148 protein-coding genes, 2 pseudogenes and 1 riboswitch are annotated in these 175,026 nt (G+C 62.1%); of the genes and pseudogenes, 69 read left to right on the top strand and 81 right to left on the bottom strand.

Features of this window, described 5'->3' with window-relative positions; genetic code table 11:
• Both WBQ96_RS20975 and WBQ96_RS20970 read right to left on the bottom strand, forming a co-directional pair.
• Positions 1–118 (bottom strand): hypothetical protein (locus tag WBQ96_RS20975; protein WP_336553703.1); only part of this gene is annotated, 118 nt, incomplete at its 3' end.
• A gap of 84 nt (positions 119–202) precedes the next feature.
• A complete protein-coding gene (locus WBQ96_RS20970; RefSeq protein ID WP_165120418.1) occupies positions 203–430 on the bottom strand; it encodes an aa3-type cytochrome c oxidase subunit IV in 228 nt (75 codons plus the stop codon).
• A gap of 178 nt (positions 431–608) precedes the next feature.
• On the opposite strand from WBQ96_RS20970, the gene WBQ96_RS20965 reads away from it, so the two are divergent.
• Both WBQ96_RS20965 and WBQ96_RS20960 read left to right on the top strand, forming a co-directional pair.
• Positions 609–1,424 (top strand): alpha/beta fold hydrolase, encoded by an 816-nt coding sequence (locus WBQ96_RS20965; RefSeq protein WP_336553688.1) that lies wholly within the window; start codon positions 609–611, stop codon positions 1,422–1,424.
• A gap of 167 nt (positions 1,425–1,591) precedes the next feature.
• On the top strand, positions 1,592–2,245 hold the full coding sequence (locus WBQ96_RS20960) for a hypothetical protein (RefSeq protein ID WP_336553686.1): 654 nt from the start codon (positions 1,592–1,594) through the stop codon (positions 2,243–2,245).
• Between the two features lie 204 nt (positions 2,246–2,449).
• On the opposite strand, the gene WBQ96_RS20955 is transcribed toward WBQ96_RS20960, so the two are convergent.
• From WBQ96_RS20955 to WBQ96_RS20925, 7 genes are all read right to left on the bottom strand, one after another.
• Positions 2,450–3,283, bottom strand: a complete 834-nt coding sequence (locus WBQ96_RS20955; RefSeq protein WP_336553685.1) for an ABC transporter ATP-binding protein — start codon at positions 3,281–3,283, stop codon at positions 2,450–2,452.
• A gap of 203 nt (positions 3,284–3,486) precedes the next feature.
• A complete protein-coding gene (locus tag WBQ96_RS20950; RefSeq protein WP_336553683.1) occupies positions 3,487–4,803 on the bottom strand; it encodes an ABC transporter substrate-binding protein in 1,317 nt (438 codons plus the stop codon).
• A 107-nt stretch (positions 4,804–4,910) separates the two neighbouring features.
• Complete coding sequence (locus tag WBQ96_RS20945; protein ID WP_336553681.1) at positions 4,911–5,987, bottom strand: branched-chain amino acid ABC transporter permease; 1,077 nt, start codon at positions 5,985–5,987, stop codon at positions 4,911–4,913.
• Between the two features lie 223 nt (positions 5,988–6,210).
• A complete protein-coding gene (locus WBQ96_RS20940; protein ID WP_091915392.1) occupies positions 6,211–7,170 on the bottom strand; it encodes a branched-chain amino acid ABC transporter permease in 960 nt (319 codons plus the stop codon).
• Between the two features lie 48 nt (positions 7,171–7,218).
• On the bottom strand, positions 7,219–7,368 hold the full coding sequence (locus tag WBQ96_RS20935) for a DUF3096 domain-containing protein (protein ID WP_091915394.1): 150 nt from the start codon (positions 7,366–7,368) through the stop codon (positions 7,219–7,221).
• A gap of 12 nt (positions 7,369–7,380) precedes the next feature.
• Positions 7,381–8,205: an ABC transporter ATP-binding protein gene (locus WBQ96_RS20930; protein WP_091915396.1), complete on the bottom strand. Its 825-nt coding sequence runs from the start codon at positions 8,203–8,205 to the stop codon at positions 7,381–7,383.
• Positions 8,202–10,187 carry an AMP-binding protein gene (locus tag WBQ96_RS20925; RefSeq protein WP_336553675.1) on the bottom strand — a complete coding sequence of 662 codons (1,986 nt, stop codon included), beginning with the start codon at positions 10,185–10,187 and terminating at the stop codon, positions 8,202–8,204. Before WBQ96_RS20925 ends, WBQ96_RS20930 begins: the two co-directional genes overlap by 4 nt.
• A gap of 48 nt (positions 10,188–10,235) precedes the next feature.
• On the opposite strand from WBQ96_RS20925, the gene WBQ96_RS20920 reads away from it, so the two are divergent.
• Complete coding sequence (locus WBQ96_RS20920; protein WP_336553673.1) at positions 10,236–10,472, top strand: hypothetical protein; 237 nt, start codon at positions 10,236–10,238, stop codon at positions 10,470–10,472.
• An 88-nt stretch (positions 10,473–10,560) separates the two neighbouring features.
• Here the strand turns inward: WBQ96_RS20920 and WBQ96_RS20915 are convergent, their stop codons facing one another.
• From WBQ96_RS20915 to WBQ96_RS20890, 6 genes are all read right to left on the bottom strand, one after another.
• Positions 10,561–11,235, bottom strand: coding sequence for a Crp/Fnr family transcriptional regulator (locus WBQ96_RS20915; protein WP_165120411.1), 675 nt, complete (start codon positions 11,233–11,235; stop codon positions 10,561–10,563).
• An 88-nt stretch (positions 11,236–11,323) separates the two neighbouring features.
• On the bottom strand, positions 11,324–12,100 hold the full coding sequence (locus WBQ96_RS20910) for an N-acyl amino acid synthase FeeM domain-containing protein (RefSeq protein WP_336553671.1): 777 nt from the start codon (positions 12,098–12,100) through the stop codon (positions 11,324–11,326).
• Positions 12,101–12,242: 142 nt separating this feature from the next.
• Entirely contained in the window at positions 12,243–14,591 is a 2,349-nt protein-coding gene (locus WBQ96_RS20905) for a putative bifunctional diguanylate cyclase/phosphodiesterase (protein ID WP_442920870.1), read from the bottom strand.
• A 106-nt stretch (positions 14,592–14,697) separates the two neighbouring features.
• Entirely contained in the window at positions 14,698–18,165 is a 3,468-nt protein-coding gene (locus WBQ96_RS20900) for an indolepyruvate ferredoxin oxidoreductase family protein (RefSeq protein WP_336553668.1), read from the bottom strand.
• A gap of 209 nt (positions 18,166–18,374) precedes the next feature.
• Positions 18,375–18,896 (bottom strand): hypothetical protein, encoded by a 522-nt coding sequence (locus tag WBQ96_RS20895; protein WP_336553666.1) that lies wholly within the window; start codon positions 18,894–18,896, stop codon positions 18,375–18,377.
• Positions 18,889–19,500 carry a CGNR zinc finger domain-containing protein gene (locus tag WBQ96_RS20890; RefSeq protein WP_336553664.1) on the bottom strand — a complete coding sequence of 204 codons (612 nt, stop codon included), beginning with the start codon at positions 19,498–19,500 and terminating at the stop codon, positions 18,889–18,891. The genes WBQ96_RS20895 and WBQ96_RS20890 overlap by 8 nt, the downstream gene beginning before the upstream one ends.
• 94 nt (positions 19,501–19,594) lie before the next feature.
• On the opposite strand from WBQ96_RS20890, the gene WBQ96_RS20885 reads away from it, so the two are divergent.
• From WBQ96_RS20885 to WBQ96_RS20875, 3 genes are all read left to right on the top strand, one after another.
• Positions 19,595–20,506, top strand: a complete 912-nt coding sequence (locus tag WBQ96_RS20885) for a branched-chain amino acid ABC transporter permease (protein ID WP_336553661.1) — start codon at positions 19,595–19,597, stop codon at positions 20,504–20,506.
• A gap of 200 nt (positions 20,507–20,706) precedes the next feature.
• Positions 20,707–21,291, top strand: coding sequence for a TRAP transporter small permease subunit (locus WBQ96_RS20880; protein WP_165120404.1), 585 nt, complete (start codon positions 20,707–20,709; stop codon positions 21,289–21,291).
• Positions 21,288–23,021 (top strand): TRAP transporter large permease, encoded by a 1,734-nt coding sequence (locus tag WBQ96_RS20875; RefSeq protein WP_336553658.1) that lies wholly within the window; start codon positions 21,288–21,290, stop codon positions 23,019–23,021. Before WBQ96_RS20880 ends, WBQ96_RS20875 begins: the two co-directional genes overlap by 4 nt.
• A 108-nt stretch (positions 23,022–23,129) precedes the next feature.
• On the opposite strand, the gene WBQ96_RS20870 is transcribed toward WBQ96_RS20875, so the two are convergent.
• A complete protein-coding gene (locus WBQ96_RS20870; RefSeq protein WP_165120402.1) occupies positions 23,130–24,236 on the bottom strand; it encodes a TRAP transporter substrate-binding protein in 1,107 nt (368 codons plus the stop codon).
• Between the two features lie 296 nt (positions 24,237–24,532).
• Here WBQ96_RS20870 and WBQ96_RS20865 point away from each other — a divergent pair, with 296 nt between their 5' ends.
• Positions 24,533–25,306 carry a gamma-glutamyl-gamma-aminobutyrate hydrolase family protein gene (locus WBQ96_RS20865; protein ID WP_119815355.1) on the top strand — a complete coding sequence of 258 codons (774 nt, stop codon included), beginning with the start codon at positions 24,533–24,535 and terminating at the stop codon, positions 25,304–25,306.
• 205 nt (positions 25,307–25,511) lie between these two features.
• Here the strand turns inward: WBQ96_RS20865 and WBQ96_RS20860 are convergent, their stop codons facing one another.
• The 4 genes from WBQ96_RS20860 to WBQ96_RS20845 form a co-directional block, all read right to left on the bottom strand.
• Positions 25,512–26,501 carry a 2-hydroxyacid dehydrogenase gene (locus tag WBQ96_RS20860; RefSeq protein ID WP_336553655.1) on the bottom strand — a complete coding sequence of 330 codons (990 nt, stop codon included), beginning with the start codon at positions 26,499–26,501 and terminating at the stop codon, positions 25,512–25,514.
• Between the two features lie 31 nt (positions 26,502–26,532).
• Complete coding sequence (locus WBQ96_RS20855; protein WP_091915423.1) at positions 26,533–27,555, bottom strand: LacI family DNA-binding transcriptional regulator; 1,023 nt, start codon at positions 27,553–27,555, stop codon at positions 26,533–26,535.
• A gap of 65 nt (positions 27,556–27,620) precedes the next feature.
• Positions 27,621–28,562, bottom strand: coding sequence for a DMT family transporter (locus WBQ96_RS20850; RefSeq protein ID WP_336553653.1), 942 nt, complete (start codon positions 28,560–28,562; stop codon positions 27,621–27,623).
• A 115-nt stretch (positions 28,563–28,677) separates the two neighbouring features.
• Positions 28,678–29,085: a DUF2000 family protein gene (locus WBQ96_RS20845; protein ID WP_336553651.1), complete on the bottom strand. Its 408-nt coding sequence runs from the start codon at positions 29,083–29,085 to the stop codon at positions 28,678–28,680.
• Between the two features lie 30 nt (positions 29,086–29,115).
• Between WBQ96_RS20845 and WBQ96_RS20840 the strand changes: the two genes are divergently transcribed.
• Positions 29,116–30,015, top strand: coding sequence for an AraC family transcriptional regulator (locus tag WBQ96_RS20840; protein WP_336553650.1), 900 nt, complete (start codon positions 29,116–29,118; stop codon positions 30,013–30,015).
• Between the two features lie 23 nt (positions 30,016–30,038).
• Here WBQ96_RS20840 and WBQ96_RS20835 read toward each other — a convergent pair whose 3' ends face one another.
• Complete coding sequence (locus WBQ96_RS20835) at positions 30,039–30,512, bottom strand: MarR family winged helix-turn-helix transcriptional regulator (RefSeq protein ID WP_336553647.1); 474 nt, start codon at positions 30,510–30,512, stop codon at positions 30,039–30,041.
• A gap of 212 nt (positions 30,513–30,724) precedes the next feature.
• Complete coding sequence (locus WBQ96_RS20830; RefSeq protein ID WP_336553645.1) at positions 30,725–31,459, bottom strand: intradiol ring-cleavage dioxygenase; 735 nt, start codon at positions 31,457–31,459, stop codon at positions 30,725–30,727.
• Positions 31,460–31,631: 172 nt separating this feature from the next.
• Between WBQ96_RS20830 and WBQ96_RS20825 the strand changes: the two genes are divergently transcribed.
• The 4 genes from WBQ96_RS20825 to WBQ96_RS20810 all read left to right on the top strand — a co-directional run bounded on the left by WBQ96_RS20825 (position 31,632) and on the right by WBQ96_RS20810 (position 36,842).
• Positions 31,632–32,693, top strand: a complete 1,062-nt coding sequence (locus tag WBQ96_RS20825) for a CobW family GTP-binding protein (RefSeq protein WP_336553643.1) — start codon at positions 31,632–31,634, stop codon at positions 32,691–32,693.
• A 159-nt stretch (positions 32,694–32,852) separates the two neighbouring features.
• Positions 32,853–33,827, top strand: a complete 975-nt coding sequence (locus tag WBQ96_RS20820) for a WD40 repeat domain-containing protein (protein WP_336553641.1) — start codon at positions 32,853–32,855, stop codon at positions 33,825–33,827.
• Positions 33,828–34,042: 215 nt separating this feature from the next.
• Complete coding sequence (locus tag WBQ96_RS20815; RefSeq protein WP_336553640.1) at positions 34,043–35,425, top strand: aspartate aminotransferase family protein; 1,383 nt, start codon at positions 34,043–34,045, stop codon at positions 35,423–35,425.
• A gap of 31 nt (positions 35,426–35,456) precedes the next feature.
• Positions 35,457–36,842, top strand: a complete 1,386-nt coding sequence (locus WBQ96_RS20810) for a glutamine synthetase family protein (protein WP_336553639.1) — start codon at positions 35,457–35,459, stop codon at positions 36,840–36,842.
• A 230-nt stretch (positions 36,843–37,072) separates the two neighbouring features.
• On the opposite strand, the gene WBQ96_RS20805 is transcribed toward WBQ96_RS20810, so the two are convergent.
• From WBQ96_RS20805 to WBQ96_RS20790, 4 genes are all read right to left on the bottom strand, one after another.
• On the bottom strand, positions 37,073–38,338 hold the full coding sequence (locus tag WBQ96_RS20805) for a glycerate kinase type-2 family protein (protein WP_336553699.1): 1,266 nt from the start codon (positions 38,336–38,338) through the stop codon (positions 37,073–37,075).
• A gap of 181 nt (positions 38,339–38,519) precedes the next feature.
• The gene (locus tag WBQ96_RS20800) at positions 38,520–39,026 is read right to left on the bottom strand and encodes a heme-degrading domain-containing protein (protein ID WP_336553637.1); all 507 of its coding nucleotides are present in this window, start codon (positions 39,024–39,026) and stop codon (positions 38,520–38,522) included.
• 77 nt (positions 39,027–39,103) lie between these two features.
• Complete coding sequence (guaD, locus tag WBQ96_RS20795; RefSeq protein WP_336553635.1) at positions 39,104–40,426, bottom strand: guanine deaminase; 1,323 nt, start codon at positions 40,424–40,426, stop codon at positions 39,104–39,106.
• A 1-nt stretch (position 40,427) separates the two neighbouring features.
• Complete coding sequence (locus tag WBQ96_RS20790) at positions 40,428–41,645, bottom strand: urate hydroxylase PuuD (protein WP_336553633.1); 1,218 nt, start codon at positions 41,643–41,645, stop codon at positions 40,428–40,430.
• A 134-nt stretch (positions 41,646–41,779) separates the two neighbouring features.
• On the opposite strand from WBQ96_RS20790, the gene WBQ96_RS20785 reads away from it, so the two are divergent.
• Positions 41,780–42,700 carry a LysR family transcriptional regulator gene (locus WBQ96_RS20785; RefSeq protein WP_336553631.1) on the top strand — a complete coding sequence of 307 codons (921 nt, stop codon included), beginning with the start codon at positions 41,780–41,782 and terminating at the stop codon, positions 42,698–42,700.
• Here the strand turns inward: WBQ96_RS20785 and WBQ96_RS20780 are convergent, their stop codons facing one another.
• The 5 genes from WBQ96_RS20780 to uraH form a co-directional block, all read right to left on the bottom strand.
• The gene (locus tag WBQ96_RS20780) at positions 42,701–43,873 is read right to left on the bottom strand and encodes an ATP-binding protein (protein ID WP_336553629.1); all 1,173 of its coding nucleotides are present in this window, start codon (positions 43,871–43,873) and stop codon (positions 42,701–42,703) included. It abuts the gene before it with no gap.
• Between the two features lie 81 nt (positions 43,874–43,954).
• The gene (gene xdhC, locus WBQ96_RS20775) at positions 43,955–44,881 is read right to left on the bottom strand and encodes a xanthine dehydrogenase accessory protein XdhC (RefSeq protein ID WP_336553627.1); all 927 of its coding nucleotides are present in this window, start codon (positions 44,879–44,881) and stop codon (positions 43,955–43,957) included.
• A complete protein-coding gene (gene xdhB / locus WBQ96_RS20770) occupies positions 44,878–47,238 on the bottom strand; it encodes a xanthine dehydrogenase molybdopterin binding subunit (protein ID WP_336553625.1) in 2,361 nt (786 codons plus the stop codon). The genes xdhC and xdhB overlap by 4 nt, the downstream gene beginning before the upstream one ends.
• Positions 47,239–47,472: 234 nt before the next feature.
• Positions 47,473–48,954: a xanthine dehydrogenase small subunit gene (gene xdhA, locus WBQ96_RS20765; RefSeq protein ID WP_336553623.1), complete on the bottom strand. Its 1,482-nt coding sequence runs from the start codon at positions 48,952–48,954 to the stop codon at positions 47,473–47,475.
• A gap of 2 nt (positions 48,955–48,956) precedes the next feature.
• Entirely contained in the window at positions 48,957–49,322 is a 366-nt protein-coding gene (uraH, locus tag WBQ96_RS20760; protein WP_336553622.1) for a hydroxyisourate hydrolase, read from the bottom strand.
• Between the two features lie 182 nt (positions 49,323–49,504).
• Here uraH and puuE point away from each other — a divergent pair, with 182 nt between their 5' ends.
• From puuE to WBQ96_RS20740, 4 genes are read left to right on the top strand one after another with little or no spacing between them, the layout of a single operon-like run.
• A complete protein-coding gene (gene puuE, locus WBQ96_RS20755; protein WP_336553619.1) occupies positions 49,505–50,923 on the top strand; it encodes an allantoinase PuuE in 1,419 nt (472 codons plus the stop codon).
• A gap of 53 nt (positions 50,924–50,976) precedes the next feature.
• A complete protein-coding gene (locus WBQ96_RS20750; protein WP_336553617.1) occupies positions 50,977–51,810 on the top strand; it encodes a bifunctional allantoicase/(S)-ureidoglycine aminohydrolase in 834 nt (277 codons plus the stop codon).
• 17 nt (positions 51,811–51,827) lie between these two features.
• Entirely contained in the window at positions 51,828–52,331 is a 504-nt protein-coding gene (locus tag WBQ96_RS20745) for an ureidoglycolate lyase (protein ID WP_336553615.1), read from the top strand.
• Positions 52,328–52,921, top strand: coding sequence for a nucleoside deaminase (locus WBQ96_RS20740; protein WP_336553613.1), 594 nt, complete (start codon positions 52,328–52,330; stop codon positions 52,919–52,921). The genes WBQ96_RS20745 and WBQ96_RS20740 overlap by 4 nt, the downstream gene beginning before the upstream one ends.
• Before the next feature lie 7 nt (positions 52,922–52,928).
• On the opposite strand, the gene WBQ96_RS20735 is transcribed toward WBQ96_RS20740, so the two are convergent.
• Together WBQ96_RS20735 and WBQ96_RS20730 are read right to left on the bottom strand one after the other, a co-directional pair.
• Positions 52,929–53,210, bottom strand: a complete 282-nt coding sequence (locus WBQ96_RS20735; protein WP_165120379.1) for a type II toxin-antitoxin system RelE family toxin — start codon at positions 53,208–53,210, stop codon at positions 52,929–52,931.
• Positions 53,200–53,448, bottom strand: a complete 249-nt coding sequence (locus WBQ96_RS20730) for a plasmid stabilization protein (RefSeq protein ID WP_336553610.1) — start codon at positions 53,446–53,448, stop codon at positions 53,200–53,202. Before WBQ96_RS20730 ends, WBQ96_RS20735 begins: the two co-directional genes overlap by 11 nt.
• 184 nt (positions 53,449–53,632) lie before the next feature.
• Between WBQ96_RS20730 and WBQ96_RS20725 the strand changes: the two genes are divergently transcribed.
• From WBQ96_RS20725 to WBQ96_RS20705, 5 genes are all read left to right on the top strand, one after another.
• Positions 53,633–55,639: a CocE/NonD family hydrolase gene (locus WBQ96_RS20725; protein ID WP_336553609.1), complete on the top strand. Its 2,007-nt coding sequence runs from the start codon at positions 53,633–53,635 to the stop codon at positions 55,637–55,639.
• A 401-nt stretch (positions 55,640–56,040) separates the two neighbouring features.
• Positions 56,041–57,624, top strand: a complete 1,584-nt coding sequence (locus WBQ96_RS20720; RefSeq protein WP_336553607.1) for an ABC transporter substrate-binding protein — start codon at positions 56,041–56,043, stop codon at positions 57,622–57,624.
• Between the two features lie 16 nt (positions 57,625–57,640).
• The gene (locus WBQ96_RS20715) at positions 57,641–58,597 is read left to right on the top strand and encodes an ABC transporter permease (protein WP_165120375.1); all 957 of its coding nucleotides are present in this window, start codon (positions 57,641–57,643) and stop codon (positions 58,595–58,597) included.
• A gap of 10 nt (positions 58,598–58,607) precedes the next feature.
• Positions 58,608–59,438: an ABC transporter permease gene (locus WBQ96_RS20710; protein WP_336553605.1), complete on the top strand. Its 831-nt coding sequence runs from the start codon at positions 58,608–58,610 to the stop codon at positions 59,436–59,438.
• Entirely contained in the window at positions 59,431–61,086 is a 1,656-nt protein-coding gene (locus WBQ96_RS20705) for an ABC transporter ATP-binding protein (RefSeq protein ID WP_336553604.1), read from the top strand. The genes WBQ96_RS20710 and WBQ96_RS20705 overlap by 8 nt, the downstream gene beginning before the upstream one ends.
• A 253-nt stretch (positions 61,087–61,339) precedes the next feature.
• On the opposite strand, the gene WBQ96_RS20700 is transcribed toward WBQ96_RS20705, so the two are convergent.
• The 7 genes and pseudogenes from WBQ96_RS20700 to WBQ96_RS20670 all read right to left on the bottom strand — a co-directional run bounded on the left by WBQ96_RS20700 (position 61,340) and on the right by WBQ96_RS20670 (position 70,204).
• Complete coding sequence (locus WBQ96_RS20700) at positions 61,340–62,767, bottom strand: family 16 glycosylhydrolase (RefSeq protein WP_336553602.1); 1,428 nt, start codon at positions 62,765–62,767, stop codon at positions 61,340–61,342.
• Between the two features lie 129 nt (positions 62,768–62,896).
• A complete protein-coding gene (locus WBQ96_RS20695; protein ID WP_336553600.1) occupies positions 62,897–63,838 on the bottom strand; it encodes an alpha/beta hydrolase in 942 nt (313 codons plus the stop codon).
• 3 nt (positions 63,839–63,841) lie between these two features.
• A complete protein-coding gene (locus tag WBQ96_RS20690; protein ID WP_336553598.1) occupies positions 63,842–64,624 on the bottom strand; it encodes a carnitinyl-CoA dehydratase in 783 nt (260 codons plus the stop codon).
• 164 nt (positions 64,625–64,788) lie between these two features.
• A pseudogene (locus WBQ96_RS20685) lies at positions 64,789–67,005 on the bottom strand (acetate--CoA ligase family protein); the annotation flags it as partial.
• A 2-nt stretch (positions 67,006–67,007) separates the two neighbouring features.
• Positions 67,008–68,171, bottom strand: a complete 1,164-nt coding sequence (locus WBQ96_RS20680; protein ID WP_336553594.1) for an acyl-CoA dehydrogenase family protein — start codon at positions 68,169–68,171, stop codon at positions 67,008–67,010.
• A 3-nt stretch (positions 68,172–68,174) separates the two neighbouring features.
• Entirely contained in the window at positions 68,175–69,272 is a 1,098-nt protein-coding gene (locus WBQ96_RS20675; RefSeq protein WP_336553592.1) for a carnitine 3-dehydrogenase, read from the bottom strand.
• The gene (locus tag WBQ96_RS20670; RefSeq protein WP_336553590.1) at positions 69,269–70,204 is read right to left on the bottom strand and encodes a 3-keto-5-aminohexanoate cleavage protein; all 936 of its coding nucleotides are present in this window, start codon (positions 70,202–70,204) and stop codon (positions 69,269–69,271) included. The genes WBQ96_RS20675 and WBQ96_RS20670 overlap by 4 nt, the downstream gene beginning before the upstream one ends.
• 77 nt (positions 70,205–70,281) lie before the next feature.
• Here WBQ96_RS20670 and WBQ96_RS20665 point away from each other — a divergent pair, with 77 nt between their 5' ends.
• Positions 70,282–71,262, top strand: coding sequence for a GlxA family transcriptional regulator (locus WBQ96_RS20665; RefSeq protein WP_336553588.1), 981 nt, complete (start codon positions 70,282–70,284; stop codon positions 71,260–71,262).
• A gap of 11 nt (positions 71,263–71,273) precedes the next feature.
• Here WBQ96_RS20665 and WBQ96_RS20660 read toward each other — a convergent pair whose 3' ends face one another.
• The 5 genes and pseudogenes from WBQ96_RS20660 to WBQ96_RS20640 form a co-directional block, all read right to left on the bottom strand.
• Positions 71,274–71,483, bottom strand: a complete 210-nt coding sequence (locus WBQ96_RS20660) for a hypothetical protein (protein ID WP_336553586.1) — start codon at positions 71,481–71,483, stop codon at positions 71,274–71,276.
• A 153-nt stretch (positions 71,484–71,636) separates the two neighbouring features.
• Complete coding sequence (locus tag WBQ96_RS20655; RefSeq protein WP_336553584.1) at positions 71,637–72,095, bottom strand: GNAT family N-acetyltransferase; 459 nt, start codon at positions 72,093–72,095, stop codon at positions 71,637–71,639.
• A 135-nt stretch (positions 72,096–72,230) separates the two neighbouring features.
• Positions 72,231–73,541 (bottom strand): xylose isomerase, encoded by a 1,311-nt coding sequence (gene xylA, locus WBQ96_RS20650; protein ID WP_165120362.1) that lies wholly within the window; start codon positions 73,539–73,541, stop codon positions 72,231–72,233.
• Positions 73,538–74,992 (bottom strand): xylulokinase, encoded by a 1,455-nt coding sequence (gene xylB, locus WBQ96_RS20645; RefSeq protein ID WP_336553582.1) that lies wholly within the window; start codon positions 74,990–74,992, stop codon positions 73,538–73,540. The genes xylA and xylB overlap by 4 nt, the downstream gene beginning before the upstream one ends.
• A 177-nt stretch (positions 74,993–75,169) precedes the next feature.
• Positions 75,170–76,449, bottom strand: a pseudogene (locus WBQ96_RS20640) (tetratricopeptide repeat protein).
• 320 nt (positions 76,450–76,769) lie between these two features.
• Between WBQ96_RS20640 and WBQ96_RS20635 the strand changes: the two are divergent.
• Complete coding sequence (locus WBQ96_RS20635; protein ID WP_442920871.1) at positions 76,770–79,667, top strand: autotransporter family protein; 2,898 nt, start codon at positions 76,770–76,772, stop codon at positions 79,665–79,667.
• A 66-nt stretch (positions 79,668–79,733) separates the two neighbouring features.
• On the opposite strand, the gene WBQ96_RS20630 is transcribed toward WBQ96_RS20635, so the two are convergent.
• Both WBQ96_RS20630 and WBQ96_RS20625 read right to left on the bottom strand, forming a co-directional pair.
• Positions 79,734–80,357, bottom strand: coding sequence for a LysE family translocator (locus WBQ96_RS20630; protein WP_336553579.1), 624 nt, complete (start codon positions 80,355–80,357; stop codon positions 79,734–79,736).
• A gap of 100 nt (positions 80,358–80,457) precedes the next feature.
• Positions 80,458–80,583 (bottom strand): hypothetical protein, encoded by a 126-nt coding sequence (locus WBQ96_RS20625; protein WP_336553577.1) that lies wholly within the window; start codon positions 80,581–80,583, stop codon positions 80,458–80,460.
• Positions 80,584–80,874: 291 nt separating this feature from the next.
• Here WBQ96_RS20625 and WBQ96_RS20620 point away from each other — a divergent pair, with 291 nt between their 5' ends.
• Complete coding sequence (locus tag WBQ96_RS20620) at positions 80,875–81,588, top strand: L,D-transpeptidase (protein WP_165120425.1); 714 nt, start codon at positions 80,875–80,877, stop codon at positions 81,586–81,588.
• 75 nt (positions 81,589–81,663) lie between these two features.
• Here WBQ96_RS20620 and gabT read toward each other — a convergent pair whose 3' ends face one another.
• Positions 81,664–82,950 carry a 4-aminobutyrate--2-oxoglutarate transaminase gene (gene gabT, locus WBQ96_RS20615; protein ID WP_336553575.1) on the bottom strand — a complete coding sequence of 429 codons (1,287 nt, stop codon included), beginning with the start codon at positions 82,948–82,950 and terminating at the stop codon, positions 81,664–81,666.
• 209 nt (positions 82,951–83,159) lie between these two features.
• On the opposite strand from gabT, the gene WBQ96_RS20610 reads away from it, so the two are divergent.
• Positions 83,160–84,326, top strand: coding sequence for a diphosphate--fructose-6-phosphate 1-phosphotransferase (locus tag WBQ96_RS20610; RefSeq protein ID WP_336553573.1), 1,167 nt, complete (start codon positions 83,160–83,162; stop codon positions 84,324–84,326).
• Positions 84,327–84,332: 6 nt separating this feature from the next.
• On the opposite strand, the gene copM is transcribed toward WBQ96_RS20610, so the two are convergent.
• The 3 genes from copM to WBQ96_RS20595 are packed head-to-tail and all read right to left on the bottom strand — an operon-like array spanning position 84,333 to position 87,695.
• Entirely contained in the window at positions 84,333–84,728 is a 396-nt protein-coding gene (copM, locus tag WBQ96_RS20605; RefSeq protein WP_336553571.1) for a CopM family metallochaperone, read from the bottom strand.
• A gap of 14 nt (positions 84,729–84,742) precedes the next feature.
• On the bottom strand, positions 84,743–85,186 hold the full coding sequence (cueR, locus tag WBQ96_RS20600; RefSeq protein WP_165120354.1) for a Cu(I)-responsive transcriptional regulator: 444 nt from the start codon (positions 85,184–85,186) through the stop codon (positions 84,743–84,745).
• Positions 85,187–85,205: 19 nt separating this feature from the next.
• Positions 85,206–87,695, bottom strand: a complete 2,490-nt coding sequence (locus tag WBQ96_RS20595) for a heavy metal translocating P-type ATPase (protein WP_336553567.1) — start codon at positions 87,693–87,695, stop codon at positions 85,206–85,208.
• A 158-nt stretch (positions 87,696–87,853) separates the two neighbouring features.
• Here WBQ96_RS20595 and WBQ96_RS20590 point away from each other — a divergent pair, with 158 nt between their 5' ends.
• Positions 87,854–88,036, top strand: coding sequence for a hypothetical protein (locus WBQ96_RS20590; protein WP_336553564.1), 183 nt, complete (start codon positions 87,854–87,856; stop codon positions 88,034–88,036).
• A gap of 2 nt (positions 88,037–88,038) precedes the next feature.
• Here the strand turns inward: WBQ96_RS20590 and kynU are convergent, their stop codons facing one another.
• On the bottom strand, positions 88,039–89,286 hold the full coding sequence (gene kynU, locus WBQ96_RS20585) for a kynureninase (RefSeq protein WP_336553562.1): 1,248 nt from the start codon (positions 89,284–89,286) through the stop codon (positions 88,039–88,041).
• 127 nt (positions 89,287–89,413) lie between these two features.
• On the opposite strand from kynU, the gene WBQ96_RS20580 reads away from it, so the two are divergent.
• Positions 89,414–90,160, top strand: coding sequence for a GntR family transcriptional regulator (locus WBQ96_RS20580; RefSeq protein ID WP_336553560.1), 747 nt, complete (start codon positions 89,414–89,416; stop codon positions 90,158–90,160).
• Between the two features lie 3 nt (positions 90,161–90,163).
• Here the strand turns inward: WBQ96_RS20580 and WBQ96_RS20575 are convergent, their stop codons facing one another.
• The 14 genes from WBQ96_RS20575 to tssH all read right to left on the bottom strand — a co-directional run bounded on the left by WBQ96_RS20575 (position 90,164) and on the right by tssH (position 106,249).
• Positions 90,164–93,319 (bottom strand): efflux RND transporter permease subunit, encoded by a 3,156-nt coding sequence (locus tag WBQ96_RS20575; protein ID WP_336553558.1) that lies wholly within the window; start codon positions 93,317–93,319, stop codon positions 90,164–90,166.
• 10 nt (positions 93,320–93,329) lie between these two features.
• A complete protein-coding gene (locus tag WBQ96_RS20570; RefSeq protein WP_336553557.1) occupies positions 93,330–94,667 on the bottom strand; it encodes an efflux RND transporter periplasmic adaptor subunit in 1,338 nt (445 codons plus the stop codon).
• Between the two features lie 631 nt (positions 94,668–95,298).
• Positions 95,299–95,622: an aldolase/citrate lyase family protein gene (locus WBQ96_RS20565; protein ID WP_336553554.1), complete on the bottom strand. Its 324-nt coding sequence runs from the start codon at positions 95,620–95,622 to the stop codon at positions 95,299–95,301.
• Positions 95,623–95,647: 25 nt separating this feature from the next.
• Positions 95,648–95,959 (bottom strand): aldolase/citrate lyase family protein, encoded by a 312-nt coding sequence (locus WBQ96_RS20560; protein ID WP_336553552.1) that lies wholly within the window; start codon positions 95,957–95,959, stop codon positions 95,648–95,650.
• 107 nt (positions 95,960–96,066) lie between these two features.
• The gene (locus tag WBQ96_RS20555; RefSeq protein WP_336553550.1) at positions 96,067–96,480 is read right to left on the bottom strand and encodes a Rieske (2Fe-2S) protein; all 414 of its coding nucleotides are present in this window, start codon (positions 96,478–96,480) and stop codon (positions 96,067–96,069) included.
• A 135-nt stretch (positions 96,481–96,615) separates the two neighbouring features.
• A complete protein-coding gene (locus WBQ96_RS20550; RefSeq protein WP_165120347.1) occupies positions 96,616–96,915 on the bottom strand; it encodes a PAAR domain-containing protein in 300 nt (99 codons plus the stop codon).
• Position 96,916: 1 nt separating this feature from the next.
• Entirely contained in the window at positions 96,917–97,459 is a 543-nt protein-coding gene (locus WBQ96_RS20545) for a GNAT family N-acetyltransferase (RefSeq protein ID WP_336553548.1), read from the bottom strand.
• A gap of 6 nt (positions 97,460–97,465) precedes the next feature.
• The gene (locus WBQ96_RS20540; protein ID WP_336553546.1) at positions 97,466–98,086 is read right to left on the bottom strand and encodes a hypothetical protein; all 621 of its coding nucleotides are present in this window, start codon (positions 98,084–98,086) and stop codon (positions 97,466–97,468) included.
• Positions 98,087–98,101: 15 nt separating this feature from the next.
• Positions 98,102–98,767 (bottom strand): hypothetical protein, encoded by a 666-nt coding sequence (locus WBQ96_RS20535; protein ID WP_165120344.1) that lies wholly within the window; start codon positions 98,765–98,767, stop codon positions 98,102–98,104.
• Positions 98,767–99,768 carry a DUF4123 domain-containing protein gene (locus WBQ96_RS20530; RefSeq protein WP_336553543.1) on the bottom strand — a complete coding sequence of 334 codons (1,002 nt, stop codon included), beginning with the start codon at positions 99,766–99,768 and terminating at the stop codon, positions 98,767–98,769. Before WBQ96_RS20530 ends, WBQ96_RS20535 begins: the two co-directional genes overlap by 1 nt.
• Positions 99,769–99,773: 5 nt before the next feature.
• Positions 99,774–102,236: a type VI secretion system tip protein TssI/VgrG gene (tssI, locus tag WBQ96_RS20525; protein WP_336553542.1), complete on the bottom strand. Its 2,463-nt coding sequence runs from the start codon at positions 102,234–102,236 to the stop codon at positions 99,774–99,776.
• Positions 102,237–102,316: 80 nt separating this feature from the next.
• Positions 102,317–102,826, bottom strand: coding sequence for a hypothetical protein (locus WBQ96_RS20520; protein WP_336553540.1), 510 nt, complete (start codon positions 102,824–102,826; stop codon positions 102,317–102,319).
• Between the two features lie 119 nt (positions 102,827–102,945).
• Positions 102,946–103,422: an Hcp family type VI secretion system effector gene (locus WBQ96_RS20515; protein ID WP_091916068.1), complete on the bottom strand. Its 477-nt coding sequence runs from the start codon at positions 103,420–103,422 to the stop codon at positions 102,946–102,948.
• 43 nt (positions 103,423–103,465) lie between these two features.
• Entirely contained in the window at positions 103,466–106,249 is a 2,784-nt protein-coding gene (gene tssH / locus WBQ96_RS20510; RefSeq protein WP_336553535.1) for a type VI secretion system ATPase TssH, read from the bottom strand.
• Between the two features lie 231 nt (positions 106,250–106,480).
• Here tssH and tssA point away from each other — a divergent pair, with 231 nt between their 5' ends.
• The 14 genes from tssA (at position 106,481) to WBQ96_RS20440 (ending at position 125,140) form a co-directional block, all read left to right on the top strand.
• Positions 106,481–107,545 (top strand): type VI secretion system protein TssA, encoded by a 1,065-nt coding sequence (gene tssA / locus WBQ96_RS20505; RefSeq protein ID WP_336553533.1) that lies wholly within the window; start codon positions 106,481–106,483, stop codon positions 107,543–107,545.
• Positions 107,546–107,652: 107 nt separating this feature from the next.
• Positions 107,653–108,165, top strand: a complete 513-nt coding sequence (gene tssB / locus WBQ96_RS20500) for a type VI secretion system contractile sheath small subunit (protein WP_336553532.1) — start codon at positions 107,653–107,655, stop codon at positions 108,163–108,165.
• A 25-nt stretch (positions 108,166–108,190) separates the two neighbouring features.
• Positions 108,191–109,672, top strand: a complete 1,482-nt coding sequence (gene tssC / locus WBQ96_RS20495) for a type VI secretion system contractile sheath large subunit (RefSeq protein ID WP_091916062.1) — start codon at positions 108,191–108,193, stop codon at positions 109,670–109,672.
• Positions 109,673–109,737: 65 nt separating this feature from the next.
• A complete protein-coding gene (gene tssC, locus WBQ96_RS20490) occupies positions 109,738–111,123 on the top strand; it encodes a type VI secretion system contractile sheath large subunit (RefSeq protein WP_336553696.1) in 1,386 nt (461 codons plus the stop codon).
• Entirely contained in the window at positions 111,120–111,947 is an 828-nt protein-coding gene (locus WBQ96_RS20485; protein ID WP_336553530.1) for a type VI secretion system accessory protein TagJ, read from the top strand. The genes tssC (WBQ96_RS20490) and WBQ96_RS20485 overlap by 4 nt, the downstream gene beginning before the upstream one ends.
• Positions 111,940–112,449 carry a type VI secretion system baseplate subunit TssE gene (gene tssE / locus WBQ96_RS20480; RefSeq protein ID WP_165120336.1) on the top strand — a complete coding sequence of 170 codons (510 nt, stop codon included), beginning with the start codon at positions 111,940–111,942 and terminating at the stop codon, positions 112,447–112,449. The genes WBQ96_RS20485 and tssE overlap by 8 nt, the downstream gene beginning before the upstream one ends.
• On the top strand, positions 112,442–114,223 hold the full coding sequence (tssF, locus tag WBQ96_RS20475) for a type VI secretion system baseplate subunit TssF (protein ID WP_336553528.1): 1,782 nt from the start codon (positions 112,442–112,444) through the stop codon (positions 114,221–114,223). Before tssE ends, tssF begins: the two co-directional genes overlap by 8 nt.
• An 18-nt stretch (positions 114,224–114,241) precedes the next feature.
• Entirely contained in the window at positions 114,242–115,243 is a 1,002-nt protein-coding gene (tssG, locus tag WBQ96_RS20470; protein WP_336553526.1) for a type VI secretion system baseplate subunit TssG, read from the top strand.
• 14 nt (positions 115,244–115,257) lie between these two features.
• Positions 115,258–116,463, top strand: a complete 1,206-nt coding sequence (locus WBQ96_RS20465) for a type VI secretion system-associated FHA domain protein (RefSeq protein ID WP_165120333.1) — start codon at positions 115,258–115,260, stop codon at positions 116,461–116,463.
• Entirely contained in the window at positions 116,460–117,800 is a 1,341-nt protein-coding gene (gene tssK / locus WBQ96_RS20460) for a type VI secretion system baseplate subunit TssK (RefSeq protein ID WP_336553523.1), read from the top strand. Before WBQ96_RS20465 ends, tssK begins: the two co-directional genes overlap by 4 nt.
• Positions 117,801–117,813: 13 nt before the next feature.
• Complete coding sequence (gene tssL / locus WBQ96_RS20455; protein ID WP_336553521.1) at positions 117,814–119,325, top strand: type VI secretion system protein TssL, long form; 1,512 nt, start codon at positions 117,814–117,816, stop codon at positions 119,323–119,325.
• Entirely contained in the window at positions 119,322–122,825 is a 3,504-nt protein-coding gene (tssM, locus tag WBQ96_RS20450) for a type VI secretion system membrane subunit TssM (protein ID WP_336553519.1), read from the top strand. The genes tssL and tssM overlap by 4 nt, the downstream gene beginning before the upstream one ends.
• Before the next feature lie 15 nt (positions 122,826–122,840).
• A complete protein-coding gene (gene tagF, locus WBQ96_RS20445; RefSeq protein ID WP_336553517.1) occupies positions 122,841–124,226 on the top strand; it encodes a type VI secretion system-associated protein TagF in 1,386 nt (461 codons plus the stop codon).
• Positions 124,223–125,140, top strand: a complete 918-nt coding sequence (locus tag WBQ96_RS20440; RefSeq protein ID WP_336553515.1) for a protein kinase domain-containing protein — start codon at positions 124,223–124,225, stop codon at positions 125,138–125,140. The genes tagF and WBQ96_RS20440 overlap by 4 nt, the downstream gene beginning before the upstream one ends.
• A gap of 42 nt (positions 125,141–125,182) precedes the next feature.
• On the opposite strand, the gene WBQ96_RS20435 is transcribed toward WBQ96_RS20440, so the two are convergent.
• Positions 125,183–126,322: a polysaccharide biosynthesis/export family protein gene (locus WBQ96_RS20435; protein WP_336553513.1), complete on the bottom strand. Its 1,140-nt coding sequence runs from the start codon at positions 126,320–126,322 to the stop codon at positions 125,183–125,185.
• Between the two features lie 333 nt (positions 126,323–126,655).
• Positions 126,656–127,525 (bottom strand): LysR substrate-binding domain-containing protein, encoded by an 870-nt coding sequence (locus tag WBQ96_RS20430; RefSeq protein ID WP_165120326.1) that lies wholly within the window; start codon positions 127,523–127,525, stop codon positions 126,656–126,658.
• 101 nt (positions 127,526–127,626) lie between these two features.
• On the opposite strand from WBQ96_RS20430, the gene WBQ96_RS20425 reads away from it, so the two are divergent.
• From WBQ96_RS20425 to WBQ96_RS20335, 19 genes are all read left to right on the top strand, one after another.
• Positions 127,627–129,294, top strand: coding sequence for a Na/Pi cotransporter family protein (locus WBQ96_RS20425; protein WP_165120325.1), 1,668 nt, complete (start codon positions 127,627–127,629; stop codon positions 129,292–129,294).
• A gap of 105 nt (positions 129,295–129,399) precedes the next feature.
• Positions 129,400–130,602 (top strand): 2-aminoethylphosphonate--pyruvate transaminase, encoded by a 1,203-nt coding sequence (locus WBQ96_RS20420; RefSeq protein ID WP_165120324.1) that lies wholly within the window; start codon positions 129,400–129,402, stop codon positions 130,600–130,602.
• A gap of 29 nt (positions 130,603–130,631) precedes the next feature.
• The gene (gene phnA, locus WBQ96_RS20415; protein WP_336553509.1) at positions 130,632–131,894 is read left to right on the top strand and encodes a phosphonoacetate hydrolase; all 1,263 of its coding nucleotides are present in this window, start codon (positions 130,632–130,634) and stop codon (positions 131,892–131,894) included.
• An 11-nt stretch (positions 131,895–131,905) separates the two neighbouring features.
• On the top strand, positions 131,906–133,360 hold the full coding sequence (phnY, locus tag WBQ96_RS20410) for a phosphonoacetaldehyde dehydrogenase (RefSeq protein WP_336553508.1): 1,455 nt from the start codon (positions 131,906–131,908) through the stop codon (positions 133,358–133,360).
• Positions 133,361–133,363: 3 nt separating this feature from the next.
• Positions 133,364–134,488, top strand: a complete 1,125-nt coding sequence (locus tag WBQ96_RS20405) for a TIGR03364 family FAD-dependent oxidoreductase (protein ID WP_336553507.1) — start codon at positions 133,364–133,366, stop codon at positions 134,486–134,488.
• A 5-nt stretch (positions 134,489–134,493) separates the two neighbouring features.
• Positions 134,494–135,333 carry an EamA family transporter gene (locus WBQ96_RS20400; RefSeq protein WP_336553504.1) on the top strand — a complete coding sequence of 280 codons (840 nt, stop codon included), beginning with the start codon at positions 134,494–134,496 and terminating at the stop codon, positions 135,331–135,333.
• 187 nt (positions 135,334–135,520) lie between these two features.
• Complete coding sequence (locus WBQ96_RS20395; protein ID WP_336553502.1) at positions 135,521–136,543, top strand: putative 2-aminoethylphosphonate ABC transporter substrate-binding protein; 1,023 nt, start codon at positions 135,521–135,523, stop codon at positions 136,541–136,543.
• A 67-nt stretch (positions 136,544–136,610) separates the two neighbouring features.
• Positions 136,611–137,768, top strand: coding sequence for a putative 2-aminoethylphosphonate ABC transporter ATP-binding protein (locus WBQ96_RS20390; protein ID WP_442920869.1), 1,158 nt, complete (start codon positions 136,611–136,613; stop codon positions 137,766–137,768).
• A 1-nt stretch (position 137,769) separates the two neighbouring features.
• A complete protein-coding gene (locus WBQ96_RS20385; RefSeq protein ID WP_336553500.1) occupies positions 137,770–139,782 on the top strand; it encodes a putative 2-aminoethylphosphonate ABC transporter permease subunit in 2,013 nt (670 codons plus the stop codon).
• 475 nt (positions 139,783–140,257) lie between these two features.
• Positions 140,258–140,542 (top strand): helix-turn-helix domain-containing protein, encoded by a 285-nt coding sequence (locus WBQ96_RS20380; RefSeq protein WP_442920868.1) that lies wholly within the window; start codon positions 140,258–140,260, stop codon positions 140,540–140,542.
• Between the two features lie 331 nt (positions 140,543–140,873).
• Positions 140,874–141,854 (top strand): helix-turn-helix domain-containing protein, encoded by a 981-nt coding sequence (locus WBQ96_RS20375; RefSeq protein WP_336553499.1) that lies wholly within the window; start codon positions 140,874–140,876, stop codon positions 141,852–141,854.
• Positions 141,855–141,973: 119 nt separating this feature from the next.
• The gene (locus WBQ96_RS20370) at positions 141,974–144,001 is read left to right on the top strand and encodes a hydantoinase/oxoprolinase family protein (protein WP_336553497.1); all 2,028 of its coding nucleotides are present in this window, start codon (positions 141,974–141,976) and stop codon (positions 143,999–144,001) included.
• A 3-nt stretch (positions 144,002–144,004) separates the two neighbouring features.
• Positions 144,005–145,972 (top strand): hydantoinase B/oxoprolinase family protein, encoded by a 1,968-nt coding sequence (locus WBQ96_RS20365; protein WP_165120314.1) that lies wholly within the window; start codon positions 144,005–144,007, stop codon positions 145,970–145,972.
• A 171-nt stretch (positions 145,973–146,143) separates the two neighbouring features.
• On the top strand, positions 146,144–146,998 hold the full coding sequence (locus tag WBQ96_RS20360) for an FAD binding domain-containing protein (protein WP_336553495.1): 855 nt from the start codon (positions 146,144–146,146) through the stop codon (positions 146,996–146,998).
• A complete protein-coding gene (locus tag WBQ96_RS20355) occupies positions 146,995–147,492 on the top strand; it encodes a (2Fe-2S)-binding protein (RefSeq protein WP_336553493.1) in 498 nt (165 codons plus the stop codon). Before WBQ96_RS20360 ends, WBQ96_RS20355 begins: the two co-directional genes overlap by 4 nt.
• On the top strand, positions 147,485–149,833 hold the full coding sequence (locus tag WBQ96_RS20350) for a xanthine dehydrogenase family protein molybdopterin-binding subunit (RefSeq protein ID WP_336553490.1): 2,349 nt from the start codon (positions 147,485–147,487) through the stop codon (positions 149,831–149,833). The genes WBQ96_RS20355 and WBQ96_RS20350 overlap by 8 nt, the downstream gene beginning before the upstream one ends.
• A 12-nt stretch (positions 149,834–149,845) precedes the next feature.
• Positions 149,846–150,565, top strand: a complete 720-nt coding sequence (locus tag WBQ96_RS20345) for a LamB/YcsF family protein (RefSeq protein ID WP_336553489.1) — start codon at positions 149,846–149,848, stop codon at positions 150,563–150,565.
• 133 nt (positions 150,566–150,698) lie between these two features.
• Positions 150,699–152,081, top strand: a complete 1,383-nt coding sequence (locus tag WBQ96_RS20340; RefSeq protein WP_336553487.1) for an aspartate aminotransferase family protein — start codon at positions 150,699–150,701, stop codon at positions 152,079–152,081.
• Entirely contained in the window at positions 152,078–152,743 is a 666-nt protein-coding gene (locus WBQ96_RS20335) for a nuclear transport factor 2 family protein (protein ID WP_336553485.1), read from the top strand. The genes WBQ96_RS20340 and WBQ96_RS20335 overlap by 4 nt, the downstream gene beginning before the upstream one ends.
• A 144-nt stretch (positions 152,744–152,887) precedes the next feature.
• On the opposite strand, the gene WBQ96_RS20330 is transcribed toward WBQ96_RS20335, so the two are convergent.
• The 10 genes from WBQ96_RS20330 to WBQ96_RS20285 all read right to left on the bottom strand — a co-directional run bounded on the left by WBQ96_RS20330 (position 152,888) and on the right by WBQ96_RS20285 (position 162,086).
• The gene (locus WBQ96_RS20330; protein WP_336553483.1) at positions 152,888–154,057 is read right to left on the bottom strand and encodes an ABC transporter substrate-binding protein; all 1,170 of its coding nucleotides are present in this window, start codon (positions 154,055–154,057) and stop codon (positions 152,888–152,890) included.
• A gap of 67 nt (positions 154,058–154,124) precedes the next feature.
• Positions 154,125–155,207, bottom strand: a complete 1,083-nt coding sequence (locus WBQ96_RS20325; RefSeq protein WP_336553482.1) for a branched-chain amino acid ABC transporter permease — start codon at positions 155,205–155,207, stop codon at positions 154,125–154,127.
• A gap of 3 nt (positions 155,208–155,210) precedes the next feature.
• Complete coding sequence (locus WBQ96_RS20320; protein WP_165120305.1) at positions 155,211–156,116, bottom strand: branched-chain amino acid ABC transporter permease; 906 nt, start codon at positions 156,114–156,116, stop codon at positions 155,211–155,213.
• Position 156,117: 1 nt separating this feature from the next.
• The gene (locus WBQ96_RS20315; protein ID WP_336553479.1) at positions 156,118–156,852 is read right to left on the bottom strand and encodes an ABC transporter ATP-binding protein; all 735 of its coding nucleotides are present in this window, start codon (positions 156,850–156,852) and stop codon (positions 156,118–156,120) included.
• Positions 156,849–157,601: an ABC transporter ATP-binding protein gene (locus WBQ96_RS20310; RefSeq protein WP_336553477.1), complete on the bottom strand. Its 753-nt coding sequence runs from the start codon at positions 157,599–157,601 to the stop codon at positions 156,849–156,851. The genes WBQ96_RS20315 and WBQ96_RS20310 overlap by 4 nt, the downstream gene beginning before the upstream one ends.
• A 251-nt stretch (positions 157,602–157,852) precedes the next feature.
• Positions 157,853–158,824 (bottom strand): biotin-dependent carboxyltransferase family protein, encoded by a 972-nt coding sequence (locus tag WBQ96_RS20305; protein WP_336553475.1) that lies wholly within the window; start codon positions 158,822–158,824, stop codon positions 157,853–157,855.
• Entirely contained in the window at positions 158,814–159,689 is an 876-nt protein-coding gene (locus WBQ96_RS20300; protein ID WP_336553473.1) for a 5-oxoprolinase subunit B family protein, read from the bottom strand. The genes WBQ96_RS20305 and WBQ96_RS20300 overlap by 11 nt, the downstream gene beginning before the upstream one ends.
• Positions 159,690–159,699: 10 nt before the next feature.
• Positions 159,700–161,064 carry an acetyl-CoA carboxylase biotin carboxylase subunit gene (locus WBQ96_RS20295; RefSeq protein WP_336553471.1) on the bottom strand — a complete coding sequence of 455 codons (1,365 nt, stop codon included), beginning with the start codon at positions 161,062–161,064 and terminating at the stop codon, positions 159,700–159,702.
• Positions 161,064–161,297, bottom strand: a complete 234-nt coding sequence (locus WBQ96_RS20290) for an acetyl-CoA carboxylase (RefSeq protein WP_336553469.1) — start codon at positions 161,295–161,297, stop codon at positions 161,064–161,066. Before WBQ96_RS20290 ends, WBQ96_RS20295 begins: the two co-directional genes overlap by 1 nt.
• A gap of 66 nt (positions 161,298–161,363) precedes the next feature.
• Positions 161,364–162,086 (bottom strand): LamB/YcsF family protein, encoded by a 723-nt coding sequence (locus WBQ96_RS20285; RefSeq protein ID WP_165120299.1) that lies wholly within the window; start codon positions 162,084–162,086, stop codon positions 161,364–161,366.
• A gap of 127 nt (positions 162,087–162,213) precedes the next feature.
• Between WBQ96_RS20285 and WBQ96_RS20280 the strand changes: the two genes are divergently transcribed.
• The 6 genes from WBQ96_RS20280 (at position 162,214) to WBQ96_RS20255 (ending at position 169,810) form a co-directional block, all read left to right on the top strand.
• A complete protein-coding gene (locus tag WBQ96_RS20280) occupies positions 162,214–163,119 on the top strand; it encodes a LysR family transcriptional regulator (protein ID WP_165120298.1) in 906 nt (301 codons plus the stop codon).
• A gap of 806 nt (positions 163,120–163,925) precedes the next feature.
• Positions 163,926–164,118, top strand: a riboswitch (cobalamin riboswitch).
• A 96-nt stretch (positions 164,119–164,214) separates the two neighbouring features.
• Positions 164,215–165,024 carry a class I SAM-dependent methyltransferase gene (locus tag WBQ96_RS20275; protein ID WP_336553466.1) on the top strand — a complete coding sequence of 270 codons (810 nt, stop codon included), beginning with the start codon at positions 164,215–164,217 and terminating at the stop codon, positions 165,022–165,024.
• Between the two features lie 28 nt (positions 165,025–165,052).
• On the top strand, positions 165,053–166,612 hold the full coding sequence (locus WBQ96_RS20270) for an ABC transporter substrate-binding protein (protein ID WP_336553463.1): 1,560 nt from the start codon (positions 165,053–165,055) through the stop codon (positions 166,610–166,612).
• Positions 166,612–167,580, top strand: a complete 969-nt coding sequence (locus tag WBQ96_RS20265) for an ABC transporter permease (protein ID WP_336553462.1) — start codon at positions 166,612–166,614, stop codon at positions 167,578–167,580. Before WBQ96_RS20270 ends, WBQ96_RS20265 begins: the two co-directional genes overlap by 1 nt.
• Positions 167,577–168,371, top strand: a complete 795-nt coding sequence (locus tag WBQ96_RS20260) for an ABC transporter permease (RefSeq protein WP_336553459.1) — start codon at positions 167,577–167,579, stop codon at positions 168,369–168,371. Before WBQ96_RS20265 ends, WBQ96_RS20260 begins: the two co-directional genes overlap by 4 nt.
• Positions 168,284–169,810, top strand: coding sequence for an ABC transporter ATP-binding protein (locus tag WBQ96_RS20255; protein WP_337035919.1), 1,527 nt, complete (start codon positions 168,284–168,286; stop codon positions 169,808–169,810). Before WBQ96_RS20260 ends, WBQ96_RS20255 begins: the two co-directional genes overlap by 88 nt.
• Before the next feature lie 178 nt (positions 169,811–169,988).
• On the opposite strand, the gene WBQ96_RS20250 is transcribed toward WBQ96_RS20255, so the two are convergent.
• The gene (locus WBQ96_RS20250; RefSeq protein ID WP_312857913.1) at positions 169,989–170,138 is read right to left on the bottom strand and encodes a hypothetical protein; all 150 of its coding nucleotides are present in this window, start codon (positions 170,136–170,138) and stop codon (positions 169,989–169,991) included.
• Between the two features lie 284 nt (positions 170,139–170,422).
• Here WBQ96_RS20250 and WBQ96_RS20245 point away from each other — a divergent pair, with 284 nt between their 5' ends.
• Positions 170,423–171,241, top strand: a complete 819-nt coding sequence (locus tag WBQ96_RS20245; protein ID WP_336553692.1) for a DUF3313 domain-containing protein — start codon at positions 170,423–170,425, stop codon at positions 171,239–171,241.
• Here WBQ96_RS20245 and WBQ96_RS20240 read toward each other — a convergent pair whose 3' ends face one another.
• Positions 171,242–172,567, bottom strand: a complete 1,326-nt coding sequence (locus WBQ96_RS20240) for a sensor histidine kinase (protein ID WP_336553455.1) — start codon at positions 172,565–172,567, stop codon at positions 171,242–171,244.
• A complete protein-coding gene (locus WBQ96_RS20235; protein ID WP_165120420.1) occupies positions 172,567–173,238 on the bottom strand; it encodes a response regulator transcription factor in 672 nt (223 codons plus the stop codon). Before WBQ96_RS20235 ends, WBQ96_RS20240 begins: the two co-directional genes overlap by 1 nt.
• 736 nt (positions 173,239–173,974) lie before the next feature.
• Between WBQ96_RS20235 and WBQ96_RS20230 the strand changes: the two genes are divergently transcribed.
• On the top strand, positions 173,975–174,670 hold the full coding sequence (locus WBQ96_RS20230; RefSeq protein WP_336553453.1) for a substrate-binding domain-containing protein: 696 nt from the start codon (positions 173,975–173,977) through the stop codon (positions 174,668–174,670).
• Positions 174,671–175,026: the final 356 nt, after the last annotated feature.

The following is a 175,026-nucleotide window of genomic DNA, read 5'->3' as shown; positions in this document are numbered from 1 at the left end:
CAGTCTCGACAATGATGTCGAAGCCGAGCGCAGTAAGCCGTTTCACCGTATCGGGAGACGCCGCAACGCGCGGCTCGTTCAAATCAACTTCCTTGGGGACAAAGATCGTCTGCGCCACGGCAGGGCCCTTTCGGCTGGAACACCATCCGGCGCGAACCGGCTGGAGCGCCAGACCCGCACCGCAAGGAGAAGTCTGGAAGGATTAGCGGAGGAGAAATCCGCCGACAGCGCAGACAATCAGGAACAACACCGTCGCCGAGAAGAAGCCGGCGCTGGTGAAGAAGCCGAAGGCCATGGCGATGAGGAGAGCGCCGACTGCAAGCGAGCCGTACTTAGCGAGCGTCAGGAACCCGGAATAGGTGCGCTCGTGCTCTCTGTAGTCCATCTCGGCGCCCATCTCGAGCGGGCCGGTCGGCGTATGGTCTGCCATCTAAAGTCCCTCCGGAAACATTCCATGCGCACATAGCGAAAAGCTGCGCCAAGGGCAATGCCTCGCGATGTCGCGATAACATTTAGCAACGCTGAAACAGTCTTTAGTTTTTCGCGTTTAACCCGCGGGCCGCCAACGGCTAGCCTCCGTCCTTCCCGTTGAATGGAACCGGAGGCCGATGATGATCCCCACTGAGCGCTTCGACTGGAACGGCACAAGCATCGCCTGGGGCTCCATCGGCAGCGGTCCGCCGCTTGTGCTCGTCCATGGCACGCCCTTCTCGTCCCATGTCTGGCATCGCGTTGCGCCGGAGCTTTCGCGCAGCCACACGATCTATTTCTACGATCTCCCCGGCTATGGATCGTCGGGGAAATTCGAAGGCCAGGACGTATCGCTCGGTATCCAGAACGAGGCGTTGGCGGCAATACTGGCATTCTGGCAACTGGACCGCCCGGACGTCATCGCCCATGATTTCGGCGGTGCAACCGCGTTGCGGGCGCATCTGCTCAACGGTTGCGATTATCAGCGGCTGCTTTTGATCGATCCCGTCGCCATTCGCCATTGGGGCTCGCCATTCGTCCAGCATGTGAGGCTTAACGAGGCCGCTTTCGCCGGCGTTCCCGACTATATCCAGCTCGCAATCCTGAAAGCCTATATTTCCGGCGCGGTCTCGCGGAAACTTTCCGACAGCGAGCTCGAGCCATACGTCGCGCCATGGACCGGCCCGACCGGCAAGCCGGCCTTCTACCGCCAGATCGCCCAGATGGACCAGCGCTTCACCGACGAGGTGCAGGACCGCTATGGCGAGCTTCGCTGCAAGGTGGCCTTGCTGTGGGGCGAGGAAGACCAGTGGATTCCGCTGGAGCGCGGACGAGAACTCGCCACGATGCTGCCGAACTGCGCATTCGCGCCCGTTCCTCGATCCGGCCACCTGATGCAGGAGGATGCGCCGGAGGCAATCGTGGCGGCCGCCTTGCGTTTGTTCACGAACTGACATGATTTGAAATAAACCGTGCGCATCCTGCAACAGCCGAAAAGGAAATCGGCAGGGCGTGCATTTGTGCCTTTGGCTGGCCAAGCCACACTGTTAGGAACCGCCATTCCCGAAAAACTTGCGCATGAGATTTCCGTTGCGGGCGCGCACGCCATTTGGAATGGAATATGACTTCTCTACGACCCCTGACCCTTTTCCTCGCCGTCATCCTGTCTGCGACCACGGCGAACGCTAACGACAAGCCGCTGATCTGGACGCCGGTGAAGAATTCCAGCGATTCCTATGCCATGCGCATGGGCAGCCGCCTGCCGACCGACTGGGAAGCCAGCGCCGGCACCGAGGTCAGCTTCGCCGGTTCCAATCTGGAAAAGGTAACGCGGCCCAACAGACCGGTGAATTTCTGGGGCTCGTTGAAACTGCCCTCCCCGGGCGGCAAGGCTGCGACGAACACCGCCGACGTCAGCGTCAGGCTGAACGGCCTGACCGGCAGCCGCTCGGTTTCCGTGAGCCGGTCGCGCTCGCTGACATTGACGCCGGAATTCGCCGCGCAGCTCGACGATTTCTACACGTTGAACTACGACCATGGCGGCGATCGCCGCATCGACATGCGAACCACCAGTTCCGTCCGCATCCTCTCATCTTCAACAGGCACATCTGTCTTCGCGCGTGGCTCACGCTCGACCCGCGATCAGGAATGGCAGGCGAGCGTCGGCGTGGAGCAGAAGGTGCTGACGGGCATCAACCTCCGCGCCAACCTCGACAACCTTGCAACGCGGCACAAGACGGGCAGCTTCGGCGCCAGTTATGCGCATAAATGGTAGGTTGAAGAGGCGATATGGCCTCAGGCATCCCTTTTTAAGTTTGCGCCGCCCCTCATCCGCCTGCCGGCACCTTCTCCCCGTATAGTGACGGGGAGAAGGAGGAAGCTCCAACGCCGACGCCTCCCTCTCCCGTTCTTTACGGGGAGAGGGAGGGGTGAGGGGCAGCAGCTTCGACAACAGCATCAATTGTTGACGTCTGCGCTCTTATGCCAGCCAGCGCTTGCGGCGCTTGTAGTGCTTCACGTCCTTGAACGATTTCCGCCCCTCGCCGGCAACGCCGAGATAGAATTCCTTGACGTCCTCGTTTTCGCGCAACGCCTGGGCCTCGCCGTCGAGCACGATGCGGCCGGATTCGAGGATATAGCCGTATTTGGCGTAGCGCAGCGCGATGTTGGTATTCTGTTCTGCAAGCAGAAAGGAGACGCCCTGCTCCTCGTTGAGCTTTTTCACGATCTCGAAGATTTCCTCGACCAGCTGCGGCGCAAGCCCCATCGACGGCTCGTCGAGCAGGATCATCTTCGGCTTCGACATCAGCGCCCGGCCGATCGCCGTCATCTGCTGCTCGCCGCCCGAGGTGTAGCCGGCCTGGCTGGTGCGCCGCACTTTGAGCCGCGGGAAATACTCGTAGACGAGATCGAGGTCGGCGCGGATGGCGGCAGCACCATCGCGTCGGGTGAAGGCGCCCGTCATCAGATTGTCCTCAACCGAGAGATGGCCGAAACAGTGCCGGCCCTCCATGACCTGAATGCAGCCGCGCCGCACAAGCTGGTTGGGTGAAAGCGACTGAATCTCGTCGCCTTCGAAGACGATGGTGCCCTTGGTCACCTCGCCGCGCTCGGCGTGGAGCAGGTTGGAAATCGCCTTCAGCGTCGTCGTCTTGCCGGCCCCGTTGGCACCAAGAAGTGCGGTGACGCCGCCCTTCGGCACTGTCAGCGAAACGCCCTTCAGCACGAGGATGACGTGATCGTAGATCACCTCGATGTTGTTGACCGAGAGGATCGGGGTGGCGGGTTCGGACTGCGGTGCGGCGTTGGTCATGCTGGCTCCGGTGGTGAGACTTCCTTCTCCCCTTTCGGGCTCCGAAGGACGGGCCGAGACCTTTGGCTCGACCCGGAGAAGGTAACCCGAAGGGCCGGATAAGGGGCGGCGCTTCCTTCGATGAAGATGGTCAACGTCGGCACAGCCCCTCACCTGTCTGCCGGCATCCTCTCCCCGTAAAAACGGGGAGAGGAAAGCTGTCATTACATCTTGCACTCTTCGTTGATCGGCCAGGGCGCGTTGGCCTCAGCGTATTTCTTCGCCTCGGTCTGAACCAGCGGATCGATCATCTCGGCATCCGCAGTGATATGGTCGGAAACTTTGACGAATTTCGCGCCGTCCCATTGCAGCATCCAGCCGCCGGCATGGCCGGCATGGTTGTTGCAGGCGGTGGAGAACGGCGCGATCATGCCGTCCATGCCGATTGCCTTCAGCGCCGCCTCGTCGAGCTTGAGGTTCTCGAGACCCCAGCGAAGCTGCTCGGCGCTGACCACCTTCGTGTTGAAATGCGCCTGCGCGGCCTTGATGCCTTCGACGGTGAACATCGAGATCAGCACGCCGCGCTGGTAGAACACCCAGTCGAACTCGCCTTCGCCGATTTCGGCCTTCTTGGCGTCGAGGACGTATTTCTTGATATCCTGCATGACCGAGGACTCGGAATGCGGCAGGCTCCACGAGATCGAGCGATAGCCCTTGCCGGCCTCACCAACCGACTTCATGTCGCCGTCATGACCCGACCACCAGATGCCAACGAACTTGTCCATCGGGAACTTGGTCTTGGCAGCTTCGGTGACGGCGCCGACATTCATCGCGCCCCAGCCCCACATCAGCACGAAATCAGGACGCTCGCGGCGGATCTGCAGCCACTGCGCCGACTGGTTCTGCATTTCCTTCACGCCGACCGGAATCGGCAGCAGGGTGAAGCCGTATTTGTCTGCATAGGCCTGAAGCAGTGGGATAGGCTCCTTGCCATAAGGCGCGTCGAGGTGCAGCAGCACGATCTTCTTGCCCTTGAGACTGTCGAGATTGCCCTCCGAAATGTTCTTCAGGATCATCGAGGCGCCGTCCCAATAGGAGGCCGGCGGGTTGAAGGCCCACTGGAACACCTTGCCGTCGGACATTGGCGAGAAGCCGTAGCCCGGCGCCAGGATCGGGATCTTGTCGACATTCGACTTCGGCAGGACCTGCAGGGTGATGCCGGTGGACCAGGGCTGCGTGACGATGCTCGACCCCTTGGTCTTTTCGTAGCACTCGGCACCCTTCTCGGTGTTGTAGCCGGTCTCGCATTCGTCATAGACCAGCTTGACGCCGTTGACGCCGCCATCGCGCTCGTTGAGCATCAGCATGTAATCGCGCTGGCCGTTCATCAGCGGCGTGCCGGTGGCCGCGAACGGCCCGGTGCGATAGGACAGGTTGGTGACATTTACAGCGTCCTCGGCCAAAGCGGGGGACGCGCCAAGCGCCGCCGCAAGAGCGAAGACCGCCGGAAGCAAGGCGGATTTCCTCATAAGTGTCTTCATTGCCATTTCCTCCACGTGGTCGTTTTTCCATGACGGACCGGGGAAACCACCCCCCGTTTTCAACGGCCGCCCCCGCGGCCGCTATTCTGCTATGCCCTTCCCTATCCTCAATGCGGGAAGGGCCAGATGACCAGCTTATCCCGGATGATCGCCCACAGCCTTGCCAGGCCATGCGGCTCGAGGATCAGAAAGCCGATGATGGTCGCCCCCACGATCATTGTATTGAGATGCTCGACCATCGCCGAACTGACCGGTAGGCCAAGCGCGCCCGGCACGAACGAGATCAGCACCGGCAGCGCCACGATCAGCACCGCGCCGAGATAATTGCCGAGGATCGAGCCCATGCCGCCGATGATGACGATGAACAGCACGCGGAACGACAGTGGAATGTCGAACAGCACCGGCTCGGCAGCACCCCGCCACAGGAATACGAACAGCGCACCCGCGACACCGACGATGTAGGATGAAACGGCGAAGGCCGAAAGCTTCGCCTTCATCAGGTTGATGCCGACGAGTTCGGCGGCGATATCCATGTCGCGCACCGATTTCCAGATGCGGCCGATGCGCCCGCGTGTGATGTTGATGGCAAACCACGTGATCAGGCAGACCACGCACAGCACGAAGTAATACTGCACGATCGCCCTGGCGTTTGGCCCGGCCACCGTCAGCCCGAACATGTCGATGTTCGGTACCTGGATCGCGCCCGAGGAATTGTAATTGTAGAGCCAGGCCCATTTCTCGAACAGCCAGACGAGGAAGAACTGGGCGGCGAGCGTGGCGATGGCGAGGTAAAAACCCTTGATGCGCAGGGATGGCAGGCCGAAGGCAACGCCAACCGCTGCCGAGAAGAAGCCCGACAGCGCGATCGCCACGACGATGTTCAGTTCCGGGAAAATCGTGACCAGCTTGTAGCAGGCATAGGCCCCCACCCCCATGAAAGCGCCGGTGCCGAGCGACAACTGGCCGGCATAGCCGGTGAGGATGTTGAGGCCGAGTGCTGCCAGCGCATAGACCAGCACCGGGATCAGCAGCGCGTTGAAGACGAACTCATTGGCGGTTGCCGGCAGGATGACGAAGGCAATGAGCAGGATAAAGCCCAGCAGCCACGCATCCTGCTTCACCGGAAACAGCGCATGGTCTGCATGGTAGGAGGTTTTGAACTGGCCTACGGTGCGGTAGAGCATTTAACCGTTCCTCCTTCGGGCCAACCGAAAAGTGAACCAGATCACCAGAAGTGAAGCTACCGAAAGCACCACGCAGGTAATCATGGTGCTGATAGCGTCACCCGACTGGCTCGAATCCATTCCCAGGGAACGTAAGTCGGACCAAGCAACCAATCCAACAAACAACGAACCCAGCAACATCAGCAACGCGAATCCTATAGGCAACAGATAAGGCACGACGACCTCACACCCGCTCGATAATACGTTCGCCGAACAGGCCCTGCGGCCGGAACAGCAGCACGATGAGTGCGAAAACGAAGGCGAACCAGGTTTCGGTGTTGCCGCCGAGCAGCGGCTGGCCCCAGTAGATCTCGAAAAGCTTTTCCAGAATGCCGATGGCAAGGCCGCCGACGATGGCGCCGAGAACGGATTCCAGCCCGCCCAGCATCAGCACCGGCAGCGCCTTGAAGGCGATGACTTCCAGCGCGAAGGACACGCCGGCCCGCGCGCCCCAGACGATACCTGTGACCAGCGCGATGACCCCGGCGATGAACCACACCAGCACCCAGATGGTCGACAGCGAGATGCCGACCGAAAGGGCGGCCTGATGGTCGTCGCCGAGCGCGCGGATGGCGCGGCCCATCTTGGAGCGGTTGAGGAACAGGATCAGGCCCGCCACCAGCAGGATCGCGCCGACCACCGCCGTCACGTCCTTCTGCTCTATCGAAACGAAGCCGCCGAAGGGCTCGAACTCGATGCTGCCGGTCGGGATGTAAAGCTGCTCGGTGATCATCACCTTGTTTTCGCCGCCGAAGATGATCTCGCCGAAGCCGACGAGAAACAGCGTGATGCCGATGGTGGCCATGAACAGGATCATGTCGGGCTGGTTGACCAGCGGGCGCAGCACCACCCGCTCGATGACCACTGCCAGGATGAACATGACGAGCAGCGTCAGCGGGACGGCAAGCAGCGCCGGTACGCCCTTTTCATGCAGGCCGACCAGCGTGAGTGCGGCGAACACCACCATGATGCCCTGCGCGAAATTGAAGATGCGCGACGATTTGTAGATGAGCACGAAGCCGAGCGCGATCAGCGCATAGAGCACGCCGGCGACGAGGCCCTCCCAAAGCACCTGCAGCAGAAAATCCGGCGCGCCGGCCATGTCGGCAAATGGTTTGACGAGAATGGAATTCAGGAAATCCATGGTGTCAGTTTTTCCTTTGCCCGGTAGCCGGCGCGCCGTTGATGCAAATTACCCCGCCAGATGCGGGAACAGGCCGAGAAGGCCGATGACGATGAGGTAGAACGCGACGATGTAGTTGAGCAGGCGCGGCATCACGAGGATGAGCACGCCGGCGATCAGCGAAACCAGTGGGGTGATGGCAAGCGTCGAGATGGTCATTTCGATTTCCTTTCAATGCGCGACACCGAGATAGGCGTCGATAACGTTCTGGTTGGACTTCACGGCATCGGGTGTGCCGTCGGCAATCTTCTTGCCGTAATCCAGAACGACGACGCGGTCAGAAAGGTCCATGACGACGCCCATATCGTGCTCGATCAGCGCAATCGTGGTGCCGCGCTGCCGGTTCACATCGATTATGAAGCGGCTCATGTCCTCCTTCTCTTCAAGGTTCATGCCGGCCATCGGCTCGTCGAGCAGCAGCAGCGACGGCTCCATGGCAAGCGCCCGGCCAAGCTCGACGCGTTTCTGCAGGCCGTAGGGCAGCTTGCCGACCGGCGTGCGGCGGATGTGCTGGATTTCTAGGAAGTCGATGATCTCCTCGACCTTTTCGCGATGCTCGATTTCCTCGCGCAGCGCCGGACCATGCCAGAACATCTGCCAGAACAGGTTGCGCTTCATCATCACCGAGCGGCCGGCCATGATGTTGTCCAGCGTCGACATGCCCTTGAACAGCGCCACGTTCTGGAAGGTGCGGGCGATGCCCTGCCGCACCGCGTGATGCGGCTTCATCGCCCGCCGCTCCTCGCCGCGAAAGACGATGGTGCCCTTCTGCGGCGTGTAGAAGCCGTTGATGACATTGAGCATCGAGGTCTTGCCGGCACCGTTGGGGCCGATGATGGCGCGGATTTCGCCCTTGCGGACATTGAACGAAATATCGGTGATCGCCTTCACGCCGCCGAAGGACAGCGAGACGTTCTTCACGTCCATCAGGAGGTCGCCGGCGGGAATGCCGTCGTCCGGGGCGACAATGATCAGCGGTTCGGCGCGTGAGTTCATTCCGCGGCCTCCCTGACTGGTTGCACGGCCGGATAGACCTTGGCATCCATGATGCGGACGGTGGCGCGCACGATGCCCTTGCGGCCGTCCTCATAGGTCATGTCCGTCTCGATGAATTTCTCCGTCGAACCGTCATAGAGCGCGGCAATCAGCGGCGCGTAGCGCTCGGAGACGAAGGCGCGGCGCACCTTCAGCGTGCGGGTCAGCTCGCCATCGTCGGCATCGAGTTCCTTGTGCAGCACCAGAAACCGCTTGATCTGCGCTCCCGCCATCATCGGCTCTTTCGAAAGCCGCAGATTGGTCTCGTCGACGTGCTTGGCGATTATCTCATAGACTTGGGGATGGCCGGCCAGCTCCTGATAGGAGGCATAGGCGATGTTATTGCGCTCGGCCCAGTTGCCGACGGCCTGAAGGTCAATGTTGAGGAAGGCTGCCGTGAAATCCTGCCCATGTCCGAAGGCCACCGCCTCCTTGATGTTGGGGAAGAATTTCAGCGTGTTCTCGATGTATTTCGGCGCAAACAGCGCGCCCGAGGTGAGCTTGCCGACATCCTTGGCGCGGTCGATAATCTTGAGCTGGCCGTCGGTATCAAAGAAGCCGGCATCGCCCGTCTTGACGTAACCGTCCTCGGTCAGCGTCTCGGCAGTCGTGTCGTCCTGCTTGAAATAGCCGGAGAACATGCCGGGCGAGCGGAACTGCACCTCGCCGGCGTCCGAGATGCGGAGATCAACATTGGGCGCGGCCGGCCCGACCGTATCGGCGCGCACCTGGCCATCCTTCTGCGCGGTGACATAAAGGAAGGCTTCGGTCTGGCCGTAGAGCTGCTTCAGATTGATGCCGAGCGAGCGGAAGAAGGAAAACAGGTCCTGCCCGATCGCCTCGCCCGCCGTATAGGCGACGCGGATGTTGGAAAGGCCGAGCACATTGCGCAGCGGCCCGTAGATGAAGAATTTTCCCAGCGCATAGGACGCTCGCCCCGAGAGCGGCACCGGACGGTTTTCCAGTATCGCCTCGCCATATTTCTTGGCCACGCCGATGTAATGCGAGAACAGCTTGCGCTTGAGCCAGCCGGCATCCTCCATGCGGATCGTGACGCTGGTGAGCAGGCTTTCAAAAATGCGCGGCGGCGCGAAATAGAAGGTCGGCCCGATCTCGCGCAAATCCTGCGCCACGGTCTCCGCACTTTCCGGGCAGCACATGCAGAAGCCGGACGTATAGCCCTGCGCGTAGTTCAGGTAGTGGTCACCGACCCACGCCAGCGGCAGATAGGCGAGCACGCTGTCCCGTTCCGACAGGCGGTCGAACTCGGCCGTGTCGCGCGCGGCGTTGACGGCGTTTACCGCCTTGATCATCACGCCCTTGGAGCGCCCGGTCGTGCCTGACGTGTAGAGCATGATCGAGATGTCATCGCCGCTCGCCGTGCGGATCGTCTTCTCCCAGCGCCCGGCAAGGCCGGCATCGGCCTTCATCAACGCCTCGCCCTTCTCCTGAACCGCGGAGAAGGCGTGCAGTCCGGCCGGGCTGTAGTCGCGCAAGCCGCGCGGCTCGTCATAGATGATCTCGGCGAGCTGCGGGATCTTGTCGGCAAAGGACTGGATCTTGTCGACCTGCTCCTGATCCTGCACGACGGCGAAGCGTACGCCGGCATGGTCGAGCACATAGGCCATCTCTTCGGCCACCGCATCGGCATAAACCGGCACCGGCACGGCACCCAGCGATTGCGCAGCGGCGAATGTCCAGTAAAGGCGCGGCCGGTTGGTGCCAATCACCGCGATCCGTTCGCCATGTTTCAGGCCAAGCGCCTGGAGGCCGAGCGCGAAGGCGCGGATTTCGGCAAGTTGCTCGGCCCAGCTCCAGCTTTGCCAGATACCATAGTCCTTGTGGCGCATGGCGGGGCGGGCACCGAACCGTTCCGCATTGCGCAGAAGGTATTTCGGGAATGTATCAAGAACCATGTCGGCGGCGGAAACCGTCGCAACCATGATCAAGCTCCTCCCAGTTCCGCGTTTTCAGCGGTTGTGGAAGGCATCATGGCATCAAGCAGTGCTGCGGCAAATCCCCAAATAGACTCAGAGAAACCGGATGCGCGCGTTTGCGGCTGGATGGTCTTCCCGGCTGGCGGCCAAGGCTTGATCAAACGCTTCTCCTCCCAGGAGCGCGGGTATGTTCCCGCTGCTCGAAAAACCTCCGCCCGAAGTTGGCGCGGCTTCTTCTTCATTGTGGTCAGCGTATTCCCGAATCGTCTCGCCGATCAACGCGCCCCTTGACAGACAGGCCGGCAGATTGTCTCTTGAATGCGCGGCCTGTGTGCCCGCCCCTCTTCCTGACAATCTAGCCGATCTTCAAACCGCGATCTCAGGCGCCGTAATCGCCGAGCCTTTCGGCGTCGGCAACGATCACCCGGCTGTGCTCGACGGTCACGAGCCCTTCATCCGCCAGCACCTGCAAGCTGCGATTGGCGACGGGGCGAGAGACGCCGGCAAGCAGCGCCAGTTCTTCCTGCGTGATCTCGACGACGCCCTTTACATCAGGGCAGAGCACCGGGTTGCACAGCCACGACAAATGGCGTGCCACGCGCGCCTTCGGATCGAGGAGGCGCTCATATTCGGTCGAGGCGATGAACTGCGCCAGGCGCTCGTTCAGCAGCCGCACCAGGAAACGGTTGAAGCCGACGCTGTTTTCATAAAGCCAGAAGAAGGTGGCGCGGTTCATCATCAGGAGATGCGTGTCGCGGATCGCCACCAGATCGTATTTGCGCGGCTCGTCCTTCAGCACCGAGCCTTCGCCGAACCAGCCTCCGGCACCGATGCCTGCGAAGGTGATCGCCTTGCCGCTGCGGGCAATGGAACTCATCTTGACGAGGCCGGTGACCGCGCCGGTCCAGTAGTCCAGCCGGTCGCCGCGATGGCAGAGATAGCTGCCCTTGGAAAAATTTCGCTCGGAAACCCCGCGCAGTGCCCGCTCCACCTCGTCGCCGGCAAGTTCGCGCGCCCAGACTGTGGCACGGACAAGGTCGCTTCTGCTGTTCATCGATTCCCTTGGCTGGAGAATGCTCGGCCTCGGCAAAGTTATGAACGGGCGTTCCGGCGATGGCAAGGCGAGGTAAATGCCCCGCCCCTCAGGCCGCGTCGCGGAAATACTTCGCCGTCGGCAGAATGGTCAGCGGGCCAAGCTCCCCTTGAGGCGGGTTGCCGAACATCAGGCGCTGCTCCATTGGCGTCGACCGGAAGAACGGAAACCGCTTGAAGGACTCTTCCTGGATAGCCAGCACATCGGCCTGGTAGAGCAGCGCGAAACAGTTGATGACACCGCCATAGGGCCGCTCTTCGCCGATGGGCCGCGAGTGATAGATGCGCTTGTAGAATGCCGCGTGGTCCTCGCGAATCATCGAGATGCAATATGGCGCGTTGAAGTGAAAACACGCCATGCCGGCAAGGCGCAGCGTCAGATAAGGAATCTGCGGAAAGACGCGCGACCACTCACGGTCGGCCGCGAACCGGCTCGGGTCGATGAAGCTGTCGCCGGCCGCGATCCGCGGCAGAAGCACGTCCGGGTAAACCGACGTCGACGGCGACTGGGGGCATTCAGCCGAGACGTGGTGAAGCCTGATCGTTGAGACGAGATGCCCGTCTATGTAGACGCCGAAACGCTGGCAGTTGGGAAGGTCGTCGAAGGGATCGTGGACGATGTGGTCCGGGTTCTCGGCCACCAGATCGGCAAGCCGGTACGACGCATAACGAAGACGATAAATGTCTTCGAGGTCTTCGCCCTTGTCGCAGCGACGATATTCCGTTCTTTCCAAAAGGGCGGACACATTGCGTGCAAATGCCGAAACATTGTCACCCGCAACCTGTCCGTCGTTTGGCTGGCCATCCGCAGCCGCCTTCACATCCATGCTGTATTTCCCCGTAGCCGCCTACCCCGAAAAGATTAGGGCAGCACCGGGGTATATCAAAGATCAAAATGTAAACGAAGCCGTTTACCAGTTGTTAAGGTTAACGGTGCGGGTGTCCATAATCGCCCGGAAACCGATGCGGTCAGGCTTGCGAGCCGCGGTTGGCTGCCTTGATTTCGCTGGCAAACGGCCAGACCGTGTTGGACATCGTCTCGATGCCGGAAGCGGTCAGCGCAGAGCCGAACAGGAAGCCCTGCACCAGGTCGGGCTTGACCGAATGCGCCAGGATTTTCAGCTGCTCGAAGGTCTCCACGCCCTCGACAGTCACGGCAAGGCCGAGCGGCCGCGACAGGTTGACGATGCCCTTCAGCAGTTCCAGCGAGCGCTTGTTCTGTGTCACGTCGATCAGGAAGCTGCGATCGATCTTGACCTTGTCGAGCGGCAGCTTGTGCAGGTAGCTCAGGCTCGAATAGCCGGTGCCGAAATCGTCCAGCGCGATCCGCACACCAAGTTGCTTGATCTCTTCGATGTACTGGCGGGTAAGCGACTTGTCATCGAGAAGTGCCGTCTCGGTCACCTCGATCTCCAGCCGTTGAGCGGCAAGCCCGGAAGATGCAAGTGCTGTGCGCACCTTCTCGACGACATCACGGTTGCGGAAGTCCTTCGCCGAGAGGTTGACCGAAACGCGGAGTTGTTTCGGCCATTTGGCGCACTCGCCGCAAGCCGTATTCAGCACGAACGTGCTGATGTCTGAAATGATGCCCATCTCTTCGGCGAGCGGAATGAAGACTGACGGCGAGACGGGACCGAGATCGGGATGGTTCCAGCGGCACAGCGCCTCGCAGCTTGCGATCCGCATCGTATCCATCGACACGATGGGCTGGAAAACGACGCGCAAATCCCTGGCTTCCACGGCGCTGCGCAGATCGGCTTTCATCATCTGCTTGTCGCGGAAGGCCGCATCCATTGCCGATTCGAACAGCCGCCAGCCGTTCTTGCCGAGTTCCTTTGCCTTGTACATGGCAAGGTCGGCCTTGACGATCATCGTGTCGACATCGCTGTCCTTCACCTTCGCCAGAACCGCGCCGCCGCTTGCCTGGATGCGCAGGACATGGCCCGCCACGTCGACATCGCCCTGCAGGCCTGCAAACAGATCGTCCAGCATGCCGGCAAGATGGCTCTCATCCTCGACCCGGTCGAAGAACACCATGAATTCGTCGCCGCCAAAGCGGCTCACCTTAACGCCCTCGGTTGCCACGGCCGACAGCTTTTCGGCCACAGCATAGATGAGCCCGTCGCCGATCGGGTGGCCGAGCGTGTCGTTGACGCTCTTGAAATCGTCGAGATCGAGAACCGCAAGGCCACACAGCCTTTCGCGGTCGCCGGCCGCCATGAACTCGCCGACCAGCTCATGGAAATAGGCGCGGTTCGGCAAGCCGGTCAGGCTGTCATAACGGGCCATGGACCGGATCTTCTCTTCCGCTTCCACGCGCTGCGACACATCCTCGAAGGTGATGACACCGAGATCCTGGTTGCCCTCGCGTGCCGAGAATTCATAGTGCTGCCCGTTCGAAAACGAAACGAGGACCTTGCGGTCCCGGCCTTCACGCAGCGCCCGCGTCAGCTGCGCCTCGATGTAACGGCAATCTTTCGGAGCGAGCATGCCGCCCGCCACGCCACGCTGAAGCAGTGAATGGACGGAACGGCCAAGAAGCGCATCCGGGGACTGAAGCGACATCAGGTGTGCGGCTTCGGCGTTCGCCACCACCACCTTGCCATTCGGCCCGAGCATCACCAGGCCATGCGACATGGTGTTCAGCGCCCGGTTGAAGCGCTCCGCCAGCAGATTGGCCTTCTTCTCCTCTGAGAGCGCGGTCAGCAGCACCTCGCGAACGATTTCGGCAAACTTCCTGATGGCAAAGAAGAACGGCGCCGACAGAAGGCCCAGAATGATGTGATAGACGTCACCGCGCAGCAGGAAACCCAGCGAGATCGGCCAGGTTGCCGCCACGATCTGGAACATGACCAGGCGCGGCGAACCGTAGTTGCGCCCCGCAATCGAGGTTGCCGAGGCGAGCGTCACCGCAACCGCTGCGATTTCGGCGAACTGGTCGTGCGCCAGATAGATGCCGGCAAAGCAGAAGAAGCCCAGCGCCGAGGCGTGCAGGACACCCCAGAATATGTAGACGTTCTCGCGCTTGTGCGCCTCGACGGCATCCGTGAGTGCAGGCGCGTTGCGATACTTCTGGATGCTGATAAGCCGCAGGAAACCAATCGCCACGATCGCCAGCGCGATGCCCAGATAGAGCTTGTCGTCTGTCTTGAAGTAGACCATGACGGCAAGCAGAGCTTGCGCGACGACACCGATGCCGAGAGTCAGGCCGTCACGGAACAGCGTCTCTACAAACGAAATGTAGACGTCGACCGGAATCTCGTTTTTTCTTTTTATAGCCACGCCTGCACCCGTTTTTCGGGAGCTTAGCAATGGCATATTCGCCTTAAGAAAGACTTATTGGAAAGCATCGGAACACTGAAAACAATAGGGAAAATGGCCTTTAGTACAGGGCATGAAAAGACACTGGACCAGAAAGAAAAAATCATTCCGCTGCCTGTAGAACAGTGTCTATCCGCGCTCCTGTGAAACGCTCTACAAGTCTTTCCCGCTCACCCGCGGCCTTTGTTGCACTGGCGGCTTTGACATGACCATAGCCACGGATGAGTGCGGGCACGGAAGCAAGTGCAGTCGCCGCTTCGATCTTCTCCGCAACGAGTGAGGTCCCTATCAGGTCGAGATCGCGCTCATACCGGGCGAGCAGGTCGCGTTCCATTCGGCGCTCCGCGGTGTAGCCGAAAACATCCAGCGGCGAGCCGCGCAGTCCCTTCAGCCCGGCGAGGATACGAAAGCCTTTCATCATCCAGGGGCCGAAGCTCGACTTGCGCGGTTTTCCATCGGTCGTGCGCCGTCCCATGATCGGCGGCGCCAGATGGAATTCGAGCCGGTCGTAGTCCTGGAACTGCTTGGTCAGCTGCCGCAGGAACGAGCCGTCGGTGTAGAGCCGGGCGACCTCGTATTCGTCCTTGATCGCCATCAGCTTGAACAGGTTTCTCGCGGCGGCCTCCGTCACCACGGTCGAGCCTTGGGACGCCTTGGCCTCAGCTGCCCGGAGCGCTGCGATGCGGTCATGATAGCGACGCGCATAGGCAGCGTTCTGATAGGCGGTGAGGAATTCGACGCGGCGCACGATGATATCGTCGAGCGTCTCGGCGATTTCGCGCTTTCCGCCGGCCTGGCTGACCAGCTCGCGCACGAATTCCGGCTCGTGCGCTGCGCGGCGGCCCCAGCGGAAGGCCGCGATGTTCATCGCGACTGCCTCGCCGTTGAGTTCGATCGCCTTCTCCACCGCGTCGGCCGACAGCGGAAGGCCGCCATGCTGAAAGCCGAAGCCGAGCATGAACATGTTGGCGCCGAGCGAATTGCCAAACAGAGCCGTTGCCGTGCGGGTGGCATCGAAGAAATGCGCGTGATTATCGCCTGCCGCTTCGCGGATCACCTTCTTCAGCCGCTCGGTCGGAAGCGAGAAATCGGCCGAGCGGGCGAATTCGCCGGGCATGATCTCAGCCGTGTTGGCAACGAAGATCGTGTGCCCCTCGCGCACGGCAGCCAGCACCTTCTTAGCGCCGGAAACGACGAGGTCGCAGCCCAGGATCAGATCGGCCTTGCCGGCCGATACGCGGATGGCGTTGATATCCTCAGGAGTCTTGGCGATGCGCACATGCGTGAAGACCGAGCCGCCCTTCTGCGCCAGGCCGGCCATGTCGATCATGCCGCAGCCCTTGCCTTCGAGATGGGCTGCCATGCCGAGGATCGCGCCGACCGTGACGACGCCGGTGCCGCCGACGCCATCGATGATCGAGGACCAGCCCTGATCGATCGGGAACTGTTTTGGCTCCGGCACACCGGTCAGCGGATCGGATTTGCCGGCGATGCCTTCGGCCTTGCGGATCTTGGCGCCGTGCACCGTCACGAAAGACGGGCAGAAACCGTTGACGCAGGAAAAGTCCTTGTTGCAGCTCGACTGGTCGATCCTGCGCTTGCGGCCGAACTCGGTTTCCACCGGCTGGATCGAGACGCAGTTGGACTGCACGCCGCAATCGCCGCAGCCTTCGCAGACCAGCTCGTTGATGATGACGCGCTTGTCCGGATCGGGAAACGTGCCGCGCTTACGGCGGCGGCGCTTCTCGGCCGCGCAGGTCTGATCGTAGAACAGCACGGAGACGCCCTTGACGTCGCGCAGTTCGCGCTGCACCAGATCGAGGTCGTCGCGGTGATGGATCGTGGCGCCCGCCGGGAACTCGACATGGCCTGCATATTTGCCCGGCTCGTCGGTGACGACGGCTATGCGATCGACGCCTTCCGCCCGCACCTGCCGGGCGATCATTTCGACGGTGAGATTGCCCTCATGCGGCTGGCCGCCGGTCATGGCGACCGCGTCGTTGTAGAGGATCTTGTAGGTGATGTTGGCGCTTGAGGCCAAAGCGAAGCGCAGCGCCAGCGTGCCGGAATGATTGTAGGTGCCGTCGCCGAGGTTCTGAAAAATATGGTCGCGCTTGGAGAACGGCGCCTGGCCGACCCACTGCGCACCCTCCCCGCCCATGGCGGTGAAGCCGACGGTCGAGCGGTCCATCCACAGCGCCATGAAATGACAGCCGATACCGGCGGCTGCGATCGACCCGTCAGGCACCTTGGTCGAGGAATTGTGCGGGCAGCCCGAGCAGAAGAACGGCGTGCGCGAGCCGACATCCTGCGTGTCGGCCAGCATCGCCTGAAACTGCTTCAGCCGGCTGACCTTGGCGGCGATCTCTTCCGAAGGGCCGATGGTCTTCAGGATGCGCTCGCCAAGCGCTATGGCGATATCGTTGGGGTCGAGCGCGCCCTTGGCCGGGAACAGCCAGTCGCCGCGTTCGTCCTTCTTGCCGATCACGGTCGGGTGCATGGCGGTGTTGTAAAGGTTCTCGCGCACCTGCACTTCGATCAGCGAGCGCTTTTCCTCAACCACGATGACCGTTTCCAGCCCGCGCACGAAATCGGCGATGTGCTCGAGATCGAGCGGCCACGGGCAGCCCACCTTGAACAGCCGCACCCCGATCTCGTTGGCGCGCTTCTCGTCAATGCCGATGTCATCCAGCGCCTGGCGTACGTCGAGATAGCTCTTGCCGACGGTGATGATGCCGATCTTCGCATTGCGCCCGCCGGAGTAGACGGTGTGGTTCAGCTTGTTGGCAAGGATGAAGGCCGAGGCCGCCGCGCGCTTGTACTCATGCAGCCGCGCTTCCTGCCCAAGCTGGTCGAGCTCGTTGCGGATGTTGAGCCCGCCCGGTGGCATGTCGAATTCGGGGATGACGATGTTCAGCCGGTCGAGCGACGCGTCGACCGAGGCCGTGGATTCGATGTTGTCCTTGACGCATTTGATCGCCGCCCAGGTGCCCGCAAAACGCGACATCGCATAGCCGTAGAGCCCATAATCGATCAACTCCTGCACGCCGGCCGGATTGAGGATCGGCATCATCGTGTCGACAAAGAGGAACTCGGTGGCATGGGCATTGGTCGAGGATTCGGCGTTGTGGTCATCACCCATCAGCGCCAGCACGCCGCCATGCTTGGACGAGCCGGCGAGATTGGCGTGGCGGAAGACATCGCCGGACCGGTCGACGCCCGGTCCCTTGCCGTACCAGAGCGAGAACACGCCGTCATATCTGCCTTCGCCGAGCAGTTCCGCCTGCTGCGTGCCCCAGACGGCAGTGGCAGCCAGTTCCTCGTTGAGCCCAGGCTGGAAGACGACATCGGCCTGCTTGAGCTGGTCCTTGGCTTTCCAGAGCTGGAGATCGAGACCGCCGAGCGGCGAGCCGCGATAACCCGAAACGAAACCCGCGGTGTTCAACCCGGCGCGGCGGTCGCGCTCGCGCTGCATCAGCAGCATGCGGATGACGGCCTGCGCACCCGACAGGAAGATGCGTTCCTTGCCAAGATCGAACTTGTCGTCGAGGGCAACGTCGTGAAGGGTCATCAGGCAGTTCCTCTGCGGAAGCGGTCGCGATTCGGGGCCGCTAACGTCGAGACAGATGACTAACTGTTTCCTCCCTTGGAGGCGAGGTCAAACGAAAAGCGCCACATTCCAAAAACAACAACAGCAGCGATAAATCTCTGGCAATCCTCGACAAAAGATTGCTCGGCCATCTCTGGGAACGCATGAAAATTTCGTGATCGAATCCGACGTCAGCTCGATGCCGGGCAGGTTACGCCGCGCCCGCCGGGCAGCTTCCCGTCAGGATGACCAGCCAGTTCGGGATTTGGCTTATAACCCGGCCCCACCACCAGCGGCTTGTCGGGCAGCATGCTCTGGTCCTGAGACGAGACCATCGTGGTTTCGATCCCCTGCAGCAGCGCGCCACCCGCGCCCTCGATGCGGATCGCCACCTTGTAGGGCTTGTCCTTGACGAGGCATTCCAGTGGTGGGCTTTCGAGCGTCACCTTCTGGTGATTGGGAAAGAGCTTTTGGGTAACCACGATAGGCTCGCCGCCGGCCGGGTTGTCCAGCGTCATCACCGCGGTCTCGCCTTCGGAAATCGGCTGCAACGGCACGAGGTTGACCAGATAGGTCACCTTGGCCTCCCGGTAGTTGAAGACGACGAGCCGACCGGAAAGCTCGAAAAGCGCGTCCTTACCGCTATCGCGGCAGGCAACGAGTGCTGCCGGCAGCAGCAGAAGCGCGCAAGCAAGGCGCAGTCGCTCAAGCATGGGAAATCTCCTCCGGACCGCCCTTGCGGCGGTGATAGTGGCGTTTTGCCTTCTGGCGGTTGCCGCACACCGCCATGTCGCACCACATGCGGCTGCCGTTGCGGCTCCTGTCGAGAAACAGCCAGTTGCAATTCGGGCAGACCCGCAGTCGCCTGACGTTTTCGTTCGACAGCAGCGACAGCGCCGAAACGGCAAGTGCAGCCTCGAAAGCCAGTGGCGCAGCGGCATTGCCGAAGGGCCTTGCCTGCCCGCCGATTTTTTCGTCATGACCTGCCAGCCCGTCGGCGCAGGCGCGCAGGAAATCGGGCAGACCCGCCGTTGAAACCTCCCCCTGCACCGCCGCATCACGAAACAGCCGGTCAGTCGTCTCGCGGATGGCAAGCACGGTCGGCAGGATCGCCAGGGGTTCTGGCGCGACCAGCGTCCGCGCGCTGAGCTCGGCGGCGCGAAAGCCGGAAGCTGCGGCGGCAAACCGCGGCAGCTCCGCCGCATCCTCGAAACGGTCGAAACTGCGCGCCGGATCGCCGCGATGAACGACCGTGTTGGTGACGTCGAGCGCCAAAACGCCGCCGGAAAATCGATGCCGGGTCCAGAAAATGGTCATCCCTCAAATCTAACTGTTAAATCGCCTTTGACAAGTTAGATTTTCAGGCGCAGTTTTCGTTCAGGCCGCCCCGGTCGCGGCCACTGGATGACGCATGCTCTATTTTCTCCAGCAAGCGCTGAACGGCCTGCATATCGGCGCGATCTACGCGCTGCTCGCCTTCGGCTATGCACTGATCAATGGCGTGCTGCACCGGACGAACCTCGCCCATGGCGCGATCTTCGCCTTTTCCGGCCAGACCATGATCCTCGTCGCGGTGTATGGCTGGCAGGTGCTGTGGCTGACCTTGCCGGCAACCATCGCGGTGGCGATCATTGCAGCGCTGGCCTATGCAGCGCTGATCGGCATGGTCCTTTCGCGCAACGTGTTCGAACCCTTGGCCGACCGTTCGCCCAACACGATCGTCGCCGCCACGCTCGGCGTTTCGATCGTGCTGATGGAGCTTTCGCGCATCGCCGCCGACACGCATGACTTCTGGCTACCGCCGCTCCTGTCGACGCCGATCGTCTTCACCGAGAGCGGCGGCTATCAGGTCACGCTCACCGTCATGCAACTTCTCAACTGCCTGATAATCCTCGCCACGCTCGCCGCCGCCGGCCTCGTCCTTGCCCGCTCTCAGTTCGGGCGCGAGTGGCGCGCCGTCTCCGATGACCCGGCTGCAGCCGCCCTGTGCGGCGTCGATGCCCGCCGCGTGTTCCGCGCCACGGTGCTGGTCGGCGCGGTCACCGCAGCGCTCGCCGGCATTCTCGCAGCACTTTACTTCGGCAATATCGGTTTTGGCAGCGGTCTGGTCTTCGGCCTGAAGATCCTCTTCGTCACCGCCATCGGCGGCTACCATGCACCAACCCGCGCGGCACTCGGTGCATTCGCCTTCGGCATCGCCGAGTCGCTGTGGTCGGGCTATTTCCCGATCGAGTGGCGCGACGCCTGGATGTTCGCGCTGCTGGCCGCAGTGCTGGTGCTGCGCATGGCCGGCCAGGAAACGCAGAAAACCGCCCAGCCCTGACCCATCGGAAGTTCTACAACTTTCGTTGCATTCGTGTCCCGGAACGCGGGATTTCCACAATGCTTGGCATAATCCGTACCGAGTCGTGCACCATCCGTTGTTGACGCCGCCCCGCCTGTCAGCCTACCGATGAAAGCCAGATGCGCCATCAAGCCCGGGAAACGGGCGATGGCCGAAAGCTTATTGAGGGAGGAGATCGCATGGCAGGGCTAATCGCTCTATCCAGAGCCATCGACCGCATGAACGAAGTCGTCGGCAGATGGGTCTCGTGGCTCATTCTGCTTGCGGTGCTGGTCAGCGCCGGCAACGCCATCATTCGCAAGACATTCAACATGTCGTCGAATGCCTGGCTGGAATTGCAATGGTATCTTTTCGGCGCGGCATTCCTGCTCGCCGCCGCTTACACGCTGAAGCAGAACGAACACATCCGCATCGACATCGTCTACGGCATGTTCTCGCGCCGCAAGCAGCATTGGATCGACCTGTTCGGGCATGTCTTCTTCCTGATGCCCTTCGTCCTCCTGATGATCTTCTATTTCGTGCCCTATGTGAGCCTGTCCGTCCGCAACGGCGAAATGTCGTCCAGCGCCGGCGGCCTCATCATCTGGCCGGCCAAGGCGATGCTGTTGATCGGCTTCCTGCTGCTCGGCTTCCAGGGCATTTCCGAGATCATCAAGAAGATCGCAATCATGCGCGGCGACATGGATGATCCAACACCGTTCATATCGGCTCATGAGGCAGCTGTTGCCGAAGGCGAAGCATTGGCGAAAGAGGTGCAAAAGTGATCCACTTCATCGCCGAGAACATGGCGCCGATCATGTTCTTCTGCCTCATCATCTTCCTGCTGCTGGGGTATCCCGTCGCTTTCTCGCTGGCCGCGAACGGCCTGCTGTTCTTCTTCATCGGCGTGGAACTCGCGCCGTACTCCAGCGGCTCGATCAACCTTTCCTGGCCTCTGCTCTATGCCATGCCCGAACGATTATGGGGGGTGATGTCGAACGACACATTGCTCGCCATCCCCTTCTTCACCTTCATGGGCATCGTGCTCGAACGCTCCGGCATGGCCGAGGATCTGCTCGACACGATCGGCCAGCTTTTCGGCCCGATTCGCGGCGGCCTCGCCTATGCGGTGATCTTCGTCGGCGCTCTGCTGGCGGCGACCACCGGCGTTGTGGCGGCCTCCGTCATCGCCATGGGCCTTATCTCGCTGCCGATCATGCTGCGCTATGGCTATGACCGCCGCGTCGCGTCCGGCGTCATCGCGGCATCGGGAACGCTGGCGCAGATCATCCCACCGTCGCTGGTGCTGATCGTTCTGGCCGACCAGCTCGGCCGCTCGGTCGGCGACATGTACAAGGGCGCGCTGATCCCCGGTCTGGTGCTGACCGGGCTCTACGTTCTCTACATCTTGCTGATGTCGATTTTCCGGCCGAAATCCATGCCGGCGCTGCCGCTCGAGGCGCGCACGCTCGGCCATGGCGTCACCTCATTGGCTGTCGCACTGGTCGCTGCGGCGGCCGTGGCCTACGTTTCCCATGTGCTGCTCACGCCAACCCTTGGCGTCGATGCAGACATCTGGGGCGCGGTCGTCGGCATCATTCTCATCTATATCTTCGCCATCATTGACCGGGCGATGAACCTCAACATCATGTCGAGGCTGGCCCAGCAGGTCATCATCGTGCTGATCCCGCCACTGGCGCTGATCTTCCTAGTGCTGGGCACGATCTTCCTCGGCATCGCCACGCCGACGGAAGGCGGCGCCATGGGTGCCGTTGGCGCGCTGATCATGGCGGCGGCGAAAGGCCGTCTGTCAATGGAAGTCATCAAGCAGGCACTGGCGGCAACGACGCGGCTCTCGTCCTTCGTGCTGTTCATCCTCATCGGCGCGCGCGTCTTCTCGCTCACCTTCTATGGCGTCAACGGCCATCTCTGGGTCGAGCACCTGCTGACCTCGCTGCCCGGCGGCGAACTCGGCTTCCTGATCGTTGTCAATGTGCTGGTGTTCTTCCTGGCCTTCTTCCTCGATTTCTTCGAACTGGCCTTCATCATCGTGCCGCTGCTGGCGCCGGCGGCCGACAAGCTCGGCATCGACCTGATCTGGTTCGGCGTTCTGCTCGGCGTCAACATGCAGACCAGCTTCATGCATCCGCCATTCGGCTTCGCGCTGTTCTACCTGCGGTCGGTGGCGGCCAAGGTGCCCTATCTCGACAAGGTCACCGGCAAGCGCATGCAGCCAGTCACCACCGGCCAGATCTACTGGGGCGCGGTGCCGTTCGTCTGCATCCAGGTCATTATGGTCGGGCTGGTCATCGCCTTCCCGCAGATGGTCATGCACTACAAGGGGCCGGTGGTTGATCCAAATTCCATCCAGATAAAGATGCCGGACATGCCGGGTCTCGGTGGAGGCGGGCTCGGCCTGCCGCCACTCGGTTCACCGCCGCCTGCGGGCGGCACCGCTCCGGCGAACCCTACGCCGCCGGCCAACGACCTGTCGAAGCCGCCGAGCTTCAACTGATCGGCAAGGAGCCCGGCCAACGCGCCGGGCTCTTTCTTTGCAGATGCAGGCAACAAAAAACCCCGGAACGATCGTTCCGGGGTTTTCTTTGAGGTCAGGTTCCTGCGATCAGAGCTTGCCGTTGCGCTGCTGGATCATCATGAACGTATCGTAGTTGTATTCGGCGATCTGCGCCCAGAGGTAGTGCTCCTTGCGGAAGTCCTTGATCGAATCCCAGATCTTCTTGAAGGCCGGGTTGCTCGCTTCCATCTCGGCATAGACCTCGTTGGACGCATTGAAGCAGGCTTCAAGGATTTCCGGGCTGAACGGGCGCAGCTGCGCGCCGCCGGCAACCAGCCGCTTGACGGCCGGCGGGTTCAGGAAGTCGTATTTCTGCAGCATGTTAGCGTCCGCAGCTTGCGAAGCGGTGTGCAGCAGCGACTTGTAGGCCGGCGTAAGCTCTTCATACTTGGCCTTGTTGTAGAGGAAATGGACCGTCGGGCCGCCTTCCCACCAGCCGGGATAGTAGTAGTAGGGCGCGACCTTCTGGAAGCCGAGCTTCTCGTCGTCGTAGGGGCCAACCCATTCGGCAGCATCGATCGTGCCCTTTTCCAGCGCCGGATAGATGTCGCCGCCGGCGAGCTGCTGCGGCACGACGCCGAGCTTCTCGAGAACCTTGCCGGCAAAACCACCAACGCGGAACTTCAGGCCCTTGAGGTCTTCGACCGAATTGATCTCCTTGCGGAACCAGCCGCCCATCTGCACACCGGTGTTGCCGCCCGGCAGGCCGAACAGGCCCTGCGTGCCGAGGAACTCGTTGAACAGGTCGATGCCGCCGCCATGATAGTGCCAGGCGTTGATGCCGCGCGCATTGAGCGAGAACGGCACGGCAGCACCCAGCGCCCATGTGGGGTCCTTGCCCCAGTAATAATATGCCACCGTGTGGCAGGCTTCGACCGTACCGGCAGAGGTTGCATCCGCGGCCTGCAGGCCCGGCACGAGTTCACCCGCCGCGAAGGGCTGGATGGTGAAGTTTCCGTCGGTCGCTTCCGACAGATATTTCGACAGCACTTCCGCGCCGCCATAGATCGTGTCGAGCGATTTCGGGAACGAAGAAGCAAGGCGCCAGGTGACCTTGGGATTGGACTGGGCAATCGCGGGAGCGGCCAGCGTCGTCGCGGCGACGGCCCCGGCACTGGCCAGCCCGGCCTTGCTGATGAATGAACGGCGATCCATGAAGTTCCTCCCTATTGGACCAAGACAGAGGCCGGATACCTTTGAAATATCAGCTTTTCCGGCGTGAGCACCGCCCGAACAATACACAGCACTTGGTCCAAGTCCAGCACCGACGGGACAAACCGCACCCCTTGCAGCAAGGAAATCGCTGTGGCGCGGGATGGCCTAAAACTATAGTCTAACAGGGCCTTTGCTTTTCCAATCACGATCGTCAAACTTAGTTGGAAACCTGCCGGAATATCGCCTATTTTAAAGGCAGAATACCGTCTCGTCCTGAATCGGAAGCAACAGACAAAATGCACCAGCCACTCGTCGCCATATCGACCGATGTACGCCAGTTCGACAACTACACGTGGCATGCCGCGCCCAAGCAATATCTGGAAGCAGCAATTTCCGGGGCCGGCGTGTTTCCCGTGCTCGTGCCCAATTTCGGCGACCGGCTCGACCTCGACCAGCTTCTGGCTTCCGTCGACGGCGTCATGATCACCGGCTCGAAGTCGAACGTGCACCCCTCGCTTTATGGCGGCGACGCCAGCGAAGCCAACGGTCCCTATGATCCCGATCGCGACGCCACCACGCTGCCGCTGATCCGCAAGGCGATCGAATATGGCGTGCCGCTGCTGGCGATCTGCCGCGGCATCCAGGAGATGAACGTAGCCCTCGGCGGAACGCTGGCGACCGAGCTCCAGGAGCGCGAAGGTTCGCTTGATCACCGCGCACCGGTGAGCGATATCCAAGACGAGCGCTTCGCCATCCGCCAGAACGTGACGATCAAGCCGGGCAGCTGCCTTGCCGGCATCTTCGGGCCGGGCGACATCATGGTCAATTCGGTCCACCGCCAGGGAGTCGACCGGCTCGGCTCACGGCTTCAGCTCGAGGCAGTGGCCGAAGACGGCACTGTGGAAGCCGTGTCGGCCAAGGACGCGCGCGCCTTCGCCGTCGGCGTCCAGTGGCATCCGGAATACTGGGTGCAGTCCGACAGCGTTTCGGCCCGTATCTTCAAGGCTTTTGGCGATGCCGTGCGCCAGCACGCTGTCGCAAAGCAGAGCGCCAGAAGCGCAGCGGAATAGAACAATCTTTGAAGGTGGAGCGTCCGCTCGGGGAATGAAACTTCCGAGCATGGTGCTGCCCCTCACCCTTACCCTCTCCCCGTGAAAAACGGGGAGAGGGGGCGTCGGCGTTGGAGCTTCCTCCTTCTCCCCGTCACTATACGGAAGTGCCGGCAGGCGGATGAGGGGCAGCGCAAGCCTTTACGGTTAGCTGACCAAACCCCTATCAACCCTTCGCCTTCACATTCACCGTCTCAGGCACCGGCGCCAGCGCCCTACCTTCTCCGAACCATGAAATAAGATTGTCCACCACGAGGTCGGCCATGCCGTCGCGCGTATGGACCGAGGCCGAGCCGACATGCGGCAGCAATGTTGCGTTGGGCAGGTCCAGCAGCGCCTGCGGCACATTTGGCTCGTCGGCGAATACGTCGAGCCCCGCCGCCGCTATGGTGCCGTTGGCGAGGGCCGCAATCAGGGCATCCTGATCCACCGTCGAGCCACGGCCGATATTGACGAAAACGCCGTCAGGCCCGAGCGCCTTCAGCACTGCCGCATTCACCGCCTTCTGCGTCGATGCCGTTCCCGGCGCAACCGAGATCAGCGTATCGACCGCGCCGGCAAGCCCGGCCAGCGTCTCGTGATATTCATAAGCCAGGCCTTCCACGCGCCTGCGGTTGTGGTAGGCGACGGTCATGCCGAATGCCTCCAGCCGCTGCGCGATGGCAAGCCCGATGCGGCCCATGCCGAAAATGCCGGCCTTGCGTCCGCGCAGTGTGAGCCGGCTCAGCGGATAGTTGCCGTCCTTCGCCCAGCGCCCGCCGCGCAGCCACGCTTCGGCGCGCGGCAGTTCGCGCACGGTGTTGATGAGCAGGCCGATTGCGGTGTCCGCGACCTCCTCGGTCAGCACATCCGGTGTGTTGGTGACCATGACGCCGTGCTTGCCGGCATGGGCGGCATCGACGCCGTCATAGCCGACACCGAAATTGGCGACGATCTCCAGCTTCGGCAAAGCCTGTATGAAGGCAGCGCTCACCGAATTGTCGCCGAGCGACGGCGAGGCGGCGACACCACGCACCGTCTGCTTCATCTCATCCGTTATCAAAGCGGGATCGATCTTGTCGAGGCGCACCAGCCGGAACGCCTCGCCGATGCGTGAGACGGATCGCGGGTGCAGTTTGCCGGGAACAAGGATCGTGATGGCGCTGAGGTCGGTCATGCCTGCTTCTTTCGGTGAGTATCTGGGTGTTTCAGCCGCGCTCTACGGGCTTGCCTGTCGACTGCCGCACATGAAGCTCCGGCCTGATGAGTTCCTGCGATGGCCGAACCGATTGGCCGTTGAGCTTGTCGAGCAGCGCGCTGGCCGCCCGCCGTCCCACTTCGCGCTGGCCGTTCCATACGGTGGTCAGCGCCGGAGTAGCGATCGCCGCCTCCTCCAGATCGTCATAGCCGGTGACGGAGATATCGATGCCAGGTACGAGGCCGGCACGGGCAATACCGTTCATCAGGCCGATGGCGACGAGGTCGTTCCAGCAGCAGGCCGCGGTGGGCTTGTCTTTCAGCGCCAGGAACTGGCCGGCAGCCTCGAAGCCGGCCTGCTTGGTGCGTGGGCCGGGAATACGCCAGCTTGGCCTGACTTCCAGCCCGGCGGCTTCCATCGCGTTCAGGTAGCCCTGATAGCGGTCGCGGCCTGTCGAGGTCTGGTCGGTGCCGCCGATCATGGCGATGCGCTTGTGGCCAAGCGAGATCAGGTGGTTGGTGGCCAGCCCGGTGCCATAGGAATCGTCGCCACGGAAAACCGGCACTTCGGCCCCTTCCACCGTTCGCGCGATCAGCACCGCCGGCAGGCCGTTTTCCTCAGCCATGATGATGTCTTCGGGCGGCGTGCCGATCGCCGGCGACATGATCACACCGTCCGCACCCAGTTGCAGCAGCGTATCGATGAAGGTGCGCTGCTTTTCGAGATCGTCATAGTGGTTGGACAGGATGAAGGTCTGGCGGCTGCGGTCGAGCTCGCTCTCGATGGAGCGCAGGATCTCGGCGAAGAAGGGGTTCATGATGTCATGAACGACGACCCCGACGATGCCTGACCGCGACGTGCGCAGGCTGGCCGCGCGTCGGTTGTAGATATAGCCGATGGCGCGGGCGTGTTCCTTGATGCGGTCCCGCGTCGTGTCGGCCACGAGCGCGCTGTCGCGCAAGGCCAGCGAAACGGTTGCCGTGGAAACGCCGAGCGCATCCGCAATGGTCGAAAGCTTGATCTTCTGTGCCAGAACGTCCTCCCCCGAGCGACGATTTAAACTGTTTAAATCGGCTTATGCCATCGAACACCGGCAAATCAAAGCTTTTTTGCCAGATCCTCGTCTTCCGCATTGGGAACCGTGCGGTTCTTGAGGCGCAACCGGTGCTCGCGGTGGACGATATAGAGGCCGCTGGCGACGATGATGCCGGCGCCAACCAGCGTCCACTTATCCGGGAACTGATCGAAAACCAGATAGCCAGCGGTGATCATCCAGACCATCTGCAGATAGGGATAAGGGGCAAGCGCCGTCGTCGTTGCCTGCTTGTAGGCTTTTATCAGCAGCCAATGGCCGAACCCGCCGAAGAAGCCGAGCGCCAGAAGAATCGCCCCGTGGAAAAGATCCGGTGGCATCGAAGCCGTATAGGGCACGGCGGGCGCCATCAGCACGACCGGAGCAAGTGCTGAATAGAAGATCAGGCTTTCAGGGCTCTCCTTCGCCGACATCGCCCGCGTCATGATGACGTAGAGGCAGTAGCTCACGGTCGAGCACAGCGCATAGAGATGGCCGATCTGGAACGTGACGAAACCCGGCCGCGTGATGACGATAACCCCGACCAGTCCCGCAAGGATCGCCATCCAGCGCCGCCAACCGGCCCATTCGCCCAGCAGAGGCCCGGCAAGCGCGGTGATGACCATCGGCGCGAAGAAATAGATCGACATGGTTTCGGCAAGCTGCAGCGAACGCAGGGCCATGAAATTGAAGATCGTCGAGCCGAACAGGAAGACGCCGCGCAACACCTGCAGCGGCAGGTTCTTGACCCGGAACATCGCCGGATTGCTCCAGCCCCGAAACAGCAGAAACACCAGCACCAGATGGGTGGCAAACCGCACCCATGAAACGAAGGCCGGATCCATGCCTGACAGCACGAGATATTTCGCGCTGGTGTCGAGGCATGAAAACAGGACACCGGCGCAGAATACGAACAGAATCGCAGATGCCGGTGTGGCCTGTTCGGAGGTGGCGGGAGAAGAAGTCACGGGAAGCAGTCGTTTCGGTGATCGTTATCCCCGCTTGTCGGCCACGAAGCAGGTCAGCGCAAGTTGAAAAACACCGCAGGGCGCAATTGTCGGCCGATATGGCAGGATTGCCGGATCAGGCGTGCATGCGCGCACCCTTGACGATCTTGTCGACGAGCTTCTTTTCGGCCCTAAGGGCAATCCCGACAACCTTCGCATCGCCCGGTCCGGACTTGCCGAACACCTCCCGGTTGGCTGCATCATGGCCGGTGGAGAACATCTCCTCGACATAAAGCGAGGTCGTCACGCCGCGCTCCAGCGAACGCCGATGGATCGTCGCCATCGTTGCGCCATCGGCCGAGAGCACGATAACGGGCTGGATCGACATGGGATTGTAAAGATTGCCGGCGGCATCCCGATAGGGATCGCCTATGATGGCCGGAAACTGGGCGACGATGCCGCTGGCGAGAAAGGCCGTGACATTGAGTTCCTGCCAGGTGGCGAGATCGTCTCGCAACACGATTGCAAATTTTGTATCAAACATGAAACGCCTTGATGTTGTGCGGATGTGATTATGCCTGACGATCTAAGCACCGCGCCTTCCCAAGGTCTTGGACGTTTGTGCGCAAACGGGGATGACAACAGGATCATCTCGGCCCCCGCGCTGGCCGGCATCGAGCGCATCGAGGCCCGGTTCTCGGGCAATGCCTTCGACATGCACCGGCACGACACCTATGCGATCGGCGTGACGCTGCATGGCATCCAGACTTTCCGCTATCGCGGCCGGACACGTCACAGCGCGCCGGGGCAGATCATCGCGCTGCACCCCGACGAACTGCACGACGGCGGCGCCGGCACCGAGGACGGCCTGCGCTACCGGATGCTTTATCTGGAGCCGTCGCTTCTTCTCGAATGCCTGGGCAATGAAGGCGGGGCACTGCCCTTCGTCGACGAGGCCGTGCTCAGCGACAATGCGCTTAGCGCAACGTTGCTTTCGGCACTCGGCCCACTCGATCGGGCACTGGACGATTTATTCGTCGACGATTTCGTCATGCAACTGATGCGCAGCCTGTCGCGGCATGCCCGTCGCCCGGCACAGCCGATCGGCAAGCCGGCGCTGCGGGCAGCAAGCCTCGCCCGCGATTTTCTGGATGCAAATGCCATGCGCGTTGTGCGCTCGGAGGAACTGGAAGCTGTGACCGGTCTCGATCGCTACGCACTGTCGCGGCATTTCCGGGCTGTGTTTTCGACAAGCCCGCACCGTTTCCTGTTGATGCGCCGGCTTCAGCGCGCTCGCCGGATGATCGAAACGGGTGAACCACTGGCGGAGATCGCGGTGACCGCCGGTTTCAGCGACCAGAGCCATTTCAATCGACAGTTCAAGAAGGCTTACGGCCTGACGCCGGGCCGTTGGTCCACGCTTACCCGTCCCGCCTTCACCGAAGGAATGTTTCCGCGTCGTGAGTCGGCTTGACGCCGACTAACGCTGCGACGCGCTTAATCTTCTACGAGTTCGATTTCGTCATCCGCCTCGATCGTGGCGGCATCGGAGAGATTGGCTTCGATCCGGGACAGAAGTTTGGCGAGCGCCTTCTGCTCCTTCTTGTCGAGACCCCGAAACGCCTGCTTCTCGGTCTTGCGCACCGATTTCTCGATGGCCCGGATGGTGTCCCTACCCGTCTCGGTCAGGAAGATATGCGCCTGCCGCGCATCGGCTTCGGAGGCGCGCTTTTCCAGAAAGCCCTGCGCCTGAAGCCGGTTTATCGTCTTGGTAATGGTCGGTGGCCGCACGCCGAGCCGCGTCGCCAACTGGCCGGGGGTCTGCCCGTCTTCATGGTCCAGCGACAGCATGATCTGGTCCTGGCCGGCATAGAAGCCGTGCGCAAGAAGCCGCGACGCCAGCGCTGTCCGCGCCAGTCTCGCCGCCGAATGCAGCCGGCTCATGGTCGCGCTCTTATCTGCCTTGGCCATTTTTTACCTTTCCTGGCCGCGCCGTCGCCTTCAGCGCAGAATAGTCCCGGTCTTCACAATGACAATCGGCAAACAGACATATTCCCGGCATTCGAGGCGAAGCTTTGCCGGCAATCGACGATTGTGCCCGCAGCGCTAATGCCAGACGCATATTTCATTTAGATGACAAACTAAAATTGCTTTCGCGCTAATGCAGATTTTTTGCCGGCGGTTCAGGTATCCGCTTTCACGGCGACGACCAGCAGCGCCTCATAAGCGGCCTTGGTCTCGCGCAGGGCTGCTTGCGACATCGGCCCGGCCTGACGCGCGATGCCGTCCTGCGCGTTGAACATATCGCGCTTTTTGGGCCGGTCCGTGTATGGCGCAACCGTCGTGAAAAGGTGCTCGCTGAGATCGTCGGGGAAAAACAGCTGCCCGGTCATCGCCGAATTCGCGTCGGGAAAGACCTTGAAATGGATATGCGTGGTGCGGCCACGATACCAGCCGGGATAGATCGTCTGGAACGAGACGATGCCCTGCTCGTCGCTGTGCTGGATGCCGCGCAGGAATTTCTCGCCGCTCGTGTCGATATCCCGACCGTCGCCCTGCCCGGGATAGCCGGAATAGATGCCCTTGGCATCGCAATGCCAGATATCGACCCGCGCCTTCGCAAGCGGCCGGCACTGGCTGTCGACCGCTTGCAGGCGCACCGTCAGCGGCACGCCTTGCCGGCCTTCCGTGATGTCCTGCCGCTCGAGTTCGGGATCGAAATAGAACGGGCCTTCTGTCACCTCCGGCGTGATCGTACAGACGCCGGCTCCGGGCATCAGCAGCGACGCATCGGCGAATGGCGAACCCACTGCCGCACGCGCAGCAGGTGTTACAAAAGCGCCGCCGGTTGCCGTCACGGCGATCAATCCGAGTGCCTGGCGGCGGTTCATCCTGGTCGCAAATTGCCTGGCTGTCATTGAAACTTCCTTTGCAATGCTGAAGCCCCGGGCCTTCTATCTAGGCGCTTCCACACGCACATCCCAATGACATTTCGGTAATGCCGGCTGGCCGGTTGAACTGCGTGGATTGGCACGTGCAAATCCGCTTTCAGCATCCTATATGGAAGCAACAATCCATCCGAGGACCATCATGAGCGAAGCACAGACGCAGATCCCGGTGACCGTCCTGACCGGCTATCTCGGCTCCGGCAAGACGACGCTGCTTAACCGCATTCTCTCCGAAAACCATGGCAAGCGCTACGCCGTCATCGTCAATGAATTCGGCGAAATCGGTATCGACAACGACCTGATCGTGGAATCCGACGAGGAAATCTACGAGATGAACAATGGCTGCGTCTGCTGCACGGTGCGCGGCGACCTCATCCGCGTGGTCGAGGGCCTGATGCGCCGTCCCGGCCGCTTCGACGCCATCGTCGTGGAAACCACCGGCCTTGCCGATCCTGTTCCGGTGGCGCAGACCTTCTTCATGGACGACGACGTCCGCTCCAAGACCAAGCTCGACGCCGTCGTGGCGCTGGTCGATGCCAAGCACCTGCCGCTGCGCCTGAAGGATTCGCGCGAGGCCGAAGACCAGATCGCCTTTGCCGATGTCATCGTGCTCAACAAGACCGATCTCGTCACGCCGGAAGAGCTGCGCGACGTGGAAGCCACGATCCGCGCCATCAACCCCGCCGCCGCCATCCACCGCACCACCCGCGCCGGCGTGCCGCTGGACACGGTTCTCGATCGCGGCGCCTTCGACCTGAAGCGCGCGCTGGAAAACGACCCGCATTTCCTCGAAGCGCATGATCACGACCACGATCATGAATGCGGCCCCGATTGCGATCACGATCACCACCATCATGACCATGATCACCACCATCATCATCACGGTCAGGCCTCTTCGATCCATGACGTGACGGTGCAGTCGGTGTCGCTGCGCGGCGGCGAGATGGACCAGAAAAAATTCTTCCCCTGGATCGAGAAGATCACCCAGATGGAAGGTCCCAACATCCTACGCCTGAAAGGCATCATCGCCATCAAGGACGACCCGGATCGCTACGTCATCCAGGGCGTCCACATGATCGTCGAGGGCGACCACCAGCGCGCCTGGAAAGACGACGAAAAGCACGAAAGCCGCCTCGTCTTCATCGGCCGCGAACTCGACGCCGAGCGGTTGAAACGCAGCTTCGACGCCTGCCAGGCTGCTTGAGCTCCGCAGCCAATCTGCTGCGTATTTACTGCCGCTCATCCGCCTGCCGGCACCGATCGGGGTCGAACCACTGGTCTCGACCCGTCCTTCGGACCCCGTAAGAAAGGGGAGAGGGTAAGGGTGAGGGGCAGCACAAATCTTTCAATGGAATAGTCCCGCATGCCCACAGTCGCCCCGCTAGACCTCGAAGGCCATTGCATCGCCGCCATATTCCTCGGCGGCGTACCGCATTTCGCGCAGGCCGACGGCGTCGTCCATCGCCTCGACCACGGCCACAAATGGACCGAGCTTCACGACGGACTGCTCTCTACCGCCTATGATGCCGCCCGTTCGCGGCTGGTCACCGGCGGCGAAGACGGCAAGGTGCGCGCCATTGGCGCGAACGACGCCGTCGAAACGCTTGCCGAGGCCGGCAAGAAATGGATCACCAGCGTAGCCAGCGGTCCGCAAGGCGCCATCGCCTTTGCCACCGGCAAGACCGCCACGGTTCGCTTTGCTGACGGCAAGACCAAGGATTTTACCCATCCGCGCTCGGTCGAAGGGTTGGCCTTCGCGCCAAAGGGCATGCGCTTCGGCGTTGCCCGCTACAATGGCGCGACGCTGCATTTCCCCGCCACCGAGGGCAAGCCGGTGGACCTCGAATGGGCCGGCGCCCATACCGGCATCACGTTTTCGCCGGACGGCAATTTCCTCGTCACCTCGATGCAGGAAAACGCCCTGCATGGCTGGAAGCTTGCCGACGGCAAGCACATGCGCATGACCGGCTATCCCCTGAAGGTCAAAAGCATGTCGTGGAGCGCCAAGGGCAAGTGGCTGGCAAGCTCCGGCGCGCCGGCGGCAATCGTCTGGCCCTTCTCGGCCAAGGACGGCCCGATGGGCAAGGCACCGCTGGAACTCGGCACGCGCGGCAATGCCGCCGTCACCTGCGTCGCCTGCCATCCGAGCGAAGACATCGTCGCCATCGGCTACAATGACGGCATGATCATCGCCGCCCGCCTCGCCGACGCCAAGGAAGTGCTGCTGCGCCGCCCCGGCAAGGGCGCGATCACCGCGATGGCCTGGGACAACGATGAAAAGCGCATAGCCTTTGGCTCGGAGGCAGGTGATTGCGGCGTCATCGATATTACGGGCTGAGCTGACTCCGCAATAAAGGATGAAGCTCCACGTAGACGTCCCCTCTCCCCGTTTTTCACGGGGAGAGGGTAAGGGTGAGGGGCAGCGCGACGTTTCAGAACGAACACGCGCCTCCGACAGCACCATCAAACCATCCCCTGCCCCAACCACCCGCCATTGCCTGACCTCACGCCGGACGCTACAAATCCGCCGACAGGGCAAACAGGCAGGTAATCTTGCAATCATCGACAGGCGCGACAGCCACGCAAAGCGGCATTTCCACGTCGCGGATAGACTCCATCCGCACAGCCGAGGCCAAGATCTTCCGCAAGGCGCGGCCGAAATCGGAAGCTGCCGTCGGCAAGGGCGTGAAGGGCTTTTTCGGCGGCGTGCCGATGCACTGGATGAACGACTGGCCCACACCGTTCCCGATCCTCGTCGAGAAGGCCAAGGGCGCGACCATCACCGATGTCGACGGTAACAAGCTCGCCGATTTCTGCCTCGGCGACACCGGCTCGATGTTCGGCCACTCACCTGCCCCGGTTGCCAAGGCGATCCGCCGCCAGAGTCGGCGCGGCCTGACCTACATGCTGCCCAGCGAAGACGCCCTGGTGCTCGGCAAGCTGCTTTCCGAGCGCTTCGGCCTGCCGCATTGGCAGATCGCCACCACCGCCACCGACGCCAATCGTTTCGCGCTGCGCGTCGCCCGCGCCGTCACCAACCGGCCAAAAATCCTCGTCTTCAACGGCTGCTATCACGGCTCGGTCGATGAAACCTTCGTGCGGCTGGACAACGGCAAGCCGGCCAACAAACCCGGCCTCGCCGGCGAATTCCGCGACCTCACACAGGGCACGAAAATCGTCGAATTCAACGACCTACCGGCGCTGGAAGCAGCCCTTGCCGACCAGGATGTCGCCTGCGTCATCACCGAGCCGGTGCTGACCAATTGCTGCATGGTTCTGCCCGAGCCCGGCTTTCTCGACGGCCTGCGCAAGGCGACCCGCGCCACCGGCACGCTGCTGCTGATCGACGAAACGCACACCATCTCCACCGGCCCCGGCGGCTATACCCAGCGCTACGGGCTGGAGCCCGATCTTTTCGTGCTTGGCAAGCCGGTCGCCGGCGGCGTTCCCGCCAGCGTCTGGGGCATGAGCGCCGAGGTCGCGGCTCGCTACGAAGCCTATAACCGCTCCAAGCAGCCCGGCTATTCCGGCATGGGCACGACGCTGTCGGCCAATCCGCTGCAGTTCGCCGCCATGCGCGCCGCCCTCGAAGAGGTGATGACCGGGGAAAACTACGCCCATATGGAAAAGCTCGCCGGCAGGCTCGCCGCCGGGCTGGAGGCAGCGATTGCCAGGAACAAGCTGCCCTGGCATGTCCGCCGCGTCGGCGCGCGCGTCGAGTTCATCTGCGCGCCAGGACCGCTGAAGAACGGCAGCGAGGCCGATGCCGCCCATGCGTCCGAATTGGAAGCGGCCATTCACGTAGCGTTGGTCAATCGCGGCATTCTCATTGCGCCGTTCCACAACATGATGCTGATTTCGCCGGCTACCACCAAGGCACAGGTCGACCGCTTGGTCTCGGCCTTCGGCGACATTGCCGCGCAACTCACGGCGTGAGACAAGCGCCTTTCACAACAGAGTATCCCTGATGACTTCACCCACCGGTTCGACCGCCGACGAGGCCAAGGCGTTTCTCGACGCGCATCCCGAGATCGAAGCCTTCGATATCGTGCTGACCGACGCCAACGGCATCGGCCGCGGAAAAATCATCCGCCGGCATGAGTTGATGGGCATCTATGAGGGTGGCCGGCATCTGCCGATCTCCATCCTCGGCCTCGACATCACTGGCGAGGATGTGCACGAAACCGGGCTGATCTGGGATTCCGGCGATGGCGACCTGCGCGCCTGGCCGATCCCCGGTACGCTGAAGCCGCTGCACGCAACCAACCCGCCGCGCGGCCAATTGCTGATGTCGATGTTCCATCTCGACGGCGCGCCGATGACCTCCGACCCGCGGCTAGCGCTGGTACGGCAGGTGGAGGCGCTTGCGGCAAAGGGCCTGCACCCGGCCGGCGCATTCGAGCTCGAATTTTTTCTCCTGGCAAACGAGCGCGATGCCGAAGGGCGCGTCCAGCCGGCAGGTGCCGTGCTCGACGGGCGCAAAAGCGGCAAGACCGAGGTCTATTCGGTCGATCATCTCCATGGCATGGAGCCGTTGTTTTCCGACATCTACGCCGCCGCCAAGGCGCAAGGCATTCCAGCCGAGACCGTCATTTCGGAATATGCGCCCGGCCAATACGAGCTGACGCTGCACTACCGCAAGGACATCCTGCAGGCGGCAGACGACCTGCTGATGCTGAAGCGGCTGGTGCGCATGCAGGCGCGCCGCCACGGCGTCACCGCCTGCTTCATGGCCAAGCCGATCGAGAAATATGCCGGCTCCGGCATGCACCTGCATGTCTCGCTGCAGGACGATGCCGGCAAGAACGTCTTCACTGAAGCCAAAGAAGGCGAATGGTCGCCCGCGCTGCTGCATGCGCTGGGCGGGCTGGCCGAGACCATGGCCGAATCCATGCTGGTCTTTGCCCCGCATGCCAATTCCTGGCGGCGCTTCGTCTCGCAGTCCTATGCGCCGATCGCGCCGACATGGGGCGTCAACAATCGCTCGGTGGCCCTGCGTGTACCTGCAGGCGACGCAAAAAACCGCCGCATCGAGCATCGTCCGTCAGGCGTCGATGCCAATCCTTATCTGGTCGCAGCGACCGTGCTTGCCGGTATTGCGAAAGGCCTCGACGAAAAGCTCGATCCCGGCCCGGAAACGACCGGCAACGGCTACGAGCAAGGCGCCTCAAGCAGTTCCATGCCCGCCGACTGGCGCTCGGCCATAGAGGCGGCCAAGGGTTCGTCTTTCCTCAAGCAAGCCTTGGGCGAGGACCTGCACCGCACGTTCACAGCGATCAAGGAAGCCGAACTGTTCCGCGTCGTCCGCACGGTGAGCGAGCTGGATTACCATCTTTATCTGCATGAGGTGTGAGGTCGGGGTGCGTCCTTCGAGGCTCGCTTTGCGAGCACCTCAGGATGAGGGAGGTTGGTGCAACCGGGGTCAACCCCCAAGGGGGAGTGGGACGATTTCAGCGCCTTGGCCATCAAGAACATTGAAGATTGAGGGCGAACGGTGAGGCAGCGAAGTTCCCCTCCCCCTTGTGGGGAGGGGCTAGGGGTGGGGGTGCTTTAAACACAACAGCCTCCACAAGGGGTGGGCAATCACTCCACCAATATCGCCCTGAGATCATTCACATTCGTACCCGTCGGCCCCGGCACGAACAGATCGCCAACTGAATTGAACGCCGTCCAGGCATTATTCGCGGCCAGCATCGCCTTGGCATCGACGCCCGCAGCGCGCATGCGCGCAACGCTCGTGCCGTCGGCAAAGGCACCGGCATTGTCCTCGGAGCCGTCAATGCCGTCCGTATCAGCCGCCAGGGCATAAATACCCGACACACCGTCGATGCCGAGCAGGAAGGCGAGCAGGAACTCGCTGTTGCGCCCGCCCTTGCCTTTTGCACGCAATGTCACCGTGGTTTCGCCGCCCGACAGGATCAGCACCGGCTTTTTGAACGGCCGGTCTTTCGTCGCCACTTCGCGCGCTATGGCCGCATGAACCGCGCCGACATCGCGGGCCTCGCCCTCGATCGAATCCGAGAGGATCACCGCTTCGACACCCTGCTTCTTCGCTTCCGCAGCCGCTGCTTCCAGCGACACGGCAGCCGATGCGATCACCCGAACCGCGTTGCGGGCGAAGCGGCTGTCATCCGGGCGCGGCGCGTCTGCTTGGAGCGTGTTCAGATGCGCCATCACGGCGTCGGGCAATTTCATGCCGTAGGTCGAAACAATCTTCAACGCATCAGCGCGCGATGCCTTGTCCGGCACGGTCGGGCCTGAGGCGACCAGCGCCGGATTGTCGCCGGGAATGTCGGAAACCACGAGCGACACGACACGCGCCGGATGCGCAGCAGCCGCGAGCCGCCCGCCCTTGATCGTCGAGACATGCTTGCGCACCGCATTCATCGCCGAAATCGGCGCGCCGGAGGCAAGCAGTGCCTCGTTGACTGCGATTTCGTCGGCCAGGGTCAGGCCTTCGGGCGGCGACGGCAGCAAGGCCGACCCTCCGCCGCAGACCAGCGCGATGACGAGATCGTCGGCGCTCAGCCCGCTCACCGCACCGAGCAGCGCCTTCGACGCTTCAAGTCCCGCCGCATCCGGCACCGGGTGCGACGCCTCCAGGACGCGGATGCGCTCGCAAGGCGCAGCATAGCCATAACGCGTGACAACGACACCCTCGAGCGGTCCATCCCACGCCTTCTCCAGCGCCGCCGCCATCTGCGCCGCACCCTTGCCGGCGCCTATCACGATGGTGCGGCCCCTGGGCTTTTCCGGCAGGTGGCTGCGGATGGTCAGTTCGGGATCAGCCGCCGCAACGGCGGCATTGAAGATGGAGATGAGGAAGGTCTTGGGGTCGATGTTTTTCAGGTCAGCCACGCTCGATCATCCATGCTGTATCAAATGACAAATGCGGCGCTGCCCCTCACCCTTACCCTCTCCCCGTGAAAAACGGGGAGAGGGAGTCGCCGGCGTTGCGGCCAGCCTCCTTCTCCCCGTCACTATACCGGGAGAAGGTGCCGGCAGGCGGATGAGGGGCAGCGCCAACCTTTCAAGCCTTTGCCTCAACCGGCAACGCCAGCGCCGCATAATCCAGCCCCAGATACTCGCAAAGCGCGGCAACCACCACCTCGTGATCCTGCCTTTCCGGCAGCCCCGAAACGGTGATGCAGCCTATGACGCCGGCGCCGTTCACGGTCACCGGAAAGCCACCGCCGGCCAGCACATAGTCGGCTATGTCCAGCCCCTCGCCCGCCTTGAAGCTGCGGTCGGGGCGATCCTGCTCCAGCACCATGCGGTAGGTGCTTTTCAGGAAGCGTTTCACCACATTGATCTTGCGGCGCGCCCAGTCGGGATTGGATGCGTTCGAGCCGGGCAGGGCGGCATAAAACAGCGGACGGTCCCAGGTCCTGATATCGACAATGATGCCAAGACTTTCCTTCAACGCGCGGTCGCGTATGCGCGAACCCACGGCAAAGGAGGTCGCCTCGTCGAAGGTAGGAAACACCAACTCGCGCTCCTGCCGAATGATCGTCTGGATATCGTCAGCAGCGCCCAATCTTTCCTCCGCGATCCAACCATGCCGATAATCGATGCCGTGGTTTTATGGCATGATGACCGTGGGTCAAGCCCGGATCAGGCGGCGGCCGTTTCCATCGTGCTCTTTGCCGGCCTGCCGGCGACGTAGACCTCGCGGATGGCGCGGTCGTCGCCCATGGTCTGGAGGAGAAACAGTTCCTCGGCCAGCGTTTCCACGCGCTCCATCCGCAGCCACATGCCCGGCGTAGCGCGCGAGTCCAGCACGACGATATCGGCATCAGTGCCGGCATCGAGCGTGCCGACCTTGTCATCGAGCGACAGCGCCTGCGCATTGCCGAGCGTCATCTGCCAGAAGGAGGCGAAGGGGGTAAGCTTCTCGCCATTCAACGCGATCACCTTGTAGCCCTCGTCCATGGTGCGCAGCATGGAGTAGCTGGTGCCGCCGCCGACATCGGTCGCCGCCGCGATGCGGATCGGCTTCTCGCGCTGCCGGAAACGCTGGTAGTCGAACAGGCCGGAGCCGAGGAACAGATTGGATGTCGGGCAGAACACCGCCACCGAACCGGTTTCCGACATGGCATCGGCCTCGCGTTCGGAAAGGTGGATGCAGTGGCCGAACAGGCTTTTTTTGCCGAGCAGACCGTAACGCTCATAGACATCCGTATAGTCCTTCGACCACGGATAGAGCTGCTGCGTGAAGGCGATCTCGGCGTGGTTTTCCGACAGATGCGTCTGCATATGCAGGTCAGGATGCTCGCGCATCAGCGCGCCCGCCATCTCCATCTGCTCCGGCGAAGAGGTGATGGCGAAGCGCGGCGTCACCGCGTAATGCTGCCGGCCTCGCCCGTGCCATTCGGCGATCAGCGCCTTGGTGTCGTCATAGCTCGATTGCGGAGTGTCAAGCACACCCTCGGGCGCATTGCGGTCCATCATAACCTTGCCGGCGATGGTCAGCATGTTGCGGTCATGCGCTTCAGCAAAGAACGCTTCCGCCGACTGCCTGTGCACCGAGCAATAGGCCGCGACCGTCGTCGTGCCCTGCCGTACCATCTCGTCCAGGAACAGCCGAGCAATGCGGCGGCCATGCTGGGCATCACGGAAGTTCGATTCCTCAGGGAATGTGTAGGTGTTCAACCAATCGAGCAGTTCAGCGCCGTAAGAGGCGATGATCTGCATCTGCGGCACATGCACGTGCGCGTCGATGAACCCTGGTAGCAGCAGGTGCGGCCGATGGTCGATGACCTGGACGCCCGCGCCCGCCTGCGCAGCGATATCGGCATAGGCGCCGGCGGCTACGATCGTGCCATCGCGCAGTAGCAGGCCGCCATCTTCCTCGTAGCGATAGGCGGCATGGTCGTCGACGCTGTCGGGCCAGCGCAGGAAGGAAAGCGTGCGGCCGCGAAGGAGTGTTTCCGTCATTTTACTTCTTTGCTTCTTCGAACCACGTCACCAGCAATTCCCGCTCCTGCGGGGTGATTGCGGTGACGTTGCCGGGCGGCATGGCGTGGCTGCGCCCGGCCTGGAGATAGATCTCGCGGGCATGAGCGGCAATCGCCTCATCGGTTTCGAGGATGACACCCTTCGGCGCCTGATAGACGCCCTCATAGACCGGCTCGGCGGCGTGGCACATGGAGCAGCGGCCAAGCACGGTGTCGCGCACCGCCGGGAAATGCGACGAGGCGATATAGGTCTGGTCGGCCGCTGCGGTCTTCGGCTCGCCGGTCAGGATCTTCGGCACCGTCGAAAGCCAGACGATGATGATGAACAGAATGACGGCTGCCAGCCACGTCCAGGTCGGGTTGCCCTTGCGGGCGTGCAGGCTGTTGAAATAGTGCCGGATCAGCACGCCCATGATGAACACCAGCGACGCGATCACCCAGCTGAACTGCGTGCCGAACGCCAGCGGATAGTGGTTCGACAGCATCAGGAACAGCACCGGCAGCGTCAGGTAGTTGTTGTGAAGCGAGCGCTGCTTGGCGATCTTGCCGTATTTCGGGTCCGGCTTGCGGCCGGCGATCAGGTCGGCAACGACGATCTTCTGGTTCGGGATGATGACCATGAAGACGTTGGCCGACATGATCGTGGCGGTGATGGCGCCAAGATGCAGGAAGGCGGCGCGCCCGGTGAACAGATGCGTCAGCCCCCAGGCCATGAAAACCAGGATCACATAAAGGATCAGCATCAGCGCGGTATCGGCCTTGCCGATCAGCCAGCGGCACAGAAGATCATAGACGATCCAGCCGCCCGCCAGGCAGGCCAGCGAAATCAGGATGCCGACCGGCACAGAGACGTCGAGCACATTGCGGTCGATCAGGAACAGGTCCGCGCCGGCATAATAGACGATGGCCAGCATCGCGAAGCCGGACATCCAGGTCGCGTAGGATTCCCATTTGAACCAGGTGAGATGCTCCGGCATCTCGGCCGGCGCCACCAGATATTTCTGGATATGGTAGAAGCCGCCGCCATGGACCTGCCATTCCTCGCCGAAAGCGCCTTGCGGCAGGCCGGGCCGCTGGCGCAAGCCAAGGTCGAGCGCGACGAAATAGAAGGACGAACCGATCCAAGCGATGCCCGTTATCACGTGCAGCCAGCGCACGGCGAAACTCACCCAGTCCCATAGTATCGCGAAATCGTTCATGTCGGCCCTCTCTACCACCGCGACTTTACGTCGTCCCGGCCAAACCGAAAGGGGCGAGGTGCACGATGACTTTCAAAAAAAAATGGAAAATACTAGGGTGATTACATAGTTCGCCAACGGAACAGCGGGTACGCATGGCCTATCTCGACAACATCGCCGTCTTCGTCCGCGTCGTCGAACTCGGCAACCTGTCGGCGGCCGGGCGCGACATGCGGATATCTCCTGCTGTCGCGTCGAACCGCATCAAGGAACTTGAAAAACATCTCGGCGTGCGCCTGTTCAACCGCACGACGCGGCAGTTGATGCCGACCGAACAAGGCACCGTGTTCTATGCCGGGGCCAAGCAGGTGCTGGAGGCGATCACGGAAGCCGAAGCCGCAGTCAGTGCGCTTTCCGGCCAGCCGCGCGGCACGATCAGGGTCACGGCACCGCTCGGCATGGGCCGGCGGCTGATCGCGTCCGGCATTCCCGATTTCCACGACAAATATTCCGATATCGAGGTGCGGCTTCGCCTGTCGGACCACAATGTCGACATCATGAAGGAAGGCATCGATGTCGCCTTCCGGCTCGGGCTTCTGGAGGATTCGAGCCTCAGGATGCGCGGTATCATGGAATGCGAACGCGTGCTGGTGGCTGCGCCCTCCTATCTCGAGCAACGCGGCGAGCCACAGAACCCGCAGGAACTGGTGGACAAGAAGCACGATTGCCTGATGCTGCGCTTTCCCGGCATGCGCGAATTCTACTGGACGCTGAACACGCCGTCCGGCCCGGCCAAGTTCGAGGTCCATGGCCCCTTCGATTCCGACGACGGCGACGTGCTGACGGGCTGGGCGCTGTCCGGGCGCGGCATCGTCAACAAGCCGCGTTTCGAGGTCGAGCCTTTCATTCGCGACTGGCGGCTGAAGGTGATCCTGCCGGAAACGCCGCCTACCCCGATCCAGCTCGCCGCCGTCTATCCGCACAAGAACCTGCAGGACCCGAAAGTGCGCCTGCTGCTCGACTTCATGGCCGAGCGCTGCCAGCGGCTGATCAAGGATATTCTGGCGGGGAAGTAGTTATCCCATTATTCGATGAATGAACCCGTCAAATAATGGCACCGTGAAAGCTGTATCGCCGTGGGCGGGACTGTAGATCATCCCCTTGGCAATCAATGAGTTGCGTAGCGGCGCCATCGAGGTAACGGTCCGCCCCATTTTTTCTGCAATGTCGCCTGAACGGTGAGGCCCAGGACCAAGATGCGCCATTGCCTGAACGTAACGTTTTTCGAGTGGAGTTAACCTGTCAAACCTTACGCGAAAAAAACTCGCGTCCAGTTCGGCGAGGGCATTGCGAGTGGCAATACTCGTGTCTTGCAGCTCGATAGGGCTATCATCTGCCACATCCCAACTATGCTTACCCCACTCCTGCAGAAAGTAAGGATATCCCTGCGTCTGCTTTAGTATTTCGGCGATAGCAATCTCTTCAAACCTGATATTTTCTTTTTCCGCTGGAATACAAAGCGCGTCCCTCGCAGCTTTTTCGTCAAGCTTGTCGACCGGGCTGAACTCGAATAGCCGCTCCGCATAGGATTTGGCACGACCACTTAGGCCGAGGAGTTGCGGCAGCCCGGCTGCCATCATCGTCACCGGCAACTGATCCTGGTTGGCTGCATGAAATGCGGTGATCAAAGACGTCAGTTGATCTTCCGGAACATATTGCAGTTCATCGATATAGATAACAACCGCCGTACCAAGAGATTGCGCCGCAAGACCGACCGTAGCGAGCAACTCACTTAGGTCGTTGTCGAGATCGCCAGTATCGGCAATACCATTACTTGGCTCTATATCGACGCCAAACTCGATATCCCGATATTTGACTTTCAGTGCTTTCGCGAAGGCGGCCATTGCACCGAAGGCTGCTTTCAACGCGGATTTGGCAGCCTCACTTCGACTCAGGCGAAGAAGCGCTGACCGCAAAGCCGGGAGAAGGATTCCAGGAAGCGACCGTCCTTCAGGCGCTTCGATGCGAACGGCAGCAAAACCCCGCGCTTCGGAATCCGCACGAATACGATTGAGAAGCACTGTCTTTCCAACGCCGCGAAGCCCATAAAAGATAAAGCTTCGCGCAGCGCGGCCGGCACGTATCCGGTCAAGCGCTATTGCAGCCCGTTCAATCATCTCATCTCGCCCCGCAAGTTCCGGCGGTTGAGTGCCTGCTCCGGGAGCGTATGGGTTGGTACGAGGGTCCATAAGGAAATTACCCTAATTTATCAAAAAAGGATAATATCAGCTAAATTCTCTATAACAAGGTGTCTCAGCAGATTGAAATGCTTACCTGACCAGCGCCATCATGATCTCGGCGGCGGCCATCGCCGCGATCACCGCCGGGCGCTTGTCCTTCACCGCATCGCCGCCGATGGGCGATACGAGGCGCGCGAAAGCTTCCTCGGTGCCGTTTGCTGTCTTCAGGTACCAGCTCTTGAACGTCGCCTTCTTGGTCTTCGAGCCGATCATGCCGACATAGGCCGCATCGTCGCGCTTCAGCGCCTCCGCAACGATCAGGAAATCCAGCGCGTGGTCATGCGTCAGCACGACGAAGGCGGCGCCCGCCGGTGCCTCGCGCACCATTTCCTCCGGCATCGGCGTCAGCCGCGTCTCTATCGCTTCCGGCATGCCGTCCAGTGCATCGGCGCGGGTTTCGACAACGACGACATGAACCGGCAGGAGAGAAAAGGCCGACGCCAGCGCATGCCCGACATGGCCGCCGCCGAAAAGATATATGTGCGGGCTTCTGGCATCCTCGATGCGGGCTTCTTCGATCAGGTTTTGACGTAGCTGATCGTCCACTAAGCGGATCGAAAGATTGACCCGCCCGCCGCAACATTGGCCGATTTCGGGGCCAAGCGGGATGTCGAGCACTATACCCTCCCCCTTGCGGGGAGGGTCGATCCGCGAAGCGGAGCGGGGTTGGGGTGGTAACGGGTTCGCACCATTCTGAGCCACCCCTACCCGACCCTCCGGGCCACCCTCCCCGCAAGGGGGAGGGAGGAGCGCTTCCGCCAACATCTCCCGCGCCTTGTCGATCGCCATGAATTCCAGTTGGCCACCGCCGATAGTCCCGAAGATCGCATCAGGCGAAACCAGCATTTTCGTGCCGGCCTCTCGCGGGGTCGAACCCTTTGCCTCGGCCACCTCGACGAGTGCGACCGCCGGCGACACGTCGAAGAAGGCGCGCAGGCTTTCGGCGTTGCGTGTCACTTGCCCGCCGCTTCAGCCTTCAGCCGCTCGACCGCCATCAGCACGCGCTCCGGCGTGGCGGGGGCGTCGAGGCGCGGGCAGATCTTGTGGTCGGCCACGCTCGCCACCGCGTCCGACAGCGCATGCAGAACCGACATGCCATGCGGCAGCGGCGGCTCGCCGACCGCCTTCGAGCGATGGATCGTCGGCTCATAGGCCTGCGACCAGTCGGTCAGCGCGACGTTGAAGATCTTGGGCCGATCCGAGGCGAGCGGGATCTTGTAGGTCGATGGCGCATGGGTGCGCAGCCTGCCCTTGTCGTCCCACACCAGTTCCTCGGTGGTGAGCCAGCCCATGCCCTGGATGAAACCGCCCTCGACCTGCCCGATATCAATCGCCCGGTTCAGCGAACGCCCGGTGTCGTGCAGGATATCCGTGCGCTCAACGACATACTCGCCGGTCAGCGTATCGATGGAAACCTCCGAACAGGCCGCGCCATAGGCATAGTAGTAGAAGGCATGGCCGCGGCCCTTGGCTCGATCCCAATGGATTTTCGGCGTCTTGTAGAAGCCGGCGGCCGACAACTGGATGCGGTTGAGATAGGCCTGCTTGACCAGTTCGTTGAAGCCGATCTCCTGATTGCCGATGCGCACCCGGTTCGGTAGGAACACCACCTGATCGGTCGGCACCTGATACTTTTCCGCCGCGAAATCCGTGAGCCGCTTGCGGATTTGCCGCGCCGCATCCTGCGCCGCCATGCCGTTCAGGTCGGCTCCCGAAGACGCCGCCGTCGGCGCGGTATTGGGCACCTTGGCCGTGGTCGTCGCGGTAATCTTGACGCGGTCGAGGTCGATCTGGAACTCCTCGGCCACCACCTGCGCCACCTTGAGATGCAGCCCCTGCCCCATCTCGGTGCCGCCATGGTTCATATGCACGGAGCCGTCATTGTAGACATGCACCAGCGCACCGGCCTGGTTGGACTCCGTCTTGGTGAAGGATATGCCGAACTTGACCGGCGTCAGCGCCATGCCGCGCTTGATGAAGCGGCTGTTGGCATTGAAGGCCGCGATCGTGCGGCGGCGGCCGGCATAGTCGGCGCTCTCCTCAAGTTCCGCCACGATGCGGTGAATAATGTTGTCCTCTACCTTCTGGTGGTAGGGCGTGACGTTGCGCTCACCCGTAGCGCCCATCGGATCATAAAAATTCAGCTTGCGGATTTCGAGCGGGTCCTTGCCGACTGCGAAGGCGACCTCGTCGATGACGCGCTCGGCCCCGACCATGCCCTGCGGGCCGCCGAAGCCGCGAAATGCCGTGTTGGAAACGGTGTTGGTATAGAGCGGCGCCGATTTGGCGTGAACGGCGGGATAGAAATAGGCGTTGTCGCAATGGAACAGCGCGCGGTCGCCCACCGGGCCTGAAAGATCGGCGGAGAAGCCGGCATTCAGCGCAAACATGAAGTCGACGCCGAGGATGTTGCCCTCATCGTCGAAGCCGACTTCGTAGTCGATGGCGAAGTCGTGCCGCTTGCCGGTGGCGGTCATGTCCTCGTCGCGGTCGAGCCTGATCTTGACGGCTCTGCCGTGCTTCTTGGCGGCGATCGCAGCGATTGCCGCGCATTGGTTGGCCTGGGTTTCCTTGCCACCGAAACCGCCGCCCATGCGCCGCACTTCCACCGTCACCGCATGGCTCGGCACGCCAAGCACATGGGCGACCAGATGCTGCGTTTCGCTCGGCCCCTGCGTCGAGCAGTAGACGATGACCTCGTCGTCCTCACCCGGTATCGCCAGCGACACCTGCCCTTCCAGATAAAAATGATCCTGCCCGCCAAGTTTCATGCGGTTCTTGATGCGGTGCGGGGCCGCGGCAATGGCAGCCGCCGCATCGCCGCGCGTCAGCGTCAGCGGCGTCGTCACCTGCTTGTCTTTTTCGGGATCGAGGTTCCAGATATCGAAGATCCCCGGCAGTTCCTCGTATTCGATCTTCGCGAGGCGGGCAGCAGAGCGGCCCTGCTCGCGCGTTTCGGCAATGACCGCAAAGATCGGCTGGCCGTGGAACTGCACCCGATCTTCTGCAAAGACCGGATCGTCATGCATGCCACTCGGCGAGACGTCGTTTTCGCCCGGAACGTCGGCATAGGTCAGCACGTCGACCACGCCCGGCGCGCTCCGCACAGCCGACAGATCGACCGATTTTAGCTTGCCATGCGCAACGCTCGACAGGCCGATGCCGACATGCAGCGTGCCCGCCGGCTCCGGCATGTCGTCGATATAGACGGCAGTGCCGGCAACATGCTTGTGCGCTGAATCGTGGCGCTGGTCTGTGTGAACGCCACCGGCGATCTTGGCTGCTTTCAGGTTGGGGGAAGCGTGTTTGTTCATGAGCAAGCTCTCCCGGCCGGGCAGCGCTCTACGTTGCCCCCCTCTGGCCTGCCGGCCATCTCCCCCACAGGTGGGGAGATTAGCTGTGTCGCTCGCCCCGCATATTCTGAAACGTCCAAGATTGGCGAAAGCCATGATGAAGGCTGATCTCCCCACCCGTGGGGGAGATGGCCGGCAGGCCAGAGGGGGGCGCGAAGGAACGTGGCATTCAATGTTAGGTTCATGATCGTCACCTCACGCTACCCGGTGCCGCGAGACCTGGATCGGCGCTTTTCCGCCTTGGCTCTCCGCAAAGAACCGCATCAGCAAATTGCGCGCAGCCAGCATACGATATTCCGCCGTCGCGCGCATGTCGGTCAGCGGGGTGAAGTCTTCGGCATATTTTGTCATGGCCGCTTCCACGGCTGCTTCTGTCCAGGGCTTGCCGGTCAGTGCCACCTCGACCGCCTTGGCCCGCTTCGGCGTCGCCGCCATGCCGCCATAGGCGATGCGGATCGAGGCGACGGTGCCGTCCTTCGCCAGTTCCAGCTTGAAGGCTCCCAAGGCCGCCGTGATGTCCTCGTCACGGCGCTTGGTGATCTTGTAGACGGCGAAATGGCTATCTTTCGCCGACACCGGCACATGCACGGCCTCGACGAACTCGCCCGGCTGCCGGTCCTGCTTGCCATAGGCGATGAAGAATTCCTCCAGCGGGATCGTCCGGCGCGCCTTGCCCTTGCGCAGCGTCAGCGATGCACCGAGCGCGATGAAGGGCGGCGGCGTGTCGCCGATCGGCGAACCATTGGCGATGTTGCCGCCGATCGTGCCCATATTGCGCACCTGCTCGCCACCAATGCGGTCGATGAGCGGTCCGAGCGCTGGAATACGCTTCGACAGCGTCTCGAACGCTTCCGTATAGGTCACGCCCGCGCCGATACTGACCACGCCGTCCTTTTCCGAGATCGTGCGCAATCCGTCGAGATGGCCGATGAACACCACCGGCGAAATATCGCGCATATGCTTGGTGACCCACAACCCGACATCGGTCGAACCGGCAACGATCGTCGGCTTCTGCTCGCTTTCGAGGATAGAGGCGAAATCGTCCACATCCGCAGGCACGATCAGCCGATGCTTTTCCGTGCCGATCTCGACGCGTGAACCATCGCGCAGCTCGCCGAGTTTTTTCGTTACAGCCGCGCGCTCGACCGCCAGCGGGTCTTTCGCCACCTTGCCGTAGCTTGAGATGGCCCGTGCAGCGCGCATGATCGCCTCATAGCCGGTGCAGCGGCAGAGATTGCCCTGCAGCGCCTTTTCGATCGCAGCATCCGCCGGTTCCGGCTCCTTCATCCACAGCCCGTAGAGCGACATGACGAAACCCGGCGTGCAGAAGCCGCATTGCGAGCCATGGAAATCGACCATCGCCTGTTGGACGGGGTGCAGCCCGTCCCCCTCGCCGCGCAGATGCTCAATGGTCACGACATGGCAGCCGTCCAGCGAGCCCACGAAGCGGATGCAGGCATTGACGCTTTCATAGACCAGCTTGCCGTCCGTCAGCCTGCCGACCAGCACCGTGCAAGCGCCGCAATCGCCTTCCGCGCAGCCTTCCTTGCTGCCGCGCAGCGAGCGGCGCAGGCGCAGATAGTCGAGCAGCGTCTCGTCGGGCGCGACCTGCGACAGCGCCACATCCTCGCCATTGAGCAGGAAGCGGATTTCGTTGCGGGTCTTTGGCTTCGCCATCATCAACTCCCCCTGTAGGTCGAGTAGCCGTAGGGCGAGACCAGCAGCGGCACATGATAATGCGTCTTCTCGGCCAGGCCGAAACGGATCGGCACCACATCCAGGAACGCCGGCTTGGGCAGTGCTGTTCCCTGGGCGCGCAGATAATCGCCGGCGGCAAAGACCAGCTCATACTCGCCAAGCCTGAACTCGTCGCCCGCAAGCAGCGGCCCATCGCAACGGCCATCGGCATTGGTCGAGACCGTCTTGAGATGCGTGCGAACGTCACCCTCCAGCCTGAACAGAGAAATCGACAGCCCAGCTGCCGGCTTGCCGGAAGCCGTATCGAGAACATGGGTCGTCAGGCGCCCGCCATCCGTCGTCGACATACTGCCTCCCTGCTTGTGAACACGAACGATCGATTGTGCGGCAAATAAATGCCATGCATAAGTCCCGGAGAAGCCGAAGGCCACAAAAAGACTTTCAAAAATAATAAGGGGAATGCCCCGGCCAGTCTTTCGATTATTCTCAATCTGCAAGTTCGGCTTTCGCCGGAAGCCTGAGGGATTTCATGCGTTACGAAAGAGACATGCGCGGCTATGGCGCCAACCCGCCCGACCCGAAATGGCCGGGAGGCGCCCATGTCGCCGTGCAGTTCGTCGTCAATTACGAGGAAGGTGGCGAAAACTGCGTCCTGCATGGCGATGCCGCTTCCGAAGCCTTCCTGTCGGAGATCGTCGGCGCGGCGCCCTGGGTCGGCATGCGCCACTGGAACATGGAATCGATCTACGAGTATGGCGCCCGCGCCGGCTTCTGGCGGCTGCACCGCATGTTCACCGAGGCCGAGGTTCCGGTCACCGTCTACGGCGTCGCCACCGCACTTGCCCGCTCGCCCGACCAGGTGACGGCGATGCAGGAAGCCGGCTGGGAAATCGCCTCGCACGGGCTGAAATGGATCGACTACCGCGAACATTCTCTCGAGGCCGAGCGCGCCGACATCGTCGAGGCGATACGGCTCCACACCGAAGTCACCGGCGAGCGCCCGCACGGCTGGTACACGGGGCGCACCTCCATCAACACCGTGCGTCTGGCCTGCGAGGCCGGCGGCCTCGACTACATCTCCGACACCTATGACGACGAACTGCCCTACTGGTTCGAGCATGACGATCATGCTCACCTCATCATCCCCTACACGCTCGACGCCAACGACATGCGTTTCGCGACGCCGCAGGGCTTCAATTCCGGCGACCAGTTCTACGCCTATCTGAAGGACTCCTTCGACACGCTCTACGCCGAAGGCAAGGCCGGCCGGCCGCGCATGATGAATATCGGCCTGCACTGCCGCCTCGTCGGCCGCCCCGGTCGCGCGGCCGCGTTGAAGCGCTTCATCGACTACGTCAAAAGCCACGACAAGGTCTGGCTCGCCCGGCGCATCGACATCGCCCGCCATTGGCAGGAGCATCACCCCTATCAACCGCAAGCGCTGCGGCCATCGAAAATGGCGCGCGAAGAGTTCGTCGAAAAATTCGGCGGCATTTTCGAGCATTCGCCATGGATCGCGGAACGCGCCTACGGGCTGGAGCTTGGATTAGCTCACGACAGCGCCGGTGGCTTGCACAATGCGCTCTGCCGGGCCTTCAGGTCAGCGAGTGAAAAGGAGCGGCTGGGCGTGCTGACCGCCCACCCCGACCTCGCCGGCAAGCTTGCGGCCGCAAAACGCCTGACGCAGGAATCGACAAAGGAGCAGGCTTCCGCCGGGCTCGATGCTCTGACCGATGCCGAGCGCGAGCTCTTCTCCAAGCTCAACGCCGCCTATGTCACCACCTTCGGCTTTCCCTTCATTATAGCCGTAAAGGGCAAGACCAAGGACGATATTCTCGCCGCCTTCGAAACCCGCATCGGCAACAGCCGCGCCGAAGAATTCGAGACGGCCTGCAAGCAGGTGGAGCGCATCGCGCTGCTGCGCCTGAAAGACCTTTTACCCGCCTAGATCGTGAAAGCTCCGGCTTGGGCGGGATAACGCTCAACTACTAAGGACCCAGAATGGCCGACCGCACCTATTACGCCCCGACCGGAGGCCTGCCGCCGCAGACGCAGCTTTTGACCGGCCGTGCCGTCTTCACCGAGGCCTATGCCGTCATTCCCAAGGGCGTGATGAGCGACATCGTCGCCAGCCTGCTGCCTTTCTGGGACAACACCCGCGCCTGGGTGCTGTCGCGCCCGCTCTCTGGTTTTGCGGAGACGTTTTCGCAATACATCATGGAAATCGCTCCCGGCGGCGGCAGCGACAGGCCGGAGCCGGACGCAGGTGCCGAAGGCGCGCTCTTCGTGGTCGAGGGCGAACTGACCATCGCCTTGGACGGCAAGAAACATGTCCTGCAGCCGGGCGGGTTTGCTTTCCTGCCGCCGGCCAGCAAATGGACCGCCCGTAACGAGAGCGGCACACCCGTCCGTTTCCACTGGGTCCGCAAGGCCTATGACTATGTCGACGGCATCGACGTGCCGGAAGCCATCTTCGCCAACGAGAAAGCCATCGCGCCCTCCCCCATGCCGGGCACCGAGGGCAAATGGGCGACGACCCGCTTTGTCGATCCGGCCGACCTGCGCCACGACATGCATCTGACCATAGTGACCCTCGAGCCGGGCGCGGTTATCCCCTTCGCCGAAACGCATGTGATGGAGCACGGCCTCTATGTTCTGGAGGGCAAGGCCGTCTACCGCCTCAACCAGGACTGGGTCGAGGTCGAGGCCGGCGATTACATGTGGCTGCGCGCCTTCTGCCCGCAGGCCTGCTATGCCGGCGGCCCGGGAAACTTCCGCTACCTGCTCTACAAGGACGTCAACCGGCATATGAAGCTCGTAACGCGCCGGCCCTAAACCGAAAGGACGCCGCCATGGATCGGATCATCACGGCAAAGCTGCTCACCCGCGAGAACTTCGCCGAGTTCGGCGATGTCATCGACAAGGGCGGCGACAACCACTATCCGATCAACGGCGGCAAGACCGAGCGCTATCACGATCTGGCAACGGTGGACGCCGCTGGTCCGAACGCGCGCGTGCTGGTCAGCATCGGCGCCGGCACACCTTACAAATTTCCGCTGAAACTCTCCATGGTCGAGCGCCATCCCTTCGGCAGCCAGGCCTTCATCCCGCTATCGCCGCGCCCGTTTCTCGTGGTCGTCTGCCACGATGGCGAGGACGGTCCGGAAACGCCGCACGCTTTCCTCACCCAGCCCGGCCAGGGCGTGAACTATCCGCGCAATCTCTGGCACGGCGTGCTGACCCCCATCGGCAAAAAACAGGACTTCCTGATCGTCGACCGTGGCGGCGACGGCTCGAACCTGGAAGAATTCCACTTCTCCCACCCTTACGAAATCCATCTGCCGGAAACACGATGACCGAAACCTCGCTGATCAACCGCCTGTTCGACGTTATCGAGGCCGACATCGTGCCGAAGACGGCCGAGGGCGTGGCACATGGCAACAAGCTGTTCGGCGCGGCGATCCTGCGCAAATCCGACCTGTCGCTGGTGCTTGCCGAAACCAACAACGAGATCGAGAATCCCCTCTGGCACGGCGAGATGCATTGCCTGAAGCGCTTCTACGAGATGCCCAAGGCCGACCGCCCAGACACCAAGGACTGCATCTTCCTCTCGACCCACGAGCCCTGCTCGCTCTGCATCTCAGCCATCACCTGGACCGGCTTCGACAATTTCTACTATCTTTTCTCCCACGAGGACTCGCGCGACAGCTTCGCCATCCCGCACGATTTGAAAATCCTGAAAGAGGTTTTTACCCTCGAGCCCGGCGGCTACAATGCCGAGAACGCCTATTGGAAGAGCTTTTCGCTGCGCAAACTGTTGCGCGAGATGTCAGAGGCCGAACGCCAGACGTTGGAGGAGCGTGTCGCCAAAATCTCGGCCAGATACGACCGGCTTTCGGGAGAATATCAGGACGGCAAGGCCGAGAATGATATTCCGCTGAATTGAGCTGGCTTCAGCGCTTGCTTGCAGCCTCGTAAATCGCCGAGCGGTCTCGCCTGCCGACGGCTATCACCAGCACCACCAGTTCACCGTCTATGACTTCATAAACCAGCCGGTAGCCCGAACTGCGGAGCTTTATCTTGTAACGATCCTTTGCGTCGCGAAGTTTGGCCGATGGCAGGCGCGGATTTTCGCAGCGCTCTTTCAGCTTCTTGCGAAACTGCTCACGCGTATTGGCGTCGAGTTTCTTCCATTCCTTGAGTGCGGATGTGAGGAACTGGACCTCATATGGCATCGAGATCGACCCGGATGCGCTCCTCGCCCTTGCGGGCATCGGCAATCGCATTGAGTTCGAAATCCTCGATCCGGTCCATCATCGCCTCGAATGCCTTGGCCGGCACGCAATAGAAGGCTGGCTCGTTGTGATTCAGGATCGCGACCGGAAAGCCTTCGCCGGCCGCAACCGTTCCCATCGGGTTCTTTTTCAGTTCCGAGACACTGGCCGTGACTTCGGCAAGAATGGTGTGGGGCACGGAAAACTCCATCTTTTATTGGTACTCTAAATAGCACTCATAACAGGTCTTTTCAATTGGTCCTGTCCAACTGGATTCGGACTTCGAATTGGGCCGTTCGCCGCAAAAAGCAATCCGGGCGGCGTTTCTCCGACTTGCTTTTGGCCCCTGTCCGATGCCTCCTGTAGTCATCAGGAGCCTAGGCATGAAAACCATCACCGACTTCCCCCGCACCGTCCTCGAATTTCCCGACATGGCCATCGTCATGCCCGATGGCTGTCGGCTGTCGGCGCGGGTGTGGATGCCGGACGATGCCGACCAGGACCCGGTGCCGGTGATCCTCGAGCACCTGCCCTACCGCAAGCGCGACGGCACCACGGCGCGGGATGCCCTCACCCACCCCTATTTCGCCGGCCACGGCTATGCCTGCATCCGCGTCGACATGCGCGGCAACGGCGATTCCGAAGGGTTGATGGACGACGAATATTCCGAGCAGGAGCTGCAGGATGCGGTGAATGTCATCACCTGGGCAGCAGGCCAGCCCTGGTGCAACGGCAATGTCGGCATGATGGGCATTTCCTGGGGCGGGTTCAATTCGCTCCAGGTCGCAGCCAAGCAGCCGGAGGCGCTGAAGGCGATCATCACGCTCTGCTCCACCGACGACCGCTATGCCGACGACATCCACTACAAGGGCGGCCTGCTGCTCAACGAGAATCTCGGCTGGGGCTCGACCATGCTGTCCTATTCCTCGCGCTCGCCCGACCCTGCGCTGGTCGGCGACAAATGGCGGGATATGTGGCTGGCGCGTCTTGAGAACGAGCCCTTCCTGCCTGCCGATTGGCTCAGGCATCAGCGCCGCGACGCCTATTGGAAGCGCGGCTCGGTCTGCGAGGATTTTTCGAAGATCAAGGCGGCGACACTGGCCGTCGGCGGCTGGGGCGATGCCTACAAGAACGCCGTCGCCCGCATCGTCGAGGGCGTGCAGGCGCCGGCCAAGGGGCTGGTCGGTCCGTGGATCCACAAATATCCGCATTTCGCCGTGCCGAAACCGGCAATTGGCTTCCTGCAGGAGGCACTGCGCTGGTGGGACCATTGGCTGAAAGGCATCGACACCGGCGTCGAGAACGACCCGGCGATGCGGCTCTACGTCATGGACTCGGTGCCGCCGCGCGACTGGTACGAGGAGCGCCCCGGCCGCTGGATCGCCGAGAAGAATTGGCCCTCGCAAGACATCAAGCCGAAACGCCTGCACCTGGCGGCTGACGGCAAGCTCGCCGACACCACCGAAACGCTGGGCGGCGTGAAAGTCGCGACACCGCAGGATTGCGGCATGGCCGGCGGCGAATATTGCGCGATCTGGCTCGGGCCGGAACTGCCCGGCGACCAGCGCGAGGACGACGAGAAATCGGTCTGCTTCGACGGGCCACCGCTGGAAGCCTCGATGGATATCGTCGGCGCCCCGGTCATCCGCCTCAGGCTCGTGGCCGATCACGAACGGGCCATGGTCGCGGTTCGTCTCTGCGACGTTCAGCCGGACGGCTCGTCCACGCGCATCACATACAGCGTGCTGAACCTCACCCACCGCGACAGCCACGAGTTCCCCAAAGCCATGCCGCCCGGCGAGGCGGTGGAGATCACGCTTCAGCTTGACGACATCGCCTACAGCGTCGCCAAGGGCCACCGGCTTCGGGTCGCCGTTTCGTCCACCTACTGGCCGCTGGTCTGGCCTTCGCCCAGGCCCGTTACGCTGACGCTTGAACAAGGTGCGATCGATCTTCCGTTGCGCCCGTCCGGCAGCGGCGATGAGGTCACTTTCGCGGAACCCGAGGGCGCCACGCCCTGGCAGGTTGAAACGCTGCGCAAAAGCGCCAACAGCCGCAAGGTCGATCGCGATCCGGCGACCGGCAAGGTCTCGCTGGTCATCGTCGATGATTTCGGCGAAATCCGCGACAAGGACCACGGCCTGGTGAATGGCGGTGTCGCGCGCGAATGGTGGACCATCGATCCCGCCGATCCACTGTCGGCTTTCGGCAAGACGCACTGGACATCGACCCTGTCGCGAAATGAATGGTCGCTGCGCACCGAGACTTTTTCGGAGATGCGCTCCGACGCGAAAAACTTTTATCTCACCGGCAGGATCGAAGCCTACGAGGGAGACGAACTAGTGTTCGAGCGCGACTTCAAGGAGGAGATTCCGCGCGACCACATTTGACGAATGAAACGCATTGGTCTAAATACGACATTCTATTTGCGTCATTTCATGTCTCGACCGGCATCGTTAGATGCCGGTTCTGCATTCAGTATTTCTGCTGTTCGAAAGAGAAAATCGACGCCCGCCAAACCACCGGACCGGGGAGAAATCGATGTCGAACGATTACGCCTATTCAGGCCTTTTTCCAGTTATCGCCTTCTAGGCCTTCGCTGCGGAGCGGGATATTTCCCGCTCATCGGCCGGGACCGCCGAGAACTGCCGGCGTTGGTCCACCATCACGCATCATTTACGCCACGTCATGTCGCAAACTGCCTTGCGCGCGGCGCGATGTTGCGAGCAATATTCCCTCAACAAGAAATCAAGACCGATAACGGTCACCTAACAGAGTGAGGAACCTCTATATGTCGAATGAACTCGAATTCCTGAGCCATCGTGTAGCCGTCGGCAAATTGAGCCGGCGTGATTTTCTCGGCCGCGCTGCGGCTCTCGGCGTTACCGCCACTTTCGCCAATTCGCTGCTCGGCACAGCCGCCTTCGCCGCTGGCCCGCAGAAGGGCGGCGTCCTCAAGGCCGGCATGGTCGGCGGCGCTGCCACCGACAGCCTCGACCCGGCTTCATGGTCGAGCCAGGTGCCTTATTTCTTCGGCCGGCAGTGGGGCGAGCAGCTCGTCCAGCTTACCGCCGATGGCGAAGTCAAGCCCGCGCTGGCCGAGGAATGGGGCGCATCGGACGATGCCAAGGTCTGGACCTTCAAGATCCGCAAGGGCGTCCAGTTCCACAACGGCAAGGAAATGACCCCTGCCGACGTGCTGGCCACGATGGAGCGCCATTCCGACGAGAAGTCGAAATCGGGCGCGCTGGGCATCATGGGCGGCATCGACACGATCAAGGTCGACGGCCAGAACGTCGTCTTCACGCTCAAGGAAGCCAACGCCGATCTGCCCTACCTGCTCGACGACTACCATCTGATGATCCAGCCCAATGGTGGCAAGGACAAGCCTGACGAAGGCATCGGCACCGGCCCCTACAAGGTCACTGTCAACGAAGCCGGCGTGCGGCTCGGCGGCGAGAAATTCGCCAATTACTGGCGCGACGACCGCGGCTTTGCCGACCAGATCGAGATCATCATCATCAACGACGCCACCGCCCGCACCTCCGCCCTACAGGGCGGCCAGGTCGACATGATCAACCGCGTCGAGCCCAAGATCGTCGAACTCATCAAGCGCGTTCCCGGCGTCACCATCCAGAACGTTGCCGGACGCGGCCACTATGTGTTCATCGCCCACTGCAACACCGCGCCCTTCGACAACAACGATCTCAGGCTGGCGCTGAAATTCGCGCTCGACCGCGAGGAGATGCTGCAGAAGATCCTGATGGGCTACGGCTCGATCGGCAACGACACGCCGATCAACAAGGCCTATCCGCTCTTCACCGAGATCGAGCAGCGCAAGTTCGACCCGGAAAAGGCTGCGTTCCACTACAAGAAGTCCGGCCACTCCGGCACGGTGCTGATGCGCACTTCCGATGTCGCCTTCCCCGGCGCCGTGGACGCAGCCCAGCTTTACCAGCAGAGCGCTGCCAAGGCCGGCATCACCATCGAGGTCAAGCGCGAACCGGGCGACGGCTACTGGTCGGAAGTCTGGAACAAGCAGCCCTTCTCGGCATCCTATTGGGGCGGTCGCCCGACGCAGGACCAGATGTACACCACCGCCTACTATTCCAAGGCCGACTGGAACGACACGCGCTTCATGCGCGAGGATTTCGACAAGCTGCTGTTCCAGGCGCGTTCGGAACTCGACAAGGAAAAGCGCACCGCCATCTACAAGACGATGGGCGAGATGGTGCGCGACGAGGGCGGTGTCATCACCCCGATGTTCAACGACTTCATCGATGCCACCAGCGCCAAGGTCGGAGGGTGGTCGCCCGATGGCAACCAGGAAATGATGGGCGGCTACGCACTGTCCAAGTGCTGGGTCCAGGCCTGAGTTCGGCCTTGCCCAGATGGCTCCCATCCTGAAACTGATAGCCCAGCGCCTGGCGCTGGGCGTGCTGCTGCTTCTGGCCGTTTCGGTCCTGATCTTCGCCGGCACGCAAATCCTGCCCGGCGACGTCGCCCAATCCATCCTCGGCCAATCGGCAACGCCACAGGCGCTTGCAAACCTGCGCGAGGCCATGGGCCTCAACGATCCCGCCTATGTCCGCTATTTCAAATGGCTCGGCGGCGTGCTGACAGGCGATCTCGGCACCGCTTTGTCGAGTGGTCAGGACATCGCGACGTCCATCAAGGGCAGACTTTGGAACACGCTGTTCCTTGCCTTCTGGGCGGCCATAGTCTCGGTGCCGCTGGCCATCATTCTCGGCCTGCTTGCCGTGCGCTATCGCAACGGCTTCGTCGACAAACTCATCTCCGGCCTTGCGCTCGCCTCGACCTCGCTGCCGGAATTCCTCATCGGCTATGTGCTGGTCTTCTTCTTCGCCGTGAAGCTGCAATGGTTCCCCGGTATTTCGACGGTCTATGAAGGCATGCCCTTCGGCCAGCGCATGCAGGCGATCGCCCTGCCCGCGACCGCGCTGACGCTGGTGGTGCTGGCGCATATGATGCGCATGACGCGCGCCGCCATCCTCAACGTCATGCAGTCCGCCTATGTCGAGACCGCCGAACTGAAAGGCTTGTCGGCCTTCAATGTCATACGCAAGCACGCATTTCCCAATGCGATTGCGCCCATCATCAACGTCGTCATGCTGAACCTCGCCTTCCTCATCGTCGGCGTGGTCGTGGTCGAGGTCATCTTCGTCTATCCCGGCATGGGCCAGTATCTGGTCGACCATGTCGCCAAGCGCGACGTGCCGGTGGTGCAGGCGGTGGGCCTGATCTTCGCCGCCGTTTATATCGGCCTCAACATCATCGCGGACATAGCGGCGATCATCGCGAATCCGCGCCTCCGGCATCCGAAGTGAGGGCGCGGTCATGCTTAGTCTGACAAGAATCCCCATTGGCGCCGTGATCGGCCTGATCTTCACGACGCTCTTTCTCCTTACCGCCATCTTCGCGCCGCTCATTGCGCCTTATGGCCTCGGCGAGATCGTCGGCCAGGTCTGGGAGCCATCGTCGGCGAACTTCCTGCTCGGCACCGACAATCTCGGCCGCGACCTGCTCTCGCGCATGATCTACGGCGCAAGGACGACGATCTTCATCGCGGTTCTGGCGACCGCGCTGTCGTTCTCGCTGGGCTCGATCCTGGGCTTCACGGCCGCCGTCGTCGGTGGCTGGTTCGACATGCTCATGTCGCGCTTCGTCGATCTCCTGATGGCGATCCCGACGCTGATCTTCGCGCTCGTCGTGCTCTCGGTCCTGCCCACGAACATCTTCGTGCTGATCATGGTCATGGGCATCCTCGACTCGACCCGCGTCTACCGCCTGTCGCGTGCCGTGGCCGTCGACATCAACGTCATGGATTTCGTCGAGGCGGCAAAGCTGCGCGGCGAAGGCCGCCGCTGGATCATCTTCCGCGAGATCCTGCCCAACGCGCTGTCGCCGCTGGTGTCGGAACTCGGCCTGCGCTTCATCTACTCGGTGTTGCTCCTGTCAGCACTGTCCTTCCTCGGCCTCGGCGTCCAGCCGCCGGCAGCCGACTGGGGCGGCATGGTCAAGGAAAACAAGGACGGCATCGTCTTCGGCATTCCGGCAGCTCTCATACCCGCCGCCGCGATCGCAGCGCTCGCCATCTCCGTCAATCTCGTCGCCGACTGGGTGCTCAACCGCACCACCGATCTCAAGGGAGGCCGCGGCAATGGCTAATCTGGCGACACCGAGTGACAACCTGCTCGACATCCGCAACCTGCGCATCGAGGCCAAGGTCTATCCGCCCGGCGAGGAGCCGAGGAACATTACCCTCGTCCACGACATCTCGCTGACGCTCAAGAAAGGCAAGGTGCTCGGCCTCATCGGCGAATCCGGCGCCGGCAAGTCGACTATCGGCCTGTCATCGCTCGGCTATGGCCGCGGCGGTGTCAGGATCACCGGCGGGCAGGTCTTCATCAACGGCCGCGACATTCTCACCAGCGGCAAGTCCGGCATCCGCAAGCTGCGCGGCCGCGAGGTCTGCTATGTCGCGCAATCGGCGGCGGCTGCCTTCAACCCCGCTCACCGGCTGATGGACCAGGTCGTCGAGGCATCACTCCTGCATGGCACCGGTACACGCGCCCAGGCCGAAAAACGCGCCGTGGCGCTGTTCAAGAAGCTCAGCCTGCCGGACCCCGAAAACATCGGCAAGCGCTTCCCGCATCAGGTCTCCGGCGGCCAGCTGCAGCGCGTCATGACGGCGATGGCGCTGTGTTCGGAACCCGACCTGATCGTCTTCGACGAGCCGACGACCGCGCTCGACGTGACCACGCAGATCGACGTCCTCGCCGCGATCAAGGACGCCATCCGCGATACCGGCGTCGCCGCGCTCTACATCACCCACGACCTCGCCGTGGTAGCGCAGGTATCGGACGAGATCATGGTGCTGCGCCATGGCCGGCTGGTCGAATGGGGCGGCACGCGCCAGATCATCAAGGAACCGCGCCAGGAATACACCAACCAGCTCGTCTCGGTTCATGAGATCACCCATGAGGAACAGAAGCCCGGCACCACGCCGTTCCTCTCGGTGAAAAACGTCACGGCCGCCTATGGCGGCGGCGCGGTGAAGGTGCTGAAGAACGTCTCCGTCGACATCTATCCCGGACAGACGCTCGCCGTCGTCGGCGAATCCGGCTCCGGCAAGTCGACGCTGGCCCGCGCCATAACCGGCCTTCTGCCGCCCATGGAAGGCAACGTCACCTTCGCCGGTCGACCGCTGGCCAATCGCCTCGCCGACCGCACCAAGGACGACTTGCGCCAATTGCAGATGATCTACCAGATGGCCGACGTGGCGATGAACCCGCGCCAGACCGTCGGCACCATAATCGGCCGGCCGCTGGAGTTCTATTTCGGCATGCGCGGCAAGCAGCGCGATGCCCGCGTGACTGAGCTGCTCGACAAGATCGAGATGGGCAAGGGTTTTATCGACCGCTACCCGGCCGAGCTTTCGGGCGGACAGAAACAGCGCGTCTGCATTGCCCGTGCGCTCGCCGCCAAGCCCAAGCTCATCATCTGCGACGAGGTGACCTCGGCGCTCGATCCGCTGGTCGCCCACGGCATCCTCGAGCTCCTTCTCGAACTGCAGAAGGAAGAGGAAGTCGCCTATCTCTTCATCACCCACGATCTCGCAACGGTGAAGTCGATCGCCGATTCCATCGCCGTCATGTATCGCGGCGAGGTCGTCCGCTACGGATCGAAAAGCGAAGTGCTGAAGCCACCCTTCGATGCTTATACGGAACTGCTGCTTTCCTCGGTTCCCGAAATGGAAATCGGCTGGCTCGAAAAGGCGATCAAGGGCCGGCGCATGGAGAGTGCGGGGAATTAGAGCCGCGACTGCTGTGCAAATGGGGGCCTGAGATGGCGGCGCTCCTTCGCGCCCCCCTCTGGCCTGCCGGCCATCTCCCCCTCAGGTGGGGAGATTAGCAGCGTCAGTCGTCCCGCCTGTTCTGCAACGCCGAAGATTGGCGAAAGCCGCAATGAAGGCTGATCTCCCCACCTGCGGGGGAGATGGCCGGCAGGCCAGAGGAGGGCAACGTAGGGCGACAACCCAACCAAATGGATTGTCACTACATCCGAGGCTAAACCAGAAAATCCCCACTCCCCGCCTTTGCCGCGGCCTGCGTCACGCCATCCAGCTCATATGCTTTGATATAATCAATCTGCATCTCGGCCGGCGTCGCCAAGCCATCCGCCGGCGTTCCCGCCACACCGCCGACCGCCAGATTGACCAGCATGTACATCGGCCCGTGCATGTCGCTCGGCGTGTCGGTGCGGGCGATCTCGACATCGTCGAAATACCAGACGATCTCCTCCTCGGTCCATAGCACGCCATAGGTGTGAAAGCCGGACGTATCCGATACGTTGACCGCCGAGGAGACAGAGGTGTGGCTTCCGGTTTCGTTGGTATGCGCCGTCACATGCACCTTGCCGGGTTCCTGCCCGCGCATTTCCACCACATCCAGTTCCGGCGGCCAGGAGCCGTCGGCCGGCAGCAGCCAGAATGCCGGCCACACACCCTGGTTTTCCGGCATGTCGGCACGCATCTCGAAATAGCCGTAGGTCTGCGAGAAGGATTCGTAGGTCGTCAGCAGGCCTGACGTGTAGTCGTAATTGTTGACTTCCGGCTTGATCGCGTCCGGCGTCGGCGCGGCGGTGATGGTGAGAACGCCATTATCGATGCTGAACGGGTTGACCGATTTCGTCGGCGCATAGTCGGTATCAATATACCACTGCTTCTCGCCATTGCCCTCATGGGTGCTGCCATTCTCGGCACCCCACCAGAAATTCGAATCCCACGTACCGCTCTCGCCATTCCACAGGCTGAGCGAATTGAAATCGTCGGAAAACGACAGGCTCATCTCGGACTTGTCGAGACTGAGCTTGAACTGCCCTGCATCGAACTGGTCGATCGTGGTGTTGGCGAAGACGAGGATTTCGTCATTGCCGAGATCGAGCGTCACATTGGCGCCCGTCTGGGTCATGTTCGACTGGATCGCATCGAAGGAAATAAACCCATAGCCGTCCAGCCGCACCTGATCATCAACGCTGAAATCGAGGATCAGGTCGCTGCCATTGCCCTCCGAAATGACAAAAATATCGGCCCCGCCACCACCCTTCAGCACGTCGTTGCCAGCGCCGCCGTCGATGGTCTGGCTGCCGGATGCGCCGCTGATGATGTTGTCGCCATCATTGCCGATCGCCGACCGGCCGTTGCCGGTCACGGTTAGATTCTCGATGTTTTCAGGTAGCCTGTAACTCATCCAGGTGTTGATGGTGTCGACACCTTCACCGGCCTTTTCGAAGGCGCTGTTGCGGGCCGAATAGAGATAATAGATATCGTCGCCCGTTCCGCCCTGCATGCTGACGGTGACCGAACTGTCGCCCCACATCGAATCGTTGAGCGCACTGCCGGCAAGCTGCGGGCCGGAATTCGTTGCCGAGAAATGGTTGACCGAGGAGCCGCTGTAAGGGAGGGGGACGCCCTTGGCGTTCAATACAGTGTTCATCGTCGCTTCCTGCTTCCTGGATTTGTCCTCCCGAAGTCAGGCTAGCATCCGAACCATGACGGCGCGACCGGCCATCGTTAACGTTGTGCTAAATTAGGTTTATCAAAAGTTATTTGAGACCATAGAATTTTATGCAAACGCCCACTCACGCCGGCCAAGCATCGCCACCGCATCGATGATCCGCGTGAAGCTGGCGCGGGCGCGACCAACCGTATGGCGGGCGCGCAGATAGCCGTGCACCAGTCCCGGCTCTTCATGCGAGAAGGCCTTGCCGCCCGCCGCGATCACCCGCGCGGCATAGGCCTGCCCGTCGCTCGAAAGTGGATCGCATTCGGCGGTAACGATCACAGTCGGCGGCAGATTTGAGAAATCGGCGTCAGCCAGCGGCGTGTAGGTGACGTCGCCCGAAACGTCGGCGCCGCCAGTGCGGATATCCTTGTAGAAGACGAGGTCGCGCATCGTCAGCATCGGCGCTTCGGCGTGGGTCACATAGGAACCCTTGGATTGGTCGCCACCCAGGCCCGGATAGATCAGCACCTGCCCGATGGGCCGTCTCTCATGGCCGCGCGTGGCGTGGCTTACGGCAGCAGCGAGATTGCCACCGGCAGAATCGCCGCAAAGCAGGATCGGCTGCGTATAGCTTTTGGCCGCCCATTCGAACGCAGCAAGAGCATCGTCGAACGCCGCCGGATGAAGATGCTCCGGCGCGAGGCGATAATCGACCGACACGACCTCGTAGCCTGTGCGCGCGCAAAGCTCGGCGCAGACATCGTCATGGCTGTCGAGCCCGCCGAGGATGAACCCGCCGCCGTGGTAATAGACGATGACGGCCTTGGGGTCGCCCGAAGCGCGATAGATGCGGACCGGGATTTCATGCAACGGCGCGGCAACCGAGTGATTCTCAGCCTTTATGCCCTCTGGATAGCCGGCAAAGAATTCGCGGCACATGCGGTCGTAGATCGCGCGCTGCTGCTCGATCGTATAGTCGATCGTGTCGGGCGGATAATAGGAATTGGTCCGCTCGATGAAGGCCCAGGTCTCGCTGTCGATCAGTTTTGCATAGTCGGTCACGTGTTACTTGCCCTTCCAGACTGGGTCGCGCTTTTCGGCAAAGGCCTTGAAGCCTTCCATATTGTCTTCCGAGGCATAGAGGTCATCGACCGTGCGGAACTTGCGCTTGGTGATCCAGTTCATGGCGTCCTGAAACTCCATCGCCTCGGCCCGCCGTGCAACCTCCTTGATCGAGGCAAAGACCAGCGGCGGCCCGCCGGCGAGCAACCGGGCGACTTCCCAGACACGATCCTCGAGCTTGTCAGCAGGCAGCACCTCGTTGACCAACCCCCAGCGATGCGCCTCCTGCACATCCATCCAGCGGCCGGTGAGCAGAAGGTCCATGGCGACATGATAGGGAATGCGCTTGGGCAGCTTGATCGTCGCCGCGTCGGCCAGCGTGCCGGCCTTGATCTCCGGCAGGGCGAAGGAGGAATGGTCGGAGGCGTAGATGAGATCACAGGACAGCGCCAGCTCGAAACCACCGCCCACCGCCATGCCGTTTACGCAGGCGATCACCGGCTTGTTCATGTCGCGCAGTTCCTGCAACCCACCGAAACCGCCGACGCCATAGTCGCCATCGACCGCATCCCCGCCGGCCGCGGCCTTGAGATCCCAGCCAGCAGAGAAGAACTTTTCTCCGGCAGTCTTGACGATGGCGACGCGCAATTCGGGGTCATCGCGGAACGCACGAAAGGTCTCGCCAAGCCGGCGCGAGGTGGCCAGGTCGATGGCGTTGGCCTTGGGCCGATCGAGCGTGACTTCGAACACTCCACCCTCGCGACGGGTTTTTACGACGTCGGACATGATTACTCTCCTGCGCTGACTGCCCCCTCCCCCTTGAGGGGAGGGTGGCTGGACAAAGTCCGTTCGGGTGAGGTCGCCGCGGCAGTGCGCGACGGCGTGGCAGTGTCTTCTGAGGTAACCCCCTCCGGCCGCTGCGCGGCCACCTCCCCCTCAAGGGGGGAGGATAGGACGAGCAGCGCATCGGCAATCCACGCGCGCTTGCCCTCGCCGCAGACGATAAGAGGGTTGATATCGAGTTCCTCGATTGCGCCGGCCTGCCCAAGCACAAAATCCGAGATTGCAAGGATCGCATCGATAGCAGCCGAAATATCGGCCTTGGGCCGGCCGCGATAACCGTCGAGCAGCGGGAACATCTTCAGGCCGCGCAGCGCAGCCTCAACCTCGGCGCGCGAAGCGGGCAACAGCAGCGTGGCGCTGTCCTTCAAAAGCTCGACCAGAACACCGCCCGTGCCGACCGTCATCACCGGGCCGAAGAGTTCATCTCGGGTAACGCCGACGATCAATTCGGCGACCCCGCCCTCGACCATGCGCTCGACATAGAGGCCGGTTCCAAGCGGAAGCAGCGCCTCGGCGGCGCGGCGGACATCGTCGGCGGATTTGAGGTTGAGCCTGACCGCGCCAAGCTCGCTCTTGTGGGCAACGCCCAGCGCCTTCAGGACGACCGCGAAGCCGAGTTTTTCGGCAGCTTCAATCGCCTCGGCAACTGCGGCTGCGCGCACGCCTTGCGGAACGGCAAGACCGGCCTTGCGCAGCAGTGCTTTGGCCTCTGCCTCGTCGGGGGTGTTCCCCTCCCCCTTGAGGGGGTGAGGAACGGTTCGCGAAGCGGACGAAAAGCCAACGATTTGGCTTTTCGAGTGACGAACGCCCGGAGCCATAGCGGAGGGCCGGGCCCCGCCGGGTGGGGTCGCCGATGAAGCGCGCGACCTAGTGGCGGTGCCTTCTGAGGCTACCCCCTCCGTCCGCTTCGCGGACACCTCCCCCTCAAGGGGGGAGGAACGCCGCCAGGCCTCGCCGATAAACGCAGCCGCCTCAGCCGCATCCATCGCCTCGACGATGCCTTGCAACGGCACGATACCACGCCGGAACAGTTCGGTGGCGTGCGCCTCGGTCAGGTTCTCGAGCATCGAAGCAACGACCGCGCCGCGCGCGCCATTGGTCTTCAACGCGGCCTCGAAGGCCCGCACCGTCGGCCACCAGTCTGCGTCCGAGCAACGGTCGTTGCGCGGGAAATCCAGCACCAGCAGGTTGAGGTCGAAACCGCCCGACACCATGGCGGCGAAGGTCGCCGTCATCGCCGGCTCATCGTTCCAGATGAAGGTGTGATAGTCGAGCGGGTTGGCCACCGCGACGAAGGAGCCAAGCGTCGATTTCACACGCGCCCAATGCTCTTCGCTCAACGCCGGGAAACGAACCTTGCGGCCCTCGGCGCTGTCGGCCATCACCGACGCCTCGCCGCCCGAACAGCTCATGGATGACAGCGTGCCGCCCGCAAGCGGCCCGAATGCGTGCAGCAGCTTCAGCGTCTCGAGGAAGGACGGGATCGAATTGACCCGTGCAATGCCGAGGCGTTTCAGGAAGGCGTCGGACGCAGCGTCCGATCCCGCGAGCGAGGCCGTATGCGAAATAGTCGCCGCCCGTGCCTGTTCAGAACGCCCGACCTTCATCGCCACGATCGGCTTGTTCAGTTCCCGCGCCCGCGTAGCGAGACGCTCGAAGCCGTCGACCTTGTCGAAGCCTTCGATATGCAGGCCGAGGCAGGAGACGCGCTCATCCTCGATCAGGCCGAGCGCCATTTCGGACAGGCCCGTCTGCGCCTGGTTGCCCGCTGTCATCAGGAAGGCGATCGGCAGGCCGCGCTGCTGCATGGTCAGGTTGCAGGCGATGTTGGACGACTGCGTGATGATCGCAGCACCCCGGGTGCCCGGCTCCAGACGCTGCCCGCCATGCTGGTCCGGCCACAGAAGCGCGCCGTCGGCATAGTTGATCAGGCCATAACAGTTCGGCCCGATGACGGGCATGGTACCTGCTGCCTCGATCAGTTCGGCCTGAAGCCGCTCGCCATCTTCATCGTCGGCGCCTGCCTCGAGAAAACCGGCGGCAAAGCAGATCGCACCGCCTGCGCCGAGCTGCGCAAGCTCGCGCACGATGTCGATGGTGGCGAAGCGGTTGACGCCGATGAACACCGCATCCGGCGCACCCGGCAGGTCGCTGACAGAGCGATAGGCCTTGACCCCCGCGACCTCATCCCGCTTCGGATGGACAGGCCAGACGTCACCGGCAAAGCCCATCTTGAGCGACTGCTTCACGACATTGGGGGCGAATGCGCCGCCGCCGATCACGGCGATGGATTTGGGGCGAAGGAGACGTTCGAGACGCAGCATGGTTACCCGCCGACTGCGCGCAGAAGCGCCCGCGAAATGATATGCCGCTGGATCTCGGACGTGCCCTCCCAGATGCGCTCGACGCGCGCGTCGCGCCAGATGCGCTCCAGCGGCAGATCGTCCATCAGGCCCATGCCGCCGTGGATCTGGATCGCCTCGTCAGCAACGAAGGCGAGAACCTCCGTCGCCTTGAGCTTGGCCATCGCCATGTCCTGATCGGTGACCGTGCCCCGGTCGTATTTCCAGCCGGCCTCGAACACCATCAGGTCGGCAGCCTTCAACTCCGTCGCCATATCGGCGAGCTTGAAGGAAACACCTTGGAACTTGCCGATCTGCTGGCCGAACTGCTCGCGCTGCGCGGCGTATTCGATGGCATGGCCCAGCGCCCGCTCGGCCCGGCCAAGGCAGGTCGCACCGACTTGCAGGCGGGTCGCGCCAAGCCAGGAATTGGCGACCTCGAAGCCTTTATGGACTTCACCCAGAACCTGTTCCTTCGGCAGGCGGCAGTCGTCGAATTCCAGCACCGAATTGGTGTAGCCGCGATGCGAGACATTGCGGTAGCCGTCGCGCACGGTGAAACCCTTGGTGCCCTTGTCGACGAAGAAGGCGGTAATCTTCTTGCGCTTGCCGCGGGAAGAATCTTCCTCGCCGGAAGCCATGAAGACGATGGCGAAATCGGCAATGTCAGCGTGGCTGATGAAATGTTTGGTGCCATTGAGCACCCAATCGTCGCCGTCCTGCACGGCGGTTGCCTTCATGCCGCGCAGGTCGGAGCCGGCGCCCGGCTCGGTCATGGCGAGGCAGTCGGACTTTTCGCCGCGAATGCAGGGAAACAGATATTTCTCGCGCTGTTCGGGCGTGCCGGCGAGCAGGATGTTGGAAGGCCGCGCCACACAGGTCCAGTGCAGGGCGTAATTGGCGCGTCCAAGCTCCTTTTCGTAGAGCAGCCATGTCACTGTATCCAGCCCCGCCCCGCCAACATCGGCCGGCATGTTGGCGGCATAGAGCCCGGCTTCGATCGCCTTGGCCTTCAACTCCTCGATCAGGTTGGGGCGCAGATGGCCGGTGCGCTCGACCTCGGCTTCATGAGGATAGAGCTCGTTTTCGACAAAGGCTCGCGTGGTATCGACGATCAGGCGCTGCTCTTCGGAAAGGCCGAAATCCATGGCTTAGCCCTTCTTCTTTTTCTTCGGCTTCTCGGCCTTGGCTTTCACCGCTTTGGTTGCCTTGGCCTTTTCCGCAGACTTGGAAGCCTTGGGCTTCTTGGCTGCGAGCTTGGCAAGCTGCTTCGTGTAGTCATTGTGCAACTCACCGGCGCCCCAGCCCTTGCCCTTGTTCTGCTTCGAAAGGGCTTCCATGATGGCGACGAGATTGTCGTCGCGGATCTTTTCGAGTTCGCGGATCGACCACTTGGCGGACTGGTCGTCCGACTGCGTGGCGATGAGGTCGACCAGTTCGTCGTTGAATTCCGGCACGTCCATCAGCTTGGTCCAGGGCCATTTCAGGCAGGGGCCGAACTGGGCCATGAAATGGCGCATGCCCGCCTCGCCGCCGGCGACGCGATAGACCTGGAACATGCCCATCTGCGCCCAGCGCAGGCCGAAGGAATAGCGCATGATGTCGTCGAGTTCCTCGACTGTGCAGATGCCATCCTTGATCAGCCATAGCGCCTCGCGCCATGCGGCTTCGAGCAGGCGGTCACCGACGAAAGCCTCGATCTCCTTGCGGATCACCACCGGCTTCATGCCGATCGAGGCATAGATTTCCTTGGCGACCTCGATGGCTTCCGGAAAAGTCTGCTCGCCGCCGACGATCTCGACCAGCGGCAGGAGATAGACCGGGTTGAACGGGTGGCCGACGACCAGCCGCTCAGGATGCTTCTTCATCGCCACCTGCATGTCGGTGGGTTTGATGCCGGACGTGGAAGAGCCAATGATGGCGCTGGCCGGTGCGTGCAGGTCGATCTCGGCCAGCACGCGATGCTTCAGGTCGAGCCTTTCCGGCACGCTTTCCTGGATAAAATCGACGTCGTGCACCGCTTCCGCGATGGTCTTGGCAAAGGTCAGCTTGCCTTCCTTGGGCAGGCCGCCGGGCAGCATCTGCCTGTAGGCGCGGCGCGCGCCCTTCATCACTTCGCTGACCTTGCGCGAAGCCTCCGGGTCGGGATCGTAGATCGAAACGTCGATGCCGTTGAGAAGCAGGCGCGCAACCCAGCCGGCACCAATGACACCGCCACCGATTGCGGCGGCCTTGCTGACAATGCTCATGCGGATGCTCCGGCGTTCTGGCTGATGGGTGCGCGCTTGGTCAGGTTCAGCTTCTTGCGCACTTCTTCCGGCCCGATGACGCGCGCGCCCATGTTGGAAACGACCGTGACGGCTCGCTCGACCAGCTGCGCATTGGTTGCGAGCACGCCCTTGTCGAGCCAGAGATTGTCCTCAAGCCCGACGCGGACATTGCCGCCGGCAAGCACGGCAGCGGCGGCATAGGCCATCTGGTTTCGCCCGATGGAAAAGGCCGACCAGTTCCACGTCGACGGCACGTTGTTGACCATGGCCATGAAAGTGTTGAGGTCGTCCGGCGCGCCCCACGGCACGCCCATGCACAATTGCACGAGTGCGTCCGGCTTCAGAACGCCTTCCTTCACCAATTCCTTGGCAAGCCAGAGATGTCCGGTGTCGAAGGCTTCGATCTCCGGCTTGACGCCCATCGCCGTCATCATGCTGCCCATGGCGCGCAGCATGCCGGGAGTGTTGGTCATGACATAATCGGCTTCGGCGAAATTCATGGTGCCGCAGTCGAGCGTGCAGATCTCCGGCAGGCACTGGCGCACATGCTCGACACGCTCGCTGGCGCCGGCCATGTCGGTGCCCTGCGTCTTCAGCGGCAGCGGCTGCTCGGTCGAGCCGAAGACCATGTCGCCGCCCATGCCGGCGGTGAGGTTCAGCACGACATCGACATTGGCATCCCGAATGCGCTCGGTGACCTCCCGGTAGAGATGCACGTCGCGGCGCGGCTTGCCGGTTTCGGGGTCACGCACATGGCAATGGACGATGGCAGCGCCCGCCTTTGCCGCATCGATCGCCGAATCGGCGATCTGCTTGGGAGAACGCGGCACATGCGGGCTTCGATCCTGCGAGCCGCCGGACCCGGTCACGGCACAGGTAATGAAAACCTCGCGGTTCATCTCAAGCGGCATCGAACTCTCTCCCAATCGAAACAGGCGACAACAATGCCTGACTTGCCGGAAACTGCTTTGCACTTTACGAAGTAGGATTGATGAAAAGCGAAAAGCCCTCGATCTTTCTGCCGGACCGTTCAGCCCTCAAGGTAACGCTTCTGGTTTTCTCCGGCTCGTCCATCATGTGCGTGGCCTCGGCAATCGACCCGCTGCGCGCTGCCAACCGCGTTTCGGGCGAAACGCTTTTCGACTGGAAGATCGTATCGATCGACGGCGAGGCACCAGTCACCACATCCGGCCTGCCCGTCGCGGTCAGCGGCCGTTTCGATGCCAATGAAAAAACCGATGTGCTGGCAATCGTCGGCGGCTTCGGCACCAAGACGCAAGGCACACCCGCCCTGCTGGCTGCCCTGCGGCGAACCGCGCGGTCAGCGCAGGCAATCGGCGGCATCGAAGCCGGAACATGGCTTGTCGCGCGTGCCGGTCTGCTGGAAGGGCGCGCCGCAACCACGCACTGGGAAGACATGGAAGATTTCGCGCAAGCCTTCCCCGGCGTCGACGTGCGGCCAGACCGCTATGTCATCGACGGCCCGGTCTTCACCAGCGGAGGGGCATCGCCCACCTTCGACCTGATGCTGCACCTCATCCGCTCGCGCCTCGGCATGGCGGTGGCGCTCGATGTGGCGAGTGTCTTCATCTACGATCAGGCGCGCGCCGCAACGGACGCGCAGCCGCTCGTTTCGCTCGGCCGGCTCGACGGCTATGACCCGCGCCTCGCCCAGGCCATCCGCCTGATGGAAGCGCATATCGACCAGCCCTTGACGGTCGCGGCCATCGCCAGACGCGCTGGGGTCACGCCGCGTACGCTGGAGAGCATTTTCCGCAAATCGATCGGCGAGACGCCGGGCGCTTATTATCTCAGGCTGCGCCTCGCCGCGGCGCGCCGGCTGGTCGCCGACACGCAGGTTTCGATGGCGGACATCGCCACGCGCACCGGTTTTTCCTCGCCGGCGGCGTTTTCCAGAAGTTTCTCGCATGCGTTTGGGGAAGCGCCGGTCAGGATCAGGCGGCGCTAGACCGTGTTTTGTCAGGCCGCGTCGCGCTGGTCCTTGCCAATGAGCGAACGCAGTTGATTTGCCAGAACCGCCTCGAGCCGGCTGTTGACGGCGCGGTCCCATTCGTTCGTCTGCTCGCCGGTGGAAACCTGGGCGGGCAAGGCAAACAGGCCATCGACGATCGAGCTGCCTTCGCGGCGCGAAAGCAGTATTTCAATCTGGTTTTCAGGTTCGGAGTTCATCTCGACTGTCCTCCTATAAGGCTACTCTGAAGCCACTATATAGGAAGCAGGTGACGGCTTCTTGAAGGCAGGAGAGGGGTCATCATGAGGCAAAATCGGTCACACTTTGTTGCGCTGACCACCTGCCGCGAAACACAAATTTGAACCGCGCAATCAGGCGAATTGCTTGACAAACAGGACCGTGGTGAACCCACTGTCCCATTCATCATCGGGATAGCGGCCTTTCTCCTCATATCCGCGCGCCTTGTAAACGGCCTGAGCCTGCTCGTTGAACGTGTCCGTCTCCAGTCGGGCCTGCGGGAAACCGGCGCTGCGGATCATCGCCTCCGCGTGATCGAGAAGGTTGCGGCCGACACCACGCCCCTGATATTGCGTGGAAACGTGCAAGGCTTCGATGAAATCGTCTTGCCAATGCACCAGCCCGGCAAGCTTTCCGTCTATCTCGGCGACGGCGAAGTCCTGCCCGTGTTCATCCACATAGCGGCCGCCAATATCCGAGTGGACATAGCGCTCTGCCGATGCGGGCGTTATATGCGGCAGCCAGGTATTCTCGAACGTATCGCGCAGGATTTCCTTCAGCGCGACAGTATCGCCTGCCCGCGCGCGGCGCACATTTATTCGACCATCACCCATCTGCCTTCAGCCTCCGCTTTGCCGCCTTTCCTAGCAGCAGCCAACAGCGGTGGCTTTCGTCAGATCGGGGCAAGCGTGGTGCCAGCGGCGTAGCGCGCCGGCACCCTGCCAGGCTCATACGTAGCGGTTGACGACGTTCTCAAGATACTCCTGCCGGCCCGACTTCGGCTGCGGCTCGATCTTCTTCTTGACGACGCGCTCGGCGATCTCTTCCAGCGAACGCTTGCCCGAAAGCATCGCCTTGGCTTCGGCGGATTTCCAGCCGGCGTAACGCTCTTCGAGCGGACCCGAAAGCGCCTTGTCCTCGATCATTTTCGCGGCAGCCTTCAGCCCGCGCGCGCAGCAATCCATCGCCCCGATATGGCCGATCAGCAGGTCCTGCGGGTCGAGCGACTGGCGGCGCAGCTTGGCATCGAAATTGGTGCCACCGGTCTTGAAGCCGCCGCCGGCCAGCACGTGATAATAGGCCAGCGCCATCTCAGGCACATTGTTGGGGAACTGGTCGGTGTCCCAGCCGGACTGGTAATCGTTGCGGTTCATGTCGATGGAACCGAAGATGCCGAGCGCGTTGGCCAGCGCCAGTTCGTGCTCGAAGGAGTGGCCGGCGAGAATGGCGTGGCCCTGCTCGATATTGACCTTGACCTCCTTCTCCAAGCCGAAATCCTTCAGGAAGCCATAGACCGTCGCAACGTCGTAATCATACTGGTGCTTGGTCGGCTCCTGCGGCTTCGGCTCGATGAGGATCGCGCCCTTGAAGCCGATCTTCTTCTTGTAGTCGACGACCAGCGACAGGAAGCGCCCCGCCTGCTCGCGCTCGCGCTTCATGTCGGTGTTGAGCAGGGTCTCATAACCCTCGCGCCCACCCCACAGCACGTAGTTCTCGCCACCGAGCTTCTTGGTGACGTCAAGGCACTTTTTCACCGTCGCGGCAGCGTAGGCAAAGACATCCGGGTCGGGATTGGTGGCAGCACCTGCCATGAAGCGGCGGTTGGAAAAGAGGTTGGCCGTGCCCCAAAGCAGCTTGACGCCCGTCTGTTTCTGCTTCTGCGCGAAGATGTCGACAATATCATCGAGACGGGCTGCACTTTCGGCGAAAGTATCGGCTTCAGGGCGCACATCCGCATCGTGGAAGCAGTAATAGGGCGCGCCCAGCAGCGAGAACATCTCGAAGGCGACATCGGCCTTCAGCTTGGCATTCTCCATCGTATCGCCGAACCACGGACGCTCGAAGGTCTGGCCACCAAAGGGATCGCCGCCCGGCCAGGCAAAGGAATGCCAGTAGGCAACGGCAAAGCGCAGATGATCCTCCATGCGCTTGCCGAGCACCACTTCGTCCTTGTTGTAGAAGCGGTAGGCCAGCGGGTTGGTGCTGTCGGGGCCTTCATATTTGGCGGGCTTGGCGTCGCCGAAAAAACCGGTGGTCACGATGAAACTCCTCTGATGGCTGGGTAGAGCGCGCGGTAGCGCTGATAGGCGTTCGAATAGGGGTCTGCTTGCCGGGCGTCGGGCTCGATCGTCTCGGCCGTTTCCGGCGCAACACAAACGGCCAGCGGATCGGCGTTCTCCGCCGCGATCAGGCCAAGTCGGGCGGCGCCGAAAGCAGCGCCAAAATCGCCATCGGCCGGGATGTCGACCGGCACGCCGAGCGCGGTAGCGATCGATTTCAGCCAGTAGCGCGAGCGCGAACCGCCGCCGATCGCCGTGACGCGGGAAAGCGTGGTGCCTGCCTTCTTCAACGCCTCAAGGCTATCACGGAAGGCAAACGACACGCCTTCAAGTACCGCCTGCGTGAGCGCCGCACGGTCCGATTCATGGCCAAGGCCGGCAAAGACACCGCGGATCGCCGCATCGTTATAGGGCGTGCGTTCGCCGGAGAGGTAGGGCAGGAAGGAAACACCGGTCGGTGCTTTCAATTCATCGCCGAGTTCCTGCGTCAGTTCGGCTGCGCTTTTGCCCGTGATCTCGGAAAGCCAGTTGAGCGAATCCGTCGCCGACAGGATGACGCCCATCTGATGCCAGGTGTCAGGCAAGGCATGGCAGAATGTGTGGACGGCACTTTCCGGGTTCGGAAGGTAGGAGCCGTTGGCCGCAAACAGCACGCCGGACGTGCCCAGCGAAACAAAGGCATGCCCAGGCTTGACCGTGCCCATGCCGCAGGCGGAAGCCGCATTGTCCCCTGCCCCGCCGGCAACGACGACGTTGCCGCTGATACCCCACTTGCCCGCAAGCTCGGCGCGCAGAACGCCCGCTTGCTCGGTGCCCTCGACAAGGCTCGGCATATGCTTTTCATCGAGGTCGGTTGCCGCCAGCAGTTCGGGCGACCAGCACCGGTTGGCGACGTCGAGCCAAGACGTGCCGGCCGAATCCGACATCTCGGAAATATGCTCGCCAGTCAGCCAAAGGCGCAGGAAATCCTTGGGCAGGAGAACCTTCGCGACCTTGGCGAAAACCTCCGGCTCATGGTTCTTGACCCATGCCAGCTTCGGCGCAGTGAAGCCGGGAAAGACGATGTTGCCGGTGATCTTGCGAAAACGCGGATCGGCATCCAGCTTGGCCGCTTCCGCATGGCTGCGTGTGTCATTCCACAGGATGCAGGGCCGCAGCACATGATCGCGCTCGTCCAGCAGCGTCGCGCCATGCATCTGGCCCGAAAGGCCGATGCCCTTGACCGCGCCAAGCTCTTTGGAATGTTTCGCCTTCAGCTCGCCCAAAGCTTCTTCGGTGGCGCGGATCCAGTCGGCGGGGTTCTGCTCCGACCAGCCATGGTGGGGGCGAGAGACATCCAACGCACCGTGCCCGGAGGCCACGATTTTCTGCGCATGGTCCATCAACAGCGCCTTGACGCCGGACGTGCCGAGATCAATTCCGAGATACATCGCTCTCCTCCCGACTGAAGCCAAATGCAGGCAGGTGCCCCGCTTCAGACGTATTCGCTTCTTGTGTCAGAGCGCCACGAAGCTGCCCTCGCGCCGCAAATCCTCCCGTATTCCTGTTTCATAGCAAATATTGCTGCGCTGGGAAGTATTTTTTCGGGTCTCGTAAAAAATGATTGTTCAAGCAACCCCTGCTCTCAGCGTCTCGGCTCGCTTGATGAAAAGCTGTGACAATGGGCTGGCTGGTCGCGCATTCGCCCGACTGGCCGACAGTCTTCCTGCGAGCGAAGCATCGCCCGCACGCAATGCCGCCTCGATGAGCGTGAGGTCGATAACATCGCGCTGCGCATGACTTCCGCCGAATGTGTGTGCGATCGAAAGCACCGGTTGGAGCAATCGAACGGTGTCGTCGTAGCGCCCTTCCCCGAACGCCTTGAGAGCCAGCGTGACCGGATGGCCGACATCCCGCGTGAAGGCGGCATTGTCGTCGCCAGCCTGCATCGCCTCATATTGCGCGTCGAGGAGTTCCCTTGCCGGCTCGGAAAGCCCCGCGCCAACAAAGGCCATCATCGCGTGGATGTCGTTGAAGGCGTAGTTGCCGGCTTTCGCCTTGGGTGCCCAGCCGGCGGCGAGACCGGCCCAGCGCGAACCAACATCGACGCCGCCCAGATGCAGCCGCCAGAGATCGGCCCGTCATAGAGCGCCAGCACTTCGTCCGTCTCGCCGAGATCGTAATGAAACAGCGCAAGGTGCCACCAATTGTGCACCTGCAGAAAACTCTCTTTCGTCCAGCCTTCGGTGTTGGAACGCATCCATGAAATGCCATCACGCTGGCGGCTCTGCATTTCCATCACATGGGCGACTGCATGCTGTGCCCAGCCGTCACGCGGCTCGAGGTCTATCGCTGCGCGGCCCAAGGCTTCGGCGCGGGCGTAATCCCCCATTTCCTCGAAGCCGAAAGCCTGCATGCCGAGGATGGCGTGATAGCCGTCCATACCGGCACTCCAGGCAGGCATGGCGCGTGCGAGCCGATCGCGCAGCATCGGCGCGTTGCCGGTGAAGAAATCGATCTGATGACCGGCCTGTAAGGCCAGCGCATCGCGCGGCACCTCCTGCGTCAGATCTTCAAGAACGCGCCCGGCATCGTGCCAGCGCCCGTTGGCGAGATGGCCGAGTGCGGTGACATGCGCGTGTTCGCGGCCCGTCGCGCCAAATTGCGACGCAGCCTCATGACATTCACGCGCAACCACCATGGCCTCGCGCTCCGTCGAGAGGCCGTAGAGATACCCCTTCAGCACATGCGCCATGACGAAACCGGCATCGACGTCGATCGCCGCATTCACAGACCCGACCGGATCGCCGACGAAGCACTGCAGTTCATGCAAGGCGCGCTGATAATGCGCCAGGCTTTCACGCCCCGCCCCGGAAAGGGTGAGACCGAGAGTGTCCCGCTCCTGCATTTTTTTCTCCCGGCGCTGAGACTACCACTGCCACGCAACCACCTGCTTGTGGCATCGCGACAGGATCGATCTTCCCCACCGGGTTTTCAAGCCGGCACAACGGGACGGGGCACGCGACGTGCGATGACGCAGCGTCAGCAAAAATGCAACACCTGTAAACCAAACCGCAATTTCGCCGTACACGGTACGGTTGCCTTCATTGCTAGATTGTGGCTTTAATGCGGCGGGGTTGAGGCATGGGGATTCTGATTGAGCTCTTCTGATCTATAACAATATTGCATTTGGAGACGGTGATGCGGCACTTCACCTCGGACGACCCGATGCCGGGAATATCGGCTTGGGATTCTGTTTCTCGTACGAGGGGCAGGAAGCGCCGCCTCGGACTTCTGGCCTCTACATCAATCGGTATAGCATTCCTTCAGGCAGCACCGGCCATGGCCGCCTGCACGTTCGTGCCGACAGCCGGCAATGACACTTTCGTCTGCGACAGCGGCATATCTCCCGGCGGCCTGACAGACCTTCTCGGCAACAACACGTTGCAGTTTCCGGACGCCGGCACAGGAAATCTTAACGGCAACGTGGCCTTCGGCGACGGCGCCGACCGCATCGAGATGAATTCCGGAACGATCACCGGCACCGTCGACCAGGGCGGTGGCGCTGACAGTTTCATCATCAACGGCGGCACCGTCACGGGCAATGTTCAGCAAGGCGGCGGCATCGACGATTTCCAGATGACGGGTGGCGTCATCCAGTCGCTCAACCAGGGCGACGCGCTGGATACGTTCTTCATGTCCAATGGCCGCATCGTTGACTTCTTCGATGATGGCGACCGCGCCATCATGACCGGCGGCCGCATCGGCCGCGTCAACATGAAGCTCGACAAGAACTACTTCAACATGTCGGGCGGCACGATCGACCGCAATCTCGTTACGGGCTTCGACCAGGACACCGTCATCATCTCCGGTGGAACGATCGGCGGCAACATCAGCGTCAGCGGCGGCAATGACAGCGTGACCGTCACCGGCGGCAGCATCGGCGGCGACGTGCTGATGAGCTTTGGCTCCGACACCTTCACCTGGGACGGCGGCGGCATCATCTACGGCACGGTGGATCTGGGAGGAGACAACGACACCGCGACGCTGAAAGACCTCACCAATGCCAATCTCGGGGCAACGACGGCCATCACAGGCGGCCTCGGAACCGACAGCCTGACCCTCAATCACGTCCTGACACCTGGCGTCGCCCGCTTCCAGAGCTGGGAAAGCATCGCGGCCACCAACGACACGCAGCTGACCTTCGACGGACAGCTCAAGCTCGGCGACAGCGGAACCGGCACCGGAACGCTCAGCGTCGATGCGACGAGCACGCTCTATGGCGGCGGTTTCAACAGCGGCGTCAGCGCCTTCACCGCTGGTCAGCTTGCCGGCGTCGTCAATTCCGGACGCATCGATCTGACCAACAATGGCGGCGGCACCAGCGACACCTTCACTATCGGCGGCAATTATACCGGCGATGGCGGTTTGCTGCTGCTCGACACCGTGCTTGGCGATGATGCATCCGCTTCCGACAAACTGGTGATTTCCGGCGGAACGGCTTCCGGCACGACAAGCATCAGCATTGTCAATGCTGGCGGTGCTGGGGCGTCCACAACGCAGGACGGGATCCAGGTCGTCGAGGCGGTCAATGGCGCAACCAGCGCCAGCGGTTCTTTCTCGCTCAACGGGCCTGTCGCTGCCGGCGCCTTTGAGTACCTCCTGTTCAAGGGCGGCGTGTCCGACGGCACCAGCGAAAACTGGTATCTGCGCTCGACGCTGGTCGCGCCTCCTCCACCGCCACCGACACCCGAGGAACCAAACCCACCGGCACCGCCGCCGCCGGAGCCAGCACCTGCTCCGCCTCCGCTCGAGCCAACTCCGTCGGAGCCGGACCCAGCTACACAGCCGGTAGAGCCGGAACCGACGCTACCGGCACCGCCGCCTCAGGTAACGCCACCGCCGCCGGTGCCGCCGGAGCCCACTCCGAGCAATCCTGATCCTGTTGATCCGGCACCACCGGTGCAGCCTACCGACCCGGCACCCGTCGCTCCTCCGCCACCGCCACCGGCACCACCGATCGATCCGCCGCCGGCACCACCGACGCCGCCGACGGAGCCGGCACCTGTACCAGTGCCGACACCGATCAACACCGGCCCCGAACCGTTGCCGCCGCCTGTTCAACCGGTGCCGCCAACGCCGGGAGCAACACCGGTCATTGCCGAGGTCATTCCGCTCTATCGCATCGAGGTGCCGACCTATTCGGTCCTGCCCCCCGTTGCTTATGAGCTTGGCCTTGCCAATCTCGGCACGTTCCACGAACGCCGCGGTGAGCAGGCCCTGTTGCAGGGCGTGGACTTCCTGCCGGTGGTCTGGGGCCGCGTCTTCGGACAGGACAACGAGACCAAATGGTCCGGAACGGTCTCCCCGACCTTCGACGGCCATCTGCTCGGCTTCCAGGCCGGCGCGGACCTGTTCGGCTGGGAAAGTTCGTCAGGCCATCGCGATCGTGCCGGCCTGTTCGTCGCTCACTCAAGCATGGACGGCGACATTCGCGGCCAGGCGCTCGGCTGGAACGACCTCACCGTCGGCAAGCTGAACCTCGATGGAACCAGCGTCGGCGCCTACTGGACGCATATCGGCCCGACCGGCTGGTATATCGACGGCATCGTGATGGGCACCTGGTTCAGCGGCGACGCGACCTCTGACCGCAATGTCGGCGTCGACATCGATGGAAGCGGCGTTGCCGTCTCCCTCGAAGGCGGCTACCCGATCGCCCTGACCGGCACCTGGACGATCGAGCCGCAGGCCCAGATCATCTGGCAGCACTTGTCGTTCGACGATCAGCAGGATCGGTTCTCCACCGTCTCCTTCGATCCGGGCAGCGGTGCCACCGGCCGCCTCGGCGTGCGCCTGCAGGGCGAAATGCCTTTCGGCGACATGAAGCTGCGGCCCTATCTGAAGGCCAATCTCTGGCACGACTTCAAGAGCACCGACACGGTCACCTTCGGCTCGGACGCTATTTCGACCGAGCGCAAGGGAACCGCTCTTGAGCTCGGCGGCGGTGTCGTCGCCAAGCTCACCGACACGGTCAGCCTGTTTGCCACCGCCGACTACACGACCAATCTCGGTGGCGAGAAGACGCGGGTCTTCGAGGGCAATATCGGCCTCAGCGTGAAGTGGTGAGGCCGAACGCATGAAAGCAAAGAGGCGGGCATTGCCCGCCTCTTTTTTATCCCGAACTATGAAATGCTAACTACCGGACCTGACAGCAACAGTCGCGATACCCGCGCCGACAAGCAGCGTGCCGCCGGTCTTGTTGAAGATGCCGATCGCCTTTGGATTGCGGACGAGATTGCGCGCCCGCGCAGCCACCAGCGCGTAGCCGAACGCATTGGCGAAAGCGAGCGCCAGGAAAGTCGTCTCGAAGATCAGCATCTGCGTCAGGAAATCGGCGTTGTGGTCAAGGAACTGCGGCAGGAACGCCACGAAGAAGGTGATGCTCTTCGGGTTCAGCGCCGTCACCAGCCAGGCATGCCCCATCATCTTCGCAGCGGATGCGGCGTCCGTGCGCGGCTCGGCATTGAGCGTTCCGCCGGCGCGAAACAGCTTTATGCCGAGATAGATCAGATAGGCCGCGCCGATCCATTTAAGGACGGTGAAGACGGTGGCGGATGCGGCCAGAAGCGCGCCGATGCCGAGCATGGAAAGGGTCATGGCGGTGAAGTCGCCGAGCGCGACACCGACCGCCATCGGAAGTGCGGTGCGCCAGCCCTGGCCGAGTGCATAGGAAACCACCAGAAGAATGGTGGGACCGGGAATGATCAGAAGAACTGCTGACGCGGCCGCGAAGGCTGCCCAGGTTTCAAACGGCATGGAACTCTCCTGTGCTCAAAGGAGAGTATAAATCCTTGCCATCGCGATGAAGTAAAGGGGGAAATTTTCGACGCGAAGAGATCGTCTTTAGGCCGGGTTTTCATGAGAATGCCCGCGTAATCGCAGCCACGATATCGGCAGCGCTGACATTGGCGCCAAGCACCATCGCGGTTGCAATGATCGTCCCGAAAAACAACGCCAGATCGGTCTTGAATGTCACACTCATGATTCCCTCGCAGCACATGCGGGGAACCTAGAAACGGGTCCGGTCGAGATTGTGACGCAACGAAGGTGTTGTTGCGTCTTGCAACCCTTCATTGAGGCATTTTGGCGGTCCCGTTCCAGGCGCGCGTCGGCAAGTCCTTGCAAAGTCAGGCGGAAATGCGATTCACGATTTATCAACCACGATTGATGAAAATGCTAACGGCTTTGATCGCAGGGTTTCGCGAATCCCAGAGCGTGTGTGTTCAACCGTGGAAACGTGCCCGTGTCGCAAAATCCAGCCTTGCCGAAATCCATGCCTTCCGACGAACCCGGCCTCATTTCGCGGCGAGCGGCCCTGATCGGGCTTGGCTCGGCTGCACTCCTTGGAACTGCCGGCTGCTCGCGCAGCGTGGATATGTCCGCGCTCCAGCTCGACAATGTCACCACCGGTTCCATCCGGCCGCGCATCAGCGTCGACAAGCAGGTGACGCGCCCGGAGCTGATGTATGCCTCCTTCACCGACAGCGGCAACACGCTACCGGAAATCCCCTTCGCCAAGATCAACCCGAAATTCCGCCGGCAGATCGTCGTCGACCCAACCGGCGAGCAGCCAGGCACGATCGTCGTGCACCTGCAGGAGCGCTTCCTTTATCTCGTGCAGCCGGGCGGCGACGCCATCCGCTACGGCGTCGGCATCGGCAAGGACGGCTTCGTCTGGAACGGCCGTGCCAACATCCAGTACAAGAAGGAGTGGCCGACCTGGACGCCGCCGTCGGAGATGATCGGACGACGCCCGGAGCTGGAAAAATTCCGCGGCGGCCAGCCCGGCGGCCTGACCAACCCGCTCGGCGCGCGCGCGCTCTACATCTTCAAGGACGGCAACGACACGCTGTTCCGCGTCCACGGCTCGCCGGAATGGTGGTCGATCGGCACGGCCGTATCGTCCGGCTGCGTGCGCATGATCAACCAGGACGTCATCGACCTCTACAACCGCGTGCCGACCAAGACGCCGATCGTGGTCGTCTGACCCCTTCTCTGATCCTCAGAAACAGAAACGCCGGCGGTGATGACCGCCGGCGTTTCTGCTTTAAGTAAACCGATCTCAGGCGTTGGCTGCGACCAGCGCCTTTTCAAGCTTGCCCAGGCCCTCGGTGAGGATCTCGTCGGAGATCGTCAGCGGCATGAGGATGCGGATCGTGTTGGCGTTCACGCCGCAGGAGAGAAGCACCAGACCTTCGGCAAGTGCAGCCGTCGTCACGCGCTTGGTGGCGTCGGCGTCGGGCTCCTCGCTTCCGCGGCCCTTCACGATATCGAACGCGACCATCGCGCCCGGTCCGCGGATGGCTGACATCGCCACCGTGTCGTTGCGCTGGGCAAAGCGGGCCAGTTCGCCCTTGATGCGATCGCCGAGCGAATTGGCGCGATCGATCAGCTTTTCCTCGGCAATCACGTCGAGCACGGCCAGCGCTGCCGCACACGCAATGGGGCTGCCGGCATAGGTGCCGCCAAGACCGCCGGGCTCGGCGGCATCCATGATCTCGGCGCGGCCGATGACGCCCGAAAGCGGGAAGCCGCCGGCAAGCGATTTCGCGATCGTCAGCAGGTCCGGCTCGACGCCGCTGTTTTCGATGCCGAACATCTTGCCGGTGCGGGCAAAGCCTGTCTGGACCTCATCGGCGATCAGCAGGATGCCATGCTGGTCGCAGAGCTTGCGCAGCGCTTCCAGAAGCTCGGTGGGAGCCGGATGGAAACCGCCCTCGCCCTGAACCGGCTCGATGATGAAGGCGGCGACGTTCACCGGATCGACGTCTGCTCGGAACAAATACTCGATTGCCTTCAATGTGTCGGCCACCGTCGTGCCAAGCTGCGAAACGGGGAACGGCACATGCCAGATGCCGCCGGGCATCGGTCCGAACTTCTTCTTGTAGGGCGCGACCTTGCCGGTGAGCGCGCTGGTCATCAGCGTGCGGCCGTGGAAAGCGCCGGTGAAGGCAATCACATTGGTGCGCCCGGTCGCGGCACGTGCGATCTTGACCGCGTTCTCGACGGCTTCCGCGCCGGTCGAAAACAGGATGCTCTTGGCCTCGCCCTTGAAAGGAGCCAGCGCGTTCAGCTTCTCGCAGAGCTCGATATAGGGCTCGTACGGCACGATCTGGAAGGCCGTATGCGTGAAGGCGTCAAGCTGCTCGCGCACGGCGGCAATGACCTTCGGATGGCGATGGCCGGTGTTGAGCACGGCGATGCCGCCGCCGAAATCGACATAGCGCTTGTCATCGACATCCCAGATCTCGGAGCCTTCGGCACGCTTTGCGAACACCGGATAGGCAGTCGCCACGCCACGCGGGATCGCCGCGACCCGGCGGGACTGGAGAGAAGCATTGCTTGTCATGACGTTCCTCATTCAAAAATCGTTCCGCCCCATCTATTCGATGGAGCATGCCGGCGGCAACGGTGCACCATGCAGCCAGCGCGAAAGATTGCATGGTTCCAGCGAAGGAGCCGCAATCGATCGGATAATACCCGCTTTTGCGCCAATCATGTTGCGCCAGGCCGGCAAGCGCGCAATCATGCCGCAAACAATTCGAGAGGAATACCTGGATGGCTGCAACATTCGTGATCGCTCAAGGCGGCGGACCTACGGCGGTCATCAACCAGACCATGGTGGGAGCGGTCATCGAAATCCAGAAACGCCACCCGGATGCCCGGATTCTGGGCGCCCGTCACGGTGTGCGCGGCATTCGTGATGGCGACTACGTCGAACTCTCCGACGTACCGGAAGAACAGTTGCGCCGCGTCGGCACGACGCCGGGCGCCGCCCTCGGCAGCACTCGCGACAAGCCGGACGCAGCCTATTGCGAGCTCGTGCTTGCCGGCCTGAAGAAGGTGGGGGCGGACGCCTTCATCTATATCGGCGGCAACGACACGGCGGGCACACAGCAGATACTAGCCGACGCATCGGGCGGCTCGATCGCCTTCGTCCATGCACCCAAGACGATCGACAACGACCTCGTCGAGAACGACCACACGCCGGGTTTCATTTCCGCCGGCGAATTCGTCGCCGGCGCGTTCCTCAGCGTCGATCTCGATTTCCGCGCTTTGCCCGGTGTCTATGTCGGCATCGTCATGGGCCGTCACGCCGGCTTCCTGACCGCCGCTGCCGCTGCCTGGCGCGATGACGAGGACAGCGGCCCGCATCTTCTGTACGTGCCGGAGCGGGCTTTTTCAGTGCCGCGCTTCATCGATGACGTCCGCGCCACGCTCGGCCGTTACAAGCGCTGCATCGTTGCGGTCTCTGAAGGCGTGAGCACGGCGGATGGCAAGTCGCTGGTGGAAAGCATCGTGCCACCCGACCGCCTCGAGCGCGACGCCCATGGCAATCTGAAGCTTTCCGGCGGCGATCTCGGCCTCGCCTTCGAGCATGCGCTGCGCGACGGCCTGCCCGGAACGCGGGCCCGTGTCGATGCACTGGGCTACATGCCGCGCGGCTATATCGGCGCAATCAACGACACCGATTCCCACGAGGCATTCAACGCCGGCGCTTTCGCCGTAGAAGCCGCAGCAAAAGGCGGCGGTTCGGTCGCCCTCCAGTTCGACGGCAAGAAAACGGTCATGAAGCTGGTGCCGCTTTCGGCCGTGGCGGGCAAGACCCGCCACATGCCCGACGATTTCCTCAAGCCCGATGTCAACGAGCTTTCCGACAAGGGTATCGCCTACCTGAACCGGCTGGTGCCGGGAAAATATCAGGTGGGCAAACCGTTCGTCTAAGACCACTCACTTCGCCGGATGTGCCGCCAGCCATTCGTTGAGCTGTTTGATCTCGCCTTCCTGCGCCTTGATGATGTCTTCGGAAAGCTTGCGGATCTCCGGGTCCTTGCCATATTCGAGCTGGACCTTGGCCATATCGATGGCAGCCTGGTGATGCGGGATCATGCCGCGGGCGAAATCGATGTCGGGATCGCCCGTATAATCGACCGAGCCCATCGCCTGATGCATCGTGTCCATCGCCTTCTGGTAGCCCTTGGCAGCCGGCGTCTCGGCCCCGGCAGTCGCTGCCCTGCCGCTCATATCGTGCGTGCTGTGATCGGTTTGCGCGAGTGCGGCACCAGTTATGCCGGCACCCAGCAAGAGGGCAGCCGAAAGCGCTACGAGCTTGCGTTGTGAAGTCATGGAAGTCTCCTGTTTCAGTGCTTGGAAGGGGATGAATGTTCCGCCGCCTCGGCAGGCGAAGGATCGCGCGGTGCTTTGCCGGAAAGATCGTCGAGTATCGGGCAATCGGGCCGCGCATCGCCGTGGCAATTGTGGACGAGGTGCTGCAGCACACCGCGAAGCTCGATGAGTTCGGCAATCTTGCGGTCGACTTCGCCGAGCTTGACCTCGGCCATAGCCTTCACGTCAGCGCTCTCGCGCGCTGTATCGCCATAAAGCGACAGAAGCTGGCGGCATTCCTCGACCGAGAAACCGAGGCTGCGCGAACGCTGCAGGAATTTCAGTCGATGCACATCGCTCGATGAATAGTCGCGGTAGCCGTTTTCGGCGCGGCCGGGCTTGAGCAGCCCGATATCCTCGTAATAGCGGATCGTCTTGGCCGGAAGGCCGGAGCGGTCGGATGCGTCACCGATATTCATGGTTCTCGTCTCCAGAAATTCAAAGCTTCAGCGTCCTGAGCCGCAGCGCATTGGCAATCACCGACACCGACGACAGGCTCATCGCGGCAGCGGCCAGCATTGGCGACAGCAACATCCCGAAGATCGGATAGAGCACGCCCGCCGCCACCGGCACGCCGAGCAGATTGTAGATGAAGGCGAAGAACAGGTTCTGCTTGATGTTGCGGATCGTCGCCTGCGCCAGCGTGCGGGCCCGCACGATGCCGTTGAGATCACCCTTCACCAGCGTGATCCCCGCGCTTTCCACGGCGACGTCGGCCCCGGTTCCCATGGCAATGCCGACATCGGCAGCCGCAAGCGCCGGCGCGTCGTTGACGCCATCGCCGGCCATGGCGATCTTCGCTCCCCTGGCGCGCAGCTCGTCTACCAGCGCTTTCTTGCCTTCCGGCAGGACATCGGCGCGAACTTCGTCAATGCCGAGTTGGGCCGCAACTGCTTTGGCCGTGCGCTCATTGTCGCCGGTGGCCATGATGATCTTCAGCCCGCTTTCATGCAGCGCCTTGATCGCCTCGACCGTGGTCTTCTTGATCGGGTCAGCGACCGCGACGATGCCGGCGAGTTTGCCATCGACGGCCACGAACATCGCCGTCTTGCCGTCGGCCCGGAGTGCATCCGCCTTGGCGCTCAGTTCGCCGGCATCGACCTTGATCTCTTTCAGCATCGCGGCATTGCCGAGCACGACATGCTTTGCGCCAACGACGCCCCGGACGCCCTTGCCGGTCACTGCCTCGAAATCCCTAACGTCAAGCAACTTCACGCCGCGCGTCTTGGCACCCTCAACGATGGCATCAGCCAGCGGATGTTCGGAACCCTTTTCCAGCGTGGCGGCGAGAGCCAGCAGTTCGTCTTCGGCGAAACCGTTCGCGGTAACTACATCGGTCAGCACCGGCCTGCCTTCGGTCAACGTTCCGGTCTTGTCGACGATCAGTGTGTCCACGCCGGCGAAACGTTCCAGCGCTTCGGCATCCTTGATCAGCACGCCGGCATGCGCGCCCCTGCCAGTAGCGGTCATGATCGACATCGGCGTAGCGAGGCCCAGAGCACAGGGACAGGCGATGATCAGCACCGAGACCGCCGAGACGATGGCGAAGATCATGCTCGGCTCCGGCCCGAACAGCGCCCAGACGATAAAGGCGGCAATCGCCACCAGCACCACCGCCGGCACGAAATAATAGGCGACGCGGTCGGCCAGACCCTGGATCGGCGCGCGCGATCGCTGCGCCTTGGCGACCAGTTCGACGATCTGCGACAGAACCGTATCCGCACCGACCTTTTCGGCCTTGATGATCAGCGAGCCGTTCTTGTTGATCGTGCCGCCGGTGACGCGGTCGCCCGCAGTCTTTTCGAGCGGGACGGCCTCGCCGGTAATCATCGATTCATCGACCGAGGAGCGACCTTCGACCACCGATCCATCAACCGGAACGCTGTCGCCGGGACGAACGCGCAGCCGGTCGCCGGCCTTGACCTCCTCCAGCGGCACATCCGTTTCCGAACCATCGGCGCGGATCAGCCGGGCGGTCTTCGGCGCAAGGTCGAGCAGCGCCCGGATAGCGGAACCGGTGCGCTCGCGCGCCTTCAGCTCCAGCACCTGACCAAGGAAAACCAGCGCAACGATGACAGCCGCCGCCTCGAAATAGACGGGAACCGCGCCGCCGTGACCTCGAAATGTGTGCGGAAACGCATCAGGAAACAGCGTGGCCACCACGCTGTAGAGATAGGCCGCACCGACACCGAGCGAGATCAGCGTCCACATGTTGGGGCTGCGGTTGATGATGGACTCCCAGCCGCGATGAAAGAACGGCAGCGCCGCCCACAACACGACCGGCGTGGCCAGCGCGAGCTCGATCCAGACGGCGAGCTTTTCGCCAAACCAGTCGCGCAACGGCAGGCCGACCATCGACCCCATCGTCAGGACCAGAAGCGGGATGGACAGGGCAGCACTGACCCAGAAACGATGCGTGAAATCGACGAGCTCGGGGTTCGGCCCTTCGTCACCGGTGGGCACGCCCATCGGCTCCAGCGCCATGCCGCATTTCGGGCAGGAGCCGGGTTTGTCGCGGACGATCTCAGGGTGCATCGGACAGGTGTATTGCGTGCCCTTCGGCATGGCCTGAGGCGCCGGGCGATCGCCGAGATATTTTGCCGGCTCAGCCTCGAACTTCGTCTTGCAGCCGGCCGAGCAGAAATAGAAACCCTGCCCTTCATGGCGGGCGAAATGCTTTGCCGTAGCGCGGTTGACCTTCATGCCGCAGACAGGATCGACGGCTTCGAGATAGGCGTCCGGGGTCTTGGTGAATTTCTCGCGGCACGACGCGCTGCAGAAATGATAGACGTGGCCGCCATACTGCGCCGTCGGCTTTCCCGCCGCCGGATCGACGGTCATGCCGCAGACCGGATCACGAACGACCTCGGCGGCAGCGTTGCCGCCATGCGCGCCGCAGCAATTTGCGTGTTCGTGATGATGATCCATGACTTCAATTCCCATACGAGTCTTATGTAAGAACTGAACGTAAGGCTTCCAGCAACTGGAAGGTCAAGGCCTGTTCCGTTTATTTCGGAACGGTTGACAAAGGGGTGAAGTTACCCCTTCAGAGAATCCACCCAAACCAATGAGAGAAAGGATTCGCAATGAAACGCGTCGAGCTTTTGGCTCGCCTGAAATCAGCGCAAGTACATGATCTTTATAGGGGCAAGGACATCACGACCTTGACCGCCTTAATGAACAACACGGAACTTGAGAAGCACATCCAGAGCTTCGAAAAAGGCATCGAGGCCTCTGGGGACAGGCGCGCTAAAACGGCGAATGCCTGAGATCAGGTGACGGCAGCACGAACCGCGAAGCGCTCGTCCTTCCAGCTGCCGGTCTTCAATATATCGTGCAGGATTGCCACTGCATCCCACACGTCGCGATAGCCGACATAGAGGGGGGTGAAGCCGAAGCGCATGACATTGGGCGCGCGAAAATCGCCGATGACGCCGCGATCGATCAGCGCCTGCATGATCTCATAGGCATTCTGGTGCGCGAACGACACCTGGCTGCCGCGCCGTGCGCCCTCTCGCGGCCCGACCAGCGTGACGCCATATTCACTGCTGCGCGCCTCGACGAGTTCGATGAACAGGTCGGTCAGCGCGATGCTCTTCTGGCGCAGGAGCGTCATGTCGACATCGTCCCAGACATCGAGCGCGCCTTTCAGGGCGCGCAAAGACAGGATCGGCTGCGTGCCGCATAGAAAGCGCCGGATGCCCGAGCCGGCTTGATAGCCCTGCTCGAACGCAAAGGGTTTGGCATGGCCCCACCAGCCGGTCAGCGGCTGGCGAATGTTTTCGTGATGCCGCTTGGCCGCGTAAATGAAAGCCGGCGCGCCGGGGCCGCCATTGAGATATTTATAGGTGCAGCCGACGGCAAAGTCGGCATCCGCACCATCAAGATCGACGGGCAGCGCGCCGGCGCTGTGGCACAAATCCCAGGTGATGACGGCCCCCGCCTCATGCGCCTTGCGGGTGAGTGCCGCCATATCGCGAAGCTCACCGCTCTTGTAATTCACATGGTTGACCAGAACCACGGCAACCTGGTCGTTTATCAGATCCTCGATCGCCGGTGCATCGACGCCTTCGAGGCGGATGGTGATGCCGGGCCGGGTCGCGGCGACACCTTCGGCCATGTAAATGTCAGTCGGGAAGCCGCCGCCTTCGGCCACGATCACCGAGCGGTCCGGCCGCAGCCACAGCGCGGCATGCAGCGCCTTGTAGATATTGACCGAGGTCGTGTCGCAAACCACCGTTTCGCCGGCGGCAGCGCCGATCAGCCGGCCGACGCTGTCGCCCAGCTGTTCGGCGAGTTCGAACCAGCCGGCGCGGTTCCAGCTGCGGATCAGGCCGTCCGCCCATTCCTCGCGCGCCGCCTTGTCGAGTTCGGCGAAAGCGCTCTTTGGCGCTGCACCCAGCGAGTTGCCGTCGAGATAGATGACGCCCTGCGGCAGCACGAAACGGTCGCGCATAGGACGAAGCGGATCAGCAGCATCAAGCGCTTCGATGGCGGCAAGATCGGAAACTGCACTCATGATCGGCAACCTCGGTTTACACGGAAGGGATCATACGATCCCAATATCGCCTGTCAATATTATATATAATTTTTGCATTTTCTAACTATAATATATAAACCTGCGATCAGAACCAACGGACCGGTCCATGGACGGCGAGCACATCAGCAAGACCGAAGCGGCATACCGGACTTTGCGGCGGGACATATTGTCGACGCGGCTTGGTCCCGGCGCGCCGCTGAAACTCGGCGCATTGCGCAGCGCCTATGGCATCGGTTGGACGCCCTTGCGCGAGGCCCTGTCGCGACTGGAGGCCGAACGCCTGGTAACGGCGGTCAGCAATCGCGGCTTTGCCGTCGCAAAGGTGTCTAGGGAGGAGCTGGAGGACCTGACGCGCTCGCGCCTGCTGATCGAGGTGCCGCTGTTCGTGGAATCTATCGAGCACGGCGGCAGTGAATGGGAAGCGTCTGTCATCACTGCCCATTATCGCCTGTCCCGCTGCACGCTTGCGGTCGAGAACCCGTCGGAATCAGCGCTCAACGACTGGGATGAAAAGCATCAGGCATTTCATGATGCCCTGCTTGGCGCGGCCACGTCACGCTGGCTTCTGCGTTTTCAGGAGACGATCTCCGATCAGCTGCGCCGCCACCATCGCTTCCTCAGCCTCGCCCCGATGCTGCGGGCAGCGGCCGGGCAGGAGCACGGGCATGAACAGGCGCTGGCTGCACTGCGCGATGCCACCGCGATCGAACATCATACGCATCTGATGGAAGCCGCATTAGACCGCGACATTGAGCGGGCCCAGGCACTTATGACCGAACACATCGGCTATACGCTCGATGTTTACGCGCGGTCGGCGGAAGAGCCGGCGAGCACGAAGCGCCGCCGCCGCTGAACGCTACTCGGCAGCCTGCTTGGACCCTGCGATCTCGACCGGCACCGTTTCAGCCGCGGCACTCTTTTCACCACGCCCGGTGATCCGGGCGAGCCAACCCGACAGCTGTTCCATGTAGAGGTACAGAACGGGCGTCACGAACAGCGTCAGCGTCTGCGACACCACGAGCCCGCCGACGACCGCCACGCCCAGCGGCTGGCGCAATTCGGCGCTCGCACCTGCACCAAGTGCGATCGGCAAAGTGCTCATCATGGCAGCCAGCGTCGTCATCATGATCGGCCGGAAACGCATCAGGCAGGCCTTGTGGATGGCTTCCTGCGGCGAGGCCCCTTCGCGCCGAAGCGTCAGCGCCACATCGATCATCATGATCGCGTTCTTCTTGACGATGCCGATCAGCATCAGCAACCCGATGACAGCGATGACCGACAGGTCGAAGCCGAACCAGCCTATGGCAAGAAGAGCGCCCGCAGCCGCCGCCGGCAGGCCCGAAAGAATGGTTATCGGGTGAATGAAGCTCTCATAGAGGATGCCGAGCACGATATAGATCGTCAGGATCGCGCCCAGAATGAGCAGCCCCTGGTTGGCCGCCGCATCCTGAAAAGTCTTGGCCGTTCCGTAGAAGCTGGTCGTCACCGACTGCGGCATGTCGATCTGCGTCTTGAGCCGATTGATCTCGTCGATGCTGTCGCCCAGCGCCACGCCGTTCGGCAGATTGTAGGAGATGGTGACCGCCGGCAATTGCCCAAGCTGGTTGACGGTCAGCGCGCCGGCAACTCTGTCGATATGCGAGAAGGCGCCGAGCGGCACAAGCGCTCCCGAACTTGTCGAAACCTGCAACCGCGACAGCCGTTCCGGCGTCCAGTCTATCTTTGGGTCGAGTTCCAGGATGACTTCGTAGCTGTCGCTCGACGTGTAGATGGTCGAAACCTGCTCGGCACCGAAACCGCTATAGAGCGTGGAGCGCAAGACATCCGCCGTGATGCCTAGTGTGGCGGCCTTGTCGCGGTCGATGACCAGCCTTGCCTGCAAGGCATTGTTCTGAAGGTCGGAACTGACATCGGTGAAGAACCGCCTATCGGTGCTCATCGCGTCGTTCAGCTTCTGCGCCCACTGGTTCATCTGGGTCTCGTCCAGGCTCTGCACGACAAGCTGGTACTGGCTGGCCGAAGAGCGCGCGCCGACCGACAGGTTCTGCACCGGACTCATGAACGTGTTGATGCCGGGGATCTCGCCGAGTTGATGACGCAGGTCCGAAAGAACGGTCTGCAAGGGTGGCCGCTCGGATTTGGGCTTCAGCTCGACAAAGAGCCGGCCCGAATTCATGGCATTGGAGCCGCCGCCGGCGCCACCGCCGCCGACGGAGCTGCCAACATGCGTGACATAAGGCGATTTGGCGAAGACGTCGGCGACCTTCGCCTGAAGCGCGGTCATCGCGTCGAAGGAAATGTCCTGACGCGCCTGCGTCGTAACCTGAAGCTGGCCGATATCCTCCGTCGGAAAGAAGCCCTTGGGAATTGTGTTCAGCTCATAGAACGTCAGGCCGATGGTGCCGAGAAAGACCAGGAAGACGACCAGATGAAAGCGGAAACACACCTTCAGCAATCGGTCGTAACCGCGAACGACAGCATCGAACCCGCGCTCGAGCCAGGCGCCGATGCCGTGCTCGTCGCCTGAATGGGACGACGAAGGCATGCGCGACGCCAGCATCGGCGTCAGCGTCAAGGAGACGAATGTGGAAGCAAGAATCGCGACCACCACCACCACCGCGAACTCGTTGAAGATCTTGCCGATGACGCCGCCCATCAGCAGCACCGGAATGAAGACCGCAACCAGCGAAATCGATATCGCGATGATGGTGAAGCCGATCTCGCGCGAGCCCTTGAGTGCTGCCTCGAACGCGGTGTCGCCGTTCTCCTCCATGTGACGGACGATGTTCTCGAGCATCACGATCGCATCGTCGACGACGAGGCCGACCGAAAGCGTCAGCGCCATCAGCGAAATATTGTCGATGGAAAAGCCGAACAGATACATCACGCCAAGCGTAGCGATCAGTGAAATCGGAACCGCAAGTGCCGGAATGAACGTCGCCCATACGCGCCGCACGAAGAGGAAGATCACCAAAACCACCAGCGCGATGGTGAGCGCCAGCGTGAACTGCACGTCGCTGACAGACGCACGGATCGAGGCAGCACGGTCGTTCATCGTTTCCAGCGACGCCGCCGCCGGCAACTCGCTCTGGAAGGTCGGCAGCATCTCCTTGACCCGGTCGACCACCGCGACCGTATTGGCGTCGGGCTGGCGCTGCACGGCAAGGATGATGGCGCGGGAGCCGTCATACCAGCTCGCAGTGGTGGTGTTGACCACCGAGTCGATCACGCGCGTCACGTCGCCCAACCGCACGGCCTTGCCGTTGTTGCTCGAGATGATCAGGTTGGAAAACTTCGCGGCATTGTCGAGCTGGGTGTCGGCAACGATCGTCAGCTGCTGCTGGCTCCCCTGCAAGGTGCCGAGCGGCGAGTTGCTGTTTGCCGCGGCGATCGCTGCCTGAAGCTGGGAAACGGAGATGCCGCGCGCCGCCAGCGCGTCCGGATCGAGCTGGATTCTGACGGCATATTCCTGACTGCCGAAAATCGAGACCTGGGCCACGCCGTTGAGCGTGGAAAGCGACGGCGAAATGACCTGCTGCGCAAAAGCGTCGAGGTCGGTCAGCGGCACGACATCGCTTTTCAAAGCGAGAAGCAGGATCGGCGCATCGGCCGGATTGACCTTCCGGTAACTCGGGGGCGACGGCATGTCATCCGGCAGGGCCCGCTGCGTGCGTGTGATGGCCGCCTGTACGTCGGCTGCGGCAGCGTCGATGTCGCGATCGAGGTCGAACTGTATCGCAATCGACGTCGTGCCGAGCGAATTGGTCGTCGAGATGCTGTCGATACCGGCAATGGTGGCAAACTGCTTGATCAGCGGCGTCGCGACCGATGTCGCCATCGTATCGGGCGAAGCGCCCGGCAGCGAAGCCGAAACATTGATGACCGGGAAATCGGCCCGCGGCAGGGCCGCAACCGGCAACGCCGTGTAGGCGAAGAGGCCGGCCAGCACCAGCGACAGCGACATCAGGAGCGTTGCGACGGGCCGGCGTATGCAGAATTCGGAGATCGTCATCGCCGTCGCCCTACTGTTGTACGCCGTCCTGCGCGGTGGTTTGCGGCTTCTCGTAAGCGGCGGGCTGAACTGCCGAACTGTCGTTGACCTGGGCCGTCGCCGAAGTCGGCTTGACCGCAGCACCCGGCTTCAGCCGCAACTGCCCTTCGGTGACGATCTTGTCCCCCGGCTCCAGGCCCGAGGCGATTGCGGAGGTATCACCGTCACTCAGCGCCACCTTGACGGGACGGACTTCCACGGTGTTGTTCGACCCGACGACATAGACGAACTGGCCGTTCTGGCCGGGCTGGAGCGCGACTGTCGGGATGACCGTCGCATCGTTCAGATTGTCCTGATCGATCTCGACATCGACGAACTGGCCGGGCCAGAGCACGAAACTGCCATTCTCAACGGTCGCGCGCATGGTGATCGTGCCGGAAGCCGTATCGACCGCTGAATCGATGAAATCCATCCTTCCCGACGCGATCAAATCGGTGCTGCCACTCTTGAGAACCCTGACCTCGGGCGCCTTATCGGCATCCAGCAGTGGCTTGAAGACCTGCAAATTGCTCTCGGGAAGATGAAAACTGACCTGGATCGGATCGACCTGCGTGATCGTGACGAGGCCGGAAGTCGTGCTCGACGACGTGCTGGAGCCACCCACAAGATCGCCGACCGAAACCTGCACCGCGCCTAGCCGCCCGTCGATCGGGGCGGTAATGCTGGTGAAATCGAGCTGTATCTGGTCGGCTTCGACGGTTGCCTGATCGCTATCCACCGTCGCCTGTGCCGATTGCTGTGCGGCAAGCGCGTCGTCATAGGCCTGCTGCGTGCCGGCCTGCTTGGTGGCGAGATCCTTGGCGCGGTTCATGTCGGCTGTCGTGCTGACCAGAAGCGCACTGTCCTTGGCCAGAATGGCCTTGTCGCGCGCCAATTGCGCGCGCAGCGCCCGGTCGTCCAGCGAGATCAGCAGATCGCCGGCCTTGACCATCTGCCCGTCTTTTACGTGAATTTCGGTGACCTGACTGCTTATCCGTGCCCCGACCGTGACGACAGCCGGTGATTGAACGGTGGCAAAGCTCCGGGTGACGACGGGAAAGGATTGCTTCTGCGCCGTAGCGACGATCACAGCAATCGGCCCCCCGCCACCTGACCGACCCTTGCCAGATGACGCTGCAGGTTGCGCGGTGGCTGTTTCACCATTCGACGTTGCCGCGTCCGGCTTTTTTGCGGCATCGGCAGCCGGCTTGCCCGCGATGAGTTCCGCGACATAGCGCTGGCCAGTGCTCCTCAAATTCGGAAAGAAGAACAAGACGCCGGCTATGCCGAGCGCCGCAATGACAAGGACAACGAAGCGGGAAGCCTTCATAACTTCGACCTTCAGAAACCTGACGATATTTTATGGATTGGACGCCGCCCAAAGCAATGACGCTTTGCTCCGGGACTTAAGGACACGAAATGCGGATTTCCGACGCTGCATGAAACCGCATTCTTGTAACCGGCCTCGACCTGTAACATCGCTTTATGTCCCGACGAGGCGCAAAACGTTGCATCACGACCCGACAATTTGACGAAGGACTGCATGCCCAACAAGGCGCTATGCGTCCCGACAGCCGAGATGTAGGGGAGAAAACCGGTCCAAGCGAGGCGAAACCCGCGGATTACCAAGATTTAATATGCCGCTCATCAGGACGCGTTCTATGAAAACATCGAAGTTCTGAGCAGGCTGAGGACGGTACGGCTGTGGCGATGAAGCCGGTCCGAGTCGTTCGTCGCCGTCTGATATGAGGTGCAAGGCGCTTTGCGCCCGGTGCTGCAAACAAGTTGCCATTTAGTTTTGCTACAGAACCGCCCGGCGGTACCTATGACGAAGCACTGTGTCGAATAGGCCAGATCGAACGGCTCCGCGCTCGATAATCTCACTGAACTTGACCGCGTCGTGGCAGGATCAATTCAATACTGCCCCGACGACGCTGGAGCACTTATTCCCAAATCCGAGGCTAGCTCGGCTGCAATCCCTGCCTCCATATACCGAAATCGGTGCCACAGGCGACAAAATTGAAGCCCTCCTTGAACCGCTCCCTGAACGAACCTCCAAGACCACAATGGATTCCGGAGATCTTTCCTGCCTCCTGCACCTTGCGATGCACCATCGCGATGCCGTCCACTACTTCCCGGTTACCGGATGTGAGGCTTGGCTCATAGCCAAGAGACAAGGAAAGATCCGCGGGACCGATATACACGCCGTCTATGCCGTCCACCGACAGAATTTCGTCAATGTTCGACAGAGCTTCTCTCGTCTCTATCATCGCCAGCGCTGTCACGACGCTGTCCGATTCGCGCCGGTAGCTATCGCCATATACCCGCCTTGCCCTGGTCGGCCCGGGGCGGATAAAAACATGATCTCGCCAGGCGAAGCGCGTCTTCCCGCGTGTTGACCATAGGACAGATGATGCCCACCGATCCGGCATCCAAAAGTTTTCCCACGATGCCGGGTTCGTTTGTCGGGATGCGGCAAAGCGGAGCGACACCGGACCTAACCGTCGCCTGCAGCATCTGCAGGGCGACCTGATAATCGATCAGCCCGTGCTGCAGATCGACTGTAACCGTGTCGAAGCCCTGGGCGCACATGATTTCGGCGGATGAGGCCGCCGGAATCATGCACCAGCCATTGGTGGCTTGACCGCCATTTAGAAGAAAGGTCTTCAGTTTTCTGCTGCGATTGCCATCGGTTTGTCCAGTCAGCGTCGTTTCGGAAGGAAGGCGAATTAAAGCTCAAGCACGACATAGTCATCCTCAACGACGACCTTGCAGGTCTCCGCCACAATGGGACCCTTGGCGAGCTCCGCGCCATTTTCCACGTCTACCTTGTATGCCTTTGCGCGCACGCTGTTGGGGTCGCACCAAGACTGACCTGTCTTGATGTCGAACTCCCAGCAATGCCACGGGCAGCGGATCATCTTCTCGCCGGAGACGAGTTTGTACTCGCCGGGCTGGCTCGAGCTCGTCTTCGAATAGACGGTTCCCTCGCACAGCGGTGCTCCTTGATGGAGGCAACGATTGATCAGTCCGTAGAATTGATTGTCGATGTTGAATATCCCAACTTCCCGGCCGCCGACCGAAACCAGCTTTTTGCCGCCAGATGGAATTTCCCCGATCGCGGCAACGACATGTTTGGCCATGGGTCAGAGGCCGCGCGCGAGCGCTCCCTCTCTCTGATGTCGTCCAATTCCGGCAAGCGTCGTGGTGTCTGACAACCAAGCAAGGGATGCGCCGCATTGATGCCTTGGGCGCCGGCGAGAATCCAATTGCTGCAATTATTCGAATCTAAGCCAGTTCTCGCCCTGTATCAGTCGACCGCCATGCTCGCACGCATCGCCGAACCGCGCGACCTTCCTGCCATTGATCTTCGCCACGGACGACCCACCGGTGATGGCGGCGGTGGTCGGCACGCCGGTGCATAGGCACTTATCGCCGACAGTCGCGATGGGGACACCATTCACCTTGACGAAGTTCTGGCTGGTCGACTGGACGGGACCGCCGACATGCGGCTTCGGTCCCGGATCACACATCGGGCAGACATGCATCGCGCCTTGCAGGGCTACCGGCTTTCCCATATCACGTTACCTCCACGCTATTCTGGCGCATCAGCACGCAATCACGTCTTTCAGTTGAAACCTGCGGATGCACGCGGTGGCGCGGCAGCACTTTCTCGACATGGAAATCGACCTTTTCAAGCAAGCGGATCAATGGCGCGACCTGCGCGTCGATCAGCGTCCACGCCTGCGTCAGCCCGAGTGCTGGAATCAGCGCGCGCATGATCTCCTCCGACAGCCCCGCGCCCGAGGCGCTGTGCATTAGCGCGCCTCCAAGCTCTTCGTCCGGCCCTATGTTCACAAAACCGATCGGCTCGCCCACCGCTTCCTTGCGCGCAACGACATAGGTGCGCAGACCCTTGTCCCAGTGCTCCTCCCAGTCGACGATGATGTGCTTCACATCCGTCAAACTGCCGGCCAGCGGCACGGGGCTGTAGTGGAACAGCTGCGGGTCTGAAAGCATGGCGTAGAGCCCATCGGCATCGCCAAGCACCGGGCGGCGAAGTACGAGCCGTTCGGTCTCGATCCGGTCCGGCGACTCGTGCCTTGGTGCTTGCTCAGCCATATCGGATCACCCCAGAACCGAATGGTTGATGAACTTGTCCATCTCGCCTTCGGGCAGATAGGGTTTTTGGCGCAAGGTCACGGTGCGTCCCTGGAATTGCTCGTCGGCCTCGTCCAGCGTACGCACGCCGGCAGCCGCGTCGGTCACGCAGAACCCATCCGTCGAAATAGCGAGCTTGTCGAATGCCGCTCCCGTGCTGGCGTAGCGGCCGGGGCCGCCATTCAGCCGCTCCAGCAGTGCCAGCGCCTCCAACGCGCTCAGCGAAAACACGTCCTTGCCGTCGAGGAAAAGCGGGCGCTGCTTTATGGCCGGCATGATCTCGACGAGCCGGTCGGCCTCGTAGTGCAGGACGAGACCCGGATTGCCGCGCGCTTCAGTCACACTGTCAGCAGACGGAGCGCTTTGTGCATAGGCTGCGATAAGGGCCTCTTTTTCCTCTTCGCTCATCGCGTCGCCGAACTTCTCCAGCGTGTCGCGCAAAATGTCGTCGGGAATGGCGTCATTTCTGCGCCCCGTCACAGCGCCGTAGGTATCGGACAACGCGTCCACCTGCGCCGGAGACATGCCGAATTCGAGCTTTCCCAGCCCCTTGCCGGGAAAAACCGTCCAGTCATCTTCTGCTGCCATCGTGATCCCTGTCTCTTACTGTATGATACCAAATCTTTTGAGACAGCTCGCATAGGCGGTAGCCTGGGCGATTGCCCCGTCATATTTCGTCGGGTTGCCTTGCGCTGTCGCTACGGCGCGGGCGTCGGCGGCATCAAGCATGAACGCCGCATAGGTCTGGCCGCGCGCAAGGAGACCCCTTTGCACCGCATATCTCGGCCCATGTACGCCGCCGCCATAGGAAGCCGTAAGGCGATGGTCGACCGGATCCATCTGTATCGCCGGCCCGACGGGCGTGGGCAAGGGCGATTGTGAATTCGCCGGCATATGATGGCTGTCCAGCCCATCGCCCACCGTCTCGGTCGTGCCGGTCATGCAGCCATGAGCTCCGCCGCGATAGGTGCTGCCGGGAATCCCGCAGGCCAGATAGGCGCAGGGATTTTGAGCACAGCGGGCGCAGGTGACGGTCCGGGTCGCCGGTACCGCCTGGTCCTGCGTCGTCGCCTCGGTCTGGGCGCCCGACATGGCGTTGCTGACCCCGTCGGCGATTTCGTCCCTGTAGATATATGCCCCCGTGGCAACAGTCGCGCCGCCAAGAATCCACGCCGCGGTGCCGGCCGATATGGTGGCCCCGCCTGCCGCCGCGGCCGTGCCGCCGCCTGCAAGTGCAAGCCCACCGCCAACTGCCAACAAGGGAGGCATCAGGCAGCATTCCTGTGGATGCGGACGACGCTCTTCGTCTTGTTGAAGAGCACGTCGAAATTCTGGTCGGGGCTACCCGGCCCGGATTTGATGAAGGCCCGCACCTCCGGCGCCTGCCCGGCTTTTTCACCACCGATAACCATCATGAACGCCCATAATTTGTGAGAGTATTCGCGCTTGAGTCCCAACTCGTTCGCCTCGGCCTCCTGCCGCCGCACGAGGTCGCGCAACTCGTCATCGCTCATCGCGACCGTGTAGTCCGGCGCGACCTTGCGCAGATAGATCATGCGCTTGCGGATGACGGCCTCCCGCCGCCGGTTTTCGATTTCCTCGATATTGCTCAAATCGATGGTGAGCGGGCCTCTGGGCGGCGGTGGCGCATTGTCCTTGCGGCTGGCGCGCGTGACGTTGGCACCCCATTCCTCATCCGGCTGGAAGATGATGGCGTTGGCCGGTCCGAGCAGGCGCAGATATTGCGCCTGGTTGAGCGAAGGAATGAGCTGCGCCATGACATTGGCGTCGGCATGACGCAGGATCACCCGCCGTAGCTGGCCCGGCTTCGGCGCCGGCCGTTCCGCTGGCGGTCGCGGGTCTGCCTCATAGCTCTTGCCCGGATCGACATCGGCCTCCGTTGGAAAGAGCGCCATGTTGATCGTGCGCAAATGGCGGTATAGCCGTTCTCCGCCACCGTCGCACTCCCAGAACACGCAGGCGTGCTTGCCATTGACCAAATCGATCAGCCGTTCCAACACGGCCTGATCCGCAGGGCCGTCCGGTTTGTCAGAGGCGGCGCCCCGTTCCCGATCCAGCCAGACCAGTTGCGGGGCGGCGCGTTCTTGATCCTGCCCAGCGTTCGCCGCGTCGCGATAAAGCGAACGATGGTATAAATCCTCATCAAACAACGCCGAAGGCAAGTCAGGAAACTGTGCGCCGTCAACCACGGCGAACAGCGGATTTTGCACGCGCCGGAGAACCTCTCGCAGCTTGAACAGATCAGCCATGGCGACTACCCTACAAACGGCGTGGAGCCGCCGGCCATGGCCCGCAGACAGGAAGGCCCCTGCCCCGGTCCACCTTGTTTGAAGTTGATGCTGTTGCCTTCAATATCGATCTTGAGGGCGTAGAGCTTGATGCCGGTTTTCGTCAGCGAGATATAACCACCCGGCGTCGAGAGGCGGATTTCATCCTCGGCGAAGATCTCCCATTTCCGAGCCTCGCCGTGATACTTGTCCTGTGAGATCAGATTGTAGAGCTTGCCAACCTCGATATCGATTGTCTTGCCAACCTTGAACTTCTGCTCCTCGCCAACTTCGGTTTCCTGCTTCTTGCCGACCTTTGTGGTCTGCACAACTCCAATTTCATTGTGCTGCGCGTTGCCAACCTTCGTCACCTGCGAGACGCCGACATTCGTCACCTTGCTCGAGCCAATCTGCTCGGCCTGTGCCACGCCGACGCTGGTTGACTGGAACGATTGCACGATGGTGTTCATCACGCCGGGCATGGAGAACAGCCCACCCACGCTACCGCCAAGCCCACCGCCAGCGCCGGCCAGCGCCGTTCCGGCGTCCGCACGCGGGCTGGGGCCGGAAACCACGCCGCCCCGCGCGCCAAGGCCCGAACCGGAAAGGAAGCCGAGCGTCGATCCGGCCATCGCCGCCCCGAATGAAGCCATGCCACCGGCGCCCGCTACGCCCCCGGCCTGTTGCAGCAATCCCGCCGTTCCCGAGGCCAGACCTGCCACCCCGGCCATCGCCGCCATCGCCAAAGGGCCAGTGCCGCCAACCGTCAGATTATAGGAGCCGCCGATTTCCTGCTTCTGGTTGCTCGCCACTTCCACGGAGCGGCTGCCTCCGACGGAATGTACGTCATGGCTGTCAATGCGGGCCGTGCGGTTGTTCAGCACTCGCGTCGTCTGGTCCTTCTGCGCGTGGAAGAACATGTTCTCGCGCCCGGCCTCGTCCTCGAACGTCATTTCGTTGAAGCCGGCAGCCTTGTGGCTGTTGGAGCGCATCACCATCCGCGTCTTGTTGGCGGGCAGGTCGTAGGGCACCTTGTTGTTGGGATTGGGCACCACGCCCGTCACCAGCGGGCGGTCCGGGTCGCCATCAACGAAAGCGACCATCACTTCCATGCCGATGCGCGGGATGATCTGTCCGCCCCAGTTTCCACCGGCCCAGTTCTGGCCGACGCGCACCCAGCAGGTATCCGAACCGTCCTTCTTGGCGCGGCGATCCCACGGGAACCAGAGCTTGATGCGGCCATACTGGTCGGGATGGATTTCCTCGCCGGGCGGGCCGGCCACGATCGCCACCTGCGCACCCTCGATGCGCGGGCGTTTCGTCTCGCGATGCGGCGTCAGCGGCACGCGCGCCGGAAGCGCTTCGAACTCGTTGCTGAACTCTGGTTCGTTGGCATTCGTCTCGTAGGAGCGGTCGACGACCGAATGCTTTATCTTGACGATGACATGCTCATCATAGGCGCGTTCCGGATGCGCAACCTCGTAGGGCGTAAACCGCCGGCCTGCCTCCAGCACCCGCGATGTCGACTTGCCCAGGACGCGATCGTGATCGGCCTCGATCGACTGGGTCCTTAGCTTTTGCGCGCGCTCCGCCGCTTCCACGGTAAGCGCCCTGGCGGGAAATTCGTAGAGCTCGCGCTTGGCAGCATCCGGCATCTGGACGAGCGAAGGCGTCATCGTGCCCGGCACCATGCGCGGCGTCTCGAAATTCCAGTCCGCGCCGGCCCGCTGGCCCGGAACATAGGCGTAGTGCCGCATCCATTCGGTGATGTGGTTGCGATCCGAAGAACCCTGCGCGAGCCGCACACGCCCTTCTCCCTGTGCCGAGGGTGAAGGCTGCCCCCATGAACTCGCAGCGTCGGCGACATGCAGCCGGTGACTGCCTTCCTCATGGCTGAACCAGTAGAACAGCCCGTCTTCCTGGAAGCGCCTGGTGAGGAAATCGAGATCGGTTTCATTCCACTGGACGGAATAATGCTGCGCCGGCGGCGGCGTTACCACGCCCGAGACATCCGGCGCCGGCAGGCCGTGTTCGGAAAACAGCATTTCGACGATGTCGACTGCCGTCTTGTCCATCCAGATGCGGCAGTCGGAGCGCCGTGACAGAAGCCACATCTGCGGCCGCAGGACCATTGCGTAGGACCGCAGCCCGCGCGTCACCGGCGGGCCTTCGCTTAGCTCCGTCACCAGACCGTTGAAGGGACGGCGCACGCCGCCGTCATCTTCGCCCTGCTGGATCTCGACGGAGACGTCCACCAGCCGCCCGATGAGTTCTTCCGGCTTCACGGCCTCGCGCTTGGCGCGCACGGAAAGCCGTATCTCGAAGAGCGAGGACACGCCCTCGTCGATCGAAACGCGTTCAGGCAGAAGCTGATCCTCACCGAGTGGCGAGGACACCTTCAGCACACGGCTAGCCTGGATGAAATCGGCGCCAGACGGCTGATCGTTCATTGCAAGAGCCTCATTGTTGCGCTTCTACCTGCCGATGGATCGGCCGTTGACTTCGCGGGACGGTTACTGGGCGCACCGCGCTAGTGAACGGTGCGCTCCCCGACCAGATAGGCGTAGACATACTTCGTCGCCCTGTTCGAAGGCGTTGCATCGACGCTCGGACCATAAAGCCGTTCAGGGGTCAGGATCTTGCTGACGTCGCTGCGAGACTGGGCATAGCCAAGCAGATAAATCCCACGTCCCATGAAAACGCGTGTTTCGAAGGAAGGCGTCACCGAGTAGTTGACCTGAACGACAAATGCCTGATTGCCGCTTGCGCTCATTTCGGAGACGATCTTTGCTTCGTTGTTCTCCAGCCAGACCTTCAAGGCATGGGTCAGCGCATACTCGTTCAGAGCCTCGGAGCCCTGACGAAACAAAGCAGCTGCGGCACCGGCGGTCGCGTTGCGCGCGCCAAATTCGCGAGGTCCGCTGGCGTAGGTCAGATGTTCGAGGGAGGGACCGCGTCCCATCCGCTTGACGGGAGCAAGATCGGCCTCGGCCAACGGCCGCACGCGGAGCTTGGGCGACGAGACAGAAAAATTGGGCATGACAACTCCAGCGAATGAGAAGCCTCAACCGGGTCGCAGTTGACGCTCCAGCCCCAGGTGAACCGTTGCAAAACTTCCAAGACACCGCCGGAGCGATGCCTTGGAAATTGTTGCCAAGACTATGCAGCCTTGGTCGTGGCGAGATCGTAGGATGCGATCATCGGCGACTGCGGCGACTGGTTCTCGTCGAATGGGGTGTACTTCACTTCCAGCTTGGTGAAGTTCAGCTTGACCGTCTCGACCGGGCGGTCGCCATTCGAGTCGATCGAATAGCTGGCCAGCAGCGTGTTGGTCAGCGTGTATTCGATATAGGTCTCGCCCGGATTGCCGGTGGTGACGAGATGGATCGTCGCGCGCTTGCCGGTGCGGCCCGAGCAGGCCTCCTGGAAGAGCTTGGTCGAGGAGGAATCGCTGACCTTGGTCAGGATCACTTCCGAAACCGTCGGCTCGGAAGCTTCACGGTTAGCGGCCGAACCGGCCGAGGTGTTCATGTTGCGCGAAACGTTCCAGTGAATCGCTTCGATGTCCATCCACTTGCGGTGCTGTTCGTGGGTGGCATCGCCCTGAATACCATCGATCTGAAGATAAATAGGCATGCTCTGAGCTCTCCTGTTCGTCAGTTTATTTGCCAAGTACAGTTCAAGGCGCTCTGGCCTTTCGGGTTGTTGCCGCATCCGAATGAACTTTCTTGCCATTCGAGGCTGCTTTATCCGCCGGCCGCTCCTTGGGCGCAGCGAATTCCTTTTCGTCCACCGCAGGCTTCGCATCGATGCTGAAGCGGTGGTCGTCAAAACCGATATGGATGCTCGCGATCTTGCGCCCTTCGGCCACGGCATCGAGGAAGAAGGTGGAAAGAACGGGCAGAAGATCGCGGGCGATCATCGACTCGATTGCGCGAGCGCCCATCTCGCTGGATTCGGCGCGCGAAACGAGCGCCTCGCGTGCCTCCGACGACAGCGTCGCCTCCGTCCCGTAGCTCGCCTTGACGCGATCGCCGATGCGACCGATCTGGATATCGACGATGCCCGACAGCGCTTCCTTGCCGAGCGGCATGAAGGGCAGGATGGTCGTTCGACCGAGGAATGCCGGCTTGAAGTGCTTCTGCAATTCTGGAAGAAGCAGTTTCTCCAGCGCCTCGCCTTCCGGCATGGTGTCGGGATCGGCAGCAAGTGCTGCCAGCAATTCCGAACCGGTGTTTGCGGTCATCACAATGGTGGTGTTCTTGAAGTCGATGTCGCGGCCTTCGCCGTCGCGCAGCATCCCCTTGTCGAAAACCTGGTAGAAAATCTCCTGGACGCCCTGGTGGGCCTTGTCGATCTCGTCTAGCAGCAGCACGCCATAAGGACGCCGGCGCACGGCCTCAGTCAGCACCCCGCCCTCGCCGTAGCCGACGTAGCCGGGCGGCGAGCCGAGCAGCATCGAGATCTTATGCTCCTCCTTGAACTCCGACATGTTGATCGTCGTCAGGTGCTGGCTGCCGCCGTAAAGCAGGTCGGCCAGCGAAAGCGCAGTCTCGGTCTTGCCGGTGCCGGACATGCCGACGAAAAGGAACACGGCAGGCGGGCGGCGGGGGTCCGACAGACCGGCGCGAGCAGCCCGCATTGCCGAGGAGACGCGCTCGATCGCGACGTCCTGCCCGATGACGCGCTCCTTGAGCCGTGCGTCGAGCGACTTGACTGTCTCGACCTGGTCGGAAAGCAGCTTGCCGACCGGAATGCCGGTCCAGCGCGCGACCAGAGCGGCGATCACATCGCGGTCTACTGCCCGAGGCACGAGCGGTGTTTCGCCGGCCACGCGCGACAGGTTCCGTTCGGTCGCCGCGAGTGCGGCACGCGCGCTCTCAGGCGAGGCCGTCTGAGCGGGGAACTGCGCCACATTGCTTTCGCCAGCATCATCCAGCACCGGGGCCTGATCCTCGATCGCGTCGTCCTGCGAAAAGACCGCCTCCAGCCGATCGGCCTCACGTACGAGACGGAGTTCCTCTTCGAATTTGTTTTCGAGAGCTTCTATTTCGGCGGCAATCTGCTCCCGTTTTGCTTCGATTTGACGACAGCGATCGCGGATTTCCGAAGTCTCCGGCTCGCTTGCCAGCCATTCCGCTTCAGCCTCAAGCAGGCCGCGCTCGTTGTGCAGCGACTTCAGCGATTCAGGAACCGTCTGGCGGCCGAGCGCTACGGCGGCGGCGGCAGTGTCGATCAAGCTGATGGCCTTGTCGGGCAATTGCCGCGCCGGAATGTAGCGCGCCGACAAGCGCACTGCCGCGGCCAGGGCTTCGTCGCGGATGCGGACCTTGTGATGCGCCTTGAAGGAGCCGGCGACGCCACGCAGCATGCGGATCGCGGTTTCCTCGTCGGGCTCATCGACCTTGACCGTCTGGAAGCGTCGGGTGAGCGCCGCATCCCTTTCGATGAAGCGCTTGTATTCGCCCCATGTTGTTGCTGCGATGGTGCGCAGTTCGCCACGCGCCAGCGAAGGCTTCAGGATATTGGCGGCGTCGCCCTGCCCCGCCTGCCCGCCTGCGCCGATCAGATTATGGGCCTCGTCGATGAACAGGATGATCGGGGTGCCCGACGCCTTCACCGCGTCGACGACACCGTGCAACCTGCGCTCGAACTCGCCTTTTACCCCCGCGCCGGCCTGAAGCAGGCTGAGATCGAGCGAAAGCAGGCGGACCGGCTTCAGCATATCGGGAACGTTTCCGGCTGCGATCTCCAGAGCCAGCGCTTCGGCAATGGCCGTCTTGCCGACGCCGGCCTCGCCGACAAGGATCGGATTGTTCTGCCGGCGGCGCATCAGCACGTCGACGAGCTGGCGCAATTCGCGGTCCCGCCCGATCACCGGATCGATCCGTCCGGCACGGGCATCGGCGGTCATGTCCTGCGTGTAGAGACGCAGGAATTCGTTCTCGCCTGACTGGGCACCCGCAGCCGTCAAATCGGATCTCACCGATTTTTCAGCCTCACCGGGCACCGTGGCATTCAGTTCGGATTCGACGGCCTTAAGGTCGATTTCACGCAGCGACGGCGCTATCGCGCGCGCCACGATACGGAGCGACTGATCCGTCGAAAGTGCGACAAGAAGATCGCCGAGTTCGACGCGGCTTCGGCCAAATTGGAGCGATGCGACCAGCCAAGCCTCGCGCGCCAGAGCAAGCACATTCTGTGACAAGGCCAGTTGCGCGCCGTCTTCACGCGCCAAGTCTTCGATCGCCGGTTCAAGTTCTTTTCGAAGATTAACCGGCTTCACACCGAAGCGCTCGAAACGCGGCGCGACGGCTGGAATGTCTAATAATGCATACAACCAATGCGCTACTTCCACAGTCGGGTGAGCGTGGCGCGCAGCGACTGACGCGGCCGCCTCGAGACCGACGCGCAGATTCGGCTCCAGCGTTCTGACCAGTCGATTGAGATCGATATTGGACATCCCGAAAACTCACATTTCTGCGGCTGAAGCGAGTGGTCGCCATCAGAGAGTGAATGCAACTAGGGCGTTTGTGAACGCTTGGATAGAAGTCACAGAGTAACGTTTTGTTTCGAGTCATTACAGGTTAATGTCATCAACTTGTCACATTAATTACATGGTTGACAATGACGTTATACCGAAAGAAAATAGAGAAAGAATATTAGTGTCTTCTAATTTGGAGTTATTGTGCTGTTGAATCTCAGCGAAATTGTATCTCCACTTGGGCAAGACAGCCCTTGCGGAGAAGATATTAGAATAAATCCAAATTATCAGGAAATATACTATAGAATTAAGGATGCGCGCAACTCTGCGCGCAGCGCAGAACGAGGTATTCCTCCTGGCGAAGCAATGCGACTTACGCCCTCTTGGCACGATGTAAACAATCTTGGATTGCAGATACTTTCTTCAAAAAGTAAGGACATAGAAGTCCTTGCCTGGCTTGCAGAAGCTCAACTTAGACTTCGAGGTTTCGAAGGTCTTCGAGACATCTTTTCTGCAATGGCGTCACTTTTGGAAAATTACTGGGATAGGTTGTATTCCATCGGCGACGATGACGTCGAAGAAAAGCTCGCACCACTTGCAGGATTAAATGGCGTCAGCGGTGAAGGCACATTGATCCAGGCGATTCGTCTTGCTCCGTTAGTGCCGAATTCAAACTTCGCGCAACATACATTGTGGGACTATCAGCTTTCGCAGCGTGCGAATGAGACAGCCCGGCGCGATGTTCTTCACGAAGCGGCCAACGATGCCGGCGTTGCTGCAATGGCGGCTCATCTCGACATCCTGAACGACTGCATCGCTGCTTTCGACGATCTCGTTTCGATCCTCGACGACCGTTGCGGCGACAAGGCGCCACCGAGCTCCAACACCCGCAACGTACTCGTCGAGGCAGCCGCCGCCATTCGCGACCTGGCGGGTATCGAAGAGGAAACCATCGAAGAACCGGAAGGGGAAAAGCCCGGACTTCAGGCGGCAAACGGCAATGGCGCCGGACAGCTTATCGTCGCGCCCAAGCCGGTTCACGCAGGCAGCATCGCATCGCGTGAAGAAGCCTTCGAGGTGTTGCTTTCGGTCGCGCGATACTTTCGCCGCACCGAGCCGCACTCCCCGATTTCGCTGGCGATCGAAACGCTCGTCCGGCGCGGCCGCATGGATTTCACTGAACTCCTGGCCGAACTTCTTCCGGAACCACAAACGCGAAACGCCGTTCTAACGGCGGCAGGAATTCAGCCGAGAGTTGAAAAACGGGAAACCTGACCGGTTTCCGGAACCAGATCCAAACGGCCAGGCGGAGGCCGATTCGGACAAGCATTTTTTGAAACATTGACCGCGAAATGGCGCCAGGCGCACGAAGGAGAGTCCTGATGGCAAGTGTTCACGAGAAATTGGAAAGGGTCCGCAAGCCCCGCGTTCACATCAAATACGAAGTCGAAACCGAAGGCGCGATGGTAATCAAGGAATTGCCGTTCGTTGTCGGCGTGCTCGGCGATTTCTCGGGCGATCCGACGCAGCCGCTCAAGCCGTTCGGCGAGCGCAAATTCGTCCAGGTCGATCGCGACAATTTCGACGACGTGATGCGCCGGATGACGCCCGGCCTCAACATTGCCGTCGAGAACACGCTGCAGAACGACGGCACAGACCTCGCCGTTTCGCTCAAATTCGAAAGCATGGACGATTTCGAGCCGGGCGCGGTGGTCAACCAGGTGCCGGCACTCAAGGCGCTGCTCGACGCGCGCAACCAGCTTCGCGACCTCATGAGCAAGGCCGACCGCTCGGAAGACCTGGAGCGCATGCTTGAGGAAATCCTGCAGAACCAGACCGACCTGAAGAAGCTGGTCGGCGAACTCGACGGCCGCGCTGACGGCTCCGCGAACTGAACGCTGTGACGGGAAGGATCAAGCTATGAACGCCAAGACACAGTTGAAGCCGGAAGCCGGCGTAGAATTCGCACAGGACGAGAACCTGCTTTCCAAGGTCGTCGCGGCAACGCGCCAGACCGAGCCGGACCGCGCGCAGGACCTTTTGCGCACGCTCACCGACCAGGCGCTGAAGGGCACCGTGGTCTATGACCGCAACCTGACGGTCACGCTGAACAATGCAATCGCCGAACTCGACAAGACGATTTCGCGCCAGCTCGCGGCGATCATGCAGTCGCCCGCCTTTACCAAGCTCGAGGGCACATGGCGTGGTCTGAACTATCTGGTGAAAAACACCGAGACGAGCGTGAACCTCAAGATCCGCGTGATCAACGCATCCAAGCGCGAGGTTTCCAAGGACCTTTCGAAAGCCGTCGAGTTTGACCAGTCCCGGCTGTTCAAGTCGATCTATGAAGACGAATTCGGCACCCCCGGCGGCGAGCCTATGGGCGCGATCATCGGTGACTACGAGTTCGACAATTCTTTTGAAGACGTCCAGCTTCTTCAGGGCGTTTCTTCGATCGCCGCTGCCGCCTTCGCCCCGTTCATCTCGGCGGCCAGCCCGCGCATGTTCGGTTTCGAGGACTATCGCGAGCTTTCGCGTCCGCGCGATCTCGAAAAGATCTTCGAGACGGTCGAATATGCCAAGTGGCGGTCGCTGCGCGATAGCGACGATTCGCGTTTCGTCACGCTGGCCCTGCCGCGTGTGCTGGCGCGCATGCCCTACGGCCCGAAGACCAATCCGGTCGACGAATTCGGCTTTGACGAGACCGGCGGTTCCAAGACCGGCGAACTGCCGCACAACGACTATTGCTGGATGAACGCCGCCTATGTGATGGGCACCCGCCTGACCGAAGCCTTCGCCAAGAGCGGCTGGTGCACGGCAATCCGCGGCGCCGAGAACGGCGGCAAGGTCGAGAACCTGCCGATGCACATCTTCTCCAGCGACGACGGCGATCTCGATCTGAAGTGCCCGACCGAAGTCGGTATCACCGACCGTCGCGACGCCGAACTCGGCAAGCTCGGCTTCCTGCCGCTCTGCCACTACAAGAACACCGACTACGCCGTGTTCTTCGGTGCCCAGACCACGCACAAGCCCAAGCTTTATGACAAGCCGGAAGCGACTGCGAACGCGGCCGTTTCGGCCCGCCTGCCCTACATGATGGCGACGTCGCGCTTCGCCCACTACCTGAAGGTCATGGGCCGCGACAAGATCGGCTCCTTCATGGAAGCGTCGGACTGCGAAGCCTGGCTCAACCGGTGGATATCCAACTACGTCAACGCCAATGACGAGGCCGGCGAAGAGTCGCGGGCGAAATACCCGCTGCGCGACGCCAGGGTTACGGTTCAGGAGATTCCCGGCAAGCCTGGCTCCTATAACGCCGTGGCATGGATGCGCCCGTGGCTTCAGATGGAAGAGCTGACGACTTCGCTTCGCATGGTCGCCCGCATTCCGGCCAAGAACTGAGGCATGAGCTCCCGCGCGGCAGGCCCGCGCGGGACCGCTCACAACGCCGTAGCCACGCCATGACGATGGGTCCGAGCACATTGTGGCGACGCAGGGCAGATCAGCTTATTGCACTGATCGACGAGGCCCTGAACCGCCAGGTCAACGCTATTTTGCACCATCCCGAATTTCAGGCGATGGAGGCGAGATGGCGCGGGCTTGCCATGCTCGTTCGGGTCGCCTCGCGCGGCAGCGACGTCAAGGTCAAGCTGCTCAGCATCAGTTGGGCGCAGCTCGCGCGCAGCATGGAGCGAGCGACCGATTTCGACCAGAGCCACCTTTTCGAGCTGGTTTACAGCCGGGAATTCGGCATGCCCGGCGGCGAGCCCTACGGTCTTCTTGTCGGCGACTATCAACTGTCTCCGGGCGATGCCGGTGGCGACACCGTCAGCACGCTGACCGAACTCGGCATGGTGGCCGCCGCTGCATTCTGTCCCTTCATCACGGGCGCTTCCCCCCGTGCCCTGGGCCTCGAAAATTTCGACGAGCTGAACAGGGTCCACGACCTTTCATATCTCGCCAACGACCCGCAACGCATTCGCTGGAACGGGTTGCGGGCGCGCGAAGACTCGCGTTTTCTCGGCCTCGTTGCCCCGCGCGTCCTCATTCGTTCGCCATACGAGCCGTTCTCGCGGCGGCGCGACGATGGCTTTCCGTTCCGCGAAGAGATTTCCGAGGATGGCGGCACGCTGCTGTGGAGCAACGGCGCTTTCGCCTTTGCAGCCATCGTCATCCGCAATTTCATAGAAACCGGCTGGTTCGCCGACATCCGCGGTGTCACGCAGGACGCGATAGACGGCGGGCTTCTCGGTCCCTCGGAACTTGCGCCCTATGATTTCGGCACCGAAAGCCAGGGCCTTTCCGCGCAGGCGCCCGTCGAGATAAGGCTGAGCAGCACGCAGGAGCAGCAGTTCTGCGATCTCGGCATCGTGCCGGTCGCCACCACTTATCTGTCGTCCTCAGCGATCTTCAATTCGAACCAGTCGCTGCATGCGCCCCAGCATTATTCCAACGAGAACGCCCGCCAGAACGCTCGGCTGGCAGCAATGCTGCAGTATGTGCTGTGCGCCTCGCGCTTCTCGCACTACCTCAAGGTGATCATGCGCGACGAGGTCGGCAGGCTAGCCGACGCTCTCTCGATCGAGCGCAAGCTGGAGGAGTGGCTGTCGGGCTACACGCTCGGAAACGACGACGCCGACCTGCCGCTACGCACGCGCTTTCCCCTGCGCTCGGCCGGCATCAGCGTCGACGAGGTTCCCGGCAAGCCCGGCACCTTCACCTGCACGGTGAGGCTGCAGCCGCATTTCCAGCTCGACGATGTTTCGACGAGCTTCCACCTCATCGCCGAGACGGCGCAGCCGACGACGGGCCGCGCCAACGCCGCTTCCGTGCCGCAAAGGATGACCGCATGACGCTTTCCGCCAGCATCGCAAAATCGCTTGCCGACGACGCTCTGGGCGAGGCGATCGAAATTGCCAAGGCGCATATCAAAACAAGCCCCTCGGACAAGGAGGCACGGCATATCTATATCGACCTGCTTGTCCTTGCCGGAGACTATGCGCGGGCGGACGCACAATGCAGCCTCGCCACCACATTCGCGCCGGAAGACACGATGGGCTTTGCCCTGCTGCGCAACCAGTTGCGCGCCATGGCCGCGCGCGATGCCTGGTTCAGCACGGGCGCCGTCCCGGAGTTTCCGCAGGGACCGAGCCAACTCGACACGGCGGCAGTCCGGCTCAATGTCGCCCACCGTTCCGGCTCACGCGAGGAAACCGCCGCTGCGCTCGAAAGCCTTGAGGCCGTTCGCGGCGAGCAGCCGATGCTCTGGAACGGCAAAGCCGTGTCCGATTTCCGCGACCTCGACGACCGCATTCCGCACGCGCTCGAAGTCATCATGACGGGCGGCGCCTATTTGTGGATCGACTTCGCCAAGATTGCCGCCGTTTCGGTCGAACCCATTGCGCGCCCGCGCGACCTCGCTTTCCGGCGGGCAGAGCTTTCGCTGATCGATGGCGCTTCCGCACCCGTCCTTTTGCCGGGGATCTATCACGGCACCGGTGACGCGGAAAAACTGGTCCTGGGCCGCGAGACCGAATGGGTCGAGGAAGCCACCGGCATCACCACCGGGCGCGGGCAGCGATGCTTCCTGGCCGGCGACGAGCTCGTCTCCTTCCACGATGCTGAGACGCTCGAGGCCGCTGCGGTCATCAACAAAAGGAAAGCGGCGAATGGCTGACCCGCTTGACCGTTACAGACCGCGCGAACGGGTCCTGTCGCGATCGATCCTCGACAGGCTGCTCGATCCCACTCCTGATCTTCTCCAGGATGCTCCGTCGAGCGTTGTCGATCAGGTCCGGGAGACGCGCGAGGCGATCCGGCGCGATCTTGAAGCGCTGCTCAACACGCGGCGTTGCCCGACCGCGCCGCCGAACGCGCTTGGCGAACTCAGGGATGCGCTGGTTTCCTACGGGGTCGAGGGCATCGTCTCGGCCAATCTGGTCACCGACGAATCCAAGCTGCGGCTGGCCCGCGCCATCGAACGGCGCATCGCGCTTTTCGAAACCCGGCTTTCCGACGTGCGCGTGACCATCCTCAAGAACAGGGCTGCCGGCGAACGCGCGCTGCGCATGCGCATCCAGGCGACGTTTCGCCTGCATGACGGCATGCCGCCGATAAGCTTCGAATCGACCATCGACCCGTCCACCCAGCGCTTCCAGGTGGAGGCGGCGAATGGCTGAGGGCTTCCTGCAGCGCTACAATGACGAGCTGACGGCGCTGCGTCGGCGCGCCTCGCGCTTTGCCGATGCCTTCCCGAAGATTGCCGGCAGGCTGCGCATGACCGGCGAGGTTGCCGACGACCCGCATGTCGAACGCCTGATTCAGAGCTTCGCCTATTCCGCCGCCCGTGTGCGCCAGAAACTGGACGACGAATTCCCCGAGCTCACCGACGGGCTGCTGGAGACGCTCTATCCGCATTATCTGGCGCCCATACCGTCGATGAGCATCGTGCGCTTCTCGCCCAGCGAGACGTTGGCTGCGGTGCAGTCGGTGCCGCGTCACACCGAAATTCTGGTCGAGCCGGTTGCCGGGGAAACCTGCCGTTTCCGCACCACGCAGGATGTCGAGATCGCGCCGGTAGAGATCACGGCAGCGGGTCTTTCCGGCCAGCCGATCCGCGCGCCGTTGTCCCCCTATGCCGGCGCAGCAGGCTGTTTCAGGATATCGCTGCGGCCGCAGGACACCCGCAAGCAGCTTTCAGAAATTGGGCTCAAACGGCTTCGCTTCCACATCCCCTCGCCCTGGCGGCAGGCGAGCGCGCTTTACGAACTGCTGATGAACCATACGCTCGGCATAGCCCTTGCCCGTCATGCCGACGACGAAAACCCGATCTTCCTGTCGGCGGACAATTTGCGGCCGGTCGGTTTTGCGGCCGACGAGGCAATGCTGCCCTACCCCGCGGCAAGCTTTGCCGGCTATCGATTGCTGACCGAATTCTTCGCCTTGCCGCAAAAGTTTCTTTTCTTCGACATCGAGGAGCTGGATCGCTGGCGCGGCGAAACGCTCGAGATTTTCATCTACCTCAACGAAACAGACAGCAAGTTGGAGCGAGCCGTCTCAGCCCGCGACCTGGCGCTTCATGCGACGCCGGTCGTCAATCTTTTCCGCCAGACCTGCGAGCCGGTCGTGATCGACGGGACGCGCACGGAGTACCGGCTGCTACCGGATTCGCGCCGGCAGAAGACACGCGAAATCTACGCCATCGATCGCGTCCTGCTTTCCGGACGCGGCGGCGAGGAGCATCTTTGCCAACCCTTCTTCGGCCGTGCGCAACGCGGCGGGACGGCATCCTCCTTCTGGCAATCCTATCGCCGCTTTGACGAAGATGACGGCACCTGCGACGTCGACATCGCATTCGTCGATCGCGCACGCCGCAGCACCGGAAGGCTGGACGCAGTGGCAAGCGTGGACGCCTTGTGCCTCAATCGCGACCTGCCCGAGAAGCTTCCCTTCGGGGGTGGTCATCCCTACCTGCAACTTGCGACCGGCAACGAGGCCGTCGCCTCAATCGAGGCGCTTGTTCCGCCGACGCCGGCCGTGCGCATGAACGACGCTGACGGCCGCAATTGGCGGCTGATGTCGCACCTGCTGCTCAACCATCTGTCGATCTTCGACAATGACGGCGCGGCGCTGAAAGACATCTTGTCCCTCTACGCCTTCCGCGATTCACCCGAAACCAAGCAGCTTGCCGATGCCATCACCAAGGTCGAAGCCAAGGCCTCGACGGCCCGCCTCGGCGGCGGCGGCATGGTGCCCGGAACCGACATCGCCATCGAATTCGACCCCGCTGCCATCGACCGGCCGTCGGCCTTCCTGTTCGGCAGCGTGCTCGACCGGTTCTGCGGCCTCTACACCTCCGTAAACAGCTTCACGCGGCTCACCGTATCGATCAAGGGGCAGTCGAAGCCCGTTGCGCGATGGCGGGCAAGGGCCGCCGAGCGCCCGCTTCTCTAGAAGGATTTTTGCCACGACATGAGCCTTGCCGCCGAAAAGAAGACTGACGGCCTAGCCGATCTGCTCGAGCGCGACCCCGGCCGCTTCGAGCCGACGACCGCATTTCGCGTGGCGCAGGCAACCGACGACGGTCTGGAAGTCACTTCGCATTTCGGCGTCTCGCCGGCGCCCGTTGCGGTCGCCGCTTTCCGCCGCAAGGGCCGCAAGTCGACCGTGCGCGGCGCGCTTGCCGGCCTGCTCGGCCCGCTCGGTTCCCTGCCGCCCGCTTACAACGAACATGTCATACGCGAGGAGCGCAACAAGTCGCGCGCGCTTTCGGCCTTCTTCGATCTCTTCAGCACCCGCATGGCCGAACTCTTCGTCGCGGCCTGCGAAAAATACAGGCTTGCGCGCCTGCTGCGCTGGGGAAGCGACGATGGCCGCAACGCCTTCGTCACCGCTCTCTTCTCGCTGACCGGCTTTGCAACGGCAAAGCTGCGGGAACGCAGCGGCGTCGAGGACGACGTCCTTCTGCGATTCAGCGGCTTCCTTGCGTCGAGAACCAGAAACGCCGTCAATCTGCGGGCGATGCTGCACGAGTTCAGTGGACTGCCGGTGGAGATCGAGCTGTTCCGCGGACGCTGGCTTTCGATCCCGGTCGAGGAACTGAGCCAGATGAGCCGGGCTGGCGCCGTGCGTCTCGGCGTCAACGCCATGGCCGGCACGGTAATCCATGATTTCAGCAGCGGCTTCCGCGTCGTCATCGGCCCGCTCGACTATCCCGATTATCTTTCGCTCGCACCGGGAAGCCGCAATGTCGAGGAGCTTTTCGCCCTGACGCGGCTCTTCGTCGGCTCGGGCCTCGATTTCGACATCCAGATCATCCTGAAGAAGGAGCATGTTCCGTTCTGCCAGCTCGGCCAGGCCGGCGACCCGCCGCGGCTTGGCTGGAACAGCTGGGCGCGGGTGGCGCCCGCTGCCCGCGACAGCGATGACGCCGTAATCGTGCAGCGCAAGGCCGCGCTGCCGATGGCCTTGTGAAGGGCGGCACCGCGATGAGGCTCGAGCTTAAGCAGAAAAAGGGTACGGGGCAGGACGCAGCCGCGCAGCGCTGGTATTTCGAGCGCGGCCGCCGCACGATCGGCCGGTCGAGCGATTGCGACTGGCAGGTGCCCGACACCACCCGCTCCGTTTCCAAGCTGCACTGCACGATCGAGCGCGACCGCGAGGGCTTCCTGCTGCGCGACGAAAGCGCCAACGGCACCAGGGTCGACGGCGTTCTCGTGCTGGAGGGCGAGACCGCCCGACTCTCGGACAGCTCGCAGCTGGAATTCGGTGGGTTCGCGTTTTCCGTCGCCATTTCGGGCGAGAAGGATCACGAGGTCGAAGACCCCGAAGCCGGCCTCGCCCTGAGCGACGAGAACCTTACCATCTCGGCCATCCTTGCCGACATCGCTCCCGGCGGACAGTCCGCCAACGGCATATTGCGCGGGCGCGATAGCGAGGACTGGTCCAGCCCGATCCCCATTGGCAGCCCCAGGCGCAAGGGTGAAACAGCGCCCTCCTCGCGCAACGTCGAAATCGGCTGGAGCGGCCCTCCCGCGACGACCGGCATGTCTCCGATCCTGCCCACTGACTGGAACGAGGACCTCGACTACAGCAACCGCCTTGAGCACTCCGCCGCACCTCATGTTTCCGTGCCGACGGCCCGAAGCCGCAAGCAGGTGGATGTGGCGGAGCAACCAGCTGCCAGCGCTTCGGTCGTGGTCAAAGAAGGTCACGACGACACCCATTCAGCACCTACCGGCATCCCGGAGTCCGTCCTGTTGCCGCGCATCGAGGCCTTGCTGGATCGATGTGAGGAAGCCGCCGGCGAGGCCTTCGCCGCTCTCGACATCGACCCTGCGGGCCTATCTGAAATGCCTGACCTTTTCGGCACCGGCCGGGAAGAAGCGACGATTGCACGGCTGGAAAACCTGCTTGCCAGACAGGTGTTGCTGGCCACAGCAATCGAAGGGCTGCTGAAGGAGGCAAGCCATGCTTTTGAGCCTCGTGTGATCGAGGCGCGCGTCGATGCCGAGCCGCGAAAGCTGCCATGGCGCAACGACCGTTCCTACTGGCAGGCATATCGCCAGAATTTCGAAACCGGCGGAGCCAGTCTCTCCGTCCGCGAATTCTTCCGCAACGCCGTGCTGCGAGCGCTTGGCCAGCCGGAAGAAGACGCGCCTGAAGTGATAGAGAAGGTGAAGCGCAGCTCATGAGAAACGAAAACAGGGTCGCGTGGAGCGAAGGCATGTTCCTTCGCGTGCAACATTTCCAGCAGGCGGACCGCTGGACCGAACGGCTCGTGCGCATGACGACGCGCGAGCTTGCCGCCTATCCCTGGGGCGTCGCCGAGATCGGCATCGACCGCAGCGCCCTTGCCATCGGCCAGTTCGCGCTGTCCAACCTGCGCGGCATCCTGCCCGACGGCACGCTGTTCGAAGCGCCCATCGACGCCGACCTGCCGCCGCCGCTCGATCTCGACGAAACGGTGAAGAACGCCACGATCTACCTCGCTTTGCCGGCGCGGCGGCCCGGCAAGGCCGATGTCGCGATCAATGGCGGCGCTTCCTCCAATGGCGTTCGCGTCGTCGCCTCTCACTACGAGGCGCCGGACTCCAATGTCGAAACCGACTTCATGGCGCCCATCGATGTTGGCCGGCTCAGCCTGCGCTACCTGAAGAGCGGCGACGAGCTGGCCGGCTATGAGTTGATCGGCCTTGCCCGCGTCATCGAAGTGCGCTCGGACAAGGCCGTCATCCTCGACCCCGAATACATCGCACCGAGCCTCAACTGTGCGGCCGAACCACGGCTGAGCGAACTCGTCACCGAGCTTCTCGGCATCGTGCGCCATCGTGCCGAGGCAATCGCAGAGCGCATCGGCGACCCGACAATTCGCGGCACGGCGGAAGTCGGCGATTATTTCCTGCTGCAGATCCTCAACCGCGCCGATCCGATGCTGCGCCACATCTCCGCAAACGCCACGCGCATGCACCCGATGATATTCTTCGAGAATTGCATCCAGCTTGCCGGCGAGCTTGCCACCTTCACCATGGATTCGAAGCGCGCGAGCGACTTTCCGCCCTATCGCCACGACGATCTGAAGGGCACTTTCACCGCCGTCTTCGACGATCTGCGCAGCTCGCTTTCGGCGGTGCTCGAACAGACGGCGGTATCCATCGAGCTTTCCGAGCGCCGGCATGGTGTGCGGGTCGGCACCATCAACGACCGCACGCTGTTCAAGGAAGCGGGCTTCGTGCTCGCTGTGCGCGCGGAGATGTCGGCCGAGGATATTCGCCGCAAGCTGCCCGCGCAGATCAAGGTCGGCCCCGTGGAGCGCATCGCCGAACTGGTCAACGTCGCGCTGCCCGGCATTCCAGTGCGGCCGCTACCGGTCCTGCCGCGCCAACTGCCCTATCGCTCCGGCACCATCTATTTCGAACTCGACACCAAAAACCCTCTCTGGAAGCAGCTCGACACGTCGGGCGCCATAGCACTCCATCTCGCCGGGGACTTTCCGGGCATAGAGCTGGAGCTCTGGGCTCTGAGGGAATAGGGGACCGCACCGCATGAACAAGGGAACCACTATCCCCTGGCAGGACCTGCCCACGGTCGTCGAGCTCACCGAGGACGGCGCGCGCAAGCAGCAGACCGCCCGCAAGATGGCCGAGATGCTGGACGACACATTGGACAGTGGCGTAAGCGGTGAGCCCGTCAGGGCGAGCGGCTGGTCGGTGGACGCGCTGGTTCGCGATTTCCGCTTTGGCGGCGAGGAGGTGCCGACCATCGTCGCCTCCGCCGCACCCCTGCTCAACCTCGCGCATGCGCTACGCCATACAGACGAGCAGCCCGACATAGAGCAGTTGCGGCGCACGACGACGGAGGCCATCGGCCGCTACGAACGCGACCTCGCAAGCGCCCGCATCAGCCCGGAGCGGGCGCGCGCAGCGCATTATGTGGTTTGCGCGACGGTGGACGACGTCGTGCTCAGCAAGTCGTGGGGCGTTCGCGCCGGCTGGGCGCGGTCCGGTCTTGTTTCGACGTTCCATATGGACGTGACCGGTGGCGACCGGGTGTTCGACCTGCTCGACCACTTCCACCAGAGCCCCGGCACCAACAAGGATCTCCTGCTGCTCATCTATCTCTGCCTGTCGCTTGCCTTCGAAGGGCGCACCCGCGTGTCGCCGCGCGGAACGCTCGAACTCGGCCGCATTCGCGACAGCCTCTACAAGACGCTGCTTGGCCAGTACGGCGTGTTCGAGCGGGAGCTTTCCCCGCACTGGCGGGGCGTTTCGGCTCGCCATAAGCCGCTGCGCACCGCCGTCGCGCTGTGGACGCTTCTGTCAGCACTCGTGCTGCTCTTTGCCCTTGGCTATCTCTTCTTCACGCTCTCGCTCAATCGGGCCTCGGACGGCACTTTCTCGCGTCTGGCGAACCTGCCGCCACGCGATGCGCCCAGCGTCTATCTTCAGCCACCCGCGACGCCGCCGGCTGCCCCCGTACAGCCGCAGGTCGAGGCAAAGGTGGAAACCCCGCCGGAACCGAAGAAGCCGAGCCGCCTGGAAAACCTTCTCGCATTCCTCCAGCCCGAGGTGGAGCGAAAGCTGGTGACGCTTTCCGATGCCGATGGCAGGCTGCTCGTGCGCATCAACAATTCCGGCCTCTTCTCGGTCGGCAGCGCCGAAGTCAGCTCCGAATTCCGCGGCCTGCTGGAGCGCATCGGCGGTGCGCTCGCGGCCGAGAAATTCCGCGCTGTCGTCGTCGGCTATACCGACAACGTTCCTATACGCACCATCCAGTTCCCATCCAACTGGCACTTGTCGGAAGCGCGCGCCAGCGCTGTGGGCAAGATCCTGTCGGCCTATACCGGGCCCGAGGCGATCCTCACCGAGGGCCGTGCGGATAGCAATCCGCTTGCCGGCAACGACACGCAGCAAGGACGGGAGATCAACAGGCGCACGGAGATTCTCGTGCTGACCGACCCGACCGAGAAACTCGACGCAGCCGGCGTGATGCCCACGATCCGAAACGACGGGACCGGCAGCACACCCGCGCCCGCAGCAGGAGGCGTTTCGCCGTGAACCCTCTCAGCTATTTCTACACGCTGCGTTCCTATGTGGATTCCTACGCCGGGATCGTCGGCCGGCGCTTCCTGTCGATCATCTGGGTAGCGGCGATCTGCGTCGTCATCTGGTTCTACGGCTACCTGCTCGGCTATGGCGACTTCAAGCCGCTGGAAAGCACGCGCAACCGGATCATCGTCATCGCAGTCGTGCTGGTGGCGTGGATCGCCTACATGCTGTTCACGACCGTCCGCGCCCGCCGCCGCGACAAGGCGCTGGTCGACAGTCTCGAAAAGGACGCGGAAGCCGAAGCAGCCGCCAGCCAGCAGGCCGAGGTCGGCGAAATCCGCAACCGGCTGAAGGAAGCGCTGGCGCTGCTGCGCCGCATCACCAAGAAGCGGTTCGGCTATGTCTATGAGCTGCCATGGTATGTGATCTTCGGCGCGCCCGGCTCCGGCAAGACCACGGCGCTCAGCAACTCCGGGCTGAAGTTTCCCCTCGGCGACGCGCTCGGCAGCAATTCGGTGCAGGGCATCGGCGGCACCCGCAACTGCAACTGGTGGTTCACCGACGAGGCCATCCTCATCGACACCGCCGGCCGATACACCACGCAGGACGATCTCAACGGCGCTTCCAAGGCCGGTTGGGAAGGGTTTCTCAAGCTGCTGAAAAAGTATCGCCGCTCGCAGCCCATCAACGGCGTGCTGGTGACGCTTTCGATCGGCGACCTGCTGACACGCGACCCCGCCGCGAGGCTCGAGGAAGTGCGGGCCATACGCCAGCGCCTGTCCGAACTCGACGAATTTCTTCAGGCTCGCGTGCCCGTCTATCTCGTGCTGACCAAGGCCGATCTGCTCACCGGCTTCGTCGAATTCTTCGACGGGTTCAGCAAGACTGACCGCGACCAGGTCTGGGGCACCACCTTCGGTCTGGAGGAGAGCTACAAGGGCGAGAACCTGCCGGACCGGTATATTGAGGAATTCGGGCTGCTGCAGGAACGCGTCGGCGCAATGCTGGTGGAACGACTGCAGCAGGAACCGGACAGCCAGGTTCGCGGGCGGATATTCCGCTTTCCCGCCGAACTCGCCGCGCTCAAGGAGCGGCTGCACGAGGTGCTGACGGAACTTTGCGCCAGTTCCAAGCTGGTTGAATCCCCGCTTCTGCGCGGTGTCTATTTCGCCTCGGGCACACAAACCGAGGAGATGACGACCGCCAAGGCGCAGGCCGGTGCGCCGCGCATGCGCCGCAGCTATTTCCTGTCGCGGCTGTTGAAGGAAGTCGTCTTCGACGAAGCCTCCCTCGTCGCGCGCGACAAGCGGCTTTCCCGGCGCCAGATGATACTGCGGCGCGCAGCCTATGGCGTGGCGGCGGCCCTTCTGGCCGTCGTGCTGACAAGCTGGACCGCGACCTATTTCCAGAACACCAGCGCGCTGGCGCAAGCCGATGAGCGCATCGCCGCCTATGAGCAGCTTGTCCGAGGCGTTCCGGTTCGCGACGTCTCTGATGCCGACTTCCTGCGCATCCTTCCCGCGCTCGACAATCTGCACAGCGTGACGACTGGTTTTTCCGACAAGCGCGTCTGGCCGGTCAGCTTCGGATTGGATCAGGAAAGCAAGATCGCCGGCCGCCAGCGCGAGGCCTATCAGCGTGCGCTGAATGCGCTTCTGCTGCCTCGCATGCTGGTTCAGTTGCAGAAGACGATGGCCGGCAGCAAGGATGTCGGCCAGACATTCGATGCGCTGAAACTCTACGGGATGCTTGGCGGACTTGGTCCGGTCAATCCGGAATTCGTCTCGCTGGAGGCGGAGGACATGTTCGCCTCGCTTTATCCCGGCGAAGGCCGCGCGGCCGCTCGCGAAGCGCTGGTCCGTCATGCCGAGACGATGGCATCTGGACCTCTGGCCACTCTCGATCTCGACGCCGGCCTGATCGCCAAGGCACGCGAAACCATTCGGGACCAGAGCATTGCGGCGCGCGCCTACGACATATTGGCCAATCGCCGCGAGGCGCGCGCGCTGGCACCCTGGATACCTGCCGATGCGCTCGGTCCGCTCGGCGAGCAGGCTTTCGAACGCAGCTCGAAGGCAGCTCTGCGCGAAGGGGTTCCGGGTCTCTTCACCGGCGAAGGCTACCGCACGGTGGTGCTGCCGCAAGTCACCGATGCGGCGCGCGAAGCGCTCGACGAGCAATGGGTGCGCGGCGACCAGCCGAATGCCGCCGGCATGACGGTGGATGCCGTCACCCAGGCAGCACTGCAGCTCTATTTCGACAATTTCGAACAGCGCTGGTCGGGCTTGCTGACGGATATGCGGGTGCGATCCTCGCAGACACTTTCGGACGCCACCGAAACCGTGCGCGTTCTCGCCGGCGACCCAAGTCCCGTCGAGGCAGTCTCGCGCGCCATCGTGGCGGCGACCGATCTGCGGCCGCAAGGCAGCGCCATCGTTGCCACGATTAGCACCGTACCGGAGAGCGCATCGACTTCTGCCCTGGCAAGTGCCGCGAACGCGCCCGACCCGTTCGGCCGGCTGCGCGAGGCGCTGGAAACGCTGAAGGCGGGCGACGCCGGCCAGAACCAGAGCCAGGGCGAAAAGCCGCGCTCGCAGGTGGCCGCCCTTCAGCCCGTTTTGAAAACCATCTATGGCCAGCTTTCGCGCGCCACCACCTCTACGGCAGAGGTCGCCAAGGTGTTCGATGTCGACAGCCAGCTCACCGAGGCCAACCAGGCACTGCTTGAAGAAGCCAGGCGACTGCCGGCTCCCGTCGATACATGGATGGCAGGCGTTGCCGCCGATATCGGCTCGCTTGCGGTCAAGACCGCTCGCACACGCCTCGGCAATTTGTGGGCGGCGGACGGCGCGAGCCTGTGCTCAAGCGTCGTGATCGGCAGATATCCTTTCGACCGCACCTCAGCCCGCGATGTGGCGATGGCCGATTTCGTTCGCCTCTTCGGGCCAAGCGGCCTGTTCCACAGCTTCTTCAAGGACCGCCTGGAGGCTTTCATCGACACGAGTGCTACGCCATGGACCTGGCGCGGCACATTCGGCACCGAGGGCATTCCCGCCCAGGCGATTGCCCAGTTCGAGAATGCCGACAAGATCCGCCGCGCCTTCTTCCCGGCGGGCAGCGAGAGCCCGGCCGTCAGCATCAACGTCAAGCCGATCTCACTGAGTGACAGTGCCAATGCCGTCATGATGGAGATCGAGGGCGAGCGCGTCGTCTACTTCCATGGCCCGATACAGTCCAAGTCGATCGCGTGGCCGTCGAGCGAGGCGACGAATGTCTCGCGCATCGCCTTCCAGCCGGGCGGCTGGCAGCAGGCGCTTACGGAGAATGGCGACTGGTCGCCCTTCCGGCTGTTCGATGAGGCCGACATAACCAATGAGGGCGAGGATCTTTTCCGAGCGCGCTTTACCAGCGCCGGCCAGACCGCGGAATTCGATGTCCAGTTCGGCTCGGTGCTCAATCCGTTTCGCCTGAAGGCGCTGTCGGATTTCACCTGCCCCACGCAGTTCTAGGGAGACGCCGGGCTGATGAATGAACGCCATGTCATCGACGCCGCAACGGAAGCCGACCGTATCGGTTTCTTCGGCAAGGTTCCGACGCATGGCGACTTCATATCGACCGGACTTGGCCGGACGTTCCAGACCGAACTCGACAACTGGATACAGGCCGGCCTGCAAGCAAGCGAGCAGGCCCATGGCAAGGAATGGCAGCGCCTCTTTCGCGCAGCACCGCCATGGCGCTTCGTCATCGAGCGCTCGCTATGGGGCCAGTCCACGATGGTCGGCGTGCTGCTGCCGAGCACGGATCGCGTCGGCCGCAGCTTCCCGCTGGTCATCGCCGCCAAGCTCGGCAGCTTCAGCGGCAATCCACGCCTGCTGTGCTTCGATGAAACCTGGTTCACCGCAGCCGAAGCTCTGGCGGAAACATCTCTGACGCGCGACTTCGACATTGCAGGCTTCACCGCAGGCCTGAAGCGCCTGCGCCTGCCGCATGCCAAACTCGCAGCCCGCGGTGAGATGCCAGCGTCGAACGGCGACGACCGCATCTCCATCTGGTGGACGGTCGACGTGGATACCAGACGTCCCCATGGGTTCAAGACCAACGGCCCGCCCCAGGCGGCTCACTTCCTGAAACTCCTGAACGGCAAGCCGATCGCGGACACGCCAAAGCCCGAACCGGACGCGCCGCCTGATCCTGCTCGCAAGGCACCTATTGCTGCCGTAATGGAGCGGGTTCCAGCGCGAAAATTCGCAGTCGAAAGAAGTTACGCGACGCATCCCGGCACGCGCCTTTCGGTGAATGCCGACGCCTTGCTGGTCTCCGAAAAGCCACGCCTGTTTGCGGTAGCCGACGGCGTCGGCGATGGAAACGGTGCCGCCGACGCGGCCAAAGTGACCACCAATACGCTCGCTAATGTCTCGGCCCATGAAACGCTCGAGGAACTGATCCAGGACGTAAAAGGCAAGCTCGGCCGTGCCCATGGGCTGCTGCAATCCGCGCATGCGTTGAGCGAACGCGAGGCGCCGAGTGCAAGTGTCGCAGCACTCACCATCCGCGACAGCGCCTTCGCTATCATATGGGCGGGGAATGCCCGCTGCTATCTGGTGCGGGACGGCATGATGCGATGCCTCACGCGCGATCATGTCGAGATCGGGTTGCGGTTCGCGCTGTCGCGCAGCATCGGCTCGCAGCGGCAACTGGTGCCGGAAGTCTTTACGGACACAGTGCAGGACGGCGATCGCTTTCTCCTCTGCAGCGCAGCACTTACCCGCACGCTCGACGAGCGCAGCATCGCCGAAACTCTGCTGGAAAAACCTGTTGAGGAAGCCGCAGGCATTCTCATTCAGGATGGATTGATCGCCAATGCCCGCGAAAATATCAGCGCCATCGTGATCGGCATCCGCGCCGCATGAGCGCGGACCAACCACCTGATGGGCTGGAGGATATTGCAGCGCGCTTTTCCGCGCTGTGGCGGGCGCTGAGCCACGACGGAGACGTGCCGCGCGCACCGGCCGAAACGGCCATGCTGGCCGATCGCGTGCGCGATGCCCTCGACCGCCGTCTGTCCCGCCTCGATGAGGCAAATGCGACTTTCATCGCCAGCACCTTCGTGGTCGAAGAACTCGTGCATGACGGCATGCCGGCGCAAATCCATCGTGTTCGGCATCGAGACCTGCAAACGCTTCATGCGCTGAAGACGCTTCGCCCGGATCGGGCCGACGACGCCGTTTCAAGGCACTTGCTATTGCGCGAAGCGCGGCTGTCGATGACAATCAATCACCGAAATGTCGCGAGTGTTCAGACCGCACTGAGGCTTCCCGACGGCAGGCCGGCGCTAGTCGCAGCGTGGATGCCTTTTAGCCTTTCCGATTGCCTGAACACGCGATCTTTCTCGCCACGCGATGTCCACCAAGTGATGATCTCGATTCTGTCGGGACTGGAAGCGATACATTCGGCAGGACTCATCCATGCCGACATAGCTCCCGACAACCTGCTTCTTTCCGGCGAAGACCTCAAAGACCTGAAGATCGTGGATTTCGGCATCGCGCTGGAGCGGGGCCAGCGTCATGCCGACCTCGATCTGGCGGCAGCCGGCCACAGCGAATTTTCCGCGCCGGAGCAGAAGGAAGGCATGGTTCTCGATGGCAGAGCCGATCTTTATGCCTGCGGCCTGATCCTGAATCTGCTGCTGGAACGCTGCGGAGACGAAAGTGGCGTGTGCGAACAGCTTGCGGCCCTTGCAGAACACCTGTCGCAACAGGACCGTGAAAACCGGCCCGAAAGCGCATCAGCAGCCCTGAGGCTGCTGATGAAGATCGACATCTAGAACCGAACGAAACTAAAGATCGGCGGCCGTCTGAACCGTGGCTTAGTTCCCGCCGCCAGGCGGCGGGGCTGCTGCTGTCGCCACGCTCTTCTGGAAGACCGTGATCAGCTTTGCTGCATCCACGAGGCCCGCATTGCTCGCAAAAAGGATGTCGCCATCCTGAACCTGGAACTGCTGCATGAGCGCAAAATTGGATACGTCCTTCAGGTTGACGCGATAGATCACCGGCTTGCTTGTCACGAACGGCGCGCCCGGGTTCTTGCCGGCCTTCGCGAAGGCAGCATCGGAATAGACCGGCTGATTGCGGAACACGTAGAAATTGCGGGCGTCGGCACGATCGTCGAGCAATCCACCCGCGCGGCCAAGCGCCTGCGCCAGCGTCAGCTTGCCCTTCTCGAACTCGAATTCGCCGGCACTCTTGAACGCGCCCAGAGCCATGAAGCTCGGCGCATCGCCTTCGAGCATGACCTGATCGTCGGGCAGCAGATAAACATTCTGGCGACTGTCAGCCATGATGCGGTCAAGGGAAGCGCTTGCCCGCTGCTTGCCGCGCACGATCGTAACCGTCGTGCCCCCCGGCGCTCCGGAAGCGCCGCCGGCAAGCGCGATTGCATCCAGCACGCGCTCCTTGCGGGCCGTCAGCGGGAAGCGGCCGGGCGCGCGCACGTTTCCGTTCACGGTAATGCCGTTGGCGGGCTTTTCAACGACCGACACCACCGCCTGCGGATTGACCGCCGAACCCTTCAAACCTGCTACAATCCTTGACTGTAGCGCCTCGGGCGACGACTCCATGACACGTTGCCTTCCCACGAAGGGCAGCGTGACGAAGCCGCTCTCGTCCACCGTGAAACGGCCGAGATTGAGCGTCTTGCTGTTGGTGGTCGAAAGTATTCCCTCCTCCCCCGTATCGAAGATGGTGACATCGATCACGTCGCCGCGACGCAACCGGCTGTCGACATAGCCGCCGGATCGAAAGCTGCTCAGCCCCGCATCATTCGACGCATAGGACATCGTCGTCGCGCCCATGATGCCGAGCGGCGCATCGGCAAGTTCGACAACGGGAATCTTCTCGTTTGAATTGGGCAGGGAGGCGTTACGAATATTGGTGGCGCTAGGGCCATCAGAAGGGCTGGCGCATGCGCCTAGAACTACAAGAAAGGCAATAGGCACCAGTTTCCGCATCACTGATCCTCGTTGTGATTTGCTCAACCTAAGAGATACCCAGCCGCCACATTTCGAACAACAACATGAACGTGAAAATCACATGACAAACAGGCAATTACTGGTTGTTGTGTCTTATCTGCAACCAGAGCCACCGGCTTTCTAACCTGTCTCGTCAGCTGACCATGGAAGTTTCAATTTCACTAAATTCTAATATAGTTGAATCTGCCCGCGCCACGGTAATGAGCGACACTGTCATCAGGATTGGGCGAGCTACATATATGTGGCACCACTATAAGTTCCGGTGGGAACTGATACCCAAGCTTTGGACTACCTACATGGACCGGTGCTTGCTCAGCCTTCGACGGTTTGCCGGGCGAGATCCCAGAAAGCCTTCACCAGCTTGCCGCTGGAGCGTTCGCGCAGGCAGATGAGCGCTTCGTCCATCAGCATTTCCGGTCCATCGATGATGATCGGCCTGAGGCGTCCGTCTAGGCCAAACTCAGCCCGCGACACAAAGCCGACTCCGACGCCGGAGGCCACGATCTCACGCACTGCCTCACGGCCTTCGGCTTCTATGGCCGGCTTGAGTTCGATACCCTGAGCCGTGGCCAGCGCTTCCAGCTTGGATCTGGTCTTGGAACCACGTTCACGCAGCACAAGCGGCTGTTCGGCGATTTCGGCCAGCGTGAGCTTACGCGCTTCGGCCAACGGATGATTATGCGCCACAAACGCGATGATCGGTGAGGAATTGAGCTTCAGCATATTGTATTCGCGCCCTTCCGGAATTTCGCCCAGGACACCGATATCGGCTTCATAGGCGTAGAGGCTGGCCATCACGGTCTCGGTATTACCGGCACGAACGGTCACCTGGATTCCGGGATATCTGGCCCGGAATTGCCCCAGTATCTGCAGAAGGTGATGCGCGGCGTCAGCGACGATGCGCAATGTGCCGGCCCGAAGCGCGCGTGACTCCGAAAGCAGATCGAGTGCCTGCTGCTCGGTGTCGAACATGCGGTGCGTGATTTCAAGCATGCGCTCGCCCTGCTGCGTAAGCGTTACCTGCTTCTTGTGCCGGTTGAAAAGCAGCACGTCGTACTCTTCTTCCAGCTTGCGAACCTGATCCGAAATAGCCGGCTGGGTCAGGAACAACGCCTCCGCGGCACGCGAGAAACCGCCGCAAATGGCGACGTAGTGGAAAGCTCTCAGCTGCACGTACCGCACCGGGGCATCCTCCATAAGTAAAATCAATGCAAGTATAGAAACTAACGAATTGACTTATGTAAAGGGGAAGCCGAACTTTTCCTTCTGACAGGAAGCCGGCTATGCATTTCTCGATCATCCTTCTGCACCTCGCGGGCGCAACCTTGCTGCTGCTCTATGCCGTGCATCTCGTGCGCACCGGGATGGAGCACGCCCACACCCCCATCTTGCGCCAGCTGTTTGGCGAGGCAAGAGGCGGGCACGTGCGGGCTGCTGCCGGCGGCGCGGCCATGGCCGTGATGCTGCAAAGTTCAACGGCGGTGGCGATGCTCGCCTGCGGCTTCGCTGCCGGCGCTGTACTGGCGCTGCCGACCGGGCTGGCTCTGTTGCTCGGTGCCGATCTTGGCTCGGCGCTGGTCGTGCGGGTGCTCTCCTTCGATCTTGGATGGCTCATCCCGGTCTGCCTGCTGGCTGGCGGCGTCATGCATCTCAAGCTGCCGGGCGAGAAAATCCGCGAGACCGGACGGATGGTTCTCGGAGTTGGCTTTGTGCTCCTGTCGTTGAAGCTGCTGGGCGAAGCAACCGGTCCGCTTCGGAATGCAGAGCTTCTGCCCATGATCTCCGGTTATCTCGCCCAGGACTATCTGACGGCGTTCCTGCTTGGTGCGGTGTTCACCTGGCTCATTCACTCCAGCGTCGCCGCCGTTCTGATGATCACCGCCCTGGCCTCGCAGGGGTTGGTTTCGCTGGAAGCCGGCATACCGCTGATACTGGGCGCGAATGTCGGCAGCGGGCTGATAGCATTCTGGCTGTCACGGGGCATGGGACCTGCCGCCCGCCGCCTCCCGCTCGGCAATCTGATTTTTCGAGCCTGCGGGACAGTCGTCGCATTGGTTGCCATTCAGCTGTTCAACCTGCCGGTTGGCTGGCTGGGGGACAATGCAGGCGTGGCACTGATCAATCTCCACGTCCTCTTCAACGCATGTTTGGGCGTGTTTTGCCTTCCCCTCACCGGCGCGATGGCGCGGCTGACGACGAAGCTGCTGCCGGAAGCTCCGGCCAGGACGAAAGATGATGATCATGTCGCGCGGCGCATCACAGCCCTCGATCGTGCGGTGACCGGCGTTCCGGCCCTGGCTCTGGCGAGCGCCACGCGCGAGCTTTTGCGCATGGGAGAACTTGTCGAACTGATGTTCCGGCCGGTCATGGACATGTTCAAGTCCGGGACGAGCGAGCAGATCGCACGCCTGCGCAGCCTGGACGAAGACGTCAACGATGCCCACACCGGCATCAAGCTCTACATCGCCGAGGTGAACCGGGGCCGGCTGACGGCGGAGGAAGCGCGGCGCGGCATCGAACTGACCGACGTAGCGATCAACCTGGAGCATGCCGGCGACGTCATCGCCAAGAATCTGCTGGTGCTTGCCGCCGAGCGCTCGGAGAAAAACCTGAATTTCTCCAAGGAGGGCTGGGCGGAGATGACGGACCTTCATGCGCGTGTCGCGGAAAACATGCAGCTTGCGCTGAACGTCTTGATTTCAAACGACCTTGCCGCAGCCCGCCAGTTGGTGGCCGAGAAGGAGCGCATTCGAATGCAGGAGCGTCAAAGCCACGAACAGCATCTGCGCCGCCTGCAATCGGGCAAAATGGAAAGCATCGAGACCAGCGATATCCATCTCGAAGCCGTCCGCGCTTTCAAGGAGATCAATTCGCTTCTGGTTACGATCGCTTATCCGCTGCTTACGCAAAGCGGAGACCTGCTGAGCAGTCGGCTGGTGCGTCTGGCCTGATGATCATCGTTATAACTTATGTAAGGATACAAAATAACGATTTTGCAAATACATCATCGGCGGCGATAATCACGCCATTGCAGAACGCCGTGTGGAGGAAAATCAATGAGCGCCGAGACCAAGTTTTCGCCAGTCGAGGGTTTTGAGCCACCGGCGCTCGGCGAACCTTATTTGCTCACGCCGGGGCCACTCACCACAGCCTACGCCGTCAAGCAGGCCATGCTGCGCGACTGGGGTTCCTGGGACGGCGATTTCCGCGCCATGACTGCCGATATGCGCCGCCGATTGCTGGCGTTGACCGGCGACACCAAGGGCGAATTCGATTGCGTGCCCATGCAGGGAAGCGGCTCCTTCTGCGTCGAGGCCATGCTCGGCTCCTTCGTGCCGAAGGACGGAAAGGTTCTGGTGCTCGCCAATGGCGCCTATGGCCTTCGCGCCGCGCAGACCATGCAGTATCTGGGCCGCGCCTATACGCTGATCGACAAGGGCGATTACCTGCCGCCGCGCGGTGCCGAGGTCGCCGCCGCACTCGACGCCGATCCGGCGATCACCCATGTCATCGCCATTCACTGCGAGACCAGTTCCGGCATCCTCAACCCGGTCGCCGAGATCTCCGAAGCCGTCTACGCCAAGGGCCGCAAGCTGCTGGTGGACTCCATGAGCGCCTTCGGCGCCATCCCGCTCGACGTCAACGAAATCCGCTACGAGGCGATGGTCTCGTCGGCTAACAAATGCATCGAGGGCGTGCCGGGCTTTGGCTTCGTCATTGCCAAGAAGACGGAACTGGAAGCGGCCAAGGGCCGCAGCCACTCGCTTTCGCTCGACGTGCATGCCCAATGGGCGACGCTGGAAAAGACCGGCCAGTGGCGCTTCACCCCGCCGACGCATGTCGTTGCCGCCTTTCTCGAGGCGCTGAAGATGCACGAGGCGGAAGGCGGTGTTGCCGGCCGCGGCGCCCGCTACACCAAAAACCGCGACGTGATGGTTGCCGGCATGCGTGAGCTTGGGTTCGAGACGCTACTGTTGGACCACTGGCTGTCGCCGATCATCGTCACCTTCTTTTGCCCGGCGCATGAGAACTTCGCCTTCGACCGCTTCTATGGACTGATGAAGGACAAGGGGTTCATCATCTATCCCGGCAAGCTGACCGTGGTGGAATCGTTCCGCGTCGGCTGCATCGGCCGCATGGACGAGCACGTCATGCGGCGGGTCGTTGAAGCGGCCCGCGAGTCGCTCGCAGAAATGAACGTGCCTGATGCGGCGCCGCCCCGTACCGCGCTCGAAGAGCGCGCCAAGCTCGCCGCCTGAAAATCTCTCCAATCCCAGGGAACGCCCCGATGAACCAGATGTCACCTGTCACCGTGTCCGCGAATGGACGCAATTATGCCTGGCCGCGAGTGCCGGCGATCGCGATCTGCCTTGATGGCTGCGAGCCGGCCTATCTCGATGAGGCGATCCGTGCGGGGCTGATGCCGGCGCTGGAGAGGATCAAGGCGAAGGGCACGGTGCGGATGGCCCACAGCGTCATCCCGAGCTTCACCAATCCCAACAATCTGTCGATCGCCACCGGTCGTCCGCCGGCTGTCCACGGTATCTGCGGCAACTACCTCTACAACCCCGAGACGGGCGAAGAGGTGATGATGAACGACCCGAAATTCCTGCGCGCGCCGACGGTCTTCCAGGCCTTCTACGATGCTGGCGCCCGTGTCGCGGTGGTGACGGCGAAAGACAAGCTGCGCTCGCTGCTCGGTCATGGCCTGAAGTTCGATGAGGACCGCGCCATCTGCTTTTCCTCGGAGAAGTCGGACACCACGACCAAGGCCGAGCACGGCATCGACAATGCATCCGCCTGGCTCGGCCGACCGGTGCCGGAAGTCTATTCGGCCGAACTGTCGGAATTCGTCTTCGCCGCCGGCGTCAAGCTGTTGAAGGAATGGCGGCCGGACGTAATGTACCTGACCACGACCGACTATGTGCAGCACAAATATGCGCCGGGCGTGAAGCAGGCCAACGATTTCTACGAGATGTTCGACAAGTATCTCGCCGAACTCGACGCGCTGGGTGCTGCAGTCGTCGTGACCGCCGACCATGGCATGAAGCCGAAGCACAAGGCCGATGGCTCGCCGGACGTCGTCTATGCGCAGGACCTGCTCGACGAATGGCTGGGCAAGGATGTCGGGCGTGTGATCCTGCCGATCACCGATCCTTATGTCGTCCACCACGGCGCGCTGGGCTCGTTCGCCACCGCCTATCTGCCCAAGGGCGCGGACCGCGCCGACATCATGAAGCGGCTGGCCGGGATCGAGGGCATCGACCTTGTCGTCGACCGCGAAGAAGCCTGCCGCCGTTTCGAGCTGCCGGAAGACCGCATCGGCGACATCGTCATGATCTCGACCGAGAACAAGACGATCGGCACCAGCGAGCACCGCCATGATCTCGCCGCCCTCAACGAGCCGCTACGCTCGCATGGCGGCCTGACCGAGCAGGTGGTGCCGTTCATCACCAACCGGGTCCTGCCGGACCAGCCCGGCGCGCCGAAGCTGCGCAATTTTGATGCCTTCTACTATGCGGTGATGGCCGCAGCGCAGCCGGCGAGCTGAGGACAACTGCCGTGACCAAGCTCGATCCTACGATCAAAGTCCGCCATGAGCCAATGCGCATTGCCGGCCGCAAAGTCGATGCCGACGGCGTCGTCGAGGTGCGCTATCCCTGGAACGACACGGTGGTTGGCACCGTGCCGGCAGGCGGTGCCGAGCATGCCCGGCAGGCCTTCGCGATCGCTGCCGCCTACAAGCCGAAGCTGACGCGCTACGAGCGCCAGAAAATCCTGCTCAGGACGGCGGAACTGCTGAACTCCCGCAAGGAAGAAATCTCCTACCTGATCACGCTGGAGCTCGGCATCTCCAAGCAGGACTCGCTCTATGAGGTCGGCCGCGCCTATGACGTGTTCACCCTGTCGGGCCAGATGTGCATCCAGGATGACGGCCAGATCTTCTCCTGCGACCTGACCCCGCACGGCAAGGCGCGCAAAATCTTCACCATGCGCGAGCCGCTCAACGCGATCTCGGCGATCACGCCGTTCAACCATCCCTTGAACATGGTCTCGCACAAGGTGGCGCCGGCGATTGCCACCAACAACTGCGTCGTCGTCAAGCCGACCGAGCTGACACCGATGACGGCACTGGTGCTGGCCGACATCCTCTACGAGGCCGGCCTGCCGCCGGAGATGCTGTCGGTGGTGACCGGCTGGCCGAAGGATATCGGCGACGAGATGATCACCAACGAAAACATCGATCTCATAACCTTCACCGGCGGCGTGCCTGTCGGCAAGCTGATCGCGTCCAAGGCCGGCTACAGGCGCCAGGTGCTGGAACTTGGCGGCAACGACCCGCTGATCATCCTCAACGACCTCTCCGACGACGACCTGGCCAAGGCTGCCGATCTGGCGGTCGCGGGTGCGACCAAGAACTCGGGCCAACGCTGCACGGCGGTCAAGCGCATCCTCGTCCAGGAAAGCATCGCCGACCGCTTCGTGCCGCTGGTGCTGGAACGGGCAAGGAAGATCAGGTTCGGCGACCCGATGGACCGCACCACCGATCTCGGCACCGTCGTGCATGAGCGCGCGGCTGCCTTGTTCGAGAGGCGCGTCCACATGGCGGCAGAGCAAGGCGCCGACATTCTCTACAATCCCGGCCGCAAGGGCGCGCTGCTTCCGCCCATCGTCGTCGACCGGGTGCCGCATTCATCCGAACTCGTCATGGAAGAAACCTTTGGGCCGATCATCCCGATCATCCGCGCCCCCGACGACGACGACGCGCTGATCGCGCTCTCCAACTCCACCGCCTTCGGCCTCTCCTCAGGCGTGTGCACCAACGACTTCCGCCGCATGCAGAAATACATCGCCGGCCTTCAGGTCGGCACCGTCAACATTTGGGAAGTCCCGGGATACCGCATCGAGATGAGCCCCTTCGGCGGCATCAAGGATAGCGGCAACGGCTACAAGGAAGGCGTCATCGAAGCCATGAAGAGCTTCACCAACGTCAAGACTTTCTCCCTGCCCTGGTGATCCATGACCGACATGCAATATGATCTGGCTGTCGTCGGAGCCGGCATCGTCGGCCTTGCGCATGCGCTCGCTGCCGCGCGCCGCGGACTGCGCGTCGTCGTCATCGACCGCGATGCACAGGCGAACGGCGCTTCGATCCGCAACTTCGGGCTCGTCGTGGTCACCGGTCAGGAAGTCGGCATTTCGCGCCAATATGCCGAACGGTCACGTGAGGTATGGCTGAGCCTCGCCGGGCAGGCCGGAATAGAAATCCTCCAGCACGGAAAACTCGTCGCCGCGCAGCGCCCCGAAGCGCTCGCGCTGCTTGAAGCGTTCAAGGCGGGAGCGCACGGGCAGGACTGCCGGCTGCTGACCAGCGACGAGGTGACAAGTCACCAGCCCGGCCTCGATGGTTCGAAAATCGTCGGTGGCCTCTACAGCCCGTTCGAGCTGCGCGTGGAATCGCGCGAGGCGTTGCCGAAGCTTGCATCGTTCCTGACGGACCATCACGACGTCGAGTTCCGTCGCGGCGTCGCCGTTTCGGCCATTGCGCCGCCGGTTGTGGAAACCAGCCACGGTCCGGTGCGGGCGGCAAAGATCGTAGTCTGTCCCGGCGATGACCTCGCCACTCTCTATCCGGAGCGCATAGGCCGCTACGGCATCCGGCGCTGCAAGCTGCAGATGCTGCGGCTTGCCAACCCCGGTCACAAGCTTCGCTCGGCGCTGGTTTCGGATCTCAGCCTGCTGCGCTACTCCGGCTATGCGGCGCTACCTGAAGCTGCATCGCTACGAAAGACGCTGACCAGCCAATGTTCCCGGGCGCTGGACAATGGCGTCCATCTGATCGTCGTCCAGAGCGCGGACGGGTCGCTGGTCGTCGGCGATTCCCACCACTATGGCCTCACGCCGGACCCTTTTGCCTCCGACGAGGTCGATCGCCTGATCCTCGACGAATTCGCAGCCCTTTTCGGAGGCTCAACGCCGGATGTTCTCGCGCGCTGGACCGGCACCTACGCCTCCGCATCGGATCATGCGAGCTTCACGGACGAGCCGCACGAAGACGTGAGGCTGGTGATGGTTACCAGCGGAACCGGCGCCAGCACCGGCTTTGCGATTGGCGAGGAAACGATCACCGAGCTGTTCGGTTAACGGGCGTGTCAGCAACCGCACTGACGATCGTGCTTTTCGCGGCACTTCTTCACGCAAGCTGGAACGCGCTGGTAAAGGCCGCGCCCGATCGCGCGCTCACTTTGGCTGCGGTGTCCGCCATGCATGCGCTGGCCGGCATCCTGCTGATCGCGATATCGCCGCCGCCTGCCGTCGCGAGCTGGCCTTCGATAGCGGTGTCGACCGTCGTCCACTACGGTTATTATGTCCTGCTGTTCCAGGCCTATCGGCTGGGCGACCTCAGTCAGGTCTATCCGATATCGCGCGGCATGGCGCCCGCACTTGTTGCCATCGGCACCTTCCTGATGATCGGCGAGACGCTGTCGCCACTCGGCTGGTCGGGCCTCGCACTCGTGACTGCCGGCATTGCTTTCCTGGCGCTGCAGCGTGGCGCCGGTCACGCGGACGGCAAGGCAGTTGTCGTCGCCGCAATGCTCGGTCTCAGCATCGCCGCCTATTCCGTCGCCGACGGCATCGGCGTTCGATTTTCCGAAAGCCCCACCGGCTATATGGGATGGCTCTTCCTGTTCGAGTCGCCGGTCACCTTGGCCATACTGGCAAGCCGCCGCAGGGCAGGCATTCGGATCGATTGGAAAATCGTCGGCATCGGTCTGGTCGGCGGGCTCTTCGCGGTCACCGCCTACGGCCTCGTGCTCTACGCCAAGACGATCGCTCACATCGGCGCGGTATCGGCGGTGAGAGAGTCCAGCGTCATCATCGCCGCCCTGATCGGCGTGGTCTTCTTTCGTGAAAGACCATGGTTCGGGCGCGTTCTTGCAGCCCTCGTCGTTGCCCTCGGCGTGATAACGCTGGCTGTCTCCGAGTAGTATGACAGCAGCATGACTACTATCGCCTCAGGTGATGGCTTTATAGGATAAATAGATTTTACTTATCGACCATACGGCTTCACGATTGACACATGGGCGACATCGACCGGCGCGAATGACCGGTGAACTGCCGTAGAGCATGAGCGCCTCGATACATCGCAGATTGTGTCAAATGGGGAACCAAACAATGAAAAATACCGCATCCATCATCGTTGCTGCACTGGCGGCAGCGCTCTCTGCTTCAACCGCCTTTGCCGAAACCAACCTCACCGTCTACACCGCGATCGAGGCCGTCGATCTCGACCGCTACAAGGCCGAGTTCGAGAAGGCCTATCCCGACATCAAGATCAACTGGGTGCGCGATTCCACCGGCGTCATGACCGCCAAATTGCTGGCCGAAAAGGACAATCCGCAGGCCGATGTGGTCTGGGGACTGGCGGCGACTTCGCTCCTGCTGCTCAAGGGCGAAGGCATGCTGGAGCCCTACGCTCCTGCCGGCGTGGAAAACCTCGACCCGCGCTTCGTCGACAGCACCACGCCTCCATCGTGGACAGGTATGGACGCCTATGTCGCGGCGCTGTGCTTCAACACCGTCGAGGCCAAGAAGCTCGGCATCGCCGCGCCGAAATCCTGGAAGGACCTGACCAAGCCCGAATACAAGGGCCACGTCGTCATGCCGAACCCCAACTCTTCGGGCACCGGCTTCCTCGACGTCTCCGCCTGGATGCAGACCTTCGGCGAGAAGGATGCCTGGGCCTTCATGGACGGCCTGCATGAAAACATCTCGGCCTACACCCATTCCGGCTCCAAGCCTTGCAAGATGGCCGGCGCGGGCGAGACGGTGATTGGCGTTTCCTTCGAGTTCCCCGGCGCCAAGGCCAAGAGCGCCGGCGCGCCGATCGACATCATCTTCCCGGAAGAGGGTTCGGGCTGGGAGGCCGAGGCAACGGCCATCATCGCCGGCACGGCAAATCTCGACGCGGCCAAGAAGCTGCTCGACTTCTCGGTCTCCAAAGAGGCCAACGAGATGTACAACCAAGGCTATGCCGTGCTCGCCTATCCGGGCATCGCCAAGCCGGTTGAAAACCTGCCGGCCGACGTTGCCTCCCACATGATCAAGAACGACTTCGAGTGGGCGGCCAACAACCGCAAGGCGATCCTGACGGAATGGGCCAAGCGCTACGACGCAAAGTCCGAGCCGAAGAGCTGATCGCAGCTTTGACGAGGGGCGCCCAGCGATGCGGCGCCCTTTTCGCAACCAAGCACTGGTGACTGGAATGAGACATGAGATCGTGGCCGGTCAACCGGCGACGCCGGCCGGGGTGCATCCAATGACCGGAACGGGCAAGCTGGCCTATCTTGAAATCGACGGCCTGTGGAAGGCATTCGGCGATTTCATCGCTCTCAAGGGCGTGTCCCTTTCGATCCGGGAAGGCGAGTTCGTTTGCTTCCTCGGGCCATCGGGGTGCGGCAAGACCACGCTGCTGCGCGCCGTCGCCGGCCTCGACCTGCAGACGCGCGGAACGATCCATCAGGCCGGCAAGGACATTTCGACCTTGCCGCCGTCGAAGCGCGACTACGGCATCGTCTTCCAATCCTATGCGCTGTTTCCCAACCTGACGATCGAACGGAACATAGCCTTCGGCCTGGAGAATGCCGGACGCCCAAGGGCGGAAATCAATGCGCGTGTCGCCGAGCTTCTTGCCCTTGTCGGGCTTGCCAGTCAGGCCAAAAAGTATCCCGCCCAGCTTTCCGGCGGCCAGCAGCAGCGCATCGCGCTGGCGCGCGCCATGGCCGTGGCGCCCGGGCTGCTTCTGCTCGACGAGCCGCTGTCGGCTCTGGACGCCAAGGTGCGCGTGCATCTGCGCCACGAAATCAAGGAACTGCAGCGCAAGCTTGGCGTGACGACCATCATGGTGACGCACGACCAGGAGGAAGCACTGTCGATGGCCGACCGCATCGTGGTCATGAACCACGGCGTCATCGAGCAGATCGGCACGCCGACCGAAATCTACCGCCAGCCGTCGACGCTTTTCGTCGCCGATTTCATCGGCGAGACCAACCAGATCCCGGCCAAGGTTCTGGCAGGCGACAGGCTGGCCGTGGAGGGGACCGAACTGGCGTGCGCGCCTCATCAGCTCGCGCTCGCCTGCGACGCAACGGCGGTGATCCGGCCCGTCGACATCATCCCGCATTCCATGGGCAGCACCGACAAGGTCGGAACGCCGGAGAACCTGATCGAGGTGACGGTTAAGGAGATGGAGTTCCTCGGGAGCTTCTGGCGTACGCGGCTGTCGTCGCCGCGTCTCGGCTCGCGCATCCTGATCGCCGATTTCTCCATCAATGCGGTTCGCCGGCTCGGCATCGCGGTGGGCGGCGCGATGCGCGTCGAACTGCCGGGCGAACGTCTGCTCGTCTTCGGAAAGGCCGCCTGAGATGGCCGCGGCGACGCTGACCATACCGGCCGGCCGGGCGTTGCGCCCGCAAATGTCCTCGGACGACATCATCAAGCGCGGATTGATGATCGTCATTTCGCTGTATCTTCTGGTGGCGCTGGCCGCGCCGCTCTATGTGCTGCTTTCAAAATCCGTGACGACCTATCACTTCGATCTCGCCGCCTTCGAGATCCAGCGCAGCGACGAGACAGGCGCGAATTTCGGCCCGGCCAAGACCGCGGCGGCGCTGAACTCCGAGACCGATGCGATAAAGCCTGAACAACTCGACGCCGGTTCTGGCGATCGACTTTCCGTGACAGGCCTGTTCCCCGATTTCAGCTTCCGCAGCCCTGTCAAATACCGCATACGCGGCATGGACGGCGCCGCTTCATTCCTTGTCGGTTCGGAACTGCATCGCGGCACCGATTGGCTCGAGCTCGACTCCAACACGTTCCGGCGCGTTTCGCTGCGACCGTCGACCGCCACGGGCCTCGACAATTTCGTCAGCTATTTCTCGACGCCGTCGCTGACGCAGGCGATCTATAACTCCGTCCTCATGGGCGTGATCACGACGGTACTTGTCATCGCGATCGCGTTTGGCCTCGCCTATGCGCTGAACCGCAGCCAGATGCGCCTCAAGGGTTTGTTCAGGCTCGTCACGACGATCCCGATCCTCGTCCCATCGCTGTTGCCGGGCATCGCATTGGTCTATCTGTTCGGCAATCAGGGCCTGCTGAAGGAAGCCATGATGGGCTATTCCATCTACGGCCCGATCGGCATCGTCGTCGGCTCGGTGTTCTTCACCTTGCCCCACGCCCTGTTGATCGTATCCACGGCTCTCGCAATTGCCGACGCCCGCCACTACGAGGCGGCGGCCTCGTTGCGGGCCAGCAAATGGCGCACGTTCTGGACCGTCACGGTGCCTGGCGCACGCTACGGCATCATCTCGGCCGCCTTCGTGGTCTTCACCATGGTGGTGACCGATTTCGGCCTGCCCAAGGTCATCGGCGGCCAGTACAACATGCTGGCGGTCGATATCTACAAGCAGGTTATCGGCCAGCAGAATTTCGAGATGGGCGCGGTTGTCTCCGTCATCCTTCTCGTGCCGGCCGCTGCTGCCTTTTTCGTCGACCGCCTGATCCAGAAGAAACAGGTCGCGCTGCTGTCGGCTCGCTCGGTGCCCTATCAGCCCAAGCCTAATGCGCGCTTCGACTGGATGTGCTTCGCCTATTGCGCAGCGGTTGCCCTGTTCATCCTCACCCTGATCGGCGTCTGCCAGCTGGCGGCGACGGTAAAATTCTGGCCCTACGACCTGACGCCGACGCTCAAGAATTTCCGCTTCGACCTGGTCGATGGCGGCGGTTGGGGCGCCTATGCGAATTCGATCAAGATGGCGCTGCTGACGGCAATCTTCGGCACGGTCATCGTCTTCGTCGGCGCGTATATGGTCGAGAAGAGCGAAGGCTTCCCTCTCGGGCGTACGCTGTTCCAGTTCCTTGCCATGCTGCCGATGGCCGTTCCCGGCATGGTCCTCGGCCTTGCCTACATCTTCTTCTTCAACAATCCGGCGAACCCGTTCAACGCGATCTATGGAACGATGGCCATCCTCGTCGTCAGCACCGTGACGCATTTCTATACCGTGTCGCATCTGACCGCACTGACGGCATTGAAGCAGATGGACCGCGAGTTCGAGCCGGTTGCCGCATCGCTCAAGCAGCCATTCTACAAGCTGTTCTTCCGCGTCACGGTTCCGGTCTCACTGCCGGCCATTCTCGACATTTCGATCTACCTCTTCGTGAATGCGATGACGACGGTGTCTGCGGTCGTGTTCCTCTATTCGACACACACGCAGCTCGCATCGGTCGCTGTTCTCAACATGGACGACGCCGGCGACGTGGCGCCTGCCGCGGCCATGGGCATGATGATTTTCTATACGAATGTCGTTGCCCGGCTTGTGCACGCGGGCATATCGCGCACGTTACTGACACGCACCCAGGCATGGCGGCGGCGGTAGATGTCGAGAGTACATTGGCTTCACCGGTCTCGGTCTCGGGCTCGACCGGCCGTTCGTCTTCGGGGCGACATAGCATTGGTTTCAGAGGCCGTAATCTCATTTCGGTCACTGCCATTGATTTTCAATCGAAATTATCGCGCGCCGGCAACGCTTCCCACTGACCTTCGCCGCCACCGAATTCGTTCCGTGCAATACGCACGTTCTAGGACGATCGCGAAGAAAAACGAGACTATGCAGCATAGTCGCATTGTCTCGCATCATTATCCTTGCCCCGGTGCCGAGATAATCCGGAGCGTGTCCATTGCCTGACGAACTAGCGAGTATTCGCATTCGACCCCTTGGCCAGAACGCCACATGGCCAACTGCTTTAGCAGTGTAGCGAATGTGATGTCTTCGCCGCTGCCGCCAGTAAACGGGTGCCTGGGTTGGGGCGAGTAACCGAACGCTGAGTCGGCTATTCCAACGCGAAACCAGCATGTCGTTTATTCACTGGCGCCAGCAACTGCATATCGGTCTGGCACTGCAGCGTCTCGCACAACGCGAACTGGGCACGAACATCGCCGCCGATCTTGGCTATGAGAGCGTCACCGCGTTCATCCCGATGTTCAGGCGAATGCTGGAAACAACGCCCGCGCGGTATTTTGGAGAGGCAGCCTCGGATCGAAGTGATCGAAAGACGCTTGCTCGCGACGAAGGTGATCGTGACATCGCGGAAGCAGCCGAAACAGCGCCGAATGCCGTCCCGTTAAGAAGATCATAAGCGCTTCAGCACGGAACCTGAAAGAACCCCACACCGCCGGCTGATGACCGGCACTGAGGGTGGCCACTTCGGCTCGCCGGTCGCCCCTCATAAGGGACATCAAAACCCATCAGTTCGGCTACAGTGCTGCAGGCCAAATGGATCGCCAGAGACTAGGACAGCTTGATGAAAAGTTGGAGTGATGTCGCACGCTTTTACGTTGCCTGAGACAAAGCTTCGTGAAGGCTCCAGCAACATAAATTTATTCGTTTTTGAACAATACGCGCCGCCGATTTCCTGTACTCTGCAAAAAACACCGGGAAAACCGGGGACCAAACAGAAAGGTCGGGGAATGAAATACGTCGTCGATACGATCGGCGGCCCCACGGGCGGAGACGCCTGGCAGGCCGCAGTAACCGAAGCCTATTTTCCGCTCGACACGGAGTATCAAAATCGTCGGGAATTTTCCGGTACGTTGGAAATCTTTTCGCTGGGGCCTGTCAGTGTTTCGAAGATGCGCTGCAATGCCGTCAGCTATCGCCGTCACCGCCGCCATTTCCTCAACGAGCGCGACGCCAGTCTTCTCATCACCATTCCGGAAATGTCGGAGGTGAATTTCTCGCAAGGGTCGCGCACCGTGAAATGCGCGCCGGGCGGGTTCCTCCTTGAGCGTGGCGATGCCCCTTACGAATTCTGGCACGGCAAGCCGAACGCGCTTTGGGTTCTCAAAGTACCGTCGTCGAGCGTCCGCGCGCGGATCGGATCGGCCGAACGGCTCAGCGCCCTCAGCTTCGACGCGACGCAAGGCGTGGCCGCGCTCTTTATCGATACGGTCCGCGCCACGATTGGCCACGCCGACAACGTCGGTGAAGCCGCACGCGAGATGGCAGGCAGGCACATCCTGGAAATGTTGTGCTTGTCTATCGTTAGTGACGACCGCGTTCTCGACAGCAGTATTTCGCCGATCCGAGCCGGTCATCTGCACCGGGCCGAGCAGTATATTCGCGATAACCTGAAGAGTTTCGACCTCGGACCACAAGCCGTGGCGGATGCCTGCGGCATTTCCCTGCGTTATTTGCAGGGACTTTTCCAGGACAGCAACAAGTCTATCAACGGCTTTATCCGCGATCATCGCCTCGACCGTTGCGCGGAGGAGCTGATGCTGCTGACCAACACCAGCAGCATCGCCGAGATCGCCTATCGCTGGGGTTTTGCCGACCAGTCGCAATTCTGCAAGCACTACCGGACGCGGTTCGGCTGCTCTCCCACCGATACCCGTCGCGAGGCGGCCGTTCGGGCAGGACACGCATCGGCCTTACGCGGACGGCACTGAACCACGCATCGTCCGATGCTCTAGCCGCTTTCCCGACTGATTTTTCCTGACGCCGCTCCCGCTGGGGCGGCGACTGACGGGTCATGCCCGAAACCATTCAAGCCTGCGAAGGAAACGTTATGAGCAGAACCAGAGTTGCCGTGGATGTGGGGGGAACCTTCACCGACATCTGCATCATGGACGAAGACAGCGGCGCGATCCGCATCGAAAAGACAGCGTCCACGCCTGACGATCCCATGCAGGCGATCATGAACGGCGTGGAACAAGGCCGGATCGACCTGTCGGAGGTGACGATGTTCTCGCATGGCACCACAGTTGCGACCAATGCGCTGATCACCCGCCGCCTGCCGCGCACCGCCATGGTCTGCACCGAAGGGTTTCGGGATGTCGTCGAAATTCGGCGCGCCAACAAGGAAGACCTCTGGGACACCTACAAGGACGTCGCCAAACCTTATATCCCGCGCCGCGACCGGCTGACGGTTCGGGAGCGGATCGATGCGGAAGGTACGATCCTCGAAACGCTGAACGAAGCGGACGCCCGCCGTGTTGCCGAAGTGCTGAAGAAGCGCGAAGTCAAGTCCATCGCCGTCTGCTTCATGAACTCCTACGTCAACGGCGCAAACGAGCGCCGCATGCGCGATATCCTCAAGGAAGTCATACCGGACGTGCCGGTCTCGATCTCCTCCGAGGTGATGCCGGAAATCTTTGAGCACGAACGCTTCTCCACCACCATGGCGAACGCCGTCTGCGCGCCGGTCGTCGTCGACTACGTCTCGCGGCTGGGCGAAAAGCTTGCCGCTGCGGGTTACAAGCGCGACCTGCTGCTGCTGCATTCGGGCGGCGGCGTCATGACACCGGCAAGCGTCAAGGACTTCTCGGCCCGCCTTGCCGGGTCCGGCATTGCCGCGGGCGCGATCGCCAGCCGTTTCATCGGCAATCTCTGCGGCTTCCCCAACTCGATCGGTTTCGACATGGGCGGCACCAGCACCGACGTCTCGCTCGCCTCAAATGGCGAGTCACGCATTACGAAGGACTGGTACATCGAATATGGCTATCCGATCCGCTTCCCCTCCATCGAGGTGCTGACGATCGGTGCGGGCGGCGGGTCGCTCGCCTGGCAGGACGAGGGCGGCAGCTTGCGCAACGGACCGCAATCTGCCGGCGCCTATCCTGGCCCCGCCTGTTACAAGAATGGCAACCGCACGGCCACGAACACCGACGCCAATGTCATGCTCGGCCGTCTCGGCACCAGCCTTGCCGGCGGCAAGATCACGCTTGACCCTGCCCTAGCAGCCGAGGCAGTGCAGGAGACCGTGGCAACCCCCTTCCGCATGGAATTGCACAAGGCCGCCGAGGCGATCATCGCGGTGGCCAACGCCAACATGGCCAATGCCGTCCGGCTGCTTTCCATCAGCCGCGGCTATGATCCGCGCGACTTCGCGCTCGTCGCCTTCGGCGGTGCCGGTGCCCTGCATGGCGCCGCGGTTGCCAAGGAACTGTCGATCCCGACCGTGATCGTTCCGCTCAATCCCGGCGTCACCTCCGCGCTCGGTTGCCTTCTTGTCGACGTGCAGCACGATTTCTCCGAAAGCTTCATGGCCGACGCCTCAACCGTCTCGCCTGCCGAGATGCAGACAGCCTTCGCCCGCATGGAGGAACAGGCCGTCGAGCGTCTTGCCCATGAGGGCGTGGCGCAGGAAGACATGGCGCTGCAGCGCACGGTCGAGATGATGTATCAGGGCCAGTGGCGCTCGCTTGCCGTCTCTGCACCAGCGCAAATCGACAGCATGTGCTCGATGATCGAGGCGTTCCACAACGAGCACGAGCGCGAGTTCAACTACCGCCGCGAAGAAGCGCCTGTCTCCATCTTCCGCATCGCCGTGAAGGCGGTCGGGATTGTCCCCAAAGCCGAAATAGCCAAATACGACGTCTCGCCGCACAAGGCCGAACCGGTTGGACGCCGCAGTGTCTGGTTCGACGGCGTTGCCCACGATGCCGCGGTCTACGAGCGCGACCGGTTGACTGCGGGCGCGGCCTTTGCCGGCCCGGCAATCGTCGAACAGTTCGATTCCACCACAGTGGTTCCGCCGGGAATGAGCGCGACCGTCGACGGTTTCCTCAACATCCTCATCGGAACGAAAGGCTGAGACATGACAAAGATGGTTGAACCCACCGCCAGCCTCGATCCGGTAACCTTCGAGGTTCTGAAGAACTCATTCATCACCACCGTCGATCAGATGGCCGAGCAGATGTTGCGCACCTGCTATTCCTTCGTCATCTACAATCGCGACTTTTCAAACGCCCTGCACGATGCCGACGGAAATTCGGTCGCCCAGGGCAATTACGACATCGCGGTCCATGTCGGCACGCTGCACAACACCTGCAAGGACGTGATCCGCGTCTTCGAGGGCGACATGGCGCCCGGCGATGTCTATGCCATCAACGATCCTTATGCTGGGGGCACGCATTTCAGCGATGTTCGTCTCGTCCGGCCGATTTTCGATGAAGACAGACTGATCGGCTTTTCGCAGTCCAACGGTCACTGGTCGGATCTCGGCGGCTCGGTGCCGGGCTCCTTCGACGTCACGGCCCGCGATATGTTCCGCGAGGGCCTTCGGATCACCCCGATACGCCTTTTTCAGCGCGGCCGCTTCTGCTCCGACGTGGCAAACATGATCGCCGCAAATACGCGCGATCCGGCATCGATCATCGGCGACATCCATTCCCAGGCCCAGGCAACGCAGGCGGCCGAACGCGAACTGCTGAGGCTCGTCAAGAAATACGGTCGTGACCAGGTAACGCGTGGCATGGAGGAGGTGCAGGATTACGTTGAACGTGCCGTGCGCAAGCGTCTCGCCGAATTGCCCGACGGCACCTGGGAGACGGTCGACTACATTGACCGGGATCTAGGCGCCGGCGAAGGAATGATCCCGATCCGCATCAAAATGACGATCAAGGGCGACACGATCCACTACGACTTCACCGGAAGCCATTCGACCATTGCCTCGATGTACAATTCCGCGCCGGGCGCGACCTTCTCGGCCGTGGTCGCCGGCATGAAGACCTTCTTCCCCGACCTTCCGCTCAACAGCGGGTTCTATCGCATGATCGAGGTGACCGCGCCGAAGAACAGCGTGGTCAGTGCGGAATGGCCGGTGGCGGTGACCGGCTTCCTGATGCCGTTCGAGAAGATCATGAACGCGATCTTCGAAATGTGGTCCAAGATCATGCCCGAACGCGCCATCGCCTGCGCTTTCAACCTCGAATATCTGCTGGCGGGCGGTCGCGATGCGCGCAAACCCGACAAGCCGATCTTCATGTTCTACGAATGGCTGCCCGGTGGCTGGGGCGGCCGCAACGGCAAGGATGGCGCCGACGTCACCACCGCCTGCTTCGGCACGGGCCTTATGTCGCAGCCGAACGAAGGCAACGAGCGGGTGAACCCGACGCGGACCACCGAGTTCCAGATCAAGCAGGATTCAGCCGGCCCCGGCAAATGGCGAGGCGGCGTCGGCGTGCAGAAGACCTCCGTGCTGCTCGACGCGGAAAACGCCGTCATGTCCTACATCTGCGACCGCGAGCGCGCTGTGGTCTGGGGCGTCGAAGGCGGCCTGCCGTCCATGCCGCACGGCCTGACGTTGAAGCGGGCCGGAGAAGACACGGCGACTTGGCTCGGCTCGGTGTTCTCCGACCATGCCGTCTATACTGGCGATGAGTTCGCGCGGCCGACGGCCGGCGGTGGCGGCTTCGGCGATCCGCTTGAGCGCGATCCCGCCAAGGTGAAGGAGGACGTCATCGACGACTACGTTTCCTTGGAACGCGCAAAGACCGACTATGGCGTCGTAATCCGCGAGATCGACCGCGATCTTTGCCAATATGAAATCGACGAGGCGGCGACCGAAGCCTGTCGCGCCGACATTCGGGCCACACGCAAGGATCGGGCACGGATGGATCCGGCCGAGGTCGCGCGCAAATATCAGGCCGGCGAGATCAATACGCTCGATGCGGTTCGGCACTATGCCGTGATCCTCGACTGGGAGACGGGCGAAGTCCTCCCCAAGACCACGGCGCAGTTCCGCGAGAGCTTCGAGAAACGCAGCGTCGCCCACTGGGCCTGACCGCTGGAGAAAGGCGAGCGCCGCAGAAACTTGCAAGCGCTCGCCATCCGTCAGAAATATCTGTTTTTTCGATATAATATTCCAAGAATTACTATTTCACAGGAGCCAAAAGCTGGAGCATCAATGCTGCAGCGCCACAAAAAGATGGCAGTTTCCGAGGGGTAAAGACAAATGGCGCAAAGCGTGGAACGGTCGTTCACCGTGGCCGGCAGTATTGACGAGGCGTTGGCCGCACGCCAGCAAGGCGCAGCGGTGCTTGCCGGCGGCACATGGATGATGCGTGACCCCCTTCGCGGGGTCGATCTTCCCGAGGCGGTCGTCACACTTCACCGAATTCCGGCCTTGTCCGAGGTCGAAGTCGATCCGGATCATACCGTTATCGGCGCTGCGGTTACTCACGCGGTCCTTGGTCGTGCGCTGCGAGGGCTGGCGGGCTTCGAGGCTCTGGTTGGAGCGGCGGACGGTGCGGCCAATCCCGGCATCCGCAGGGTTGCGACCGTTGGCGGCAACCTCTGCACCCTGGATTTTGCCGCCGCAGACCTTGCCCCTGCCCTTCTTGTCTGCGAAGCGATGGTGGAAATGGAGACTTTCGACGGCCCGAAGCTCATCGGCATTTCGGATTTCCTCAGAGATCGGCCTACTTTGCTGGCCGATGCGATCCTGACGAAGGTCCACCTGCGCCGCGACCTGATCGCGAGCGCACATATCCGCCTGCCGCTTCGCATGGCCGGCGACTATCCCGTAGCGATCGTCTCCATCGCTGTGGACAAAGACAAACGGTTTCGTATCGCGGTCGGTTCTGTGGAGCCGATAGCGCGGCGCTGGACCGCCTTGGAGGAAGCATTGGCTGCAGAACCGGGTGGGTTCGCGCTCAATCCGGAGCGCGTCACTGAGCTGGCAGCAGAACACAACGACTTTCACGGCCGCGACAGCACGGAAGCTGAGGGTTGGTATCGGCGTCAGGTTCTTCCGGCTCTGGTCAAGCGGAGCATGGCGGCACTTCTCAAGACGGAGGGTCTGGCATGACGGTGACATTCCGGCTGAATGGCGAAGACTATCGCTTTCGCGACGATCCGATGACGCCGCTCGTCGACATTTTGCGGCAGGAACGCTTCCTGACCGGCACGAAGGCGGTGTGCCGCGAAGGCTTCTGCGGCGCCTGCACGGTCCATGTCGATGGCGAGGCGGTGCCTTCCTGCCTGAAGCCGGTCGGCCTTCTGCACGGATGCGAGGTCGTCACCATCGAAGGGTTGAGTTCCGGCCAGGAAGCACTGCATCCGCTTCAGGCCGCGTTCGAGGCGGCGGATGCCGTGCAATGCGGCATGTGTTTTCCCGGCATGGTGATGAGCCTCTCGGCCTTCATGCGCGACAATCCGGGCGCGTGCCGTACTGAAATCAAATCCGCCATGGTCGGCAACATCTGCCGCTGCACCGGGTACGAGCGGATCGTCGACACCGTCGTCGACTGCCTCGACACACATCAGCAAACCACTGAGACGGCAGGGAGCATGAATGTCTGAGCTGTCCGCCACGGTAATGAATCTTCCCCGCCGCGACGCGCAGGACAAGCTGCGCGGGCGGACGAAATACACCATTGACCGTGTTCGCCCCGACATGCTGCATGCCGTGCTTTTGCGCTCGACGGTGCCGGCAGGACGTATCCGGCGGCTCGACGTGTCAGCGGCACACGACTGTCCCGGTGTCCGCGCAGTAGCGACTGGAGCCGACGCCCCCGGGCTCTATGGTATCGGCATTGCCGACCATCCGCTCCTTGCCATCGACACGATCCGCTATCACGGCGAACCCATCGCGGTCGTCGCAGCAGAGACAGAGGCGCAGGCGCGAGCGGCCCTTGCGGCGATCGTGCTGGAGATCGAACCGCTTGCACCGGTCTTCACCATGGCCGAAGCGCTCCAGCCGAGCGCTCGGCTCGTTCACGAGGACTGGCGCAACTATGAGATAATCACCGAAGGCGGCGCGCGCGCCGGCAACATCGCCTGGGAAGCCAAGTCCAGCCGGGGCGACGTCGACGCTGCCTTCGCCCGCCCCGATGTCCGCATCGTCGAGAGCAGCTTCACCGTCGGCCGGCAGAGCCATGTCCCCTTCGAGCCGCGCGTTGCCATCGGCTCCTGGGAAGACGGACGCGCCCACATCCAGACCTCAACGCAAGTGCCCTGGACGGTCCGCAACGTCACCGGAAGGGTGATGCAGCTGCCGCCCGGGCGCGTGCGGGTCACGGTGCCGCCGGTCGGCGGTGGCTTCGGCCTCAAGTTCGATGCCTCCATCGAGCCGATCACCGCACTTCTGGCGCGGATGACGGGGCGCACGGTGATCTTGGAAAACAGCCGGCAGGAAGAGATGGCCACCTGTCTCTGCCGCGAGAATGCGGAAATCCGCATCCGTTCCGCCGTCACGGCAGAGGGAGAAATCGTCGGACGCGAGGCGGTCGTGCTGATGGATTGCGGTGCCTATGGCGGCGAGCAGGTCTTTCTGACCACGATGACCGCACACACGCTGGGCGGCAATTACAGGGTCGGTGCGATGCGCCTCGTCAGCCGTGCGATATACACCAACACCCCGCCCAATGGTGCTTTTCGGGCCTGCAACGGCGTCTACAACACCTTCGCGCTGGAGCGGCATACCGACGAGATCTGCGAGGCGCTCGGCTTCGATACGATCGCATTCCGCAAGAAAAACGTCCTGCGGAACGGCGATCTCGGCGCCACCGGCCAGGTCTTCGAGGCCGACGTGCTGGGTCCGATGCTTGACCGCATGGAAACCTTGCGAGCCAACACCGGCACCTCGGAAGCGAAGGCCGACGGTAGGCTCTACGGTACTGCTACGACTGTCGGCACCTGGTTCGTCTTCGTTGGACCATCGGCTGCGACGGTCAACCTGAACGCCGACGGCAGTGCGACATTGGTCACGTCAGGCGTCGAGATCGGCTCGGGCACGATGATGCAGTCCCTGCCACAGATCGTGGCAGGACAGCTTGGGCTAGCGCCCGACCAGGTGATCGTGCGCGAGGCCGATACCGACGCCGCCGGCCTTGACGTCGGCGTTGGCGGTGGCCGCACGACCGTATCCATCGGCGCCGCCAGCGTTGCTGCCTGCACGGAAGTGAAGGAAAAACTGCTGCGTACCGCAGGCGAAATGCTGCAGACCCGGCCGGAAGACCTCCTTCTGCAGGGCGGTCGCGTGGAAATCTCGGGCCGCCCTGGTTCGGGCGCGACAATCCCTGCCGTCGTCGCCCATGCGCAGGCCACCACCGGTCCGATATCCGGCAGCGGAGCGTTCACGGCCAAGAACACTCCGGCAATGTCCGGCTGCGCCATGGGTCATTTCATCGACGCACTCGATATCCCGGTCTTCGTGGTTCACGAGGCGGAGGTGGCGGTCGATCCCGACACCGGCCATGTCGAGGTGCTGGCTTATCGCGTCGTGCAGGATGTCGGTCGCGCGCTCAACCCACGTGCCATCATGGGCCAGATACAGGGCGGCGTCGTGCAAGGGCTGGGCTACGCCTTGCACGAGGAGGTGACGATCACCACCGACGGGCGCATCGCGCAGGACAACTTCGAGACCTATCGCCTGCCGCTGGCTCCGGACGTAGTTCCCGTCACGGCCGACCTCTATGAGGGTGCACCGTCGATGGGGCCGCTCGGCACCAAAGGTGCGGGCGAGGTGCCGATCCTGGCGGTAGGTGCCGCGATCGGTTGCGCGGTGGCACGCGCGATAGGCAAACCGGTGCGACAGTTGCCGCTGACACCGCCGCGCGTGCTTCGCCTGCTCCACGAGCACGAAACACAACCGGAATTTCCGCACATCGCCCCCGGCTGGGCGGCAAATACCCTGGGCTGAGGGACGCAAACCATGGTCACCCTGAACTGCGACATGGGCGAAAGTTACGGCAACTGGCGCTTCGGCGACGACGCCGGCATCATGCCATATATCGACTGCGCCAATATCGCCTGTGGCTTCCACGCCTCCGATCCATGGACGATGCTGAAGACGGTCCGGCTGGCGCTGTCGCATGGCAAGAATGTCGGCGCGCACCCTTCCCTTCCGGATCGCGAGGGGTTTGGCCGGCGCGAAATGAAACTGCAGCCGGAAGAACTGACCGCGGCCTTCCTCTACCAGATTGGCGCTCTGACAGGGATGCTGGTCGCCGAGGGCGGTCAACTCAGCCACGTGAAGCCGCATGGCATCGTCTACGGCATGGCCGCGCGCGACATGGACACCGCCCGTGCCATTGCCGCAGCCGTCAAGCCGTTTGGCGTACCGCTTTTCGGCATGGCGGGAACCTGTCACGAGACGGCGGCCCAGGCACTCGGCGTGGAGTTCATCGGCGAATTCTTCCCCGACCTCACCTATGCGCCGGACGGCAGCCTGATCATCCCCCGCGTCCACTCGGCCATCGATTTGCCGCTCGCCGAAGACCGCATGTCGCGTGCGCTCACCCGCAACGAACTGGTGACGACGGACAACAAGGTCCGCCCGATATCCTTCGGCACGGCATGCATTCACTCCGATCCGCCCAACGCGCGCGATGTCGCCGCGCTGATGCGGCGGGTCATCGACACGCATTCCTGAGGTTCATCATGCTGCCTGCTGGCGATACCCGGCTTTCCGATAGCGACCTTGGCCACGAAGGCTTCTTGTACGGGATCGAAGCGTATCTCGATCTCAAACCGCTTACCATTTCCCCAAGCCACTGAGGACTTTCATGGACACGCTTTCCAACTCTCTCGCCACAGCCGACATCGCGACCACGATGCATCCGTACACCAACCTGCGCCAGCATGAGAAAACCGGCCCGCTGGTCATCAGCCGTGGCGACGGCATCCGCGTCTATGACGAGCGCGGCAAGGAATACATCGAGGGCCTCGCCGGGCTCTGGTCGGTGGCGGTCGGCTTTTCGGAAAAGCGGCTGGCCGATGCGGCCTATCAGCAGATGCTCAAGCTGCCCTACTACCACACATTCTCCTCAAAGGCGCATGAGCCCTCCATCCGGCTCGCCGAGAAACTTGTGGAGATAACACCTGAGAACCTGACACGCGTGTTCTTCACGTCATCTGGCTCGGAAGCCAACGACACCATCGTCAAGATGATGTGGTTCATGAACAACGCGCTCGGCCGGCCCAAGAAGAAGAAGTTCCTCGCACGCACCAAGGGCTATCACGGCATCACCGTCGCCTCCGGCAGCCTCACGGGCCTGCCGGTCAACCATCGCGACTTCGACCTGCCGGCGATCCCGGTTCGCCACCTGACCTGCCCGCACTTCTACCGGTTCGGCATGGAAGGCGAGGACGAAACGGCCTTCACCGCGCGCCTGCTCGCCGAACTCGAAGCCGTAATCGCAGAGGAAGGCGCCGACACCATTGCCGCCTTCATCGGCGAGCCGGTCATGGCCGCCGGCGGCGTTCTGCCGCCCCCGGCCGGCTACTGGGAAGGTGTCGAGAAAATCTGTCGGGCAAACGACATCGTCCTGATCGCCGATGAGGTGATCTGCGGTTTCGGCCGTCTCGGCACACCCTTCGGCTGCCAGAAATTCGGCTTCACGCCCGATATCATGACCCTATCCAAGCAGATCACGTCCTCCTACATGCCGCTGGCGGCCGTGGTATTTTCGGAAGCGATCTACCAGGCGATCGCCGACAACACGGCGACTATCGGCAATTTCGGCCACGGCTTCACCGCCTCGGGCCACCCGGTGGCAACCGCGGTGGCGCTGGAAAACCTCGCCATCTTCGAGGAACATGATCTGATCGGCAACGCAGCTAGGCTTGAAGCTTCGTTCCAGGCCGGCATCCGCTCCTTTGCCGATCACCCGCTGGTCGGCGAAGCACGCGGCACAGGTCTTATCGGAGCCGTCGAACTGGTGGCCGACAAGGCCACCAAGCGCCCCTTCGCGACGGTCGGGCGTGCCGGTGCTATCGCGTCAGGGATCGGCCACGAGGAAGGCCTCATCTTCCGCGCCATTGGCGATCAGCTGGCCCTTTGCCCGCCACTGATTTCGACGGAAGACGATGTCAGGGAGATCATGGCGCGCATGGGCCGGACACTCGAACGCCTGACCAGTGCCGTGGCGGAGGAGGGACTGGAATGAGCCGCCCGAAAGCTGAATCCGTTACCCATATCTACGACGACCGTTTCCGTGTGACCGAATGGCGCTTTGCCACCGGGGCCGAGACGGGGTGGCACATCCACGGCCATGATTACGTCATCGTGCCACTGACTGACGGCAAGCTCGGCCTCGAGGGTCCTGACGGCGCTCAATCGCAGGCAGCGCTCACCCAGGGGGTTCCCTATTCGCGGCGAACCGGCGTCGCCCATAATGTCGTCAATGCGGGCGACGCGCCCCTCGCCTTCCTGGAGGTCGAGGTGGTGGACAGCGACCTCTCCGCCCGCAGGCTTGCGGTTCTCGACCGTTTCCTGGCGGCATGGAATGCTCGCGATGTGGACGCGCTGATGGACTGCATGGCCGAGGATTGCGCCTTCCACGGTTCTGCCGGTCCCGACGCGGAAGGGCGCAGGCATTTGGGGAGGACCGCCGTGCGCGCTGCCTATGCGGCTTTGATCGATGCCTTTCCGCAAGCGGCATGGACCAGGGGAAGCCACATCGTGACCGGCGACACCGGCCTCTCGTCCTGGCGCTTCGTCGGCACCACAACAGCGGGGCAGCAGGTCGAAGTCGATGGCTGCGATATCTTCGCCTTTTCCGGCGACCTCATCTCGCTGAAGGATTCCTACCGCAAGGCGCGCGGATAGCCGATATCTCAAGTTGCCAAGGCGCGGTCCAAACGGCGGTCCCTCCTGAGTTCGAAATGTCCCTCGCAGAAAAAAGAAAAGGCCCGGCAACGACCGGGCCTTTTGCATGAAGGGCCGGAGCTGGTCCGGCCCTTCTTCCGTCCTTTATTTCAGCAGGGCTTCCATCGGGACCGGCTCGGAGATCGTCCAATTGCCGACGACACCAGGCTTGCCACCCTTGGTTTCAACGATCAGGTAGCGTGCCTTGTTCTGGTGATGCAGTTCCGGCGTGAAAGTACGGGTACCGAACAGCGTCGGCTCGTCCTTCATCTTTTCCAGTTCCGCCACGACCGCGTCGGCCTTTGTGGTGCCTGCGCGTTCAACCGCCTTGGCCCAGATGTCGATCATGACGTAACCGGGATAGACGTACTGGCTCGACGGATCGGCACCGGTCTTTGCCTTGTAGGTGGCATTGAACTTGTTGACGTCGGCACTCGGATCGTCGCCATAGATCGAACCCTGAACAGGAACGAAGAAGTTCGACAGGTCCGGCACTGCGGAAAGCCAGTAGCTGCCATCGACGCCCGAACCGTTCAGGATCATCGAGTTGATGCCGGCGGCACGAAGCTGCTTGATGGCCGAGACGGCGCCCGGCATCATGGTGCACAGCATGATCGCATCCGGCTCCTTCGGCAGGGACTTGATGCGGGTGATCTGCGCGGCGATGGACGCGTCCTCGTTCTTGAAGGTGTCTTCACCGACAAGCTTTGCACCCTGGGCTTCGAGCTTCGGCATCATCCAGTCGAAACCGTCGCAGATGCCCTTGTTGTAGACCGTCCAGGTGTCGAGCAGGCGGTAGAAATCCTTTGCACCCTTTTCCTTGAAAGCCCATTCGGCCATGGTCGCGCCCTGAACCGGTGCCAGCACCGAGGCCGAGAAGCTATGCGGGCCAACGCCCTGGATACCGGCCTTGATCGATTCCGCGCACAGGAAGAATGAGACCTGGCCTGCATCCTCGGCGGCTAGCGCAGCTGGGGAGCCGAAGTCGTAGTCGCACGAGACGACGACAAGGTCCGCACCCCCGTCGAGCACCGAAAGACCCGCCTTGGCGCCTTCGGCACGGTCGGACTTGGTATCGGCCTTGACCACCTCAATCTGCTTGCCGAGCAGACCGCCCGCCGCGTTGATCTCCTGGATGCGGATCATGGCCGCTTCCTGGGCGGGTTTGTCATAGGCTTCCATGAAGCCCGATTCCGCCGTGGCGAAACCGACAACGATCTTGTCGTCATCGGCCAGTGCGGGGTACGCCACCGACAACACAGCCAAAGCTGTCATCGCAATTCTCATCTTGTACGCCATTGGACATCTCCTTGTTGATCTCCGGTCGGCTTCCTGCCGCCGGTTAGCCACGGTTTCTGCGGGGTAAGGTGACTTCGCGATTGCCCATGAGGCCGGATGGGCGAAGCGCAAGGATCACGATCATGATGATGCCGAGAGCGATTTCCTGAAGCCCCTTCGGCATTGCGAAAGTGGACTCGCCGATCGGCACGCCCGCCTCCAGCCAGCGCAGCGCCTGGATGAGGGCGGACAGAAGCACGACGCCGATCACTCCGCCTGAGAGACTGCCCATGCCGCCGACGACCAGCATGGAGAGGGTTGTGAATGTCAGGCTGAGATAGAAGGTGTCGGGTGTGACGACACCGATTGAGTGCGCCATGAGCGCGCCGCCCAAACCCATCACCGCGCCCGAAACCACAAAGGCCACGAGGCGTTCCTTGGGGATGTCAACGCCCGACGCCGAGGCCGCGATGGGTTCGTCCCGTGCCGCACGCAGCGCGAGGCCAGAACGCGAAATGGCATGTGCCCAGGCAATGAAGATGGCGACGACGGCACCGATCAGATATGGCCAGATCGTGCGGATGATGGGAATGCCGACGACCGACGAGGTTCCGCCCGTAACGCTGTCCCAGTTGGAATAGATGGTGTTTATCATCGCCAGCACGGCAAAGGTGGCGATCGACGCGGCGATGCCTGAAAGCCGCATCAACACCCTGCCGAATATCAACGCCGCCACGCCGGCAAAAAGCGCGGCAAGAACCGCTGCCTCCCAATAAGGAAGCCGCGTCTGCAGCAGCCATTCAGGCAGCCCCGGCAAGGCACTGCTTTTCATGATGGGGTTGATGGTCAGCCAGGCGGCGGCATAGGCCCCGAGGCAGGTGAAGCCGACATGCCCGAAGCTGAGCACGCCTGAATTGCCGATGAAAATGTAGAGCCCCACGACGAAGATGACGCGGACAAGAACGTCGATCACCGTCTGGTTGAAGGGGCGCGACCCCGTCATCACGGTGATCAGCGTGATGGCGATCAGCAAGAGCGAGAGCAGGATCGGCGTTATGATCGTGCGGCGTGCCAGCGAGAAACGCGCCGGCTTTTTGGCAGCTATGACATCGATGGCAAGCGGAGTTTCCGATACCACTGCGGACATGGTTCAGACCCTTTCCTTGGTGCCGCGGGCGGCAATAAGTCCCTGAGGACGGAAGAGAAGCACGAGGATGACGGCGCCATAGACGAAGGCGTCGCGGAAAGGCCGGGCGTCGACGGGCAGCATCACCTGCATCACCACCGAAGCCGCGCCGAGCAGGAAGCCGGCAAGTACCGCTCCTCCAAGGCTGCCCAGGCCACCGATGACGGTGGCGATAAAGGCCATCAACATGATCGAGGCGCCCATCTGGATATCGGCAGTGCCCGTCTGGCTGCCGAAGATCAGGGCTATGGCCCCGGCAAGTGCGCCCGACAACGCGAACGCGCCCATGATCACCCGATTGGCGCGAACGCCGAGCATGCGCGCCATCGAGAAGTTTTCCGCCGCCGCCCGCATTTCCAGACCAAAGCGTGTCTGGCGCAGGAACAGCGTCAGGCCGATCAGTATGGCCATGGTGGCGATGATCGTTATCAGTTGCAGGAGCGGAAGCCGGGCGCCGAAGATTTCGACCGGTTGGGAAAGTGTCGGCAGCAATGAAATGGATTTCGGCCGGCTGCTGTAAAGCATCAGCAGGAAGTAGCGGATGACGAAGCCAAGCGCGAAAGAGGTGATCATCATCGTCGCCGGATTTGCCTTTCGGAACCGGCGGAAGACGACGATTTCGCAAAGCACCGACAGACCCGCCCCGCACAGGAGAACGAAGGGTACCAGCAGGTACCACGGCAATTGACCGGCAAAGACGATAGCCATTGCGTCCGTTGACGGCCACAACAGGGCGAAGACGCAGAAGGCAATGACGTCGCCGTGAGCAAAGTTCACGAGCCGCATGACGCCGAAGATGAGGGCGATGCCGAGCGCGCCGAGCGCATACAGCGAACCGAGCGACAGTGCGTCGAACAGGATTTGCAGCATCTCAATGGTCCTCGTAGCCGAAATAGGCAGCCTGTATCGCCTCGCCATTGCCTAGCGTGCGGGCGTCGCCGTCGAGTACGATCTGACCGCCCCGCATCAGGATCATCCGCCCGCCCACCATCATCGCGCGAGCCGAACTCTGTTCGACGATGAGGAGCGTGAGCCCGCGTTGGGCGCGCAGCACGATCAGCCGCTCGTAGACCTGGTCGGTGATGTTGGGAGCAAGGCCAAGCGAAGGCTCATCGATGGCGATCAGCTTCGGATTGGTCATCAGCGCGCGTCCGATCACCAGCATCTGCTGCTGGCCGCCCGAAAGCAGTCCCGCCTGTCCATTCCGCCGCTCCTTCAACATCGGGAAGGTTGCGTAGACGGCTTCCAGCTCGCTCGCTGCACGCGTACGCCAGCCGCGATTGTTGGCGTGCATGCCGGTGCCGATCAGAAGATTTTCCTCGATAGTCAGAGAGCCGAAGACCTCGCGTCCCTCCGGCACCATGGAAAAGCCGAGGCGGGCGATGTTCTCCGGCGCCTGGCTGGTGATTTCCTGGCCGGCAAGGTCGATCCGCCCGCCCGCTACCGGCGTGACCCCGGCGATCGCTCGCAGAAGCGACGATTTTCCGGCTCCGTTCGGGCCGGTGATGAACAGGATTTCTCCCTCGGCCATCGAGAAGGAAACTTCACGGACTGCTGTGAGTCTGCTGTAGCGAATGGTGATATCGGAAAGGGCAAGAAGGCTCATTCCATCACCTCCAGCACCGGCAGGTCGGCATCCGCGGTCGTGCCCATATAGGCGTGTCGCACCTTCTCGCTGCCGCGAATCGACACTGGGGAGCCTTCCTCGATGATGGCTCCGGAATCGAGCACGACGATATGCTCGCAAAGGCCGAGCACGAGCCCGACATTGTGCTCGATGAGCAGAACGCCGCATCCGAGGTCGGTGGCGATGCGGCGGATGAGTGCGGAAAGCTCCTTCGATTCTGGTCCGCTCATGCCGGCAGCAGGTTCGTCGAGCAGGATGTAGGCGGGGCGGCCCATAAGGGCGCGGCCGATGGCCACCCGTCGCTCGTCCGTATAGGGCAAGGTTCCCGCGATACGCGAGCCCAGCGAGGCGATGCCGATCCAGTCAAGCATCGCTTCCGCCTCTGCAATGGCAGCGCGCCGGCTCATGCCGAGCCCCACGCCCGTCACTTCGAGGTTGTCCACGACCGCCAGGTCGCGGAAAAGACGGCCGCCCTGGAAGGTTCGCGCAATGCCGCGCCGCCTGACCAGATGCGGCTCGAGGCCCGTCAGCGCTTCTCCGTCGAGCTTCACGGCGCCTTCCGTTGGTGTCTGGAAGCCCGTCAGCACATTGACGAGTGTGGTTTTGCCCGCGCCGTTCGGACCGATGAGGCCGCTGATGCGGCCCGGCGTGATTTGGAGGTCGACAGCCGACAGGGCTTTTAGCCCCGCAAACGCCACCGAGACGTTCTCCGCGCTCAGATGACTCATGTCCCTTTCCTTCTTGTTGCCGACGGAAAGGCGCGCAGCGACCGGCCTTTTGGCCAGCCAAGTTGCGAGTGTCTTCCCCTGTCGGTTCCGGCGATCTCTAGCGGATCGCTCGGATGGCCAAATTCATGCCATTTGCTGGCATCGTCTTGTCGTTTCGCGCGCCGGATTTTGTCTTCTGGCACGCCGGGGCCGGTTTTGGCCGACCGATCCCCTCCCTTCCGGCTCCTCCGCCGGCAGTCCCCCGACCGATATCAACCGGCCAGATACTCTTCAGCGCGAGCCAATGCGGCGTTGCCTTCCGCTCGAGCAACCAGCGCCTCCTCCAGCGTCACGGGAACAAACCGGGCCGGCGTGTGCGGCTGGAGCTGGGCTATCAGGTCCATGTCGGCCGATATCACCACACCCACCATCATGTAGCCGCCACCGGAAACTGCATCGCGGTGAAGAACGATTGGTTCGGTCCCGCTCGGCACCTGCACGGAGCCGTAGGGATAACAGGCGTCGACGATGTTTGACGGATCGGAGCCCGCACCAAAGGGTTGCTCACGCTCGATGAATTCCAGCGGCGTGCCGCCACGGAAACGATAGCCGATGCGGTCGGCCTCCGGCGCGACCTTCCATGTTTCCTCGAAGAACCGCTTGCCGGCGGCTTCGGTGATACGGTGCCAGTAGATGCCGGGAAGCATCCGCAGTTCTGACGGAGCACTTTGCGCGCGGCGCAGGTTTACAGGCAGCGAACGCCCGGCTCTCCCGGAGCCCTGGCCGATCGGAAGCTCGTCGCCTGCCTTCAGCGTACGACCCTCATGGCCGCCGAGCGCGCCCAGAATATAGGTGGAGCGCGAGCCAAGGGCCAAGGGTACGTCGATGCCGCCGGAAACGGCGATGTAAGCGCGCGCGCCACCCTTCAGGTAGCCAAAGGAAAGCCGGTCGCCCGCCTTCACCGGAAAGCTTTCCCAGGTCGACCGTTCCTCGCCGTTGAGCTTGGGCGGCAGCTCACCGCCGGTGACGGCGACGGTTGCAGCCTGCGTGAATTCGAGTTCCGGCCCCATGAAGGTAGCTTCGAGCAGGGCAGCACCGGGATCGTTGCCGACAAGCAGGTTGGCGATGCGGGTGGCGAAGCGGTCCATGCCGCCGCCTTCGGGGATGCCGACATGGTAGTGGCCCGGACGGCCAAGGTCCTGCACAGAGGTGGAGAGGCCGGGAGAGATTACCTTAACGGCCATTGATAAGCTCCATCAGCTTCGCGTTGGTGCCGTAGATGTCGCGGTTGAAGTCCGTCAGGCTGAAGGTGCAGTCGCGCACCACCGGCTGCCACCGGTTTGCTTCGATTTCCTCAAGCGTGGCGTCGTAGTCGTCGCGGCCAATGGACTTGAACTTGACGATGTCGCCTGGCTTGAACAGGCACATCTCGTCGGAGAGATAGCGCACCTTCCTGGCCGGATCGTAGATTGGGGCCGGGGTCACTCCGTACATCTGGTAGCCGCCAGCGCCCCGCACCGAATAGATTGCCGCAAAGCACCCGCCATGGCCGATGGTGAGTTTTGGCGTGTCGGTGCGCGGACGCAGATATTTCGGCGCCTGAATCTGCTTCGGGCGGTCAACCATCTGGTACAGGAAAGGCAGACCGGCGACGAAACCGACCATCGAGACAAACCAGGGCTGGCCGGAATAGGCTGCGATAAACTCCTCCACCGTGGCATAGCCGTTGATGCGGGCCGAATATTCCAGATCGGTGGACGAGGGATCCTGATGACGCTCGCGAAAGCGCAGGCAGGTTTCATGCGTCCACGGATCCTGGAAATAAACCGGCAGTTCGATGATCCGGGTCTTCAGCACCGGATCTGCCTTGGAAGCTGCCTCTTCCATCGACTGGAGCTCGGCGAGCAGGTCCTGCGGTGCGAGCAGGTCCGGATTGAACCGTATCTGAAAACTGGCATTCGCCGGGCAGATTTCCGTCACACCTTTGATGTTGGCAGCGCGCACCGCGTTGGTCATTGAAAGGCCGGTGAAGAAAGAGGCCAGCGACATCTCCTCGGACACTTCGCCGAAGATGTGTTCGTCACCGCCGAAGTTGAAACGTATCGACATCGGTCTCCTTTCAGTCTGCCAATGCTGCAGCGTTTTCGGTGAGCCAGCCTTCCAGCCAGCGTGTATGCACCTCCCCGGCCTGCACCGACGGGTCGGCGGCAAGCGCGAGAAAGAGCGGCTTGGTTGTCTTGAGGCCACCGATCTTCAGCTCGCGAAGCGCGCGGGCAAGACGGGTGATCGCGGCCTCTCGCGTCTCGGCGTGAACGATCAGCTTGGCGAGCAGCGAGTCGTAGAAGGGCGGCACCTGATAGCCCTGATAGAGCATGGAATCGAAGCGCACGCCGGGACCGCCCGGTATGCGAAGCTCGCCGACCTGGCCGGGGAACGGTGCAAAATCCCTCGCGGGATCCTCGGCATTGAGCCGCACCTCGATCGCATGTCCCCTGACCAAAACATCGCCCTGGCGAAGCCGCAGCTTCTCGCCGCCGGCGATGCGCAGCATCTCGGCAACGAGATCGATGCCAGTGATCGCCTCGGTGACCGGATGCTCCACCTGAATGCGGGTGTTCATCTCGATGAAGTAGAAGCGGTCGGCTTCGTCGTCGTAAAGATATTCCACCGTGCCCGCGCCGGAATAGCCGACGGCCTTTGCCAGCGCGACCGCCGAAGCGCAGAGCTCTTGCCGCAACCGATCAGGCAAAGCGCGTGACGGCGCCTCTTCCCACACCTTCTGCCGCCGCCGCTGCAGCGAGCACTCGCGCTCGTAGCAGTGAATGGCGTCTTTTCCGTCCGCCAGCACCTGAACCTCGATATGGCGGGCCTTGCCGATGACCTTTTCCATATAGAGCCCACCGTCGCCGAAGGCTGCGAGCGCTTCGGCCTCGGCCTGCGGAAAGGCTTGCTCGAATTCGGCCAGCGAGTTGGCGATGCGGATTCCCCGCCCGCCGCCACCTGCGGCAGCCTTGATCATCACCGGAAAGCCAGTGTCGATCAGCACCTCGCGGGCTGCCTCGATGCCCTCTACCCGGCCCGTTGAGCCCGGCACCACCGGAACATGGGCGGCGGCTGCTGCCGAACGCGCGGATACCTTGTCGCCCATCAGGCGGATCGCCTCCCCGGATGGACCGACGAAGACCAGTCCGGCAGCAGTGACTGCATCGGAAAACGCAGCATTTTCAGCGAGGAACCCATAGCCGGGGTGAACGCTGTCACAGCCGGTATCACGGGCCGCCTTCAAAAGCGCGTCGATGTTCAGATAGGACTTCTTCGCCGCCGGCGGGCCAATGTCGACGGCCTCGTCGGCAAGCTGGACATGCAGCGATTCCGTGTCGGCTGCCGAATGCACCGCCACGGTGGCGATACCCAGATCCTGCGCGGCGCGGATGATCCTGACTGCTATCTCGCCCCGATTGGCAATCAGAAGTTTCTTCAGCATCAGTCGACGTCCGCGAGAGGGGCGCCCGCCATGACGGGGTCCTCATTGTCGGCAAGGAAGCGGATGTTGGTGCCGGACGCCTCGGCCGTGACCTCATGGAAAGACTTCATCACCTCGATGAGGCCGATGACCTCTCCCGCCGCCACCGCATCGCCATCAACCTTGTAAGGCGGCTTGTCGGGTGAAGGGCTCCGATAGAAGGTACCAGGAAGAGGCGAAAGAATCTGGGCCATGAAGAACTCCAAAAATCTGCGGACTAACTGATAGAAAGCCGCCCGTAGGGACGGCTGGGATCGACTTTAGTGCCAGGGCGCGATGGCGTCGCGCACGGCCTTTGCAATTTCGAGGGCATTCGGCGTGTCGGAATGGACGCAGATGGTTTCGCAGCGAACCGGGAAGACGCCTCCATCTTCCGTCGTGCCCTTGCCCTCAGTGATGGCGCGCACGCAGCGCTCGGCCATCGCCGCAGGGTCCTTGGCGTCATGCACTCGCGTCACGATGAGCTTGCCGGAAGCGTCATAGTCCAGATCGGCGTAGAACTCGGCGACGAATGGAATGCCGCGTTCTTGATAGACCTTCTCGTGCAGGGTTCCGGTCATGCCGAAGAGCGGCACACCGAAGATTTCGGCAGCGTCGCACACACCATGCGCAACGGCTTCCTGTTGCGTCGCCATGAAATACAGGCTGCCATGCGGCTTGATGTGGTGGAGTTCCACGCCCTCTGCCTTAAGGAAGCCCATGAGCGCTCCCACCTGGTAGACGACGCTGTTCCTCACTTCGTCGCGCGTCATGCGCATCTCGCGTCGGCCAAAACCCTGGAGGTCGGGCAAGCCTGGATGAGCGCCAACCTTGACGCCGTTGGCTTTTGCGCGAAGCACGGTCGATTGAATGTGATCCGGATCGGAAGCGTGAAAACCACAGGCGACATTGGCGACGTCGATGAGCGGCATCATGCCGGCATCATCGCCCATCTTATACAGGCCAAAGCTTTCGCCCATGTCACAGTTCAGTGTGACAGTCATCGTGTTGTTACCCCTGGAAGCTGCCATCTTTTGTGGCGTTGCAGCATTTTGTACGCAACGCGGGAGACTTGTGAAATAGTAGTTTTTTGATTGTCATATCAAAAAAACAGATATCCGAGCCAAGAACATGACCATCACATTGAAACAACTCGATTATTTCATTGCTACGGCGGAAACCGGCCAGGTCAGCCACGCTGCGGCCGAGCTGAATCTCTCGCAGTCGGCAGTCACCGCCGCCATCAAGGGGCTGGAGGCGGACCTGGCGGTAAAGCTTTTTGAACGCACCCACACCGGCGTCAGACTGACTATGGAGGGGTCGCGATTTCTGGAACATGCGCGGGTCATAACCGGCGCGGTCGCCGCCGCGGTGCGGAGCCCGCTGCGTGAAAAGAGCGGGCTGTCCGGCAAGCTCCGCCTGGGCATGACCTATACGGTCGTCGGCTACTACATGTCGCGGCACTATGCGCGTTTTCGCAAAACCTATCCGCAAATCGACGTCGAGCTGCTCGAGCTTCCGAGAGAGGAGCTCGAGCAGGGCTTGCTGCGGGGGGAGATCGACATGGCGGTCATGCTGGTCTCCAACCTGGCGCATACCGACGACCTCGTCCAGGAAGTGCTGATGCGCTCAAACCGCCGGCTGTGGCTTTCAGCCGATCATCACCTGCTCGGCCGAAAGGACATTACCCTCGCCGATGTCGCGGCCGAGGACTACATCATGCTGACCGTCGACGAAGCACGCAAGACCGCGTCTCGCTATTGGGACAACGCAGGCCTCACACCCAAAACCGTTCTGACGACAAGTTCGGTGGAGGCCGTGCGCTCCCTTGTGGCTGCGGGAATAGGCGTTACCGTGCTGTCAGACATGGTTTACAGGCCATGGTCGCTCGAGGGACAGCGGATCGAGGTTCGCGGCCTCGTCGAGCCGATCCCCAGCATGGATGTCGGCCTGGCATGGTCGCGCAACCGGCCCATCGGCCCTGCCGGCGCCACCTTCCGCGCCTTCATGTCCGTGACGATGGGCGGCGGTGGATGACTGCCGCCCATCCTCTCAAAATCACCGATATCGACGGCGAAAAGTTTCTACAGTGATCTACGCTAGGTCTCACCCCGGTTCACATGTAAATCTGCCGTCGCTGCAGCATTCGACTGGAGCAGCAAGTAGCAAAGGTTAACTATCTCAAACCGTAGGCGAAAGCGCTCCACTATCAACCGCACTTCGGCCGCGCGTTCTGCTTCTATGCAGGAGGAAAATTTTTGGGGAACCAAACAAGGCGGGAGGGGTTTTGGCGGCAGAGCGTCGATAAAGTATCGGAACTGCCTTGGCCGGCTTGCAATCCGGCATGGAGTGGACTGTCATCTTTCCTCGCAGCGCTCGATCGAACTGAAGCCCTGGCGGAAAGGATGACATTTCACGGATTTTCTCAGTGCCGCTTATGCGGTTGAAAAAACGGCAGCGTCGAGTACGAGTTAGAAGGATGGCATTGGCCGGAAGGCTGTCGCCATTACATCGCGACTCACACGGTAAGGCCTAGTCCCGAGTTCGAACAATTCATTAGGTCTCGCTTCGCGTGAAGGGCCAATATGGCAGGAAGCGACCCCTCCTAGCCGTTTAGGCGGCGGCCAATCAGCGTCTTGAGCGGGGCGCGTCGCCGCCCGGCAGCTTGGGGGTCGGCACCAAACTGGTCGCTGTCGAACAGCTTCTACCGTAAAACTGCCTTTTAGCGATCTCCCAGGTTCATTCGAACAGCTGCCACTTTGTTGCTCATGATTAGCAACTCGATTTCAGGCAGCGTTCGACAGAATCTTCAGCCCTATATCTTGTGTATCGACGATGCTTTGGCTAACCCATTCTTTGATGGTGCCTCTCTTGCGAGAGGTTAAAAGGGAATGCGGTGTGGACGGTATCGTCCAAAGCCGCGGCTGCCCCCGCAACTGTAAGCGGTATGAGCCTGACATATGCCACTGGGTGATCCCGGGAAGGCGTCAGGCATTCTCCGCGAGCCAGGAAACCTGCCATCGAAACCATGGACTGTCGCCGGGCGGGGTGTCTCGGAGGCTTCGGCTTGGCCTCCCACGGCGAAGCGGTCCCAGGCGCACCCCGCTCGTAAAAGGCTCGGCCGGGTCCGCCATGCACGACGTTCCATATCTCCACACGACGCACGTGCGCTCGAACTTCGATGTGAAGGAGCAGATTCGCGAATACTGGTCGCGTCGCTCGGAAACGTTCGATCAATCTCCCGCCCACGGGATCCATTCCAAGCGCGAACTGGCGACCTGGAAACGGTTGATCGGCGACAGCGCCGAGGGTATCGGCGGCGGCCGCGTTCTGGAGCTGGCGAGCGGGACCGGCGAATTCACACGCGTGCTGCGGGCGCTTGGTTGCGAGGTGGAAGGTCTCGATCTTTCCGAGGCGATGATTGAGCGAGCCAGCAGGAAGCATGGCAATGATGTCAGGTTCTATCTCGGCGATGCCGAGAACGCGATGCTTCCGGACGGGCGCTATGACGCGGTCGTCTGCAGGCATCTCATCTGGACCCTGCTGGCTCCAGAAGACGCGTTCCGCGACTGGCTGCGTGTCCTGAAACCCGGCGGGCACCTCGTGATCATCGACGGCAACTGGCAGCACCAGGCACTTGTCGCGAAGGTAGCGGCTCGGGTCGCAAAGATATGGGACCGCATCTCACCGCGCGCAGTCCTCTATGACGCGGTCGCGCACCGCCTGATCCAGGATCAGCTCTATTTCCGGGAAGGACTGCTCCCAGACCGACTTACCGGGATGCTGCGCGACGCCGGCTTCACCGACGTTCACACACAGTCCGCTCCAGGGGGTCCTGGCGTCCCAGCTTCGTGCAGCCGGCTGTGGCGCGACCGTCTTGGCCTTCTGCAGTCGCTCGGCCGGTCCTTCATCATGACTGCACGTCGCCCATCCGAAACCTGAGCCCCATTGAACACATCCAGAGGATTTCATGACCGATATTTCCCGCAGAACAGTCTTGCTTGGCAGCGGCACGCTTGCCGCCCTTCTTGCCGCGCCGCGTTGGCTTGAAGCACAGGAAAACGCACCGAAGAGCATTCGCGCGATCCAGCCTTGGGAGTTCAAGAGCATTCAACCCGCCGAGAGCGGCTTCGTCCTCAACCGCGCAAGCATCGTCGAAGGATTGACTGCGCTTCAGCCCGACGGCAGCGTCGTGCCCTGCCTTGCCGCGAGTTGGACCGCCTCCGACGATGCCAAAGAATGGCGTTTCGTGTTGCGGGAGGGCGTCGTCTTCCATGATGGCACCCCGGTCACCGCCGAGGCAGTCAAGGCCTCGATGGAGGCACTCCTTCCTCAGGCAAGGCGCTTGTCGGCAGTCCACATCGCGTCGATCACGGCCGAGGGGAAAGAGGTCGTATTCCATCTCGAAAAGCCTTTCGGACCGCTGCCGGCATATCTCTGCGACTACGCAATCAGCGTCTACGCTCCGGCCGCGTTCGGCCCGGACGGTCAGGTCGCCCAGGTAATCTCGACGGGACCATTCAAGGTCGATGCCATCGAGTTGCCACGGCGCTTGTCGCTGGTGCGTCATGACGGCTATTGGGGCGAGAAACCCGTTGTGGAGCGGGCCGAATTCGAGGCCGTCGCAAATGGCGAGACCCGCGCCAACATGGCGCTCGCGGGCGATGCGGACGTGATCATGAACATCCCGACACCCAGCGTCTCGCGGATCGCCAGTTCCGGTACCATGCAAGTGCATGAAGTCATCAATCCCCGCGTACATGCTCTCTACCCCGACTGCGGCAAACCACAGTTCTCCGACGTTCGCACACGCCGCGCCTTGAGCCTCGCGATCGACCGGACGGCCATAGCAAAGACCATCATGCGCAATGCCGATCTCGCGGCGACGCAGCTCTTCCCGCCCGTGATGCCGGACTGGCACTTCGACGACCTCCCTCGCTATGACTATGACGTGGCCGCCGCCGAGGCCCTGCTGGACGATGCAGGCTGGGTGAAGGGGCCGGACGGCATCCGCTCGAAAGATGGCGTCCGTTTCGCAGGTATCATCCGCACCTTCCCGAACCGCCCGGAGATGCCGGTCATCGCCGCCGCACTCCAGGCAATGTTCAAGACGGTCGGTTACGAGCTGGCGATCAGCATCGGCGAAGCCAGCGCCATCGTAGAGGCGAAGCAGAACGGCACGCTCGACATTGGCTTCTCATCGCGCCATCTTGCGATCGTACCCGACGGAATCGCGGTCATTTCCAGCGAGTTCGTCGTGGAGGATTCCCGCAACCAGTCGGACACGGGCGCCACGAACTGGCGCAACGAGGAATTCGATAAGCTCTGCGATGCCTACTATGGTGAAACGGATGAGAAGGTTCGCGCGACGAGCCGTCGCCGCCTGACCGAAATCCTTCAGGAGGATCTGCCTGCCATCCCAATCGTCTGGTACAGCCAGATTTTCGCAGTTTCCGACCGCGTCGATGGTTTTGTCAACGATCCCTTTGAACAGCGCCTCTATCTCGACCGGCTGAGCTTCAAGGCCTGATGACGCATTGGACGAACATGATCGTCGGGAGGCTGGCGCAGACTGCGCTGGTCGCCCTGACGCTCGTCACGATGTGCTTTGTTTTCGTCCACACGCTTCCCGGAGACACGGCGCTCCGCATCGCCGAGGCCAGGGGTGGCAGTGAGTTCCTCAACGTCGGCAAGGCCCGGGAGATTGCCGCGGAAGAAGGACTGGACCGCCCTATTCTCCTTCAATATGGCGAATGGATTGAACGCATCGCGACAGGCGACCTCGGCATGTCGCTCGTCACCCGCCAGCCCGTCGCGAGCGAGCTCTGGAACAGAGGGCAGAACACGCTCATCCTCGGTATCGCCGGCTGGCTCGCTTCCTATCTGGTGGCATTGCCGATCGGGATCTACGCCGCGCTTCGCCCGCGTGGCTGGGTGGACAAAATATCTTCGTTCTATTGCGTGACGATGGCATCGCTTCCCAGCTTCCTGATGGGCATTGGACTGATATCGATTTTCGCGCTCTCCCTGCGCTGGTTGCCGCCGGCCGGATTTCGCTCGTGGGAACATCTCATCCTGCCGGCGGCAACCCTCGCACTCGGCCTGTCGGCTTTTTCGATCCGCTTGATCCGGGACACTGTCCGCGAGGTCAATGGAGCTTTCTTCATCACTTTCGCCCGGACGAAGGGCCTCACGGCTTCGGCAGCGCTGCGGGAGAACGGTTCGCGCAACGCCGCGATCCCTATTGTTGCCTTCGCCGCCCTCCAGTTCGCCGCCGTCGTCGACGGCTTCATCATGATCGAGACCCTTTTCAACTTTCCCGGCCTGGGCGATCTCCTGGTCTCGTCCATGCTGTCGCGAGACGTTCCCATGGTGATGGGCGCGGGACTGGTCGCAGCCGTCGGCTACGGTCTCGTCAACCTCGCTGCAGACCTCGCCAGCCTTGCGCTGGACCCCCGGCTCTCGCAGCGCGGCCAACGAAGGGCGGCACTCCGATGATGCGCCGTATGCAAGTCGTCTCGATCACAGTCCTCGCGGTTGCGGCCAGCGTGCATCTCATCCTGCCGGGAGACCCGAACGCCCAGGACCTGCTCAAGGCATTTGAGGGTCCGAGCCTTCCGCATCCTTTCGGCTTCGATCATCTCGGCCGTGACGTCTTCCTGCGTGTTGCGCATGCCACGCCGAGATCGCTTGGTCTTGCCGCACTCTGCGTCGTATTCGCCTATGTCGTGGGGATCGCACTCGGAATGATCGCCGCCTACCGAGGCGGTTTTGTCGAAGCTGCACTGATGCGCCTTGTCGACCTGCTTCTCGCCTTTCCGGGAATCCTTTTGGCCTTGTTGCTGGCAGGGTTCTTGGGAGCCGGCCCCGGCCCGATCCTGCTCGGTATCTCTCTCGGTCTCATGCCTCAATTCGCCCGGCTGTCCCGGGCAACGGCAGGCCAGGTGCTGGCCGAACCGCATGTCGAGGCGGCCGAGATGGCGGGGTTCCGGACGACGGCAATCCTGCGCCGTCACGTCCTGCTTCCGGTGATACGCTCGACCTTGCCGATCGGCATCCTTTCCATCGGCGGCGCAATCCTCTCGGTCTCATCGCTCGGCTTCCTCGGTCTTGGCATCCGCCCCCCAACACCGGAGTGGGGTGCCATGATCAGCGAGATGATGCCCTATATCTCCGAGGCGCCGGTACAGCTGGCTGCGCCATGCATCGCAATCTTCCTCTCGGTTCTGGCATTCGCTCACCTGTTTACAACCGAACGAAGCACCGCGGTCGCGGGACGCCCGTCATGAGCGATCACAGGATCGAATTCCAGCTGGATGAGATTGCCGATGCCGATGGCCATCGCGTGGTCGGCCCGGTGTCGCTCCGCTGGGAGGCGCCCGGCGATGCGTGCGTTCTCATCGGCGAGACCGGCAGCGGCAAGAGCCTCGTCGCGCAGTCGATCCTCGGCCTCCTGCCCCCCGATTTCCAGGCCAAGGGATCCGTTTGGATCAAGGGAAATCGCATAGCGCTGGAGAACGAGGCGGCGCTCCGGGCGCAATGGTCGACGACGATGGCTCTGGTGCCGCAGGAGCCGTTCCGGGCGCTTGATCCGACCATGCGCATCCGTCGCCAGCTCATGCAGGTGAAAGGATCGGATGACAGGCGGATCGATGCCGCGCTGAACGAACTCGACCTCTCTCCGTCGGTCGGCAAAGCGTACCCCTTCCAGCTCTCCGGAGGCATGGCTCAACGGACGTTGTTTGCCACCGCACTCATTAGCGACGCGTCTCTGGTCGTTGCCGATGAACCGACAAAAGGATTGGACGAAGCTCGCGCAGCTCAGAGCCTGGCGGCATTAAGGCGCCTCCGCGCGGAAGGCCGAAGCGTGCTCGTCATCACTCACGACCTCCACCTGGCGCGGCAGTTAGACGGCACGACGGTGGTCATGAAAGCGGGCGAAGTGGTGGAGGCAGCGCCTGCCCAGGAACTATTCGCGAACCCACGCAATGCCTATTCACGTGACCTGTTCCAGGCAGATCCTTCCAACTGGTCGAACGGCATCGCACGCGCGAAGGCCCCGAGCAAGACGGTGGCAGAATTGCGCGATGTCTCCTTCGGATATCGTGTCGAGGCACCGCTTTTCGAGAATCTTTCCTTTACGATCGACGCAGGACAGGTCGTAGCCGTGACCGGGCCAAGTGGAATCGGCAAGACGACACTTGGCGACGTCCTTCTGGGCCTCCACCGTGCGACATCCGGCGCGGTGCTGTGGGAAGGCATCGATATCGCTGCCACGAGAGGGACCGTGCCCCGCCTGCGCAGGAAGTACCAGAAGCTCCATCAGGACCCGGCATCGGTCTTCGCGCGCCACCGAACCATTGGTCAGCATTTCGTCGACCTCGCAGATGTCATAGGCGGAGCAAAACTCAAGGAGCGCCTGGACCAACTGCTGGAGCGCATGAAGCTGTCTGCACGCCTGATGGAGCGGTCGGTCAACGAGATTTCCGGCGGCGAAGCTCAGAGGCTGGCGCTGATGCGCATTCTGATGCTCGACCCGCTCCTGATAGTCGCCGACGAGCCGTCCTCGCGCGTGGACCCGATTGTCCAGCGCGACGTTTTCGAGCTTCTGGGCTCGCTCCGTGACCAGCAGAACGTCGCAATCGTTCTGATCAGCCATCAGCCGCGCGTCGTGTCTTCGTTCGCTGACAAGGTTGTGCCGCTGGATACCTCAGGCGAGCGGGCGTAAGCGTGGCAATCTCGAAGGAAACGAAGAGTGCCGTCGCTCCAAACACGGCAAAGGCGATGGCCGAGCACTAGGCGGGGGTGCTGACAAGTTCCAGCAGTCTCCGTCGCACCTTGGGCTTCGTCAGGTCTGGGCAGACGTATTCGCCGGAGCGGGAATGCGTCACCGAAATGCTCGATGATCACACCCTCGCGGTGCGCGAACAATACGGCCTGGTTTTATACGGAATGGCGTCGCTCACGCCTTCTGCTGTCACCGCTAGCCGGCAGACACTGGATCGGCGCAGCTTGACATCATGCGCGGCGGCTACAGCTCGGATCGACGCAACCACGTCAGTCGTTGACGATCCATGGCCATGACCAACGGAATGCCACTTTTGATGACAAGATCGCCTCCGTTCACGGCTCGAAGCAATTGGAGAGATCGTTGGCGCTGGTCATCCGCCCGTAATGATGCGGCAATGTTGCACTCACAGGGTCTTCCGAGACATCTTTCACAGGAAGCCTGATACCTATGTGCAGCATCGCAATATCCGAGCCAAGCAAGCTGGCGATCGGCCCCACCCGCCTGTCCCAGTTGAAAATCGCATGCATCGCGCTGCCCGTGACCCTGGTCATGGCGGGTTGCAGCACGGTTCCACTCAAGGAAGCCGGAACGTTGACATCCTATGGCAGCCTTGGCGCGGTCAAAGGCAAGTTCAGCAAGTCGCGCTCCTTCGTGGACGGGCCGGCCTTGGCGGGTGTGAAAACCGTCAGTATTTCACCGACTTCGTATTCGCCCGGCGCTTTTGCTCGGGTGAAACAGAGAGAAGACCGGGCACTGGTTGCAAATGCTCTGGATCGGGCGATGTGTGTTGCTCTGAGCGATAAGTATCAGGTCGTGCCAACGGGGCAGCCCGCCGACTTGACCGTGCGAGCAGTGGTTGCCGACCTGGTGCCGACTGACAAGACGATGGCCGGCGTTTCGACAGCCGTAACGCTGGGCAGCGGCGCCGTATTGCCGGTCAGCATCCCTCGCCTGCCGATGGGCCTGGGCGGTCTCGCAGTCGAGGCCGAGGCGCTTGATCGTAATGGTATCCAGCGCGCTGCGATCGTCTGGTCGCGTGGAGCGAATTCCATCACGAACAATCCCAGGGTCTCCGAAGTTGGCGACGCCTACAGCCTGGCCACTACATTCGGGAATGATTTTTCCAGGCTGCTTGTCACGGGCAGGGACGCCTCCGGGTTTCAGATATCGATACCTTCGGGTCAGAAAATGAAATCGATGCTTGGCGGCAAACCGAAATATGCCGCGTGCGAGGCTTTCGGGCGATCCCCCGGCATCGCCGGCATGGTGGCCGACAAATTCGGCGCGCCGCCTACCTGGACGGACAAATCCGGCAGGAAGCCGGTTACAACACTCACGGCGCAGACCGGCCCGTCACTCCCTGAATAGCTAAATCCGGATTTTCAGCTTCGTTCCGGCTGTCCCGCTATCAAGCAGAACCCGGCCACCGTGGTTCGTAACGATCTGCCGGACAAGGCTCAGTCCGAGCCCGGCGCCTGTCGAGCGCGGCGTAACCCGGTAGAAGGGCTCGAACACCAGTTGCTGCTGGTCCAGTGGTATCCCCGGCCCTTGATCCGCGACTTCGACGTGTCCGTCCGCAAAGACGGATACGGAAATCATGCCGACATTCCCGCCGTAGTCGATGGCATTGCGAACCAGATTGCTGATGACCCGCGTCATTGCCGATGGACTGCCCTGCCGCTCCAGCTTGTCTGTGTCGGCGTGGAACGAGATTTCGTATCCGGCCGCGATTGCAAGAGGAGCGAGGTCGGCAACCGCCATCCTGGCGATGTCGACCAGGTCGATCGTCTCGAAGGGGTCTTCGTTCAGGTCGTTTCGCTCGAAATCGAGCAGCTGTTCGGCAGTTCCCCCTAACCGTGCAACATCTTTCAGAAGGCGCTGACGGTCCTGCCCCTCTGCCATGCCTTCGATCCTGGTCTGCATAATCGCTATCGGCGTGCGCAACTCATGGGCAGCATCCACCAGAAAGCGCTGTCTCTTCTGGAATTCGGCGTCAAGACGCTCAAGCGCTCCGTTGAACGCCGCGATCAGCGGGGCAACCTCTCGCGGAACAGATTTGGTTGGAAGTCTTGCGCCACGGCTACGCGGTTCGATCGCCTTCGCCCTGCGGGCGACATCGTTCACGCCACTGAGCGAACGTTGGACAATGCGGGGTACGGCCAGGAATATCGCAGGCAGCGTGAGACCGAGCAGAGGTAAATAAATGGGGTTCAGCTCAACAAGAAGAGCCGGGACGACCCAGTCGCGCCCAGAGGTCTTTCCAAGCATGATCCTTACTTTGCCCGCGGCGGTATCGATGCTTTCGATCGAGGCGATTTCGCGTGCATTCGCCCCTCTCATGTCCGCTTCATGAAATCGATACACAAAGGGAGCGAGGTCTGCATAGGATGCAGGTATCTCGCCGTAGGAAACCATTTCGCCACGAGCAGTCGCAACGACGTACCACAAGCCTTCGGTCTGGCTCTTGATGGACCGAAGACCCGGCGTGTCGCGTATTTCGAGGCGCCCTTGAGAATCAAGGACTATCGCATCCTCCATGGCCGAGGAGACTTTCTTCTCGAGGACCAGATTGGGCGAAAGGACTGTTGCCCCATAGAGCGACAGGCCGACTATCAACAGCGCGACAATCACGATGAATACAAGGCTGAGCTGCCAGCTTAGCTTCCACCTGAGCGAAGTATTTCCTTCCGACATCACTCTTCCTTCAGAAGATATCCGACGCCTCTTATGCTGTGGATTGCCACTCCGGCGCCGGCATCGAGCAGCTTCTTGCGCAGGCGCGAAATATGGGTGTCGAGCGCGTTCGACTGGATCTCGTCTTCATAATTGTAGACCGCAGCCTCCAAGGTGGAGCGAAGAACGGTTTTTCCGCTCCGCTTTGCCAGGGCGGCGAGGACCATAAGTTCTCTTCTGGGGATGTCGATCGGCCTGGAATTGGCAGACACATTAAAATGGACGGGATCAATGGTTATTCGGCCGACCGTGATTTCCGGTTCTGCCAGATTTGCCGGCCTGCGCAGCACCGCACGCAGGCGGGCCATCAACTCGTCGATCAGGAAGGGCTTACCCAGATAGTCGTCCGCGCCGGCGTCGAGCCCCTCAACGCGCTCTTTCGGCTCGTTTCGTGCCGTAAGAACGATTATCGGCGTGTCGATGCCTGCCAGCCTCAGCTTTGGGATGAAACCAAGACCGTCGCCATCAGGCAGGCGGCGATCCAAAAGGATTGCGTCATACACGTATTGGCGCGACAGCTCGATCGCATCTCCGAGCAGCATGGTGTGATCTATAACGATGCCCTGTTTACGCAGCGCTCCCGTAAGCGCTTCCGCCAATGCCTTTTCATCCTCGATCAATAAGATCCGCATCGCGGCCGCCCCTTTTTTGGACCGTTCTTGCACCTGCGGAGATTGCAGCAGCATTACGGATAGCAGGCGGACGCTACGCGACTTCAATTTCGATTTTTGTATGTCGAGCTCAGCTCTTAAATGGACGAATGCCGAATGGGCCCGCTCGGCACGAGCGTCTCGGCGGCCTTGAGGATACCTGTGGCATCCATCCCGAAACGCCTGCAGAGATCGGCGATCGTCCCAGTTTTGCCGAAATGCTCGACACTCAGTGACCGCGTGCCATCTCCGCGCACTGATCCAAGAATTCGAGTGTGATGTCCGATTGCTGGCCGGTTTCGATGCGCCGGCGCTCCATGCGCAGGTCGGGCCATTCGGCTAGCTCGCTCAGCCGCTGGCTTGCAAGATATTTGCAATCTCCGTGCCCAACCAAGAGCACCTCAGCCTCCCCGCTTGAAAACACCCATAGCGATTCCGATACAAAAACGACGGGTTGAGTTTGTCCCTCAATCTCTTTCTAGCAGCGAAATCCGAGTTTGAGACAAATCCTACGATCAGCTGTCATACGTCGCCAAGAAAGCAAACGGGATGACCGCTTTTGGACGAGATCAGGGTCATGATGAAGGGCAACAAGGAAGGCGCGTTGCTGCCACCCCTTCACCGCGCCGCGGAGGGGCGCTGGCGAGCCCACCCGTGATATTCGGACGTAAAGCATTGCAAGATTGTCAGCCTGCCAGGCTTTCTGTAGCTTCTGGATATGAAGGAGACGGCCCCGAAGATTATCTATCCAGTAGCTGTGCGCGCGCTGATGAAGGTTCTCGTGCCCCGGTTGGAGGCTGCGTTGGGCACACCACTCGATCTGGCCATAGACCTTAATCCGGCGATTGCCCAGCGCATCGCGGATGGGGAGCGTTTCGATGTAGGTCTCACCAATCCGCATTTTGTCTCTGCGTTGATCACTAAAGGTCACATCGGCGAGTCGAGTCATCGCGCCTTCGGCCGCGTCCCGCTTGCCATCGGTCGCAGAGAAGGAGACTTCGTCCCGGTCGTGACAAGTGTTCGCGACATCATTTCACTCATCAACGATGCAGAAAGTATTGGATACACAGCAGCCGGCACAAGCGGTCACACCTATCTACAGGTGATGGAGCGGCTCCGCCTTACTGAAATGACGAAGTCAACGAGCAGACCGATGGGCACCGGCGAACCGATGGCCGCAGTCGCCGCCGGCGATGTCCAATTTGGTGTGGTGCCGCTGACGACGGTCCTGTCGGCAGCGGGCGTCGTGCCGGCAGCGATCTTCCCGGACGACTTGGGGGCGCACATCGACATATCAGTCTTCCTGAGTCATTCGCCTCACGAGCGTGCCGCCTTGATTTTGAAATTCCTCACTTCACCAGAAATAGACGCCGAGTTGGCGACGGCGGGCATGTCGCGCTTTGCGTTTACGTGAGCGGCCCAATCCAAATTCCTACATTCGCAACATCAGCTCCTCAGCTTCCGTCAGCCGCAAAAGCCAACAATGTCCGCAATCAGAAGTGCAGACATCCCCTCGCTGCATGAAAGACATCTAATCGCCTTTGGCCCAGCGCTTCTGTTTCGGCCGGCCCGTCGTTACTAGTCGGGAATGCGCGCCTCGGCTCACACCAGTGCCGCCGGCGGCACGAGACGGTCTAACGCAAAACGCCGCCCCGATTTATTAGATCGGGGCGGCGATTGATTTATGCTTGATTTGGTTGCGGGGGTAGGATTTGAACCTACGACCTTCAGGTTATGAGCCTGACGAGCTACCGGGCTGCTCCACCCCGC

Origin of the sequence: Mesorhizobium sp. CCNWLY176 (assembly GCF_037153935.1) — a bacterium.
GTDB classification, from domain to species: Bacteria; Pseudomonadota; Alphaproteobacteria; order Rhizobiales; family Rhizobiaceae; genus Mesorhizobium_M; species Mesorhizobium_M zhangyense.
Note: the sequence above shows the minus strand (reverse complement) of the source record. Positions and strands in the feature narration are given on the sequence as shown.

Coding starts and splice junctions, on each gene's coding strand:
- WBQ96_RS20970 (WP_165120418.1), bottom strand. CDS start 430: ATGGCAGACCATACGCCGACCGGCCCGCTCGAGATGGGCGCCGAGATG.
- WBQ96_RS20965 (WP_336553688.1), top strand. CDS start 609: ATGATGATCCCCACTGAGCGCTTCGACTGGAACGGCACAAGCATCGCC.
- WBQ96_RS20960 (WP_336553686.1), top strand. CDS start 1,592: ATGACTTCTCTACGACCCCTGACCCTTTTCCTCGCCGTCATCCTGTCT.
- WBQ96_RS20955 (WP_336553685.1), bottom strand. CDS start 3,283: ATGACCAACGCCGCACCGCAGTCCGAACCCGCCACCCCGATCCTCTCG.
- WBQ96_RS20950 (WP_336553683.1), bottom strand. CDS start 4,803: ATGAAGACACTTATGAGGAAATCCGCCTTGCTTCCGGCGGTCTTCGCT.
- WBQ96_RS20945 (WP_336553681.1), bottom strand. CDS start 5,987: ATGCTCTACCGCACCGTAGGCCAGTTCAAAACCTCCTACCATGCAGAC.
- WBQ96_RS20940 (WP_091915392.1), bottom strand. CDS start 7,170: ATGGATTTCCTGAATTCCATTCTCGTCAAACCATTTGCCGACATGGCC.
- WBQ96_RS20935 (WP_091915394.1), bottom strand. CDS start 7,368: ATGACCATCTCGACGCTTGCCATCACCCCACTGGTTTCGCTGATCGCC.
- WBQ96_RS20930 (WP_091915396.1), bottom strand. CDS start 8,205: ATGAACTCACGCGCCGAACCGCTGATCATTGTCGCCCCGGACGACGGC.
- WBQ96_RS20925 (WP_336553675.1), bottom strand. CDS start 10,187: ATGGTTGCGACGGTTTCCGCCGCCGACATGGTTCTTGATACATTCCCG.
- WBQ96_RS20920 (WP_336553673.1), top strand. CDS start 10,236: ATGGCATCAAGCAGTGCTGCGGCAAATCCCCAAATAGACTCAGAGAAA.
- WBQ96_RS20915 (WP_165120411.1), bottom strand. CDS start 11,235: ATGAACAGCAGAAGCGACCTTGTCCGTGCCACAGTCTGGGCGCGCGAA.
- WBQ96_RS20910 (WP_336553671.1), bottom strand. CDS start 12,100: ATGGATGTGAAGGCGGCTGCGGATGGCCAGCCAAACGACGGACAGGTT.
- WBQ96_RS20905 (WP_442920870.1), bottom strand. CDS start 14,591: ATGCCATTGCTAAGCTCCCGAAAAACGGGTGCAGGCGTGGCTATAAAA.
- WBQ96_RS20900 (WP_336553668.1), bottom strand. CDS start 18,165: ATGACCCTTCACGACGTTGCCCTCGACGACAAGTTCGATCTTGGCAAG.
- WBQ96_RS20895 (WP_336553666.1), bottom strand. CDS start 18,896: ATGCTTGAGCGACTGCGCCTTGCTTGCGCGCTTCTGCTGCTGCCGGCA.
- WBQ96_RS20890 (WP_336553664.1), bottom strand. CDS start 19,500: ATGACCATTTTCTGGACCCGGCATCGATTTTCCGGCGGCGTTTTGGCG.
- WBQ96_RS20885 (WP_336553661.1), top strand. CDS start 19,595: ATGCTCTATTTTCTCCAGCAAGCGCTGAACGGCCTGCATATCGGCGCG.
- WBQ96_RS20880 (WP_165120404.1), top strand. CDS start 20,707: ATGGCAGGGCTAATCGCTCTATCCAGAGCCATCGACCGCATGAACGAA.
- WBQ96_RS20870 (WP_165120402.1), bottom strand. CDS start 24,236: ATGGATCGCCGTTCATTCATCAGCAAGGCCGGGCTGGCCAGTGCCGGG.
- WBQ96_RS20865 (WP_119815355.1), top strand. CDS start 24,533: ATGCACCAGCCACTCGTCGCCATATCGACCGATGTACGCCAGTTCGAC.
- WBQ96_RS20860 (WP_336553655.1), bottom strand. CDS start 26,501: ATGACCGACCTCAGCGCCATCACGATCCTTGTTCCCGGCAAACTGCAC.
- WBQ96_RS20845 (WP_336553651.1), bottom strand. CDS start 29,085: ATGTTTGATACAAAATTTGCAATCGTGTTGCGAGACGATCTCGCCACC.
- WBQ96_RS20840 (WP_336553650.1), top strand. CDS start 29,116: ATGCCTGACGATCTAAGCACCGCGCCTTCCCAAGGTCTTGGACGTTTG.
- WBQ96_RS20835 (WP_336553647.1), bottom strand. CDS start 30,512: ATGGCCAAGGCAGATAAGAGCGCGACCATGAGCCGGCTGCATTCGGCG.
- WBQ96_RS20830 (WP_336553645.1), bottom strand. CDS start 31,459: ATGACAGCCAGGCAATTTGCGACCAGGATGAACCGCCGCCAGGCACTC.
- WBQ96_RS20825 (WP_336553643.1), top strand. CDS start 31,632: ATGAGCGAAGCACAGACGCAGATCCCGGTGACCGTCCTGACCGGCTAT.
- WBQ96_RS20820 (WP_336553641.1), top strand. CDS start 32,853: ATGCCCACAGTCGCCCCGCTAGACCTCGAAGGCCATTGCATCGCCGCC.
- WBQ96_RS20810 (WP_336553639.1), top strand. CDS start 35,457: ATGACTTCACCCACCGGTTCGACCGCCGACGAGGCCAAGGCGTTTCTC.
- guaD (WP_336553635.1), bottom strand. CDS start 40,426: ATGACGGAAACACTCCTTCGCGGCCGCACGCTTTCCTTCCTGCGCTGG.
- WBQ96_RS20790 (WP_336553633.1), bottom strand. CDS start 41,645: ATGAACGATTTCGCGATACTATGGGACTGGGTGAGTTTCGCCGTGCGC.
- WBQ96_RS20785 (WP_336553631.1), top strand. CDS start 41,780: ATGGCCTATCTCGACAACATCGCCGTCTTCGTCCGCGTCGTCGAACTC.
- WBQ96_RS20780 (WP_336553629.1), bottom strand. CDS start 43,873: ATGGACCCTCGTACCAACCCATACGCTCCCGGAGCAGGCACTCAACCG.
- xdhB (WP_336553625.1), bottom strand. CDS start 47,238: ATGAACAAACACGCTTCCCCCAACCTGAAAGCAGCCAAGATCGCCGGT.
- xdhA (WP_336553623.1), bottom strand. CDS start 48,954: ATGGCGAAGCCAAAGACCCGCAACGAAATCCGCTTCCTGCTCAATGGC.
- uraH (WP_336553622.1), bottom strand. CDS start 49,322: ATGTCGACGACGGATGGCGGGCGCCTGACGACCCATGTTCTCGATACG.
- puuE (WP_336553619.1), top strand. CDS start 49,505: ATGCGTTACGAAAGAGACATGCGCGGCTATGGCGCCAACCCGCCCGAC.
- WBQ96_RS20750 (WP_336553617.1), top strand. CDS start 50,977: ATGGCCGACCGCACCTATTACGCCCCGACCGGAGGCCTGCCGCCGCAG.
- WBQ96_RS20745 (WP_336553615.1), top strand. CDS start 51,828: ATGGATCGGATCATCACGGCAAAGCTGCTCACCCGCGAGAACTTCGCC.
- WBQ96_RS20740 (WP_336553613.1), top strand. CDS start 52,328: ATGACCGAAACCTCGCTGATCAACCGCCTGTTCGACGTTATCGAGGCC.
- WBQ96_RS20735 (WP_165120379.1), bottom strand. CDS start 53,210: ATGCCATATGAGGTCCAGTTCCTCACATCCGCACTCAAGGAATGGAAG.
- WBQ96_RS20725 (WP_336553609.1), top strand. CDS start 53,633: ATGAAAACCATCACCGACTTCCCCCGCACCGTCCTCGAATTTCCCGAC.
- WBQ96_RS20720 (WP_336553607.1), top strand. CDS start 56,041: ATGTCGAATGAACTCGAATTCCTGAGCCATCGTGTAGCCGTCGGCAAA.
- WBQ96_RS20715 (WP_165120375.1), top strand. CDS start 57,641: ATGGCTCCCATCCTGAAACTGATAGCCCAGCGCCTGGCGCTGGGCGTG.
- WBQ96_RS20710 (WP_336553605.1), top strand. CDS start 58,608: ATGCTTAGTCTGACAAGAATCCCCATTGGCGCCGTGATCGGCCTGATC.
- WBQ96_RS20705 (WP_336553604.1), top strand. CDS start 59,431: ATGGCTAATCTGGCGACACCGAGTGACAACCTGCTCGACATCCGCAAC.
- WBQ96_RS20700 (WP_336553602.1), bottom strand. CDS start 62,767: ATGAACACTGTATTGAACGCCAAGGGCGTCCCCCTCCCTTACAGCGGC.
- WBQ96_RS20690 (WP_336553598.1), bottom strand. CDS start 64,624: ATGTCCGACGTCGTAAAAACCCGTCGCGAGGGTGGAGTGTTCGAAGTC.
- WBQ96_RS20680 (WP_336553594.1), bottom strand. CDS start 68,171: ATGGATTTCGGCCTTTCCGAAGAGCAGCGCCTGATCGTCGATACCACG.
- WBQ96_RS20675 (WP_336553592.1), bottom strand. CDS start 69,272: ATGAGCATTGTCAGCAAGGCCGCCGCAATCGGTGGCGGTGTCATTGGT.
- WBQ96_RS20670 (WP_336553590.1), bottom strand. CDS start 70,204: ATGCCGCTTGAGATGAACCGCGAGGTTTTCATTACCTGTGCCGTGACC.
- WBQ96_RS20660 (WP_336553586.1), bottom strand. CDS start 71,483: ATGAACTCCGAACCTGAAAACCAGATTGAAATACTGCTTTCGCGCCGC.
- xylB (WP_336553582.1), bottom strand. CDS start 74,992: ATGTATCTCGGAATTGATCTCGGCACGTCCGGCGTCAAGGCGCTGTTG.
- WBQ96_RS20635 (WP_442920871.1), top strand. CDS start 76,770: ATGCCGGGAATATCGGCTTGGGATTCTGTTTCTCGTACGAGGGGCAGG.
- WBQ96_RS20630 (WP_336553579.1), bottom strand. CDS start 80,357: ATGCCGTTTGAAACCTGGGCAGCCTTCGCGGCCGCGTCAGCAGTTCTT.
- WBQ96_RS20625 (WP_336553577.1), bottom strand. CDS start 80,583: ATGAGTGTGACATTCAAGACCGATCTGGCGTTGTTTTTCGGGACGATC.
- WBQ96_RS20620 (WP_165120425.1), top strand. CDS start 80,875: ATGCCTTCCGACGAACCCGGCCTCATTTCGCGGCGAGCGGCCCTGATC.
- gabT (WP_336553575.1), bottom strand. CDS start 82,950: ATGACAAGCAATGCTTCTCTCCAGTCCCGCCGGGTCGCGGCGATCCCG.
- WBQ96_RS20610 (WP_336553573.1), top strand. CDS start 83,160: ATGGCTGCAACATTCGTGATCGCTCAAGGCGGCGGACCTACGGCGGTC.
- copM (WP_336553571.1), bottom strand. CDS start 84,728: ATGACTTCACAACGCAAGCTCGTAGCGCTTTCGGCTGCCCTCTTGCTG.
- cueR (WP_165120354.1), bottom strand. CDS start 85,186: ATGAATATCGGTGACGCATCCGACCGCTCCGGCCTTCCGGCCAAGACG.
- WBQ96_RS20595 (WP_336553567.1), bottom strand. CDS start 87,695: ATGGATCATCATCACGAACACGCAAATTGCTGCGGCGCGCATGGCGGC.
- WBQ96_RS20590 (WP_336553564.1), top strand. CDS start 87,854: ATGAAACGCGTCGAGCTTTTGGCTCGCCTGAAATCAGCGCAAGTACAT.
- kynU (WP_336553562.1), bottom strand. CDS start 89,286: ATGAGTGCAGTTTCCGATCTTGCCGCCATCGAAGCGCTTGATGCTGCT.
- WBQ96_RS20580 (WP_336553560.1), top strand. CDS start 89,414: ATGGACGGCGAGCACATCAGCAAGACCGAAGCGGCATACCGGACTTTG.
- WBQ96_RS20575 (WP_336553558.1), bottom strand. CDS start 93,319: ATGACGATCTCCGAATTCTGCATACGCCGGCCCGTCGCAACGCTCCTG.
- WBQ96_RS20570 (WP_336553557.1), bottom strand. CDS start 94,667: ATGAAGGCTTCCCGCTTCGTTGTCCTTGTCATTGCGGCGCTCGGCATA.
- WBQ96_RS20560 (WP_336553552.1), bottom strand. CDS start 95,959: ATGATTCCGGCGGCCTCATCCGCCGAAATCATGTGCGCCCAGGGCTTC.
- WBQ96_RS20555 (WP_336553550.1), bottom strand. CDS start 96,480: ATGGCCAAACATGTCGTTGCCGCGATCGGGGAAATTCCATCTGGCGGC.
- WBQ96_RS20550 (WP_165120347.1), bottom strand. CDS start 96,915: ATGGGAAAGCCGGTAGCCCTGCAAGGCGCGATGCATGTCTGCCCGATG.
- WBQ96_RS20545 (WP_336553548.1), bottom strand. CDS start 97,459: ATGGCTGAGCAAGCACCAAGGCACGAGTCGCCGGACCGGATCGAGACC.
- WBQ96_RS20540 (WP_336553546.1), bottom strand. CDS start 98,086: ATGGCAGCAGAAGATGACTGGACGGTTTTTCCCGGCAAGGGGCTGGGA.
- WBQ96_RS20535 (WP_165120344.1), bottom strand. CDS start 98,767: ATGCCTCCCTTGTTGGCAGTTGGCGGTGGGCTTGCACTTGCAGGCGGC.
- WBQ96_RS20530 (WP_336553543.1), bottom strand. CDS start 99,768: ATGGCTGATCTGTTCAAGCTGCGAGAGGTTCTCCGGCGCGTGCAAAAT.
- tssI (WP_336553542.1), bottom strand. CDS start 102,236: ATGAACGATCAGCCGTCTGGCGCCGATTTCATCCAGGCTAGCCGTGTG.
- WBQ96_RS20520 (WP_336553540.1), bottom strand. CDS start 102,826: ATGCCCAATTTTTCTGTCTCGTCGCCCAAGCTCCGCGTGCGGCCGTTG.
- WBQ96_RS20515 (WP_091916068.1), bottom strand. CDS start 103,422: ATGCCTATTTATCTTCAGATCGATGGTATTCAGGGCGATGCCACCCAC.
- tssH (WP_336553535.1), bottom strand. CDS start 106,249: ATGTCCAATATCGATCTCAATCGACTGGTCAGAACGCTGGAGCCGAAT.
- tssB (WP_336553532.1), top strand. CDS start 107,653: ATGGCAAGTGTTCACGAGAAATTGGAAAGGGTCCGCAAGCCCCGCGTT.
- tssC (WP_091916062.1), top strand. CDS start 108,191: ATGAACGCCAAGACACAGTTGAAGCCGGAAGCCGGCGTAGAATTCGCA.
- tssC (WP_336553696.1), top strand. CDS start 109,738: ATGGGTCCGAGCACATTGTGGCGACGCAGGGCAGATCAGCTTATTGCA.
- WBQ96_RS20485 (WP_336553530.1), top strand. CDS start 111,120: ATGACGCTTTCCGCCAGCATCGCAAAATCGCTTGCCGACGACGCTCTG.
- tssE (WP_165120336.1), top strand. CDS start 111,940: ATGGCTGACCCGCTTGACCGTTACAGACCGCGCGAACGGGTCCTGTCG.
- tssF (WP_336553528.1), top strand. CDS start 112,442: ATGGCTGAGGGCTTCCTGCAGCGCTACAATGACGAGCTGACGGCGCTG.
- tssG (WP_336553526.1), top strand. CDS start 114,242: ATGAGCCTTGCCGCCGAAAAGAAGACTGACGGCCTAGCCGATCTGCTC.
- WBQ96_RS20465 (WP_165120333.1), top strand. CDS start 115,258: ATGAGGCTCGAGCTTAAGCAGAAAAAGGGTACGGGGCAGGACGCAGCC.
- tssK (WP_336553523.1), top strand. CDS start 116,460: ATGAGAAACGAAAACAGGGTCGCGTGGAGCGAAGGCATGTTCCTTCGC.
- tssL (WP_336553521.1), top strand. CDS start 117,814: ATGAACAAGGGAACCACTATCCCCTGGCAGGACCTGCCCACGGTCGTC.
- tagF (WP_336553517.1), top strand. CDS start 122,841: ATGAATGAACGCCATGTCATCGACGCCGCAACGGAAGCCGACCGTATC.
- WBQ96_RS20440 (WP_336553515.1), top strand. CDS start 124,223: ATGAGCGCGGACCAACCACCTGATGGGCTGGAGGATATTGCAGCGCGC.
- WBQ96_RS20435 (WP_336553513.1), bottom strand. CDS start 126,322: ATGCGGAAACTGGTGCCTATTGCCTTTCTTGTAGTTCTAGGCGCATGC.
- WBQ96_RS20425 (WP_165120325.1), top strand. CDS start 127,627: ATGCATTTCTCGATCATCCTTCTGCACCTCGCGGGCGCAACCTTGCTG.
- WBQ96_RS20420 (WP_165120324.1), top strand. CDS start 129,400: ATGAGCGCCGAGACCAAGTTTTCGCCAGTCGAGGGTTTTGAGCCACCG.
- phnA (WP_336553509.1), top strand. CDS start 130,632: ATGAACCAGATGTCACCTGTCACCGTGTCCGCGAATGGACGCAATTAT.
- WBQ96_RS20405 (WP_336553507.1), top strand. CDS start 133,364: ATGACCGACATGCAATATGATCTGGCTGTCGTCGGAGCCGGCATCGTC.
- WBQ96_RS20395 (WP_336553502.1), top strand. CDS start 135,521: ATGAAAAATACCGCATCCATCATCGTTGCTGCACTGGCGGCAGCGCTC.
- WBQ96_RS20390 (WP_442920869.1), top strand. CDS start 136,611: ATGAGACATGAGATCGTGGCCGGTCAACCGGCGACGCCGGCCGGGGTG.
- WBQ96_RS20385 (WP_336553500.1), top strand. CDS start 137,770: ATGGCCGCGGCGACGCTGACCATACCGGCCGGCCGGGCGTTGCGCCCG.
- WBQ96_RS20380 (WP_442920868.1), top strand. CDS start 140,258: ATGTCGTTTATTCACTGGCGCCAGCAACTGCATATCGGTCTGGCACTG.
- WBQ96_RS20375 (WP_336553499.1), top strand. CDS start 140,874: ATGAAATACGTCGTCGATACGATCGGCGGCCCCACGGGCGGAGACGCC.
- WBQ96_RS20370 (WP_336553497.1), top strand. CDS start 141,974: ATGAGCAGAACCAGAGTTGCCGTGGATGTGGGGGGAACCTTCACCGAC.
- WBQ96_RS20365 (WP_165120314.1), top strand. CDS start 144,005: ATGACAAAGATGGTTGAACCCACCGCCAGCCTCGATCCGGTAACCTTC.
- WBQ96_RS20360 (WP_336553495.1), top strand. CDS start 146,144: ATGGCGCAAAGCGTGGAACGGTCGTTCACCGTGGCCGGCAGTATTGAC.
- WBQ96_RS20355 (WP_336553493.1), top strand. CDS start 146,995: ATGACGGTGACATTCCGGCTGAATGGCGAAGACTATCGCTTTCGCGAC.
- WBQ96_RS20350 (WP_336553490.1), top strand. CDS start 147,485: ATGTCTGAGCTGTCCGCCACGGTAATGAATCTTCCCCGCCGCGACGCG.
- WBQ96_RS20345 (WP_336553489.1), top strand. CDS start 149,846: ATGGTCACCCTGAACTGCGACATGGGCGAAAGTTACGGCAACTGGCGC.
- WBQ96_RS20340 (WP_336553487.1), top strand. CDS start 150,699: ATGGACACGCTTTCCAACTCTCTCGCCACAGCCGACATCGCGACCACG.
- WBQ96_RS20335 (WP_336553485.1), top strand. CDS start 152,078: ATGAGCCGCCCGAAAGCTGAATCCGTTACCCATATCTACGACGACCGT.
- WBQ96_RS20330 (WP_336553483.1), bottom strand. CDS start 154,057: ATGACAGCTTTGGCTGTGTTGTCGGTGGCGTACCCCGCACTGGCCGAT.
- WBQ96_RS20325 (WP_336553482.1), bottom strand. CDS start 155,207: ATGTCCGCAGTGGTATCGGAAACTCCGCTTGCCATCGATGTCATAGCT.
- WBQ96_RS20320 (WP_165120305.1), bottom strand. CDS start 156,116: ATGCTGCAAATCCTGTTCGACGCACTGTCGCTCGGTTCGCTGTATGCG.
- WBQ96_RS20315 (WP_336553479.1), bottom strand. CDS start 156,852: ATGAGCCTTCTTGCCCTTTCCGATATCACCATTCGCTACAGCAGACTC.
- WBQ96_RS20310 (WP_336553477.1), bottom strand. CDS start 157,601: ATGAGTCATCTGAGCGCGGAGAACGTCTCGGTGGCGTTTGCGGGGCTA.
- WBQ96_RS20305 (WP_336553475.1), bottom strand. CDS start 158,824: ATGGCCGTTAAGGTAATCTCTCCCGGCCTCTCCACCTCTGTGCAGGAC.
- WBQ96_RS20300 (WP_336553473.1), bottom strand. CDS start 159,689: ATGTCGATACGTTTCAACTTCGGCGGTGACGAACACATCTTCGGCGAA.
- WBQ96_RS20295 (WP_336553471.1), bottom strand. CDS start 161,064: ATGCTGAAGAAACTTCTGATTGCCAATCGGGGCGAGATAGCAGTCAGG.
- WBQ96_RS20290 (WP_336553469.1), bottom strand. CDS start 161,297: ATGGCCCAGATTCTTTCGCCTCTTCCTGGTACCTTCTATCGGAGCCCT.
- WBQ96_RS20285 (WP_165120299.1), bottom strand. CDS start 162,086: ATGACTGTCACACTGAACTGTGACATGGGCGAAAGCTTTGGCCTGTAT.
- WBQ96_RS20280 (WP_165120298.1), top strand. CDS start 162,214: ATGACCATCACATTGAAACAACTCGATTATTTCATTGCTACGGCGGAA.
- WBQ96_RS20275 (WP_336553466.1), top strand. CDS start 164,215: ATGCACGACGTTCCATATCTCCACACGACGCACGTGCGCTCGAACTTC.
- WBQ96_RS20270 (WP_336553463.1), top strand. CDS start 165,053: ATGACCGATATTTCCCGCAGAACAGTCTTGCTTGGCAGCGGCACGCTT.
- WBQ96_RS20265 (WP_336553462.1), top strand. CDS start 166,612: ATGACGCATTGGACGAACATGATCGTCGGGAGGCTGGCGCAGACTGCG.
- WBQ96_RS20260 (WP_336553459.1), top strand. CDS start 167,577: ATGATGCGCCGTATGCAAGTCGTCTCGATCACAGTCCTCGCGGTTGCG.
- WBQ96_RS20255 (WP_337035919.1), top strand. CDS start 168,284: ATGCATCGCAATCTTCCTCTCGGTTCTGGCATTCGCTCACCTGTTTAC.
- WBQ96_RS20245 (WP_336553692.1), top strand. CDS start 170,423: ATGGCGGGTTGCAGCACGGTTCCACTCAAGGAAGCCGGAACGTTGACA.
- WBQ96_RS20240 (WP_336553455.1), bottom strand. CDS start 172,567: ATGTCGGAAGGAAATACTTCGCTCAGGTGGAAGCTAAGCTGGCAGCTC.
- WBQ96_RS20235 (WP_165120420.1), bottom strand. CDS start 173,238: ATGCGGATCTTATTGATCGAGGATGAAAAGGCATTGGCGGAAGCGCTT.
- WBQ96_RS20230 (WP_336553453.1), top strand. CDS start 173,975: ATGAAGGAGACGGCCCCGAAGATTATCTATCCAGTAGCTGTGCGCGCG.